At 61.6% G+C, this 228,709-nt stretch carries 203 protein-coding genes and 4 pseudogenes (2 of these 207 only partly in view); 121 read left to right on the top strand and 86 right to left on the bottom strand.

Features of this window, described 5'->3' with window-relative positions:
* The 3 genes in view from NE852_RS30400 to NE852_RS30390 are tightly spaced (at most 5 nt apart) and all read right to left on the bottom strand, a layout consistent with a single transcriptional unit that may run on beyond the window.
* Positions 1 to 666: the beginning of a monovalent cation/H+ antiporter subunit D family protein gene (locus tag NE852_RS30400; protein WP_008522867.1), read on the bottom strand. The gene continues 798 nt to the left of window position 1, outside the view; the window shows 666 of its 1,464 coding nt (coding positions 1-666); the start codon lies at positions 664 to 666; its stop codon lies beyond the left edge, outside the window.
* Positions 667 to 671: 5 nt separating this feature from the next.
* Positions 672 to 974, bottom strand: coding sequence for an NADH-quinone oxidoreductase subunit NuoK (gene nuoK / locus NE852_RS30395; RefSeq protein WP_008522864.1), 303 nt, complete (start codon positions 972 to 974; stop codon positions 672 to 674).
* Positions 974 to 1,474, bottom strand: a complete 501-nt coding sequence (locus NE852_RS30390) for an NADH-quinone oxidoreductase subunit J (protein ID WP_008522862.1) — start codon at positions 1,472 to 1,474, stop codon at positions 974 to 976. Before NE852_RS30390 ends, nuoK begins: the two co-directional genes overlap by 1 nt.
* Positions 1,475 to 1,514: 40 nt before the next feature.
* Here NE852_RS30390 and NE852_RS30385 point away from each other — a divergent pair, with 40 nt between their 5' ends.
* From NE852_RS30385 to NE852_RS30345, 9 genes are all read left to right on the top strand, one after another.
* Positions 1,515 to 1,709: a hypothetical protein gene (locus tag NE852_RS30385; RefSeq protein ID WP_128623483.1), complete on the top strand. Its 195-nt coding sequence runs from the start codon at positions 1,515 to 1,517 to the stop codon at positions 1,707 to 1,709.
* A gap of 5 nt (positions 1,710 to 1,714) precedes the next feature.
* Entirely contained in the window at positions 1,715 to 3,133 is a 1,419-nt protein-coding gene (locus tag NE852_RS30380) for a nodulation protein NfeD (RefSeq protein WP_128623482.1), read from the top strand.
* The gene (locus NE852_RS30375; protein WP_008522858.1) at positions 3,130 to 3,903 is read left to right on the top strand and encodes a slipin family protein; all 774 of its coding nucleotides are present in this window, start codon (positions 3,130 to 3,132) and stop codon (positions 3,901 to 3,903) included. Before NE852_RS30380 ends, NE852_RS30375 begins: the two co-directional genes overlap by 4 nt.
* A 409-nt stretch (positions 3,904 to 4,312) precedes the next feature.
* Positions 4,313 to 4,849, top strand: a complete 537-nt coding sequence (locus NE852_RS30370; RefSeq protein WP_037170658.1) for a histidine phosphatase family protein — start codon at positions 4,313 to 4,315, stop codon at positions 4,847 to 4,849.
* Positions 4,850 to 5,307: 458 nt separating this feature from the next.
* Positions 5,308 to 5,574 carry a PepSY domain-containing protein gene (locus tag NE852_RS30365; RefSeq protein WP_008522854.1) on the top strand — a complete coding sequence of 89 codons (267 nt, stop codon included), beginning with the start codon at positions 5,308 to 5,310 and terminating at the stop codon, positions 5,572 to 5,574.
* Between the two features lie 2 nt (positions 5,575 to 5,576).
* Positions 5,577 to 6,146, top strand: a complete 570-nt coding sequence (locus NE852_RS30360) for a cytochrome b/b6 domain-containing protein (RefSeq protein WP_008522852.1) — start codon at positions 5,577 to 5,579, stop codon at positions 6,144 to 6,146.
* The gene (locus tag NE852_RS30355; RefSeq protein WP_008522851.1) at positions 6,143 to 6,820 is read left to right on the top strand and encodes a response regulator transcription factor; all 678 of its coding nucleotides are present in this window, start codon (positions 6,143 to 6,145) and stop codon (positions 6,818 to 6,820) included. The genes NE852_RS30360 and NE852_RS30355 overlap by 4 nt, the downstream gene beginning before the upstream one ends.
* A complete protein-coding gene (locus NE852_RS30350; protein ID WP_008522848.1) occupies positions 6,817 to 8,148 on the top strand; it encodes a HAMP domain-containing sensor histidine kinase in 1,332 nt (443 codons plus the stop codon). Before NE852_RS30355 ends, NE852_RS30350 begins: the two co-directional genes overlap by 4 nt.
* Positions 8,149 to 8,322: 174 nt before the next feature.
* Complete coding sequence (locus NE852_RS30345; RefSeq protein ID WP_258156975.1) at positions 8,323 to 9,147, top strand: universal stress protein; 825 nt, start codon at positions 8,323 to 8,325, stop codon at positions 9,145 to 9,147.
* A 66-nt stretch (positions 9,148 to 9,213) separates the two neighbouring features.
* Here the strand turns inward: NE852_RS30345 and NE852_RS30340 are convergent, their stop codons facing one another.
* The 4 genes from NE852_RS30340 to adhP form a co-directional block, all read right to left on the bottom strand.
* Positions 9,214 to 10,188 (bottom strand): ABC transporter transmembrane domain-containing protein, encoded by a 975-nt coding sequence (locus NE852_RS30340; RefSeq protein ID WP_008522834.1) that lies wholly within the window; start codon positions 10,186 to 10,188, stop codon positions 9,214 to 9,216.
* A gap of 81 nt (positions 10,189 to 10,269) precedes the next feature.
* Positions 10,270 to 10,656, bottom strand: coding sequence for a hypothetical protein (locus NE852_RS30335; protein ID WP_008522832.1), 387 nt, complete (start codon positions 10,654 to 10,656; stop codon positions 10,270 to 10,272).
* Positions 10,657 to 10,672: 16 nt separating this feature from the next.
* The gene (locus NE852_RS30330) at positions 10,673 to 11,395 is read right to left on the bottom strand and encodes a CBS domain-containing protein (protein ID WP_037170650.1); all 723 of its coding nucleotides are present in this window, start codon (positions 11,393 to 11,395) and stop codon (positions 10,673 to 10,675) included.
* A gap of 248 nt (positions 11,396 to 11,643) precedes the next feature.
* Complete coding sequence (gene adhP, locus NE852_RS30325; protein WP_258156974.1) at positions 11,644 to 12,717, bottom strand: alcohol dehydrogenase AdhP; 1,074 nt, start codon at positions 12,715 to 12,717, stop codon at positions 11,644 to 11,646.
* Positions 12,718 to 12,950: 233 nt separating this feature from the next.
* Here adhP and NE852_RS30320 point away from each other — a divergent pair, with 233 nt between their 5' ends.
* From NE852_RS30320 to NE852_RS30305, 4 genes are all read left to right on the top strand, one after another.
* A complete protein-coding gene (locus tag NE852_RS30320) occupies positions 12,951 to 13,934 on the top strand; it encodes a zinc-dependent alcohol dehydrogenase family protein (protein WP_008522817.1) in 984 nt (327 codons plus the stop codon).
* Between the two features lie 430 nt (positions 13,935 to 14,364).
* Positions 14,365 to 16,665 (top strand): heavy metal translocating P-type ATPase, encoded by a 2,301-nt coding sequence (locus NE852_RS30315; protein WP_258156973.1) that lies wholly within the window; start codon positions 14,365 to 14,367, stop codon positions 16,663 to 16,665.
* A gap of 362 nt (positions 16,666 to 17,027) precedes the next feature.
* The gene (locus NE852_RS30310; RefSeq protein ID WP_008522806.1) at positions 17,028 to 17,327 is read left to right on the top strand and encodes a hypothetical protein; all 300 of its coding nucleotides are present in this window, start codon (positions 17,028 to 17,030) and stop codon (positions 17,325 to 17,327) included.
* A gap of 175 nt (positions 17,328 to 17,502) precedes the next feature.
* Entirely contained in the window at positions 17,503 to 17,850 is a 348-nt protein-coding gene (locus NE852_RS30305) for a TraR/DksA family transcriptional regulator (RefSeq protein ID WP_008522803.1), read from the top strand.
* A 235-nt stretch (positions 17,851 to 18,085) separates the two neighbouring features.
* Here NE852_RS30305 and NE852_RS30300 read toward each other — a convergent pair whose 3' ends face one another.
* Together NE852_RS30300 and NE852_RS30295 are read right to left on the bottom strand one after the other, a co-directional pair.
* A complete protein-coding gene (locus NE852_RS30300) occupies positions 18,086 to 18,811 on the bottom strand; it encodes a response regulator (protein ID WP_258156972.1) in 726 nt (241 codons plus the stop codon).
* A 148-nt stretch (positions 18,812 to 18,959) separates the two neighbouring features.
* Positions 18,960 to 19,316, bottom strand: a complete 357-nt coding sequence (locus NE852_RS30295) for a hypothetical protein (protein ID WP_008522796.1) — start codon at positions 19,314 to 19,316, stop codon at positions 18,960 to 18,962.
* 274 nt (positions 19,317 to 19,590) lie between these two features.
* Between NE852_RS30295 and hemN the strand changes: the two genes are divergently transcribed.
* Both hemN and NE852_RS30285 read left to right on the top strand, forming a co-directional pair.
* Positions 19,591 to 20,943 carry an oxygen-independent coproporphyrinogen III oxidase gene (hemN, locus tag NE852_RS30290; protein ID WP_008522794.1) on the top strand — a complete coding sequence of 451 codons (1,353 nt, stop codon included), beginning with the start codon at positions 19,591 to 19,593 and terminating at the stop codon, positions 20,941 to 20,943.
* Between the two features lie 59 nt (positions 20,944 to 21,002).
* A complete protein-coding gene (locus NE852_RS30285; protein ID WP_245270520.1) occupies positions 21,003 to 21,524 on the top strand; it encodes a hypothetical protein in 522 nt (173 codons plus the stop codon).
* Here NE852_RS30285 and NE852_RS30280 read toward each other — a convergent pair.
* The 3 genes from NE852_RS30280 to NE852_RS30270 all read right to left on the bottom strand — a co-directional run bounded on the left by NE852_RS30280 (position 21,514) and on the right by NE852_RS30270 (position 24,803).
* Positions 21,514 to 21,957, bottom strand: coding sequence for a pseudoazurin (locus NE852_RS30280; protein WP_258156971.1), 444 nt, complete (start codon positions 21,955 to 21,957; stop codon positions 21,514 to 21,516). The two genes, NE852_RS30285 and NE852_RS30280, sit on opposite strands and share 11 nt — an antisense overlap.
* 162 nt (positions 21,958 to 22,119) lie before the next feature.
* Positions 22,120 to 24,045 (bottom strand): PAS domain-containing sensor histidine kinase, encoded by a 1,926-nt coding sequence (locus NE852_RS30275; RefSeq protein ID WP_258156970.1) that lies wholly within the window; start codon positions 24,043 to 24,045, stop codon positions 22,120 to 22,122.
* A 26-nt stretch (positions 24,046 to 24,071) separates the two neighbouring features.
* A complete protein-coding gene (locus NE852_RS30270; protein WP_037170642.1) occupies positions 24,072 to 24,803 on the bottom strand; it encodes a Crp/Fnr family transcriptional regulator in 732 nt (243 codons plus the stop codon).
* Between the two features lie 236 nt (positions 24,804 to 25,039).
* Here NE852_RS30270 and ccoN point away from each other — a divergent pair, with 236 nt between their 5' ends.
* The 13 genes from ccoN to hemA all read left to right on the top strand — a co-directional run bounded on the left by ccoN (position 25,040) and on the right by hemA (position 36,828).
* Positions 25,040 to 26,662, top strand: a complete 1,623-nt coding sequence (ccoN, locus tag NE852_RS30265; RefSeq protein WP_258156969.1) for a cytochrome-c oxidase, cbb3-type subunit I — start codon at positions 25,040 to 25,042, stop codon at positions 26,660 to 26,662.
* Between the two features lie 8 nt (positions 26,663 to 26,670).
* Positions 26,671 to 27,405: a cytochrome-c oxidase, cbb3-type subunit II gene (gene ccoO / locus NE852_RS30260; protein ID WP_126919688.1), complete on the top strand. Its 735-nt coding sequence runs from the start codon at positions 26,671 to 26,673 to the stop codon at positions 27,403 to 27,405.
* An 8-nt stretch (positions 27,406 to 27,413) separates the two neighbouring features.
* A complete protein-coding gene (locus NE852_RS30255) occupies positions 27,414 to 27,566 on the top strand; it encodes a CcoQ/FixQ family Cbb3-type cytochrome c oxidase assembly chaperone (protein ID WP_008522764.1) in 153 nt (50 codons plus the stop codon).
* Position 27,567: 1 nt separating this feature from the next.
* Complete coding sequence (gene ccoP / locus NE852_RS30250; RefSeq protein ID WP_008522762.1) at positions 27,568 to 28,431, top strand: cytochrome-c oxidase, cbb3-type subunit III; 864 nt, start codon at positions 27,568 to 27,570, stop codon at positions 28,429 to 28,431.
* A gap of 11 nt (positions 28,432 to 28,442) precedes the next feature.
* A complete protein-coding gene (locus tag NE852_RS30245; protein WP_008522760.1) occupies positions 28,443 to 28,628 on the top strand; it encodes a hypothetical protein in 186 nt (61 codons plus the stop codon).
* A gap of 191 nt (positions 28,629 to 28,819) precedes the next feature.
* Complete coding sequence (ccoG, locus tag NE852_RS30240; protein WP_008522759.1) at positions 28,820 to 30,388, top strand: cytochrome c oxidase accessory protein CcoG; 1,569 nt, start codon at positions 28,820 to 28,822, stop codon at positions 30,386 to 30,388.
* On the top strand, positions 30,385 to 30,870 hold the full coding sequence (locus NE852_RS30235; protein WP_008522758.1) for a FixH family protein: 486 nt from the start codon (positions 30,385 to 30,387) through the stop codon (positions 30,868 to 30,870). Before ccoG ends, NE852_RS30235 begins: the two co-directional genes overlap by 4 nt.
* Complete coding sequence (locus tag NE852_RS30230) at positions 30,867 to 33,155, top strand: cation-translocating P-type ATPase (protein ID WP_008522757.1); 2,289 nt, start codon at positions 30,867 to 30,869, stop codon at positions 33,153 to 33,155. Before NE852_RS30235 ends, NE852_RS30230 begins: the two co-directional genes overlap by 4 nt.
* The gene (gene ccoS, locus NE852_RS30225; RefSeq protein WP_008522756.1) at positions 33,152 to 33,310 is read left to right on the top strand and encodes a cbb3-type cytochrome oxidase assembly protein CcoS; all 159 of its coding nucleotides are present in this window, start codon (positions 33,152 to 33,154) and stop codon (positions 33,308 to 33,310) included. Before NE852_RS30230 ends, ccoS begins: the two co-directional genes overlap by 4 nt.
* 32 nt (positions 33,311 to 33,342) lie before the next feature.
* Positions 33,343 to 34,008, top strand: a complete 666-nt coding sequence (locus NE852_RS30220; RefSeq protein WP_008522754.1) for a Crp/Fnr family transcriptional regulator — start codon at positions 33,343 to 33,345, stop codon at positions 34,006 to 34,008.
* A gap of 30 nt (positions 34,009 to 34,038) precedes the next feature.
* Positions 34,039 to 34,521, top strand: a complete 483-nt coding sequence (gene ccmE, locus NE852_RS30215) for a cytochrome c maturation protein CcmE (RefSeq protein ID WP_258156968.1) — start codon at positions 34,039 to 34,041, stop codon at positions 34,519 to 34,521.
* Between the two features lie 127 nt (positions 34,522 to 34,648).
* The gene (locus tag NE852_RS30210) at positions 34,649 to 35,326 is read left to right on the top strand and encodes a CBS domain-containing protein (protein ID WP_037173645.1); all 678 of its coding nucleotides are present in this window, start codon (positions 34,649 to 34,651) and stop codon (positions 35,324 to 35,326) included.
* 287 nt (positions 35,327 to 35,613) lie between these two features.
* Positions 35,614 to 36,828 (top strand): 5-aminolevulinate synthase, encoded by a 1,215-nt coding sequence (hemA, locus tag NE852_RS30205; RefSeq protein WP_258157198.1) that lies wholly within the window; start codon positions 35,614 to 35,616, stop codon positions 36,826 to 36,828.
* 50 nt (positions 36,829 to 36,878) lie between these two features.
* Here the strand turns inward: hemA and NE852_RS30200 are convergent, their stop codons facing one another.
* Entirely contained in the window at positions 36,879 to 37,097 is a 219-nt protein-coding gene (locus NE852_RS30200; protein WP_037173654.1) for a hypothetical protein, read from the bottom strand.
* A 127-nt stretch (positions 37,098 to 37,224) separates the two neighbouring features.
* Between NE852_RS30200 and NE852_RS30195 the strand changes: the two genes are divergently transcribed.
* Positions 37,225 to 37,782, top strand: coding sequence for a hypothetical protein (locus NE852_RS30195; RefSeq protein ID WP_037173662.1), 558 nt, complete (start codon positions 37,225 to 37,227; stop codon positions 37,780 to 37,782).
* A 27-nt stretch (positions 37,783 to 37,809) separates the two neighbouring features.
* On the opposite strand, the gene NE852_RS30190 is transcribed toward NE852_RS30195, so the two are convergent.
* The 6 genes from NE852_RS30190 to NE852_RS30165 all read right to left on the bottom strand — a co-directional run bounded on the left by NE852_RS30190 (position 37,810) and on the right by NE852_RS30165 (position 44,397).
* Positions 37,810 to 38,556 (bottom strand): ribonuclease activity regulator RraA, encoded by a 747-nt coding sequence (locus NE852_RS30190; protein WP_008531995.1) that lies wholly within the window; start codon positions 38,554 to 38,556, stop codon positions 37,810 to 37,812.
* 21 nt (positions 38,557 to 38,577) lie between these two features.
* Positions 38,578 to 39,741 (bottom strand): mandelate racemase/muconate lactonizing enzyme family protein, encoded by a 1,164-nt coding sequence (locus NE852_RS30185; RefSeq protein WP_258157191.1) that lies wholly within the window; start codon positions 39,739 to 39,741, stop codon positions 38,578 to 38,580.
* A 33-nt stretch (positions 39,742 to 39,774) separates the two neighbouring features.
* The gene (locus tag NE852_RS30180; RefSeq protein WP_258157190.1) at positions 39,775 to 40,872 is read right to left on the bottom strand and encodes an ABC transporter ATP-binding protein; all 1,098 of its coding nucleotides are present in this window, start codon (positions 40,870 to 40,872) and stop codon (positions 39,775 to 39,777) included.
* Between the two features lie 124 nt (positions 40,873 to 40,996).
* Positions 40,997 to 41,887, bottom strand: a complete 891-nt coding sequence (locus NE852_RS30175; RefSeq protein ID WP_008532004.1) for a carbohydrate ABC transporter permease — start codon at positions 41,885 to 41,887, stop codon at positions 40,997 to 40,999.
* On the bottom strand, positions 41,884 to 42,843 hold the full coding sequence (locus NE852_RS30170) for a carbohydrate ABC transporter permease (protein ID WP_037173670.1): 960 nt from the start codon (positions 42,841 to 42,843) through the stop codon (positions 41,884 to 41,886). The genes NE852_RS30175 and NE852_RS30170 overlap by 4 nt, the downstream gene beginning before the upstream one ends.
* Before the next feature lie 75 nt (positions 42,844 to 42,918).
* Positions 42,919 to 44,397 (bottom strand): sugar ABC transporter substrate-binding protein, encoded by a 1,479-nt coding sequence (locus tag NE852_RS30165; RefSeq protein ID WP_008532006.1) that lies wholly within the window; start codon positions 44,395 to 44,397, stop codon positions 42,919 to 42,921.
* Positions 44,398 to 44,602: 205 nt separating this feature from the next.
* On the opposite strand from NE852_RS30165, the gene NE852_RS30160 reads away from it, so the two are divergent.
* The 4 genes from NE852_RS30160 (at position 44,603) to NE852_RS30145 (ending at position 49,177) form a co-directional block, all read left to right on the top strand.
* Positions 44,603 to 45,313, top strand: a complete 711-nt coding sequence (locus NE852_RS30160; RefSeq protein WP_008532007.1) for a GntR family transcriptional regulator — start codon at positions 44,603 to 44,605, stop codon at positions 45,311 to 45,313.
* A 53-nt stretch (positions 45,314 to 45,366) separates the two neighbouring features.
* Positions 45,367 to 46,533 carry a mandelate racemase/muconate lactonizing enzyme family protein gene (locus NE852_RS30155; protein ID WP_258157189.1) on the top strand — a complete coding sequence of 389 codons (1,167 nt, stop codon included), beginning with the start codon at positions 45,367 to 45,369 and terminating at the stop codon, positions 46,531 to 46,533.
* Between the two features lie 67 nt (positions 46,534 to 46,600).
* Complete coding sequence (locus NE852_RS30150) at positions 46,601 to 47,962, top strand: mandelate racemase/muconate lactonizing enzyme family protein (protein WP_008532009.1); 1,362 nt, start codon at positions 46,601 to 46,603, stop codon at positions 47,960 to 47,962.
* A gap of 15 nt (positions 47,963 to 47,977) precedes the next feature.
* A complete protein-coding gene (locus NE852_RS30145; protein WP_008532010.1) occupies positions 47,978 to 49,177 on the top strand; it encodes a mandelate racemase/muconate lactonizing enzyme family protein in 1,200 nt (399 codons plus the stop codon).
* A gap of 44 nt (positions 49,178 to 49,221) precedes the next feature.
* Here NE852_RS30145 and NE852_RS30140 read toward each other — a convergent pair whose 3' ends face one another.
* Positions 49,222 to 50,124: an alpha/beta fold hydrolase gene (locus NE852_RS30140; protein ID WP_258157188.1), complete on the bottom strand. Its 903-nt coding sequence runs from the start codon at positions 50,122 to 50,124 to the stop codon at positions 49,222 to 49,224.
* A gap of 200 nt (positions 50,125 to 50,324) precedes the next feature.
* Between NE852_RS30140 and NE852_RS30135 the strand changes: the two genes are divergently transcribed.
* From NE852_RS30135 to NE852_RS30125, 3 genes are all read left to right on the top strand, one after another.
* The gene (locus NE852_RS30135; RefSeq protein ID WP_037173676.1) at positions 50,325 to 52,619 is read left to right on the top strand and encodes a PBP1A family penicillin-binding protein; all 2,295 of its coding nucleotides are present in this window, start codon (positions 50,325 to 50,327) and stop codon (positions 52,617 to 52,619) included.
* Between the two features lie 282 nt (positions 52,620 to 52,901).
* Complete coding sequence (locus NE852_RS30130) at positions 52,902 to 55,928, top strand: glycoside hydrolase family 38 C-terminal domain-containing protein (protein ID WP_008532019.1); 3,027 nt, start codon at positions 52,902 to 52,904, stop codon at positions 55,926 to 55,928.
* 103 nt (positions 55,929 to 56,031) lie between these two features.
* Positions 56,032 to 56,754: an antitoxin Xre/MbcA/ParS toxin-binding domain-containing protein gene (locus tag NE852_RS30125; RefSeq protein ID WP_008532020.1), complete on the top strand. Its 723-nt coding sequence runs from the start codon at positions 56,032 to 56,034 to the stop codon at positions 56,752 to 56,754.
* A 166-nt stretch (positions 56,755 to 56,920) separates the two neighbouring features.
* On the opposite strand, the gene NE852_RS30120 is transcribed toward NE852_RS30125, so the two are convergent.
* Positions 56,921 to 57,559: a TetR/AcrR family transcriptional regulator gene (locus tag NE852_RS30120; RefSeq protein WP_008532021.1), complete on the bottom strand. Its 639-nt coding sequence runs from the start codon at positions 57,557 to 57,559 to the stop codon at positions 56,921 to 56,923.
* A 195-nt stretch (positions 57,560 to 57,754) separates the two neighbouring features.
* On the opposite strand from NE852_RS30120, the gene NE852_RS30115 reads away from it, so the two are divergent.
* The gene (locus tag NE852_RS30115; protein WP_037173686.1) at positions 57,755 to 60,217 is read left to right on the top strand and encodes a glycoside hydrolase family 3 C-terminal domain-containing protein; all 2,463 of its coding nucleotides are present in this window, start codon (positions 57,755 to 57,757) and stop codon (positions 60,215 to 60,217) included.
* Between the two features lie 135 nt (positions 60,218 to 60,352).
* On the opposite strand, the gene NE852_RS30110 is transcribed toward NE852_RS30115, so the two are convergent.
* Positions 60,353 to 60,787: a hypothetical protein gene (locus NE852_RS30110; protein ID WP_245270641.1), complete on the bottom strand. Its 435-nt coding sequence runs from the start codon at positions 60,785 to 60,787 to the stop codon at positions 60,353 to 60,355.
* Between the two features lie 568 nt (positions 60,788 to 61,355).
* Between NE852_RS30110 and NE852_RS30105 the strand changes: the two genes are divergently transcribed.
* The 7 genes from NE852_RS30105 to NE852_RS30075 are packed head-to-tail and all read left to right on the top strand — an operon-like array spanning position 61,356 to position 73,708.
* Entirely contained in the window at positions 61,356 to 62,741 is a 1,386-nt protein-coding gene (locus NE852_RS30105; RefSeq protein ID WP_008532024.1) for an NADH:flavin oxidoreductase, read from the top strand.
* Positions 62,742 to 62,774: 33 nt separating this feature from the next.
* Positions 62,775 to 64,301 (top strand): membrane protein, encoded by a 1,527-nt coding sequence (locus NE852_RS30100; RefSeq protein ID WP_008532025.1) that lies wholly within the window; start codon positions 62,775 to 62,777, stop codon positions 64,299 to 64,301.
* Positions 64,298 to 64,729 carry a hypothetical protein gene (locus tag NE852_RS30095; RefSeq protein ID WP_008532027.1) on the top strand — a complete coding sequence of 144 codons (432 nt, stop codon included), beginning with the start codon at positions 64,298 to 64,300 and terminating at the stop codon, positions 64,727 to 64,729. The genes NE852_RS30100 and NE852_RS30095 overlap by 4 nt, the downstream gene beginning before the upstream one ends.
* Positions 64,726 to 66,201, top strand: a complete 1,476-nt coding sequence (locus tag NE852_RS30090) for a cytochrome c (protein ID WP_008532028.1) — start codon at positions 64,726 to 64,728, stop codon at positions 66,199 to 66,201. Before NE852_RS30095 ends, NE852_RS30090 begins: the two co-directional genes overlap by 4 nt.
* A gap of 12 nt (positions 66,202 to 66,213) precedes the next feature.
* A complete protein-coding gene (locus tag NE852_RS30085; protein ID WP_258157187.1) occupies positions 66,214 to 69,000 on the top strand; it encodes a hypothetical protein in 2,787 nt (928 codons plus the stop codon).
* A gap of 2 nt (positions 69,001 to 69,002) precedes the next feature.
* Positions 69,003 to 70,796, top strand: coding sequence for a GMC family oxidoreductase (locus NE852_RS30080; protein WP_008532033.1), 1,794 nt, complete (start codon positions 69,003 to 69,005; stop codon positions 70,794 to 70,796).
* Positions 70,797 to 70,810: 14 nt separating this feature from the next.
* Positions 70,811 to 73,708, top strand: a complete 2,898-nt coding sequence (locus NE852_RS30075; protein WP_258157186.1) for a patatin-like phospholipase family protein — start codon at positions 70,811 to 70,813, stop codon at positions 73,706 to 73,708.
* Positions 73,709 to 73,761: 53 nt separating this feature from the next.
* Here NE852_RS30075 and gabD read toward each other — a convergent pair whose 3' ends face one another.
* The 4 genes from gabD to NE852_RS30055 all read right to left on the bottom strand — a co-directional run bounded on the left by gabD (position 73,762) and on the right by NE852_RS30055 (position 78,672).
* A complete protein-coding gene (gene gabD, locus NE852_RS30070; RefSeq protein ID WP_258157185.1) occupies positions 73,762 to 75,213 on the bottom strand; it encodes an NADP-dependent succinate-semialdehyde dehydrogenase in 1,452 nt (483 codons plus the stop codon).
* A gap of 385 nt (positions 75,214 to 75,598) precedes the next feature.
* Positions 75,599 to 76,396 (bottom strand): ABC transporter ATP-binding protein, encoded by a 798-nt coding sequence (locus NE852_RS30065; protein WP_008532043.1) that lies wholly within the window; start codon positions 76,394 to 76,396, stop codon positions 75,599 to 75,601.
* A gap of 12 nt (positions 76,397 to 76,408) precedes the next feature.
* Positions 76,409 to 77,302: a nitrate ABC transporter permease gene (gene ntrB, locus NE852_RS30060; protein WP_008532044.1), complete on the bottom strand. Its 894-nt coding sequence runs from the start codon at positions 77,300 to 77,302 to the stop codon at positions 76,409 to 76,411.
* A 56-nt stretch (positions 77,303 to 77,358) separates the two neighbouring features.
* The gene (locus NE852_RS30055) at positions 77,359 to 78,672 is read right to left on the bottom strand and encodes a CmpA/NrtA family ABC transporter substrate-binding protein (RefSeq protein ID WP_008532045.1); all 1,314 of its coding nucleotides are present in this window, start codon (positions 78,670 to 78,672) and stop codon (positions 77,359 to 77,361) included.
* Positions 78,673 to 79,122: 450 nt separating this feature from the next.
* Here NE852_RS30055 and NE852_RS30050 point away from each other — a divergent pair, with 450 nt between their 5' ends.
* Entirely contained in the window at positions 79,123 to 80,841 is a 1,719-nt protein-coding gene (locus NE852_RS30050) for a putative bifunctional diguanylate cyclase/phosphodiesterase (RefSeq protein WP_374992020.1), read from the top strand.
* Between the two features lie 8 nt (positions 80,842 to 80,849).
* On the opposite strand, the gene NE852_RS30045 is transcribed toward NE852_RS30050, so the two are convergent.
* The 5 genes from NE852_RS30045 to NE852_RS30025 all read right to left on the bottom strand — a co-directional run bounded on the left by NE852_RS30045 (position 80,850) and on the right by NE852_RS30025 (position 85,181).
* Positions 80,850 to 82,520 carry an asparagine synthase-related protein gene (locus tag NE852_RS30045; RefSeq protein WP_008532050.1) on the bottom strand — a complete coding sequence of 557 codons (1,671 nt, stop codon included), beginning with the start codon at positions 82,518 to 82,520 and terminating at the stop codon, positions 80,850 to 80,852.
* 258 nt (positions 82,521 to 82,778) lie between these two features.
* On the bottom strand, positions 82,779 to 82,937 hold the full coding sequence (locus tag NE852_RS30040; RefSeq protein ID WP_164841444.1) for a hypothetical protein: 159 nt from the start codon (positions 82,935 to 82,937) through the stop codon (positions 82,779 to 82,781).
* Positions 82,938 to 83,154: 217 nt separating this feature from the next.
* Positions 83,155 to 83,976, bottom strand: a complete 822-nt coding sequence (locus NE852_RS30035) for a hypothetical protein (protein WP_008532054.1) — start codon at positions 83,974 to 83,976, stop codon at positions 83,155 to 83,157.
* A gap of 12 nt (positions 83,977 to 83,988) precedes the next feature.
* Complete coding sequence (locus NE852_RS30030; protein WP_037173716.1) at positions 83,989 to 84,660, bottom strand: hypothetical protein; 672 nt, start codon at positions 84,658 to 84,660, stop codon at positions 83,989 to 83,991.
* Between the two features lie 176 nt (positions 84,661 to 84,836).
* Entirely contained in the window at positions 84,837 to 85,181 is a 345-nt protein-coding gene (locus NE852_RS30025) for a helix-turn-helix domain-containing protein (RefSeq protein WP_008532056.1), read from the bottom strand.
* Positions 85,182 to 85,362: 181 nt separating this feature from the next.
* Between NE852_RS30025 and NE852_RS30020 the strand changes: the two genes are divergently transcribed.
* The 4 genes from NE852_RS30020 to NE852_RS30005 all read left to right on the top strand — a co-directional run bounded on the left by NE852_RS30020 (position 85,363) and on the right by NE852_RS30005 (position 87,621).
* Positions 85,363 to 86,013: an acyl-homoserine-lactone synthase gene (locus NE852_RS30020; protein ID WP_037173719.1), complete on the top strand. Its 651-nt coding sequence runs from the start codon at positions 85,363 to 85,365 to the stop codon at positions 86,011 to 86,013.
* 202 nt (positions 86,014 to 86,215) lie between these two features.
* Positions 86,216 to 86,938 (top strand): LuxR family transcriptional regulator, encoded by a 723-nt coding sequence (locus tag NE852_RS30015; protein ID WP_258157183.1) that lies wholly within the window; start codon positions 86,216 to 86,218, stop codon positions 86,936 to 86,938.
* Between the two features lie 126 nt (positions 86,939 to 87,064).
* Positions 87,065 to 87,343: a CopG family ribbon-helix-helix protein gene (locus tag NE852_RS30010; protein ID WP_008532065.1), complete on the top strand. Its 279-nt coding sequence runs from the start codon at positions 87,065 to 87,067 to the stop codon at positions 87,341 to 87,343.
* Positions 87,331 to 87,621 (top strand): type II toxin-antitoxin system RelE/ParE family toxin, encoded by a 291-nt coding sequence (locus NE852_RS30005; protein ID WP_008532066.1) that lies wholly within the window; start codon positions 87,331 to 87,333, stop codon positions 87,619 to 87,621. Before NE852_RS30010 ends, NE852_RS30005 begins: the two co-directional genes overlap by 13 nt.
* 85 nt (positions 87,622 to 87,706) lie before the next feature.
* On the opposite strand, the gene NE852_RS30000 is transcribed toward NE852_RS30005, so the two are convergent.
* Entirely contained in the window at positions 87,707 to 88,171 is a 465-nt protein-coding gene (locus NE852_RS30000; RefSeq protein WP_008532067.1) for an Lrp/AsnC family transcriptional regulator, read from the bottom strand.
* A 124-nt stretch (positions 88,172 to 88,295) separates the two neighbouring features.
* On the opposite strand from NE852_RS30000, the gene alr reads away from it, so the two are divergent.
* From alr to NE852_RS29985, 3 genes are all read left to right on the top strand, one after another.
* Positions 88,296 to 89,426 (top strand): alanine racemase, encoded by a 1,131-nt coding sequence (gene alr / locus NE852_RS29995; RefSeq protein WP_008532068.1) that lies wholly within the window; start codon positions 88,296 to 88,298, stop codon positions 89,424 to 89,426.
* Positions 89,427 to 89,456: 30 nt separating this feature from the next.
* Positions 89,457 to 90,731 (top strand): D-amino acid dehydrogenase, encoded by a 1,275-nt coding sequence (locus NE852_RS29990; protein ID WP_258157182.1) that lies wholly within the window; start codon positions 89,457 to 89,459, stop codon positions 90,729 to 90,731.
* A gap of 82 nt (positions 90,732 to 90,813) precedes the next feature.
* Entirely contained in the window at positions 90,814 to 91,833 is a 1,020-nt protein-coding gene (locus NE852_RS29985; RefSeq protein WP_008532074.1) for an AraC family transcriptional regulator, read from the top strand.
* A 262-nt stretch (positions 91,834 to 92,095) separates the two neighbouring features.
* Here NE852_RS29985 and NE852_RS29980 read toward each other — a convergent pair whose 3' ends face one another.
* Positions 92,096 to 92,914 carry an alpha/beta fold hydrolase gene (locus NE852_RS29980; protein ID WP_008532075.1) on the bottom strand — a complete coding sequence of 273 codons (819 nt, stop codon included), beginning with the start codon at positions 92,912 to 92,914 and terminating at the stop codon, positions 92,096 to 92,098.
* 304 nt (positions 92,915 to 93,218) lie between these two features.
* On the opposite strand from NE852_RS29980, the pseudogene NE852_RS32820 reads away from it, so the two are divergent.
* Both NE852_RS32820 and NE852_RS32815 read left to right on the top strand, forming a co-directional pair.
* Positions 93,219 to 93,290, top strand: a pseudogene (locus tag NE852_RS32820) (hypothetical protein); the annotation flags it as partial.
* A gap of 47 nt (positions 93,291 to 93,337) precedes the next feature.
* Positions 93,338 to 93,559 (top strand): transposase, encoded by a 222-nt coding sequence (locus NE852_RS32815; RefSeq protein ID WP_052034571.1) that lies wholly within the window; start codon positions 93,338 to 93,340, stop codon positions 93,557 to 93,559.
* Positions 93,560 to 93,588: 29 nt separating this feature from the next.
* Here the strand turns inward: NE852_RS32815 and NE852_RS29970 are convergent, their stop codons facing one another.
* Genes NE852_RS29970 through NE852_RS29960 form a run of 3 tightly spaced genes read right to left on the bottom strand, consistent with a single transcriptional unit; the run spans position 93,589 to position 97,201 of the window.
* Entirely contained in the window at positions 93,589 to 94,749 is a 1,161-nt protein-coding gene (locus NE852_RS29970) for a M20 aminoacylase family protein (RefSeq protein WP_008532078.1), read from the bottom strand.
* Complete coding sequence (locus NE852_RS29965; RefSeq protein ID WP_008532079.1) at positions 94,746 to 95,993, bottom strand: Zn-dependent hydrolase; 1,248 nt, start codon at positions 95,991 to 95,993, stop codon at positions 94,746 to 94,748. The genes NE852_RS29970 and NE852_RS29965 overlap by 4 nt, the downstream gene beginning before the upstream one ends.
* Positions 95,990 to 97,201 carry a diaminopropionate ammonia-lyase gene (locus tag NE852_RS29960; protein ID WP_008532080.1) on the bottom strand — a complete coding sequence of 404 codons (1,212 nt, stop codon included), beginning with the start codon at positions 97,199 to 97,201 and terminating at the stop codon, positions 95,990 to 95,992. Before NE852_RS29960 ends, NE852_RS29965 begins: the two co-directional genes overlap by 4 nt.
* Positions 97,202 to 97,307: 106 nt before the next feature.
* Here NE852_RS29960 and NE852_RS29955 point away from each other — a divergent pair, with 106 nt between their 5' ends.
* Positions 97,308 to 97,790 carry an Lrp/AsnC family transcriptional regulator gene (locus NE852_RS29955; protein ID WP_037173726.1) on the top strand — a complete coding sequence of 161 codons (483 nt, stop codon included), beginning with the start codon at positions 97,308 to 97,310 and terminating at the stop codon, positions 97,788 to 97,790.
* Between the two features lie 48 nt (positions 97,791 to 97,838).
* Here NE852_RS29955 and NE852_RS29950 read toward each other — a convergent pair whose 3' ends face one another.
* Complete coding sequence (locus tag NE852_RS29950) at positions 97,839 to 99,173, bottom strand: aspartate aminotransferase family protein (RefSeq protein WP_258157181.1); 1,335 nt, start codon at positions 99,171 to 99,173, stop codon at positions 97,839 to 97,841.
* Between the two features lie 139 nt (positions 99,174 to 99,312).
* On the opposite strand from NE852_RS29950, the gene NE852_RS29945 reads away from it, so the two are divergent.
* Both NE852_RS29945 and NE852_RS29940 read left to right on the top strand, forming a co-directional pair.
* Positions 99,313 to 99,861, top strand: a complete 549-nt coding sequence (locus NE852_RS29945; protein ID WP_258157180.1) for a cupin domain-containing protein — start codon at positions 99,313 to 99,315, stop codon at positions 99,859 to 99,861.
* A 205-nt stretch (positions 99,862 to 100,066) separates the two neighbouring features.
* On the top strand, positions 100,067 to 100,717 hold the full coding sequence (locus NE852_RS29940) for a LysE family translocator (RefSeq protein ID WP_008532083.1): 651 nt from the start codon (positions 100,067 to 100,069) through the stop codon (positions 100,715 to 100,717).
* Positions 100,718 to 100,773: 56 nt separating this feature from the next.
* Here NE852_RS29940 and NE852_RS29935 read toward each other — a convergent pair whose 3' ends face one another.
* Entirely contained in the window at positions 100,774 to 101,556 is a 783-nt protein-coding gene (locus NE852_RS29935) for a pyrroline-5-carboxylate reductase (protein ID WP_008532084.1), read from the bottom strand.
* A 225-nt stretch (positions 101,557 to 101,781) separates the two neighbouring features.
* On the opposite strand from NE852_RS29935, the gene NE852_RS29930 reads away from it, so the two are divergent.
* Complete coding sequence (locus tag NE852_RS29930) at positions 101,782 to 102,459, top strand: GntR family transcriptional regulator (RefSeq protein ID WP_008532085.1); 678 nt, start codon at positions 101,782 to 101,784, stop codon at positions 102,457 to 102,459.
* Positions 102,460 to 102,462: 3 nt separating this feature from the next.
* Here the strand turns inward: NE852_RS29930 and NE852_RS29925 are convergent, their stop codons facing one another.
* The gene (locus NE852_RS29925; protein WP_008532087.1) at positions 102,463 to 103,464 is read right to left on the bottom strand and encodes an Ldh family oxidoreductase; all 1,002 of its coding nucleotides are present in this window, start codon (positions 103,462 to 103,464) and stop codon (positions 102,463 to 102,465) included.
* Positions 103,465 to 103,723: 259 nt separating this feature from the next.
* On the opposite strand from NE852_RS29925, the gene NE852_RS29920 reads away from it, so the two are divergent.
* Both NE852_RS29920 and NE852_RS29915 read left to right on the top strand, forming a co-directional pair.
* Entirely contained in the window at positions 103,724 to 104,776 is a 1,053-nt protein-coding gene (locus NE852_RS29920) for a proline racemase family protein (protein WP_008532088.1), read from the top strand.
* 104 nt (positions 104,777 to 104,880) lie between these two features.
* A complete protein-coding gene (locus tag NE852_RS29915; protein WP_008532089.1) occupies positions 104,881 to 105,720 on the top strand; it encodes a hypothetical protein in 840 nt (279 codons plus the stop codon).
* A 101-nt stretch (positions 105,721 to 105,821) separates the two neighbouring features.
* Here the strand turns inward: NE852_RS29915 and NE852_RS29910 are convergent, their stop codons facing one another.
* From NE852_RS29910 to NE852_RS29885, 6 genes are all read right to left on the bottom strand, one after another.
* Positions 105,822 to 106,373, bottom strand: coding sequence for a hypothetical protein (locus NE852_RS29910; protein ID WP_008532090.1), 552 nt, complete (start codon positions 106,371 to 106,373; stop codon positions 105,822 to 105,824).
* A 123-nt stretch (positions 106,374 to 106,496) separates the two neighbouring features.
* Positions 106,497 to 107,081 (bottom strand): TadE/TadG family type IV pilus assembly protein, encoded by a 585-nt coding sequence (locus NE852_RS29905; RefSeq protein WP_008532091.1) that lies wholly within the window; start codon positions 107,079 to 107,081, stop codon positions 106,497 to 106,499.
* A gap of 1 nt (position 107,082) precedes the next feature.
* On the bottom strand, positions 107,083 to 107,610 hold the full coding sequence (locus NE852_RS29900) for a TadE/TadG family type IV pilus assembly protein (protein ID WP_008532093.1): 528 nt from the start codon (positions 107,608 to 107,610) through the stop codon (positions 107,083 to 107,085).
* Complete coding sequence (locus tag NE852_RS29895) at positions 107,610 to 108,944, bottom strand: TadE/TadG family type IV pilus assembly protein (RefSeq protein WP_258157179.1); 1,335 nt, start codon at positions 108,942 to 108,944, stop codon at positions 107,610 to 107,612. The genes NE852_RS29900 and NE852_RS29895 overlap by 1 nt, the downstream gene beginning before the upstream one ends.
* 341 nt (positions 108,945 to 109,285) lie before the next feature.
* The gene (locus NE852_RS29890; RefSeq protein WP_008532095.1) at positions 109,286 to 110,539 is read right to left on the bottom strand and encodes an ABC transporter substrate-binding protein; all 1,254 of its coding nucleotides are present in this window, start codon (positions 110,537 to 110,539) and stop codon (positions 109,286 to 109,288) included.
* A 50-nt stretch (positions 110,540 to 110,589) separates the two neighbouring features.
* On the bottom strand, positions 110,590 to 112,653 hold the full coding sequence (locus NE852_RS29885; protein ID WP_258157197.1) for a bifunctional diguanylate cyclase/phosphodiesterase: 2,064 nt from the start codon (positions 112,651 to 112,653) through the stop codon (positions 110,590 to 110,592).
* 1,007 nt (positions 112,654 to 113,660) lie between these two features.
* On the opposite strand from NE852_RS29885, the pseudogene NE852_RS29880 reads away from it, so the two are divergent.
* Positions 113,661 to 116,170: pseudogene (locus NE852_RS29880) on the top strand (EAL domain-containing protein).
* A 117-nt stretch (positions 116,171 to 116,287) separates the two neighbouring features.
* On the opposite strand, the gene NE852_RS29875 reads toward NE852_RS29880, so the two are convergent.
* Complete coding sequence (locus NE852_RS29875) at positions 116,288 to 116,554, bottom strand: BON domain-containing protein (protein WP_008532101.1); 267 nt, start codon at positions 116,552 to 116,554, stop codon at positions 116,288 to 116,290.
* Between the two features lie 439 nt (positions 116,555 to 116,993).
* On the opposite strand from NE852_RS29875, the gene NE852_RS29870 reads away from it, so the two are divergent.
* Complete coding sequence (locus NE852_RS29870) at positions 116,994 to 117,188, top strand: hypothetical protein (RefSeq protein WP_164841445.1); 195 nt, start codon at positions 116,994 to 116,996, stop codon at positions 117,186 to 117,188.
* Positions 117,189 to 117,263: 75 nt separating this feature from the next.
* Here the strand turns inward: NE852_RS29870 and NE852_RS29865 are convergent, their stop codons facing one another.
* From NE852_RS29865 to NE852_RS29855, 3 genes are read right to left on the bottom strand one after another with little or no spacing between them, the layout of a single operon-like run.
* A complete protein-coding gene (locus NE852_RS29865; RefSeq protein ID WP_258157178.1) occupies positions 117,264 to 117,974 on the bottom strand; it encodes an RNA polymerase sigma factor in 711 nt (236 codons plus the stop codon).
* Positions 117,975 to 118,015: 41 nt separating this feature from the next.
* Entirely contained in the window at positions 118,016 to 118,336 is a 321-nt protein-coding gene (locus NE852_RS29860) for a cupredoxin family copper-binding protein (RefSeq protein WP_008532107.1), read from the bottom strand.
* A gap of 7 nt (positions 118,337 to 118,343) precedes the next feature.
* Complete coding sequence (locus NE852_RS29855; protein ID WP_008532108.1) at positions 118,344 to 118,865, bottom strand: DUF4142 domain-containing protein; 522 nt, start codon at positions 118,863 to 118,865, stop codon at positions 118,344 to 118,346.
* Positions 118,866 to 119,555: 690 nt separating this feature from the next.
* Here NE852_RS29855 and NE852_RS29850 point away from each other — a divergent pair.
* Complete coding sequence (locus NE852_RS29850; protein WP_258157177.1) at positions 119,556 to 119,978, top strand: chemotaxis protein; 423 nt, start codon at positions 119,556 to 119,558, stop codon at positions 119,976 to 119,978.
* A 79-nt stretch (positions 119,979 to 120,057) separates the two neighbouring features.
* Here NE852_RS29850 and NE852_RS29845 read toward each other — a convergent pair whose 3' ends face one another.
* From NE852_RS29845 to NE852_RS29810, 8 genes are all read right to left on the bottom strand, one after another.
* Positions 120,058 to 121,503, bottom strand: coding sequence for an aldehyde dehydrogenase (locus NE852_RS29845; protein ID WP_008532111.1), 1,446 nt, complete (start codon positions 121,501 to 121,503; stop codon positions 120,058 to 120,060).
* A 23-nt stretch (positions 121,504 to 121,526) separates the two neighbouring features.
* Positions 121,527 to 122,312, bottom strand: a complete 786-nt coding sequence (locus tag NE852_RS29840; protein ID WP_258157176.1) for a coniferyl-alcohol dehydrogenase — start codon at positions 122,310 to 122,312, stop codon at positions 121,527 to 121,529.
* Between the two features lie 40 nt (positions 122,313 to 122,352).
* Positions 122,353 to 123,378, bottom strand: coding sequence for a branched-chain amino acid ABC transporter permease (locus NE852_RS29835; RefSeq protein WP_258157175.1), 1,026 nt, complete (start codon positions 123,376 to 123,378; stop codon positions 122,353 to 122,355).
* Positions 123,375 to 124,289 (bottom strand): branched-chain amino acid ABC transporter permease, encoded by a 915-nt coding sequence (locus NE852_RS29830; protein ID WP_008532115.1) that lies wholly within the window; start codon positions 124,287 to 124,289, stop codon positions 123,375 to 123,377. The genes NE852_RS29835 and NE852_RS29830 overlap by 4 nt, the downstream gene beginning before the upstream one ends.
* On the bottom strand, positions 124,286 to 125,014 hold the full coding sequence (locus NE852_RS29825) for an ABC transporter ATP-binding protein (protein ID WP_008532116.1): 729 nt from the start codon (positions 125,012 to 125,014) through the stop codon (positions 124,286 to 124,288). The genes NE852_RS29830 and NE852_RS29825 overlap by 4 nt, the downstream gene beginning before the upstream one ends.
* A complete protein-coding gene (locus NE852_RS29820) occupies positions 125,011 to 125,658 on the bottom strand; it encodes an ABC transporter ATP-binding protein (RefSeq protein WP_258157196.1) in 648 nt (215 codons plus the stop codon). Before NE852_RS29820 ends, NE852_RS29825 begins: the two co-directional genes overlap by 4 nt.
* A gap of 110 nt (positions 125,659 to 125,768) precedes the next feature.
* The gene (locus NE852_RS29815) at positions 125,769 to 127,073 is read right to left on the bottom strand and encodes an ABC transporter substrate-binding protein (RefSeq protein ID WP_008532120.1); all 1,305 of its coding nucleotides are present in this window, start codon (positions 127,071 to 127,073) and stop codon (positions 125,769 to 125,771) included.
* 68 nt (positions 127,074 to 127,141) lie between these two features.
* Positions 127,142 to 128,575 carry an aldehyde dehydrogenase gene (locus NE852_RS29810; RefSeq protein ID WP_374992024.1) on the bottom strand — a complete coding sequence of 478 codons (1,434 nt, stop codon included), beginning with the start codon at positions 128,573 to 128,575 and terminating at the stop codon, positions 127,142 to 127,144.
* A 267-nt stretch (positions 128,576 to 128,842) separates the two neighbouring features.
* Here NE852_RS29810 and NE852_RS29805 point away from each other — a divergent pair, with 267 nt between their 5' ends.
* Together NE852_RS29805 and NE852_RS29800 are read left to right on the top strand one after the other, a co-directional pair.
* The gene (locus NE852_RS29805) at positions 128,843 to 129,742 is read left to right on the top strand and encodes an AraC family transcriptional regulator (RefSeq protein ID WP_008532124.1); all 900 of its coding nucleotides are present in this window, start codon (positions 128,843 to 128,845) and stop codon (positions 129,740 to 129,742) included.
* A 319-nt stretch (positions 129,743 to 130,061) separates the two neighbouring features.
* A complete protein-coding gene (locus NE852_RS29800) occupies positions 130,062 to 131,768 on the top strand; it encodes an adenylate/guanylate cyclase domain-containing protein (RefSeq protein ID WP_037173752.1) in 1,707 nt (568 codons plus the stop codon).
* 153 nt (positions 131,769 to 131,921) lie between these two features.
* On the opposite strand, the gene NE852_RS29795 is transcribed toward NE852_RS29800, so the two are convergent.
* Positions 131,922 to 132,407: a MarR family winged helix-turn-helix transcriptional regulator gene (locus tag NE852_RS29795; protein WP_008532126.1), complete on the bottom strand. Its 486-nt coding sequence runs from the start codon at positions 132,405 to 132,407 to the stop codon at positions 131,922 to 131,924.
* Between the two features lie 198 nt (positions 132,408 to 132,605).
* Between NE852_RS29795 and NE852_RS29790 the strand changes: the two genes are divergently transcribed.
* From NE852_RS29790 to NE852_RS29775, 4 genes are read left to right on the top strand one after another with little or no spacing between them, the layout of a single operon-like run.
* The gene (locus NE852_RS29790; RefSeq protein WP_258157173.1) at positions 132,606 to 134,189 is read left to right on the top strand and encodes an AMP-binding protein; all 1,584 of its coding nucleotides are present in this window, start codon (positions 132,606 to 132,608) and stop codon (positions 134,187 to 134,189) included.
* Positions 134,190 to 134,234: 45 nt separating this feature from the next.
* Positions 134,235 to 135,056, top strand: a complete 822-nt coding sequence (locus NE852_RS29785) for a p-hydroxycinnamoyl CoA hydratase/lyase (RefSeq protein WP_008532134.1) — start codon at positions 134,235 to 134,237, stop codon at positions 135,054 to 135,056.
* Between the two features lie 32 nt (positions 135,057 to 135,088).
* A complete protein-coding gene (locus NE852_RS29780; protein WP_008532136.1) occupies positions 135,089 to 136,195 on the top strand; it encodes an NAD(P)-dependent alcohol dehydrogenase in 1,107 nt (368 codons plus the stop codon).
* Between the two features lie 21 nt (positions 136,196 to 136,216).
* Positions 136,217 to 137,656: a coniferyl aldehyde dehydrogenase gene (locus NE852_RS29775; protein ID WP_008532137.1), complete on the top strand. Its 1,440-nt coding sequence runs from the start codon at positions 136,217 to 136,219 to the stop codon at positions 137,654 to 137,656.
* 244 nt (positions 137,657 to 137,900) lie between these two features.
* Here the strand turns inward: NE852_RS29775 and NE852_RS29770 are convergent, their stop codons facing one another.
* The 5 genes from NE852_RS29770 to NE852_RS29750 all read right to left on the bottom strand — a co-directional run bounded on the left by NE852_RS29770 (position 137,901) and on the right by NE852_RS29750 (position 142,290).
* Positions 137,901 to 138,344: a hypothetical protein gene (locus NE852_RS29770; RefSeq protein ID WP_008532138.1), complete on the bottom strand. Its 444-nt coding sequence runs from the start codon at positions 138,342 to 138,344 to the stop codon at positions 137,901 to 137,903.
* Positions 138,345 to 138,415: 71 nt separating this feature from the next.
* Positions 138,416 to 138,829, bottom strand: a complete 414-nt coding sequence (locus NE852_RS29765; protein WP_037173771.1) for a curlin — start codon at positions 138,827 to 138,829, stop codon at positions 138,416 to 138,418.
* A gap of 173 nt (positions 138,830 to 139,002) precedes the next feature.
* Positions 139,003 to 139,401 (bottom strand): curli-like amyloid fiber formation chaperone CsgH, encoded by a 399-nt coding sequence (gene csgH, locus NE852_RS29760; RefSeq protein WP_008532140.1) that lies wholly within the window; start codon positions 139,399 to 139,401, stop codon positions 139,003 to 139,005.
* Between the two features lie 64 nt (positions 139,402 to 139,465).
* On the bottom strand, positions 139,466 to 139,903 hold the full coding sequence (locus tag NE852_RS29755; protein WP_008532141.1) for a curlin: 438 nt from the start codon (positions 139,901 to 139,903) through the stop codon (positions 139,466 to 139,468).
* Positions 139,904 to 140,082: 179 nt separating this feature from the next.
* Complete coding sequence (locus NE852_RS29750; protein ID WP_008532143.1) at positions 140,083 to 142,290, bottom strand: EAL domain-containing protein; 2,208 nt, start codon at positions 142,288 to 142,290, stop codon at positions 140,083 to 140,085.
* Between the two features lie 730 nt (positions 142,291 to 143,020).
* Between NE852_RS29750 and NE852_RS29745 the strand changes: the two genes are divergently transcribed.
* The 4 genes from NE852_RS29745 to NE852_RS29730 all read left to right on the top strand — a co-directional run bounded on the left by NE852_RS29745 (position 143,021) and on the right by NE852_RS29730 (position 149,859).
* Entirely contained in the window at positions 143,021 to 145,225 is a 2,205-nt protein-coding gene (locus NE852_RS29745) for an EAL domain-containing protein (protein ID WP_258157172.1), read from the top strand.
* Between the two features lie 20 nt (positions 145,226 to 145,245).
* Positions 145,246 to 147,171: a diguanylate cyclase gene (locus NE852_RS29740; protein ID WP_052034574.1), complete on the top strand. Its 1,926-nt coding sequence runs from the start codon at positions 145,246 to 145,248 to the stop codon at positions 147,169 to 147,171.
* 109 nt (positions 147,172 to 147,280) lie between these two features.
* Positions 147,281 to 149,575, top strand: a complete 2,295-nt coding sequence (locus NE852_RS29735; protein WP_008532149.1) for an FdhF/YdeP family oxidoreductase — start codon at positions 147,281 to 147,283, stop codon at positions 149,573 to 149,575.
* On the top strand, positions 149,572 to 149,859 hold the full coding sequence (locus tag NE852_RS29730) for a hypothetical protein (protein WP_008532150.1): 288 nt from the start codon (positions 149,572 to 149,574) through the stop codon (positions 149,857 to 149,859). Before NE852_RS29735 ends, NE852_RS29730 begins: the two co-directional genes overlap by 4 nt.
* 13 nt (positions 149,860 to 149,872) lie before the next feature.
* Here NE852_RS29730 and NE852_RS29725 read toward each other — a convergent pair whose 3' ends face one another.
* The 6 genes from NE852_RS29725 to NE852_RS29700 form a co-directional block, all read right to left on the bottom strand.
* Positions 149,873 to 150,871, bottom strand: coding sequence for an AraC family transcriptional regulator (locus NE852_RS29725; RefSeq protein ID WP_008532151.1), 999 nt, complete (start codon positions 150,869 to 150,871; stop codon positions 149,873 to 149,875).
* A 1,072-nt stretch (positions 150,872 to 151,943) separates the two neighbouring features.
* Positions 151,944 to 153,023 (bottom strand): glycine betaine/L-proline ABC transporter ATP-binding protein, encoded by a 1,080-nt coding sequence (locus NE852_RS29720; protein ID WP_258157171.1) that lies wholly within the window; start codon positions 153,021 to 153,023, stop codon positions 151,944 to 151,946.
* A complete protein-coding gene (locus tag NE852_RS29715; RefSeq protein ID WP_008532155.1) occupies positions 153,016 to 153,903 on the bottom strand; it encodes a proline/glycine betaine ABC transporter permease in 888 nt (295 codons plus the stop codon). The genes NE852_RS29720 and NE852_RS29715 overlap by 8 nt, the downstream gene beginning before the upstream one ends.
* A 93-nt stretch (positions 153,904 to 153,996) precedes the next feature.
* A complete protein-coding gene (locus tag NE852_RS29710) occupies positions 153,997 to 154,998 on the bottom strand; it encodes an ABC transporter substrate-binding protein (RefSeq protein WP_008532157.1) in 1,002 nt (333 codons plus the stop codon).
* Positions 154,999 to 155,065: 67 nt separating this feature from the next.
* Complete coding sequence (locus tag NE852_RS29705; protein ID WP_037173782.1) at positions 155,066 to 155,860, bottom strand: pyrroline-5-carboxylate reductase; 795 nt, start codon at positions 155,858 to 155,860, stop codon at positions 155,066 to 155,068.
* Positions 155,861 to 155,870: 10 nt separating this feature from the next.
* A complete protein-coding gene (locus NE852_RS29700; RefSeq protein WP_008532160.1) occupies positions 155,871 to 156,500 on the bottom strand; it encodes a TetR/AcrR family transcriptional regulator in 630 nt (209 codons plus the stop codon).
* Between the two features lie 147 nt (positions 156,501 to 156,647).
* Here NE852_RS29700 and NE852_RS29695 point away from each other — a divergent pair, with 147 nt between their 5' ends.
* The 18 genes from NE852_RS29695 (at position 156,648) to NE852_RS29610 (ending at position 175,344) form a co-directional block, all read left to right on the top strand.
* The gene (locus tag NE852_RS29695) at positions 156,648 to 158,684 is read left to right on the top strand and encodes an NADH:flavin oxidoreductase (protein ID WP_008532161.1); all 2,037 of its coding nucleotides are present in this window, start codon (positions 156,648 to 156,650) and stop codon (positions 158,682 to 158,684) included.
* A 47-nt stretch (positions 158,685 to 158,731) separates the two neighbouring features.
* Complete coding sequence (locus tag NE852_RS29690; protein ID WP_037173785.1) at positions 158,732 to 159,355, top strand: dimethylsulfoniopropionate lyase; 624 nt, start codon at positions 158,732 to 158,734, stop codon at positions 159,353 to 159,355.
* A 12-nt stretch (positions 159,356 to 159,367) separates the two neighbouring features.
* Complete coding sequence (locus NE852_RS29685; RefSeq protein ID WP_258157170.1) at positions 159,368 to 160,129, top strand: electron transfer flavoprotein subunit beta/FixA family protein; 762 nt, start codon at positions 159,368 to 159,370, stop codon at positions 160,127 to 160,129.
* 24 nt (positions 160,130 to 160,153) lie between these two features.
* On the top strand, positions 160,154 to 161,083 hold the full coding sequence (locus tag NE852_RS29680; RefSeq protein ID WP_258157169.1) for an electron transfer flavoprotein subunit alpha/FixB family protein: 930 nt from the start codon (positions 160,154 to 160,156) through the stop codon (positions 161,081 to 161,083).
* A 15-nt stretch (positions 161,084 to 161,098) separates the two neighbouring features.
* The gene (locus NE852_RS29675) at positions 161,099 to 161,791 is read left to right on the top strand and encodes a dimethylsulfonioproprionate lyase family protein (RefSeq protein WP_008532168.1); all 693 of its coding nucleotides are present in this window, start codon (positions 161,099 to 161,101) and stop codon (positions 161,789 to 161,791) included.
* Between the two features lie 75 nt (positions 161,792 to 161,866).
* Complete coding sequence (locus NE852_RS29670; protein WP_008532170.1) at positions 161,867 to 162,994, top strand: S-(hydroxymethyl)glutathione dehydrogenase/class III alcohol dehydrogenase; 1,128 nt, start codon at positions 161,867 to 161,869, stop codon at positions 162,992 to 162,994.
* Positions 162,995 to 162,997: 3 nt separating this feature from the next.
* Positions 162,998 to 163,840: an S-formylglutathione hydrolase gene (fghA, locus tag NE852_RS29665; RefSeq protein ID WP_008532172.1), complete on the top strand. Its 843-nt coding sequence runs from the start codon at positions 162,998 to 163,000 to the stop codon at positions 163,838 to 163,840.
* Between the two features lie 54 nt (positions 163,841 to 163,894).
* Positions 163,895 to 164,467 carry an S-(hydroxymethyl)glutathione synthase gene (gfa, locus tag NE852_RS29660; protein ID WP_258157168.1) on the top strand — a complete coding sequence of 191 codons (573 nt, stop codon included), beginning with the start codon at positions 163,895 to 163,897 and terminating at the stop codon, positions 164,465 to 164,467.
* A 409-nt stretch (positions 164,468 to 164,876) separates the two neighbouring features.
* Complete coding sequence (locus NE852_RS29655) at positions 164,877 to 165,590, top strand: GntR family transcriptional regulator (protein WP_008532175.1); 714 nt, start codon at positions 164,877 to 164,879, stop codon at positions 165,588 to 165,590.
* On the top strand, positions 165,587 to 166,498 hold the full coding sequence (locus NE852_RS29650) for a dihydrodipicolinate synthase family protein (protein ID WP_008532176.1): 912 nt from the start codon (positions 165,587 to 165,589) through the stop codon (positions 166,496 to 166,498). Before NE852_RS29655 ends, NE852_RS29650 begins: the two co-directional genes overlap by 4 nt.
* Positions 166,491 to 168,008, top strand: a complete 1,518-nt coding sequence (locus NE852_RS29645; RefSeq protein WP_008532177.1) for an aldehyde dehydrogenase — start codon at positions 166,491 to 166,493, stop codon at positions 168,006 to 168,008. Before NE852_RS29650 ends, NE852_RS29645 begins: the two co-directional genes overlap by 8 nt.
* On the top strand, positions 168,005 to 169,351 hold the full coding sequence (locus NE852_RS29640) for an FAD-binding oxidoreductase (protein WP_008532179.1): 1,347 nt from the start codon (positions 168,005 to 168,007) through the stop codon (positions 169,349 to 169,351). The genes NE852_RS29645 and NE852_RS29640 overlap by 4 nt, the downstream gene beginning before the upstream one ends.
* A 77-nt stretch (positions 169,352 to 169,428) precedes the next feature.
* On the top strand, positions 169,429 to 170,280 hold the full coding sequence (locus NE852_RS29635; RefSeq protein WP_008532181.1) for a glycine betaine ABC transporter substrate-binding protein: 852 nt from the start codon (positions 169,429 to 169,431) through the stop codon (positions 170,278 to 170,280).
* Between the two features lie 85 nt (positions 170,281 to 170,365).
* On the top strand, positions 170,366 to 171,457 hold the full coding sequence (locus NE852_RS29630) for a glycine betaine/L-proline ABC transporter ATP-binding protein (RefSeq protein WP_008532183.1): 1,092 nt from the start codon (positions 170,366 to 170,368) through the stop codon (positions 171,455 to 171,457).
* 19 nt (positions 171,458 to 171,476) lie between these two features.
* The gene (locus NE852_RS29625; RefSeq protein ID WP_008532184.1) at positions 171,477 to 172,325 is read left to right on the top strand and encodes a proline/glycine betaine ABC transporter permease; all 849 of its coding nucleotides are present in this window, start codon (positions 171,477 to 171,479) and stop codon (positions 172,323 to 172,325) included.
* Positions 172,322 to 173,173, top strand: a complete 852-nt coding sequence (locus NE852_RS29620; RefSeq protein WP_008532185.1) for a proline/glycine betaine ABC transporter permease — start codon at positions 172,322 to 172,324, stop codon at positions 173,171 to 173,173. Before NE852_RS29625 ends, NE852_RS29620 begins: the two co-directional genes overlap by 4 nt.
* Positions 173,174 to 173,189: 16 nt before the next feature.
* Positions 173,190 to 174,185: a 4-hydroxyproline epimerase gene (locus NE852_RS29615; protein ID WP_258157167.1), complete on the top strand. Its 996-nt coding sequence runs from the start codon at positions 173,190 to 173,192 to the stop codon at positions 174,183 to 174,185.
* A 148-nt stretch (positions 174,186 to 174,333) separates the two neighbouring features.
* A complete protein-coding gene (locus tag NE852_RS29610; RefSeq protein ID WP_008532187.1) occupies positions 174,334 to 175,344 on the top strand; it encodes a GlxA family transcriptional regulator in 1,011 nt (336 codons plus the stop codon).
* A 95-nt stretch (positions 175,345 to 175,439) separates the two neighbouring features.
* Here the strand turns inward: NE852_RS29610 and NE852_RS29605 are convergent, their stop codons facing one another.
* The gene (locus NE852_RS29605; RefSeq protein ID WP_037173798.1) at positions 175,440 to 176,528 is read right to left on the bottom strand and encodes a hybrid-cluster NAD(P)-dependent oxidoreductase; all 1,089 of its coding nucleotides are present in this window, start codon (positions 176,526 to 176,528) and stop codon (positions 175,440 to 175,442) included.
* Positions 176,518 to 177,771, bottom strand: coding sequence for an aromatic ring-hydroxylating dioxygenase subunit alpha (locus tag NE852_RS29600; RefSeq protein ID WP_258157166.1), 1,254 nt, complete (start codon positions 177,769 to 177,771; stop codon positions 176,518 to 176,520). Before NE852_RS29600 ends, NE852_RS29605 begins: the two co-directional genes overlap by 11 nt.
* A gap of 109 nt (positions 177,772 to 177,880) precedes the next feature.
* Between NE852_RS29600 and NE852_RS29595 the strand changes: the two genes are divergently transcribed.
* Positions 177,881 to 178,768, top strand: coding sequence for a LysR substrate-binding domain-containing protein (locus tag NE852_RS29595; protein ID WP_037173806.1), 888 nt, complete (start codon positions 177,881 to 177,883; stop codon positions 178,766 to 178,768).
* 151 nt (positions 178,769 to 178,919) lie between these two features.
* Here NE852_RS29595 and NE852_RS29590 read toward each other — a convergent pair whose 3' ends face one another.
* On the bottom strand, positions 178,920 to 180,917 hold the full coding sequence (locus tag NE852_RS29590) for a bifunctional diguanylate cyclase/phosphodiesterase (RefSeq protein WP_037173808.1): 1,998 nt from the start codon (positions 180,915 to 180,917) through the stop codon (positions 178,920 to 178,922).
* Positions 180,918 to 181,097: 180 nt separating this feature from the next.
* On the opposite strand from NE852_RS29590, the gene NE852_RS29585 reads away from it, so the two are divergent.
* The gene (locus NE852_RS29585; protein WP_008532198.1) at positions 181,098 to 182,135 is read left to right on the top strand and encodes a class I SAM-dependent methyltransferase; all 1,038 of its coding nucleotides are present in this window, start codon (positions 181,098 to 181,100) and stop codon (positions 182,133 to 182,135) included.
* A gap of 48 nt (positions 182,136 to 182,183) precedes the next feature.
* On the opposite strand, the gene NE852_RS29580 is transcribed toward NE852_RS29585, so the two are convergent.
* Entirely contained in the window at positions 182,184 to 182,930 is a 747-nt protein-coding gene (locus NE852_RS29580) for an SDR family oxidoreductase (protein WP_008532200.1), read from the bottom strand.
* Between the two features lie 31 nt (positions 182,931 to 182,961).
* Positions 182,962 to 184,149 carry an MFS transporter gene (locus tag NE852_RS29575; protein ID WP_008532202.1) on the bottom strand — a complete coding sequence of 396 codons (1,188 nt, stop codon included), beginning with the start codon at positions 184,147 to 184,149 and terminating at the stop codon, positions 182,962 to 182,964.
* Positions 184,150 to 184,243: 94 nt separating this feature from the next.
* On the opposite strand from NE852_RS29575, the gene NE852_RS29570 reads away from it, so the two are divergent.
* Complete coding sequence (locus tag NE852_RS29570; protein WP_008532203.1) at positions 184,244 to 185,140, top strand: LysR family transcriptional regulator; 897 nt, start codon at positions 184,244 to 184,246, stop codon at positions 185,138 to 185,140.
* A gap of 41 nt (positions 185,141 to 185,181) precedes the next feature.
* Here the strand turns inward: NE852_RS29570 and NE852_RS29565 are convergent, their stop codons facing one another.
* The gene (locus NE852_RS29565; protein ID WP_008532204.1) at positions 185,182 to 185,928 is read right to left on the bottom strand and encodes an SDR family NAD(P)-dependent oxidoreductase; all 747 of its coding nucleotides are present in this window, start codon (positions 185,926 to 185,928) and stop codon (positions 185,182 to 185,184) included.
* Between the two features lie 34 nt (positions 185,929 to 185,962).
* On the bottom strand, positions 185,963 to 186,355 hold the full coding sequence (locus tag NE852_RS29560) for a DoxX family protein (protein ID WP_037173810.1): 393 nt from the start codon (positions 186,353 to 186,355) through the stop codon (positions 185,963 to 185,965).
* Positions 186,356 to 186,508: 153 nt separating this feature from the next.
* Here NE852_RS29560 and NE852_RS29555 point away from each other — a divergent pair, with 153 nt between their 5' ends.
* The gene (locus NE852_RS29555) at positions 186,509 to 186,889 is read left to right on the top strand and encodes a helix-turn-helix domain-containing protein (RefSeq protein ID WP_037173813.1); all 381 of its coding nucleotides are present in this window, start codon (positions 186,509 to 186,511) and stop codon (positions 186,887 to 186,889) included.
* An 11-nt stretch (positions 186,890 to 186,900) separates the two neighbouring features.
* Here NE852_RS29555 and NE852_RS29550 read toward each other — a convergent pair whose 3' ends face one another.
* Positions 186,901 to 187,395: an Lrp/AsnC family transcriptional regulator gene (locus tag NE852_RS29550; RefSeq protein WP_008532207.1), complete on the bottom strand. Its 495-nt coding sequence runs from the start codon at positions 187,393 to 187,395 to the stop codon at positions 186,901 to 186,903.
* 173 nt (positions 187,396 to 187,568) lie between these two features.
* On the opposite strand from NE852_RS29550, the gene NE852_RS29545 reads away from it, so the two are divergent.
* From NE852_RS29545 to NE852_RS29530, 4 genes are all read left to right on the top strand, one after another.
* Complete coding sequence (locus NE852_RS29545) at positions 187,569 to 187,772, top strand: hypothetical protein (RefSeq protein WP_008532209.1); 204 nt, start codon at positions 187,569 to 187,571, stop codon at positions 187,770 to 187,772.
* A 27-nt stretch (positions 187,773 to 187,799) separates the two neighbouring features.
* Positions 187,800 to 191,501 (top strand): trifunctional transcriptional regulator/proline dehydrogenase/L-glutamate gamma-semialdehyde dehydrogenase, encoded by a 3,702-nt coding sequence (putA, locus tag NE852_RS29540; protein WP_258157165.1) that lies wholly within the window; start codon positions 187,800 to 187,802, stop codon positions 191,499 to 191,501.
* A 272-nt stretch (positions 191,502 to 191,773) separates the two neighbouring features.
* Complete coding sequence (locus tag NE852_RS29535) at positions 191,774 to 194,317, top strand: methyl-accepting chemotaxis protein (protein WP_008532216.1); 2,544 nt, start codon at positions 191,774 to 191,776, stop codon at positions 194,315 to 194,317.
* A gap of 135 nt (positions 194,318 to 194,452) precedes the next feature.
* On the top strand, positions 194,453 to 194,674 hold the full coding sequence (locus NE852_RS29530; protein ID WP_037173822.1) for a hypothetical protein: 222 nt from the start codon (positions 194,453 to 194,455) through the stop codon (positions 194,672 to 194,674).
* Between the two features lie 30 nt (positions 194,675 to 194,704).
* On the opposite strand, the gene NE852_RS29525 is transcribed toward NE852_RS29530, so the two are convergent.
* Positions 194,705 to 195,016, bottom strand: a complete 312-nt coding sequence (locus NE852_RS29525) for a hypothetical protein (RefSeq protein ID WP_008532219.1) — start codon at positions 195,014 to 195,016, stop codon at positions 194,705 to 194,707.
* A 339-nt stretch (positions 195,017 to 195,355) separates the two neighbouring features.
* Here NE852_RS29525 and NE852_RS29520 point away from each other — a divergent pair, with 339 nt between their 5' ends.
* Both NE852_RS29520 and NE852_RS29515 read left to right on the top strand, forming a co-directional pair.
* Complete coding sequence (locus tag NE852_RS29520) at positions 195,356 to 196,486, top strand: HPP family protein (protein ID WP_037173826.1); 1,131 nt, start codon at positions 195,356 to 195,358, stop codon at positions 196,484 to 196,486.
* A gap of 24 nt (positions 196,487 to 196,510) precedes the next feature.
* The gene (locus NE852_RS29515) at positions 196,511 to 196,789 is read left to right on the top strand and encodes a DUF6522 family protein (RefSeq protein ID WP_008532222.1); all 279 of its coding nucleotides are present in this window, start codon (positions 196,511 to 196,513) and stop codon (positions 196,787 to 196,789) included.
* A gap of 16 nt (positions 196,790 to 196,805) precedes the next feature.
* On the opposite strand, the gene NE852_RS29510 is transcribed toward NE852_RS29515, so the two are convergent.
* From NE852_RS29510 to NE852_RS29500, 3 genes are read right to left on the bottom strand one after another with little or no spacing between them, the layout of a single operon-like run.
* The gene (locus NE852_RS29510) at positions 196,806 to 197,057 is read right to left on the bottom strand and encodes a hypothetical protein (protein WP_037173836.1); all 252 of its coding nucleotides are present in this window, start codon (positions 197,055 to 197,057) and stop codon (positions 196,806 to 196,808) included.
* Between the two features lie 54 nt (positions 197,058 to 197,111).
* On the bottom strand, positions 197,112 to 198,737 hold the full coding sequence (groL, locus tag NE852_RS29505) for a chaperonin GroEL (protein WP_008532224.1): 1,626 nt from the start codon (positions 198,735 to 198,737) through the stop codon (positions 197,112 to 197,114).
* Positions 198,738 to 198,787: 50 nt separating this feature from the next.
* A complete protein-coding gene (locus tag NE852_RS29500) occupies positions 198,788 to 199,102 on the bottom strand; it encodes a co-chaperone GroES (RefSeq protein WP_008532225.1) in 315 nt (104 codons plus the stop codon).
* Positions 199,103 to 199,485: 383 nt separating this feature from the next.
* Here NE852_RS29500 and NE852_RS29495 point away from each other — a divergent pair, with 383 nt between their 5' ends.
* The 5 genes and pseudogenes from NE852_RS29495 to NE852_RS29475 form a co-directional block, all read left to right on the top strand.
* Positions 199,486 to 199,776, top strand: coding sequence for a hypothetical protein (locus NE852_RS29495; protein ID WP_008532226.1), 291 nt, complete (start codon positions 199,486 to 199,488; stop codon positions 199,774 to 199,776).
* Positions 199,777 to 199,935: 159 nt separating this feature from the next.
* The gene (locus NE852_RS29490) at positions 199,936 to 200,289 is read left to right on the top strand and encodes a hypothetical protein (protein ID WP_008532227.1); all 354 of its coding nucleotides are present in this window, start codon (positions 199,936 to 199,938) and stop codon (positions 200,287 to 200,289) included.
* Positions 200,290 to 200,423: 134 nt separating this feature from the next.
* A pseudogene (locus NE852_RS29485) lies at positions 200,424 to 200,744 on the top strand (DUF2934 domain-containing protein); the annotation flags it as partial.
* A complete protein-coding gene (locus tag NE852_RS29480; RefSeq protein WP_008532228.1) occupies positions 200,745 to 201,164 on the top strand; it encodes an HD domain-containing protein in 420 nt (139 codons plus the stop codon).
* A 68-nt stretch (positions 201,165 to 201,232) separates the two neighbouring features.
* Positions 201,233 to 201,352, top strand: a pseudogene (locus NE852_RS29475) (type II toxin-antitoxin system RelE/ParE family toxin); the annotation flags it as partial.
* Positions 201,353 to 201,357: 5 nt separating this feature from the next.
* Here NE852_RS29475 and NE852_RS29470 read toward each other — a convergent pair.
* Positions 201,358 to 202,365, bottom strand: coding sequence for a LacI family DNA-binding transcriptional regulator (locus NE852_RS29470; protein WP_008532231.1), 1,008 nt, complete (start codon positions 202,363 to 202,365; stop codon positions 201,358 to 201,360).
* A gap of 205 nt (positions 202,366 to 202,570) precedes the next feature.
* On the opposite strand from NE852_RS29470, the gene NE852_RS29465 reads away from it, so the two are divergent.
* The 6 genes from NE852_RS29465 (at position 202,571) to NE852_RS29440 (ending at position 210,341) form a co-directional block, all read left to right on the top strand.
* Complete coding sequence (locus NE852_RS29465; protein ID WP_008532232.1) at positions 202,571 to 203,896, top strand: alpha-L-fucosidase; 1,326 nt, start codon at positions 202,571 to 202,573, stop codon at positions 203,894 to 203,896.
* 48 nt (positions 203,897 to 203,944) lie between these two features.
* Positions 203,945 to 205,165 (top strand): sugar ABC transporter substrate-binding protein, encoded by a 1,221-nt coding sequence (locus tag NE852_RS29460; RefSeq protein ID WP_008532233.1) that lies wholly within the window; start codon positions 203,945 to 203,947, stop codon positions 205,163 to 205,165.
* A 75-nt stretch (positions 205,166 to 205,240) separates the two neighbouring features.
* Positions 205,241 to 206,215, top strand: a complete 975-nt coding sequence (locus NE852_RS29455) for a carbohydrate ABC transporter permease (protein ID WP_008532234.1) — start codon at positions 205,241 to 205,243, stop codon at positions 206,213 to 206,215.
* The gene (locus NE852_RS29450; RefSeq protein WP_258157164.1) at positions 206,205 to 207,089 is read left to right on the top strand and encodes a carbohydrate ABC transporter permease; all 885 of its coding nucleotides are present in this window, start codon (positions 206,205 to 206,207) and stop codon (positions 207,087 to 207,089) included. The genes NE852_RS29455 and NE852_RS29450 overlap by 11 nt, the downstream gene beginning before the upstream one ends.
* A gap of 161 nt (positions 207,090 to 207,250) precedes the next feature.
* Entirely contained in the window at positions 207,251 to 208,180 is a 930-nt protein-coding gene (locus NE852_RS29445) for a substrate-binding domain-containing protein (RefSeq protein WP_008532236.1), read from the top strand.
* 16 nt (positions 208,181 to 208,196) lie between these two features.
* Positions 208,197 to 210,341, top strand: a complete 2,145-nt coding sequence (locus NE852_RS29440; RefSeq protein ID WP_008532237.1) for a methyl-accepting chemotaxis protein — start codon at positions 208,197 to 208,199, stop codon at positions 210,339 to 210,341.
* A 68-nt stretch (positions 210,342 to 210,409) separates the two neighbouring features.
* Here the strand turns inward: NE852_RS29440 and NE852_RS29435 are convergent, their stop codons facing one another.
* Together NE852_RS29435 and NE852_RS29430 are read right to left on the bottom strand one after the other, a co-directional pair.
* Positions 210,410 to 211,666, bottom strand: a complete 1,257-nt coding sequence (locus tag NE852_RS29435) for a DUF3422 domain-containing protein (protein ID WP_258157163.1) — start codon at positions 211,664 to 211,666, stop codon at positions 210,410 to 210,412.
* Positions 211,667 to 212,023: 357 nt separating this feature from the next.
* Entirely contained in the window at positions 212,024 to 213,310 is a 1,287-nt protein-coding gene (locus NE852_RS29430; protein WP_008532245.1) for an ABC transporter substrate-binding protein, read from the bottom strand.
* 191 nt (positions 213,311 to 213,501) lie between these two features.
* On the opposite strand from NE852_RS29430, the gene NE852_RS29425 reads away from it, so the two are divergent.
* Genes NE852_RS29425 through NE852_RS29400 form a run of 6 tightly spaced genes read left to right on the top strand, consistent with a single transcriptional unit; the run spans position 213,502 to position 221,624 of the window.
* Positions 213,502 to 216,024, top strand: a complete 2,523-nt coding sequence (locus tag NE852_RS29425) for a hypothetical protein (RefSeq protein ID WP_008532246.1) — start codon at positions 213,502 to 213,504, stop codon at positions 216,022 to 216,024.
* Positions 216,025 to 216,040: 16 nt separating this feature from the next.
* Complete coding sequence (locus tag NE852_RS29420; RefSeq protein WP_258157162.1) at positions 216,041 to 217,135, top strand: glycoside hydrolase family 105 protein; 1,095 nt, start codon at positions 216,041 to 216,043, stop codon at positions 217,133 to 217,135.
* Complete coding sequence (locus tag NE852_RS29415; protein WP_008532252.1) at positions 217,132 to 218,493, top strand: glycoside hydrolase family 28 protein; 1,362 nt, start codon at positions 217,132 to 217,134, stop codon at positions 218,491 to 218,493. Before NE852_RS29420 ends, NE852_RS29415 begins: the two co-directional genes overlap by 4 nt.
* On the top strand, positions 218,481 to 219,587 hold the full coding sequence (locus NE852_RS29410; protein ID WP_258157161.1) for an ABC transporter ATP-binding protein: 1,107 nt from the start codon (positions 218,481 to 218,483) through the stop codon (positions 219,585 to 219,587). The genes NE852_RS29415 and NE852_RS29410 overlap by 13 nt, the downstream gene beginning before the upstream one ends.
* A 2-nt stretch (positions 219,588 to 219,589) precedes the next feature.
* Positions 219,590 to 220,576 (top strand): carbohydrate ABC transporter permease, encoded by a 987-nt coding sequence (locus tag NE852_RS29405; protein ID WP_008532258.1) that lies wholly within the window; start codon positions 219,590 to 219,592, stop codon positions 220,574 to 220,576.
* A 1-nt stretch (position 220,577) separates the two neighbouring features.
* Positions 220,578 to 221,624 (top strand): carbohydrate ABC transporter permease, encoded by a 1,047-nt coding sequence (locus tag NE852_RS29400; protein WP_008532259.1) that lies wholly within the window; start codon positions 220,578 to 220,580, stop codon positions 221,622 to 221,624.
* A 143-nt stretch (positions 221,625 to 221,767) separates the two neighbouring features.
* Here the strand turns inward: NE852_RS29400 and NE852_RS29395 are convergent, their stop codons facing one another.
* Together NE852_RS29395 and NE852_RS29390 are read right to left on the bottom strand one after the other, a co-directional pair.
* The gene (locus NE852_RS29395; protein WP_258157160.1) at positions 221,768 to 222,805 is read right to left on the bottom strand and encodes a LacI family DNA-binding transcriptional regulator; all 1,038 of its coding nucleotides are present in this window, start codon (positions 222,803 to 222,805) and stop codon (positions 221,768 to 221,770) included.
* A 436-nt stretch (positions 222,806 to 223,241) separates the two neighbouring features.
* Positions 223,242 to 223,874: a TetR/AcrR family transcriptional regulator gene (locus NE852_RS29390; protein WP_008532267.1), complete on the bottom strand. Its 633-nt coding sequence runs from the start codon at positions 223,872 to 223,874 to the stop codon at positions 223,242 to 223,244.
* 114 nt (positions 223,875 to 223,988) lie between these two features.
* Between NE852_RS29390 and NE852_RS29385 the strand changes: the two genes are divergently transcribed.
* The 3 genes in view from NE852_RS29385 to NE852_RS29375 are tightly spaced (each overlapping or abutting the next) and all read left to right on the top strand, a layout consistent with a single transcriptional unit that may run on beyond the window.
* Positions 223,989 to 225,062: an efflux RND transporter periplasmic adaptor subunit gene (locus NE852_RS29385; protein WP_008532268.1), complete on the top strand. Its 1,074-nt coding sequence runs from the start codon at positions 223,989 to 223,991 to the stop codon at positions 225,060 to 225,062.
* Positions 225,059 to 226,144, top strand: a complete 1,086-nt coding sequence (locus NE852_RS29380; protein WP_258157159.1) for an efflux RND transporter periplasmic adaptor subunit — start codon at positions 225,059 to 225,061, stop codon at positions 226,142 to 226,144. The genes NE852_RS29385 and NE852_RS29380 overlap by 4 nt, the downstream gene beginning before the upstream one ends.
* Positions 226,141 to 228,709 carry the 5' portion of an efflux RND transporter permease subunit gene (locus NE852_RS29375; protein WP_258157158.1) on the top strand. Its footprint extends 503 nt past the window's final position, so the window shows 2,569 of its 3,072 coding nt (coding positions 1-2,569); the start codon lies at positions 226,141 to 226,143; its stop codon lies beyond the right edge, outside the window. The genes NE852_RS29380 and NE852_RS29375 overlap by 4 nt, the downstream gene beginning before the upstream one ends.

Below are 228,709 nucleotides of genomic sequence, written 5' to 3'. Positions count from 1 at the left end.
GCCGAAAAGATAGCAGAAATAGACGACCGTCAGCAGCGCCGCCGAGACATCACTCCTGGCCAGCAGCCCCCCCGCGACAAAGTCGAGCGACCCCGCAATATGGTAGGTCAGCGCCAGTGCGGCGAGCAGCGCGCTTTTCGAGGCGCCCATCAGATAGACGAGGTACTTGTGGCTGCCCCTCCATCCCTCTTCGTCTTCGTGGTGGTAGACGAGCGGATAGGTAACGAGGCTGAGCACCTCGTAGAAGATCACCAGCGTAAACAGATTGGCGGCGAAGGCGCCCCCGGCGGCGGCCCCAAGACTGCTGGCGAAGCAGGCGAAGAACCGGGTCTGCGCATGCTCGTTCAAATGCCGCATGTAGCCGATGGAATAGATCGCCGCCACGATCCACAGCAGCGAAGAGACGGTGGCAAACACCATGCCGAGCGCATCGACCCGGAAAGCAAAGTCAATCCCCGGCAGAATCTCGAACAGGCGCAATTCGACCGTCCCGCCCGCCAGCACCGTGGGCGCCATCGACACGACAATCGCGAACATGGCGATCGCGGCCAACGGCGAGACCAGGTCGCGAAGTCTTTCGCGGTTGTTCAAAAGGAGAACTGCAAGGGCCGCCAGACCGGCGACGGTGATGGCAAGCAACGGCCGGATCGATACAACCGGGTCCAAAGCCGCTATCCTTTCATCACCGTCACGTCGTCGACCCTGAGGGTGGATTTGTTCCTCACGAGGGCGACCAGGATACCGAGGGCAACGGCAACCTCTGCCGCGGTGATTGCGATGACGAAGATCGCGAAGATCTGCCCGCGGAAATCGGCGTGATAACGCCCGAAAGCGATGAAATTGATGTTGACCGAGTTGAGCAACAGCTCCAGCGACATCAGGACGACGAGAATATTGCGCCTGAGCAGCACGCCCGCCGCTCCGATCACGAACAGGACCACGCCGAGCACAATATACCACCAGAGCGGAACCATCACCCCTGCTCCTTCCGCGCCAGCATGATGGCGCCGACCAAGGCCGCCAGCAGGATTACGGAGGCGGTTTCAAACGGCAGGAGATAGTCGGCGAAAAGTGCTGTGCCAAGCTGCCTGATATCATCGCCGCCACCCATGGCGACGGGCTCCATGACCGAAAAGCGGTCGCTCCAGAGCACCAGCACGAGCATCTCGACCCCGAGCAGGACGAGCAGTACCAGAGCCGGGAGGTTTCCGCCCGGCAAGAACCGCTGCAACACCGCTTCGCGCACATCGACCATCATGATCACGAACAGGAACAGGACCATGATCGCGCCGACATAAACGAAGATCTGGATGACTGCGAGCAACGGTGCCTCGAGCAAGACGAAGATTGCCGAAACCTGCAGGAAACACGCCATCAGCGCCAATGCGCTGTGAACCGGATTGCGCGCCAGAACCATCGTCAGGGCCGTGATCACGGATACCGCAGCGAACAGAAGAAAGAACCCCTGATCCATCGACGCCGACCCTCCGGCGCGAACTCTCACTCGGCGCGAGATGGCCGGATTTGAGATTGCGCCGCAACTTCAGATGCCTTCGCAAATTGTGCCCTACTATCGGATTTTTCACAAGATTATTGTCATCGGCGAAGCAAAACCAGGCCAGTCCGGATGTCGCGACATGCGCGTTGAGATCGCCGTGGCTGGTGAAGAAACTTCTGCCTTATCTTTTGGTAAATCTGGCGTATATTAGAGTGTATGAATATTTATCGGGTGACCATGCGGCCCCGGAGGTTTTGCCGAGAGGCAATCCGTATTTTCGCTTTGGCATTGATCTGGGGTTCGGTATTCCTGTTTTCCGTCGCCCCGACAGCGGGCTCGGAACGCGTCGCTTTACTGCTGCAATTGAATGGCGCCGTCAGCCCGGCATCCGCCGACTATGTGATACGCGGCATCCAGCTTGCCAACGATCGTAAAGTGGCGTTGATCGTCCTGCAAATGGATACGCCCGGCGGTCTCGATACGTCGATGCGGGACATCGTTCGGGCAATCCTTGCCTCATCTGTGCCGGTCGCGAGCTACGTGGCTCCGAGCGGCGCCCGCGCGGCCAGTGCCGGCACTTACATCCTCTATGCCAGTCATATCGCCGCCATGGCGCCGGGTACCAATCTGGGTGCCGCAACGCCCATTGCTCTCGGTGGGAGCGGACAAGACAACGGCCAGAACGGCGACAGCAAGGAGCCACAGTCGCGCAACGCTGCAGAGGCAAAGGCAGTGAACGACGCTGCTGCCTATCTTCGGGGGCTGGCCGAGTTGCGTAATCGCAACGCCGACTGGGCGGAAAAGGCGGTACGCGACGCAGCCAGTCTCTCATCCACTGCGGCCGAACGCGAGAAGGTCATCGATTTCGTCGCGTTAACCGTGGATGAGCTGATGGCGAAAGCCAACGGTCGCACGGTACGGGCAGGAGGAGCGGACATCCGGCTTGATACGACTGATCTCGGTGTCCAGAGCATCGAGCCTGACTGGAGAACCCGCCTGCTTTCGGTCATCGCCGACCCGAATGTCGCACTCATTCTGATGGTTGTCGGCATTTACGGCCTGATATTCGAATTTCTCACGCCCGGAGCGGTTATCCCGGGAATGGTCGGCGGCATATGCCTGCTGCTCGGTCTCTACGCCCTGGCAATGCTGCCGGTCAGCTATGCCGGCGTCGGCCTCATCGTGCTTGCGGTTGCTCTCTTGGTTGCGGAGGCGCATGCACCGACATTCGGCGTCCTCGGCCTCGGCGGTGCGGTCGCACTCGTCCTGGGCGCAACCATTCTCTTCGATACGGATGTGCCCGATCTGAAAGTGAGCCGACAGGTCCTGGTTGGTATCGGTGTTTCAGCCCTTGCCTTCAGCCTCATCGTCGTCCGCCTTGCATTCGGCGCACGCCGGCGCGCCGTGGTGACCGGTGCGGAGCAGATGATCGGCATCTCAGGGAAAGTCTCCAGTTGGACGGGCACGACCGGCTACATTGTCACGCATGGAGAGCGCTGGAGCGCCGCCTCCGCCGAACCGCTCACGGACGGAGACGAGGTGACGGTCATTGCCAGAAATGGGCTAACCCTCGAGGTCACCCGTGATCCCCGCAAGAATCGGGGACCTCAAGAAAGCAAGGAGAAGCGCAGATGACCATGATTGGAGGTTTCATCTTCTATATCGTCGCAGTCGTCCTGTTGCTGATCACCCTGGCGAGCGCGATCAAGATCTTGCGCGAGTATCAGCGGGCCGTCGTCTTTACACTTGGCCGATTTACCGGCGTGAAAGGCCCCGGATTGATCCTGCTTGTTCCCTACGCACAGCAAATGGTGCGGGTCGACCTGCGCACGCGCGTGCTCGACGTCCCCAGCCAGGACGTCATCTCCCATGACAACGTTTCGGTTCGAGTGAGCGCGGTGATTTACTTCAGGGTCATCGATCCGGAGAAGTCAGTGATTCAGGTCGAGGATTTCATGGCAGCCACGAGCCAGCTTGCCCAAACGACGTTGCGCTCGGTGCTCGGCAAGCACGATCTCGACGAGATGCTCGCGGAACGTGACAGGCTCAACGAAGATATCCAGAGGATGCTCGACGCCCAAACAGATGCGTGGGGCATCAAAGTGGCCAATGTTGAGATCAAGCATGTCGACATCAACGAGTCGATGATCCGTGCGATTGCCAGGCAAGCTGAAGCAGAACGCGAGCGGCGTGCAAAAATCATAAACGCCGAGGGCGAGCAGCAGGCCGCGGCAAAGCTGGTGGAGGCGGCTGAAATGCTGGCCAGACAACCGCTGTCAATGCAGCTGCGCTACTTGAGCACACTGAACGTTATTGCCGGGGAAAACAATTCGACGATCATATTTCCGTTCCCCATGGAACTCATTCATCTCCTGGACGGCAAGGCCGACAAGCCAACTGAATGAGCAGCGGCATGTCCGGCGCATGTCACCTCTCACAGCGCCGTTTCACCCCCCCGGCACCACACCAAATGAGGTCAGCGGCGCGCGGTTACACCCTGCCGCCTGCGATCTGGTGTATCGAAATAGGTTGATGTCTGTTCCAAGACCTTATGGGGTTCTCCAAGCAGATCGGAACGCAGAACCAGGTCCAGAGTTCGTCAGCGAGGTCGAGCTTGATTTCGATTTCGACAAGACACGCTCCACGTCCGATCGAGCATCGCCAACGCCGAAATCCGCACGATGCTTAAGTTCGCACGAAACACCTGGACCTGCCAGTGGCATACGCCTAGTTTGAGAGTTGTATCGGAGGCCTTCTGCTCCAGGAGTCAACACGGAACGAAGCTCTAACCGATGACATCGGCCTCGCGACAAAATGACGTTGGACCCCATGCTGCCGAAACACCGCCTCATCCTTCTGCGCCACGCCAAATCCGCCTGGCCCGACGGTGTGGCCGACCGTGAACGGCCATTGGCGGATCGCGGGCGTAAGGCAGCGCCCGTCATCGGGACCTATATGGTGCGCGAAAAGCTGATCCCCGATCTCGCCCTCGTCTCGCCGGCCCGCCGGGCACAGGAAACCTGGAAGCTCGTCCGCAGGGCCCTTTCGAAAAAGGTCAAGGAAGTCGAGGCGGCGGATATCTACGAGGTGTCGGCGGAGCGTCTCCTCAATGTGATCCGGGCCGTCGAGCCTGGCATCCACACGCTGCTCATCGTCGGCCACAATCCCGGCATGGAGAATGCTGCCTCGCTTATCGTGGCGGACGGCGATGCCGACGCCGTGCGACGCATGCGGGAGAAGTTCCCGACAGCGGGCCTCGCCGTCATCGACCTCGATCTCGACGGATGGAACGAGATTGCGGCGGGCACCGGTTATCTCGAGCGGTTCGTAACCCCGCGATCCTTGGGATGATGAGGCCACTTTCCGGTTTGAATTCGGTGGACGTGGTGCACAGCCCAACGACCTGTTGGGAACCGGCGCGCGGTAGAACCACCGCAAAGATCTGCGCCAAGGTTGAGTTATCCTCGTTTCGATGACCTAGACCTCCATCTGCAAATGCTTGACCTGAATCAAGGAAGTTAAGGGTGGATAGGCAGAGCATGGGGTTGTCGTCTGGCGCTGTTTGCGGTCCGTCTTGCTACGATCTCCCAAAGCCAATTCCAGCCACTCCTATCGGAATGCAGGCGCGTTGGAAGTGTACCCATCCGCAGCATTCCGTCCCCGATCCGATGGGCAGGAAAACGGTACCCACAAGCTGGCCGTCTGAGCCTGTCGCAGATTCGAATGGTCTCACCGACAGCAAACAGACAGGTTCAGGCCTCTATCCAGTCGCTGTCGCCTCTTGGAAGGCAGAAGCAAAGGATTGAACCATGGAGTTGAAACTTATCTCCGCCCTTATGATCCTGGCCGCAACTCCCGCTCTGGCGATCGCCAGCCCAAGCTGCACCAAGGAGCCGAAGTCCAAGTGGATGCCCGAGAAGGCCATGAAGGAAAAGATCGACGCTCTGGGCTACAAGGTAAAAACCTTCGAGATCACGGGAAGCTGCTACGAGATCTACGGCAAGGACAAGAACGGCGATCGCGCCGAAGTCTATTTCAATCCGGTGTCGGGCGAAATCGTCCAGAAAGGCGACTGACCATGGCGCCGGTTGAATTGCAGAAGCCGGAGGGTCTTCAGCTCTCCCAGGTCGCGAGCGACACCGTCAAGGTCTGGGACCCGATTGTCAGGCTGTTTCATTGGACCGTCGTTACGGCCTGCATCCTCAATCTTTTTGTCTTGGAGGAAGGAAAATATTGGCACCGTTTGACGGGCTATGTTGTTGCCACCGCCATCGCGGTGCGGATCGTCTGGGGGGTCGTCGGAACAAAGCATGCGCGGTTCGGCGATTTCTTTCCGACACTCGCAAAAGTGAGGACGCAGATCCTTGGTATGATCAATGGCAGCGAGCAACGCTATATCGGCCACAATCCGCTGGCATCGATCATGATGCTGGGCCTCATGGCACTTCTTGCAATGACCGCGCTCAGTGGCTGGATGACGACGCTCGATGCCTTCTGGGGCGACAAATGGCTTGAGGAAGTCCACGGTGTCATAGCCAACAGTATCATGGTCCTCGCTTTCATCCATGCTGGGGCGGCACTGATCGAGAGCTGGAGACATCGGGAAAATCTCGTCTGGTCGATGGTGACAGGTCGAAAGAGAGCATGAGGATTCTTCTGATCGAAGACAGCGCCCGGCTTCGCGAGCTTCTTTGCGAAGCCATCCGCGAGGCCGGCTGGCGAATGGATGCCTTTGCTACGGCAATCGAAGGCCGCCTCGCGCTTGACGGAGCAAGTTACGATCTCCTTCTTCTTGACCTCGGCCTTCCTGACGAAGACGGCCTGGACATTCTGAGGTCTCTGCGTCTCGCGAAACGGCAGATTCCGGTACTCGTGCTGACGGCACGCGGGGCCGTCGACGAGCGGATCGCCGGGCTGGATGCCGGGGCGGACGACTACTTGATCAAACCCTTCAACAATGGCGAGCTGATTGCACGGATTCGCGCCCTGATGCGGCGCTCGCCCGTCACAGCGATGCCGACACTGGAATTCGCCGACGTCAGGTTTGAGACGGCCTCCCGCCAGGTCACCTGTCACGGCATGGAAATGGCGCTCGCCCCCTCGGAAAAATCGCTGCTCGAACTGCTGATGCGCAATGGCGGAAACGTGGTTTCCAAGCGCAAGATGGAACACGCCTTCTCCGAGTTCGGCGACGAGCGCAGCAGCAATGCCGTCGAGTTGGCAGTCTCTCGGCTCCGGCGCAAACTGGAGGGACATCCCGCCAATGCCGTCATCGAAACCGTGAGAGGCGTCGGTTACATGCTGCGCGAGGAACGGGATTGATTCGATCGACTCCCACCTTGACGGCCATTCTGACGCGAAGGATCGCGTTCTTCGCCATGGTCGCGATGCTTGTCCAGCTCGCCGTCGTCTTTTCCGACTATTATTGGAATGTCGGGGAGCTTTCCCGCCTGTATGTCGAGCAGGAAACAGAGCGGCTTGCCTCGGGCGTGGGCGGTAAGGACGGCGCCGTTACCTACAGGCTGCCGACAACTGTAGGCCAGCGTTATGCCCATCCACAGACCGGCTATGTCGCGCGCATTCGCGACGGCCGCGGCCATCTGATTTTCGAGTCCTGCGACGATGCCTGCGAAAGCCGTTTCCTGCCCGCGGAGGTCAATCCTCCAGATTTTTGGCTTCGCACCATCAAGCCTGGAAAACCTCTTACGCTCGTCGGGGGGCGAGCGTTCCAGATCGGCGAGCAGCGAATTCTGGTTGATGTCGCCACTGTGGGCGATCCTGAGAATCTCGCGTCCGGCGTCTTTTGGAATGAGATCCTCGAGCACATGATTGTGCCGATGAGCATCTTGCTCGGACTTGTTCTCGGGGCAACCTTATTATCAGTTCGCCGTGCCTTGAAGCCTGTAAAGGCAGCGGCCGATGCTGCCGAACTCATCGATCCGATGGATTCCAGATCCCATCTGCCCTTCGAGGGAATGCCGCGAGAAATTGCCCATCTCGCGGTGGCCGTCAACCGGGCGTTCCAACGGATTGGCGAGTTGATGCTGTCGCAAAGGATACTGACATCGGGCATCGCCCATGAAGTGCGCACACCGCTTGCAGCCATCAAACTGGAACTTGGCCGTATTGACCATCCGAGGGCGCGCAAAGCCGAGGCGGATCTCGATGACCTCGTGCATTTTGTGAGCCAGCTGACGGCGCTCGCGCGGCTGGATACGTTCGATCACGGCACGTTCGAAGTGGTCGACCTCGTCGCCCTATGTACAGGCGTGGCCGAGCAGCTTGCACCTTGGGTTTACGAAAACAAGCATTCGCTGGAGGTGTTCACCCACGTCGAGGCGGCAGGTATGAGAGCCGCGCCAGCCCTCCTGAAAGACGCCCTTCGCAACCTGATCGAGAATGCCGTTCGCCATACGCCCGATTCAACGAAGATCATCGTCAGGGTTGGAAAATGCGGTATTCAGGTCGAAGATCGACAGGATGTCCGGCCAGGCAGTTTCGTCCATCAAACCGAGAATGCGGAAGGCCTCGGGATAGGGCTTAAAATTGTTGAACGGATCGCGGAACTTCATAAGGGATCATTGAGGCGGTCCAAATCGCGGCACGGCAATATGTTCGAACTTCTATTGCCGACGGGCGAACCGAAATAGGGCTGAACCGCTCGCAGCCGCCGCTTCTTCCCAGGCTTGACGAGCCTCCGGGCGACCGCCCCTCGCTAATCAAGCAAGATGGGAGGGCTGCGATTGCGCCAGGTCAATGCGTATTTCCGATCAGATGCCAGGGTGGTGGCATCAGAGCGCAATTCTTTGTTCGGGAATACACCCATGAAACGGCACCTCTTCCTTCCGCTCCTCACCTATCCCGATGCGACGTCGGAATTCATGATCTCCAATGCAGTTGCCCTTGCGCACCACATGCAGGCCACGCTGACCGTCTGTGCGGTGGAGATCACCGTTCCCGACGTCTCCAATGCGCTGTCCTCGTTGATCATCGACGTGGCCAAGATGGCGCGCGACGCCGAGGCGCTGAGCCGCAAGCGGGCCTCAGTGCTGACTCAAAGGGCGGTCGATGAGGCAAAAGCGGCTTCGGTTGATGTCAGCACGCGCGAGATCAGGATCGAGGAGCCTTTCCTCGTCGAAGCGCTGGCGGAAGCATCGCGTTCCTACGATTTCGTGCTGCTGGAGCTGGCGGGCGTCTCCCGTCCGATCGTCGAGGCAGTGCTGTTCGGCTCCGGGAGGCCGCTCATCCTTTATCCCCGGGCGCCTTTCGGCGGCCGGATGGACCACGTCGCCATCGCCTGGGACGGCAGCCGTGCGGCGGCACGGGCGGCCCATGACGCCTTGGCCTTCCTGGAACGGGCTTCAAGGGTCTGCCTGCTTTCCGTCATCGATGAGAAGCCGATCAAATCCGAGACAGGGGAATACCTGATCGAAAACCTGCTGAAGAGCGGCGTGATGGCCGAAGCGATGCAGGTGCGTACCCGCGGGGAGCCGGTCGGAGAAGTGCTCCAAGACAAAGCCTTCGAAGTGCGGGCCGATCTTCTCGTCATGGGCGGCTTCGGCCATTCGCGCTTGCGCGAATTCGTCCTCGGCGGCGCCACACAGGCGGTGCTGACCAGAATCACGCTGCCAGTGCTGCTATCGCATTAAGGGCTTGGCAGAGATGTCTAGAGACCGGCTTCGGAGGACTCGGCTGTGAGATCGTATTGTCGATGCTCAGAGGCCGCGCGGCTGACCAGCGACGGCGCGACCGTCCGACGCGCCCTCCTGCGCTTCCACTGCAGCACTCGCATCCCGGATCATGGCATACTTGACTTGCGTGATCCTCAGGTCGCGATACCAGTCGATGAGCTCTCCCCACGGATCTCTGATCTTCGAAAGGCCGGAGATGAAGGCGACGACGGTTCCGATCTCAGTCTTGCCGGTTACAACGAAATAGCTGCCGAGCGCAAAGATGCCGGCATAGCCAAGCTGCGTCATCAGGTTCACCATGAAGTTCATGCTGAACTTAATCCTGTAGATGCTCATGTTCAGCAAGAAGAGCTGCTCCACCCGACCGCCTTGGGCATCGAGCGCAGTGTTGGTGGCGACATGCTGAACCATGCTCTGGCTGACATGGCGTGTGACGGTGATCTTGGTCTCCACCCGTCGATTGATCGCCGACTGCATTATCGGCACGAAGCCGATCTGGGGCAGGAAAACGAGGGCGACGGCAAGAGCCATCAGTGGTTGCAGGTAGATCATATAGCCGCCGACGGCGACAAGGATGCCGGTCTGCAGCAACGGCTCCGAAATGCTGGTGCCAACGAAGCCGCCGACCGGTTCGGCCTCGGCGATGATGATCGAAAGCTGCACACCTTCGGCGAGCGCATCGACAGGGGGCTCGCTTGAACGTTCAGAGGCGGCGAGCGCTGACTTGCGTAGCCAGCGGACCGCGATCTCGCCGATCCAGCCACGATAGGTGTTCAGCATCAACTTGGTCAGTCCCTCCAGCAGGACGAGTCCGAGATAAGCAAGGACGAGGATTATAATGGCCTGGTAGGGAGCCCGCTCAGTAGCCGCGTTGATGATGCGCCTCTGGATCTCGAGCGGCACCGTACCAGAGAGGAAGAGAATAATCGAAAGAGCCGCGAGTGCGATCTGATGATGGCCGCCGGTGAGGAGCACGAAACGGAATAGACTCTTCGGCATTGTCGTCTTGGCTCCGCATCATGCTGGTGAAAATCTGTGAGGCCTATGACCTTGCGCTGTGGCGATGCGTGGTTGACTGGATCAGAACGGTCGGCGCCATTGGGCACCGCGGGCGCGGGCTTCCACACTTCGCGGCGCTTCCTGCCGGCCCGTCGCCCAGGCGGTGGGAAGGAAGAGAAGGACGGCGAAAGCGACCGTGACCCACAGGCTCGCTGCGACGTGGTCGAAGCCGAGCAACCGGGGCGAGGCTGCGAGCCAGGTGGCGATAGCGACCTGCTCCCACCGCCGCGCCTTGGCACCCTGAACTGTTCTGCCCGTGTGCAGAACCAGCCCGCAGAGAGACAAATTTGCCGAAGCGAGCACGAGCTTGTCCATGTCGGGATACAGAAACACGAATGCTGCCGACGTCGCGAGCATCGAAGCGGCAAGCAGCTGTGCCATCCGATCGTTGAAAGCAGGATGTTCCACGATTTGTCTCCTCACGTTAAGGCTGCCTGGCCTCGGCGTCCGGCGGCGGCAGCGCGATGCCGTAATAGGGGTCAATCCAGACCAGCAGATCCCTAACTGATTGAACGCCCGCGACATTCTCGGCCGCGACTTTTGCGGCCAGGCGCTCGCGTTCGTCGAAGATCGTGCCCGTCAACTCGGCAATACCATCGGAGACATGGCAATGGATGAAGCCGTTGCGGCTCCAGCTCTGCTTTGCGAACTCAGCCTCGATTGCCGCCTGAATCTGCGCATCATCAGGGGACGGGGACGTTGTCGGCAGCGCCCGAGACAGGGCCCGCAAGAGGTCGGAGCGTGCGATGATGCCGACGAGCTTGCCATTCTCCACGACGGGCAGGCGCTTGATATCGTAGCGCTCCATCAGCCTGACGGCGTCGGAAACGGAAGCCGTCGGCGCAATCGCGCTGACCGGCGAGGTCATCACCTCGTCAACGCGCCGGCCGTGGGTGCGAACGTATTCCGTGGCGATCTTTCCCGGACTCGTCAACCAATCGAGCAGCCACGGCCGGTTGCGCTGCGTGTTCAGCTCGCTGCGGCGCAGGAAGTCTCCTTCGCTGACGATGCCGACGAGCGCTCCGTTGGTATCGACGACGGGGAGGCCGCTGATCCTGTTATCGAGCATCAGCTGGGCTGCTTCTGCGACCGAGCAGCATGTCGGCACGGTGATCACCGGCAATGTCATGATGGCTTGAACGAGCATTTTCGACTCCATGGTGAGGCAGGCTTCATAGCGCCGGTGCGCGCGGCGCACTCGATTTCCGATAAGCAGGCAGTTGCCTGAACCGTCGAACCCACGGTAACGCGATCCAGGCAAAGCGCTTTGATCGGCGTCAAAGATTTGGCTCGCCGAGTGCATGTGGCGGAAAAGGGCTACGCTGCTCTTGTCCTGAAACGCAGATGTCTCCGCCGCTTCCCTGGGTGGCGGAGACATCGCGCGGCGCGGTCACGCTATGCTACGGACTTGCCCTGCGCTGCGATTGCGCCAGCTTCTCCAGCGATGTCGAGCACCATGCGGCCCGCGATCGTTCCTGCTTTGAGACCTGCGAAGACATTGTTGACGTCGTCGAGCGGCGCGCTGGCGATCTCGGCCCGCACCCGACCTTCGACGGCAAAAGCCAGCGCTTCGTCGAGGTCGCGGCGCGTGCCGACGATCGAGCCGCGCACGGTAATGCGCTTCAGCACGACGTCGAAGATCGGCGTGGGAAAGTTGCCCGGCGGCAGGCCGACGAGGCTGACCGTGCCCTTGCGACGCACCATGCCGAGCGCCTGGGAGAAAGCAGGCGGCGAGACGGCTGTGACGAGCACCCCATGCGCTCCGCCACTCGTTGCCTTCAGCACCTTCTCGATCGCGTCCTCGGAGAGGGCGTTGAGCGCGATATCGGCACCGACCTGGCGGGCAAGGTCGAGTTTGGCAGCGGCGACGTCGAGGGCGATCACCTTGAGCCCCATCGCCTTGGCATATTGGATGGCGACATGGCCAAGACCACCGACCCCCGATATCGCCACCCACTCGCCGGGCCGTGCTTCGGTCTCCTTCAGTCCCTTGTAGGTCGTGACGCCGGCGCAGAGGATCGGAGCGATCTCGGCAAAGTCGACGTCTGCGGGAAGGCGGGCGGCGAAGGCGGCCGAGGCAATGACGTACTCGGCAAAACCGCCGTTGCAGCTATAGCCGGTATTGTGCTGGTGCGTGCAGAGCGTTTCCCAGCCGGTTTCGCAATATTCGCAGCGCAGGCAGGCGTCGTGCAGCCAGGCGACACCGACAGCATCGCCTTCCTTGAATTCGGTAACGCCGGAACCTAGGGCAGCAACGATACCGGCGGCCTCGTGCCCGGGGATGAAGGGCGGTGTCGGCTTGATCGGCCAATCGCCTTCGGCGGCGTGCAGATCGGTATGGCATACCCCGCACGCGACGACCTTTACCAAAATTTCGCCCGGGCCTGGCACGGGCACTGGCACGCATTCGATCGCCAGCGGTTTGCCGAATTCCCGAACGACCGCCGCCTTCATCATTCTGCTCGTCATGATTTCACCCCTTCACGATGTTTATCGATGACGGATGATGCAGGCGATGCACGCCGCGCACGTTGATCCATCTCAAATAGCCGCAAAGGGCCACGGTGCCGAGCGCGGCCGAAGCTTGACGCCGGGCAAAGCGCGCTCATCATGCAGGTTCGATTAAATGCCGTCGGGCAGCGTAAAGAGAATGCCTGCCCCATCTTGGGGAGGGGCGGTCTCGCAAAGGTGAGGAGGCGTTGATGAAGGCAATGGTCCTCGAGAGGGTGGGCTCTCCGCTACGCTTGATAGAGCAGCCCGATCCCGCACCGGGAGACGGGCAATTAATGCTGAGGGTGGAGGCTTGCGCCGTCTGCCGAACCGACCTTCACGTCTGTGACGGTGATCTTCCCGACCCGAAGCTTCCACTCGTTCCCGGCCATGAGATTGTCGGCATCGTCGAGGCCGTCGGCGGCGATATCGCTTCGTCGCGGATCGGGCAAAGGGTCGGCGTGCCGTGGCTCGGATATACCTGCGGGTCCTGCGCCTTCTGCCGCGCCGGGCAGGAGAACCTCTGCGACCGTCCCGAATTCACCGGCTTCACGCGCGATGGCGGTTTTGCCACACATGTCGTTGCGGATGCCGATTATGCTTTTGCGCTCGAGAAAGATGCCGATCCTGTTTCGCTTGCGCCGCTGCTGTGCGCGGGCCTTATAGGATGGCGTTCGCTGAAGAAGGCCGGCGCTGCCGGCAAGATCGGTCTTTACGGATTCGGCGCGGCCGCCCATATCATCGCGCAGATCTGTCGCTGGCAGGGTCGCGAGGTCTATGCTTTCTCACGTCCCGGCGACGAAGCGGCGCAGCGTTTCGCGCTCGGTCTCGGCGCCGTCTGGGCGGGAGGTTCGGATGAAAGTCCGCCCGCCATGCTCGATGCGGCAATCATCTTCGCTGCGGTAGGCGAACTCGTGCCGGCCGCTTTGAAGGCAGTGCGGAAAGGGGGCAGAGTCGTCTGCGGCGGTATCCACATGAGCGATCTCCCGTCGATGCCCTACGCCCTGATTTGGGGCGAGCGAAGCGTCGTTTCGGTGGCTAATCTCACGCGCGCCGACGCGGAGGAATTCTTTCCGGTCGCTCGCCAAGCCGGCGTCAAGACCCATACCACCGTCTACCCGCTGATTGACGCTAATAGGGCGCTTGACGATCTCAGGGCCGGCCGGTTGAGCGGGGCAGCCGTGCTGACGCCTTGAGCGGTTGCTTGGATGCCCACTGGTTCATGAGCTTTGACGAGGCGCAGTGAAATAAGCTTTGCCCGGGCAGAGCATTTGCTACCTACCCCAGCTTCACGCAACACGTCCCGCCGGCAGTTGCGCCTGGCCGGCGGGCAGTACTCGGCTGGCCGACGCGCCGCTTGAGGGACTGCCACGCGAAATCGCTTATGTAACCTTTCTCCGGAGCAGGGCACTTCGGTGCACCGGACGGATCATCTTGCCGGCGGCGTTTTTGATTTGAGTCAACGCGCCGCCCTCCGCAGGATGATCATGCTCAGACGCAAGCTGATCGGCATTGGCTGGGGGCGTATAATTGCCTTGAACGCCGGTAGGCCGAAGACGTTTTGCCGATTGCATTTGCCGCTTCGGTCTCAGGAGGACCTTATTTAAAGAACGGAGAGACGTTCACATGCTGATGCGCGGCTGGCGTGGCGCCAAGACATGGATGCTGCCGTTGGTGACATTGGCGCTGGTCGCTGGCGGACTGGCCTGGTTTGCAGGCCAGGAGGACCTTGCCGCGAAATTGTGGACGACGGCGACGGCAACCGTCTTCGCGGTGCTCCTCGTCGATATCGGCATCGGTCTGCACAGGAAGGATTTCGGCCTCGATCTGATTGCCGCGCTGGCTATGGGTGGAGCTATCGCGTTCGGCGAATATCTGGCTGGAATTGTCGTAGCACTCATGTTTACCGGCGGGCAGTTCCTGGAGACTTTCGCCCAGAACAGGGCCGGTCGCGAGATGACGGCGCTGCTCAGCCGGGTTCCAAGTCGCGCGGCCCGTTATCAAAGTGGCCGCATCGAAGATATTGCCGTATCGGGCATCGCCCCAGGCGATCTCATTCTGGTCCGTCGCGGCGAAGTGGTACCCGTCGACGGCATCGTCGCTGGCAACGCTGCGGTCCTCGATGAATCCGCGCTGACGGGCGAGGCTCTGCCTGTCCGGCGAACCTCGGGCCAGGCCGTGATGAGCGGCTCCACAAATGCCGGCGATGCCTTTGATCTCCAAGCGACAAGCGCGGCTGCTGATAGCACCTATGCTGGTGTCGTCCGACTGGTCGAAGCGGCTCAACGGACCAAAGCACCGATGGTGCGATTGGCGGCGAGGTTCGGTCTCGCTTTCCTCGCTCTCACCTTGACGATCGCGACCTCGGCTTGGGCGCTCTGCGGTGACGCAACTCGAGCCCTTGCCGTCATCGTCGTGGCGACACCCTGTCCGCTGATACTTGCGGTACCCGTCGCCGTCGTGTCCGGCATTTCCCGCTGTGCAAAGAAGGGCGTTCTGGTGAAGGACGGAGGTGCTCTTGAGGCCCTTGCAGTCGCAAGGACGGTTCTCCTCGACAAGACGGGGACGGTAACCGATGGTCGTGCCCGCCTGATCGAGATCAAGGTGCAAGGCGATCTCGACGCGCTCGAGCTACTGAGGTTGGCGGCATCGCTGGATCAGAGCTCGCCTCATGTGGTGGCCCAGTCCCTCGTGACCGCTGCCCACGAGAGGGGTCTACAGCTTGATGTACCCAGTGACGTTCGCGAGACTCCTGGCTCTGGGTTGACGGGCCGCGTCGGCAGCCAAAACCTCATAATCGGTGGCTGGGCTTTCGTGAGCACAGGGATAGAAGACTCGCATTTTCGTCGTGAGATCGAGGCATGGATAAGGCGCGACGGAACAGTCGCGGTCGTTGTGGCAATCGACGGCGCCCTTGCCGGGGCAATGCTACTGGCGGATCAGATTCGTCCGGAAGCGGGTTTCGTGCTGCGGCATCTGCGTCAGGCTGGCATTGCGCGTATTGTCCTCGTCACCGGCGACCGCGCTGATCTCGCGGCGGGCGTCGCCGCATTCGTTGGGGTGGACGACGTCATCAGCGAAATGAAGCCGGAGGATAAGACAAACGCCGTCAAGATGGAGCAGGCGAGAAACCGCCCCGTCGTGATGATCGGTGATGGGGTCAATGATGCGCCGGCGCTTGCGGCGGCCGATGTCGGCATAGCAATGGGAGCGCGCGGCGCCGCTGCTTCGTCTGAAGCGGCAGATGTTGTGATCCTGCTCGATCGACTTGATAAATTGGTCGATGCCTTCCAAATAGCCCGACGCTCACGCCGGATTGCGTTGCAGAGCGTCTATGCCGGCATGGGCTTGTCGATCGCAGGCATGATCGCAGCCGCGTTCGGCTATCTGACGCCAGTAGAAGGGGCATTGTTCCAGGAGGCGATTGATGTCGCGGTCATTCTGAACGCGCTCCGCGCCCTTGGGCCACCAATCGCGATCGGCGTGGCTTCGCCTCGATTGAGCAAAGAAGACCTGCTGGCTCTGGAGGCTGAACACAGGGCCTTAGCTGACGTGGTCGACGACATTGGCATTACTGCGGACCGGATTGCACGCCTGCCAGGAAAGAAGGCAAAAGACGAGCTCGAAAGACTGGATCGTGGGCTGCGTGACCGGCTCCTTCCCCATGAGAAAAGAGACGAACAGGTTTACGCGCGCCTTCGCCGAAGGAATACAGGGCCCGATGTTCTCGCCGGAATGAGCCGAACCCACATGGAAATTCAACGACAGATCCATAACCTCACCGTCATGCGAAAGGCGTTCGACAGCGACATGCCGACAGAGACGCAGCTTGGTGAGGTCCAGCGACTGCTGCACGGGCTGGAAGCGATCACGCGTCTTCATTTTGCGCAGGAGGAAGAGATCTACCGTTCGCTAGAGGCCGAATGAATGATTTTGTTCGCCCACCCGACACGACCTTCGGGATTTCGAGCGCAGCAACGGAGCGCTACCGCAGGCGGTTGACTACTGGCAACCATCGCCTTCATGTCATTTTCCAATTTGCACCAAGGCGATAGTCTAGAACTCGCCCACGAAGAGGCACTGCGCAGGATCAAATGGCGGGCTGATGTGCTGACGCCTGCGTTTGACGCTGGTCAAATTCCAAATGTCCGATTTGTGTCAATGATAGCAAAGCAGCCTGCGAGGCGACGCCGTGACCCTTTCGGGAGACCGGAATGCCGCGAGGATGAGACGGAAGCGCCAGCGCCACTCGGGAGTTGGGTCGCACCGATTGCAAGAAGGAGAAGGACATGAGCCAGATTCTTTCGCGGAAGGCAGACGTGTTGTTGGTTGATGCGGCGAATTCCGATCCGTCTTACTCCGGAGTCGATTTTCGTCTTGAGCGAACGAGCAATGATGACTGGCAAATCGCCGCGGTTTCGCCGCGCGCCCGTGCCTGGGTGCGTGACGAACTCTGCTCTCCTTTTGCGCAATGCTTCAACGACGTCATACGGGCAGACGCACTCAGCGCAAATTCCTTTGTGAAGGAAGCGCATGCGAAGGGGTTCTGGACTGAATTCGTTGGCAGAAACGGCAAGGACCTGTTCTAGCCGCGGGCCTGGCAGGGTCGATAAATTCGATGCGATACCCTGGGCGACAGCAGTTCGATTACGGGCTTCGAGGACTCTTTATGCGGCTCTTGTTATTGACCACGATCAAAGCCTTAAAACGAAGTTGAGGTAAGACTCCACTTACAATCTGCATCTTAACAAGGACGAACCGACCATGCAGAAAGCGCCTGCACAAAACGCTCAGCATTACGAGAGATACCGCTCGGTACTGGTAAAACGTCAGGAGGAGCTGCGACAACGCCTACATGCGATCGAGCAGGACCTGGAACGACCTCGCGATCCGGATGACGACGATCGCGCGATAGAGCGCAACAACGACGAAGTACTGGAAGAACTCGGCACTGCCGGGCAGAGCGAACTTGCGGCTATCGATGCCGCGCTCGACCGTTTGAATCATGGAACCTTCGGGCGCTGCTCGAAGTGCGGCGACGTGATTGACGAGCGAAGGCTGGACGCGGTTCCGTATGCCGCAATCTGCCAAGATTGTGCGCGTTCGGTTTGATATGCCGATAACCGGACGGGTTCCTGTGTTTCGGCCTGCAAGTTTTGGTCGCCGATTGAAAACGATGCGGCGCACCGTTTTGCTCACGGCCTTGGCGCGGCATGGGATGGGCCGGCATCCGGACCTACACGACCGTCCACCTGCTTCCGGATTCCAACAGGGCGCTTGACGACCTCGGTCGGTTTGAGCGGGGCTGCCATACTCTGCTCTTGAATGGGGATGTCATCTCAGCAGCTCAATCGAGCTTGGCGGTGAAGACGTAGCCGACGCCGCGAACGGCCTTGATAAATTGCGGCTTCTTCGGGTCGGTTTCGATCTTGCGGCGCAGCCGGACGATCTGGGCGTCGATCGTCCGGTCAAAGGCTTCGAGGTTTCGGCCTCGGGTCAATTCCATCAGCACGTCGCGCGTGAGGACCCGGCCGGCGTGGCGCGCGAAGGTGGTCAGCATATCGAATTCGCCGGTCGTCAGCTCGACTTCAACGCCTTCGGGATCGAGAAGCTGGCGGCGGCTGAGATTGAGTTTCCAGTCCTCGAAGCCGATAATCTCCTCGCCGGCCGCTTCAGCGCCACGCAGGGCAGGCTGCCGGCGGCGCAGGATCGATTTCAGGCGCGCATGGACTTCCCGCAGGTGGAACGGTTTGGCGATGTAATCGTCGGCGCCGACTTCGAGACCGACGATCCGGTCAACGACATCGTCGCGGCCCGTCAGCATCATGATCGGGACATCGGACTGGGCACGGATTTCGCGAGCAAGGTCAAGACCGTCGGCGCCGCCGGGGAGGACGAGATCGAGCAGGATGGCGTCAAAATTCTGCTGACGCAGGCGTACCCGCATCTCGGTGCCGTCAGAGGCGGAAGAGACCGTGTAACCCTCGCCCTCGAAATAGCGCGTCAACATCTGGCGAATCCGCGGATCATCATCGACAACGAGAAGATGCGCGTCACTCTGAGCTGTTGCCATCGTCATCCGTCAAGCCGTTGCTCGTTACAGATCGGTATTCATTGGCACCGTCTTTAACACGCACGCCGTCGAGGTGTCACCAGCCACCGCATCTGCTTTCATCGGCAAAGAAGGAATGAAGCCAGGGGCGAGAGATTTTGGACGTATCTCAGGGCGTAGCTGTTCGATTTGGATTCGGCGAAATCCATGCTGTTCCGGCATCAGATCGGCTTGCCGCATGCGCCGGCATTTCGGGCGATTGCCGTGCGTCAATCCATCTGCGGACGTCGTTTGCGGTGATCAGAAGCGCATCGCCCATCTCCGTCGAGCCGAGGCGGCTCGCCGCAATTTCACAGAACATGTCGATGTATTGGAGAAGACGGATTTCGGTTGCGCGAGGAGGCGAGGCCGCGGACAGCAATGCACGTCGCGAGACGATAACGGTCTTTTTCTCGGTGCCGAAATACACATCGATGCGGCCGGATTTATCGGCGTTCAGGCTTGCTGTGACGACTTCGTACGGCATTCTATGCTCCTGTCATAGGCTGGTCGCTGCAGCCTCCAGCTTCCAGCCAAGGTTACGAGGTCAGCCGGAAGACACTTTGACCTCGATCAATGCGATGCGGATAATTCGATCCGGCGATGGGGCCTGCCGGCACTCTCGCCGCTTCAAACGCGATAGCGGCCGTGGAACCTGAATATCCATCTGATTGCCTTCCAACGCTTTTATTGATTTGGGACAAGGAAGAGCGCGCCGCTGCGGGTCATAAGGCATCCTGGTTTTGACAAAGGATGCTAGAATGTCCGACAGGTTGGTCGCCAAATACGGCGATGCGCGGCTTCCGCGTTACACGAGTTATCCGACGGCACCGGCCTTTTCAGCCGCCGTGGGACCGAATGAATACGCCAAGGGCCTTGCAGCGATCGGAGAAGCAGAACCGGTTTCGGTCTATCTTCATGTGCCGTTCTGCCGCTCGATGTGCTGGTACTGCGGGTGTCACACGACCATTACCCGGCACGACTCTCCGGTTCTCGAATATCTGGATGCGATGAGCCAGGAGATCGAGCTCGTCTCCTTCGCCGCCGGAAACGACATCCCCGTCAAGAACATTCATTTCGGTGGGGGTACGCCGACGATCATGAGACCTCGGGAATTTGATGCGCTGATGGCGAAGCTGCGGAGCGCCTTCGCGTTCGAGGAGAACGTCAGCGTCGCGGTCGAGATCGATCCGCGCACGCTTGCGCCTTCGATGATCGAGGCGATGGGCGAAAACGGCGTCGACCGCGCGAGCCTGGGCGTCCAGAGTTTCGATCCGGTCGTCCAGGCGGCCATCAACCGGATGCAGTCTTTCGAGCAGACGCAGGCAGCGGTTGCCGGCCTGCGTTCGGCGGGTGTCGCCAGCATCAATTTCGACCTCATATACGGCCTGCCGAAACAGACCGTGCAGTCGTGCATCGAAACCGTGCGGCTGGCCGTTCTGCTGCGGCCGCAACGCTTTGCGGTTTTCGGTTATGCCCACATCCCGGCCTTCAAGAAGCATCAGCGCCTCATCGACGAAACCTCGCTTCCGGACGCAAAACAGCGCAATGAGCAGGCCGAAGCCATCGCCGTGGAACTCGAAAAAGCGGGATATGTGCGTATCGGTCTCGATCACTTCGCGCTGCCGGAGGATCAGCTTGCGGTCGCCGCGCGCAACGGAACGATGAGGAGGAACTTCCAGGGCTACACCACCGACGAATGCGACAGCCTCATCGGCCTCGGCGCTTCGGCGATCGGGCGGCTTCCGACGGGCTACATGCAGAATCACGTGCCGCTGGGCCTCTATGCGGAGCGCGTTGCATCCGGCGTGCTGCCGACGGCCAAGGGATACGTTTTGACCGAAGAGGACAAGCTTCGGGCGAGGATCATCGAACGGCTGATGTGCGACTTTGAAGTCGACCTCGGGAGGCTGAGCAGAGCGTCCGGCTTCGACGCCGGCTTGCTCATCGAACGCAACGAACGGCTCGGCGAGCTCGTGGCCGATGGCGTCGCGATGATCCGGGATGATCGGGTCATCGTTTCGCAAGACGCACGTTTCATGGTCCGCGCTGTCGCGGCGGCATTCGACGCTTATTTCGGCTCGCATGGACGCACGCACAGCAAGGCGGCGTAATTGGGAACCGTTCGGGTTCCGTGGCCGGCTCCCTTCTGCACGGTCCCTGCGGAGGCTACATGATGAAAAATGCAGTTCCGATCCATTTCATGGAACTCGAACGCCGCTATGAGAAGCTCTTGTGGTGGTGCGACGTGCTTCAGGCGATCGCGGACTTCCTGCCCTGTCACATCGACGAAGGCCTTTGCGGCCGGATCTCAAGCGACTTGATGCCCTTGCTGCTGACGACATACGAGCTTGAGGACCGATTGCACTGCTCGGCGGCCCTCAAGCGGGCCATGGAACATCAGGAGTCGGAAGAGGCGTCAAGCACAGCGCTCATCCAGCCTGAATGCCACGGAAGACTTGGTCGCTATACTGACCGCTCTGGGCGAGGGGAGTTGCCGGCTGTCATGGGAAGCCGTCGCATATCAGATGCGCTCGTTCCTGTGCCCCATGCGCCGGCAGATCAAATCGGAACGCGAGATCATGGGATCGATTCAGCAGGCACCAATCGAGCAAACGGCGGCATGAGCGGCGGAAGACGGTGCGGGATGGCGCGCAGTCGCCGCCAACCCACACTACCGTCAATTACTGGGTGATCTGTATGAGGTCGGCATCGAGCCGCTTGCGCACCATGTTCGGCAATTTCGCAGTCTTGATTGCGTCGAGATTGGATGGCTTGTCACCGACCTCGATCAGCGCAACCATGCCCATGCCGACATGCGGCGCGCATTTCAGGACATAGGCGCCTGGAACGTCGAACTTCGCCTGATACTGCTCGTTCGGCTTGGACTTGAATTCGGCAGCGCCGTCGGGGATGAGCCCTTTGAAGGTCTCGACATTGTGGCTCTTGTCCATGGGGACGAAGGTGACGGTATCGCCGGGAGCGATCTTCAGGAAACCGGGTTCGAACACCATGGCGCCGTCCGTGCCCTTGTTGAGCATCTGAACCTGGTGGTCGGCGGCCATCAACGGTGCTGTCGAAACCATCAGGGCTGCCGTTGCAGCGAACAAACCGAATCTCAAACGCATATGCATATCTCCTGTTTGGCGAGGTCGATTTGACCTCGTGCACAGCTTCTAGGACATGCTCGATCCGGCCTCTTTGATGCTCGTCAAATAGAGGAAAAAGCTGACAATTCCGGTCCGAATTGTTCCGAAAGGCGGTGGGCAATCACTGCGTCGCCGCGGATATTACTTCGCGTCGAGAAGCTCTCGGATCTTCAGCGCCAGTTCTTTTGCGGTATAGGGCTTGCGCAGCCACTGCGCGCCGGGAACGATGCCTTTGCTCGCAAGGCCGGGCTCGGAATAGCCGGACGTGAAGAGCACGGCGATATCAGGCCGCAGCAGGCGCACCTCCTGGGCGAGTTCATCGCCCGTCATCCCTCCCGGCATGACGATATCGGTAAAGAGCAGTGCAATCTGGCTGTTTTCCTGCAGGAGATCGAGCGCGCGATGGCCATTTTCGGCTTCAAGCACGGTGTAGCCCATGGAAGCGAGCCTGGCGACGGCGACGCGGCGAACGCGGGCGTCATCCTCGACGGCCAGCACCGTTTCGTTTCCGCCCGGCAGCTGGTTCTCGCCGGCGTCGCCGGCCGCCATGGGCTCCGGCACCTTCGCCTCGTGGGTGGCGGGAAGGTATATGCGCACCGTCGTGCCGCGCCCGACTTCGCTGTAAAGCTGGAGATGGCCGCCCGATTGTTTCACGAAGCCATAAACCATGCTGAGTCCGAGACCCGTGCCCGCTCCCACTCCCTTTGTCGTGAAGAAGGGTTCTATCGCCCGCTGCCGGACCTCTTCGTTCATCCCGACGCCGGTGTCCGTCATGGCGACAAGCACGAAGTTGCCGCTGCGCACGTCCGGATACATCTTGGCATAATCGGCATCGAGGTGAACCCGCGAGATCGTCGTCGTAAGACTGCCGCCTTTCGGCATGGCATCCCTGGCGTTCAAGGCGATGTTCAGGATGGCGTTCTGAAGCTGGGAACTGTCGACAAGGACGTCGAGGTCCGATCCTTCGATGACGGTCGACAGCTTGATATCTTCCCCAAGCGTTCGCCGAAGCAGGTCCGAGAAGCCACCGACGACCTGACCGAGATCCGCATGTTTCGGATTCAAAGGCTGGCGCCGGCCGAAGGCGAGCAGTTGGCCCGTGAGGATCGCGCCGTCCTGCGCTGCCGACTGAGCTTCCTTGAGAATGTCACGAAGGGTGCCGGGCGGCAGCTTGTCCTCGATCATTTCGAGATTGCCGCTGATGACGGTGAGCAGGTTGTTGAAGTCGTGCGCGATGCCGCCCGTCAGTTGCCCGATCGCTTCCATCTTCTGCGCCTGGCGAAGATCTTCCTCGATCTTGAAACGGCTCGTGAGATCGCGGATGAAGCCGGTGAATATGCGTTCTCCGTTCGCCGTCGCCTCGCCGACATGAAGCTCCATCGGGAATTGAGATCCATCCGCCCGCTGCCCGGTGACCACGCGCCCATAGCCGATGATGCGTTTCTCGCCCGTATCGATATAGTGATTGATGTAACCGTCATGGGCGTCGCGGTAGGGGTTCGGCATGAGGTCGCTGACGTTGCGGCCGCAAATCTGGTCGGAAGACATTCCAAACAGTTTCTCTGCAGCCCTGCTGAACGACAACACCGTTCCCCTATCATCGATCACCACCATGGCGTCGGGCACCGTATCCAGGATCGAGCTGAGGTGCGCTTCGCGGGACTTGACCGCCTCCTGGGCACCCTTCAATGCGCTGACGTCGCTGTTCGTCTGGATGACCGCAAGGTCACCATCCGGCAGGTTGACGAGCACGAAACGGGACGCGAGGTGAATATCGTATCCGCTCTTGTGACGATGAATGATTTCGCCCTGCCAGAAGCCGCGTGATTTCAGCTGATCGCGGATGTCTTCTGCCGGCTCGGGAAATTTCGTCGCAAGCAGCTCGTAAACCTTCTCGCCGACCGCTTCCTCTCTTGCCCAGCCGTACATGTTCTCGCAACCGATGGACCAGTGCGTGATGGTTTCATCGAACCGATGGATCAGAATCTCCGTACCGTCGAGCACGTGCACCATTGCATCCAGTTCCTGGTACGATGCGGTTCTCGGCGACACGAGGCGATGGGGCATGAACGTCGGTCCTGCGGCTTGTTGCATCAGTGCAGCTTGACCCTATGGCAGGAATCGTCAGAAAAATCATCTGCATCACCGGACAACTGTGCAAGGCGAGCGAGATTTACGATCCTGAGGTCGTGCCGGCCCTCCGGAATAACGATGTTGCGTGACGCAAGTTTCGTAATCGTGCGGGACACGGTTTCGATGGTTAGTCCGAGATGATCGGCAATGTCCTGCCGGTTCATCGGCACCGGCACCAGGTCCTGCCGCGGCTGCGGGCTGCGGCGGGATGCAAGCCTGACGATGAAGCTGCACAGCCGCTCTTCGGCGTTCTTCTTCGACAGGAGCACCATCTGTTCGTGCGCGGCGGCTGCCTCCTGGCAAAGGAGCGAGATGTAAGCGGGGCCGAGAGCATGCGACCGAGCGACTTCCTCGTGGAAGCTTTTCCGGGAGATGCGGCGAATCTTGCAGTGGGTAACCGCCTCCGCCGTGAACAGGAAATCATTTTGCTGAGAGGCTCCGATGAGATCGCCGGCGAAATGAAACGCGGTTATGACGCGGCGACCTTCGCCGATGATGCGATGCAGGCGGACGACTCCTTCCACGACCTGGAAAAGATGGTTCGCCTTGTCGCCTTCCCAGCAGATCGCTCTCCCGGCGGGAACGGCTTCCGCCGCCGACGTCAGGAAAAGCGACGACAGAGATTGGCCGGCGTGAATCGCCTCATTCGCCATCTCGGCATTTTCGAACGCCTGATTGTTCTGCATCAGCATCGTCTGGTCCCTCGTGGTCAGTGAGCCCACTAGAACTCTGCTGCGTCACACGGGGATGAGCGAACGGTGCAAAAGGGTGAAAGATTGTAACACTTTGTAACAGCGGCGATCGCCCTCCGCTTGTCGCTCTCTCGTTGATGTAGATCAAGGAGCCTCTCCCCGCTTCGTGACAGTCCTGCCTCGAGCGACGAGAAAGCCGGCCGCGACGCGGTCGTCTTTGCACTGGGGACGACATCATGAATTACACGACGGAAACGATGGTGGTTGCTGTCGCGGCGTTTCTAGCGCTGCTGGGAGCCGCATTCGCGCACGATCATCTCTTTGCGGTCCATATGGGCATACTCTGCTTCTGCCTCGTGGTGGGAACAGTGCTCCTGGTCAGGAACGTCGATTTCGCACCGGCGGACCAGCGGCGGAAGGTCGATGTGTCGGGCTATTTCGACGAGGTGATACGCTACGGCCTGATCGCTACGGTGTTCTGGGGCGTGGTCGGCTTCCTCGTCGGGGTCGTCATCGCCCTGCAGCTGGCCTTTCCCGACCTCAACATCGCGCCCTATCTGAATTTCGGAAGGCTGCGGCCCGTTCACACCTCGGCGGTCATCTTCGCCTTCGGCGGCAACGCTCTCATCATGACGTCGTTCTATGTGGTGCAGCGCACCTGTCGAGCCCGTCTCTTCGGCGGCAGCCTCGCCTGGTTCGTCTTCTGGGGCTATCAGCTCTTCATCGTGATGGCTGCGACCGGATACGTTCTCGGCATCACCCAGGCCCGTGAATATGCCGAGCCCGAATGGTATGTCGATCTCTGGCTGACCATCGTCTGGGTCGCCTATCTCGCCGTCTACCTCGGCACGATCCTCAAGCGCAAAGAGCCGCATATCTACGTGGCGAACTGGTTCTATCTCGGCTTCATCGTCACCATCGCGCTGCTGCACGTGGTCAACAATCTGGCGGTTCCGGCCTCGTTCCTCGGCTCCAAGAGCTATTCCCTCTTCTCGGGCGTTCAGGACGCGCTGACCCAGTGGTGGTACGGCCACAACGCCGTCGGCTTCTTCCTCACCGCCGGCTTCCTGGGCATGATGTATTACTTCGTGCCGAAGCAGGCCAATCGGCCCGTCTATTCCTACCGGCTGTCGATCATCCACTTCTGGGCGCTGATCTTCATGTATATCTGGGCCGGCCCGCATCACCTGCACTATACGGCACTGCCCGACTGGGCCCAGACGCTCGGCATGGTCTTCTCGGTGATGCTGTGGATGCCCTCCTGGGGCGGCATGATCAACGGTCTCATGACTCTTTCGGGCGCGTGGGACAAGATCCGCACCGATCCGATCATCCGCATGATGATCGTCGCCATCGCCTTCTACGGGATGTCGACCTTCGAAGGCCCGATGATGTCGGTGAAGACGGTCAATTCGCTCAGCCACTATACCGAGTGGACGATCGGTCACGTGCATTCCGGCGCTCTCGGCTGGGTCGGGATGATCACCTTCGGGGCGATCTACTACCTGACGCCGAAACTATGGGGGCGCGAGCGCCTCTACAGCCTGCGGATGGTCAACTGGCACTTCTGGCTCGCAACGCTCGGGATCGTGATCTACGCCGCCGTGCTCTGGGTTGCCGGTATCCAGCAGGGGCTGATGTGGCGCGAATACAATGCCCAGGGCTTCCTCGTCTATTCCTTCGCGGAAACGGTCGCGGCGATGATCCCCTACTACGTGCTGCGCGCGGTCGGCGGGGCGCTCTACCTGGCGGGCGGTCTCGTCATGGCTTGGAACGTGTTCATGACCATCCGCGGACGTCTGCGCGACGAAGCGGCGATCCCGACCACTTTCGTGCCTCAAGCACAGCCTGCCGAATGAGGTGAGACATGGCATCGATACTTGATAAACACCAGATCCTTGAAAAGAACGCGACGCTTCTTCTCGTCGGCTCGCTGCTTGTCGTGAGCATTGGCGGAATTGTCGAAATCGCTCCGCTGTTCTACCTGCAGAACACGATCGAAAAGGTGGAGGGCATGCGGCCCTATACGCCGCTGGAGCTCGCGGGGCGAAACATCTACATCCGCGAAGGATGCTATCTCTGCCATAGCCAGATGATCAGACCGTTCCGCGACGAGGTGGAGCGCTACGGCCACTACTCGCTCGCAGCCGAGTCCATGTACGACCATCCCTTCCAGTGGGGGTCCAAGCGGACCGGGCCGGATCTCGCCCGCGTCGGCGGACGATATTCGAACGAATGGCACGTCCAGCATCTCGCAAACCCGCGGGCGGTCGTGCCGGAATCGATCATGCCGAGCTACGCCTTCCTCAAGGAGCAGGAGGTGACGGTCAAGGATATCGGCATGGACCTCAAGGCCAACGAGGACGTGGGCGTGCCCTACAACGACGACATGCTGGCGAATGCGGAAGCCGACATGAAGGCCCAGGCCGATCCGAACGCGGACACGACGGCGCTGCTTGCGCGCTATCCGAAGGCGAAGGTCGGCGATTTCGATGGCGATCCGGCCAGGCTGACCGAAATGGACGCCCTGGTGTCCTATCTGCAGATGCTTGGCACGCTGGTCGATTTCTCGACCTATGACGACGCGACCGGCTACCGATGAGGTGATCCATGGAAACCTACACAGCAATGAGACACTTCGCCGACAGCTGGGGCCTTCTGGCAATGACGGCATTCTTCGTCGGCGCGGTCGTATTCACGCTTCGCCCGGGCAGCAAGCAGGCCGCAAAAGAGGCCGCCGATATTCCCTTGAAGGATGACTGAGATGTCGGAAAAACATATCGATGAATTGAGCGGCGTCGAAACAACCGGACATGAATGGGACGGCATCCGCGAACTCAACAATCCCATGCCGCGCTGGTGGGTCTGGACATTCTATGTGACCATCCTGTGGGCGATCGGCTATGCCATTGCCTATCCGGCCATCCCGATGATCACGTCCGCCACCAAAGGCTATTTCGGCTACTCGACGCGCGCCGAGTTGCAGCAGGACCTCGATCTCGCCAAGGCGTCTCAGACAAAGTTCCATGACCTGATTGCCGCCAAGACGGTGCAGGAGATCGACACCGATCCTGTTCTTCGGGAATTCGCCATTGCCGGCGGCGCATCCGCTTTCAAGGTGAACTGCGCGCAGTGCCATGGGTCGGGCGCCAGCGGCGGCCCTGGATTTCCGAATCTCAACGATGACGACTGGCTATGGGGTGGGGATCTCGATGCCATCCAGAAGACGATCGCGCACGGGATCCGCTTCGATTCGGACGCCGAAACGCACGCCTCCGAGATGCCGGCCTTTACCGATGTCCTGGAGCCTGTCCAGATGAAACAGGTCGCCGCCTACGTTTGGGGACTGACCAATACAGCCTCTGATCCTGCTCTCGCGGCGGCGGGAAAGCAGGTCTTCCTCGACAACTGCGCCGCATGCCACGGCGAGGACGCCAAGGGGAAGGTGGAAATGGGCGCGCCGGATCTGGCTGACGCGATCTGGCTGAAGGCGCGCGGCGAAGACGCCATCGCTCGCCAGGTGGCCTCTCCCAAACATGGCATCATGCCGGCCTGGGCCGGGCGCCTCGGCGATACGACGGTCAAGGAACTGACAGTCTTCGTTCATTCGCTTGGCGGCGGAACGTGAGGGACAGGCCCATGACAGCTCATGACCACAATCCGATCCTCGTTCTCTACGGCACGCCACGCGCCGCCATCCGGTCACGTGTGTCGGCACGCGCCAAGGCGATACCTTCATCTTCTGAGCGGGATGATCCGGCAAAGATCGGCAATTCGATCGTCAGTTTGACCTGCCTCAAAGATCACGAGCCGACGAGCCGGTAGTTCTGGATTGTCGAGGACGTCTCGGCGGTGTTTCTCCTCCGCAGTTCCTCCAGGCCACGCCCTCTCTCCAGGGCGTGGCCTTTTCCTTCTCCGCGAGGCGTTCGTCCGCGGAAGGTGTTCTTTCTTGATCTGCATCAAGGAATGGATGCGCCACGGATGACAGAAGAACAGGCGAAACCGGATAAGGTCCAATGAATCTCTACTCTGCACCAGATCCCAATGACGTCGAGCGGGTCAATGTCGAGCCGGTCAATGCGCGCCGCAACCGGCAGCCTCTTTACGCGCCTCGGAAGAAGATTTTTCCCAAGCGCGCCGAGGGGCGATTCCGCCGGTTCAAGTGGATCGTGATGCTGATCACGCTTGGTATCTACTACCTTGCGCCGTGGATCCGCTGGGATCGCGGTCCTTATGCGCCCGACCAGGCGATCCTCATTGACCTCTCGTCGCGGCGTTTCTTCTTTTTCTTCATCGAAATCTGGCCCCAGGAATTCTACTATGTCGCCGGCCTGCTCGTCATGGCCGGCTTCGGCCTGTTTCTCGTCACCTCGGCGGTCGGCCGTGCATGGTGCGGCTATGCCTGTCCGCAGACCGTCTGGGTCGATCTCTTCCTCGTCGTTGAACGCGCGATCGAAGGCGACCGGAATGCGCGAATGAAACTTGATGCCGCTCCCTTCAGCTTCGACAAGTTGAGGAAACGCGTTGTCAAACATTCGATCTGGCTCGTGATCGGCGTTGCCACCGGCGGCGCGTGGATCTTCTATTTTGCCGATGCCCCGACCCTGGCTGTTTCGCTGTTCACCGGTGGGGCTCCCGCAGTCGCCTATGCGACGGTCGCCATACTGACCGGGACGACCTATGTGCTCGGCGGCCTCATGCGCGAGCAGGTGTGCACCTATATGTGCCCTTGGCCGCGCATTCAGGGCGCCATGCTCGACGAGAACTCCCTCGTCGTCACCTACAACGACTGGCGGGGCGAGCAGCGGTCGCGCCATGCCAAGAAGGCGCAGGCCAAGGGCGCGCCGCTCGGGGACTGCGTGGATTGCAATGCCTGCGTGGCCGTCTGTCCGATGGGAATCGATATTCGCGACGGGCAGCAGATGGAGTGCATCACATGCGCTCTCTGCATCGATGCCTGCGATGGGGTGATGGACAAGCTCGGCAAGCCCCGCGGCCTGATCGCCTACGCGACGCTCAGCGAATATTCGAGCAATATGTCGCTTGCGACGGAAGGGGGAACAACGCCGATCCAACCGTCCAAGGTCCGAAACGAGGATGGAAGTTTCGTTTCGGCGGTCCGGCACTTCGATTGGCGCATCGTCTTCCGTCCGAGAATTGTCTTTTACGCCGTCGTCTGGGCCTCGATCGGCATTGCCATGATCATCCATCTCGCCTTCCGCGAGCGCCTCGAACTCAATGTCGTCCACGACCGAAACCCGCAATATGTCCTGGAAAGCGACGGCTCGATCCGCAACGGTTACACGCTGCGCGTCCTCAACATGGTGCCGACGCCGAGGGATGTGAGCATTGCGCTGGTCGGGCTGGAGGGAGCGACGATGCGCATTTCCGAACTCGGCAAGGAAGACGGCCGCAGCTTTATCGTCCATGCCGAACCCGACGCGGCCACAACGCTCAAGGTCTTCGTGACGCGCAAGCCTGACGGAGCCGAAATCAACGAATTCCTCTTCGTCATCGAAGATGCGGACCGATCCGACCGGGCGACCTATCGGGCGGCGTTCAATGCACCGGGAGACGTCAAATGAAGGCTTCTGCTCAAGGTTTCACTGGCCTGCACATGCTGCTCGTGACCTCGGCATTCTTCGCCGTGGTGATTTCCGTAAATGTCACCATGGCCGTATATGCCTCCTCCAGCTGGAGCGGTCTGGTCGTGGAAAACACCTATGTCGCCAGCCAGGAATTCAATCGCAACGCGGCAGCGATGAAGGCGATGGCCGCCTCCGGTATTGAGGGCGATCTATCCATCAACGGGCGCGAGATCCGCTACGACATTCACGACAAGGGCGGGTCGCCCGCAGTCGTCGACGATGTCGTGCTGAATTTCAAGCGGCCGGTCGGAGACCACGAGGACTTCCACCTCACGCTCGGAAAGACGGGTGAGGGGCGCTTCGAAGCCGAGCATGTGGTCGCCGAAGGCGACTGGATCGTCGAGATCATCTCGCGAAGGGCCGGCATCGTCGTCATGCACGAGGCCAAACGCTTCGATACCGCGGAGTTCGGACAATGAGCTGCTGCTCCATGGACACGGAAAGCGTGCTCGCCCTCAGCGCGACATCATCCAGCGCCGAGGAAACCCGCCTTGCCAGCCACCCGCTCGGCGCAGGGTTGCGTCAGCTTGATCTCAGCGTTCCCGACGTCCATTGCGGCGCCTGCATCTCGACCATCGAAAGAGCGCTGTCGGCGCTGGCCTTCGTCAGGAAAGCCCGGGTCAATCTGACCGCGCGAAGGGTGACCTGCGTCTATCAGGAGGAACTCGACGAAGGCGTGACCGATCCCTCCGAAATCCTCGCGGCGATCAATGCCGCGGGATATCGCGCGCACCTATTTACGCCCTCGACCCCCGAAAGCGACAGGACCAGAAACCAGCTTCTGCTGGCGGTCGGCGTTTCCGGTTTCGCGGCCGCCAATATCATGCTGCTTTCGGTATCGGTCTGGTCGGGCGCGGATGCTGCGACGCGCGATATGTTTCACTGGATCTCGGCGATGATCGCGGCACCCGCGCTGGTCTATGCAGGGCGTTTCTTCTTCAAGTCGGCTTGGAACGTGCTGAAGCGCGGGCGTACCAACATGGACGTTCCGATTTCGCTTGCCGTCACGCTCTCCTATGCCGTCTCCTTGTGGGAGACGGCTCACCACGGCGAACATGCGTGGTTCGACGCTTCGGTTTCCCTGCTGTTCTTTCTGCTGATCGGCCGGACTCTCGATCACGTCATGCGCGAAAAGGCGCGCGCGGCAATCAACGGGCTGGCGAGGCTCGCCCCGCGCGGGGCGCTGCTGATGATGCCGGACGGGTCGCAGCGCTATATCGCGGTAGAAGAGATCGCGGTGGGCGACGAGATTTCGATCGCGGCGGGTGAACGCGTTCCCGTCGACGGCGTCGTCGTCAGCGGGGAAAGCGATGTGGACCTCTCCATCGTCACGGGCGAGAGCAGCGCGGTCGCCGTCGCCGCCGGTAGCGAAGTGAATTCCGGCGCGATGAACCTGACCGGCTCGCTCGTCTTCAGGGCGACGAGACTTGCCAGGAATTCGCTCCTCTCGGAAATCATCGCTCTCATGGAAGCCGCAGAGGGCGGGCGAGCGCGCTACCGCCGGATCGCCGACCGCGCCGCGGCACTTTATTCCCCAGCCGTGCACCTGTTGGCGCTGATCTCGTTTCTCGCCTGGGGTTTTCTCGGCGGCGACTGGAAGCATGCGATGCTGGTCGCGGTTGCGGTCCTGATCATCACCTGCCCATGTGCGCTGGGTCTTGCCGTTCCGGTCGTCCAAGTTGTCGCGGCAGGCGAGCTTTTCCGCAAAGGCATCATGGTCAAGGATGGCTCGGTACTCGAAAGACTGGGCGAGGCGGATATCGTCGCTTTCGACAAGACCGGCACCCTGACGATGGGAAGGCCGCGGCTCATCAGAATCGAAACGATCGAAAACGGCAGCGCAGCCATTGCCCGCGGGCTGGCCACGCATTCGCGTCATCCGCTTTCCGAAGCGCTGGTGCGCGATACCGACGACGTTCCCATACCGTTCTTCGACAGTATCGCGGAAATTCCCGGCGGCGGGCTGGAGGCAAAGACCGGATCCGATGTCTACCGGCTGGGCAGCGCAGTATTTGCCTGCGGAACGACTTTCATACCGCGCGCCGGCGACAGTCCTTTTTCGGAAGTGGTCTTGTCGAAGAACGGCGTCGATCTCGCCCGCTTCTTCTTCGACGACACGCTTCGCCCAGGCGCTGCCGAGGCCGTCGGCCAGCTCGATGCCGCCGGCCTTGGCACGCTGATGGTATCCGGCGACAGGCAGACCGTCGTCGACAACACCGCCAGGGCTCTCGGCATCGACAGGGCCCTGGGGGCGCTAACGCCGAAGCAGAAGGTCGAGGAATGCCAGAGATTGAGCGATCAGGGCCATTGCGTGCTCATGGTCGGCGACGGCCTCAACGACGCTCCGGCGCTCGCCGCTGCGCATGTCTCGATGGCACCCGCCACGGCGTCCGATATCGGCCGACAGGCCGCCGACCTGGTCTTCTTCAACGACCGCCTCGACGCCGTTCCTGAAGCGATCGTAGTCGCGCGGCGGTCCGCCAGCCTCATCCGGCAGAACTTCGCGCTTGCCATCGGCTACAACGTCTTGGCGGTGCCCATCGCAATCGCCGGACTGGCGACACCGCTGATCGCGGCGGTGGCCATGTCGACATCGTCGATCATCGTGGTGACGAATGCGCTGCGCCTCAATGCATTCGGCAAGCGTCCCGGCATCCGGAGCACGGAACGCGCCGGCGGGCAAGCGGAGGTGAAAACCGCATGAACATGCTGATCTATCTCATACCGATCGCGCTCTTGATGGGGGGCATGGGGCTGCTGGCTTTCCTCTGGTCGCTGAAGAGCGGCCAGTACGACGATCTTGAGGGAGCCGCCTGGCGCATTCTCGGCGAAGACGAAGCCGACCGAAAGAAACCTTGATCACACACAGGCCCAACACGAAAGGAAGATCGATGCCTGCGAAAAATTCCGTACTTTTGCAGTCTGACCTGTTCGACGGCCTGGACCAGGCGATCGTGCGGCAACTCGCCGCCAAGGCTGAGCTTCGCACCTTCGCTCCCGACGAGCGGATCATCGCCGAAGGCCAGGAGGCGTCATTCGTCTATTGCGTCATCGGCGGGTTCGTGCGGCTTTCCAAATCGGAATCCGCCGGGCGCGAGGCGGATATCTACGTATGCGAACCGGGCGATACCTTCGGCGAATATCTTCTCTCGGGCGGCGGCTCTTATGCCTATAGCGCGTGGTCTGCCGACGGGGCCGAAATCGCCTTGTTCGAACTTGTGGACTTGCGGGCACTCGCTGAACGGAACCCCGTCATGCATCGAAACGTCATGCGCATCATGGCCCGACATCTCCTCGGGGCGATGGATTGCATTGCGGGAGACCGGCTGCACACGGCCGCTCAGCGCGTTGCGAATTACCTCATGAGCCGATGCCCGGCGTCCGCCTCGCAGGTTACGTTTCGCCTTCCCTATCGGAAGAGGATTTTGGCCGGCAAACTGGGACTTGCCCCCGAAGCACTTTCGCGAGCCTTTGCCGCGCTCGTCCCCGCAGGGGTCGAAGTCAGAGGCAAGGTCGTTCTCGTCGATAGCGTCGATCAGCTACGGAAGGCGTGCTGAGCTTCCCATGACAGGGACAGGAGATCCGGAATGACCCGCAAGCAAAAGCGCCTTGCTGTGATCGGGGGCGGTGTGAGCTTCATCATCGCCGCCGTGCTGCTGGTCATGTTCGCCTTCAGCCAGTCGGTCGCCTATTTCTACATGCCGGCGGATCTCGCAAAGACGCCGGTGGCGCCCGAAACCCGCATCCGGCTCGGTGGGCTGGTGGGTGAGGGCAGCGTCGTGCGCGGTACCGGCTCGACCGTGGAATTTGCCGTCACCGACGGCAGCACCAATGCCGTGAAGGTCAAATATACGGGCATCCTTCCTGATCTCTTCCGCGAGGGTCAAGGCGTCGTCACCGAGGGCATGTTTGCATCGGGAACGAATATCTTCATCGCCGACACCGTGCTTGCCAAGCATGATGAGACCTACATGCCGAAGGATGTGGCCGACAGGCTGAAGCAGCAGGGGTTGTGGCAGGAGGGCCAAGGGGCAGAAGGCAAAGCGCAGGAAGCGAAGGTGACGCAATGATCATCGAGATCGCCGCCACGTCATGGTGTTCGCGCTCACAGCCGGCACTTTGACGAAGATCAAAGCACTGCGGTTGATCGGCCTCTAGCCTGCTCCTGACAATAACGGCGATCAGGAGGCAGCGACCATGCAGGCACGGGATATAATGACCACGAAGGTGGTTTCGATCAGCCCGGCGGTCAGCGTTCGTCATGCCGTCGCGATAATGTTGCAGAACCATGTCAGCGGCCTGCCTGTCGTCGATGACCAGGAACGCGTTTGCGGCCTGGTTACGGAGGGCGATCTGCTGTTGCGCCGCGAGGTTCGGCTGGCACCTCGTTCCGCGCGGGCGCCGGAACTCATCTCCGAGATCGATCTCGAGCGCTATATCTGCAGCAACGGATGGTGCGTCGCCGATGTCATGTCCCGGGACGTGATCGTCGCGCGACCGGACAGCGAAGTCTCCGATATCGCTGAGAGCTTGCAGGTGCATCGCATCAAGCGATTGCCGATCGTCGAAGAGGAACGTCTCGTTGGTATCGTCAGCCGAAGGGATATCCTGCGCGTTATTGCCGAAGCGCCGGCGGCCATATTGGCGGGAGGGGATGAGGCCATCAGCCTGGCGGTGTGCACGCGGCTGCGATCGGATCTCGGGCTCACGTCTCAAAGGGTGCAGGTCTCGGTCAGGAACGGTCAGGTGACTGTCGACGGCCAGGTGGAATCCGAGCTCAAGCGCAAGGCTATCAGGGTTCTCGTCGAGGGCCTGGGCGGAATCGCCGGTTACCGGGATCGGCTGCTCGTAACGCCTGCTCACGGCCAGGGTTAAGGACTTCGTTATATTGCCGCGCCGTCATCGCGCCGATGCGGCGAGGAGGCTTGCTCGATCGTTCAGGGTGGAGCAAGCCATCCGGCAGCTTCCCTGTTTGACACGGAATTCCCTACTCGTGAGCCGACCTTAGGCAGGCCAAGCCTCTTCTTCTTTGATCGAAGCAATGGGGGGCCGCACGGTCGAAGCATGCTTTCGGTATCATGTGCTTACGTCTGACTTGACAGAGATCAATTACGCGGACGGCGACCCCGATGTATCCCCTGGGCAGGCAGAAGGAGCATATGATGGATTTCGAAGCGTTTTTCAAAAACGAGCTGGACGGGCTTCATGCCGAGGGCCGTTACCGCGTTTTTGCCGATCTCGAACGTCACCGCGGCCACTTCCCGCGCGCGACGCGCCATACGGCCGATGGTGAAAAGGAAGTCACGGTCTGGTGCTCCAACGACTATCTCGGCATGGGTCAGAACCCGAAGGTGATCGAGGCGATGAAGAACGCCATCGATCACTGTGGCGCGGGTGCGGGAGGCACCCGGAATATTTCTGGCACCAACCATTACCACGTCCTGCTCGAGCGTGAGCTCGCCGACCTGCACGGCAAGGAAGCAGCGCTGATCTTCACCTCAGGCTATGTCTCCAACTGGGCCGCACTCGGCACGCTCGGTGCGAAGATCCCCGGCCTGATCATCTTCTCCGATGCGCTGAACCATGCCTCGATGATCGAGGGCATTCGTTACGCCAAGTGCGACAAGGTGATCTGGAAGCACAATGACGTCGCCGATCTCGAAGCCAAGCTCAAAGCCGCCGATCCGAAGGCGCCGAAGCTGATTGCTTTCGAGAGCGTCTATTCGATGGATGGCGATATCGCCCCGATCAAGGAGATCTGCGATCTCGCCGACAAATATGGCGCGATGACCTATCTCGACGAGGTGCATGCGGTCGGCATGTACGGCCCGCGCGGCGGCGGCATAGCCGAGCGCGAGGGGCTGATGGACCGGCTGACGGTCATCGAGGGCACGCTCGGCAAGGCCTTCGGGGTGATGGGCGGTTATATCGCGGCTTCGGCCGCCCTTTGCGATTTCATCCGTTCGTTTGCCTCCGGCTTCATCTTCACCACGGCACTGCCGCCGGCGCTGGCCGCCGGTGCGGTCGCCTCGATCCAGCATCTGAAGGTCAGCCAGTTCGAGCGCGCCCGCCATCAGGACCGGGTGCGCAAGCTGCGCTCGCTGCTCGATCAGAACGGCATTCCGCATGTGCCCAATCCGAGCCATATCGTGCCGGTGCTGGTCGGCGATGCGGCGAAGTGCAAGTGGATCTCCGACCTGCTGCTCGATAATTGCGGCGTCTATGTCCAGCCGATCAACTATCCGACAGTGCCGAAGAAGACCGAGCGGCTGCGCATCACGCCGACGCCGCTGCATTCCGACGCCGATATCGCCCATCTGGTCGAGGCGCTGCATTCCCTCTGGTCGCGCTGCGCACTGGCACGGATGGTTGCCTGAAATAGGCCGGATTGTCCTGACCTTCGTCCGTCTTTCGGGATGATAGCCAGCTATTCTGCTTCCAGCAGAAGGGCGGTCGCGAGATAGCCCATGCCGATCGTGCTGGCGAAGAGGTAGATGAACAGCCCTTGCGCGATGTAATTCTCGATTGTCCCTGCGGCAGAGCCGGAGGGCAGAAAGCCGCTCTGAAAAGCGAAGAAACCCACGGCGCATCCGATTGCGAAGCCCGTGGCCAAACGAATGAGCATGAACCTGATCATACGAGGCATGGCGACACCTCAAATCTGACCGATTGAACCGACAGACACCGAAAATGTTCCAGCCGGAGAATGATATTTGTCAACGACCGCGCGGGCGAGTCGTGCAAAAGGGGAGGGAACCGAAGGACCAGGAACCGTGAATTTACTTCCCTTTGCCGTAGGCGTTTTCGCGCTTCTTATTTTGCCGGGACCGACCAATGCGATATTGGCAATGGCATCTCAGGGATTGACCGTCCCACGTGCGATCACGCTGCTTGCTACGGTCGTCTTCGCCTATCTTGCGATTGTTCTTCCGATTTCAAGCCTGGCCGGCCCATTTCTGCGCGCTCATCCTGCAGTCGCGCAAGGCGTCAAACTCGCCTCAGCGACATGGATGTCCTACCTTGCGCTTCGGCTCTGGGGCATCGGATCTGCTCCTGTCGCGGCTGTGGGGGTGCGGCAGCTTGTTATAACGACATTGCTGAATCCCAAAGCGCTGATCATTGGACTGACGATGGTTCCCCGCGCGCCACAGGCATCTCAGATGGCCACCATCGCCACTCTCGCATCCGCCGTGATGGCAGCCTCCTCGATTTGGCTGTCAATAGGCAGAATCGTGTTGGGAGACGAAAAGCAGATGCCATTGTTGGCCCGGCGATGCGGTTCGGCAGCTCTCGCTGTGTTCTGCGCCATGCTGATTTTCAGCGCATCCTGACAGCGGCCCCTTGGGGTAATCCATCGGCTAAGTTCTTCCCAAGCGGTTTGTTTTGCGCCACTCTTCGTACTCTGCGCGGGCATCGTCATGCAGCGGATAGTAGCGCTGCAGCGACCCTCCCTCCATAAGCTTCGCCCGCGAAAACTCCTCCCAATCGTGATGTTTTTGCGACTCGCCGATTACCTCAGAGGCCATGGCGACTGGAAGCACCACCACCCCGTCATCGTCGGCGACGATGATGTCTCCGGGAATGACCGTGACACCTCCGCAGGCAATCGGCACGTTGACGGCGTTTGGATAGATGCTGGTCTGGACATGGTAGTTGGGCGTCCAGCCGCGCAGCCAGAGGGCGAGATCGAGCTTCTCGACATTGGGCCGATCGCGCATGCAGCCATCGATCACGATGCCGGCGCCGCCTCTGCCTTTGAAATAGGTCGACATCATATCGCCGAAGACACCGGAGCTCATGTCGCCGCGCGCGTCAACCACGACCACATCGCCCTCCTGCACGTGATAGAGCACGTGCCGGTGCAACTGCGTCTCCGGATCTGCATATTCTCCCTCGTTGAAAAGGTCCGGACGCTGAGGCAGGAACTGAAGCGTCAGCGCCGGGCCGACGATCGATTTCCCGCGGCTCTGCGATACCGGGCCGACCATATGCGGATTGCGGAAGCCCATGTGGCCGAGCGTACCGGCAATGGTCGCGGCGCCGATCTCCTTCAGCGCGTCGATCATGTCTCTGGGCGGTCGCGCAATATCGGGGGTATGCGTCATTTTAGGCTCCCGTGAGTTCAGCTACCAGTTTGTGACAGAACCGTCGCGGTGCTTCAGGTGAGGCGCTTCCCAGAAACGAAAGCTCTCCGCCTTGACCGCCTCTTCGTTGACCTCGATGCCGAGCCCCGGCAGATCGCTCACCGGATAGTCGGGGCCGGCGAGCCGTGGTTGCACGGGGAAGAAGTCGGAATTGTCGAAGCCGAGCTTTGCTTCGGGCGCCCTGGTCTCGAGCCAGGCGAAATTCGGGACCGCGGCGGCGAAATGGATGGTCGCGGCCGTGCAGACTGGGCCGAGGGGATTGTGCGGCATCAGGTCGACATAGTGCGCCTCGCTCCAGCCAGCGACCTTCATCGCTTCGGTGAGCCCACCAACGTTGCAGACATCGAGCCGGTTGAACTGATGGATGCCACGCTCGATATAGGGCAGGAACTGCCACTTGCTGGCAAACTCCTCTCCGATGGCAAACGGGATGTCGGTCATCCCTCGCAGGGATTCGTAGGCCTCCGGCGTTTCATCTCGTATCGGCTCCTCGAGGAAATCAAGCACGCCACGGCCGAGCTTGCTGCAGAAGCTCGCCGCCTCTGCCACCGACAGCCGATGATGATAGTCGATGCCGAGGACGACGTCGTCGCCGAGTGCCTCGCGCGCCTTGTTCAGCATCCGTGCGGTAGGCCCGATCGACTCCCGCGGCTCAAAGATGTCCTTGCTGCTTTGCCCGATGGGGAAGAAGCGGATCGCCTGCCACCCCTGTGCATGGAGTTCGCGGGCTCGTTCGATGGCAACATCGCCCTCGGCCTCGTCGCCCGTCGAGGCGAAGGTCGGGATGCGGTCACGCTGCTTGCCGCCCAGCAGTTCGTAGGCCGGCACGCCCAGCGCCTTGCCCTTGATGTCGTGGAGGGCAATGTCGATCGCGGAAATCGCCGCCTGCAGAACGCGCCCGCCTTCGAAATATTGGCTGCGGTAGATTTCCTGCCAGATCCGACCGATCTGCATCGGGTCTCGGCCGATGAGAAACTCGCGATAGTGCTCGATCGCGCCGGTGACGGCCTTCTCGCGGCCGCTCAGGCCGCTCTCCCCCCAGCCGAAGATGCCGTTGTCGGTCTCCACCTTGACCAGCATCTGGTTGCGCGTTCCTACCCATACCGGATAGGGTTTGATCGCCGTGATTTTAAGCTTCGCAGTCATCCACGCCCTCGTTTCACACATCTCCGCCTGGTCTCAGTCGGCCTTGAGGGCCATTTCCGTTTCGCCGTCGAACAGATGCATCCGCTCCTGATCGAATTCGAGCCAGATCTGTTCGTCGGGCGCGACGGCAATGGTCGGCGGCACGCTGACATTGACGATGGCGCCGGAGAGAAATGCCTGTACGAAAGTGACATCTCCGGTCGGCTCCACCGTGTAGGCCTTGGCAGGGACGCTTCCAGGCATCGCACTCTTATGCAGCTTGATCGTCGAGTGGCGTGCGCCGAGCACGACTTTCCTGGTGGATGACCTTGCGACCTTCTGGGCGTTTTTTGGCGAAAGCTCGAGGCGCCAGCCCTCCGCGCTGGTCAACACGGTCTCGCCGCCTGCCGTTGACGCCTCCAGTGGGACGAGGCTCATCGCCGGGCTGCCGACGAAGCTGGCGACGAACATGTTCACCGGATGGGCAAAAACCTGCGCCGGAGTATCGTATTGCTGCAGGTAGCCGCCGTTCATCACCGCCATCCTGTCGGCCATGGTTACGGCTTCGAGCTGGTCGTGCGTCACATAGATGATCGTCGCCTTGAGATCCTGGTGGAAACGCTTGATCTCCGAGCGCATCTGCACGCGCAGCTTTGCGTCGAGGTTGGAAAGCGGCTCATCCATCAGGAATACCGCCGGATCGCGAACGAGGGCACGGCCGAGCGCCACGCGCTGCTGTTGCCCGCCCGAAAGTTCGCGTGGTTTGCGCTCGAGCAGTTGCGTCATGTCGAGTACGCGCGCTGCTTCCCTGACCTTCTTGTCGATCTCGTCCCGCGGCAGTTTGCGCATCTGCAGCGGGAATGCCAGATTTTTGTAGACCGATTTCTGCGGATAGAGCGCGTAGTTCTGGAACACCATCGCGATGTCGCGGTCCTTGGGATCGAGATCGTTGACCACCTGGTCGCCGATGACGATGTCGCCGGATGTGACCGGGATGAGCCCCGCCACAAGATTGAGCGTGGTCGTCTTGCCGCAGCCTGAAGGGCCGACGAGCGCAACGAACTCGCCGTCATTGACCGTCAGCGAAACATCGTTGACAGCTTTGAAGGCGCCATAGGTCTTGACCAGATCTTTGAGGACCACGTGGGCCACCGGCAACTCCCCTAGAGCATAATGCCGAAAATTGTGAGCGGTTTTCTCACGACATCATGCTCTAACTCTTTAATTTAGAACAGGATTCAGATTTTAGGCCAGCAGGGCCTAAAATCATCCTGTTCTAGTGCTTGACTGCGCCCTCCGTGAGGGCGCGTACGAAGTATCGTTGAAGAACGAGGAACAGGACCACGACGGGCACGCTCATCATGAAGCTTGCTGCCATCAGGCCCGGAAAGTCCGTCGTGTTTTCCGAGAAGAAGCGCTGGATGCCGACCGGCAGCGTCAACTGCTCGTTCTTGGAGAGGAAGGTGTAGGCGTAGATGTACTCGTTCCACGCGCCGATGAAGGAATAGATCGCCGTGGCGATGATTCCCGGCGCCGAGAGCGGCATCACGATCAGGAAAAAGGCCTGGAACCGCGTTGCTCCGTCGATGCGTGCGGCCTGCTCGAGTTGCACCGGGATATTGTCGTAGAAGCCCTTGAGGAGCCAGATTGCCAGCGGCAGGCCGAATGTAAGGTAGGTGAGGACGAGCGACCCATGCGTGTTCACCAGCCCGATCGCGCGCATCAGGATGAAGAGCGGCACGAGAAAGATCACGGCCGGGAACATGTTGCGAAGCAGGACGGCGAAGAACAGAAAGTTCCGGCCCGGGAAGGTGAAGCGCGAAAACGCGTAAGCCGCAGGAACCGCCACGATCACCGAAAGGATGGTCGTGGCAGAGGAAACGAAAAGGCTGTTCCAGAAGAAGCGCAGGAAATCCTGGCCGACGCTGTTTTGCGGATCGAGCAGCTTCTGATAGCTGGCGAGGGTGGGTTGGTCCGGCCACCACTGCGGCGGGAATTGCATGGCCGCGAACCCGGACTTGATCGAGGTGATCAGCATCCAGATCATCGGCAATGCGGTGTAAAGCAGCATGAACACAAGGAAGACACGTCCGCCCCACCGCCATCCATCGATGCGCGCACGGGAACGCGCCTGGCTTCGATGAACCGTCTCGGCAATCGCGCTCATTCGCCTCCACCCCTCTGTTCGTTACCGCTCAGCGCACGGACGTAGAAGTAGCCGAGCGACATCAGGATCAGGAACAGCAGCACCGAATAGGCCGATGCCACCCCCCAGCGCTGGCGGCCGAAGGCGAGTTCATAAATGTGGGTGATCCAGATATGCGATGCGTTCGACGGCCCGCCGCCGGTCATGATCCATGGGATGATGAAAGAATTGAAATTGGCCACTGCGAGCAGAAGGATCGTCACGGTCGAGACGTTTCTCAAATGCGGAAAGGTGACGTGCCAGAACCGCTGCCATGCATTGGCTCCGTCGACTTTTGCGGCGCGCAGCAATTGGTCGGGAACCGTCTGCAGGCCAGCCATCATCATGATCATCGCAAACGGAAACTCTCGCCAGATATTGACGACGATCAGCGAGGGCAGCACCGTGCTGACGCTGTCGATGAAATTCGGCGGCCGATCGGTCAATCCGAGGCCGACCAGCACCGCGCCGATGATCCCAAAGTCCGAATGGTAGATCCACTTCCATATATAGGATGCGGCGACCGCGCTGATGACCCAGGGAATGATCAGGATGGCGCGCAGGATTCCGCGGCCGACAAAGTCGCGATGGAGCGCCAGTGCGCAGGCAAACCCCAGGACAAATGAAATGAGAGTGGACCCCAGTGTCCAGATAAGAGTGTTCGAGGTGACTTTCCAGAACACCGGACTTGTGAGGATGGCGGTGTAGTTGTCGATGCCGACAAAAATCTTGTCCCGGAGCTGCAGACCGGGCGGTGTATTGAAGAACGACAGTTCGATTGTGTAGTAGATAGGGTAGGCGATGACGATGAGCATCACTGCGATCGCGGGAAGCACATACGCGTAGTCGGCGCGGTGCTCCCAAATCTTTCGCAGCACTCCCAACCTGTCGGGTTGCAGTCTTCGGCGAGCCTCGGCCTTGCCAGTCAAGATCGTCACTGTGCCTGCCCTCGTTCTTGGAAAGAAACCGGCTGCAGTCTCGGCGCAGCCGGTCAGATCGTGGTCAGGCTTGGACTAGAGGCCACCATCCATCAGAGCTTTGACCTTTTTGGCCGCGTCGTCCGCTGCCTGGTCGACGGACATGGCTCCCGTCAGGGCATTCTGCAGCATGTCCGGTACGATGATATTCATGATCTCAGGCGACTGTGGCAGCGCCGGAAACGGGATGCCGTATGGCAGCATCGACGTCGTGACATCAAGGAACTTGATGTTATCAAGACGTTCCTTCATCCATTTGGTCTTGAAGCCGTTAAGGTTTCCCGGGTTGGAGCCGGCATAGGCCATCTTCAGCGACCATTCGGGGCTTGTCCACATGCAGATGATAGCCTTTGCAGCCGGCTCGTCTACCTTGCCGCCCTCGACGTATTCAGGCTTCAGGATGTGAATGTTGGAGCCGCCGAACACGACGGCACGCTTGCCATCAGGGCCTGTCGGAATCAGGCCGTAGCGCATGTTGTCGATGACGGTCTGCGCTTTCTCCTTGTCGCTGCCCGTCGTCTTCTTCTGCAGGTCGAGCATGACGTTATAGTCGGACGGGTGCGAGATCATCATGCCGAGCTGGCCGGCCAGGAAGAGGGGTTGGTTATCGGCCTGCTGGTTGGTGAGTGCCGAAACCGGAACCGACTTGTCGCGAACATACATATCGTACGAGGCCTGCAGCGCCGCTTTGCTCTGCGCGCTGTTCAGCTCGACCTGCTTATAGGTCGGGCTCGCAGTGGCCTCGTCAAAGACGCCGCCGCCATAGGCCCACAACTGCGGCATGAAACGGTACGGCGTATTACCGGCATTCTTGCGCGCCACGAGGCCGTAACCGGCAATGCCGAGCTTGTCGTGGATTTGCTTGGAATATTTGACAACGTCGTCCCAGGTTGCCGGAGCCTTGTCCGGATCGAGGCCTGCACGCTTGAAGACATCGGCATTCCAGATAAACGCCATCGTCTCGTTATTGGTTGGGATCCCGTAGGTCACCCCGTCCCAGGTTACAGCTTTCATCGCGCCGGGCCAGAAATCCTCGGTCGAATATCCTACATCCTCAGGCTTGAGCGGCTGCAAATAGCCCTTTGAGGCGAATTCGGTGCCACCAAGGATCTGCAGGCGGACCGCCATCGGCGCTGCATTGCCCAGAAGTGCGGTCCGGAACTTGTCCAGAAGGTCGTTGTAGGTGAGGGCTTGTTCCTCAAGCTGGATGTTTGGGTAAGTTTTGCGGAAGGTCTCGAAGAAGTCCTTGTAATACTGCCGCAGGAGGTCGGGGTCGCCCTCGAACACGCCCTGATACCAGAACGTCAGCCGCCCCTTGTAGTCGAGCGGGGTGACCTTGGCGCAATCGCCGGCCGTGTCAAAATCCTGTGTGCCGGCGATGGAGCGAACATATTCCGGCGACCACTTGCTGAGATCGACCGGGGCACCCAGCGCAGGCACGGACATCAGAGATACCATTAAAGCAGTCGAGACAGTGCCGCGCAGGACGGCACGGCCGAGTGAAATCCTCGTCATAGGTAACCTCCCAGGTTCTCTCCCATGCCGCTCGGCGTCAGGCGAGCGGTCATTGCTCCCCGGCCGCGGGACTTTCCGAATGTATCCCTTGGACCTGATCATACGTTTTCAGATCAAAGATTGCCTGTCAATGATAGAAATCGTACATTGTTTGCGGAAACTTCGTGTGATAACCGAATGATCTGTGTATTTTTTGGGGACAGTCTTGGTCGAAACAAGCGATTTCAAAGCACAGCCGCCCGATGGCATCGACGCTATCGGGGCCTCCAGCGAGGGCGCCTCGCTGTACCAGCTGATCCGGGACGACATCATCGAAGGGCGGCTCGCTGCCAACGAGCGGCTTGTTGTCACCGATCTCGCCCGGCGCCACGGCACGTCAACCAACCCCGTGCGCGAGGCTCTGCAACTGTTGCGCGGGGAGGGCTTTGTCACCTTCGTTCCCAACCGTGGAGCGCGTGTGAGGCCCATAGATCAGGATTTCGTCCGGGACATCTACGAGATCGGTGTCTTGATCGAGCCGGCGCTGACGAAATGGTTCGTGAATATGGCCACCGTCGAGGACATTGCAGAACTCGAACGCGTCCAGGGCCTGATTGAAGAAAACAACTTCGCCGACCCGTTCAGGCACAGCGAGTTGGACACCGCCTTTCACACGGTAATGTACCAGAAGCACTACAATCGCCATGCCGCCGAGCTTTGGTGGAAGCATCGCGAAGTGCTTCGAGCCGTAAGCCGGCGTTTCAACTTCACGGTGGCCCGACGCGCCGCGATCATTAGCGAGCATCGCGAACTCATCGCGCATGTAAAGGCGGGACATGCAAACGAGGCAGCCGACCTCATTGCGCGCCATGTCGAAGGCTCCGGCCGGCACATCCTCGAACACATGCGTGCGCGTAGTGCCGCTCGGGCAGGATAGAATCCATAGACTGAACATCGTTATCCCCACCACTTCAGTTAAAGGCAGTTGAGATGAAAATCACCAGCGTTCGGCCGTGGCTCATCAGATCCGATGCCTCTTATTGGGGAGAGTTCCTGTTCGTCGAAGTGACGACCGACGAGGGGGCGAGCGGCTGGGGCGAAATCACCACCACGACAAGGCTCGCCAATCGCGCCCTCTGCACGATCCTGCGGCAGATCGGCGCCGCTATTACGGGCGAAGACCCGGCGCGGATCGAGTATCTGTGGCACAAGATATTCCGCAGCTTCACCTACATGGGCAGTCGCGGCGCCGCAGTCGAATGCATAAGCGCCATCGACATAGCCCTCTGGGACATCCGCGGCAAAGTCCTTGGTCAGCCGATCTACGAGCTGTTGGGCGGAGCGGTACGCGATGAAATTTCGCTCTACACACATCCCGACCAGCGCAAGTTTACCAGCAAGGAGGCAGTGGTCCGGGAAATTCGAGATATTGTCGAATCCGGCCACACTGCGCTCAAGTTCGATCCTTTCCCCCATCAGGGCCGCACCGCCGATGGACAGCCGCGCGAACAACGGGACGGCTATCTTGATGGCAGCATGACCCGCAAAGATGAGCGCGAGGCGGCCGAACTCACGGCCCTGATCCGCGAAACCGCGGGCTCCGATGTCGACATCCTCATCGATGCGCACGGCCGCTTCGACGTTCCCACAGCCATTCGCCTTTGCCGGAGCCTCGAGGAAGCTGGTCAGATCGACTGGTTCGAGGAGCCCTGTCCACCCGAGAGCCTTAACGCCCTCAAGCAGGTCCGTGAGAAGGTCAGCGCGGCTATCTCGTGGGGCGAGCGCGGCCACACGAAGTGGGATTTCGTGCCGGTGCTCGAAAACAGGCTCGCCGACTACATCATGCCTGATGTCACCTGGACCGGCGGCATTACCGAACTCAAGAAGATTTCTGCCCTATGCGAAGCTTACTACATTCCCGTCTCGCCGCATGACGCCGCAGGGCCGATCAACGTGGTTGCCGGAGCGCAGGTAATGATGACCGTTCCCAACTTCTACAAGCTCGAAACCTCGGAATGGAACCTGGGCAAATACGATCACCTCATCGACAGACCACTCGATGTTTCCAACGGCAGCCTCAAGCTTACGACCAAGCCTGGTCTCGGCGTCGAAATGAACCGCGACTACCTTCAAAGCCACGAGATAGAGCTGGACTAGTCAGCAACGCTCTACGCCGCCCAGCGCGCGCGGCGACATGCCCCGCCCGCCAAAACGAGGATAAATCATGTCAGAGGCACATGGAGCCGACGAGGCGCTCAATCGGGTAAACACGCATTCCAAGCCGTCAGACCTTCGCATCACCGACATGCGGATCGCCGAAATTGTTGGCGCGCCGTTCACCTCAGTGCTGCTCAAGATTTACACCAACCAGGGCATCGTCGGGCTTGGCGAGGTGCGCGACGGTGCCAGCGCCACCTACGCACTGATGCTGAAGAGCCGGTTGCTTGGCGAGAACCCTTGCGACATCGACCGCCTGTTTCGCCGGATCAAGCAGTTCGGCGGCCACGGCCGGCAAGGTGGTGGCGTATCGGCGATTGAAATCGCCTTGTGGGATCTTGCCGGCAAGGCCTATGGCGTTCCCATCTACCAGATGCTTGGCGGCCGTTTTCGAGACAAAGTGCGCGTCTATTGCGATACCGATGCCGCGGTGCCGAGCGGCACGGCGACCGGCAAGCGCCTCAAGCAGCGCATGGAGCTTGGCTTCACCTTCCTCAAGATGGATCTTGGTCTGATGCAGATCGCTGATGTCCCCGGTGCGGTCGTGTTTCCTGCCGGCTCACTGGAAGGATACCGCGAAGGTCCCCGTCGCGGCCCGCTGAAGACTATTGAAGAGCGGCGTCTCCGCAACGCTGCATACGATCTGCATAACGTCCAGCACCCGTTTACCGGGCTCCACTTTTCCGACAAGGGCCTCGATCTGCTCGAGCAATATATCGCCGAAGTGCGTGAAGTGATCGGCATGGATGTGCCGCTGGCGATCGACCATATCGGCCATATCTCGATGCAGAACGGCATTCGCCTTGCCAGGCGAATTGAAAAATACGTGCCGGCCTGGCTCGAGGATGTGATCCCATGGCAGTATACCGAGCAATACCGACAACTCCAGGACGCCACCACGGTGCCGATCTGCACCGGCGAGGATATATACCTCAAGGAGGGCTTCGAGCCGCTGCTCAATAGCGGCGGTGTCTCCGTCATCCACCCGGACCTGCTCACGAGTGGGGGCATCCTCGAGACCAAGAAGATCGGCGACATGGCGCAGGATCGGGGTGTCGCCATGGCCATCCACATGGCGGAAAGTCCGATCGCGGCGATGGCCGCCGCACATGTCGCGACCGCGACCGAAAATTTCATGGCGGTCGAATACCATTCCGCCGATGTCGACTGGTGGGACGATATCGTCACCGGTCTTCCCAGGCCGCTGGTGAAGAACGGTTTCATCACCGTTCCGGACAAGCCGGGCCTCGGGATCGACGATGTGGTCGACGAGGTGATCCTGCAGCATCTGCAGCCGGGCGTCGCCGGCATCTGGCAGCCTACCGATCACTGGGACAACGAGTATTCCTGGGATCGCACCTGGAGCTGAGGCAAGGGAAAGAAGATGAAGATCACTGATCTCCGCTGTGCCGTTATCGGCAGACACCCGATCGTCCGGATCATCACGGACGAGGGCCTCTACGGCCTGGGCGAAGTCGAATTCACCAAGACGTACCTCAAGCCATTTGTACTGCATTTCCGTGAGGCGCTGATCGGCGAGGACCCGACCGACGTCGAAAGAGTCATGCTGAAAATCCGCCAGCGGGGCTCCTTCAAGCCGTATGGCGCGGCGGTGAGCGCGATCGAGCATGCGCTGTGGGATATCGCAGGCAAGGCTGCGGGCGTGCCCGCGTATAAACTGCTCGGCGGCAAAGTGCGGGACAAAGTCCGCGTCTATAACGGCTCGGTTCGCCGGAAACGCACTGGCGATCGGCCGGAGGACTACGCCGCTGACGTCAAGTGGATGATGGAGCAGCCCCAGAACTTCTTCATGATCAAGCAAGGTATCTCGTTCCATTCCAACATGAAGGACAGCATCGAGGACTTCCACTACGGCGTGACGCAAAAGAAGGCCGGTTATCACGGAGCCATGGACCAGGGCGTGATCAGCGAGCGCGGCTTCAACCATATGCTCGACTGTGTGATCGCGATGAAGGAAGTGCTGGGCGACAAGGTCAGCCTGGCGCTCGACTGCGGCCCGGGCTGGATGCTGCCCGATGCGATCAGGTTCGCTCGCGCGGTCGAGAAGTACAATTTGATGTGGCTCGAGGACATGCTGACAGGCGATTACGTGCCGTGGGTCAACCCGCAGGCCTATCGGGAGCTGACAACCTCCACCTCAACCCCGATCCATACTGGTGAGCAAATCTACCTGCGGCACAATTTCAAGGAATTGATCGAGACGCAGGCGGTACGCGTCATCGGGCCCGACCCAGCCGATATCGGCGGCATTGCCGAGCTCAAATGGGTCGCCGAGCACGCTTACATGCACTCAATCCTGATGTCGCCGCACGGCACGGCTAACGGGCTGCTCGGCCTCGGCGCATTGATCAACGTCTGCGCCACGCTGCCGGCAAATTACATCGCTTTCGAATATCCGACGGCTTCCGACCCCTGGTGGGAGGATCTGGTCATCGGCCTGCCGTCGCAGATCGTCAAGGACAGCATGGTGGACCTGCTGGAAGCGCCAGGATTGGGGCTAGACATCGACGCCGAAGGAGCCAGGAAATATCTCATGGAAGAGGATGCCGGCTTTTTCGACTGAAGAGGAGCGGCCACGCATGTTGCGTTGATAGTATCGTCCGCCGTTTATCCAGCGGCCGCGGCACCGGAGAGAGGCTGCCGCTGTGAAATCAGGTGCGCTTGCTCCCGCGCAAGGGAGCTCAGCATCTGGCGCGCGACGCCGGGCGCCACATGATGGGGAAGATGGCCGACGCCCTCGATCAATCTGACGATCGGACAGGGGTGCTTCTGCCTGAGCCAGTCGATATGCCAGGACGGCTGAATGATGCGATCTTCCGTGCCGAACAGGACGTGCAGTGGAAGATCGCCGGGCAGGTTCTGCAAAAGCTCCATGTCCCTGTTGAACGCTCGCAGCTCGTTCGCCATCGTCTCGATCGCGCCCGGATTGACCACATGAGCGGCTGGCAGCGTCGACAGATGAGGAGGCAAGGGGTTCGGATATGATGAGGATTTCAGGCCGCGATCAAGAAAGAAGTCCGCCCATCGGCTGATCACGTACCGGCGGATCAATGATCCGACCACCGGAGCTGCGGACGCCCGCAGGAGTGGTAGGGACTTCGAAGGAACAGGCCTGCAGCAAGGCGAAATAAGCAGTAATCCGCTGACCAGCTCCGGCCGCCGCGCAGCCAGATGCAGTGCCGGCGCGCAACCGATGGAGTGCGCGACCACCGGGATCCCGCGCAGGCCCAATGCATCGAGCAGCCGTTCGAGCCAGATCGACTGGCCGACGGGTCCCCGTTCTGCCGGAGGAAGCGGGTCGCTGAAGCCGTAACCGGGACGATCGGGCGCCACTATCCGGAACTCGCTCTGCGCAAAGGGAAGCAGAACCTCCTCGGCCAGGCTCCCGCAGCCATGGAGCACAAGCACCGGACTTGCATTCAAGTCGCCGCTCTCCAGAACATGCACCTGATATTTGTCGACGTGGTAGATCTTGCCGATCCGGGGCTGCAATGCCTGGTGCTTCAACATGATCCAACAAACGCCGCAGCGCGTTCTCGGTTCCGCCACGCTCACGCCCGGCTCAACAGGGCTGCTCCACCCGTAGGGTGCCGCCGGTAAGCGGCGGCAATCGGCAAACTCCTCGAAGCGATTGAGACCTTTTGCCGTAGAACACTCAGCTTCGGCGGGCTATAAAGTTTTACGCTACGTTGGCTTTCTATCGGTAACCGATGCCTAGTCCTCCCGACTCCTCTGACGAAAGTGCAGGCAACCCGGCCACGGGTCGCAATCAGCCAGCAGATTCGACAACTCAAAGAACCGCTTCGAATTCGACGGGAACCACCCAGGCCGAAGATCCACAACTTCAGCACGGATCCTTCGGCCAAACTCGGCAGGCGGCAAGCAATCTATTACGTGCGCTGCTCCAAGATTTGCAGGCGAGTTCTGGATTGGCGAGGACCAAGGCAGCCACTTCGTTTTTGAGGCGGAAGCTAGGAAGGTCGATGCGGCTGGTCACCTCATCAATCCCAACAAAATTGGCGAGCGCTGCTCTAGCCCGAGCCGGGCGCGTTATTCGCGATCGGGGTGCCCATCCGCGGGAAAGTCGCCAGCGCCGATCGCTTCGGGCGGGCTGGTGGAAGTTCGCTATGGGCGCGGTTTTGCTGGTCTGTCTCCTCGTGGCCAGTATGCTGGTGTGGGCACTAAAAGATGTCCCCTGGAGCGAAATACGTGACGGAACGTTAAAGCCTATCGTGGTGCTGGAAACCGCAGATGGCGGGCCTTTGGTAAGACAGGGCCCCTATCAAGGGCCATACGCCCAATACGGCCAGTTCCCGTCCCATCTGATTGATGCCGTCCTTTCGATCGAGGACCGCCGGTTCATGGATCATTTCGGCGTTGACCCCAGGGGGATCGGCAGGGCGTTCCTCCGGAACTTGGAGGCTGGCTCGGTGGTAGAGGGTGGAAGCACAATCACCCAGCAACTCATCAAGCTGCAATACCTCGACAGCGATCGAACGATAAAACGAAAAATCCAGGAAGTTGTCATCGCCGTCTGGTTGGAATGGAAGCTCGGCAAGCGGGAAATCCTGACGCGCTACCTCAACAGCGTCTATCTTGGCGCGGGCGCAACCGGCATGCCTGCCGCCGCGCGGATCTATTTCAACAAGGATATCGGTGCCCTTGACCTGCCGGAGTCGGCGATGCTGGCGGGGTTGCTGCGGGCGCCCAGCCAATGGAATCCCATCGACAATTTTGAAGGCGCCCGTCAGCGCACCACGGTCGTGCTCGATGCGATGGCGACCAATGGCAAGATAACCGCGCCAGAGGCGGCGGAGGCGAAGGCGAGCTTTGCCAAGCTGCATCCAACGACGCCGACACCACGCTCCGGAAGCTGGTTTGCCGATTGGATTTCGCCGCAGGCGAGCGAGATCGCCGGCGCCTCGCCAGGTTCGACGACGGTGCGCACGACGCTGGTGCCGCAGTTGCAGCAGATCGCAGAAAAAGTCGTGAAGAGCGCCTTGAACGGGGAAGGACACGCAGTCGGAGCATCGCAGGCCGCTTTGGTCGCGATGACGCCGGACGGCGCGGTCGTTGCCATGGTTGGTGGGCAAGACTACAAGGCAAGCCAGTTCAACCGGGCCGTCACCGCGATGCGCCAGCCGGGTTCCACCTTCAAGCTATTCGTCTATTACGCAGCACTGAAAGCTGGGCTCACCCTGGCCGACCAGGTTCTGGATGCGCCAATTGACGTCGACGGCTGGTCGCCGGAAAATTCGGGCGGCAACTATCGCGGTTGGGTAACGCTTGCCGAAGCGTTCGCGCGATCGCTCAACGCTGCGTCAGTAGCGCTTGCCGAAGAGGTTGGGATGGACCAAGTAATTGCCGCAGCGCGCGAGCTCGGCATTGATGCGCCGCTTGCCAATACCCCGTCTTTGGCGCTTGGCACATCCGAAGTAAATCTGCTTAATCTCACCAGCGCCTATGCGTCCGTCCAACTCGGCAGGGCGCCCGTCAAGCCATGGGGTATCATCGACTTCCAAGCGGCAGGACAGCCCAAGGCCTTTCGGGTAGGGGCACAATCAAAGCCGAGTGTCGATCTTTCGCCCTACCAGTCCAATCTCCTCGAGCTCCTGCAGTTGGTGGTCGAGCGCGGCACTGGACGTGGAGCAGATCCCGGCACCTTTGCGGCCGGCAAGACTGGTACCAGCCAGAATAATCGCGATGCCTGGTTCGTCGGCTTCACGGAATCGCTCGTCGTCGGCGTCTGGGTTGGCAATGATGACGACACGCCGATGAAAGGGGTGACGGGGGGCGCCCTGCCAGCGCATATTTGGCGGGACTTCATACGCGAGGCGGCGGCCGAACCTCTGGATGGTGTGCGATCGACAGAAGCGGCAAACGGCGCCCAAGGCGCGGCGCAGTCCTGCAACATCACCGCCTGCTCACGCAGCTATCGCTCCTTCCGGCCGTCCGATTGTACCTATCAGCCGTACTCTGGCGGTCGACGGCTCTGTGAAAAGTGACGGGGTGCGGCCGGGCTCGTCACGGCAAGCGGTCACTGCCTGATGAGCGGTGATGTGATTGTGCGATGACAAATGGAAGACATATCGGAACATCGACTCCCGCTGTATCGATGACTTAACGAATTTCTTCCGGACTTGACGCCAAATCAAAGTTACTTAATCTAAGCATCGGCAGGACCCGTTGGGAGGAGGGGCCGGCATTTGCGATCCTTGTCGCACCATCTTCATCTCCCAAAGCCATGATTCCGGATCGTCCACCGCCGATTTTCAACAGGATAAGCCATGCCGCTCACCATCGCCCAACGCTTCGACAGTCTGAAGGTCCGTATCACAGAGCTCGCGCATTGGCGGGACCGGTATAGCAGCCCGATCGATGGCTGGACGTTCGAGGGCGAGCCGATCGCCCATCACCAGGACTGGCCGCATCGCAATGGGGTCGTGCATTTTGCCGCGAGCGCCGAAGCGCCGGAGGGCTGGCCTCTTGAAGATATCCGCCTGCAGCTCGATCTCGGCGGCGAGAGCCTGATTACGCTGAGCTACCCCGACGGCGAGAGCGAGACATTCGGTCTCGATCCCTACCATCAGGAATTCCCGGTGAAAGGCCGCCGCTTCTCGATTGCGACGGAAAGCGTTGCCCGCTTTCCCTTCGGCGAGCCGAACCGCGCGCCGAGGCTCAACAAGGCCCGGCTGATCTGGCGCGACGGCCCCGTGCACCGCTTGCACCTTCTCCTGAAGCAGGTTGCCGAGGCGATCGGCGCGCTCGGCGAGCATGAGGTCGTGCCGCATATGGTGGACGCTGCCGAGCGCACGCTGCGCAGCCTCGACTGGCCGTCGGATACGGCGGCTTACATCTCCCGCACATCAGACGCCGTCATGCAGCAGAAGATCTGGGAACTGCCGGAGCTTCAGGAAAATCCGGCGGGTCTCACGGACGAGGAGAGCGCTTCGGCAGCTGCAGCCTTCGACGCCCTGACGGTGCGGCTGAAGGAACTGCAAAAGCGCTTTCCTCCGAATGGCGAACTGGTGCTGACGGGCCATGCGCATATCGATCTCGCCTGGCTCTGGCCCTATCGCGAGACGCGGCGGAAGATGCGGCGCACGTTCAACACGGCGCTTTCGCTGATGGAGCGTTCGGAGGATTTCCGCTTCAACCAGTCGACTGCCCATTATTACGCGCAGATGGGAGAGGAAGATCCCGAGCTTCTCGAGCGCATCAAGAAGGAGGTCGCGGACGGGAAGTGGGAGACGGTCGGCGGTATGTGGGTCGAGCCCGACACCAATATGCCGACCGGCGAAAGCCTCGTCCGCCAGGTGCTCTACGGCCAGCGTTACTTCGAAAAGACGTTTGGCGCGCGCCATACGGTCTGCTGGCTGCCGGATTGCTTCGGTTTCTCCGGGGCGCTGCCGCAGATCCTGAAACAGGGCGGCATCGACAGCTTCTTCACCATCAAGGTCAACTGGAGTGAGACGAACCACATCCCCTCCGATCTCTTCTGGTGGAAGGGCCTCGACGGCAGCCGGGTGCTGACCCATACCTTCGACAATCCGATGCAGGGCTATAACGGCTTCGTGCAGCCGGATTGCTACCTGCCGACATGGAAGAATTTCCGCGGCAAGACGCAGCATCACGCCTCGCTTCTCGCCGTCGGTTACGGCGACGGCGGCGGCGGGGTCACGCCCGAGATGGTGGAGCGCGAAGTGCAACTGCGCGATTTCCCCGCCATCCCGCAAGCGCGCTGGGGCACTGTCAAGGGCTTCTACGAGCAGGCGCACCAGACCGCATCGGAGAAGAAGCTTCCCGTCTGGGATGGCGAAATCTATCTCGAACTGCACCGCGCGACACTGACGACGCAAAGCGGCGTCAAGCGCAAGCACCGCCACGCCGAACGCGCGCTCATCACCGCTGAGACGCTCGCTTCGCTCGCCCATATGCTCGGCGCGGAGAAGCCCCGGAGTCTCGAGACGGATTGGCGCGTGGTGTTGAAGAACGAGTTCCACGACATTCTGCCGGGTTCGAGCATCCGCGAAGTCTATCAGGATGCGGAGCAGGAGCTCGGCGGCGTTATCGACCATGCCAAGGCCGAGCAGCACAAGGCCCTGCAGGCGCTCTCGGCCACTCTGCCGAAGGGCGGCGTCACTGACGCGCTCATCGTCGTCAATCCGTCACTTGCGGCCCGGCCGCTGAACGCAACGCTTGCCGACGGCACGGCGCTTTCATCAGCCGAGATCGTTGCTCCCTTGTCCGTCGCGGTCTTCGATAGCAGCGCGCTGCGGCCGGCAGGCGGGCTGAAGGCAAGTTCCGATCGCCTCGAAAACGATCATCTCTCGGTCGTCATCGGCAGCGACGGGGCCGTTGCCAGCCTCATCCACAAGGCGAGCGGCCGCGAGGCGGTCGATGGCTCCGCCAACCAGCTCTGGGTCTATCCGGCCGACAAGCCGCGCAACTGGGACGCCTGGGATGTCGATGCCGATTATGCCGAAAAGGGCGTCCGTCTCGAAGCGCCCGAAAGCATCAGCCTCGTCGAAAGCGGCCCTCACCGCGCGGCGATCCGCGTCGTGCACCGCTACCGCAATTCGAGCGTCACGCAGACCTATGTTCTGACAGCCAATGCCCGCCGGCTCGATATCGAAACGACGATCGACTGGCACGACCGCCGCACGCTGCTGCGCACTCTGAATCCGGTCGACGTCCAGGCCCGCAAGGCGACCTTCGAATGCGCCTTCGGCATCGTCGAGCGGGCAACGCACACGAACACCTCCTGGGAACAGGCGATGTTCGAGGCCGCCGCCCATCGCTTTGTCGATATCAGCGAGCCGGGCTTCGGCGTGGCGCTCCTCAACAATGCCAAATATGGCCACAGCGCCCGCGGCAATGTGATCGGCATGAGCCTGGTGCGCGGGCCGATCTACCCCGATCCCTTGGCCGACGAAGGCGAGCAGAGCTTCACCTATGCGCTGATGCCGCATGACGGCGCCTGGCATGAAGGCGGCGTCCTCGACGAGGCGCTTGACCTGAACCAGCCGCTGGTGACGGCCGAAACCAACGGCCTTTCCGCCGGCAGTTTCTCGCCGCTGACGGTCGCAGGCACCCCTGTCGCCTTCTCCGGCCTGAAGCCGGCGGAGGAGGGCGAGGGCCTGATCCTGCGCCTCTATGAACCCGCCGGCCGGCGTGGCCGCTTTTCGCTTACCCTGCCTTCGGGATGGACGGCGTCGCAGCCGCTCAGCATTCTCGAAGAGCCGATGGAGCGCCAAGGCTCCGCCGACATCATGCCTTTCGAAATCAGGAGCTGGAGGCTGCAAAAGGGCTGATCACGCCTGCCCCATCCGCTTGCGGCGGCGCCCAAAATGGGACAAACTGGACAAATTGGCCATTTGAGACTATATCAGTTCGTGTAGGAACGGAGATAGTATCATGGCTGGTTCTGAGGTGCGGCTGCACCGTGCGCGTCAGGCAAGGGTCGCCGATCGCGTCGCCGCCAAAGTCGCCGACGTGCTGAAAGCCGATGCCACATTCGAGTCCGGCTCGGTGGCCCTGTCGGCCAGTATTGCGGGCGCGGCGGCCGCGGCGATTGTCGATCTTCCCGTCAGCGTGCGGCGCGAGCTCAGCAAGCGCCAGGGTGAACTTGCCCGCCGCATTCGTGGTCTGGTCGAGACGTTCACCGATGCGCCCGGCAGCGGCAAGATCGCCCTCGAGGTTCCAAAGGCTGTGGAACCCTCCGGCGGCGAAGGGCTCGGGAAGATCGTCACGGCCGAGGAGGGCGCGCGATTGCTGGGCGAACTGGCGATCGCCCGCAGGCTGGAGGATTGGGCTGGGCCGGTTGCCGGCGCCAGCGAAATCCAGCGCGATTTTGGAGTCGCGCGCTCCACGCTCAATCGCTGGCAGCATGCCGGCGAGGTCATCGCACTGTTGAAGGGAACGAGAAAGCACGTCTATCCGATCGAACAATTCATCGACGGGCGTCCCGCAAGCGGCATAGCAACGGTCGCCGCGCTCGTTTCCAATCAGCGGGTCGCATGGCTGTGGCTCACCCAGCCGAACCCCATGCTGGGCGGGCGCAGGCCCATAGACCTCCTGAAACAGGATCGCGCGGACGAGGTCATCGACGCGGCTCAGACCTATTTCGCCGCGCAATGAGGCCCGACAAAGCAGTCCTGCAACGTCTCGCCGTTCGGGCTGATGTCACCGACTATGTCAGGATCATCGCGCGCGCCGCTCGCTCTCATCCTCGATGGGCTGCAGGTTACTGTCATGGACGCGGAATGATGTCCGGCTGGTGAGATCCCGCCGGCTCGACCGGCGGTCACGGCTGCAAGCCGAGACTCGCCAGCAATCGGCTGACATAGGCTTCCAGGCCGCCGACCATGTCGAAGCGGTCGGGGTCGCGCAGCCAGAGCATTTGCAGGCCGTCCATCACGGCGATCAGTTCGGCGGCCATCGCGCGGCTGTCGGTCTTGTTGTCGATCGAACCGTCGGCGATCGCCCGCTCGAAGGTCGCGGCGATGCCGTTCTGCATCTCCACGGCGCGACCAAGAAACCAGGCCTTGGCGGGGTGATCCTTCATCAGGCTCTCGGCATTCAGGATGGCGAAGGCCCTGACGACCTCGATCATTCCGGCGTTGCGGCGGAAGACCTCGACCATGCCCTTCAGCAGGGCGCTGAGATCAGAGCGATAGTGCCCGATGAAGTCAGCGCTATCGAGATCGCGCTTGGCGAGGATCGCGAGCAGCAGATCGACCTTCGTGGGGAAATGATGCAGCAGGCCGGGCAGCGACAGGCCGACATCCCGGGCGATGTCGCCGATCGCGGCACTCTGGTAGCCGTCTTCGGCAAAGCGGCGCATCGCTGCCGCCAGGATTTCCGCGCGGCGCTCCTCTCCCTTGCGGGAGCGGCGCCGGCGCGTTTGCGTCTCTCCGGTGTCTGCTTTTGAAAGTTCTGCCATGGTCTCCCGTCTGCCTCTTCCCCCGGCGATCGGCAAGCCTCCGGCCGATTTCTGCAGCATCCATTCATACAACACGCTCGGCCGGTTGACATCTTAAAATTACCGAGTAATCGGTAGGTTTAATAATTGCTGAAGGCGACCCAAGCCCGACGGATGGCTTGCGGCGCTCGCAATGTCTTCGAACGGGAGGTTTGCATGATCGATTCCATTCTCGACAAGATGACGCTCGAAGAGCAGGTCTCGCTGCTATCAGGCGCCGATTTCTGGACGACCGTTCCCGTCGAGCGCCTCGGCGTGCCGAAGATCAAGGTCACGGACGGGCCGAACGGCGCCCGCGGCGCCGGTTCGCTGGTCGCAGGCGTCAAGGCGACCTGTTTTCCTGTCGCCATCGCGCTCGGCGCCAGCTGGAACCCCGATCTCATCAGGCAGATGGGCAGGGCGCTTGGGCGCCAGGCGAAGAGCAAGGGTGCTGCCGTACTGCTCGCGCCGACGGTGAACATTCATCGTTCCGGCCTCAACGGGCGCAATTTCGAATGTTACTCCGAAGATCCGATGCTGACATCAGAACTCGCCGTCGCCTATATCGAGGGCGTGCAGGGCGAGGGGATCGCGGCAACGATCAAGCATTTTGCAGGCAATGAATCCGAGATCGAGCGGCAGACCATGTCGTCCGACATCGATGAGCGAACGCTGCGCGAAATCTACCTCCCGCCCTTCGAACAGGCCGTCCGCCGCGCCGGCGTGATGGCCGTCATGTCTTCCTACAACCGCCTCAACGGCACCTATACGAGCGAGCATCATTGGCTGCTGACCAAGGTGTTGCGTGAGGAATGGGGCTTCGACGGCATCGTCATGTCCGACTGGTTCGGTTCGCATTCGACCGCCGAGACGATCAATGCCGGTCTCGATCTCGAAATGCCAGGCCCGGCGCGCGACCGCGGCGAAAAACTCGTTGCCGCCGTGCGGGAAGGCAAGGTGGAAGCAGCGACTGTGCGGGCGGCGGCCCGGCGCATGCTGCTGCTGTTCGAGCGGGTCGGCGCATTCAAAAGCAAACCCGATCTCACGGAACGGGCGATCGACCTGCCCGAAGACCGGGCGCTGATCCGGCGTCTCGGCGCCGAAGGCGCGGTCCTCCTCAAAAATGATGGCATCCTGCCGCTTGCCAAGACTTCGCTCGACCGGATCGCCGTCATCGGGCCGAATGCCGCGAGCGCCCGGGTCATGGGCGGCGGCAGCGCGCAGATCGCCGCCCATTATACGGTGAGCCCGCTCGAAGGCATTCGCGCGGCTCTTTCCAATGCCAACAGCATCAGCCACGCGGTCGGCTGCCGCCATAACCGCCTGATCGACGTGTTCAAGGGCAAGATCGCAGTCGAATATTTCAAGGGGCGCGGCTGCAAGGGCGATCCCCTCCATGTCGAGATCGTCGACAAGGGCGAATTCTTCTGGTTCGAGCTGCCGTCAGGCGAACTCGATCCCGCCGATTTCTCGGCCCGCATGACGATGCAGTTTGCTCCGGAAGAGGCCGGCGAGCATGTATTCGGCATGACCAATGCCGGGCTGGCGCGGCTCTTCGTCGACGGCGAGCTCACGGTCGACGGCCGTGAGGGCTGGACGCGCGGCGAGAACTATTTCGGCACCGCCAATGACGAACAGCGCGGCGCGATGACGCTCGAAGCGGACCGTTCCTACGAAATCACCGTAGAATATGAGCCGTCCACAGCGAGCGAGGAGGGGATCAATCTCATCGCCGTCCGTTTCGGCGTCGAAAAGCCGCTCGGCGAGGCCGATATCGAGGCCGCGGTCGAGACGGCCCGCAATGCCGACGTGGCCCTTCTTTTCGTCGGCCGCGACGGCGAGTGGGACACGGAAGGACTTGATCTGCCCGACATGCGGCTACCGGGCCGCCAGGAGGAGCTGATCGAGAAGGTGGCGGCCGCAAACGTCAACACCGTCGTCGTGCTGCAGACCGGCGGCCCCATCGAAATGCCCTGGCTCGGCAAGGTCCGCGCCGTGCTGCAGATGTGGTATCCCGGCCAGGAACTCGGCAATGCCGTCGCCGACGTCTTGTTCGGCGATGCCGAGCCCGGCGGCCGCCTGCCGCAGACTTTCCCGAAGGCGCTTTCCGACAATTCCGCCATCACAGGCGATGCCGCCGTCTATCCCGGCAAGGACGGGCATGTGCGCTATGCCGAAGGCGTCTTCGTCGGCTACCGCCATCACGATGTCAGCGCCGTCGAGCCGCTCTTCCCCTTCGGCTTCGGCCTTGGCTACACGCGCTTCCGCTGGAGCGAACCGCGGCTCTCGGCGAGCGAAATGAGTTCCGAAGGCGTGACCGTCAGCATCGACGTCACCAATATAGGCGACCGGCCCGGCTCGGAACTTGTCCAGCTCTATGTCAGTTCGCCGAAGGCGAAGGTGGAACGCCCGGACAAGGAGTTGCGCGCCTTCGCAAAGCTTTCGCTGCAGCCCGGCGAAACCGGCACGGCCACGCTGAAGATCACCCCGCGCGATCTCGCTTTTTTCGACATCGAGACCGGCGCCTTCCGGGCCGAAGCGGGGACCTATCAGCTGATCGTGGCGGCGAATGCCGCCGACGTCAGGTCCGTCATCGACCTGCCCTCGCCCTCCGGCTATCTGCTGCCGACGTCGTACTAAGCGGCAGAAAGGCCCGATGCATACCCACCGGCAAGCCTGCTGCTGGTCGGCGCGCCCATTAAACATGGACGCGCCCGGTGCTGCCTCGCTTGGTCGATCTCGCGGGGGGCTGATGCTACTCGCGCCGGTCGAACGTTACTTCTGCGGGATCATGACATAGGCTTCGCCGCCGTTGCGGTCATGCTGGAAGATGAAGCGCTTGCCCTTGATGATCGCGACGAAGGGCTGGTTGGGCTTGTCGTTCATCGGGACGTGGTCGGCGAATTCGGCGACGGTGCGCAGGAACTGGTCGTGCAGGGTCGGGTCGCTGCGGTTGGGGCTGGTGATGGCGCATTCGCGGCCCGGCTTGATCTGCACGGACATGGAATTATCCTTCGTGTTGCCGTCCTTGCCGCCGTTCAGATCGAAGAAGTCCGTGACGCCATAGCGCTTGGCGCCGCTGATCCCAGCCGTGAAGGACGGAGCGGTTTTCAGGCAAAGGTCTTTGAAAGCCTTGATGGCGATATCGGTCTTGCCTGACGCCACCGGCGGGGCGGCTGCCGACGCGGTGCAAACCGCCAATCCGGCCATCATGGCGAGGCAAATTGCTGCGGACCCAATATGATGTGTAATGTATCGACGTGTCATCGTTTTCCTATCTTTCCGTCTCGTCATTCCAGTGGCGTGGGACATGCGCACGGAGTGACGTATGCATCCCTAAAGTGATCGCATGAAGAATTTGCAACCATCACATCAGGCTGGTCGCCGCTGGTCCGCAAGCACCGCGGAGGCCGCCGATTTCAAGCGGGCGGCGGCGATCGACAGGGGTACCGGTTCCATCCGGAAATACTGATCTCAAGGCGCTGAACGGGCGTCGTGCCGGGATAAATGGGCGGCGTTGTTTGCCTGCTGGCTCGAAATACTACCGGGAAAGCCGGTTGTCCTGGGTTAAGCGGCGGGATGCACGCGGGCGCTTCACGGGTTGTTAGGCATGACTGTTTCTGCACACTTTTTTAGTTGTGGAGGCGCGCTGAAATCCGTTTGCAAACCACATAGGATTGCATTACCGTCAAGCACACTTGGAAGTTATAACGCTCGCATTGCATTTCGGCTTTTTATTCTCCCCGTTGCTTCGGCACGACATTCGGATAGGCCCTGCATGCATCCAGATAGCCAGTTCACCCATGCCGATAACGCGGCGCTTATCTTTAACGAGCTGAAATTTCGCTCGCTGACGGTCAAGAACCGGCTCTTTCGATCGAACATATCAGGCCAGTTCGACGACTATAACGGTCATGGCGGGAATGCCCGGCTGAACTGGGAGGAGAAGTTCGCGCGTGGTGGTATCGGCTGCATCATCTCCTCCTTCACGCCGGTCTCGGTGCGTGGCCGCATCCTCGTGCGTTACGCTATGATCGACAACGACGACAAGATCCCCTTCTGGCGCGAGGTCGGGCGCCGGGTTCACAGCCATGACTGTCGGTTCATCATGCAGCTCAGCCATTCCGGCCGCCAGCAGGACATGGGCGGGGTCGAGAACCTGTTCAACAAGGGCCTGAGCTCGACCGACAAGAGCGACTATTTCCATGGCCTGCTCGCCCAGGCGATGACGAAGCCCGAGATCGCCGAGGTGGTGGAGCAGTTTGCCCAGGGGGCGCGGCGCGCCCGGGAGGCGGGACTCGACGGTGTCGAGCTGCACGGCGCCAACGGCTATCTGCTGACGCAGTTCCTGAGCTCCGGCATCAACGACCGGACGGACGAATATGGCGGCGGCTGGGAGGGCAGGGCGCGGTTCGTGCTCGAGATCGTCAGGGCGATCCGCCGCGAGGTCGGCCAGGATTTTCACCTGCAGATGAAGATCAACGGCGTCGACCACAATGACTGGCTCTACCCGTGGATCAAGAAGGGCAACACGCTCGACGAAACCGTCAAGATCTGCACGATGCTGCTCGACGGCGGCAAGGGCGTCGACTCCTTCCACGTTTCGAGCGGCTCGACCTTCCCGCATCCGCGCAATCCCGCCGGCGACCTGCCGCTGGAAGACCTCCACCGCTGGTATGACGGCATGCTCTCGCAGGGCACGCGGGCGCCGATGAACTATGCGATCTTCTCCAATCCGGTGCTCGGGCGCGCCTTCCAGGCGCTCTGGCGCTGGCGCCGGGGCAAGGTCATCGAGGGCATCAATCTCGATTATGCCCGCGCCGTCTCCGAAGCGATCGGCAAGATCGATTCCGATATCAAGGTGCTCTGTACCGGCGGCTTCCAGCATGCCGACAGGATCGCCGAGGCGATCCGTTCGAGAGCCTGCGACGGCGTCACCATGGCCCGCCCGCTGATCGCCAACAATAATCTGCCGCAGATTCTCGCCCAGGCCAACGGCCCGGAGAAGGAATGTACCTATTGCAACAAGTGTCTGCTCAACGATCTCGAAAACCCGCTCGGCTGTTACGACCTCAGCCGGTTCGACGGGGCGACCTTCGAGGATCGCTACAGAGAGATGATCAAGCAGGTCATGTCGGTTTTCGAACCGCCGACCTTCCATTGAGGCCCGCATCGCACGCGCATCCGGAGGGGATCCATGAGCAGCGACAACGACCGCAAGACGCCCGTCGAGATCGCCGTCGCCCGTCACCGCCGCTGGTGGCTGGCCATCGTCGTGCTGCTGTTGCTGGCGGTCGTCTACTACCTGGTTTTCGTCAACCAGTATGTCGTCGCCTTCAAAAGCCAGAGCGATCATTTCATGCATGGCTCGATCGGCAGCGAGACGGCGACGGGACCGCCCTATTGGGTCTTCAAGGCCTTGCCGGTCATGTATGCCGACAAGCTCGGGCCGGAAGGCTGGAGCCGTTTCGGTTTCCTCTACGAAAAGCCGGATGACGATCTTCCGATCGGGGTGTCGCGCCGCGTGGTCTCAGGCGTCGAGCGGGTCTGGCTCAACTGTTCCGTCTGCCATGTCGGCACTTATCATCTGCCCGGCGATCCGGTTCGCCATCTCATTCCCGGCGCGCCATCCAATAATCTGCGCCTGCAGGAATTCATCCGCTTCTTCATCGATGTCGGCCGCGATCCGGGCTTTACCGCGGACGCGCTGGTTGCGACGATCGATAGTCCCAAGGTCGGCGGCGATCTCAATATTTTCGAGCGGCTGATTTATCGTTACGTGGTTTTCCCGAGGGTCAAGAGTGCCTTCCTCGACCTCGGCACCCAGCTCGATTTCGTCAAGCGCCAGGAGGATTGGGGTCCGGGCCGCGTCGACACGTTCAATCCCTACAAGGCGTTGCAGTTCAATTTTCCGATGGACGAGGCCCATATATCGGGTGCTGCGCTGAACGGTTCTTCCGACTATCCCGCCATCTGGCGCCAGCGCCCGCGCGAGGGCATGAACCTCCATTGGGACGGCAACAATGATTCCGTCGCCGAACGAAACCTGAGCGCAGCACTCGGCGCCGGGGTGACGCCCGTGACGGTCGACCGGGCATCGATCGCCCGCATCGAGGACTGGATGTGGGATCTGCCGCCGCCGCAATTCCCGGCCGCAGCCAAGATCGATCAGGCGAAGGCGGCGCAGGGTAAGATGCTGTTCCTCCATTATTGCGCCGATTGCCACGGCTTCAAGGACGCGAACGGCTACAGCTATGACAGGCAGCGTTTCACGCAGCTCGGCAAAACCGTGCCGCTCGCCGAGATCGGCACCGATGTCGGACGCTGGACCTCCTATACGGAAAATTTCGCCGCCGAGCAGAACCTGCTCTATGCCGGCTATCCCTGGCGCTTCAACCGCTTCCACAAAACCGACGGTTATGCCAATCACCCGCTCGACGGCATCTGGGCGCGCTCGCCCTACCTGCACAACGGCTCGGTGCCGACCCTGCGCGATCTGCTCGAGCCGAGCGCGAAGCGGCCCTCCGTCTGGTTCCGCGGCAGCGACGAGTTCGATCTCGCCAAGGTCGGCTATCGCTCGGATCAGTCGGCCGGCGGCGATCTCTTCCGCTACGACACGAGCCGGCCCGGCAACGGCAATGCCGGCCATGAAGGATATCGCTACGGCACCGAGCTGCCGGATGCCGCAAAAGACGCCCTCGTCGAATATATGAAAACCCTATGACCCAGTCGCGATCGCTCAGCAAATGGAAGGCACGGCATGCGGTCCTCGTCTGGATCGGCATCCTTCTGAACTTCGCCTTCGTCCTGCCGCTCATCTTCTGCCCGGAATGGATCCTCGGTCTCTTCGGCATCACCGTCAATCAACTGATCTGGCCGCGATTTGCCGGCCTGCTGCTCGGCATCCTGTCGATCTTCTACATCCCGGCGACGCTCGATATCGACCGCTACCGCGTGTTCGCCTGGCTCGCGGTCTTCCCCTCTCGCACGCTCGGTTCGGTCTTCTTCTTTCTCGCCGTCTTCGTCTTCGGCCAGCCGATCGGCTATCTCGCCGGCGTCTTCCTCGACGGGTCGATCGGCATTGCGACGCTCTTCTGTCTCCTGCGCATCCTGAAGCTCGAACAGAACATCTCCGAAGGGAGGCAGGCATGAGGCGCGTCTTCTGGAAATGGCTTTTCGCACTTCTGATCCTGCTCGTCGTCGGCGCCTTCGCGCTGTTCTTCCTGCTTTTCCGGCCGGTCGCCCAGCCGAAGACGAACGATCTCGCTGATGTTTTCAACCACGGTTCGATCGGCAATGAGGAAGCGCAGGGCATTCCCTACTGGATCTGGCGTGTCCTGCCGCAGCTCTTTCCCGACCATCTGCCGGCCAATGCGGATGGCTACCGCGCCTTCGGGCTTTACTGGCGCGCCGGCGACGAGGTTCCTGTGGGCTTGTCGGTCAAGACGCTCGGCGTCATCGAGCGCGTCGCGCCGAACTGCGCCTTCTGCCATCAGGGCAGCTACCGGCTGCGCGCCGACGAACCGGCGCGGCTGGTCGATGCGGGGCCGGGAACGCGGGTCAATCCGCAGGCCTATATCCGCTTCCTGATCGATGTCGGCGCCGATCCGCGCTTCACCGCCGACCGGGTGTTGACGGAGATCGGCCGAATCTACGACATGCCGCTCTGGGAGCGGGCGCTCTATCGCTTCGTGTTGATCCCGGCGACCCGGGCGGCTCTCCAGGACCAGGGACGGCGCTTCGCCTGGATGAAGGACAGGCCGGACTGGGGTCCGGGCCGGATCGATCCCTTCAACCCGGTCAAGTTCCAGAACCTGCATCTCGCCGACGACCACACGATCGGCAATTCCGACATGATGCCGCTCTGGTCTCTTGCCGATGTCACGGCCACCAATACGCGCCGCTTCTCGCTGCATTGGGACGGCTTGCAGACCGATCTCTACGAGACGGTGGTCTCGGGCGCGATCGGCGATGGCATGACCTATAAATCCTACGCGGGCACTGAAGAGGGCCTTCGCCGCATCACGGATTTCGTCCGCCTGCAGGGGCCGCCGCCGTCGCCCTTTTCTCCGCTCAGGCCGGAAGGCGATCCCTATCATGTCGATGCGGCAGCGGTCGATGCCGGCCGGACGATCTATGCCGCGCAGTGCGCCGTCTGCCACGATGCCAAGGGTGCGCGCTACCGGACGCCGATCTCGATCGTCGAAGTGGGCACGGACCGCCATCGCCTTGACATGTGGAGCCCCGCGGCCCGCGACCGCTACGCGGTTTACGAGCCTGGATATGCCTGGGGTTTTGCCAATTTCCAGAAGACCGACGGTTATGTCGCGACGGGTCTCAAGGGGCTGTGGCTGCGCGGTCCCTACCTGCATAATGGCAGCGTCCCGACATTGCGGGCGCTGCTGCTTCCGGCGGCCGAGCGGCCGACACAGTTCTACCGTGGCTACGATCTGGTGGATGCCGAGAATGGCGGCTTCGTGAGCGCCCCCGATACGCCGGGGCAACGCTACGGCGCGCTCTACGATACGAGCCTTCCGGGCAACGGCAATGGCGGCCACGTCTGGGGCACGGATCTGCCTGCCGAGGCGAAGGAGCAGCTGCTTTCCTATCTCAAGACACTTTGACTGGAGGGGTCGATGGCAAACGTCAGACAGCGCATCGTGCGGTTTCTCGCCTGGATCGTGGCGGTCGTCGTCGCCCTCGCCGTCGTCGCCGTTGCTGCGGTTGCGCTCATCGTCTGGTGGCTGATCGAGCCGGATTCCAGTCGGTTCGGCCGTGTCGAGGATGAGGCAAAGAAAGTCCATCGCAAGGTCGAGGAATTTCCCGGGGCGGGCGAGCCTTACTTCGCGGCGATGGACAAGGGTCTGCTCTTGCCGCCGGCCACCGGCGCCGATTATCCCGCCGAGATCAAGGAAGTCGCAACCGCCACCGGGCTCGATCCGGAGGCCGTGCGCAAGGCGGCGATCCGCGGGCAGAATGCCTGGATCGTCTGGACCGGGGGCAACGACAAGTTCTGGGATTTCGCTGCTAAGGCAACGATCGGCTCCTTCGACCTCCTGAAGACCGTTTCATCCTATCCGACGATGGCCTATGGCCGCGACAATCGCTTCCGCTATCTGGGGCTCGTCAACGAGCCTTGCTTCGACGCCCCGAAGAGCGCCGATCCCAATCATTGGGGGCTGTGGCTCGATCAGCGCAAAACGGACTGCGCCGCCGACAGTTTCGGCGGCAACGCCGAGGCCGATGCCCGTTATCCCGGCGTGCAGATCGGCTCGCGCGGCACCACGGTCAAGGTGAAGGGCGAAGACAAGAAAATCCCGGTCGGTTCTTATTACGGCGAGCCGACGGGCGTGGTGGGCCTGCGTCTCTTCCCCAATCCCGACTTCGACAGCAAGGCCGCCGAACATTGGGATGCGCTGCGCTATTATACCGATCCGTCCTACTACAACGACAAGGATCTCGTGCGTCCTTATCGCGTCGGCATGTCCTGCGCCTTCTGCCATGTCGGCCCCAATCCGATTAACCCGCCGAAGAATGTCGAAAGCCCGGAATTTTCCGAAATCTCCTCCAATCCTGGCGCCCAGTATTTCTGGGTCGATCGCATCTTCTTCTGGAACACCAGGCCGCGCGCGGCGGCCGGGCAGCCAGCCGAGAACGAGGGGAATTTCCTCTTCCAGCTCTTCCATACGAACCCGCCGGGTTCGCTTGATACCTCGCTGGTTTCGAGCGACTACATGAACAATCCCCGCACGATGAATGCCGTCTACGACGTGCTGGAGCGGCTGCGCATCGGAGCGAAGACCGGCAAGGAAATCATCAAGGGAGACGAGAAGGACAACAAGCAGGCGCAGGACTATCCGCAGACGGCGGCCTTTGGTTCGCTCTATGACAAGACGACGGGCACGGTTGCCTCCATGCGCGTGCTGAAGGACGGCGCCGATTCCGTCGGCACGCTCGGCGCGCTCAATCGCGTCTATCTCAATATCGGCCTGTTCAGCGAGGAATGGCTGCTGCATTTCCGCCCCTTCCTCGGCGGGCAGAAGATCTCGCCGATCCGCATCGCCGACGCCCAGAAGAACTCGGTCTACTGGCAGGCGACCGAAGCGATGACGCCCGACATGGCGATCTTCTTCCTGGTCGCCGCCCGCGCCGATCACCTCAAGGACACGGAGATCGGAGAAAAGGTACTTGCGGAGCGCGATCCGGCCGAGGTCGAGCGCGGAAAGATCGTCTTTGCCGAAAACTGCGCGGCCTGCCATTCGAGCAAACAGCCGGTGCCGGCGCCGGAGCTCGGGGTCGATCAAGGCATATGCGAAGGCGGCGGGTCCGGCCCGCATTATCGCGAATGCTGGGACCGTTATTGGGCCTGGGCGCAGTCGGATGCCTTCAAGGCCGGCATGGTCAAGCTCGTCACCGAAAAGGATGCCGATGGAAAGGATTTCCTAGACGGCAATTATCTCTCGACGGAGCGGCGCGTGCCGATGGATGTCGTGCGCACCAATGCCTGCAGCGCCATCGCCACCAACGGTCTTTCCGGCGACATCTGGGACAATTTCACCTCCTCTACCTACAAATCGCTGCCTCCGCCGCATGAGGTGACGGTCAATCATCCGGTTTCGGGGGCGGCAACCCCACTGCAGGCGGGAGGCAACGGCCGCGGTTATCTCCGGCCGCCCTCCCTCGTCAGCCTGTGGTCGACGGCACCCTTCCTGCTCAACAATTCGGTCGGCCACGAGGACAGTTATTACGGGACCGACTACTACAATCAGGACTATGCCGGCGGCTACGGCGGGCGCGACACGGCCTGCCCGGCGGCGAACGCCGACGATCCCTATCTGCCCTGCGTCGAAAACAGGCTTGGGGTTTTCGACCGGTCGATCCGCCAGATGCTCTCGCCGCAGACGCGCCGCATGGACAGGGTGACCGAGGCGCCGGTGCCCGGCTATATCTACCGGACAAGCGCCCCCTCCTGCCTCATCGTGCCGGCGGGCTTCGTGCCCGACAAGGTGAAGCCCTTCACCGGCGTGCTCAACAAGGTCGCCGGCTGGGCCTTCAAGAAGGACGGTTCGATCACCATCGGCCCGTTCCCGGCCGGTTTCCCGGTCAACGCGCTGACCAATACCGAGCTGCTTCCCGACAATGACGACGAGGACAAGTTCGCCAATTATAAGCGCCTGATCGCCAACGGCCCGGCGCTGATCGGGGCCTTTTCCGAACTCGGCGGGCAATGCACGCCGGAGGAGCTTGCCGATCCCGCCGTACTCGCGAAGGCCGAGAAGGTGGTGCGCGACACCAAGCTGATCGACCGCCTGGTGGGCTTGAGCAAGTGCCCTGACTACGTCGTCAATGGTGGGCACACCTTCGGCGCCGATCTCACGCAATCGGACAAGAATGCGCTGATTTCCTATCTGAAGCAGTTCTGACCATGTCCGGCGGGCCGATCCACGATTATATCGTCATCGGCAGCGGGGCGGGCGGCGCCGTCGTCGCCGCGCGGCTCGCCGAAGAAGGCCGCACCGTGCTCGTCATCGAAGCCGGCGGCGATCCGCTCGCCAAGGTGGACGACAGCTCCGACATGCCGCTTGCCGATGCTTCCCGCGTGCCGGCCTTTCACGCCTTTGCCTCCGAACATCCAGGGATGGCCGGGAACCATTGGGTGCGCCACTACGAAAATCAGGAAATGCAGGAGCGCGACTGGCGATACTCCAAGGAAAAGGACGGCGTGCTTTATCCCCGTGTGCGCGGGCTCGGCGGCTGCACCGCCCATCATGCGATGATCATCGTCCGGCCCAATCATTGCGACTGGAACCACATTTTTGCGATCACCGGCGACGAAAGCTGGAAAGCCTCGCACATGCAGGGTTATTTCGAGCGCATCGAGCGCTGTCGCTATCGCTTCTTCCTGTGGCGCTGGCTTGCCGCCATAACCGGCCTCAATCCGACCGGCCATGGATGGTGGGGCTGGATGACGACGGAGCGGGCGCTGCCGCTCAGGGTCCTGCGCGATTGGCCGCTGTGGCGGGCGCTCCTGCGCTGTGTCGGCGCTGCGGCCGATGCCTTCGGCAAGCGGGGCTCCGACTGGGAGACGACCGAGGTCGATCCGAACGACAATCGCAACTGGAACATCGGCGCCTGCGGCGTGCGCGTTACGCCGCTTTCGACGCGCCGTCACGTCAGGCACGGGCCGCGCGAGAGGTTGCTGGACGTGATGAGGCGGCACCCCGATCGCCTGACGCTTCGCCTCAACACCACGGTCACGCGCATCGAATTCGAGGGCAAGCGGGCGGTGGCGGTGCGCTGCGTCGACGGGGAGGGGCGCGAGGAAGTCATCCGGGCCGGCCGCGAGATCATCCTCTCAGGCGGCACCTTCGCCTCGCCGCAGCTTCTGATGCTGTCGGGCATCGGCGATCCCGGCCATCTCAAGAAGCACAAGATTCGTGTCGTCGAAGCGCTGCCTGGCGTCGGACAGAACCTGCAGGACCGCTACGAGGTCGGCGTCGTCACCCGGATGAACGAACCCTGGTCGGCGCTGAAGGGCGTGACCTATACCAACCGCGACGCCCATTACCGCAGGTGGCGCAAATTCCGCATCGGCAATTATACCAGCAATGGCGTCATGTTTTCCCTGACGCTGAAATCCCGCGACACGCTGACCGAGCCGGACCTGCACTGCTTTTCGCTGCTGGCCGATTTCCGCGGCTATTATCCCGGCTATTCCGAGCGCATCCGCAAGCCGGACTATATGACCTGGGCGATCCTCAAGGCCTACACCGAAAACCAGGGCGGCACGGTGCGGCTGAGAAGCACCGATCCCGCTGCCTTGCCGGCAGTCATGTTTCACTCCTTCTTCGAGGGAAACGGCAATTGCGACCTCGACCTCGACGCCGTCGTCCATGCCATCCGCTTCGTCAGGAAGGTCAACGATGCGATGGACGATCTCATCGCCTGCGAGGAGGAGCCCGGCCGGCAGTACGAGAGCGACGAGGCGCTTCGCCGCTATGTCGCCGAAAACGCCTGGGGTCACCATGCCTGCGGTACCTGTGCCATCGGCCCCCGGGACCGCGGCGGCGTGCTCGACAGCCGCTTCCGGGTGCACGGCATCGAAGGCCTGCGCGTCGTCGATGCTTCCGTCTTTCCCCGCATACCCGGCTACTTCCTCGCGACCGCCGTCTACATGATCGCCGAGAAGGCGGCCGACGTCATTCTCGCCGACAGCTGAGTGGAAACACCGTCATGAACGAACACCGCATCCATCGGGATATCAGCATCTACAATTGGCTCGGCGAACATGTCCGGGGCTTCGTTCGATGGTGGCGCGAATTCGATGCCTGGCTGAACCAGCCGCTGCCGCCAAACCGACGCCTCGCCTGGCGATGGCTCGCCCCCGATGGCTATGCCTGGTTCGTGCCGCTACTGGCGGCCATTCTGACGCTTGCCATGGCGCTCGGCCCGACCATCAACATGCGCTGGGGCAATCTCGGCCTGCTCGTGATTGGTGTCGTGCTGCTTTTCCTGCTGCATGCGGCGGCGGTTCGGCGACCCGTCTTCAACCAATATCTGCTGGCGGGACAACTGGTCATCCTCGCGGTCCTTGCAGTGCTTCTTCTCATCAATTCGCGCCCGGAAACCTACGGCATGATGACGGCGCGGCCCCGCCTGCATGTCGGCGTCGCGATCGTCTGCGCGCTCGTTCTCGCGCTCCCGGCGGCTTGGCTGCTCGCATCGAGCCTGTTCCGCTCCAATGCGGGCGGCGGGCTTGCCGACAGTCTGCCGAAGGTGGAGCTCTTTCTGCCCAAGAACCGATACGATTTCATGGGCCGGGGACCGATCGCCGCGCTGGCCTCGGCCCTGTTCATCGCGCCGATCCGCTATCCGGTCGAGTTGCTTCTGCCCGGATCGCTGCTCACCCTGTTCGTGCCGGACCATTATCTCGGCTACGCCTTCTACGTGACCGCCGCCGTCGCATGGATCGCCCTTTTCCTCGGCATCCTGTTCGACCGGCTGATGGAAATCCTGCAGACGATTGGGCGCCTCTTCTTCATCGGCCCGCAGCGGGTCATCAGCGTTCTCGTCATCGTCGTCGCGGTGCTTCGCCTCGCCGACGTCCACTACATCACCTATCTCTTCAACGCCGGCTCCGGAGGCTACGGCAATACGACGATCATGCGCTACATCGTCTTCGCCTATGCCGTCGCCTGGTATTACGCCTTCTGGTGCGATCACTTCGTCGCGCGCCGGGTCATGCGCCTGATGGACAGGCAGCACCGAGCGATCACGCCTGTCGAAATCGCTTACGACTATGAAGGCAGCGAGACCTTGAGCACGGTCCAGAACCAGGGCCGGACGATTGCGCTGCACGGCGCGGGACGCCTGAAGATCGAGGGCCGCTACGAGGATCGATACCAGCAGCAGACCAAGGCTGCGTCGAACAGGGCGATCCAATTCATGACGCCGGCGGAAGTGCTCGCCCAGTTTCGCGCGCAGCTGGAGCGTCTGCCCGCCGATCAGGCTCCGGCAGGAGACCTGCTTGCGAGCCTGCGCAATTTTCAGCGCTCGACGCTCGTCTATCCCGCCCTCGTCGGCTTTGTGGCCTATCTCCTGATCGGCGGTCCCGCCGCCTTCAGCTTCTGGTGGGCGATCCAGCCGCCGGAGCTTGCGATCCGTTCCGAACGGCATGTGGCCAAGCAGCCGGCGTCATTCCTCTTCGGAAGCGATGAGCCCAATGGCGGCTGCGCTGCCCTCCAGCCCACCACGCCGAGAATTGCCGTCGTCGCTTCCGGCGGCGGCACGCGGGCGGCCATCTACACCGCCTCGCTGCTGCGCGGGCTCGCCGAACATGACCAGATCTGCAACGTCGTCCTCGTCAGCGGCGTTTCGGGCGGCAGCGCCGCGCTCGGCTATTTCGCGCTTCACGAGCAGGAGCTTCGCCGGCCGCGCGACAGCATGAATGTCAAGGCGTGGGATGATTTTTCGCAGGCCATGGTGCTGCCCTTCATCGAACAGGTGATCGACGCCGCGAGCGACATCCGCTTCACCTTCGGGCGCTGGCACTGGGCATCCTCGGCCTGCCATGAAGCCAAGACGGTGGATCAGGCCACGAACGGCTGGACCCCGGCACGGTCGAGGCTGGGTGCCATTCTTTCCGAATCCTTCGTCTGCGAGATGGGCGCTGCAACGATGGAAGCCCCGTCCTTCGGCCTGATGCTCAACACCGCGATCGTCGGATCTTTTTCCGCCGACCGCCCTTCTTCCGGCAACAGTCCTTTCTGCAAGGTCGATCCGACGCTCTCGCTGCCTGAGAAGGCGACGCAATGCCGCCAGTTCCTGGATGCCGCCCAGGCGGGTGGGCGGCTGGTGCTGACCAACCTTGCCGCGCCGGCGCCTCCGCCTGATGACGGATCACTTCACATGCAACTGGTCACGCTCGACAATGCCGATATATCGATCGGGCGTGCCGCGGCGCTCAGCGCAAACTTTCCGCCGGTCTTTCCCGATGCCGCGATCGACATCGAGACCCCCGGCCAAATGGGGAAACGATATTGGGTCACCGACGGCGGGGCAGTCGAAAACCGTGGCGCCATGACGCTCTACTATTCCATCCGCGATGCCTTCCGGTCAGCGCCGCAGCCCTCGCAGGCGCTGCCGCCGTTGCATGTGGTCATCGCCGACGTCTCGGCCTCGGCCGGCCGTTACAGCGAGAGCTTCGGTTTCGGCTCGGTGCTCGGCGCCGGCGGTCAGCTCGGTCTCGGGCTGGAGACGGAGCTTCGCGCGGCGATCGAGAAGCTCTACTGCGATCATCATTCGCAAGTCAGCATCCACGAGATCACCATGCCGCGCGTTTACCGGGACGGCGGGATCGGTACACATTGGCTGCTTCCCAACTCGCTGTCCTTCACCAATCCCGAGGACCCGTCGCAGACCGAAATCCTGTCTGCACGGGACGTCGGAACGCTCGTCCTGGCGCTGCACAGCGATGTCGCGGAAAACTTCGAGGACGGCGATGCGGCAAAATCGGTCAAGGCCTGGGCGCAGCAGGATAATGTCGCAAAACACGACGAAAACTGGAAAGAACTGCTCGACGGTCTTGCGGCAAAGCAAAGCGGAGAAGGGATGTCCTGCGCGCCCCGCTGAGGGGAACGCGCAGGACGATTATGTCTCGTCTTTAGGCGACCGGGCCGCTCGCCTCAGGCGATGCCGCCGAGGCAGACATATTTGATTTCGGTGAATTCCTCGATGCCGTATTTCGAGCCTTCGCGGCCGAGGCCGGAGAGCTTGACGCCGCCGAAGGGGGCTTCGGCCGTCGAGATCAGCCCGGTATTGACGCCGACCATGCCGTATTCCAGCGCCTCGGCGACCCGGAAGACGCGGGCAAGATCCTTGGCGTAGAAATAGGAGGCAAGGCCGAACTCGGTGTCGTTGGCCTGGGCGATGACATCGGCCTCGTCCTTGAAGCGGAAGAGCGGCGCCACCGGCCCAAAGGTCTCTTCCCGGGCGACCGCCATGGCAGGGGTGACGTCGGCGAGCACGGTGGCCTCGTAGAAACGGCCGCCGAGCCGGTGGCGATGACCGCCGGCAACGACGCGGCCGCCCTTCGACAGCGCATCGGCGACATGCTCCTCGACCTTGGCAAGGGCGGACTCGTCGATCAGCGGGCCGAGATTGATGCCCTCGTCGAAGCCGTTGCCGGTCTTCAGCGTTCCCACAGCCTTCGACAGCTTCTCGGCAAAGGCGTCATAGACGCCCTCCTGCACATAGAGCCGGTTGGCGCAGACGCAGGTCTGGCCGTTGTTGCGGAACTTGGCGATCAAAGCGCCTTCGACCGCCGCATCGAGATCGGCGTCGTCGAAGACGATGAAGGGGGCATTGCCGCCAAGCTCCAGTCCGAGCTTCTTGATGGTCGGAGCGCTCTGCTTGTAAAGCTCGGCGCCGACCTCGGTCGAGCCGGTGAAGGTCAGCTTGCGCACGATGGGGTTTGCGGTCATCTCGCCGCCGATGGCGCGCGCCGAGCCGGTGAGCACGCTGAACAGGCCCTTGGGGAAACCGGCGCGCTCGGCCAGGATGGCGATGGCGATTGCCGAAAACGGCGTCTGCGAGGCCGGCTTCAGCACCATGGCGCAGCCGGCGGCAAAGGCCGGTCCGGCCTTGCGGGTGATCATCGCATTGGGGAAATTCCAGGGCGTGATGGCGGCGACGACGCCGATCGGCTGCTTCATCACCAGGATGCGCTTGTCCTTCTGATGGCCGGGAACGATATCGCCATAGACGCGCCGCGCCTCCTCGGCAAACCATTCGATGAAGCTCGCGCCATAGGCGATCTCGCCCTTGGCTTCGGCGAGCGGCTTGCCCTGCTCCGCCGTCAGGATGCGGCCGAGATCGTCCTGATTGTCCATCATCAGCTCGAACCAGCGCCGGAGGATCACCGAGCGCTCCTTGGCAGTGCTGGCAGCCCATTGCTTCTGCGCGACCTCGGCTGCGGCAATCGCCGCCTTGGTCTCGGCAGCCCCCAGGTTGGGAACCCGGCCGAGGATCTCGCCGGTCGCCGGATTGTCGACCTTGATCGCGTTGTCGCCCGCCTCGATCCAGTCGCCGCCCACCAGTGCGGCCTGCCGGAACAATGTTGCGTCCTTCAATTCCATGACTGTCTCCTCAGATTACCATTTCCGTTTTCCTTGAGTCACGGGGATGCTCTATCTCTTTTCGTGTTTGCGCAATTGCAGACTTGAAAACCGCCGCCAGTTTTGCGTGACCTGCTCTCGTCAACGCTGCCGGAAGCGATCGGTTCGAAGACAGACTATTATCACCGTTGCAGGATTTGTGTGTGGGGCCTCAGCAGAAAGCGGCGGCTCGTGCTCGCCGTCACGCTCATGCGGGCTCCGCGCGGCGAACAGCCAGCGTTGTTCGGATAGAGCCAGCGATATCGATGGCGGCTAGTTGATTTTCTGATTGCTACATGGACCAGTATGCGTGCCACGGCCCGATTGGCAATCGGGCAGCGGTTTGCGTCGGCAATTGCCGAGGGACCTACTCCGCAGCTTCGATGAAGCGGTGACGTTCGTAGAGAAACTTCAGCACGACCTCACGGCATTTGAGATACACCCGGTCGGAGGCGAGTTCTATGCGATTGCGAGGGCGGGGCATCGTTACATCGAGCACTTCGCCGATACGGGCCGCCGGGCCGTTGGTCATCATCACGATGCGGTCGGACAGCAGCACCGCTTCATCGACATCATGGGTGATCATGACCATCGTGTTGCCGAGCCGGCTATGGATCTCCATCACCGCGTCCTGGAGATGGGCGCGGGTCAAGGCGTCAAGAGCGCCGAACGGCTCGTCGAGCAGCAGGATCTTCGGCTCCATCGAAAGCGCGCGGGCGATGCCGACGCGCTGCTTCATGCCGCCAGATATTTCCGAGGGCCGCTTGTCCTTTGCATGGGCCATCTGCACGAGGTCGAGATTGGCCATGACCCAGTCATGCCGCTCAGCCTTGGTCTTCGTTCTGCCGAAGACTTTGGAAACGGCCAGATTGACGTTTTCGTAGACGGTCAGCCAAGGCAGGAGCGAGTGGTTCTGGAAGACGACGGCGCGTTCCGGACCCGGCTCGTTGACCTCGCGGTTTTCAAGAAGCACGGCGCCTGCGGAAACCGGGGTCAGACCGGCGATGAGATTGAGCAGCGTAGACTTGCCGCAGCCCGAATGGCCGATGATCGAGACGAACTCGCCCTCTGATATCGTCAGGTTGATGTCCTTCAGGACTTCGGCGCGCACGCCGCCGCGGTCGAAATGCTTGTCGATACGGTCGAGCTTCAAATAGGCGTTCATAAGTCGCGCTCCTCAATTGGCCATGGCGCCGCGGGTGACGAGTTTGCCGAGTGCCGCCACCAGCTTGTCGAGGGCAAAGCCGACAATGCCGATATAGGCCAGCGCGACGATGATGTCGGGGAGACGCGATGAGTTCCACGCGTCCCAGATGAAGAAGCCGATACCGACGCCGCCAGTCAGCATTTCCGCCGCGACGATCGCAAGCCAGGAGAGGCCCACGCCGATCCTGAGGCCGGTGAAGATGTAAGGCGCGGCCGAAGGCAGCATGATCTTCAGGAAAAATTCGAACTGGTTGAGGCGCAGCACCTCGGCGACGTTGCGGTAGTCCTGCGGAATGTTGCGGACGCCGACTGCGGTGTTGATGATGACAGGCCAGATCGAGGTGATGAAGATGACGAAGATCGCCGAAGGCCTGGAATCCTGGAAGGCTGCGAGCGAAAGCGGGAGCCAGGCGAGTGGCGGAACCGTACGCAACACCTGGAAGATTGGATCGAGGCCGCGCATCGCCCAGACCGACTGTCCGATGATCGCTCCGATGATGACGCCGGCCACCCCGGCAAGCCCGAAGCCATAGGCAACGCGTTGCAGCGAAACGAGCACGCGCCAGCCGAGCCCGATATCCTGGGAGCCGTTGTTGAAGAAGGGATAGGCGATCAGGTCGTAGCTCTCCTGCCAGACCTGATGCGGCGAGGGCAAGGACGCGTCGGTCGAGGAGCACAGTACCTGCCAGACGAGCAGGATGAGCGCCAGGACGACGGCCGGCGGAACGACATTGCTTAGTGCGGTCAGGCCCGCACGGCGAAAGTCGATCCGTGGTCCATGGTTGCCGGAAAACGGCAGGACCTTTGCCGCTCGCTTGATGGGGACGGTCGGGGAGGGATTGTGTTTACTTGCCAGGGCGGACATCGGCGCGCTCCTCACGGGAAAAGGGCCGGCGCGCTGGTCGCGCGCCGGAAGGCGGGTCAGGAGACGGCCTTGATTGAAAGGCTGTCGAGATAGGCGGAAGGATTTTCAGGGTCGAAGACCTTGCCGTCGAAGAAGGTCTCCTTGCCGCGTGAAGCCGATGCGGGAATGTCTGCCGCAGCGATGCCGAGATCTTTGGCGGCCTCGCGCCAGATGTCTTCACGGTTCACCTGGTTGACCAGCGCCTTGACATCCGTCGTCGCCGGCAGATTTCCCCAGCGGATGTTTTCCGTCATGAACCAGGTGTCGTGGCTCTTGAACGGGTAGGAGGCGCCGTCCTTCCAGAACTTCATATAGAGGTCGGTGGCCTTGACCTCGCGACCGTTCCCGTAATTGATGTCGCCCTTGAGGCGGCCGAGCACATCCTTGGTCGGCACGTTGAACCATTGGCGCTTGCCAAGGAGCTCCGCCATCTCCGCCTTGTTGTCCATGCTGTCGCACCATTGCTGCGCTTCCATAATGGCCATCAGCAGGGCCTTGGCGGCATTCGGGTTCTTTTCGATCCACTCGGCGCGAAGCCCCAGCGCCTTTTCAGGATGGCCCTTCCAGAGCTCGCCCGTGGTGGCTGCGGTAAAGCCGATGCCCTGGTTGACGAGCTGCTCGTTCCAGGGCTCGCCCACACAGAAGACATCCATGTTGCCGACCTTCATGTTGGCAACCATCTGCGGCGGCGGCACGACGATCGTCGAAACATCCTTGTTCGGGTCGATGCCGCCGGCGGCGAGCCAATAGCGGATCCAGAGGTCGTGAGTGCCGCCCGGGAAGGTCATGGCGGCCTTGATCTCTTTGCCCTCTGCCTTCTTCTTTTCGAACGCCGCCTTCAGCTTCGAGGCATCGAGCTGCACGCCAGTGTCCGAATATTCCTTGGCAACGGAAATGCCCTGGCTGTCGAGATTGAGCCGGGCAAGGATCGCCATCGGCACCGGCTTGTTGTTCTGCGTCACCTTCCCCGTATGCATGAGGTAGGGGAGCGGCGAGAGGATATGAGCGCCGTCGATGCCGTTAGCCGCGCCGCCCAGCACGAGATTGTCACGGGTCGCACCCCAGGACGCCTGTTTTGCGACATCCGTTTCCGGAAGGCCGTACTTGTCGAAAAGGCCCTTCTCCTTGGCGATGATCAGCGGCGCGGAATCCGTGAGCGCGATAAAGCCGAGCTTGATGCCTTTCACTTCAGGGCCGGGCCCAGCTGCGAAGGCGCCGGATGGAAAGGCAGCTTTGACGGCGCCGATGAGGGCGGCCGCCGCAGTCGTCTTGAGCATGCTGCGACGGGTCATGCCGGGTGTCGAAGTCGCGGTCGTCGAAATCTTTTTCATCTGCAGGTTCCCCTCTGCTTGTTGAATTCGGACGCAAAAAAACGCCGCCGGCCATTGCTCGGGCGGGATGGGAAAATCCCGTCAGCAAAGTCCTTGCGACGCCATTGTCTAATGCAGGCGCTTATGCCGCGCCTATCCGCGCCGATCGCCGTTGACCGGTGCATTCAGGAAGACGCAATCGGTGTGCCAGTTTCAGGGTTGGATGCTAACAATCTGAAGTAAAACAAAAAACTGCCGATTTTCGGCGGTGATTATTTTTTAGGCGGACTGCGGGAATGATGATGATTTGTGCGCTTGCGAAGCCGACGGTTTTTGCAGGAGCGCGCTATTTGTGCAATGCACACTATGGTTCGTCGGTCGTCGTATAACGCCGCTGGGCAACGAGATGTCGATTAGTACTCTATCAAATATTCAATGAGACATTTGGGCGAACGAAACAGCGAGAGCCCCTTGAGTAACAAACGATCCAGGACAAACATCGAGCTTGAGAACCTGCTTCGCCAGCTCGGCCTGGCACTTGAAGCATCCGGGATCGGGATCTGGCAGCATAATATCGCGAAAAACCAGACGCGATGGGACGAGCAGCTCAAGGCGATCTACGGCGTTCCCAAGGCTCCGCTCGATGTCATATGGCTCGACAGCATCCACCCTGACGACCTGGCGCCGACCAATGCGATATTCCTGCGGGCGATCGAAACCAAATCCGACTATGCATCCGAGTTCCGCATCACCCGGCCTGATGGGGCGATCCGCTATCTCCGCTCGCGCGCCCGGTATTTCGTGGATGCCGCCGGCGATCCCTGCTTCGTCGGTGCCGAATGGGACGTCACGGACGACGTGCTTCTCAACAAGGAGCTTGAGCGGAGCCGGGCGGAAGCGCGGCTCGCCGCCGATCACGATCATCTCACCGGTCTCCTGAACCGGCGCAGCTTCGATTTCGCCCTGTCGGAGCTTGCGCGGGAAGAGAGCGCCAAGGTGACGCTTCTTCATATCGACGTGGATCATTTCAAGGAGATCAACGACCGTTTCGGGCATGCGGTGGGAGATCTGGTTCTTCGTCACGTCAGCAAAATTCTCGTGGAAGCCATTTCGGCCGGAGATGTGGCGGCGCGCCTCGGCGGGGACGAGTTCGCCGTGCTTATTCCGAAGGACGAGTGCGACAAGACCAATGCAGTGCTCGATCATATCCAGAAGAGCCTGGAAAGCCCCATCCCTGTCGGCGACCAGGCGCTGATCGTCTGCTGCTCCATCGGCGTCGCCAGCGCGATGAGCGCCGATCTCGCCAAGCTGCTCTCGCAGTCGGATCTGGCATTGTACCATGCCAAGCGGAACGGCCGGAATCGCGCCGAGATATTCTCCGATGAGATGGCCTCTGCCCTGGCGACCGAACGCCAGCTTGCACAGGATCTGCGTTCAGGGCTGGCGCTCGGTCAGATCCGCCCGTTCTACCAGGTGCAGGTCGATGCCAAGTCGTTCCGGGTCAACGGCGTCGAAGCCCTGGCGAGATGGCACCATCCGACCAGGGGAATTCTCGCTCCCGCCCATTTCCTGTCGCTGGCATCCTATAATGGCCTGGTCGCCGAGCTCGACGACGTCATTCTGATGGCTGTGCTGGCGGATATGCAATCCCTGGAATCCCAGCTCGAAGGGATCCGGGTCTCCGTCAATCTTTCCGCCGATCGTCTCAACGATCCCGAGTTGATAACCAAGCTCGGCAGCTATGACATACCGCCCGGCCGGTTGAGCTTCGAGCTGATCGAAACGATCTTTCTGGACAGCCTGAGCGATCATGTCAGGCAGAACATCGAGGCCATCAAGTCCTTCGGCATCGATATCGAGATCGACGATCTTGGCTCCGGCCACGCCTCTCTGTTGGGCCTGCTCGAGCTGCGTCCGGATCGCGTCAAGATCGATCGCCAGCTGGTGATGCCGATCCTGCAATCGGTCCCGAGCCGCCGGCTGGTCGGTTCGCTGGTCGACATCGCCCGGGCGCTCGATATGGGAGTCATCGCGGAAGGGGTGGAGACGATCGAACATGCCAAGGTGCTTGCCGATCTCGGTGTTCACACCCTTCAGGGTTATGCATTCGGGCGGCCGCAGTCATTTGCCGATCTGACGGCGCGGCTGGAGCAGGAGGCACTGGAGGCCGATATCGCCTGCGCGGGTTGACGAAGCGGTCATACCGCGCCTTGAGCCTGAACGGCCTGACGGTGTCTCGCTCGTCCGGCAAGTGCGCGAAGTCCGCCGCCCGAACGAGGTTCGTCCAGCCGGCGCATGATGTATTCGACATTGAAGGCGTGGAAGAGGAAGCCGACGTCGCTGAGCGAGGAATGGGACCTGACGGCACGGACGGCTGATATCAAGCGGTCTGCGTCAACGAGCCTCAATTCGTGAAGGCAGCAGTTCTGCGTGAGGTCACGCGCGATCTCGGCGGCGCCGGCGACGAGGGATTTCGTCAGGTAGGGCTCGAAATTCTCCCGCAACGGAATATCCAGAAACGGCTCGGGATAGCCGAGATGCCGCAGCAGGCTGCGGTGCAGGCTTTTGCGCTGCCGCCAGGCGGAAGGCAGACTGCGGTAGAAGCGGACCGCCTCCGGCTGGGCAAACGGGCTGACGGGCCACAGGCCATGGGCTGTAAATAGCGGCGCGCGGGCTGCCTGCGCCTCCAGCACCGAAATCGGCAGGACCGGAAAGGGCGCCCTGTCGCAATGAGCGGCATAATCGGCGAGGCCATCTCTAAGGGATTTTGACAGGGCCGGCGGGAAGGCATCCGGCAGAAAGGCGTCGCTGACGTTGCGGGCGAGCTGTTCGGGTTCCTGTTCGAAGGCATGAGACATCAGCAACTCGTCGCCGCCGGTTCCCGTCGCCACGACGCGCGCGCCGGAGGCGGCGACGAAGGCTTTCAGCAGGCGGCCGAGCGGCCTTTGCAGATCGGCGTTGTAAGGGGCGGCTTCGTAGTCGGCATGCCGGGCGAAGGAGGAGGGCACCATGGGCACGGCGCCGACGGGCAGCAGCATATCCCGAAATGCGAAATGATCGATCGCAAGCGCGCGCCGGCGGATCTGCTGGGCGCGCGCCGGCCCGTCGATTTCAAGCGCGTAGGTCGGCAGGTCGGGATAGCGGGCGGCCAGGATGGCGGCCACGACAGCGGAATCCAGGCCGCCACTGAATTCGCTCGCGACCCGATCGGGTTGCAACGGCCAGCGCTGCAGCAGCGCGTCCACCAGCCCGCGCGCCGCCGCTGTTATATCGGCATCCTCGCGAAGAGGGGTCGGAACGTAATACTCGGCCGGCTCGGGATATTTGACATCCACCGCGCCGTCGCGGCTGATGAGGAGCGAGGCCCGTTCCGTGACCATGAATACGGAGCGGAACATCGTCGTTGCCGCGTAGGGCAGGGTTCCGGTCAGGCGCAGGCCGGTCCGCTCCACGTCGACGTCATCGAGGTCGAGATCGGGATAGAAGTCCGCCATCGACCATGACAGGTCGATCCGCGCGCCTGCCACCCTGATATAAAGGGGCGCGACGCCGCCGTGACCGGCGGAAACAGTGACCATGCCGGCGCGGTTGTCGATCGAGACCGACTGATGGTCCAGCGGCCATTGCCGATGCGCGGCTGAGAAAGCCTGAGCCTCCTCCATCGTCCAATCGGCCCGTGGCGCGCCGAGACTGTCCGGACCGGCGCAGCGTTCGCGGCAGATGAGGATCGTCCGCTCCGGCGTTTCCCAGCGGAAGCTCTCGAGCAGGGGATGGTCGAGAATATCAATGCGCGCCGCCGGGCCTTGAAAAACATGCCGTTGCTCACCTGCAGCAGGCAGGCATTCCCGATCGATCGTTCCCTTGAACATGGCGTGATCTCTCCGATGTCGCTTGAAGAAGGCAATGACCATCGCTTCTGCGGCGGTCACTACAGCCTGACGCCCGATATTTGCCCCTTATCCGGCTACCGCCACCGCCGGGGTCGAGCCACTCGTTTCGACCCGTCCTTCGGACCCCCGCACGCGGGGCGAAGGGACCATGTCGAAACCTTTCCGTCCCCATCCACGTCTCGCAGGGCACGTCCCCTCTCCCCGTCAGGACGGGGAGAGGGTGGCAGTCGTCAATGCTCAGACATCAAGCTTGTCCATATCGCCCGGCTTCCCGCCCTTGATCATGGCGGCGATTTCAGTCGCGGACGGCGTCTGCCCGACGCGCGGAGCTTTGGCGTACACGCTGAGTTCGCTGCCGATGGTATCAGCCTGCTTGGGGGTTCTGGTCATATCCATGGTATTGCTCTCCATTTAGGGGTTGGATCATCCCGCAGCTGTGCGGGTAGGTGGCATGGCTGCGTCAACTGCTAAGGTGACGCCGCTTGCGGGATGACTTCGATGCAGCTGGTGGCTTGGCTGGCGGAATTTTTCGCGGTGTGTTTCGACATTGCCGCACTCCTTTTTGTTTCAAGGGTTTGGTGGCTGAACATTGGCGATGAACGGATTTGCCGGCCTACTGTCCTCCCATCGCCGAAAAGGTTCCGTTGGCGTTGTAGGTCACGTTGAAGGTTGTATAGCCGGTGGTGAAATCGCAGCGGGCCGCGTTCGTCTCGTCATAGGACACGGCGCTTCCGGGCGGCTGGTAGCCCGTTTTCACGAAAAAGATCTGTTTCGGTATGCAGGTCATGACGGCATTGGGGGCAGGGGCGACGAAGCTGGAGAGGATGATCGCCTCATCGCTGTTGAGCGCGGCGACGCCGCAATAAAGCTCCGGAACCGGCAAGGGCGTGTAGGTGGGTACGTTTACGGCAAAGCCTCCGACCGGAACCCCGGATTGATAGGCGGGCAGGGAAAGCCCGAGCGGATCAAGCGACATACTTGTGCAATTGTCGGGCGAGCCGGTTGATGTGGTGAGCGTCATCGGCCGGGCTGCTGTGGTGCTGCCAACGATCGACCGCGTGGCGTCGAGCGTGATGAGCGCGACGAACTGCGAGGGTGGTACCGCTTTCCCGGTGCTGAGGGCGCCCGCGTAAACCTGGCTGTCTAGGCCGAAACTGATCTGGGCTCCCGAACTCGTGTAGTTGCCGACGCTCTGGCAGCCGAGACTGCTGGCGAGAACGGAAGGGCTCGGCAATGAGGGAAAGGCGGCCTGCTTCTGAAAGATATAAAAATATTGCGTCGTCTGCGACTGGTTCCGAACGATGATCTGGTAGGACGAACTGGTCATGGCGTAAGTCACTCCCGGCTGAGATCCTGCCTGTTCGTCGCCTCGGCGGGCGACGACAATCGCGCAAATGGCGCGCATGCGGGCGAAGAGGGGACGCTTCACCCGCATGTCTGCCGAGGCTTACTGGCGCTGTACAGTCCAGGTGCCGTTGGCGTTCAGGGTGACGTTGCAGACGGTGTAGCCGCCGGTGAAATCGGCGATCGCGGCGGTGACGCTCGACTGCGTGAAATCCATGACGCTGCCGGGCGTGTAGGCGCCGGTCTGGACATAATATTTCAGGATCGGCTGGCAATCGGTATTGCTGAGCGGGTTTGCCTGCACGAAGTTGGACAGCACGATGCCGCCATTGACTTCGACCGCCGAGCCGACGTTGTAGTAGGGCGGCGAGGTAAAGCTCGGTGTGGTAATGCGGAAGGCGCCGGGCTGCACCCCTTCACCGTAGACCGGTGCGGAAAGACCGAGCGGGTTGACGGTTGCACTCGTCCAGTCGTTTGGCTTGCCGCTGCCACCCTGCGGCGGAGCGAGATCGACGGCGCGGCTGGCCGATGCGTAGCCGGAGGCGGATCCGATCGACGGCGGTGTATTGGCCTGCTGAATGCCCGCATAATATTGCAGGTTGACCTGGAAGGTCAGGATCGAACCTCCGGAATCGTAGTTGGCGAGGGTCTGCGAGAAAAGGCTGTTCGAATAGACTTGTCCGCCGCCGGTATAAATGGCCGGCTGTTGGAAGAAGAAGAAACCTTGCGCCTGGGGCTCGTAGTTTTTCACGTTGATGGTCAGCAAAGTAGACATGGTCAACAACCCTTCTGCGTTGAGAGTGGAAACAAGGGTTCCCGCCGCGGCGGGGGCAGCCTTTTCGCTGTTGCCGTTGATGAAACCCTGACTAGAAAGATCATCGATGATCCGGATAATGGCAACTTAAACGTGTTGAGCGCAGATTGAAAAACCGCGCAAATTTGCGCTTGGCGTTACGGGTGCTCCGGAGGGATGGATTCGACCAGCCCCATGAGATTGGAACGGGCCGCCGCCGGCCGGTCGCGCAGCGCCAGAACCAGTTGCAATTCCGTGGTCGAGATCGGGCTGTTGCGATGCCAGTCCATGGTGCCCCGCCCGAGCAGCAGCCAGTCGAGCGAGACATCGAGGAGGTGCGCCAGCGCACACGCACTTTCGAGCGAGGTGTGACCGCCGTTTTGCCAGCGCGAGACGGCGGCGACCGATACGTTGAGTTCAGCCGCCAGCGCGTGAACTTTGCGGAATTTGCCGCGGGATATCGCCTCGCGAATGCGTCTGCCGCGTGCCAGGTCGTGCGTCATCGGAATCCTCCCCATGGTTCCATCGAAATTGATAGCCATGGAGAGCGTTCGGGCGATGAAATATGAGGGATCGCTTATGAAAATGAAAGGCAAAGCGAAGGGCCAGTCAATCTGGTGAAATATCCATATTGCCCGGGATCGGCCTCTCGTTGTGAAACATCGACGAGCAGGAGGGGCGGAGATGTTGCGGATACTCACCAGAGATATGCTCGAGACCGATCGGCGTGCCTTCGATGAAATGTTTCGTGCGCGCGCCGCCGTCTTTCGCGACCGGCTGGGATGGCAGGTCGATGTCAGGGACGAGTGGGAAAGGGATCGTTACGACGAGACGGAAGATCCCGTCTATCTCGTGACGCAATGGCCTTCCGGCGCGCTGACGGGCTCGCTGCGCCTGCTGCCGACGACGGGGGCCACGATGCTGAAGAGCGAGTTCCGTCAATTCTTCGACGAGCCTTTCGACGTCGACAGCCCGACGACATGGGAATGCACCCGCTTCTGCGTTCATCCGCTTGCCGGGGAGAGCGGTCAAAATTCGTCGCGCACGGTCGCGACCGAGCTTCTTTCCGGCCTTTGCGATCTTGCTCTCGATACCGGCATCGAAAGCATCGTCGGCGTCTATGACGCCGCGATGATCGGCGTCTATCGCCGGATCGGCTGGCGGCCGACCCCGCTTGCCAAATCCCGGCCGGAGATCGGCAACCTCTATGTCGGCTTGTGGGAGGTGACGGCGGAGAACGGCTGCACGCTTCGCGCCAATCTCTCCCGGCTGATCGAGCAGGCCTCCCACAATCCTGCCGAGGCGGTTGCCGAAAGGCACGGCGGCATTAGGTGAGCGTGGCCTCGTCGTACGAGCGCTGCTCCGCAAAGCAAACCGTCGGTTCCGGGATCGACACAGAGCCGCCGTCCACAGCCGGATATGCCGCGCCCGACCTTAACTTATTTTTCACGTCATGCCGGGGAATGGCTATTATCAGCGATCGCTAAATGATACCAATGCGGGTATGCAACGAAACACACAACCACGAGTCCATCTCATGCTGAGCAGTTCTCGTTTTTTCTACAGTCTGGACCGGATCTCCGCAGCGCCGACATTGCAGGATCTGGAAACGACGCTTGATGAAGTCCGCCACATCTATGCGATATCGCATATGGTTTTGCATGTGACACGCCCTACGGGGACGGCCGGCAATCCGCTGCTGATGCTGACCTATCCGCCCGAATGGGTGAAGCAATATCTGGAACGGGACTATTTCAGCATCGATCCGGTCATACGTCTCGGCCGGCGCGGCTTCCTGCCGGTGGAATGGTCCGCGTCGAAATGGGATTCGGGCCGGGCACACGGCTTCTTCAAGGAAGCGATGGCCTTCGGCGTCGGCCGGCAAGGTGTCACCCTGCCGGTGCGGGGACCGCAGGGCGAACGATCGCTGTTTACGGTGACATCAAACCACCCTGAAGCCTACTGGAAGCAATTCCGCATGGACAGCATGCGTGACCTCCAGTTTCTCGCCCACCATCTCCATGACAGGGCAATGGTCTTGTCGGGGATGAGAAAGGCTGCGGATTTCCCGCAATTGTCGCGCCGCGAATTGCAATGCCTTGAAATGACTGCCAATGGCCTTCTGGCCAAGCAGATCTGCGCTCGTCTATCGATTTCGGTGAGCGCCGTGCAGCTCTATCTCGCCTCGGCGCGCCGGAAGCTGACGGTTGCGACGACGACCGAGGCGGTTGCCCGGGCCACGGCGCTCGAACTGATATAGTTTGAAATATCATGGCCTTCTGCGCCTGAAGTCAGAGCTGTGTGGGACCAGGCGACATCCTCATGGACAAACGGGTTGGGAGAACTTACATTAGCGTTCGGTATTACCTTTGACTAAGGGGGCTCCATGGCATCGCCGACGTCGCTCAAACTCGATGATGAGCTGAAGGGCCGTGTCCAGCAATTGGCCGAAGTCCGCCGCCGCTCGTCTCACTGGATCATGCGGGAAGCCATTGCGCAATATGTGGAGCGTGAGGAGAAGCGCGAGGCGCTGCGGCAGGAGACGCTCAATGCCTGGAACGAATTTCAGGCGACGGGTCTGCACGTGACCGGTGATCAAGTGGAGAATTGGCTTTCGACATGGGGAACTGACGAAGAGCTGCCCGCGCCCGAATGCCACAAGTAATCTTCTCCCCGGCTGCAATCCGTGACCTTGAACGATTGCGCGAGTTCCTGCGGCCGAAAAATCCATCGGCCGCCAAACGGGCAGGCGAAACGATCCTTAAATCTGTGCGGGCCCTCGGCATGAATCCGTATATGGGACGTCTCGTCGAGGATTTGCCCGAGCAATACCGGGAATGGCTTATCGATTTCGGAGATAGCGGGGACGTGGTTCGCTACCATATCGATGGAGACGCTTTGACGATCCTGGCAGTACGGCACCAGAGGGACGCAGGGTTCTGATAAGGATGCATTTGCCGATGCCTCGGTCATGGGAAAAGATGAATTTCTGAGTAGGGCTGCAATGCGAAGCACGGGGGAACCCGGCTCAGCGCTTGCCTCTCGTGCGCGTCGCCAGGACGTTGCGGATCGAGAAGCTGGAGTGAATCCTGAGGACGCCGGGCAAAGCCGATAATATTTCCTTGTGGATTCGCTCGAATTCGCCGGCATTGGCGACCTCGACGCGCAGCAGATAATCCGAACCGCCCGTCATCAGGAAACATTCCCGGATTTCGGGATGACGACGAACGGCCGCCTCGAAACGGTCGAGATAATCTTCCGTCTGCCGTTCGAGAGTGATGTTGATGATCACGGCGATCGTCGCATCCGCATTGCCGGTGTCGACAAGCGCGGTATAGCCGCGGATCACGCCTGATTTTTCCATGATCTTGATGCGCCTGAGGCAGGCCGATGGTGACAGGCCAACTTCGCCGGCGAGCTTGGCATTGCTCATGCGGGCATCGAGGCGCAGCAGCCTCAGAATGTTGCGGTCGATCGTGTCGAGGGCGGCCATGATAGATCATTCCGAATTTTTATCGATTATGCGAAAAATTGATCAATCATGCAATCATCAATGAATATATGGCAGGCAATTTCGCCGATTGTTTCATAAGCTCCCGGTATCAGGAGGAGCGGACATGGATAGCGATATTTTGATTTCCCGCACACGCGCTGCCACGGCCCAGGGAGCCACGGGCTATCTGACGATCGACCTTGCCGCACTCGGCCGCAACTATCGCAAGCTCGTATCGATGCTGACGCCGGCCCGCACGGGCGCCGTCGTCAAAGCCGATGCCTATGGCCTCGGCGCCGAACGTGTGGCGAGAGCGCTTTACGGCGAGGGTTGCCGGCATTTCTTCGTCGCCCAGTTCGTCGAGGCCGTGCGGCTTCGCCCGGCCCTTGCGCAGGACGCTCAGATCTTCGTGCTGAACGGCCTGCAGCCTGGCAATGAAATCGCCTGCGCCGAAATGAGTATCGTCCCGGTTCTGAATTCGTTTGCCCAGTGGCGGCAATGGTCGGCTGCGGCACGGATGCTGAAGCGCTGCCTGCCGGCCGTGCTCCAATTCGATACCGGCATGTCGCGGCTCGGCTTTCCCGAGGAGGAGAGGTCGGAGCTGGCCGCAGCCCTTCGCGACGGCAGCAACATCGAAATCCTGTTCATCATGAGCCATCTGGCTTCGGCCGACGACATGGGCAGCGAGCAGAATGGCGAGCAATTTGCCGAAATGTCCCGCGTCGCCGATGAATTTCCCGGCTTCGACATATCCTTTGCCAATTCCGGCGGCGTTTTCCTGGGCGATGCCTATCACGGCGTGCTGGCCCGGCCCGGTATCGCGCTTTATGGCGGCGCTCCGAATGCCGGCGAAGAAAATCCGATGGAGCCTGTCGTCAGCCTCGATGTCGCCGTCGTGCAGACGCGCACCGTGCCGGCGGGCACGAAGGTCGGTTATGGCGCCGCGCATGTCGCGCAGCGGGAAATGCGTCTTGCCACCATCGCCGCCGGTTATGCCGACGGCCTGCCGCGCTGCCTCGGCGACCGCGGCGCCGTCTATTTCAAGGGCATCCGCCTGCCGATCGTCGGCCGCGTGTCGATGGACAGCATCACCATCGATATTTCGGCCCTGCCGGAAGGTGCGCTGACCTTCGGCAGCCTCGTCGAAGTGCTTGGTCCGCATCAGACGCTCGAAGACGTCGCGCGCGACGCCGACACCATCGCCTACGAAATTTTAACCGGCCTGGGCGACCGTTACGACAGGCAATATCGCTGAGCATCCGACGGCTCCACTATTGGGAACATCATGAAAGTCATCGTTCTGGGAGCCGGCATCCTCGGCGTCACATCCGCTTATCAGCTTGCAAAGGCCGGTCATGAGGTCACGGTCGTCGACCGCCAGCCGGGGCCGGCGCTGGAGACGAGTTTCGCCAATGCCGGCGAAGTCTCCTTCGGCTACTGCTCGCCTTGGGCAGCGCCCGGCATTCCCATGAAGGCCATGAAGTGGCTGTTCATGAAACATGCGCCGCTCATCCTGCGTCCGAAATTCGACCTGGCCATGCTCTCATGGATGACGAGGATGCTGTCGAACTGCACCTCCGAGCGCTACGCGATCAACAAGAGCCGGATGCTCCGCCTTGCCGACTACAGCCGCATCGCGCTCGCCGAGCTGCGTGCGGAAACCGGCATCGCCTATGACGAGCGCATGCAGGGAACCTTGCAGCTGTTCCGCACGCAGCAGCAGCTCGATGCTTCGGCAAAGGACGTCAAGGCGCTCGCCGCCGACGGCATTCCCTATGAGGTGCTGGACAGGGACGGCTGCATCCGCGTCGAACCGGCGCTGAAGCATGTGCGCGACAAGATCGTCGGCGGCCTGCTGACGCCGAAGGACGAAACCGGCGACTGCTTCAAGTTCACCAATGCGCTCGCCGCCAAAGCCGAAGCGCTCGGCGTCCGTTTCGCCTATGGCACGACGATCAAGGCGCTTGATGTCGAGGCCGGCCGCGTGCGCGGGGTTATCACCGCTCGCCATCGCGATGGCGATCGCGAGCGCGAGCGCATCAGCGCGGATGCAGTCGTGGTCGCGCTCGGCAGCTATTCGCCGCTGCTGCTGAAACCCCTCGGCATCAGCCTGCCGGTCTATCCGGTCAAGGGCTATTCGCTCACCATCCCGATCACCGATGCATCCCGCGCGCCGGAATCGACCGTCATGGACGAGACCTATAAGATCGCGATCACCCGGCTCGGCGACCGCATCCGGGTCGGCGGCATGGCTGAAATCTCCGGTTATACCAACGATCTCGGGCTCGCCCGGCGCAGCACGCTGGAGCATTCCGTCACCGACCTCTTCCCGGGCGGCGATGTTTCCAAGGCTTCCTTCTGGTCCGGCCTGCGCCCGATGACGCCTGACGGGACGCCGGTCATCGGCCCGACAAAGGTCGCCGGCCTCTTCCTCAATACCGGCCACGGCACGCTCGGCTGGACCATGAGCACCGGGTCGGCGCGGCTGATCTGCGATCTCGTCGGCGGCCGCATGCCCGAGATCGACGCGACGGACCTTGCCGTCAGCCGCTATCGATGATGGCGTGAAGGCAACGCAAAGAGATTGAAAATGACCGTGAAAATCATTTATCAATTTTGAGCATGATTTTCAGAGGTTACGAATGTCCGCTGGTTCCGATTGGCATGCCCACGACAGCTTGAGCCAACAGCGGGTCATAGCGAGCATGTCGTTTCGGGAGACGGTACGGAGCGGAACGGACCCGGACCAGCTTTCGGAGGCGCTGTCGACGCCGAAAGCTCCGATCAAGGTGACGGCGGAAGGCCGTGCGCGCATTGCGTATCACTGCAATTTCATCTCGCTGGACGATGTAACCGTCGGCGATTGTTCCTATGACGGCGCGATCCGCTGCCAGCGGGAAGGGGTCGTCGATAAGATAGCTGTATTTCTGCCGACTGCGGGGAATATGACCTTCGTAGGGGGTGGAAAGGCAATAGACTCGGTGCCCGGTAAAGGTCTGATCCTGGAGTCGAGCCATGCGGGGAGCAGCAGCATTTTCGGCCCCCGCCGCCATCTTTGCCTGTTTGTCGATCGTGCCAAGATGGTCACGCGCCTCGGAAATATGTTCGAGCGGACGATCAGCGGCGATATCGGCTTTCATCCCCACTTCGATCTGACGGCCGGTCCTGGGCTTGTCTTGCTGCAGCTCGTCTCGAACCTCCACAGCGGCCTCAGCCGCGGCAGCCTGCTGCAGCGCTCGCCGCTGGCCGTCAGCTCGCTCTGCGACGCGGCGATCTACCTGCTTCTGGAGGCCTGTCAGCATCGCTATTCGGACGAGCTGGCGCGCGCCGCTCCGGCGCCGGCCCCGCGCCATGTCAAACGTGCCATCGACTTCATGCAGGAGCATGTTGCCGCGCTGCCATCGCTCGACGATATTGCCGCGGCAGCCGGGGTCAGTATCCGTACGCTGCAGCAGGGTTTCCGGCAATTCAAGAACACGACTCCGATGTCATATCTGAATGACATCAGGATGCTGGCCGTCCATCGGGAGCTGTGCGAGGCCGACGCGAACCAGGCCGTCGCCGACATCGCGCTCAGATGGGGTTTTACGCACCTCGGGCGATTTGCCGGAGAGTACAGGAAGCGTTTCGGCCAGCTGCCGTCACAGACATTGAAACGCTAGGCGGCGTGGACAAATTCCTTATGCCACGATTGCCATTCAAGCGCCCTAGGGCAGGCAGGGAGCGAGGCGCAGGCCGACGGCGGAGTGGATCTCCGTCAGAGTAACGCTACCAGGCCGCCGCTTCGATGGTGCCTTGGCCGACGAATCTTCGAGGAGGGTTTGAGCTTCTTGTTCGATACTTCGTCACTACGCCGAAACCCAAACCTTCCTCAATTCACAACACGAAAAGCTTGCCATAGACGATGATGGATGAGAGATGTCGTCAAGACCTTATGAACGAGAGCAGGTCCGGGTTGAGGACATCCGCATGTGTGGTTAGCATGCCATGGGGGTAGCCGGGATAAGTTTTCAGCGACCCGTTCTTAAGCAGGTCGACCGCACGCGGCACGGAACTTGCGAACGGGACGACTTGATCAGCCTCGCCATGCATCACTAGCACCGGCACGGTGATCTTCTTGAGGTCTTCGGTATAATCTTCGAGCCAAGAGTCGACAGTCGCGTGGTGAGCGAGGGCACCGCCGGCCATGCCTTGGCGCCACCAATTCGCGATGATTGCCTCCGAAGGCTTGGCCCCATCGAGGTTGTAGCCGTAGAACGGATTCTCAGGGACGAAACGGTAGAACTCCGACCGGTTGCCCAGCACGCCTGCGCGGATCGCTTCGAACCACTCCGGCGGCTGACCGGACGGGTTTTCCTCGCTCCGGTACATGTTCGGCGTCAGGGAAGCGACCAATACCGCCTTCGCGACGCGCTCCTGGTGGCGAGCGACATAGCGAGCCACCTCACCGCCACCTGTCGAGTGCCCGATATGGATCGCGTCGCGCAGGTTGAGGTGTTCAGTCAGGGCCGCGAGGTCGGCAACCCAGCGGTCCATGTTGTTGCCGGTGCTGGGCTGGTCGGACCGGCCATGGCCGCGCCGGTCGTGAGCGATCACCCGATACCCGTGACGAAGGAAGAATGTCATCTGGGCGTCCCAGTCGTCCGCTGTCAGCGGCCAACCGTGGCTGAAAACGATCGGCTGACCTGATCCCCAGTCTTTGTAGAAGATGTTTACGCCGTCTGTAGTCGTGATCGTGGGCATTGTTCAGTTCCCTTAGATTAGCCGCGAACAAAGTCATCGCTCACCGGCGCTGGCGTTCCAGCGAGAAACTCGATTGACTATCGCGGAATCCCCGCCCGAGAAGGCAAGGCTCTTCGTTCCGATCATCCTTTCCTCATCGCTTGGCAGTTGACATAGCACGGACTGGTTGAGTCAAGCCGGCCTTTCGGAGGAAGGTCCTGAGTCGGGGTGATCTAACAGAAGTAGAGTGGCGGGCTTTGGAGGACTTGCTGCCTATCGAACCTGAAACCGTGGTCGAGGCAGGCCTCCTGAACAGAACCGCTCGATCATCGAAGGCATTCTCTGGCGGCTGCGGTGGGGTGCTCCGTGGCGCGATGTGCCGTCCAAATATGGGAGCTGGAACACGATCTATCGCCGTTTCCGGCGTTGGAGCGAGGCCGGGGTTTGGGAGACCGTAGCCGTGACGCTCGCCGGGATTATGGCGGACAGCGGCCACTACGGCACCGGTCGCTCTACAAACAGTGCAACCGCATCGAGCGCATGTTCGGCCACCTCAAGATCAACCGGGCCATCGCAACCCGCTACGACCAAGTGGCCAGCAGCTTCCTCGGCATGGTCCATCTCGCCACCGCCAGATACTCGCTCAAATTTGGCCACGCCGCCTAAGACTCATCCCGACGCGGCCCGCGCCGGCATCAGCCTGTCTGGAGACGTCGACGGGCAATTGCCGCATGGAAGTCCGCACCATGCAGGAGGCAGGCGTCGTTGAAATCATAGCTCGAATTATGGAGCGGCGACGAGTGTTCGCCATTGCCGAGGAAGACGAAGCAGCCCGGCACCTTCGCAAGGAACTGCGCAAAATCTTCAGACCCGGTCATGGGCTTGCTCTCGGTGGCGACGTTCGAAGGCCCGTAAAGTTCATGCGCGACGGCGAGGGCCTCTTCCGTCAAGGCGGGATCGTTCATCAGCGGCACGAATTCCCTTGTATAGAGAACCTCGGCCCTGACGTTGTAGGTCATTGCCGTGCCCTCGGCGATGACGCGCATCTGCTTTTCGATCGTCTCGCTGATCTCGGGATGGAAGCTGCGGGCATCGCCGAGAATGCGGGCAAGGCCGGGAAGCGCATTGCGCGTGCCGTCGGTGATGAGTTCGGTGACGGAGACGACGGCGATATCGGCCGGATCCAACCGCCTGGAGACGATGGTTTGCAGATTGGTCACGAGCGCGCAGGCGGCGACCAGCACCTCGTTGCCCCAGTGCGGGCGCGCCGCATGGCCGCCGACGCCTGATAGCATGATCTCGAAATTATCCTCGGCCGACATGATCGCTCCAGGGCGCGTGCGGAAACTGCCGACGCCGAGGCCGGGCATATTGTGGATGCCGTAGATCTCGTCGAAAGGAAATCTCTCGAAGAGCCCGTCCGCAATCATCGTGAGCGCGCCCTTGCCCCATTCTTCGGCCGGCTGGAAGATGAAGCGCACGGTGCCGTCGAAACCGCCTTCCTCGGCCAGGATCTTGGCCGCGCCGAGCAGCATCGCGGTATGGCCGTCGTGGCCGCAGGCATGCATGGTGCCGGAGTTCTGCGAGCGGTACGGCAGGTCCGACTGTTCGGTGATCCTCAGCGCATCCATGTCCGCACGCAGGGCAATGGCGCGATTGCCGCTGCCGCGCTTCAGCGTTCCCACGACGCCGGTGCCGCCGACGCCTTCGGCGACCTCGTCGAAGCTGAATTCCCGCAGCTTGGCCGCAACGAAGGCGGATGTCCGCCGTTCCTCGAAACCGAATTCGGGATGAGCGTGAAGATCGCGTCTCCAGGCCGTCATCTCGTCGTTAAGCGCGTTCCTGTCGATGCTCATGCGGGTGTCCCTTCCGTGGCAAGCTCGCGAACGACGTCGAGCAGGATGTTGGCGCCTGCGACGAGATCTTCGTCGGCGGTATATTCCTTCGTATTATGGCTGATGCCGCCGATGCTCGGGACGAAAATCATCGCCGCGGGTGCAATCCTGGCAATCATCTGCGCGTCGTGGCCGGCGCCTGAGGTCATCCGCCGGCAGGCGAGGCCTCGGTCCCGCGCTGCCCTCTCGATGAGCGTCACGATCCCCTCATCGAATTTCACGGGTTCGAAGCGGGCGAGCCGTTCCACCGATACCCCGACATGCTCCTCGGCCGACAGGCTTTCGAGGAAATCGGCAAGCGCGGCTTCCTCTTCTCTGAGGCGTTCCTCGTCCGGATCGCGGAGATCGACCGTGAAGGTCGCCCGCGACGGGATCACATTGATCGCGTTCGGTTCGAAACTCATGCAGCCCACAGTGGCGACGGTCGGCGTGTTCGACGATTTCGCCCGATCGCGCAGGAAGGTTACGACCCGTGCCGCCGCATGGCCCGCATCGCGGCGCATGGAAATCGGTGTCGTTCCCGCGTGGTTGGCGTCACCCGTGATGGTCACCCGCTGCCAGGAAATGCCCTGAAGGTCTTCGACGGCACCGACGGGGATGCCTTCGCGCTCGAGGATCGGCCCCTGCTCGATATGCAGTTCGACATAGGCGTACGGCTTGAGGAAACCCGGCGGGTAGTCGCCGGCATAGCCGATCCGCTCGAGCTCGCGGCCGAGTATGGTTCCGTCGGTGCCGACAGCGGCAAGCGCCGTATCGATATCGAGGCCGCCCGCATAGACCAGCGATCCCATCATGTCGGGTGCATAGCGAACGCCCTCCTCGTTCGTGAAGGCGGCCACGACGACCGGCCTGGACGGCGCCAGCCCTTCCGTCTTCAGCGTCTCGATCACTTCAAGCCCTGACAGCGTGCCGTAGCAGCCGTCATAAATGCCGGCGCCGATGACGGTGTCGATATGCGAGCCGAGCAGGAGCGGCGCACCGTCGGTGACGTCATCGGGCTTCCAGATGCCGAAGATGTTGCCGATGCGATCGACCGCGAGCTCAAGTCCCGCGTCCCTGATCCATGCCACGAACTGGTCGCGGCCGAGCTTTTCGGTATCGGAAGCCGCCAGCCGCACGAGCCGGCCGTCGCCATCGCGGCCGATGTCGCCAAGCGCGCTGATGCGCCCGAGAAGACGCGCCGCATCGATCGATCGCCTGCTCATGTCAGCGCCCCTTCGCGGTTTTTCCCAGCGACTGCGGCGGGCGATAATCCGGTGATCTCTTCGTATTTGCCGGGATCGGTCGCGCCTTCGGTGTTGACGACGAAGATGCGGGAGCGCGGGTCGATCGAGAGCGCCGCCTTGGTTGAAGGATCTGCGATTGCCTTGAGGGCGCCGGCAAGCCCGACGCCACCACTTTCGCCGGCAACGATTGCCGGGTCGCCGGCGACAGGGCGTGCCAGGCGGTTCATGATCCCGGTCGCATCCGCCTCGTCCACCGTCATGAAGGCGTCGGCGGCACGGGACAGAATCCGCCACGCGACAAGCGAAGGCTCGTAGCATTCGAGCATTGCCATGACGGTCGGTTCGCCATGGGCGATGGTCACGGGATGTCCGGCGCGTGCCGTCTCGAAGAGGCAAGCCGCGCGGGCCGGATCAACGACGGTGAAGACGGGACGCCCGTCGCCGAGTTCGATCGCCAGATGGCCGGCAACCGCCGCGGCAACGCCGCCAACGCCGGACTGGATGAAGACGTGGGTCGGCGGCTCCGGCATTTGTCTCAACGCTTCCCTGACGAGCGCGGTATAGCCCTGCATCACGAGGCCCGGAATCCGTTCGTAACCCGGCCAGGACGTATCGGACACGATGGTCCAACCCTTGGCCTCGGCGACGCGGGCGGCCTCCCGCACGGAGTCGTCATAGGTTCCTTCGACGCGGATCATCTCCGCGCCGAAGCGGGCGATGGCGGCGACGCGCTCGTTGCTGACACCGGAATGGACGAAGATTGCCGCACGCGCGCCGACGAGCTCTGCTCCCTGCGCAACCGAGCGGCCGTGGTTTCCGTCGGTGGCGCAGGCAACGGTCATCCCGCGCGCGATGGCGCGGACTTCTTCCGAATGCAGCTCGGCCATATCGACGACGCGGCCGAGCCGCTGCCCGGCCTCTTCGAGAACGAGGCGGATCACCGCATACGCTCCTCCAAGCGCCTTGAAGCTTCCGAGGCCGAGGCGATGGCCTTCATCCTTGACATGGATCGCGGCGACGCCGATCTCTCGCGCCAGTCCTGGCAAGGCGACGAGCGGTGTCGGCGCATGGTTCTCCCGAAACGAGAGGTGGCGTTCCACTTGCTCGGCCGCGGCGGCGCCGAGCGTTTCCGCGTCGCTCTGATTGAGCGGCTGACGATAATCTGCGGTGGTGTTCAGAAGAAGCATCGCGAACCTCGATTTCTTGGTTTCGCTGAACTCTATTGCAATGAAAGCGAAAAAGGCGCTGATATTCAGGCCTTCATTTGCAATTTTGTTTCATCGGAACATGGATTTGAGCAAGCGCGTTCAGCCCTCCCATCTCGACGATTTCGATCGCAAGATCCTCGCCATTCTGCAGCGGGACAATATAACGCCGCAGCGGACGATCGGCGATGCGGTCAATCTTTCCGCGCCCGCCGTGCAGCGACGGATCAAGCGCATGCGGGAGGAGGGCGTGATCCGGGCGGATGTCTCGGTCATCGAGCCGGAGGCTCTGGGGCAATCGATCACGATCTTCGTCGAGGTGGAGGTGATCAGCGAAACGGCCGAGCAGATCGAGCGAGCCAAGAGCGAATTTGCCGCCGCCGCCGAGATCCAGCAGTGCTATTACGTCACAGGCGAATCGGACTTCATTCTCGTCATTATCGTGCCGTCGATGGCCGATTATGAGGCGCTGACGCGGCGGCTCTTCTTCGGCAACAACAATGTCAAGCGCTTCCGCACCTTCGTCGCGATGGATCGCGTCAAGGTCGGGCTTGAGGTGCCGGTCGGATAGCACAATGCGGCGGCTGGTCTGCCGCCGCATTGCTGGAGATTGGCGGGACTAGGCCGCCCGCTTCAGCGCGTCGCCGATGATCGAGACGATCGTGTCGATCTGGCCCTTCTCGACGATGAGCGGTGGCGAAAGCGCGATGATGTCGCCGGTGACGCGGATGAGCAGGCCCTTGTTGAAGCAATCGACGAAGACGTCATAGGCGCGGGTTCCCGGCGATGCCGCTCTCGGCGCCAGTTCCACCGCGCCGACCAGGCCGAGATTGCGGATATCGACGACATGGGGCAGGCCCTTAAGGGAATGCAGAGCCTCCTGCCAGTGTTCGGCCAACTCCGATGCGCGGGTGAGAAGGCCTTCTTCCTCGTAGATTTCCATCGTCGCAAGACCGGCGGCGCAGGCGACGGGATGGCCGGAATAGGTATAGCCGTGGAAGAGCTCGATCGCATTGTCAGGCCCGACCATCAGGCCGTCATAAATCTTGCGGGTGGCAAAGACCGCGCCCATGGGGATCGCGCCGTTGGTCAGCCCCTTCGCCGTAGTGACGAGATCGGGAACGACGCCGAAATAATCCACCGCGAAGGGCGTGCCGAGGCGGCCGAAACCGGTGATGACCTCGTCGAAGATTAAGAGGATGCCGTGCTTGTCGGCGATGGCACGCAGTTTCTCCAGATAGCCCTTCGGCGGCAGGATCACGCCCGCCGATCCCGACATCGGCTCGACGATGACGGCGGCGATGGTTTCGGCGCCGTGCAGCTGCACCAGGCGCTCGAGATCGTCGGCAAGTTCCGCGCCGTGGGCGGGAAGGCCCTTGGAAAAGGCATTGCGCTCGATGTCGAGCGTATGGCGCATATGGTCGGCCGGTATTTGCGGGAAAACCCGGCGGTTGTTGACGAGACCGCCGACGGAAATGCCGCCGAAGCCGACGCCGTGATATCCCTTCTCGCGCCCGATGATGCGCGTGCGGGTGCCCTGACCGATGGCGCGCTGATAGGCGATGGCGATCTTCAGCGCGGTATCGACCGATTCCGAACCCGAGCCGGTGAAGAAGACCCTGTCGAGCTTGGCTTCAGCGCCGCCCGGCGCGTTGGCCGCCAGCTTGGCGGCGAAGTCGAAGGCGATCGGATGGCCCATCTGGAAGGTCGGGGCATAATCGAGCGTCGCAAGCTGCCGCTCGACGGCCTGGGCGATCTTCTTGCGGCCGTGGCCGGCATTGCAGCACCAGAGCCCAGCCGTGCCGTCGAGAACCCGGTTTCCGTCGACGTCGGTGTAATACATGCCGTCTGCGCCGGCGAGAAGCCGCGGCGCGGCCTTAAACTGCCGGTTCGCGGTGAACGGCATCCAGAAATTTTCGAGTACGGGCGCATTCGTCTTGCTGATCTGGTCCATTCCGGCCTCCTCTGGGATTGGCCCGAGGATGGCGATTTCCGGGCTGCAAACAAGTCCTTTTCTTTGTCGATGCAAGTCATTGAAATTCAATGCGCGGCAGGATAGATTTTCGATATTCTGAACAACAGAAACGAACCCAATGTCAGTTGATATCGGCGGCCGCCTGCGTCATCTCCGCCTTGCCCACAAGCTTTCCCAGCGCGAACTCGCCAAGCGCACGGGCGTGCCCAATTCGACGATCTCGCTGATCGAATCGAACGCTTCCAATCCCTCGGTCGGGGCCTTGAAACGCATTCTCGACGGCATCCCCATCGGGCTCGCGGAATTCTTCGCCTTCGAGCCCGACCGGCCGAAAAAGGCCTTCTATGCGGCTGAAGAACTGGTGGAGATCGGCAAGGGCGCCATCTCCTACAAGCAGGTCGGCGAGAACCTTTTCGGCCGCAGCCTGCAAATCCTCAAGGAATGCTACCAGCCGGGCGCCGACACCGGAAAGGTGCCGCTTGTCCATGAAGGCGAGGAGGGCGGCATCGTGCTGTCGGGAAGGATCGAGGTCACTGTCGGCGACGAGCGCCGTATCCTCGGGCCGGGCGACGCCTATTATTTCGAAAGCCGGCGCCCGCACCGCTTCCGCTGCGTCGGGCCTGTGCCCTGCGAGGTCATCAGCGCCTGCACGCCGCCGACGTTTTAGGTCTTGCCAGGCATAGACGCATAAGCGCGGCGCGATGTGAAAGCGTCAAAGCAGCCAGTCAGCCCTATCAGGTCGCTCACGGCGGAGTTCTGAAGTTGAAAGCGCACCTTGCAATCGCTATCGGCGATAACACCGCAGGTTTATCTCGCCTTGGACGCAGTCCAATGTTATCGCTGCTGTGACAGAAAAATGGAGCAAGACAATCATGGATCTGGCAATTCCCAGTGCGGCCAATCTCAGCCTGTTCGTCAGCGCCACGCTCTTGCTGCTTCTCGTACCGGGACCGGCAGTCCTTTACATCTTCGCGCGCTCGGTCGAGCAGGGCCGTTCTGCCGGCCTCGTTTCAATCCTTGGCATCCACACGGCCACACTTGTTCATGTCGTCGCCGCTGCTGCGGGCTTGTCGGCGCTCCTGGCATCATCTGCGCTCGCCTTCAGCGTCGTGAAGTATGCCGGTGCGGCCTACCTGATCTGGCTTGGCCTCAGGAAGCTCTTCGGCCCTTCGGACATTGCCGGCGTCGACAGCGATTTGCCAGCGCGTGGCCGTATGCGTCTCTTTCGCGAGGGCTTTATTGTCAACCTCCTCAATCCGAAGACAGCGCTGTTCTTTCTGGCCTTCCTGCCGCAGTTCGTTGAGGTCGACCGTGGCCAAGTGGCAATGCAGGTCGCTTTTCTCGGGATTCTCTACACGGCGATTGGCGTTCTGACGGATAGCTCCTATGCGCTTGCTGCCGGCACGGCCGGCAACTGGCTGAAGCGTAGTCCCGTCTATCTCAAGGCTGAGCGCTGGGTCAGTGGTTTCGTCTACATCGGCCTTGGCTTGACGGCCGCTTTTGCGGGCAATCATAAGAAATAGACCGTCCGGCTTCCCTTGGAAGTCGCCGTCAACGACATGCGTAATTGCGACGCGCTTTAGTTCTTGCCCTCGATGCGGGAGAGAACGCCGTCGAGGGCGGTGGTCAGCGCGGCAATGCCGCCTTTCCTCTCGAAATCTGAGAGAACCTGCTCGTTCAGCCCGCCCTTGGTTGCGAATTCGTGGCTCAATGCGCTGAATGGTTCGGTGCCGGGCTTGGCGGCCTTCTGCGCCAGGCTTGCGAAGAGCGGAGCGATGTAGGCGTGGCCTTTCGCCCTTTCGAGGCCGCTTTTTTCCAGCCAGCCGGCAACCGTCTCCATGATCCCGAAATAGGTCGACATCATAGAACTCGCGGCTGCGAGAAGATCGTATTCCTTCCTCGACTGGCATTGGACGGCCGTTCCGAGCGTGTCGAACAGTGCGGCGATGGCCTCATCGGGCGGATAGACGGCGGTCGCGCCCTGCCGCTTGGCGACGAAGGGCAGCGGGATCGCCTGGACGAGATGCACGTCGGCTCCGATCCAGTCGATAAGGGCCTGACGCTCCGTCGCCGCCACGAGGCTGACGACCGTCTGGCCAGCCCTGAACGATAGCGCCCGGACGACCTCCTCGGCGACCTGCGGCCGGATCGCCAGGAACACCATGTCGCTGCGATCGACGACGTCCTGATTGTCCTCGGAAACTCTCACGGCGGCGAATTCGTCTGCCAGCGTTTCCGCAATGTGTGCGCTTCGGGGAGAGACGTGAATCTCGGAAGCATAAGCCGGTTCAGCAAGAAGCCCGCGAACCATCGCCTCGGTGATCGCGCCTGTTCCGACGAATCCGATGCTGTCGATCGTCACGTGATTCCTCCGCAGTTCTGAGCGCCGGTCCCGCAGGCTCCGATTTATCTGACAACCAGGTGTCTTTCTCTCGACGCCGGGCCATTGGGCCAGAAAAACAGCCTGTCGGCAATGTAATTCTCCGCCTAACTCTATCGATACGCTATGACCGATGTGCTGCTTGAGGAAAGAGATCGTCTACGATATCCCAAGCACCATCTTGTCCCGACATGAGGAGCTTGGGGAATGCCATTCAACACCGCACAGGTGACCGATCTCGGGAAGGCGCCCACGGCCTCGGATGTGATCCTGAAATATGTAAGAGATTCGATCGCGGATGGCTCACTGGATGAAGGCGAACCGATCCGGCAGGACGATGTCGCGCGCCTGTTTAATGTCAGCAAGATCCCTGTCCGCGAGGCGCTGAAACGGCTAGAGGCCGAAGGCCTGGTGGAATTTCATCGGAACAAAGGGGCGATCGTCACAAGCCTTTCGGAGCCGGAGATCGCCCAGATTTTCGAGGTGCGCGCGATCCTGGAAACGAATGCCATCAAGCTCTCGATCCCGCATATGACGCAGGAGACTTTCAGTGAGGCGCTCGCCTATTGCGATGCTTTCGCTGGGGAAACCGACGTTGCCCGCTGGTCGGAATTGAACTGGCGTTTCCATAGCCGTCTTTACGAGGACGCCCGCCGGCCCTTCCTCGTCAACACGATCCGTTCGGTCAACGACCGGCTGGAACGATATCTCCGGGTGCAGTTGACGCTGTCGCACGGCCAGCAGACGGCGGACCGGGAACACCGGCAAATCGTCGAAGCCTGCCGGGAGCGGGATGAGGAGAGGGCAGCAGAACTGGTCTACGCTCACATCATGAGCGCGTGCCAATCGCTGATCGAACATCTGCCTGGGAAAAGATCCCTTTAGGCGTCAGACGCCCGCTATCTTCGCTATGGCCTCAAACACGGAGCGGGGTATTTTCAGCCCTTCCGACGCGGGCCTGGGATATTCGATACCACTGACGCCGGGCACGAAGACGCCGTGGCGTTGAAGGCGCTCGGCTTGGCGGTGCGCGCGTTCCACATGGCCGTCATCGGCGCGCCCCGGCATCATCGCGACAACCGTCAAGCCTACAGCGGGGCTGACGCTCCCCGATCTGAAAGACGGCGTATCCAATGACCAGGGGCCGCCGGACATGCCGGCCGACAGCATTTCCACCATCAGCGCCACATTGGCGCCCTTGCGCCCGCCGAAGGGAAGGAGGGCTCCGCCGAGCGCCTTTGCGGCATCCTGGGTTTCCTGTCCCGTTTCATCGACGGCCCATCCCGGAGGAATGCTGCGTCCCTCGGCTGCAGCCGCGACCACGTTGACGTAGGCGGTCGCGCTCGACGCCTGGTCGATCAGGAGAGGCGGCGATCCGTCTCCCAGCGGAAAGCCGAAGGCCATCGGGTTCGTACTGTAGACGGCAGGCCCACCCGCTTTGGCGACCACCATCGCATTGGCATTGGTCGCGGCGATGCCGACAATCCCTTCGCCGGCGAGCCGGCGGACGTAATAACCGAGTTCTCCTGTTGTATAGCTGTTCCTCTGGGTGAAGACCGCGACTCCCAGCGTGCGCACCGCTTCTACCAGATCCGTGAAGGCAAGATCGAAACCGAGCTGTGCGATTCCCCGATCGGCATCCGCGGCGTAGAAGGCGGGATAAGGACGCTCGCAAGTGGGAGCGGGATCGCCATTGATGCGGCCCTCGCGGAAGCTGTCAAGGTAATCCACGAAATGCGGAAACCCGAGGACCGGCGGTCCGTAAAGTGCTGCGGACAAGGTGGCGTCCACGAGGGAACGTGCGGTGGCGTCGTTGGCGCCTGCCGCCAGGCAAGCACGCATCGCCAGGCTCTCGGCTTTCGCCAGATCGACTACGACCTCTTCCGACATATTGATCTCCTCCTGTTTCTCTCCTGGCCGCGGGTCCGGGCCGTTCTGAGGCTGCTTTATCAAAAGTGGGGAAACGCTGACAGGTGAAATGTACAGCTGTGTCGATTTCCCCGCGTTCCCCGGTTGACGAGTTGGTATTTTCAGATATCGTATACGATATTATGCGGGCGATATCTAGATGGGGCCGCGGATTTGCTGACAGGCAAATCGCAGGCGCTGATGAAAACGAGTTCGAAACCGGACAGAGGAGAAAGCAGAAATGGGATTCAAAAGAACGATTCATGCGGTCGATACCCACGCCGGCACGCCGATGCGCGTGATCACGGGAGGCGTTCCGCACATTCCCGGAAACTCCGTTTATGAGAAGATGAAATGGCTGGAGAGCAATGACGATCAGCTGCGCAAGTTGATGCTGCGCGAGCCGCGCGGCTATCCCGCCCATTGCTGCAACATCATCGTGCCGCCCTCTCACCCGGAGGCCGATGCCGGTTATGTCATCATGGAACAGATCGAATATCCGATGATGTCGGGCGGCAATACCATCTCCGTGGTCACGGTCCTGCTTGAGATGGGCATGCTTCCGATGAAGGAACCCGTCACCGAGCTGGTACTCGAAGCGCCCGCCGGGCTCATTCGCATCAAGGCCGAATGCAGGGAAGGCAAGGTCAAGAGCGTGACCTTCAAGAACGTGCCGGCATTTGCCGCCCATCTTGATGCCGTCATCGACGTGCCGCATCTTGGAAAGGTCACTGTCGATGTCGGCTGGGGCGGCATGTTTTATGTCATCGCTGATGTCAGGCAGTTCAAAGGCCTTGAACTCATCCCGGCACATGGGCGGGAGATCGCGCGTGTTTCCGCGATGATCCGGCAGGCGGCCATCGAGCAGTTGCAGGTTGCCCATCCGCATTATCCCGGCGTCGGCATTACGATCTCACAGCTGTCGGGGCCGACGGACGATCCGAACGCCGACTGGAAAAATACGGTGACGATGGCCACGGGCGACCTTTCCTGGGACGATCCCGCCACCTGGACTGGAGCGCTCGATCGCTGCCCCTGTGGCACTGGCACCTGCGCGAAGATGGCGGTCCTGCATGCGAAAGGCGAGCTGCCGCTCAACCGGGACTTCCGGCATCAGGGAATCCTCGGCAATGTCTATACGGGCCGGCTCGTCGAAGAGGCCAGGATCGGCGACAGAGCCGCCGTCGTCCCGACGCTGACCGGCACCAGCTGGATCTCCGGCCTGAATACGCTCGTACTCGACAATGACGATCCCTTCACCGAAGGTTTTACCCCGGGAGATATCTGGGCTTAGAAATCGGGCGCGCGACGGCATAGCCACCCATGATCCTGTTTTCGTTTCGGAATTCCTAAGCTACAAGACCGTAGCTATGACCAATCGACCGAACGGAAGGCATCATGAAGCTCATGCGTCGCGCGCTCCTCGCATCCATCTGGGCGCTGATCGGCTGGAAAGCGGCATCGGCCAAAGAATCCGGCGAGGAAGCGGCGGCGCAAGCCGAGGCGTCATCGGTGACGCCCCGGCATGTCCTCTGTTTCCTCGGGAAGGAGCGCGACCTGAGCGTCTTGTCCGAAGCGGCATCAAAGACAATCGGCGATTTCGCTACCGGGTTCAGCGTCGACGAGGATTATTCCCAGGCTGAGCCGGATGACCGGATGAGCCGGTCGTTCGACGTCTGCTGGGACCGGGTCGAGGCCGATGCGTGGGATGCGGCGGACGAGCAGGCCGTCGCCGATCATCAGTCCGTTCTCTATGTCCTCGGGCCGAGCATGGCGCAGGGCGACACGGTGAAGGTTTCGATGGTGGCGCTCCGCTTGGTCGAACGGATGATCGGCGCGGGAGCGGTCGCCGCGAAGGGCGAAAGCGCCGGCATCGCGCACGGGATCGATCGATGGAGAGAGCTGATCCGGCAGGGAGCCGAAGCGCAGAAGGCTGGCGACACGCTCGCGGAGCAACGGATCGGCCGCCTGGCTTTCGCGAAGCGGCCGCTCTCGGCGCGCGGTTATCTGGAAAGCGTCGGCTTCCATCTCGTCGGCTTGCCGGAGGTCTATGTGCCGGAGACATCAGGCAGCGAAAGGCAGGTCGTTGCCATCATCGATGCGGTTGCCGAGGAGATCGCCGAGCAAGGCCTCAAGCCGACGCTCAAGCAGCGCAAGGCAAGCCTTTCCTTCGATTCCACCTATGACGTGGACGAGTTCAAATTCAATCCTTACGGCATCGTCAAGCTCGCCGGGTAAACCTCGTGCCGCTTATTAGAGGCTAAGTGACAGTCGTAGCTGCGCAGCCATAACCCTGCCAGGAAGAGCTGCGGATGCAGAGGCTCTCATGTCGACGCCACTCAATCGGTCTGCTGTTCCAGGGTCTTGGCAAGCTCTTCATAGTGGCGGGCCGATCCGGCATTCTTCTCGGCGGCATATTTGGCGCCGACCAGCCGCGCCGCTTCGGCCGCGATACGGAAAGCGTCTATCCTCTCCTGCGGGTCGGACTCTGCTTGCCCGCCGATGTCGCCGTCGCGGAAGCTGCCGGCTTTATATCCCTCGCCGAGATCGACGACGCCGATCTCGGGAACACCGTCCTTCATGCGGCCGAAGAAAGCCGCGCCGGCCTTATCGCCGTCCCTGCGGCGCAGCATTCCTTCGCCTGACGCCTTTCCATCGATACAGGCGCCGATCCAGAAAGTGGGGCCGCTGGTCAGGGAGGACGGCGCCACGAATTTGCAGCGGCTGCCCGGATCCTGCGACCAAAGAAGATCGGCCGGCGCCGCCGCGGCAATGCCATAGAAAGACAGCGTCGCCGCGAGGACGATCGGCATGGTGACAGCAAACCGACGCATGCCGCCGAAAACTCTTCTCGCCATCACTTCACGCCCCTCAAATACACGATCATTCATTGCCATTCTCCAGGAAAAGCCGATCCGCCCACCGGCCGAAGCAATGCACCATTGTCGGCCCGCCGACAACGGCGTGAATGTCATTGAGTCGGTCGAATGATCCGATTCAACAGAGCCCGCGGCTCAGTTGTATTTGATCGTGTTGCTGACCCGGGGACGATTGAAGAAATGATGGTCGAAGCCGTAGCCGTTCTGTCCGGTGAAGTTTGAAAAGAACGCCGAGACCGGTGTCGTCAATCTGTATTGCACCCGGGTCAGCACGACCTGCACGCCTGTTTCCTGTATCGTTGCCGGTATATCAATCGCGCTCGCCGCGCCGGAAGCGAGCGCCGAGGTGTTGAATGCCGCGGACCAGTTGACCGTTGCCTTGCCGCTGCTGTCGACGTCTTCGACCGCAACGGTGATCGTCAGGCCACTGGTGTCATAGGGCTGCAGGATGAAGGAGGCGCCGGAAAGGAGCTTGGCGACGTCGGACTTCGTCCAGGTGCCCTGCTGCGCGATCATGTCGCCCGTGCTGGAAGTGATCTCGTCTATCTTCCGGCTGACGGTAAGGGCATGGCCGAGATCGACGGTGCCGAACAGCAGCATCACCAGGATCGGCAGCACGAGGGCGAATTCCACGCCCGAGGCGGCCGACCGGTCGCGCGCCAGACGGCGGATGCGCGATCGGGCCACGCGGAAGAAGGACAGGCTCCGTTTCCCGGTCATGTCAGAACGGCTCGTTGCGAAAGAGCGCCGAAGAGCCGAGGAGATAGCGGCCGTCGGACAGCCTGGCGCTCGACAGGCTGAAGAAATTGGCGACGGTTTTCCAGGGCAGAAACGCCTGAACCAGGACGTAATCGCTGCCCTTGCCGATATCGAAGGTCTCGGTGACGACGAGATTGCCGTTCTTGTCGATCGGATTGGCGCTGGTGGCAGAGGACAGGTCGGAAAGCACGTTCACCTTGACCAAGAGATTGTCCGAGCAGCCGAACGAGAAAAGCATGTCGTTGCAGATTCTCGTTTTGAAATCGGCCATTGTGATCTTGGAGGAGGCAACCTCGCCGGTGCGGACCATCCGGGAGATCTTGTGGACCGAAGCGTCCAGCGCCGAGTTGACGAAGAACATCAGCGACACTTCGATGATCGCGAATATCATCATGAAGAGCGGCAGGGCGAGGATCGCAAACTCGATCGCGGCCGCACCCTTACGGTCGGCAAGCAGGCGGCGCGGCCGTGCAAGCAATTTCCCCGGCATCACTGGGTCAGCCGAACGGAAGAGAGATATTGGTTGAACAGCGCCGACAGGCCCGCTGTGATCTCGGTCGAGGACGCTGCCGAAATGAACAGGCTCTTCGAAGAGGCGCAGTCGGCAAGCGCATAGGGAATGTAATCCCGCCGGGTGATGCCTGTGGATACGCCGCTGTCCATGGTGCCGCCCCAGGTGTTCTTCCAGTTGGCGCTCGCCATGGTCGCGCCGACGGTTGCGTTGTAGCCCCAGTCCGTGGTGATCGGCAGATATTCGGTGTAAAGCACCGCCATCGTGTTGGATTGATTTTTCAGGTAGGCGCACCAGGCCGGGTTGAGGGGCGCCACTTTGGGCCAGTAGCTCGAGCCGTTGGTCACCCATTCGCGCTGCGACTGTACGCCGTCCGTCAAGAGGAGCACCAGCTTGAGCGGTGAGGCGGCGGAAGTTCCGTCTCCTCCGGGGCCGACTTTCTGTTTGAGCGTCGTCAGCGAAACGTCGAAATAGGTCGCAGCCTTCGAGGTCGCGCTGGTGAGGCCGTAACTCTGGTCCGCCAGGCGGTTTCGCGCCGTATCCGTGCTCAGTGTCGGGCTCAGAACTTCCGAGAGAGTATCTCCCAGGCTGTAGAGACCGACCTTGATCCGTTCATGGCTTTTGTCGGATTGGTCGATCATGTCGAGCACGTCTCTGACAGCGTCACCGGCGACGTCAGCGCGCAGCTTTATCTTCTTGTCCGTGCTGTAGTCATAGTTGTTGGCGTATGTCTTCTTGCCGATGGTGTGTGAATCGCCGGTGTGGCAGGCGAACTGGCATTTGATGCCCGAATACATCGCCGCCTGACCTGCAGTCGTCGCCGCCAGCAGCATCGACGGGGACGTGTCGATGACGATGTAGACGTTGAGATAGGCTGTGGCCGGCCCCTTGACGGCGCTTGAGACGCTGACATCGACCGTCTCGATGTTGGCGATCTTCATGAAAGTCGTCGGAACGGTGCCGCTCGCCGTCGCCGTTATGTTGTGGTTGGTGGTGTCTATGTCGATTGCGCCAAGCGTGTAGCTGCTTTCCACCTGCGCGTGGAACCAGTCGGAAACCTTCCGCTTGAGCGCTTCCGTGTCCGCGGAGTTGTTGATCTGCTTGACTGCGGCGATCAGTGCCGCGTCAAGGTCGCTTTGCATCCTTTGGCGGGAATTGTAGCTGCGGATGTAATCGAAGCTCGCGCCGACAGCGACAAGCATCGGCACGAGGCAGAGGGCAACGATCATCGCGACGTTGCCGTTTCTGTTTTTTCCGAAACTGCGAAGGGCTTGAAAGAGCCGACCAGGCGAATATGAAAAAGCCAATTTCAAAAAAACACCATCAAGCAGCACATGAAAAATAGCAAAAGCAGGATGTATCCAGAAATCTTAAGTCCCTGTTAATTAGTAATATTTTTGCTGAGTTCAGGCTGCTGACGCGCCGTTTTCTGCGCTTATCGGATAGGTCTGCGACTTATGGATATTCGCGGCCGGCGCCTCGTCTCATCCTGGAAGGTCTTGAAAGCCCACGAACTCTGTCACCACGGCTCGCAGCCGTGGCCGACACCGCCGGGGATCTCGGCAAAGATCGTGTTGGAACACCGAGCCCGTCATGGAGCGGAACGGGCGAGCGCCGCGGGCAGCTCCGCAAGCGCTCCCTCTCTCGCGCAGCTCTATTCGGCCTGCGTCAGGAGGTCGTGCAAGCGGTGCTGCGCGTCTTTGGCGGTGATGGTCCCGTCGTTGAAAAAATCGCCGACGACGCCGATCCAGCCTTCCGACACCTGGCTCGGCATGGCCTGGGATTGAGCGCTGACTTCACCTTTCCTGGCCTTTATCATCTCCAGGCCGAGCTTGCCGCAACGATCGAGCCCGGACGGATCGACATCGGTGCGCACGGGCAGCGATCCCTTTGTCCGGCTGAACGCAAGCTGATTGTCCCGATCGAGCACCATGCGGGCGAAAGCCAGCTGCGCTTCCTGCGTTCCCTCCCTGTTTGTCAGCGGGAAGGCAAAGGCGTCGATCACCATGAAATATGCGATCGACGTGCCCGGAGCGAGGCTGCAATCGAAATCCTTGTCGACGTTGAAGCCGCGCGCGGCAAGCTCGCCCTTGGCCCAGTCGCCCATGAATTGCATGCCGGCCTTGCCCTGGCCGACGGCCGCGGTGGCATCGGCCCAGCTCTTGTCCTTTCGCTGCTCGATCGGTTCCACATAATTGGACAGGCGCCGCAGCACATCCAAGGCTTCGATCATGCGCGGGTCCTGCACCAGATCGGCCTCGCCGCTCATGAGGCGGGCATAACCCTCCGGGCCGAACTTCTGATAGATGATGTCGTTGAAGATGAGGGACACTTCCCATCGCGTACCGCCAAGTGCGATCGGCAGGCGCCCTTTCGCCTTGATCTTTTCAGCCGCGTCGAAGATTTCGTCCCAGGACTGCGGCGTTTTCACGCCCGCCTCGGCCAGCACCGCCGTGCTTGTCCAGAGCCAGTTTTCGGCGTGAATATTGCTCGGCGCGAAGTAGACCTTTCCTTTGTAGGAAATCCGGTCGAGAACCGTCGCGGGAATGACGTCCTGCCAATGATCCGCCTTGGCGACTTCGTCTATGTCGAGCACGATGCCCATTTCCGGCAATTCGCGCGAGCCGTAGTTCGCGTTCCACTGGATCACCGCCGGCGCGTATCCGTTCGCGATGCGATCGCTGACCACGCGCTGGACGGCAACCTTGTTCTCCGCCGGCATGTCGACCCACCGGTTGCCGGCCGCAGCCCAGGCCTTGCGGTAAACGTCGAGGGCTGCCGACTCGCTTTTCGATACCCAGAAATGCACCACGTCCACTGCCAGGCCCTCTTCCGCGAAAGCCTGCGCCGCAGGGGCCGCGGCGGCCAAAGCCACGGCAAGCCATGCCCGTTTGATCGCCCGTTTCATTCTTTCCCCCTCTTTCATCGATCCTGCCGCATCGTCCCGCGCCCGCGCTTTCAGCCTGCAATCTTCGCGACGGCAGCGATCTTCCGCGGAGCCCGCCGGCGCGCCAATCGTTCGACCGCCACATCAGCCGGTTCCGGCTTGGCATAGAGATACCCTTGGCCGACCTCGCACCCGGCGTTCAGAAGGAAGTCGCGCTGAACCTCGTCCTCGATGCCTTCCGCGACGCATCGCTTGCCGAGGTTACGGGCCAGATCGATGATTGCCCGGATGATCTGTTCCGATCGAATATCCTTGCCGATCTCGGCAACGAAGCTGCGGTCGATCTTGAGTTCGTCAAAGGGGAAGTCGCGCAGATGCACGAGAGAGGCAAAGCCGGTGCCGAAATCGTCGAGCGAGACCGACACTCCCTGTTTGCGGAAGCGGGAGATGGTCTCGGCGATCTGTTCGGCGCCGCGATTGAGAAAAACGTCTTCGGTCACTTCGATGGCAAAATCGCGCCAGTCGAGCCGGTTCGCCTTGACCGCCGCCGCGATCAGGTCGTAGCCGTCGTCGCTGACCAGCAGGGCTTCGGGCAGATTGATGGCGATCGAGCCCGCGCGCAGTCCCGCCGCCTTCCATGTCCTCAGATCGCGCGCGACGATCTCGACGATACAGCGCGTCATGCTTTGGATGAGGTGGCCTTCCATGAGCGGCAGGAAGCGGCCGGGCGGCAGAATGCCGAGCTGGGGATGGCGCCAGCGCACCAGCGCTTCGAAGCCGAGATGCTCGCCGGCCTGCAGATTGACCTTCTGCTGGTAGTGGACGACGAACTCGTCACGGTCGGCGGCGAAGGCGAGGGCGGCCGCAAGCCGGTTCTGTTCCAGGCGCTGGGCGAATGACGATTCATCGAAGATGACGGCCGCATTGCGCTTGGCCTTGGCCGCATAAAGCGCCAGATCGGCGATGCGCATGAGGGTCGCCTCGTCGGACGCATAGCCGGGCACGATCGCGCCCCCGACACTGGCCGAAACCGGCAGCAGCCGGCCCTCGAATTGGCATTCCGTTGCGATTGCGGCAACCGCGCGTGCGGCGATTTCGTCCAGCGCCGCCGCGTCGGTAACGCCGGGAAGGAGTGCGGCAAATTCATCGCCGCCAAGCCGCGCGACGAAATCGCCTGTGCGGAACGTCTTCTGCAGCGCGTCGGCCACATGGTTCAGAACTGCGTCGCCTGCCGGATGGCCGAAATTATCGTTGGTTGCCTTGAAGTGATCGAGATCGACCAGCAGCATGGAAAAGCCCGTGCCCGCCCGCTCGAGAGAGCCGAACAGCTCGTTCAGCGCCTCGTTGAAGGAGGACCGATTGCCGAGGCCCGTCAGCGTGTCGGTATGCGCGAGATGCGTCAGCTTGATCTCGAAATCGAGCGTCCGGCGGTGCTCGGTGCGCAACTTGATCAGGAGCGGAATGAAGAGGATCAGGGTTGCCAGGATGAGCGTGGCCGCCGTGAGGCTGAGGAGCACCGCGCTGATGAGACGGGCATGGTCTATGCTCATTTCGCTTCGGTCATGCGCGCTCTCGATCACGGCGCTGAACTGACGCATGAGCATGCTGTCGGACGGAACGGCGAAGTCGATCGGCCCCCAGAAGCTGTAGCGCTCCCGCCGCTCCTGCAGCTTCGTCGAGACGACACGTTCTGCCCTTTGGAGGAAATCCTCCAGGCGTCCGGCAAGCTCGACGCGCATTTTTTCGGAGGCTGCGTCACGGCCATTCAGCCGTTCGAGAAAGTTCGCCTCCACCTGTCTGTTGAGATCGTCCAGCTGCACGCTCATGGCGCGGATGTCGTCGATCGCCTTTTGAATGTCCTCGACCATCGGCCGGAGGATGTATTCCGGCATATTCGGATCGGCCGACGCCCGCATGACCGCCCGCGTCTGGTTGGCAAGCTGCTGGAAGCGAATGAACTGGCGCCCGATGAGATAGCTAATGTTCTGCTGCAGGGAGTGGCGGTCGAGCGCCACCTTGACCGTGAAGAAGGTCGCCCCGATCAGAACCGTCATGACGACGACGGCGATGACGTAGTGCCGCCCGATGGAGCGGATGTATTTCGCCACGGAGGAATGGGACTTTCCCGATGGCATCACCGTATTTTTCAAGTCCGTACCGTCCACCGTTCGCGCTCCAAAGAAATGAAGCCGGCTAAGCAGATTTCGGCGTGCGGCCCATTCGGCTCGTCCTCGAAAACGCATTGAAGTCCTCTGCTGCTTATGGCCCACAGCCTGGAGCCGAACGCCTTTGCGTCGGACAGTTGCGTCACGATGATGAGAGATCGGCCGTCATGGCCCAGGTCCGCGCGTCGAGCACTGGCGCGCCGGATATAAAATGCATCTGAGCCATGCGGCAGCGCCCACTCGGCCCGTAAGCCGACGGCGGCCCGGCCCTGTGCGTCAGTTGCTCCGGATGGTGCGGATGCCCCGGTTTCTCAGTGCCGGCATGCGAAAATAATTGTGGTCATGCACATATGAATTATCGAACATTATCCACCCCTGGATGCATGCCATCCCAATTGATGGCGCGATTTTCGGCTCGTCCCGAACCCGTCTTCATGGCGGAAAGTGCAGGCAGCCTTCTTCTGAGTGCTAAATCTGCGATGGCCAAGTTTCAGAAGCGTAAATGTTTTTGTGAAAAGCGCAATAAAACCAGTTCGTTGCAAAGAACGCGCCATGAAATTGTCGTGATGTGGCTACGGGCATCGGATTGTGGACAAAGGACCGCCCGGTTCCCGATTGATCGCGCTGTCCGGCGGATTGCCTTGTTCGAATATCCGGCCGGCCCTAACGAAGGGAAAGCAGCAACTATCCACTTCGCGCATGCTGAATCCCTATAGCGCAATGAAATTGCGGACCATGAAAGACGGCAGGGATCTCTTAATTTTCTCACCGCAACATTCCGCGCAGGCCCGACGCACTCGGTCACAGCGGCTGGTCGGATTACGATCATATATTCATATAATTGCGCCTCAAATGACTTGAGCGGCTTTTCTTGGAAGAATTCTCGGCTGGATGAATGTCGCATCCGGTTGTTGCCTATGGTGAGGAGATCCTCGATGAAGTAGCCATCCCAGAAGGTTCGGCAGGCGCCCCTTTTCATGGAAAGGCACGATCGCGACCAAGGCGGAGCGCATCATCCGGATGGCGTGGTCGACCGGGGCGCGCTTCTTGACGCATTGCTCGGCACGTTTCCCCTTCCGGTTTTTACAAGAACTGGCACGGCCGCTACGTCGGCTGCAACAAGGCTTTCGAAGATTTCTTCGGCCGCACGCGCGACGAGATCATCGGGAAAACCGATTTCGATCTCGATGCGCAGTACCCGGTCGACCATTATTTCGCTCAGGATGAGGCGCTCTTTGAAAACGGCCGGCAATATCGCCAGAAGAAGATTACCACCGCGAGCGGTGCGGCGCGCGATGTCGTCTACAACAAGGCGGTTTTCACAGCCGGGAACGGCGATCCGGCTGGCCTGATCGCCGCCGTCATCGACATTACCGAGCACAAGCAGGCGGAGCGCGAACTCAAAAAGGCGCTCGAGCTCGCAGAAGGCATCATCACCGCCATTCCCGACGTTCTTTTCGAGGTGGACGAGGAGGGCCGTTATCTTCAGGTCTGGACGCGAAGCCCGGAACTGCTGGCCCAGCAGAGGGAGATGCTGCTCGGCAGGACGGTCAACGATATTCTTGCGCCCGATCAGGCAGCGATCGCCATGGAGGCGCTCGGCACGGCTGCCAGGGAGGGCGTTGCCTATGGCCGATGCATCCGGATTCTCCTGCCGAACGGGGAGACGCGGTGGTTCGAACTCTCGGTGGCCAAACGGCCGAGTACCGATCCCGCCTCCACCACGCTTATTGCGCTCTCGCGCGACATTACCGAGCGGAAACAGGCGGAAGAAGCCATAAACTCGGTGCGGACGCAGCTGCTCAGCGTGCTCCAGACCATCCCCGACATGGTCTGGGTCAAGGACATGGACGGCGCCTATCTCCTGTGCAATCCCGCCTTCGAGCGATTTCTCGGAAAGGCGGAAGCCGACATCTTGGGAAAGACGGATTTCGATCTGTTCGACGCTGAAACGGCGCAGCTTTATCGAGACACGGACAGGGGCGCGCTCCAGGCCGGCGGCATCATCGTCAGCGAGGAATGGGGCTGCTCCCATGAACTTGATCGATTGGTTCTTCTTGAGAAGCGCAAGGTCCCGCTCCGGGGCGCAGGAGGAGAGGTTACCGGGATTCTTGGCGTGGAGCGCGACATCACTGAGCTGAATGCCTCGCGCCAGAAAATCCATCAGATGGCCTTTTACGATCCCCTGACCTCGCTGCCGAACCGATCGCTGTTCAACGATCGCCTCCGGCAGATGGTCACGTCAGCGGTATCGCGAGGCCAGCGGGCCGGCGTGATGCTGATCGATATCGATCATTTCAAGGTGGTCAACGACACGATGGGGCATCCCGTTGGCGACGAACTGCTCTGCCAGGCGGCCGCTCGCCTCAATGCGAGCGTCCGTAGCTACGATACCGTCGCCCGTCTCGGCGGCGACGAATTCGCCATCCTGCTGTCGGATGTCCGCCAAGGCGACGATCTTGGCCGGACGGCTGGCAGGATCCTCGAGAAGTTCAAGGAAGGTTTCCTGCTTGATGGCAAGGAGGTATTCATTTCCTGCAGCGTCGGCATCGCGCTCTATCCCGACGACAGCGCAGACGCCAACGACCTGGTGAAATACGCGGACTCGGCGATGTATCTCGCCAAACGCTCGGGACGAAGCAATTTTCGCTTCTACTCGAAGGACCTGACTGCAAGCGCCGAGGAGCGCATGCGGCTGGAATCGGAATTGCGCCGCGCCATCGAGCGCGCAGAGCTGGAACTGCATTACCAGCCCAAGATACTTCTGGACAGCGGAGCAATGGTCGGCTCCGAAGCCTTGCTGCGATGGCGTCACCCCGAAATGGGCATGATTCCTCCCGTCCGCTTCATTCCGGTCGCAGAAGACACGGGGCTGATCGTGGAGCTCGGGCGATGGGTGCTGCGCGAGGCCTGCCAGACAGCGGCCGAATTGAATGCCGACGGCCGGTCGCCGCACAAGGTGGCGGTCAACCTATCGGTCAAGCAATTCCAATCCGCCGGACTGGTGAAGTCGATCGCCGAAATTCTCCACGAGACCCGCTGCCGTGCGGAATGGATCGAAATCGAAATCACCGAGAGCCTGCTTCTCGATCAGAAGGATGAGACGCTGGAAACGCTCTCGGAAATTCGCGGCATGGGATTTTCGATCGCCATCGACGATTTTGGTACCGGCTATTCGGCGCTAAACTATTTGGCGCGCTTTCCGATCGACACGCTGAAGATCGACCGGTCATTCATCAACAGCACGGATAGACGCAACGAGGAACTTGTGAAGGCGATCCTGTCGATCGCGCGCTGTCTCGGACAGGAGGTCGTGGCCGAAGGCGTCGAGACCGTCGAGCAGGCGGCCTTCCTAGCAGCAAACGGATGTGGTTCGGCGCAGGGGTTCCTATACAGCAAAGCCGTGCCCAAAGCCGAGATCATCGCGCTGTGGCTCAATTCCTCGGCCGGGGGCTCAAACCCCGGCGAGACGCGGCCTTGCGGGTGAACGTTTGTCTTGGTCTTGGTGGTCTGATCGGTGACTGCTTCGACGCATCACCTCCCTGCGTGTTTCCGGGCCTCAGACGGGCCGCTACAAGATCCTAGTACCCCCGCATGGCGTTCGCTATTGCGTCGGAAAGCGGCTCAACATCCGGTCCTGGACATTTTCAGGGCCCACGATCATTGCCGCGAGCCTTATGGCTTTCTCTCGGTCTGCGGTGTTCGTGATATAGCCTTCGAGCAGGACGACAGGCCCAAGCATTCTGATTTCGATGGCACTGCTGTCGATATCCGGGTCAGCGGAAAGGGCTGCCTTGATTGTTGCGATAGTCGACGCGGAACTGTGGCCTTGCGAGCAGCTCTCTTCATGATTGTCGGGACCGAACTTCATACTCTCCTCCAGTTCCACCCCTCCACGGACCTTGCGACTGCCTCAAACCTGTATATGAGCAATGGATCCCGGTCCGCCAATGCGACTTAGGTCCGGCGTCCCTCGGCAAGCTTTTTCACGATCTGTCTTGACCGTTCATCGCCTGCATTCAGCGGACTTGCGTCTGACGGCAATTTAAATCGTCGGTTGCCCTATCCGAATTTCGCATCGCTGTCCGTTTGACGCGGTAAAGCCGCTAGGGGAGCCGGCTGAGCGTGCAGAAGTAGGAGTTTGTTAAGGCTGCACCGGCGTTTACTGTTATACGAACAAACGCAACCTACTGAAATTGCGAGATGTTCCGGTTGGCCGGCAATGAAGCATGCCGTCCCGTCAAACTGTCGGGGCTGGACACATGAGAGTTTCCATCCTTCCCACATGAAAACGAAAATAGCGAATGCAAATGGCAGACATCATCCCGTTTCCGAACCCAGTCCCTCATCCCGCGATGGATGCTCACAACCTGAACGTCGCAGGTGGACCGTCCCTCGACCAGGAAATGGACAAAATGCTCCAGGCACGCGCTAGCATCCGCAAGGTTCTGGATGACCTCGACAGGTTGAACGGCCAGCTGACCCAGCTGGTCCTGGAAAGATGAGAGTGAAACACCGTTGCCGGTGGGGTCTCTCCGCCGGCCACGGGTCCGCCTCCCGGCGAGTGATGGCGCAAGATATTACGACGTCTGGCGAAGGGCGGCGATGACGCGATCGGCCATCGAGGCGCAGCGGGCGCCGTCGAAGGGGAAGAGCGCCTGGAATGCGCCGGAGAGCTGTTTTTCGATCGATTGGCGCATCATCTTCCGCGCCCGATGCAGCCGGGTCTTGGCGGTCTCGGGTTTGATGCCGAGATAGGAGGCGGTCTCGTCCGTGCTCATGCCCTCGACGTCGCGCAGCACGAAGACAGCGCGAAAATCATCCGGAAGTTCGTCGACGGCATGTTCAAGCAGGTGGCGCGCCTGGCTTCGCGACAGCTCGGCTTCCGGGTCGGCTGGCGAAAGCGAGGACGGAAACTGAAGTACCCGGCCGCCCGGCGACGTCGTCTGCATGTCGATTTCCTCAAGCCCTGTCGTGTTCTTTTGGGCCCGCACGCGGCCCAGCGCCTCATTGAGCGTTATCCGCGTCAGCCATGTCGAAAGCTCGGCCTCGCCGCGGAAGGTTGCCAGATTGGTGAAGGCTTTGACATAGGCGGCCTGCACGACGTCTTCCGCCTCCCAATCGCTGCGGATCACGGCGCGGGCCGTGCGGAACAGGCGCTGATTGTGACGCTGGACGATGGCGCGGATGGCGGGCTCGTCGCCCACCATCGCGAGCGGCACGAGCTCGGCGTCGGAAATTGTCGATAGAGGTAACCGGTGTCGCTCGGCCGGAACCGGAATGGCTGCCATGGAAAACCTCCTGCTCGCCTCGTCTTTCCAGGAGCCCGGCCCTAAGGCCGGACCTCCAGTTTGCCCGTCATGGCGGGATGAAAGCGGCAATAGAAATCGACCGCTCCCGCCTGGCTGATCGTCATCCGGCCCTCCGATTTCGGCGGCAGTTCGATATCGAAACTCTTGTCGCGGGCCGTCGCCGTATGCCGGAATATATCATCGTTTCGCCAGACGATCACATCACCGACATGCAGCTCGGCCGGCGGCGCACCGAATTTCATGCTCGCGATGGTGATCTGATATTCCGCCGCCGAGGCGACTCCGCTGCCAGCCCAAAGCAGTGCGAACAGCAGCGGCAGCAGTTTCGTCAGCGATCCCATCGCCACTCTACTTCATCATCGAAGAGAGATGCTCGGCATGCATCTGGTGCTCTTTAAACAGGGTCAGGCCCGTTTCCAGCAGCGACTTCAGCTCCTTGTTCTGAGCCGAAGGGATCAGCACCTTGGCCAGCGCATCGTTGACCGACTTGTGATAGGCGACTTCGTTGTCGATATAGGCCTTGTCGTAGGCCGCGCCGTCGAGGCCATCAAGCGTCTTCAGTTCCTTGCTCGCCTGGGTCGAGAGCGACTGGCTGATCTTGTTGTCCTCCGGCGTCACGTTCAGCTTCTTGACGAGGGCAAGCGCCTGGTCGTTGACGGCCTTGTGGTCGCGCTCCATGGTCTTGGCGAATTCGATGACCTCGGCATTCTTGCTCTTTTTCAACGCCTGCTCCGCGGCGGTGACGTCGATCTGCCCGGCCGTGTAGGCAATGTGGGCGATCTGGGGATCGGTCGGCTTGGCATCGGCGGCGAACGCGGCCGCGCCGAGCGACGCTGCGATGAAGGTTGCGCCGAGAATTCGTTTCAACATGATCTGTCTCCTTGTGTCCGTGCACGGATGCTTCCGGCAGCAGCGGTGCTGCGCCTTGTCAGCGAGTATTGGATGCAGATCGGTCGAAAAGGTTCCCGGAAATTCTTGCTGCGGGGGAATGCATGATTGCGGTGCGCCGGTGGGCCACGCTTTCCCGGACGAGTTGTTAGAACGCCACGGCGAAAAATGTGAACTATTTTCGGAAGACGTTATGCTCTAACTCTCTAATTTGGAACAAAATTCGGATTGCAGGCCTGCTGCCTAACCATCCGAGTGAATGACAGCCGCCGAAACGGCTATTCAACCGGCCGTCGCCGCTTCCAATCATGATCGAAATGCGTAGATGCTATCCATTCTGCGCGCAAAAGATCCGACCGTTTAGGCGCCGAAGGACTTTTTTAAGTGCTGCGGACTTGGATGGGGGCGCTCTTGTCACGGCGTGTGCCGGGCTCACTCGTGACAGTGGCATGATTGGTCACCAGCCCAGACGGGAATACGACATGGTCCATCGCACTTGTGCGCTTATGATCCGCCGCGGATCCTGCGGCAGCGGCGTTTCACGCTAGGGCTCCGCGCATGGTCGAGACAGCGAACGGCTCGGTAACCGATCTCAAAGATCAGAAGGCCCGATTCTGCGCCGAGATTGCAGCATTGGTGGCTGCGGTCATCAGCGGAGACCTGACGCGGCGAATGGACGTCGATTATGCCGATTCGGATCTTTGCCGTTCGGCGGCCACCCTCAACGAACTGATCGCGTCGATCGACGATAACCTTGACGATTTCAACAGGGCGGCGGCGGCTCTTGCTCTTGGCGATCTCCATGCAAGTATGCGGGAGAAGCACCGTGGGGCGTTCGGGCAGTTGCAGAGGAACTTCAATCTGGCCATCGCAACATTCCGCACGGTGCTGGGGGAGCAGGGCTCGGATCAGTTCACGGACAAGGCGACCAAATTCCGCCGTATGCTGGCGACCTTGAAATCGAACGAGGTCTCTTTCGAACTTCGGATCTCCGACGAGGATCCGCGCCCCATCCCTTCGCCTGCCCATGATCTTTGGCTGATGCTTGCCGACGCGCTGAATGATCCTCAGGGCGATTCCAGCAAAAGTGCGTAAAGCCCCAGCAAAAGCGGGCAAGGCAAAGGCAGCGCCGCAACTGCAATAGTCGTCGCGGCGCCGGTGATGCCTTGCGTCGTCAGAACGGATAATGCTGCGCAGGATCCTCCACCGTGATCCAGCGCAGATCGGTGAATTCGGCGATCGCGGCCTTACCGCCGAAGCGGCCGTAGCCGCTGCCCTTGACGCCGCCGAAAGGCATTTGCGCCTCGTCGTGCAGCGTCGGGCCGTTGATGTGGCAGATGCCGGATTCGATCCGCGCCGCAACGGCCATTGCCCGCTGTACGTTGCGGCTGAAGACGGCCGAGGACAGGCCGTATTCGGTGTCGTTGGCGATGCGGATCGCTTCCTCCTCACCGGAGACGCGGATGATCGGCTTGACCGGGCCGAAGGATTCTTCCGAATAGATGCGCATGCCGGGCGTTACGTGATCGAGAAGCGTCGCCTCGACGACGGTGCCTGAGCGTTTGCCGCCAGCGACGAGTTTCGCGCCCTTGGCCTGCGCATCGGCGATCAGCTCTTCCATCTTTTTCGCCGCGTCGAGGCTGATCAGCGAACCCAGAACGACGTGGCCGCGCGGGTCGCCGGCAGGTAACTGGCCGGCGCGGGCGGCCAGTTTGGCGACGAATTCATCGGCAATCGTCTCGTCGACGATGATCCGCTCCGTCGACATGCAGATCTGGCCCTGATGCATGAAGGCGCCGAAGATGGCGGCATTGACGGCGCCGTCGATATCGGCGTCGTCAAGGATGACCAACGGCGCCTTGCCGCCGAGCTCGAGGAGGGCGGGTTTCAGATGCCTGCCGCAGGTCTCGGCGATGATCCTGCCGACCTTGGTCGAGCCGGTGAAATTCACCCGCCGGACGGCGGGATGGGCGATCAGCGCCGCAACGATTTCAGGCGCATCTTCCGGCGCATTGGTAATCACATTGATGACGCCGGCGGGCAGACCCGCTTCAGTAAGCGCCGTGGCGATCAAACGATGCGTGCCGGGGCATTGTTCGGATGCTTTGAGTATGACTGAATTGCCGCAGGCGATCGGCATGGCGATGGCGCGGGTGGCGAGGATAACGGGCGCATTCCAGGGGGCGATCGCCAGGCACACGCCGGCGGCCTGGCGAACACCCATGGAAAGCGAGCCGGGTTTGTCGGAGGGGATGATTTCGCCTGAAATCTGCGTCGTCATGGCGCCCGCCTCGCGCAGGATATTGGCAGCGAGCATGACGTTGAAGCCGGCCCACGGTGCGGTCGCGCCCGTCTCTTCGATCATCAGCCTGGTAAACTCGCCCACCTTGGAATCCATGATGTCGGCAGCCTTCATCAGGATTGCGCGGCGTTGACTGGGACCGGTCTTCGACCAGCCGGCGAAGGCGGCGGAGGCGGCATCGACGGCTGCGGCGACATCGTCGAGGTTTGCCGCCGCAGCCCGGCTTGCGAGCTTCTCGGTGAAGGGATCGATGCGGTCATAGGTCCGGCCGCCGGAAGCTGCGCGGTCTGCGCCGTTTATGAGCAGGGCAATATTCATCGTGGTGTCTCCTGAAAAAAGAGTTAGAAGCCGAGCACGTCGGCGTTGATGGATGCTTCGAGGCCGCCGTCGGCGGCGAGATTGGCGCCGTTGATCCAGCGTGCGCCGTCCGAGCAGAGAAAGAGCACGGCGGGCGCGATATCGGCGGCGGTCCCGGCACGACCGACCCGGGTGATGTCGCTGTCGACCCGGGCATCGCCGAGCACGGCGCGGAACTGTTTAAGGATCGGTGTTTCCACCGGCCCTGGGCTCACCGCATTGACGCGGATGCCGCGGTTCTTGAACAATGGCTGGTGGGCCGCGCGCATGGTCCAGAGCAGCAGCAGCTCCTTGGAGAGTGGGTAGCCTTGCTCGTCCTTGAGGTCGTGTTCGGCGACAACAGCCGCCACATCGGGAAAGCCTTCGATTGAGGTAAGCGACTTGGCCCGTTCAAGATTGGCGCGCCAGCCGTAGCCGGCGATCGAGGCGACATTGACGATGGCGCCGCCTTCGCGCAGGCGGGGTGCCACGGCTTCCGACAGGGCGCGCAGCCCGTAGAAATTGACGGCGAGCGTCGAAACGATGCCGGTGTTGCCGGAAAGGCCGGCGACATTGGCGAGCGCCTCGAGGCGCGTCGGAAGCTGTGCGACAATCTCGGCAACGCCCGATGGCGTGGATAGATCGCCCTTGATGAAGGTGGCACTTCCATTTGCCGGTTCGCGCACATCGACACCGATGACCTCGGCGCCCATCTGGCCGGCCAGTTCCGCTGTGCGCGCGCCGATGCCGGAGGCCACGCCGGTCACCAGGATCGTTTTACCAAAAAGCATGGATTTCACCTTTCGCAAGAAAACCAGGAAGCAAGCCGGTTCATTCTTCCCATTTGATTTTATTCGGGCCGGGCAATTTCAGCCGGTAGCCGACGGGCAGGAGCTGGAAGTCGAAACGGCGCTCGACTTCGCCCCAGAGGCCGCGCGGCAGGTAGAGCGAGAAAATCAGCGCGGTGGCGCCGAGACCGATCAGATACCAGACCCCGGCCGAGCCGAAGAAGGTCTCGATCACGAAGAACAGGATGGCGCCGAGGATCGCGCCCTCGAACTTGCTGATCCCGCCGACGAGCACCATGAAGATCATGTAGGCCGTCCACTGGACGCTGAAATAGGTCTTCGGCTGGAAGGTCGTGGCGGTCGCGAGCCACAGGCCGCCGGCGACGGCGATGCCGAAGGCGGCGAGCACGAAGAGCAACCTCTTGGTCGCGATCACGCGCACGCCGACCGAGGTCGCCGCCTCTTCATTGTCGCGGATCGCCTGCATCGCCGCCCCTGCGCGGCTGCGCATCAGCATGAAGAGAGCGCCGAGCAGCGCCACCATGGACGCCAGGGCCAACCAGTAGATCGCGGCCCGCCGCGTCGCGCTGTCATAGACGTTGAGCGAGATCAGCGAGGTTCCCGTTTCCCCTTGAATGAGGCGGTCGAGGTTGACGAGCAGATGCGCGAGTTCGGCCACGACCCACATGCCGATCGCGAACTCACCGCCCTTTAGACGCAGCATGAACAGCGAAAGCGGGATCGACAATGCGCCGGTCACGATCGCGGCCGCAAAGACGGAGACGAAAGGATCGAGCCCCGCATCGGCGAGGCGAATGGTAAAATAGGCGCCGAGGCCGAAGAACACCTGCTGGCCGACAGAGACGAGCCCGCCGAACCCGGCAAGTGCATTCCACATGGCAGCAAGGATCACGTAGATGAACAGGGCGGTCATCCGGTCGATCGCGCCGGCGCCGAGCACGGCTGGGGCGAAGATCAGCAGGGCAAGCACCGCCGCCATGGAGGCGAGCGCCACCCGCGACGATTTCGTCCAGCGTTCTATCGATATTCCGTTGGAGACGAATGTCATGTCGGGCTCCGGAGACGGGCGTGAAATTTGAAGGATGCGCCAAGCTTGTCGAGAATCGGCATGCCGAACCCGGACAGCCTGACGAAGAGCACCAGCAGGAACACGGCATGGCCGCCGATCAGGAAGCCTTGCGGATGCAATTGCGCGCCAAGCGACTGGGCAAGCCCAAGAACGATACCGCCGACGAGCGTGCCCCAGAGCGATCCGGCTCCGCCGATGACCGCGGTCTCGAAGGCAAAGAGAAGCTGCGGGCCTCCCGCATAGGGGCTGAACGTCGCCCGCATTCCGAGAAATGCCCCGGCGATCCCGACCGTGACCATGGTGATGGCGGTGGCGACGGCGTTCACCCTGCGGGCATCGATGCCGACGAGCCCTGCCGTATCGGGATCTTCGGCCGTGGCGCGGATGGCGCGGCCCAGCGCAAATCGGTTGAGGAAGACCTGCAGCGCGCCGAGAACGACGACCGCGGTCACCATCATCAGGACGGCAAGCTTGCCGACGAAGATGTGACCCGGCAGTTGCCAGGATGCATAGGACAGGTTGCCGATGAAGGGTGCGAGCGATCTTGTGTCGGCGCCGAATTGTTCGAACAGCAGATTGTCGATGACGATCGACAGGCCGAAGGTCGTCAGAATCGGCAGCAGCGTGCCGCCGCGGGCGCTGCGTTCGAGAATGAAGCGCTGCAGCAGCCAGCCGATCACCGCCATGACGGGCAGCACGATCAGCAGGCCGGCGAAAGGCGGGATGCCGGCTTTGGAGGCGAGCAGCCACAGCCCGTAGGCGGCAGCGACCGCCAGGCTGCCATGCGCGAGATTGATGACCCGCATGACGGAGAACATGAAGGACAGGCCGCAGGCGATGACGGCGTAATAGCCGCCGAGCAGGATGCCCTGGAGCAGGGAATTGATCATGATGCGCTCCTTTGGCCGGCTGCCCGGTGCAATCCGAAATAGGCTTTGGTGACTTCGTCGCGCGTGACGGCGGCTGCCGTCCTGTCGAGGACGATGCGTCCTTCCAGCATGCAGATGACACGGCTTGCCACACCCATGGCCCGGGCAAGATCCTGTTCGACCAGCACGATAGTCGTTCCCGAGGTCAGCAATGCCTGCAGCTGGGCGTAGACGCGGTCGACGACCAAAGGAGACAGTCCGAGGGAGACCTCGTCCAGCAGAAGAATGTCGGGATTGCTCATCAGCGCCCGGCCGATGGCGGTCGCCTGCTGTTCTCCGCCCGACAGGTGCCCGGTTTTGGCGTGCCGGCGGGGTTTCAGGTTCGGGAAGGCGTCGAGAACGCGATCGATGCTCCACTCGCCTTTGCGCCCGCAGCTCTTGCCGAGAAGCAGGTTCTCTTCGACGGTCATCTGCGAAAACAGGCGCCGGCCTTCCGGCACCAGGGCGATGCCCTTGGCGATCCGCTTGTGGGAGGGGACGGTGGCCAGATCCTCGTCGTTGAGACGGACGTGGCCGGAGGATGGAAGATGGGCGCCGGCGATCGATCTCAGCAGCGTCGTCTTGCCCGCGCCGTTTGCGCCGACCAGCGCCAGCACCTCGCCTTTGGCGATATCGAAACTGACCCCGCGCACCGCCTGCAGCAGGCCGTGGCGGACGTCGAGGTTCTCAATGGAGAGGAGGCTCATGCGGGTGTCCCTCCGAGATAGGCCTTGACCACTTCCGCATTGCTCATGACCGATTTCGGTTCGCCATCGGCAATGATCCTGCCGGCATCCATGCAGATCAGCCGTTCCGCCACCTGCAGCAGGATATGAACGATATGCTCGATCCAGACGATGCCTATGCCGCGGCGGCGCAATTCCAGGATTGTTTCCACGAGTTCGCTCGCTTCGCCATCGGTCAGGCCGCCGCCGATCTCGTCGAGCAGCAACAGTCTCGGCTGCGTGGCGAGCGCACGGGCAAGCTCCAGGCGTTTGCGATCGAGGAGACCGAGCGTGTCGGCCGGGCGGTTGGCGACGCCAAGCATGCCGCAGAGCGAAAGCGAATCCACCACGCGCTCATAGGCCTCGTCGCGGCTTGCGGCATTGCCGTGCGAGGCGGCGACGAAGACATTCTCGAAGGTCGTCATGCCGCTGAAGGGCTTGGGAATCTGATGGGTTCGAACGAGCCCGGAACGGCAGCGCTCCGCCGCCGTCCGGTTGGTGACCTCAGTGCCGTCGAAGGTAATGGTCCCCGCACTTGGCGGGAAGGCGCCGGCCAGCACGGAGAGCAGCGTCGTCTTGCCCGCGCCGTTCGGCCCGACGATACCGACCGCCTCGCCATCGCCCATGGAGAAATCGAGATTCTCCAGCACGACGAGGGCGCCGAACCGTTTGTGGATTCCCTGGCCGAGAGAAAGGCTCCTCCGGGCCGTCTTTGAGCTTCCTGCAGCACTTTGCGTTATCCGTTGTAAGCGATGAGCTTGGCACCGACCGGGACATTGGGGTCGGTGGCGTTTTCGGTGACGACATAGTCGAGCGCGAATTTCGAGCCCTCCGGCGCTTTCACCCATTGCGTGCCGATGATCGGTCCAGGAGACACATTGGCGACGGGACCGCTGGTGAAGTCGACTTTGCCGGCGATCGTCGTGGTCTTCAGCGTGGCCAACGCCTTCGCCACCGCCTCCTTGCTCTTGACGTCGGTGCTCGCCTTCAGCGCATCGAAACCGGCGTCGAGAAGGGCGAGCGTGGCGCCAAGCTGCTGCGTCCACTGCTTGCCGCTTGCGGCTTCATAGCCATCGGCGAGTTCGGTTCCGGAGACGCCCGTCAGCGTGGATTTGTAAGGGAAGGCCTTGTGCCAGTAAGCGGCGCTGCCGATGTTGAGGCCGAGATCGCCGAGCGCTTCGATGTCTGATGGAAAGAGGCCGGTCTTGGCGACCTGGCAGATCTTGATCTGCTGGGTGAGGCCCTGCTGTGCCGCCTGACGCCAGAAGGCGGCGAAGTCGGGCGGGATCGGGAACGAGTTGAAGATCTCCACGCCCTCTTGCCGGAAGAGAGCGATCTGCGCGGAAAAGTCGGTGGTTCCGGTTTCATAGGCGCCGGGATCGACGATGGTGAAGCCCGCCTTGGCGAGCGCCGGCGCCAGATGGGCGCGGATCGCATTGCCGTCGGCATCGTTGGGATACATGACGCCGACCTTCTTGTTGGTCTCGATCAGGTTCCACTGCGAGACATAGGCCTTGTGGAATTCTTCGACGCCGAAGCCGAAATGGTAGGTCCACTTGAACGGCGAAGGCGCCCCGGGCTTGGCGCCACGGCCGAAATACCACGCTTCCCAGGGCATGACCGTCGACAGGCAGGGAATGCCTGCTGCCTCGCAGGCGTCGGCCACCGGATTGATCGTTTCGGGCGTCGAAACCGCGAGCATCAGGTCGATTGCCTGGTTGTTGATCAGGTCCTTCGCCAGCTGACCGGCGCGCGAGGGGTCGGACTGGGTGTCCTGGTCGAGAATCTCCACCTTCCAGGTCTTGCCGCCGGCCTGCAGGCCGTTCGCCAGTGCCTTGCGCGCCAGTTCGAGCACATAGCCGTCGGTCTCGCCGAAGCCGCCGAGAGGGCCGGTGCGCGGACTGATGAAGCCGATCTTCAGCGTATCGCCGCTCGCGGCAAAGGCCGTGCGGCCGGCAAGCGCCAAGGCCGCGCCGCCTGCCACGGTCGATGCGATGAAAGAGCGGCGGCTGAGCGATGCCGCGTTGAGTTTTCCGTTCATGTAATCATTCCTCCCTCTCGAGACGGGCCTCCCGCCCGTTTCCATGGTTCATCCCCGCCGATCCGGATTCAGATCGGGTAGTGCCGTTTCCCCGATGCCACGGTGACCCATCGCAGCTCGGTGAATTCGTCGATTGCGGCCTTGCCGCCGAAGCGGCCGTAGCCGCTTGATTTGACACCGCCGAACGGCATTTGCGGCTCGTCGGAAACGGTGGCTTCGTTGATGTGGCAGATGCCGGATTCGAGCCGCATGGCGACGGCCATCGCCACATTGACATCGGCGCTGAAAACCGCCGCCGAAAGCCCGTATTCGTTGTCGTTGGCAACCGTCACCGCCTCGTCGACGCTGCCGACCCGGATGATCGCCGCCACCGGCCCGAAGCTCTCCTCGCGATAGATGCGCATGGCCGGCGTTACGTGATCGATGACGGTCGCATCCATCAGCGTGCCGTGCGCCTCGCCGCCGCAGACGAGGACCGCGCCCTTCTGCAGGGCATCGTCAATGAGCGACCGGACGCGGCGGACGGCTTCGGCGTTGATCAGCGTACCGAGCGGCGTGTTGCCGTCTCCTGGATGGCCCGCGATCAGGGTTTCGGCCTTCGTCCGAAATTTGCCGACGAAGCCGTCGGCGATCTCGTCCATCAGGATGATCCGTTCGGTGGACATGCAGATCTGACCCTGGTTCATGAAGGCACCGAAGGCGGCGGCGCTCACTGCCTCATCGATATCGGCGTCGGCAAGCACGATGAACGGCGCCTTGCCGCCGAGTTCGAGCAGGCAGCGCTTGAGATGCCTCGCCGAGGATTCGGCGATGATTCTGCCCACTCGGGTGGAGCCGGTGAAGTTGATGCGGCGGACGGCCGGATGGGCGATCAGGGCGTCGACGATGGCGGCGGCATCGCTCGGTGCATTGGAAACGACATTGACGACGCCACGGGGAAAGCCGGCGTCACGCAGGATGTCGCCAATCAGGCCGTGGGTCTTCGGGCAGAGCTCGGATGCTTTCAGGACGACGGTGTTGCCGCAGGCCAGCGGCATGGCGACGGCGCGGGTCCCGAGGATGATGGGCGCATTCCAGGGGGCAATGCCGACGCAGACGCCGGCCGGCTGGCGCACCGCCATGGCGAGGCTTCCCGGAATGGCCGAAGGAATGAGCTCGCCCGAGATTTGCGTGGTCATCGCTGCCGCCTCGCGGAGGATGTCTGCGCCGAGCCCGCAATTGATCGCCGCCCATTGCGTTGTGGCGCCGGTTTCGCCGGTCATGGCGGCGATGAGTTCCGGCGTCCTGACATCGAGGAGATCGGCGGCGGCATTCAGCAGTCTGCGCCGCTCGCCAGGGCCGGTCTGCGACCAGTCGGGAAAGGCGGCAGCGGCCGCATTGGCCGCCCTCCTCATGTCGGCGACGGACCCCGCCGAGGCGATCGTTGCGACATCGCCGGTCAGCGGATCGAGGCGTTCGAAGGTCGCCCCCTCGGAGGCGTCCATCTCCTCGTTGTTGATCATCAGCTTCGTCAAAAACACCGCTTCACCCAATTCGTCACGTGTTGGCGCCTAAGAACCGCGCCTGCATCGTTGCCATGGGGAGAAAGACGAGCGGACGCGCCGGCCCAAAAGCCGCCTGACCGTTCCTGCGTTGTCGGAATGCCTCCTCCCAAAGGCTGATAACGACAAGGTTACGCCGATCAATTGCGGATGGAATGCGATTTATTGGGTTAATATTGTAATTATCCGGCGATAGCGGCACTATTTCAGAGGAGCGGAGGAGTGGCCTTGGTGACGGACGGAGGCATTCATCATTATGCCAGGGGCGAGTGGCACGGGCCGTCGCTGTCGCACCGGCGTATCCGTCTTCAAAAAGGGCTCTATACCGATTTTCACCACTTCCTGCTGCTTGGCGAGGGCGCGGCCGAGCTTCATTTCGAGAGTGGCGAAGATCGGCCGTTGCATGGGCCGCTGCTTGCCTTCCTGCCGCCGCAGGCGCGCTGCGACCTGTCGATCGCTGCGGGCAGTGCTGCGCATCTGATCGGGGCCTCGGCGCAGATCATGGTCGATGCGATCGGCGATAAGGTGGAATCCTATTCGCTGCGCATGTTCACCGAGCAGCGCAAGCTGGTCGAGGCATGGGACCCCTTGCTGGTAGCTGAAATCAGCCCGCTGATTTCAGGCTTCGTGCGGGAACTCGGCGATCCCTCCCGGGCCTCCTGGATGGTGGTATCGGCCTATCTCAGACTGATCCTGATGACGCTGTGGCGCGGCAGCGACGGCGAAAGAAGTGAGCAGCGCGGACGGGGCGAAACCGGATTGATCCTGCAGCGCTATCGCCAGCTGGTCGAGGCGGGCTTCCGCCAGCACCGGCCGATCAGCGCCTATGCCGCGGAATTGGGCGTTACCGCCGACCGGCTTCATTCAATCTGCCAAAGGGCGCTCGGCCGCGCGCCGATCCAGCTCTTGCACGAGCGCGTGGTGCAGGAGGCGAAGCTGAGATTGGAGCGCTCGGCCCGCAATATCCAGGAAATCTCCGACAGCCTCGGCTTTCGCGACCCGACCTATTTCAGCCATTTCTTCAAACGCAAGACCGGCCTTTCCCCCGCCGGCTACCGCGAAATCGCCCGCGCTTCCGCCGGCTCGGAAAACAGTATGCTGTCCTCGGGCTATGCGGATTGGCCTTAGGTCTGAGCGCATTGTGCAAAGCTGGAATTTGCCAGTTTTGGATCGCAGGTCAGTCGACACGAAATCCCAGGCCGGCGTATGACTGCAATGCGGCAGGAGCAGTCGTGGCCCCACATGAAGGAATGACCGATTTGGGGCCGGAAGGAGACCGGCCGCATCTGGCGGGCGAGCCAGAAATGCAGACTTAGGCAGTTACAGTTCGGGTTCACCTGCGAGGTGCTTATCAGTGCCGGGAATCGGATGTTACCTCTTACCACTTTGTTGACTCACCCGCGGCTGAACAGTAACTTGGGAACTCGGTCATTAGGCTTGTCCTCACATGACGGACCCATCTCTTCAGCGTCGCCTTGCCGCCATCGTCGTTGCCGATGTGGTGGGATATTCACGCCTGATGGAGGCCGATGAAGTCGCAACGCTGGAGAACCTCAGGGAACTCCGTTCCGGCACTATCGAGCCGGCTGTGATGCGCCACAAAGGTCGCATCTTCAAGGTCATGGGCGACGGTTTCCTGATCGAATTCGGCAGCGCGGTGGAAGCGGTCGCAGCAGCGTTGGAAATGCAACGGGCGACTGCTGCTGTCGAGGCTTCCGGAGACCGACGCCTGCTCTTGCGTATAGGCGTCAATCTGGGAGATGTCATTGACGAGGGTTTAGACGTCTTCGGCGACGGGGTCAATGTCGCGGCGCGCCTCGAGAGACAGGCCGCCCCGGGAGGCATCTGCATTTCGGGCGGCGTTCACGGCGAGATCCTCGGCAAGATCGACGACCGGTTCTTCGATGCAGGCGAACGCTACCTGAAGAACCTGACCCGCCCGGTCCACGTGTGGCATTGGCCGGATGCGCTGCAGAGCATATTGCCGCTGCCGGAAAATCCCTCGATCGCTGTATTGCCGTTCACGAATATGAGTGGGGATGAAGCGGACGCGCCTTTCGTCGACGGCTTGACCGAAGACCTGATCACCGACCTTTCCCGCACGGCTGGCCTGTTCGTCATCGCGCGCAACTCCGTCTACGGCTACAAGGGCAAGCCGGTCAACGTAAAGCTGGTCGCCCAGGAACTCGGCGTCCGCTACGTCCTGGAGGGGAGCGCCAGACGCGCAATGGGCCGTGTCCGCATCAACGCCCAACTGGTCGACACGCTTGGCGGCGGGCACTTGTGGGCCGAGAGATTTGACCGGACGGTGGAAGATGTTTTCGAACTGCAGGATGAAGTTAACGCCAAGATTGTTGAAGCCCTCGTCGGCCGGCTGACCATCCCGCCGCAGCGCAATCGGCCGAAGAACTTTGAGGCCTATGACCTGTGTGTGCGCGCCCGCCTCCTGACGGAAGAGTCGCCGCAAACCGAGCGTGAGGCCTATATGCTGCTCCAGCGTGCGGTCAAGCTCGAGCCATCATATGCCGAGGCGCTCGGTCTGCTCGCCTATAACCGTTGGCTGGCCTGGACTCATTTCGGCGAGCCTGAAGATCCCAACCGGAAGATGGCGACGACATCAGCGCAGAAGGCGGTCGACCTGGACCCCAACGATGCCGGCTGCCGTTACGTTCTGGGGACTATTTTGGCTTATGAGCGGCGATGGGAGGAATCGGAGGCCGCATTCGCCAAGGCTCTGGAGCTGGACCCCAACCACGCCGACACCTGGGCCGCCATGTCAGACGTGTCGGTACTGGACGGCAGGGTTGCCGACGGACTGGCGCAGATCGAAAAGGCTATGCGGCTCAATCCCCGTCCAGCCTGCTGGTATCTTTGTCATCTTGGGCAGGCGCAATACGCCGCGCGTGACTATGAGGCCGCAGCCGCTACACTCCGCAGGGAAGACACGTATCGTACCAACTCGCGCAAATTCCTGGCGGCCACGCTTGCACAGTTGGGCCACCGTGAGGAGGCGCGGCGAGAAGCAGAATTGTTCCTGATCGCCCACCCTCATTTCACGATCGCCCATTGGCTCAGTTCCCAGCCACTGCGCGATGCATCCGTACGAGACCACTTTGTCGACGGCTTCCGAAAGGCAGGCCTGCCGGAGATGTGACAGGGGGTGGAGACAATGACGACGCGTTCGAGGACATGAAGGCGACGACGCTTACTGCGCTATCGGCGGCGCAAAGATGCCGCTACCTTGAAACTATACAAGGTCTGCTTTCCGGCAGGTGCAAGCGCGCTTTGGCAACAGCGAAGGCAGGTTTCAGTCGCGCTTATATATACGCTTCAGCGCAGCCAGCAGCCCATCCATTTCGTCGTGCGAAAACAGGTCGATGAAACGCTGTTCGTGCTTGTCGATCAGCTTGCGCGCCTGCGCGAGCAACGTGTGTCCCGCCATCGTCAGATGCAGTTCCTGGCGGCGGCGGTCCGCTTGGGAAGGGCGGCGCTCGACGAGGTCGCGGGCTGCCAGCCGGTTGACGAGGGCCATCATGGTCGCGCGGTCGGTGCCGAGCGTATTGGCAAGGTCGATCTGCGATGCACCCGCATTGGTCGCAAGGAGCTCCATCACCGCGAGCTGTTTCTGCGTCAGCCCCAGCTCTTCCATGGTTTCGGCGAAGTCGCGGTAGATCGCGACATGCGCCATGCGCAAATGAAAGCCGAGGAGATCGCCAAGCCGGCCGACGTCGAGTGACGGCGTCGTCGAAGCATCCTCGCTCTCGAAATCATCCTGCGGCGGTTTTGCGGCCATTGTTCATTCTCGTCTGGTCAAGGCGCCATAACCATCAAAATCAGCAGGTTAGTCAATATCCGCCCAACGATTTCCCAGAGCTTGTCGAAGCAGTCGGATTTGCCGCGAGCAGCCTCTTGCATCCCGCTCAAAAAATATTAGTATGTGTTGCATACAAATTTGTCGGCCGCGGAGGAGCGGCAGGCATGGGAGGAAAAAATGGCGCATTCCTTTTCCGGAATGTCTTCGTCCGCCGATTGCGGACTGGTGGCGGATGATCCCGTCCTTTACCGCGCCCGTGTCGCGCCGGATCGTCAGGCCCTGTTCGAGATCGCCACCCGCCGGCAGCTTACCTATGCCGAGCTCGATACGCGGATCGCCCGCTGCGCCGGTTTCCTGAATGATATGCTCGGAGCGCGGCGGGAAGGGGCCCGGATCGCCATGCTGGCGCGCAACTCGATGGATTCGATCGTGCTGGCCTTTGCCTGCCAGCGCGCCGGCGCCGTTTATGTGCCGCTCAACTGGCGCCTCGGCCCCGCCGAACTGCAGCCGATCCTTGCCGATTGTGCGCCGGTGCTTCTGGTCCACGACGAGGAATTTTCGGCTGTTGTGGCGGAACTTGCGGCGATCAGCCCCGAGATGGAGGCGATCGCGACCGCAGACGGTCCGGCCGGGCTTGCCGCCCGGATCGAGGCGAGTTCCCCGGTCGGCTCGGTGTCTGGCGATGCCGATGGGGCGTGCGTCCTTCTTTACACCTCGGGCACGACGGGACAGCCGAAGGGCGTCGTCATTACCCGCCGCAACGCCTTCTTTGCCGCCGTCAATTTTTCCTTCGTCGGAGAAATCGGGCCGGCATCGGTCGCTTTGTGCGATCTGCCGTTCTTTCACACGATCGGGCTCATTGCCGTGGCGCGGACCACATTGATGCTGGGCGGCACGCTCGTCATTTCCGACCGCTTCATCCCGGCCCGTACGCTGGCGGCCCTTGCCGACCGGCAGCGCGCCGTCACCCATTATTTCGCCGTGCCGCAGATCGCGCTCGCCTTGCGCAACGACCCCGCTTATAGCGCCGCGGCTCTCTCCGGCCTGCATGCGCTCTTCGTCGGCGGTGCGCCGCTGACGCAGGCGCTGATCGAAAGCTATCTCGACGACGGCGTTGCGCTGGTCAACGGCTACGGCATGAGCGAGGCTGGAACGGTGCTGCATGTGCCGATCGACCGGCGCGCAGTGCAGGACAATCCCGGCAGTGTCGGCCTTCCCGCGCCATTGCTCGATATCCGCATTGTCGGCGAAGGTGGCAGCGACGTTAGTGCCGGCGAGATCGGCGAACTCTGGCTGCGTGGACCGTCGGTGACGCCGGGCTATTGGAACAAGCCTGCGGAAACCGCCGCCGCCTTCACCGATGGCTGGTACCGTACCGGCGATCTCGGCCGCTGCGAAGCAAACGGCTTCTATCGCATCGTAGATCGGCTGAAGGATATGTATATCAGCGGCGGCGAAAATGTTTATCCGGCCGAAGTCGAGGCCGTACTCGCAAGCCATCCCGATATTCTGGATACCGCGGTCGTCGGCATTCCCGACATAAGATGGGGCGAATGCGGCGTCGCCTATGTCGTGCTGCGGCCGGGTGCGGTGGCGACGGGCGAGGCGATCGCCGACCTTTGCGCGGCACGGCTCGCCGCCTTCAAGCGCCCGGCGCGCATCCTCTTCGTCGAAACCATTCCCCGCACCGCCTCCGGCAAGGTGCAGAAGCATGTCCTGCGCCAGCTGCATTCCGACGAAACCTTTCAACGACAGGCCTGATGAAGCGGCCCCCGGCTTTCATGCCGAAACCAATGGAGTGATCTGATGACTAAAAACCAATCGCCAGTTCTGGTCGAATTCGACAATGGCATCGCTTTCGTGACCCTCAACCGTCCCGAGAAGCGCAATGCGATGAATCCGGCCCTCAATGCCCGGATGCTCGACGTGCTCGATGAGCTTGAGGGCGACGAGCGCTGCGGTGTTCTCGTCCTGCGCGGCGCCGGCGAGTCCTGGTCCGCCGGCATGGATCTCAAGGAATATTTCCGCGACAACGACGACAAGCCGCGCGATGCCACGCTGAAGGCGCGGCGCCAATCCGGCGGCTGGTGGGGCCGGCTGATGTATTTCGAAAAGCCGACGATCGCCATGGTCAACGGCTGGTGCTTCGGCGGTGCTTTCACGCCGCTCGTTTCCTGCGATCTCGCCATCGCCGCCGAAGAGGCGAATTTCGGGCTTTCCGAGATCAACTGGGGCATTCTGCCGGGCGGCAACGTCACCCGTGCGGTTGCGGAAGTGATGCGCCACCGCGACGCCCTTTACTACATCATGACCGGGGAACTCTTCGGCGGGCGCAAGGCCGCGGAAATGGGCTTGGTCAACGAGGCAGTGCCGCTCGCCGAGCTCGAAACCCGGGTCCGCAAGATCTGCACGAGTCTGCTCGAGAAGAATCCGGTGACGCTGAAGGCCGCCAAGGACACCTACAAGCGTGTGCGCAACCTGCCGTGGGACCTCGCCGACGATTACATCTACGCCAAGCTGGAACAGATGCTGTTTCTCGACAAGACCAAGGGGCGCGACGAGGGGCTGAAGCAGTTCCTCGACGACAAGACCTATCAGCCGGGGCTCGGCGCCTACAAGCGCGGCTGAGGGCGCGGATTGATCTCGGGAGGAGGAAAATAATGAAAATCCATGCCGCGGTGGCGCGTGCGCCCCATATGCCCTTTTCGCTGGAAAGCCTCGATCTGGAGGAGCCGCGCGAGGGTGAAATTTTGGTTCGCGTCGTCGCGACCGGCGTTTGCCATACCGATATCGTCATGCGCGACCAGTATCTGCCGGTGCCGCAGCCGGTCGTGCTCGGTCATGAAGGCGCCGGCATCGTCGAGCGTGTCGGGCCGGGCGTCGCCAAGGTGGTCCCGGGCGATCACGTGGTCATGACCTTCAATTCCTGTGGTCGTTGCCCGAGCTGCAACGACCACGAGGAGACCTATTGCCACGAATTCTTCCCGCGCAACTTCTTCGGTGCACGCGCCGACGGTTCGAGCGGGCTCTCCTGCGAAGGAGAGCGGGTTCACGGCAATATTTTCGGGCAATCCTCCTTTGCGAGCCATGCCCTGTGCCATGAACGCAATATCGTGAAAGTGCCGAAAGATGTGGATCTGGCGCTGCTTGGCCCACTCGCCTGCGGCATCCAGACCGGCGCCGGCGCTGTGATGAATGCGCTGAAGGTTGAACCGGGAAAGGTGCTCGCGGTCTTCGGCATGGGTTCAGTCGGCCTGGCCGCCGTCATGGCGGCGCGAATTGTCGGCGCTTCCAGGATCATCGCCGTCGATCTCAACGAGACGCGGCTGGCGCTTGCGGCGGAACTCGGAGCGACCGACATCGTCAATGGCAAGGAGAGCGACGCGGTTGCCGCGATCATGGCGCTGACCGGTGCCGGCGTCGACTATTCTATCGATGCCTCCGGCGTGCCCGTCGTCATCGACCAGTGCGTGAGGGTGCTGGCGCCGCGCGGCACATGCGGCATCGTCGGGGCTTCGCCGCATGGTGCGACGCTGACGCTCGACCTCACCCATATTCTGTCTGGCGGACGTCGGGTGCGCGGCATCGTCGAGGGCGATTCCAATCCTGTCGTGCTGATCCCGCTATTGATCGACCTTCATCGCCAAGGGCGCTTCCCGTTCGACAGGCTCGTCCGTTTCTACGATTTCACCGACATCAACCGGGCGGTAGAGGACTCGGAAAGAGGCATCGTGCTGAAACCGATCGTGCGCCAGCCGGCCGCCTGACATCGTTCAAGGGAGGAACCAATGAACACCGTCACCCCAATCGCCACTGATACCAGCCCCGATACCATGAAGGCGCTGCTTGCCAGACAAAGGTCGTCCTTCCTGAAGGAAGGGCCGCCTGATATCGAGACCCGCATCGATCGCATCGACCGCGTCATTGCCCTTCTAGTCGATCATAAGGATGCGATTGCCGCGGCTCTTTCGGAGGATTTCGGCAGCCGCAGCGTCGAGGCAAGCCTGCTTCTCGACGTCTTCACCTGCGTCGGCTCGCTCAAATATGCCAAGGCCCATCTGGCCGAATGGCTGAAGCCGGAAGAACACGAGGCACTGTTTCCGGATGCGGTCGCCAAAGTGGTCTATCAGCCGAAAGGCGTTGTCGGAATCCTCAGTCCCTGGAATTTCCCCTATCAGCTCGCCCTCGCGCCGCTTGCCGGCATTCTCGCCGCCGGCAACCGCGCGATGATCAAACCCTCGGAGGTGACGCCGGCTTCATCAGCCTTGATGGCGGAGCTCATCGCCGGCGCCTTCGACGCCACTGAGATCGCCGTTGTTCAGGGCGGGCCGGCGACAGGCACCGCCTTCACCTCGCTTGCCTTCGACCATCTGATCTTCACCGGTGGTACTGCGGTTGCCCATCATGTCATGCGGGCGGCGGCGGAAAACCTGACGCCGCTGACGCTCGAACTCGGCGGCAAGTCGCCCGTCATCGTCGGCCGCTCGGCCGATCTCGCAGATGCGGCGCGCCGCGTCATGACCGTCAAGACGCTGAATGCCGGCCAGATCTGCCTGGCACCTGATCATGTCTACGTGCCCGAGGAAAGCGTCGAAGCCTTTGCCGAACACGCGGTGGCGGCGGTCGCCGCTATGTATCCGACGCTGAAGGAAAATCCTGATTACACGTCGATCGTCAACGCCCGTCATCATGCCCGCGTCCAGAGCCTGGTCGACGACGCCAGGGCCAAGGGTGCCCGTATCGTCGAGATCAATCCGGCGGGAGAGAATTTCTCCCAGCAGCCGGCCCACCGCATGCCGCCGACCCTGATCCTCGATCCCGCTGACGATATGCGTGCGCTCCAGGAGGAAATCTTCGGACCGGTGCTGCCGGTTCTTCCCTACCGCGATGTCGCCGACGTTATCGATCGCATCAACGCCCGGCCGCGCCCGCTTGCCCTCTATTACTTCAGCCAGGATCAAGAAGAGGAGCGCCGCGTTCTCGACAATACGACCTCCGGCGGGGTGACGGTCAACGACTGCATGAGCCACGTCACGGCGGAGGGCTTGCCCTTCGGCGGCGTCGGCCATTCAGGCATGGGCGCCTATCACGGTAAATTTGGCTTCCTCGCCTTCTCGCATCCGCGCGCCGTCTATCACCAGAGCAAGATGGTGGAAGCGGAACACATGATGCGCGCTCCCTTCGGCGAAGCGATGCGAGGCTTCCTGGCTGAGGCAATCTGCAAGTGAGGCTCCAGTTTTCCGATAGCCGGGCCTGAAAGGCAAATTCTCGGGCTGGCGCAGGACTTCGTCTTCTTCCCGCAATCGAGCTCGGATTGCGTTGGGTGCCGTACCGGACGCCGCCTGAAACATCGCAATGAATGCCGAGGTCGTGTTGTAACCCAGCTTGTGTGCGACCGTCTGAACGGAAGGCCGTCCGAAAGCATGACAACCGCCCGGGAGAGACAAAGCCGCTGTCGCCATTTCACGAAGCTCAAGCCGAGATCCCGTTTGCAGCGCCGGGCCAAGGTGCGCTCGGTGCTGTGAACATGACTTGCCCATTCGCCGGAGAGCGGCCGTCGCTGGGGTTCTTGCAGAGCGCTTCCAGCGCCGGCTTCAAGGCGCGGTCATCCGACAACGGCAGGAAGCTTTCCAATGGCGATCCGACACTCAGCTGATCGATGAGAACGCGCATCAACCGGGCATCATCCGCAGCCCGAGGCTCGCCTATACCACGCTTCTTCAAGTCCAGGAGGATCGCTTTGGCGACCGGCCCGACCGGGATAGTGCTCGCTTGACGCGGCAGACGGTCACAGAGCCTCTGTTCGACGTCCAACAATAGATATGAGGTCTCATCGCCAGCCCAGGCCAGATGCTCGGTCTCCGGCGGCAGCCACACGCCGAAGTCCAGTGGTGCTGCGTAGCGGCTGCTTTTCACGGTCAGCTCGATGACGCCCGCGACGGAGTAGACGAAGGTGATATTGCCTTCGGGGACTGTTGTGAACTGCCTTACCAGCCATAGCTGAAGGTAGCGCCACTGCCGTTATCCCCATCTTGCACCACGTCGGTTTCTGTATTTCGCCCATACTCGAAAATGCCATAAGCATTGTTGTTGCCATTCTGCCGCAAGGTTGCGGAATGACCATTGCCCCGCTGCCGGATGAAGCCGAGATTGCTACGGCCGGCCTGAGCGATGCCAGCCGCATTGCCCCGGCCCAGCTGCCGAATGTCGGCGTCTTTCAGACCGCGGTAGAGCGAATAGACGCGCAGTCCGGTTGAAAAAAGATCAGCATCCTCGACATTGCCTGGCGCGAGATTGATCGAGATCCGGCCGCCGGCAAAGGCCGGTGCAGACAAGGCTACCAGCCCTAGGCTCCCGGCAAGAAGAGTGACGGTAAGCGTTTTAAGCACGTTGCGGGTCATCCTGATCTCCATTTGCCGGCTGCCTTGGCCGATGATCAATCTTTGCATCTTTCAGCTGAACCCAGCCGGAATTGCCCGTTCAGTTGTTGTTCAGTCGTTTCAGCCTGATCGAAAGCAAAAGGGCGCCGGAAGCTGGCGCCCTTTCAGAGGGATTTGAAAAATGTGGAGGCCGTTCAGTTGCCGCCGATCTGCTTCGTGCAGCTGAAACTCTTATCCCCGATCACGACATCCAGTGTCGCCTCGTATTCGGCTCCCTTGGTGTCGAGCGAGACGGAGCTGAGGATCGCCGAATGTCCGGCTGTGGCATCAAAGTCGCCACTCTGGTTGATCGTGGAGCTTCCAGCGTCTCCTGACTTCTCGACATGGAAGGTGTAAGTCCCGCCGACATGCTTGTCGGCGTGGATGAGCGCATCCAGTCTCACCATAGCTCCTCCAGGCGTTGCTTTGATTTCGCAAATCTGCGCCCCGTCATTTTGGCTGGCGGTCGTCATGGCCGTAACTGTGCCGACGGGAAGCAGGACCAGCGCGAGAATGGCCAGCAGGCGGCGTGGATGCTTGACGCTATTTGGCATGGGTCGTCTCCCTTGATGATCTGCTGTTGCGATCCTGACGGCTTTCGCGTTACCGAGCAGCCGCTTACGGGCAGGCCTGGACGAAGGCCGCGACATTGCCGTTGCCACCCTGACTGACATTGGCGCTGCAACCATGGCCGACCTGAACGCCAGCCGCGATGTTGCCATTGCCGTCCTGGGTAAGGATGGTCGTATGGTTGGAGCCAAACTGGCCGATGCCGGCTACGTTGCGGTCGCCGCTCTGATAGGTGGCGCCGTAGTTGTCATTGCCTTCCTGACCCACAGCCGAAAGGTTATGGCGGCCATATTGATGCCCGACAATCCGGTTGTAGCCACCGTTCTGGTAGGTTCTGATCCGGTTTCCGTACCCTTCCTGCGCGCCACCGGCAGAGTTCTGCCAGCCATATTGTTCGATACGCACTTCGTTGGCCATGGTGGGGGCTGCGGCGGTGAGGCCAACGAGAGCGACGAGTGCGGTTGCAATGAAAGACGTGCGGATCATGACTGTGTCTCCTCAGGCGGATAGGACCGCGGTTGAACGTCTTTCTTTTAGACTCGCCCTTTGCAACGGAAGCTGAAGGCACCATTCAGTCGGGGTTCATTCGCAGAGAACTGCGCCCGCTCCCCGCAATTGAAGCGGTAAATAGGTCTATTATGGTGAGCTGTCTGGCGTGCTATCGCCTATGCAGCGACAGGGTTTTCACTGACTGCATGCAGCGCCTGTGCACGCTCCTCAAGGAAATCTCTCACTTTGTCCTGGGGCATCGGCTTTCCGAAGAGATAGCCCTGTAGAGAGGTGCAACCGAGTTCGAGCAAACTATGAGCTTGGCCAAGCTGCTCTACCCCTTCGGCGGTTACCTTCAGTTTAAGCTTTCGAGCGAGGTCGAGGACCAACTCGACAATCGCGAGGCTCGATGCGTCATGAGCCATCGTATCGATGAAACTTTTGTCAATCTTGATGATATCGACTGGTAAGCTCCGGAGGTGGGTCAGCGAAGCGAATCCCGTGCCGAAATCATCCAACGCCACCAGAACACCCCGTTTGCGCAGCCGCTGCAGTGTGCTCGCAACTGTCTCTTCGACACCTTGCATGAACACGGTTTCGGTCACCTCGATCGTAAGCCTGTCGAGCGGAATGCCTCTTGGGCCAAAGGCGGCACTGATGCGGGCTTCTAAATCACCGCGAGTGAAGTCCGCTGCGCTGACATTGAGACCAATGCGTGCGATCGATAGCCCTTGATCAGACCATCTTTGCAAGTCCGCAGCGATTTGGGCGACCATGGTGGAAGTCACGCGGTGGCTGAGATGTGGGTCGTCCAATGCTGCATGGAACTCGCCCGCAGATACGATGGAGCCATCATCTCGCTTCATTCGCACCAATGCCTCGAAGCCGACGACGTCGCCGTTCGCGCTCAGGATGATTGGCTGGTAATAAGGCATCAGCCGGCCTCCCACCAATGCGCGCTCGACCTCCCTGGTCGTTTCGATCCGAGTGGAAATCCGAGTGCGGAGACAGGGTTCGAATTGCACATAGCTGCCCCGCCGCGTTGCCTTGGCGTGATAGAGGGCGAAGTCGGCGTTTTGCGCAAGCGATGCCCCGTCCATAGCGGCCTCGAATATGGCTCCCCCTACGGTGACCTTGGGTATGATCGTGGATCCGTCGACGTGCAGTGGTTGCGCGACAGATTCAATGATGCTGCGCGCCAGTCCTGCCATCTTCCGTGCACTCATATTGTCTTCGATCAACACCGCAAATTCGTCGCCGCCTAGACGAAAGGCCTGGCCGCGGCGGACGGTTCTCTCGGAGAGCCGCTCTGCAACTTCCTTGAGGACGATATCGCCTAAGGCGTGACCGAGCGTGTCGTTGATCTGTTTGAGATGGTCGACATCGATGAGCAACAATCCCACTGACGAAGCTTGCTTTTCGGTGGCCGCATTGAGTTGAGAAACATAGGCAGTCCGGTTTCCAAGTCCTGTCAGGCTGTCGGTGTTCGCAGTCTTGAGGAGGCGACGTTCATATCTCACTCTCTCGGAGACATCCTGAAGAATGCCGAAGAGCCGTCGAGGCTGACCGTCGATCATTTCTATGTCGCTGACGATGTGCACCCATCTGTCTTCGCCTTCCGGCGTTATGATCCTGTATTCTCTGTCGACACCGGTGCTGGCGCCAGCAAGGGCATTCTTTATCCTTGTCCTCACCCCTTCGCGTTCTTCCGGAGCATAACATCCAATCACGATATCGGATGTCAACGGCAGTCCAACTGGCAGGCCCACGGTGCGGTAGATTTGATCCGACCAGACGAGGGCGCCAGTTTGCAGATCCATTTCAAATCCACCGACCTTGGCCGAGCGTTCCGTCTGTTCGAAACGCGCCTGCTTGAGTTCCAGTTCACGACGCTGTTCACTCAACAGCATCGTCTGTCTCTGCTCGCGGATCAACCCGACGGCGACGGTTGCAAGCCGTTCCAGTTTCGCTTGATCTGGCTCGCCGAACTCGCGCGGTTTTGTGTCCATCACACACAGACTGCCGTAACAAATTTCCCCCTCCATCAGGGGCATGCCGGCATAAAACGTTACCGTGGGAGGTCCTGCCACAAAGATGTTTGAGGCAAACCTCGCATCGCGTGTTGCGTCTTGAACGATCAACGCCGAGGCCCTTTCCACGACATGTCCGCAGAAGGAACCGGCGCGGGGCGCCTGTCCGAACGCGATGCCCACCTTGGCTTTGAACCATTGGCGATCCGTATCGACGAGGGAAATGAGTGCGATCGGACAATCGAACATGCAGCGCGCTAGCTCTACGATGGAATCGAACTCTGAGGATGGTGGTGTATCCAGGATCCTCGCTTCGTGAAGCGCTTGAATTCTGCAGATTTCGTCGAGTGGCATGGGCCTATGTCGCGTTGGTTGCTCGGCCGAGCAGTGTGTCAGATCCCTCATGGATCAGACGACCGGATCGATCATCATCCGGCGATGGATATCAAAACTGTTCCCAATTGCTTGCGGTTGTTGCCACAGCATTGCGGGCAGCACCGTCAAGTCTCTGGGGCCCGTGCAGAGTGGATACTGCGACGGATGGGGAAATGCTATTTCCTCAACGATGTTGGAGATTTCCTCGAAGAATTTCGATCTGATCGGTAGAAGGCGACAAACTCTATGAAACTCCTGGCAGCTTTTCATTCTGATTTTATTACGTATGCCTTAAAAAGCATTTAAGCGTTGTTTGTCTCTCCTGAATTCAAGGTCGACAAGAGGATCCGCAATTTTCGCTCGACTATTGGAGCAACTGGTTGAACGGTGAATGAGACGGCTTATTGCCCGGAAGCCCGGGAGACTTCGGCGTTGATGGAGGCGTCGCCTGCGTCTCGAACGTCGATGCCGCCTTACCCTTCGTGGCTGCGATGGTCCCGTAAGCCCTGAAGGGGCGTGGTCCGATTGCGCAAAAATATCCGGATGGCGCACAATTGCGTCGCGAGCGCCCTATCCCCGGGGCAGAGGGCGCGGTTGTTAAGCGTGCCTTATGGCATCGGATGCTAGCGGCTGAACTGCAGCGCGTTGCGGACATGATGTCTTCTGCAGTCCTTGGGCATGACCTTCCATCCGGTTTTGCGTACGTTTCATGTCGTCCACTCTGGCAGGGCGCATTCGCGCTCATACCTCCCCCATCGCCGCGGCGGCCGCCTGCTTTCTGGCCGTGGCATTCCTGCTGACCGGCCTTGAGACGCATGTCGTCATGACGATGATGCGGTCGGCAAATGAAATCGACGATGCGCGCGCCAATCGTGCAGCGCAGGCAGCACTCGATGCGCTTTCAAGCAGGCTCGGGGAGGCCGTCAAGGACAATGCCGTCTGGGACGACGCCTATGCGGCCGTCGGGTCTTCTGCCCCCGCCGACTGGAGCTTCGAGAACTGGGGCAAGCCCAGCGCCAACGATCCGCTCTATGATGCCGCGGTCGTGATCGGCCCGGGCGGCGATACCGTTTCCGCCTTTTTGAAGGGCAGGTCGTTCGAGCCGCGTCACTATTTCGGGAAGGCCTTCGACAGGCAGATCGAGGCTGCCGCAGGCCAGCAATCGACGCCGCTGATCCATTTCTTCGAGACGAAGACCGGCGTCGCGCTTGCCGCATCACAGGCGATCCAGCCCTTCGGCACAACCACCGGGCTTGCCAAGCTCAGTATCCTGACATTCTCCGAGGAGCTGACGCCCGAGGTCATCAACAGGCTCTCGAGGGAGCATGGGCTGGAGGGGTTACGGCTGCAATCGACACCTGAGCCCGGGATGCTCAGCATTGCTGTCACGGACATGGACGGCGGCGCCATCGCCTACCTCGTCTGGCCGAGCAAGGCGCCTGGAAATGCCGTCTTCGAAAAGGTGTATCCTTATATCGCCGCCTCCGTCGGCATTCTCATGCTTTTTCTGATGGTCGCGCTGTTGGCCGGCATGTTCGAGACGCGGCGCCTGCGCCGCGTGGCCGAGGCTGCGCGTTTCGTCGCCAGCCATGACGCTCCGAGCGGCCTGCTCAACAGGCACGGCCTGCTCGAGACGCTGGAACAGATCGACGGCGCAGCGCCTGTGGTGTCGCTCTACGTGATCGATCTCGACGGCTTCAAATCAGTCAACGACGCCTGGGGCCATACTGTTGGAGATGAACTCATCAATATCGTCGCCAACGCTCTCAAGAAATGCCACCCGGAAATCCTTACCACGGCGAGGCTTGGTGGCGACGAGTTCGCGCTGCTACGTCCTGGCTCTGCTGCGGGGAGCGAGATGGAGGAAGCAATCTTCGGGCTCTTTGCCGATCCGTTCAGGATTGGCGACCGGACGATCGAGGTCCGGGCGAGCATCGGGGTCGCGCTTCGAACCGACGACATCACTCCCTGTGAGTTGCTGCGCCGGGCGCGTATGGCCCTTTGCCGCGCCAAGCAAAACGGCAAGGACCAAGTGGTCGCCTATGATCCGGAGTTCGACCGCGAACGCCAACGCGTCGCCGAACTGGAAGGCGGATTGCGAAAAGCGATCAGCAATGGCGTGATCGAACCTGCCTTCCAGCCGCTCGTTTCGGCGGCGACGGGCGCCATCATCGGCCTCGAGGCTCTGGCGCGCTGGCGCAGCGCTGCCGGAAACATCAGCCCCGAGGTTTTCGTTCCGCTCGCCGAAAGATCCGGGCTCATCGATGCGCTCGGCGCGCATATGCTGCGCAGATCCATCGAGCATGCCAGGAACTGGCCGGGCCTTGAGCTGTCGGTCAACGTCTCGCCGGTCCAGCTTTGCAACCCGGATTTCGCGGCGCAGGTGACCGCCATTCTTCAGGAATCCGATTTCGATGCCACCCGGCTGACGCTTGAAATAACCGAAGGCGTGCTGATGACGAGCCCCGATCAGGCCCGCCGCTCCATCGATCAGCTCAGGAACGTGGGCATCAAGTTCGCGCTCGATGATTTCGGCTGCGGCTATGCCAGCATCGGCGCCTTGCGGCAGTTCGGCTTCGACCGCGTGAAGATCGACCGCTCGCTCGTCTCCGGCCTGGAGGAGAGCGAAAGCGGCGTCGGCGTTCTGCGCGCGACCATCGCGCTTGCGACGGCGCTCGGGATTCCCGTCACGGCCGAGGGCATCGAGAACCCGCAGCAGATGGAGACGTTGCGAGACTGCGGCTGCGATCAGCTTCAGGGTTTCCTGATCGGCAAACCCATGCTGCCCTACGAGATTTCGCTCAGACTGCTTCGGGAGAATGCAGGCGCGGACCTTTCGACCGACCGGTCGATGGTTCAGGACGGATCAACATCTGCGAGCAAATACAGCCCGATGGGCCTGCGATTTAACTAAGCTCAAACCAGTGTTGCTCTATGATCAGTGCGTTAAAAGTCTTGGAAGGTGAGATCCACGTGGTGAATGGCATCTGGACGCAATTCGGTGGCAATCTTTCCTTCGTGTGCCTGGCAATTTCGCTGTGGGCGCATTTCTCGACCCAGTTTCAGCGTCATTCGCCCCAGCGGCAAAAAATCGCCTTCGGCATCATAGCCGGTGGCGCCTCTATCGGCTCGATATTGCTTGCTGTCGAATACCATCCGGGCATCTATATCGATCTGCGCTTCTCACCACTTGCGCTGGCCGGCATGTTCGGCGGGCCGATAGCAGCGGTTTTTGCCGTGGTATTGGCGGTGGCTTTCCGTTTTGCCGTCGGCGGCGCGGCAATGGTCGACGGGATCGTCGCGATGGCTGGCGCGACCGGCATCGGCTTGATTGCGCATTTCTGGATTCGGAAGCGCTCGCCTGGTCTCACGGATGTTGCGCTGCTGAGCCTTGCGCTTGCCGGGGTGATTGTCGCATCGATGACGATGCTTCCCACCCTGTCGAGCGCCGATGTGCTGACCGGCGCCGGGTTTCCCGTGACGGCATTGAATTGCCTGGCGACAATGCTGTGCGGTTTCGTTCTCCTGAAGATGCAGCAATGGGAGCTGGAGCGCAGCATATTGGTGACCGCATTTTCGCAGTCGCCCGACTATCTCTACGTGAAGGATAGAAACAGCCGCTTCATCACCGTCAATGAGAACATGATCCGCCTCTACCGTTTCCGGACGACGGCTGAGATGACCGGATTGTCGGATTTCAACCTCTTGTCGCGGCCGCTCGCCGAGGAACTGTATCATCTCGAGCAGCAGGTGATGGAAACGGGCGAGCCGCTGATCGACTGCCCCGAACATATCGAGGGCAGATCCATGCTCGCCTCCAAGGTGCCGCTGCGGGATAAGCAGGGGCGGGTGATCGGTCTTGCCGGCGTGACGCGCGATGTGACCGAGCGTGCCGCGCTGGAGCGGGAGTTGCGCGAAAGCAAGAACCTGCTGTCGCATGCGATGGCCGGCATGTCGGATGGCATCGCCATGTACGACAAAAAGGGTTTCCTCATCTTTTGCAACGAGCAGTATCGCAGCGCGTTTCCGCTCTCGGGCGATGCCCGCGTGGTCGGCGCGCATATCAGCGACATCCTTCGCCGGGTCGCCGAAACGGAGGAGCGACCCGGCATTCCGGAGGACCTCGAGGCGTGGATCAAGGCCGCCACCGCCTCGTTGCACACCAACAAAGACGAGGAAGTTCAACTTCATAATGGCGACTGGCGCAGCATTCGCACAAGACTGGCCGAAGACGGCGCCGCAATGGCCGTCGTTTCGGACATCACAGCGACGAAGGAGGCCGAAATCGCCCTCAGGCTGTCGGCGGAGCAGCTGAGGAATCTTGCCGAGACCGATGGGCTGACGGGTATGGCCAACCGCCGGGCCTTCGACGAGGCTTTCGCCCGCGAGACCGCCGGCAACGCCAGGAAAAACACGCCCTTCAGCCTTCTCATGGTCGATATCGACCGGTTCAAGGCCTATAACGACACCTATGGCCATCCCGCCGGAGACCAGTGCCTGCGTGTGGTCAGCAAGTGCCTGCGCCAGTCCGTCAGCCGGCCGGCGGATATCGTTGCGCGCTACGGCGGCGAGGAATTCGTGGTTCTGCTTCCCGCGACCAGCGCGAAAGGCGCGATGATCGTAGCGGAGCAATTCGCACGTCGCCTGGCCCAGGAGAACATCGTTCATTCCGGCAGCGAGTTTGGGCGGGTGACCGCCAGCATCGGCATATCCTGCGCGACGGGAGCCACCCTGCGGATCAACCCGAACCGTCTCCTGAGCGAGGCCGATGCCGCGCTCTACGACGCCAAGACGCAAGGCCGCAACCGTATTCTCGCCCATGCGTCGGACGAACGGCATGGCATGAAGGACGTCGGCTAAAACGAAATCCTCAGCCGAAGCGGTCCTGTATTCCTGTTGATAGATTTTTTCTATCGAACCATCGCACCTGCGGTCTTGATGTTTTCCGAGCTTCGTCAATACAGGGCGCATGGACACAAAATTCATTGGCAAGAAATCGGCGGCAGCCGGCGGCTGGGGCGCGTTGAAGAGCTGCGGCAAGCAATTGCTTCAAAGCGGTATGCCCATATCAGGGGCGCGAACCATGCTGAAGGCGAACCAGCCTGATGGCTTCGATTGCCCCGGATGCGCCTGGGGCGATCCGGAACATGGATCGTCGTTCGAATTCTGCGAGAACGGCGTGAAGGCCGTCGCCTGGGAGGCGACGGAGAAGCGGGCGACGCCCGCCTTCTTCGCGGCCAACACGGTGTCCGAGCTAAGCCGGCTGTCGGATTACGAGCTGGAGCTCAATGGCCGGCTTACCCATCCGATGCGCTACGACGGGGCGAGCGACCGTTACCTGCCGGTTTCGTGGGAGGATGCCTTTGCCGAGATCGGCGGCATCCTGAGAGGCCTCGACGACCCCGACCGGGCGGAGTTTTACACCTCGGGCCGGGCGAGCAATGAGGCCGCCTTCCTCTATCAGCTGTTCGTGCGCATTTACGGCACCAATAATTTTCCCGATTGCTCCAACATGTGCCACGAGGCGAGCGGCATTGCCATGAAGCAGGCAGTCGGCGTCGGCAAGGGTACGGTGCTTCTCGAGGATTTCGAAGAGGCCGATGCGATCTTCGTGATCGGCCAGAACCCGGGCACGAACCATCCAAGGATGCTCGGCGACCTGCGCCGCGCGGCGATCCGCGGCGCGCGCGTCGTCGTCTTCAATCCCATCCGCGAGCGCGGCCTGGAGCGCTTCGCCGATCCGCAGGACAAGATCGAGATGATGCGCGGCGGTTCGACCGATATCGCCAGCCATTATTTGCAACCGCAGCTCGGCGGCGATATGGCCGCCGTGCGGGGAATGGCGAAGGCCGTTCTGGCCGCCGAAGATGCGGCCGTCGCCGCCGGCCTGCCCTCTGTTCTCGACCATGCGTTCCTCACTGAGCATTGCGCGGGTTTTCAGGAATATCGAACCGCGCTCGAGGCGACCGGCTGGGCTGAGATCGAGGACCAGTCGGGGCTGAGCCGTGAGGAGATCGAAGTGGCGGCCGAGGTCTATATCAAGGCCGAACGGGTCATCTGCACCTGGGCGATGGGCGTCACCCAGCACCTGCATTCGGTCGCGACGATCCGCGAAATCGCCAACTTCATGTTGCTGCGCGGCAATATCGGCAAGAAGGGCGCAGGCCTCTGCCCGGTTCGCGGCCATTCCAACGTACAGGGCGACCGCACGGTCGGCATCAACGAACAGCCGTCGGAGGATTTCCTCGATGCGCTGGAGAAGCACTTCGGCTTTACTGTTCCCCGCAAACATGGCCACAACGTCCTTGCCGCGATCGGAGCGATGTTCGATGGCTCGGCCGAGGCCTTCATCGGGCTCGGGGGCAATTTTGCGCGCGCCACGCCCGACAGCGCGCTCGTCGAAAAGGCGCTTCGGCGGCTCAAGCTGACAGTTCACATCGCGACCAAGCCCAACCATTCGCATCTCATGCCCGGAAAGACGTCTTTCATCCTGCCGTGCCTGGGGCGCACCGAGATGGACCGCGACGCCACGGGCGGCTCGCAGCTGGTGAGCGTGGAGGATTCGATGAGCATGGTGCATGGTTCCGCCGGCATCAATCGTCCGGCCTCGCCGCATCTTCTTTCGGAAGTCGCCATTATCGCCGGCATTGCGGAAAGGGCGGTCGGTTCCGCCGTGGTCGACTGGGCAGAGCTTGCCGGCGATTACGACCGGATCCGCGACCATATCGAGGCGACCATTCCGGGCTTCGAAAATTATAACGAGCGCCTGCGCAAGCCGCGCGGCTTTCATCTGCGCAACGCGGCCTCCCATCGGGAATGGGAGACGCCGGCGGGAAAGGCGTCATTTTCATCAGAGGCGCTTCCCGAGGAGACGGTGCATCAGCGGGCGCGCAAGGGCGAGGGGCGTTTTGCCCTGCAGACGTTCCGGTCGCACGATCAGTACAATACGACCGTCTATGGCCTCGACGACCGGTACCGCGGCGTCTACGGCGAGCGGCAGGTCATCTTCATCCATCCCGATGACCTCACGGCGATGAATGCCCAGGCGGGTGAGAGGGTCGATGTGATCGGCGAGCATGATGACGGCATCGAGCGCATCGCGCGGGATTTCCGCTTTGTGCCCTATGACATTCCAAGGGGCAGCATCGCGGGTTATTACCCCGAACTGAACGTGCTCGTGCCGCTTGGCAGCGCCGGCAAGGAGAGCGATACGCCGACCTCCAAATCGATCATGGTGTCCTTCCGCCGGCGAAACGGCGCGTGAGCGAAGAGCTCTCCGACGCCGACCGGTTTCTCGCGCTCGTCGCCGCGGCGCAGGGGCGGGATAGCCGGCTGACGTCCATACAGGCCGGTCTGCTCGTCGCTGGAGAGTTCGGCATTGCAAGCGACAGCCGCTCATTCGCGCGTATATTGGGGATTGCGCATTCCCTCGTGCTCCGCGAGCTCAATGCACTGGCCGAACACGAAGGCGTGCTTGAGATCGTCAAGCGGGATGCGAGGACGATGAGGGTGCACTATGAGGTGCCGCCGCGGGACGAGACGCTGTAGGAAAACGCGGCCGTCATGGACGGCCCATGCGCTTCCTGGTGTCGGAAGGATTTTCTCCATATGTCGTTTTATAGACTGCGGAAAACCGGCCGAAATGAAAGAAGCCCCATTTGAGGCAGATCGCTTTCATGGTCTCCCTGTTCTCGGGATCAAGCAGGTCCTGGCGCGCCGCGCGCAGGCGAAGCGTCAGCAGATAGACGGCCGGAGACGTTCCCCGGAAGGCGCGAAAGCCGGTTTCGAGCGCCCGGCTGGATACGCCGGCCGCCTCCGCGACCTTCGCCATGGTAATCGGCTGATCGATGTTGGCGTGCATGAATTCGATCGCCTTGCGGACGTGCCGGGGCGCGATCAGGGCGGGCCCTTTTTCCAGGAAGTGCGATAGCCGGTGAGGCAGCAGGCGCACCACCAGATCGGCCAGCGCCTGCGTCATATGGGCCATGGCGAGCGGCGATTGCAGAAGCGGGCCGTCGTCACGCATGCCCGACATGATCGTTTCCGTCAGATTGCCGATCGTCTGGCCGATCGGCGTCGACAGATCCAGTTCGGGCAAGAGGTCGAGAGATCCGCTGAACGGTATTTCGAACGTTTGACCGACGGTCTGGAGGATGACGGACCAATTGATCAGCAATTCGTCGATGACGTTCGATTGCCCGTGCATGATGACGCTGTCCGGCTCGAAATTGTTATAAAGAAGCAATTTCCCTTGACCGGCCTCGGCGATACGGTCGCCATAGGTCACTGCCATGCCGCCGCTGCGCGGCACCACAAGCGACAAATACTCCGCCGTATCAACGGTCGGCTCGATATTGAATTGAAACTCCGCCTCGTGATAGCCGGTGAGCATGACCGCGCTGTTGCTTGCGGAAAAATCCAGCCCCCAACGGAAGCTCTCGGCACGGCCGACAGGTGCGGCATCAAATGCGCCAAAAGCACCGCCGAGGGTTTCGACCATATCGTCGAACGACGAACCGCGAAATCGAAACGAGAATTGCGGGGCGTTATTTTCTGACATGCTGCTCCCATTGTTGAATGCGCGTGTCGACCCCTCTCGACCGCCTGCAGATATAGGCTCGGCGTTTAGGCCGAATTTTTTGATGTACGTCCCTCTTTTTGCGTCGTGCTTTCCCCCCGCTCGTTGTTCTCCGTTGGCCCAGCGCCCGGCAGAGGGCGTGCAGTCGACGAAGGCACACGGGATATTAGCCGATCGGAGCCTGAAGTGCAGCAGGTCATGGTTGAGTTGGTGGATTTTGACGCCAGAACGCCGCGATCACTCAAAATCGCTCATCGCGCCTAAGGTCTTTGATTTTCCCCAGCCGTGATCGCAAAGCCGCTGTCCCCTCGCGCGTGCTGCCGAATGCCGGCATCACGGAAAAGTTGAATCAGGCTGAGGCGGAATTGTCATCAAGAAAACCGCCCCGTTAAACGCTCTGCCGATGGTCCCTTTCCGGCGGGATTTTCTCCCGGCGGGACGGCAGGAATTGACCGAGGTCGAGGCGATTAGCGAAGATCGGGCTGCCGATTTCGACACGGTCTCGGGATGAGACGATCGCGATCAAGCAAAGATATTTCTCTCTGTTCACCGGGGGAGGCTCAAGCGCGGTATCGGCGCAGAGCGGTTGCCTGCCGAAGGTTCTAGTGGACCGCTGAGAGGGCCTCCGGCAGGCAGACAGGCAAGCATACGCACGGGATGAAGTGCGTATGGATGTAGTCCCATCCATCCCGTTGGGGTGATCGATGGAAGGGCTTTGCTTCGGGACCGCAGACCATCATGGCCCTGGTCGAAAGTCATATTATTGTTCCCGGGCCACAGAGCAATTGTCGTACCGCGATATTATCCGCGTCTCTGTCTTTCGTGACGCAGACCGGACTCAATCTGCGCAAATTGTACATTGAGGTACTGTCATGAAGCCGTTGGTCCGGGCGGCCAACCTCCGCGGGAGGAGATCTTGGGTGACCGATTCAAGACGAAGGAAGAGTCCACTTATGGCGCCGCATTCAAAACTGCAATGCCCGCAGCGCGTCCGAAAAGACGCAGTGCGGGCATCGTAAGCCGCGTGGCATTCCGCCTCGCGCCCGCTGTTGCTTCAGAGCGCGACCGAAAGGGGGCTATCGTGCTGAGCTGCCATCTCTTTCGAGTTCACCATCGCGCTCGCGAGCTGACGGATGGTGACGAGACCCAGCGTTTCCCCTGAAGGGGAGACCACCTTGGCATTGCCTTCCGGCGCGGATGCCAGCATCCGGACTGCCTCTTCGACGGTCGTTCCCGCCGCAATCGCCAGTCCAACCGGTGCCGCGCCGGCGTGCAGCGGCGTCATGACGGCTTCGACATGGATGACCCGGCCGCGATTGACCTCCTTGACGAAGTTGGCGATGTAATCGTCGGCCGGGCGCAGCACGATGTCCTGGCTGGTGCCCTGCTGGATGACTTCGCCGTCGCGCAGGATGGCGATCTGGTCACCGAGGCGCAGCGCCTCGTCGAGATCGTGGGTGATGAAGACGATCGTCTTCTTGATCTCTTTCTGGATGTCGAGCAGCACCGTCTGCATGTCGGTGCGGATCAAGGGATCGAGGGCCGAATAGGCCTCGTCCATCAGCAGCACCGGCGCGTCGTTGGAGAGAGCCCGCGCCAGGCCGACGCGCTGCTGCATGCCGCCGGAAAGCTGGTTCGGATATTTCTGCTCGAAGCCTTTGAGTCCGACCCGCTCGATCCAGCGCATGGCGACGTCGACGGCTTTCGCTCGCTCCATGCCCTGCACTTCGAGACCGAAGATGGTGTTGTCGAGGACGTTGCGGTGCGGGAGAAGCGCGAACTTCTGGAACACCATCGCCGTCTGCTGCCGGCGAAACGTCCGCAATTCGGCCTCGTTCATCTTCACGACATCGACGCCGTCGACCAGCACTTCGCCCGATGTCGGATCGATCAGGCGATTGATGTGGCGGATGAGCGTCGACTTGCCCGATCCCGACAGGCCCATGATGACCTGGATGCGGCCGGAGGGGATCTCGACATTGATATCCCTGAGCCCGAGCACATGGCCGTGCTTTGCGTTGAGTTCGGTCTTGGTGAGGCCCTTCTGAACCGCCTCGACAAAGGCGGAGGGGGTGGGACCGAAGATCTTGTAGAGATTGCGGATCTTGATGCCGCCGAAATGATGCTCAGCCATGGACGGTCTCCCGATGCTTCTGGAGCCTTTTGCCATAAGCCTGGCTGACCCGGTCGAAGATGATGGCGATGCCGACGATGGCAAGGCCGTTGAAGATGCCCAGCGTGAAGTACTGGTTGGCAATCGCCTTCAACACCGGCTGGCCCAACCCTTGCACGCCGATCATCGAAGCAATGACCACCATGGCGAGCGCCATCATGATCGTCTGGTTGATGCCGGCCATGATGGTGGGCAGTGCGAGCGGCAGCTGCACCTTGAAGAGCTTCTGCGAGCGCGACGTGCCGAAGGCGTCGGCCGCTTCCAGAACGTCCTTGTCGACGAGCCGGATGCCGAGATCGGTGAGGCGGATCATCGGCGGGATGGCGTAGATGACGACGGCGATCAGACCGGGCACCTTGCCGATGCCCAAGAGCATGACGACCGGGATGAGGTAGACGAAGCTCGGCATCGTCTGCATGACGTCGAGGATCGGATTGACGACGCGCTGCAGCCGGTCGGAACGCGCCATCAGGATGCCGATCGGAATGCCGATGGCGATGGACAGAACCGTGCAGACGAAGATCATCGAGACCGTCCGCATCGTATCGTCCCACATGTCGAAATAGCCGATCAGGAGGAGCGTCACGAGACAGCCGAAGACGATCTTCAGGCTGCGGCTCGCAAACCAGGCGGTGGCGAGGATGATCAAGGTGATGATCGGCCACGGCGTCTGCGTCATGAAACGTTCGGCCGCGATGAGGAAATGCTGAAGCGGGATGAAGAGGTTTTCGATCCCGTCGCCATAGGCGCGGGTAAAGGCGCGAAAACCATCATCGATCGCCTTCTTCAGATTGCGAAGCGCGTCGTCGTTCATATGCGGGAATTTATAAAACCATTCCATTCGGTTCCCCTTTTCTTCAAAGAGCCGTGGCAGTCTTTTTGATTTTATCGGCGGCGAGAAGCGGTGCGCTTTCGCGCACCGCGATAGTCAATATTAAAGCGCAGCTTCGATCTTCTTGGCTGCCTCAGGCGAGACCCACTTGGTCCAGATGTCCTTGTTTTCTTCAAGGAAGTGCTTGGCGCCGTCTTCGCCGGTCGCCTGGTTGTCGGTCATCCAGGCCATCAGCTTGTTGACCGTGTCGTTGCTCCAGGAGCGCTTCTTCAGGTAGTCCATGACCTCGGGGCCGACCTTTTCAGAGAAAGGCTTGGCAACGAGGGTGACGACGTGATCGACCGGCCATGCAGCGGCCTTGGGATCGGCGCAATCGGCAACCGTGATGCAACGCTTCCACTCGGCTGCATCTTCCGGCACGCCGGCTTCGAGCTTGACCATCTGATACTTGCCGAGCAGCGCCGTCGGCGCCCAGTAGTAGCCGACCCAGCCTTCCTTGCGTTCGTAAGCCTTGGCGATCGAGCCGTCGAGGCCGGCAGCCGAACCGGTGTCCACCAGGGTGAAGCCGGCCTTATCGGCGGCGAAGGCCTTGTAGAGCTGCGAGGTGACGACGGTGCCGCCCCAGCCCTGCGGGCCGTTCACGACGGCGCCCTTTTTCGGATCCTCGGGATCGGGGAAGAGTTCCGGATGCTTCAGCGCATCGCCGATCGTCTTGATATCGGGATGGGCGTCGGCGAGATACTTCGGAATCCACCAGCCCTGCACGCCGCCGTCCGGCAGCGGCGAGCCGACCTGAACGATGCGGCCTTCGTCCGTGCCCTTCTTGACGACGTCGGGCAGCAGGTCGATCCAGGCTTCAGGCGCGATATCCGGCTGGCCCTTTTCGGCCATGGAGGTGATGGTCGGGACGGTATCGCCAACGGTGATATCGGCGCTGCAGCCATAACCTTCGTTCAGGATGAACTTGTCCAGGTTGGACAGAACTTCGGCGCTCTGCCAGTTCATGCTGGCGATGGTGACGCTGCCGCATTCGGCGGCGCTGGCGAAAGACGCCCCGCCGATCAGGCCGAACATCAGACACGTCGATGCGAGTAGTTTCTTCATTCTCGTTCCCTCTGCTTAGCGGCTTGTCTTGTCGAACGGGGCGCCGCAGAACCCGCTCCAACGGTCGTCAGGAGGCTTCTCCCATACTCACCGATTTCTTGAAGGCCGCCGACAGTCCGTCGGCGACCGAAGCGTCGAACCCGGCAGCGCGCATGCCTTCGATGGCCGCCGCGGTGGTGCCGCGGTAGCCGAGAAAGGTTTGAACGACGTCGCCGGGAGATTCGTCATGGCGTTCGAGCAGGCGGCCGGCGCCCGATATCACCGTGTTGACGGCGCGGCGCGCAACCTCCGCCGGCAGCCCGCGGGCGACGGCGTCGCGCATCATGGCAGCGGCAAGCAGGGCCGGGAATGCCGGCCCCGAGCCGGAAAGGCCCGTGAGGTAATCGATATCGCTTTCCCTTGCGACCTCGTCCTGCGTTCCGCAGGCTTCGAAAATGGCCCGAATGACAGCGCGATCATCTTGCGTGACGTCGCGTGCTGCGATCCAGGGCGTATAGGATTTTGCCACTTCTGCGGCGGCGTTCGGCAAGGCGCGGACGACGCGGCCGGTCTTGTGGCGTTCGGCAAGGGCAGCAAGGCGGATGCCGGCCATGACCGAGATGACGAGCTTGCCGCCGGCATCGACCGCAAGGGGATGCCAGTCGTCAGGGCGGACGCAGAGGAGGATCACGTCCGAACGGTCGGCCAGCTCCTGATTGTCGGCGGTCCAGAAGGCGTTCGGGAAACGGGACGGCGGCTCCCCGCGATAGGAAAGGGAGAGATTTTGAGAATCGACCAGGCCGGCATCGAGGATCGACCCGGCGATTGCCCCGCCAAGCCAGCCGCTGCCACCGATCATGCCAATTCTCAAAGGAGCGCTCATCTCGGGTTTCCTAATCCGGCCTATAGCCATGCCGGGCGAAGAAGCGGTCGAGCTCCCTCTGCTGCGGCACTTCACCCGTGTAGATCGCGATATATTCCGGAATCCGTTTCATGCGGACGGCGATATCCTCCCTCGACTGCATGGAAATATAACCGATCTGTACGAGGTAAGTTGTTCGGGCTCTGACATCTGATGTCGTTTCTGGTAGACCGAAGCGCATGAACATGCGCTTGAGCGCCTCCATGCGAATTTGATCCGCCTGTTGGACTTCTGCGAGAAGTTCGCCAGACTGCAGCGCCCAGCTTCGCACGGAAAATTCGAATTTGGCGTCGAAAAGATCGGTGTTCAGCCAGCAATCGAAGACATTGAGCATCGCCTCGGCCAACGATTCCGCATAGGCTTCGGACTGTTTGACGATATTGCCGGTGTTTTTCTCCCGCCACCGGGCCACCAGTGCGCTCAAGAGTTCCTCCCGATCCTTGAAGAACCAGTAGAAGCTCGTTCGCGAGAGATTGAGCTTTTTTGCGAGCGGCAGAATTTTTACCGAATCCACGCCGGATTCCAGCAGTGACTGGTAGGCTGCTTCCAGCCATCCCTCCTGCGATCCACGCCAACCGGTGTCGTTAAAAGACTGGTCCATAGGCTATCTCCTATCAAATAATCGAGAGGCGCACAAGAAAAATGTACATATGTGTCAGAATAAATGACTTCCATGTTTTCTTCGTTGACACGTATGTACATTACCCTTAGCGTCTGCTTCGTCGTTTTTAATCCGGAACCACGGCCCATGTCGAATGATCCCCTTCTCCAGCCCTACCAGCTCAAGCATCTGACGCTGCGTAACCGTATCATCGTGACCTCCCACGAGCCGGCTTATCCCGAGGATGGCATGCCGAAGGAGAAATATCGCGCCTATACGGTGGAGCGGGCAAAGGGCGGGGTGGCCTTGACGATGACGGCGGGTTCCGCCGCGGTTTCTAGGGACAGCCCCCCGGTCTTCAACAACCTTCTCGCCTACAAAGACGAGATCGTGCCCTGGATCAGGGAAATGACCGACGCCGTGCACGAAGAGGGAGCGGCGATCATGATCCAGCTCACCCATCTCGGCCGGCGCACCCGCTGGGACAAGGGCGACTGGCTGCCCGTCGTCGCCCCGTCGCACCATCGCGAAGCCTCGCATCGCGCCTTCCCGAAGAAGCTGGAAGACTGGGACATCGAGCGTATCATCAAGGATTTCGCCGATGCGGCCGAGCGCATGAAGGCGGGCGGCATGGACGGTATCGAACTGGAGGCCTACGGCCACCTGATCGACCAGTTCGCGTCTCCGCTCACGAACGAACTCGACGGTCCCTATGGCGGGTCGCTCGAAAACCGCCTGCGCTTCTGTTTCGACGTGTTCAAGGCGATCCGCGAGAGGGTGGGGAATGAATTCATTCTCGGCGTGCGCTACACGGCGGACGAATGCCTGCCCGGCGGCAACGGGCAGGCGGAAGGCATAGAAATATCGAAGCGGCTGCGCGACAGCGGCCTCATCGACTATCTGAACGTCATTCGCGGCCACATCGACACCGATGCGGGCCTGACCGACGTCATTCCGATCCAGGGCATGGCAAATTCCCCGCACCTGGACTTTGCCGGTGAAATCCGCGCCGCGACCAATTTCCCGACCTTCCATGCGGCGAAAATTCCCGACGTCGCCACCGCGCGCCACGCGATCGCGGCCGGCAAGGTCGATATGGTCGGCATGACCCGCGCCCACATGACCGACCCGCATCTCGTCCGCAAGATCATCGAGAAGCGGGAGGAGGATATCCGTCCTTGCGTCGGCGCCAATTACTGCCTCGACCGCATCTACCAGGGCGGCGCGGCCTATTGCATCCACAATGCCGCCACCGGCCGCGAACTGACCATGCCGCATGTGCTTGATAAGGCCGACGCCAGGAAAAAGGTCGTCATCGTCGGTGCGGGCCCGGCCGGCCTGGAGGCGGCGCGCGTCGCCGGGGAACGCGGCCACGAGGTCGTCGTCTTCGAAGCGGCCAACAATCCCGGCGGCCAGATCCGGCTCACCGCCCAGAGCGAGCGTCGCAGGGAAATGATCAGCATCATCGACTGGCGCATGAGCCAGTGCGAGAAGTACGGCGTCACCTTCCACTTCAACACCTGGGCGGAAGCCGACACGATCGAGGCCGAGAAGCCCGATGTCGTCATCATCGCGACCGGCGGCTTGCCGCACACGGAGATTCTTTCGCGCGGCAACGAGCTGGTGGTCTCCTCATGGGACATCATCTCCGGCGACGTGAAGCCGGGTTCGAACGTGCTTGTTTTCGACGATGCCGGCGACCATGCCGGTCTTCAGGCGGCCGAATTCCTCGCCAAGGCGGGGGCCAAGGTCGAGATCATGACCCCGGACCGCTCCTTCGCGCCTGAGGTGATGGCCATGAACCTGGTGCCCTATATGCGCTCTCTCCAGAAGCATGACGTGACCTTTACCGTCACCTATCGCCTGGAGGCGGTCGAAAAGAGCGGCAACCAGCTCGTCGCCCATGTCGGCAGCGATTACGGCGGAATTGCCCGGGAGCAGAGCTACGACCAGATCGTCGTCAACCACGGGACAATCCCGCTCGACGAGCTTTATTTCGAGCTGAAGCCCAGTTCCAGCAATCTCGGCGAGCTCTCGCACGACGAGCTCCTTTCGGGAAAACCTCAGTCCGTCGTTCGCAATCCCGAGGGGCGGTTCCAGCTGTTCCGCATCGGCGATGCTGTCGCTGCGCGCAATACGCATGCCGCCATCTATGACGCGCTGCGCATCGCAAAGGATCTATGATCGCGGCAGCAGCCGGATCGCCGGCCATCGTCTCGGGAGGGGGTGAGATGAGTTTACGCAATGAAAGCCTCCAGCATTTCCTGGAGGCGGCGAATGTGGCTTTCGATCAGTTGGCGAAAGCTCCGGAAGCCCGCCGCTCGATCGGTCAGATCTTTGCGGCGCTGGAGCGTCCGGGGATCGCGCGGACAGGAAAAGGAAGCCGGTTGCCCGTCTGTGCTCAGCTCGATATGGCGCTCTCGATCGATACGTCCTATGCTTCGCTAGCGCGATTGATCGAGGGCTTCAGGGGCATAGAGCCAATGCTTGAATGGCATCGGCGCACCAAGTATGACCACACGGCCAGCGACAATTTCGTCGATGGGCATGCCAATGCCTTGATCATCGGCCCGGGCGGATTGGAGGAGCGAAACGACCTGTGGCTCGGCGTGACGTTGATGGCGCCTCACGTGCGCTATCCCGATCATGATCATGCGCCGGAGGAAGTCTATCTTGTGCTTTCCGAGGGAGAGTTTCGACAGGGGGAGGGGGACTGGTTTTCGCCTGGGATCGGCGGATCGTTCTACAATATCCCCGGAATCAAACATGCCATGAGATCGGTCGATACGCCGCTCTTCGCCTTCTGGGCACTGCTCGCCGAACGGCCGCACTGGCGGCCGCCATTGAAGATATAAAGAGGTTCGCAAATGAAGATTCTCGTGCCCGTCAAGAGGGTTGTCGACTACAACGTGAAGATCCGGGTTCGTCCGGACGGCACGGGTGTGGAACTTGCCAATGTGAAGATGTCGATGAACCCGTTCGACGAGATCTCGGTGGAAGAGGCGCTGCGGCTGAAGGAAGCCGGCAAGGCCGAGGAAGTCGTCGTCGTTTCGATTGGTCCGGCCAAGGCCGAGGAGACGCTGCGGACGGCGCTGGCCATGGGTGCCGACCGGGCGATCCTCGTCGAGACCGACGATGCGGTCGAGCCGCTGGCCGTCGCCAAGATCCTCAAGGGTGTGGCGGACGCCGAACAGCCGGGCCTGATCATCGTCGGCAAGCAGGCGATCGATGACGATTCCAACCAGACCGGCCAGATGCTCGCAGCCCTGTTGGGCACGGCCCAGGCCACCTTCGCCTCGAAGATCGAGATCGAAGCTGCTGTCCCTGGGGGCAAGGCGACGGTGACCCGCGAGGTCGATGGCGGCCTGCAGACGATCGAGATCAAGCTGCCGGCGGTGGTGACCACCGATCTCAGGCTCAATGAGCCGCGCTATGCCTCGCTACCAAACATCATGAAGGCGAAGAAGAAGCCGCTCGACAAGAAGAGCCCAGCCGACTTCGGCGTCGATACGACGCCGCGGCTGAAGGTGCTGAAGACCGAGGAGCCGAGTGGCCGCAAGGCCGGCGTCAAGGTCAAGTCGGTCACTGAGCTGGTCGACAAGCTGAAGAACGAAGCCGGCGTGCTCTAATCAGGCGGAACAGGAGTAAATATCATGACCATTCTTCTTCTGGCCGACCACGACAATGCCAGCCTCTCCGACCAGACCGCCAAGGCGCTGACGGCCGCCTCGCAGATCGGCGGCGATATTCATGTGCTGGTCGCCGGCAAGGCTGCGCAGGCGGCGGCCGATGCGGCGGCCAAGCTTTCCGGTGTGACCAAGGTGCTGCTTGCCGAAAGCGACGAGCTTGCCAACAATCTCGCCGAACCGCTTTCCGATCTGATCGTCTCGCTCGCCGGTTCCTATGACACGATCATCTCGGCTGCGACCTCGGTCGGCAAGAACGTGCTGCCGCGGGTGGCAGCCCTTCTCGACGTCGCCCAGCTCTCCGAGATCATCGAGGTGGTGTCATCTGACACCTTCAAGCGTCCGATCTATGCCGGCAATGCCATCCAGACGGTGCAGGCCAGCGATGCCAGGAAGGTGATCACCGTGCGCACCGCCTCCTTCGCCTCTGCGCCGGCAAACGGTTCGGCCGCCGTCGAGGCGATCCCGGCGATCTCGGATCCGGGCCTGTCGCGGTTCGTCTCCGATGCGCTGTCGGCCTCCGACCGTCCGGAACTGACCTCGGCGAAGGTCATCATCTCGGGCGGCCGCGCCCTCGGCTCTGCCGAGAAGTTCAGGGAAGTCATCCTGCCGGTTGCCGACAAGCTGGGTGCTGCCGTCGGCGCAAGCCGTGCGGCCGTCGATGCCGGTTATGCCCCGAACGACTGGCAGGTCGGCCAGACCGGCAAGGTGGTGGCGCCGCAGCTTTATATCGCCTGCGGCATATCAGGCGCCATCCAGCATCTGGCCGGCATGAAGGATTCGAAGGTGATCGTCGCCATCAACAAGGACGAGGAGGCGCCGATCTTCCAGGTCGCCGACTACGGCCTCGTCGCCGATCTCTTCGACGTCCTGCCCGAACTCGAAAAGGCGCTCTGAGCGGGGAGACCGAACGTGGCGCGCGCGGTGGGACGTCCAATCAAACCTGGTGCAGACCTTCTTCTGAACGATGACGAGAAGCCGGCATACATTCGGCTGCACGACATCGGCAGGGAAAGGCGGCCCGGGCCGCTGCAGGAATTCCTGAACGACGTCGGCGGCCTGATGCTGTCGGCGGAAGCTCCAGCTGTGGCCAGTTTCGTTGCGGGCAAGGTCCTCCAGAGGCTGCTGAAAACAGGAAAGGTGCGTCCGGAGGGCGGGACTCTTCCCGGCGCGCCCGAGGGGCTCGACGAAGCCGTCCGCCATCTTGCAAAGTCGGGACGGAAATATGAGGCGATCGCCGGCCAGTTCCAGAGTCTCGCCGACAAGCTGCTCTGGAGACGCGGCCGCTCCGGCCCGTTCGCAAGCCTGAATTTCGGCAATACGCATTCCCATGCGGTCGTGGTTGGCCCCGGCGGCATGGAGGAGCGCGCCGATCTCAGGGTCGGCGTCATCTATATGGATCGCTACACCCGGTTCCCCGATCACGTTCAGACGCAGCCGCGCGCCTTCATCCTGCTTTCGCCGGGTGAAATCTGCCTTGGCGATTCCCAATGGTTTTCTGCCGCTACCGGCACAGTCTTTGCAAACGATGCCGGGCAATCCTTCGCGATAAGATGCACGGCCCAGCCGCTTCTGGCGGTCTGGTGCCAGGTCGAGCCGGGATGACCGGGGCGAGGCCGAACCAGATCGTTTATCCGCATACGCAGCCACTGAATTCAGTTTAATAGGAGGGATTATCAAATGGACGTTCGCGCCGCCGTTGCCGTTCAGGCAGGAAAACCGCTCGAAGTGATGACCGTGCAGCTCGACGGCCCGAAGGCCGGCGAAGTGCTGATCGAGGTCAAGGCGACGGGCATTTGCCACACCGACGATTTCACGCTGTCGGGCGCCGACCCGGAAGGCCTCTTCCCGGCCATTCTCGGCCACGAGGGCGCCGGCATCGTCGTCGACGTCGGCCCGGGCGTCACTTCGGTCAAGAAGGGCGACCACGTCATTCCGCTTTACACACCCGAATGCCGCGAGTGCTATTCCTGCACATCGCGCAAAACCAATCTCTGCACCTCGATTCGATCAACCCAGGGGCAGGGCGTGATGCCCGATGGTACCTCGCGCTTCTCGATCGGCAAGGACAAGATCCATCACTATATGGGCTGCTCGACCTTCGCCAATTACACGGTGCTGCCGGAGATCGCGCTTGCCAAGATCAACCCCGACGCGCCCTTCGACAAGGTCTGCTACATCGGCTGCGGCGTCACGACAGGCATCGGCGCCGTCATCAACACGGCCAAGGTCGAGATCGGCGCCACCGCGATCGTCTTCGGGCTCGGCGGCATCGGCCTGAACGTCATCCAGGGCCTGCGCCTTGCCGGCGCCGACATGATCATCGGTGTCGATATCAACCCGGACCGCAAGGCCTGGGGCGAGAAGTTCGGCATGACGCATTTCGTCAATCCGAAGGACGTCGGCGACGACATCGTTCCTTATCTGGTCAACATGACCAAGCGCAACGGCGACCTGATCGGCGGCGCCGACTACACCTTCGACTGCACCGGCAACACCAAGGTGATGCGCCAGGCGCTGGAAGCTTCGCATCGCGGCTGGGGCAAATCGGTCATCATCGGCGTTGCCGGCGCCGGCCAGGAGATCTCCACCCGGCCGTTCCAGCTGGTCACCGGCCGCAACTGGATGGGCACCGCCTTCGGCGGCGCGCGCGGCCGCACCGACGTTCCGAAGATCGTCGACTGGTACATGCAGGGCAAGATCCAGATCGATCCGATGATCACCCACACTATGCCGCTCGAAGACATCAACAAGGGCTTCGACCTGATGCACAAGGGGGAAAGCATCCGCGGCGTGGTCGTGTATTAAGCGATGAAGACGATCTCGACCGATAAGTCCTACGGCGGCACTCAGGGCGTCTATGTCGAGCGCTCCGAGGCCTGCGATTGCGACATGACCTTTGCGGTATTCGTGCCGCCGCAGGCCGCCGAGCGCAAGCTGCCGGTGCTGTGGTATCTGTCCGGCCTGACATGCACGCATGCCAATGTCATGGACAAGGGCGAGTATCGGCGGCTTGCCGCCGAACTCGGTCTCGTCATCGTCTGCCCGGATACCAGCCCTCGCGGCGACCATGTTCCCGATGAAGCGGACAACTGGCAATTCGGCAAGGGCGCCGGCTTTTACGTCGACGCCACGCAGCCGCCCTATGCAGCGAATTATCGCATGTACAGCTACATCGCCGACGAACTGCCGAAGCTGATCGCGGCCGAGTTCCCGGTCGATATGGATCGCCAGGGCATCTTCGGCCACTCGATGGGCGGGCATGGCGCGATCACGATCGCGCTCAAGAACCCGGACCGCTTCCGGAGCTGCTCGGCCTTCGCGCCGATCAGCCATCCCTCGGTCTCCGGCTGGTCGAAGCCGGCGTTCCGGAAATATCTCGGAGCCGACGAAAAGACTTGGCGGGCCTATGACGCCTGCTCCCTGATCGAGGACGGGCATCGCTTCCCGGAACTCTTCGTCGACCAAGGAACGGCGGATAGCTTCCTGGAGGATGGGCTGCGTCCCGGCGAGCTTAAACAGGCCTGCGACGCGGCCGATATCAAGCTCGAGCTTCGCATGCAGGAAGGCTACGGCCATTCCTACTTCTTCATTTCGACATTCATGGAGGACCATCTGCGCTGGCACGCGCAGAGGCTGGGAGATCGGAAATAACGCAGAGCTCGGCCGGGCATAACGCAAACGGCCAGGGAGGAAGGGAGTGAAGCAATGACCAGCATAGCCATTCATCCGGCAGTGGATTCAGGTTTTCGAGCGACTGACGCTGCTTTCGCGGGCGGGACGCTCGTGTGCAAATGCGCAAGCAATCCGGTCAAGGTCAGGATCAAGGGGGACATCGCCCACAACCACGCCTGCGGCTGCACCAAGTGCTGGAAGCCCGAGGGCGCCGTCTTTTCGGTCGTGGCGGTTGCGCCGACCGAAAGCGTCGAAGTGCTGGAGAACGGCGACAAGCTCGCCGTCGTCGATCCCGCTGCCCTGATCCAGCGCCATGCCTGCAAGCAGTGCGGCGTGCATATGTACGGCCCGGTCGAGCGCGAACATCCATTCCAGGGATTGTCTTTCGTTCATCCCGAGCGGTTTCAGGAAGGCGGCTGGGCAAAGCCGACCTTTGCGGCCTTCGTCTCGTCGATCATCGAAAGCGGCTTCGACCCCGCCAAGATGGACGCCGTCAGGGCGCAGCTGAAAGCGTCCGGCCTCGAGCCCTATGATTGCCTTTCGCCCGGCTTGATGGACTATATCGCAACCTGGACGGCCAAGAAGAGCGGCGTTCTGGCCGCCTGATCCCGGGCGGCCCATCCAGCGCCCCGACAAATCAGCCGCCATCAGCCATTGCCTGATGGCGGCACGCCGGCTCACCGGCGCCAGGCCTCACCGCCTGATGACCGGCATTGACCCGCCGAGAGCGCGGACGCCGGATACAGAGAATTTTCGAACAGATCTTTCACGATAATCCGCAGGGAAAACAACGCGATGGCTGACGCTGCGCGTTTTTCCGCGTGCGATCGCCATCCCACTCTTCGCCTATTCGATTCCCGGTCTTCGCCGGAAGCTCGGCGCGCAATCGCATCCATCGCTGCTATTGTGTATTTTTGGAATACTAATTGTGTACGTAGAGTACACAATTATTGACTCTGCCGACGAGGCGTGTCATCTTCCCTGGAGTAGAGCAACAAGAGGCCGGAGATCGACGATGGCGAAGACACCCAAGAGCAATCTCTACGACGACCTGAAGCGTCAGATCCTGACGATGGAGCTGGACCCGGACGCTGATCTGGACGAGGCCAGCCTGAGTGAAAGATATGGGCTGTCGCGGACGCCGGTGCGGGACATATTCCGTCGCCTGGCCGGCGAGGGCTATGTCGATATCCGCGAGAACAGGGGTGCGCGGGTCATCCCGATGAACCACTCGACGCTGCGGAATTTCTTCCTCGTCGCCCCGATGATCTATGCGGCGATCGGCCGGCTCGCCGTGCAGAATTTCAAGCCCACGCAGCTTGCCGACCTGAAGCAGACGCAGGAACGCTTCCGCACCGCCAGCCAGGATATGGATCCCTTGGCGATGGTCATCGAGAACAATCGCTTCCACGAGATCTTCGGTGAAATGTCGGCCAACGACTATCTGCAGCCGAGCCTCGGCCGGCTGCTCATCGACCACGCGCGCATCGGCCACACCTTCTTCCGGCCGCGGAACGAGGACATGAAGCGGCGGCTGCAAATCGCCGTCGACCATCATGACGGCTTCATCGAGGCTCTCGGCGCTCACGACGAGAATGCCGTCGTCGACCTCGTTTTCGAACACTGGGAACTGTCGCGCGAGAACATGGAGATGTTCATCGCGCCGCAAGGAATGAAAGCGGACGCGCTGGTCGAAAGGCCTGTCGCATCGATGGAGAAAACGTCTTGAAATTCGAAGGTATCTACACCCCGGCGATCACGCCGCATGGGCAGGATGGGCAGATCGACCGCGAAGCCTTCGCTGTCGTTCTGGAATCGCTCATGGAAGCCAAGGTCCACGGCATCATTATCGGCGGATCGACGGGCGAATACTACGCCCAGAGCCCCCAGGAGCGCCTCGACCAGGCGGCCTATGCCAAAGAAGTCATCGGCACGCGGATTCCGCTGATCATCGGTACGGGCGCGACCCGCACCGAGGATTCCGTGGAATATGCCGCCGCCGCCAGGGAAATCGGTGCCGATGCGATCCTCGTCTCCTCGCCGCCCTATGCACTGCCGACCGAGCGCGAAAACGCCGTCCATGCGCTCACCATCGACCGCGCCGCCAATCTGCCGATCATGCTCTACAACTATCCCGCCCGCATGGGCGTGATGATGGGTGACGAGTATTTCTCGCGGGTGGGTAAGTCGAAGAACGTCGTAGCGATCAAGGAAAGCTCCGGCGACATGGCCAATCTGCATCTCCTGGCCCGGAAGTTCCCGCATATCAACCTGTCCTGCGGCTGGGACGACCAGGCGCTCGAATTCTTCGCCTGGGGTGCGAAGAGCTGGGTTTGCGCCGGCTCGAACTTCCTGCCCCGCGAACACGTCGCCCTCTACGAGGCCTGCGTGCTCGAGAAGAATTTCGACAAGGGTCGGGCGATCATGACCGCCATGCTGCCGCTGATGGACTTCCTGGAATGCGGCAAATTCGTCCAGTCGATCAAGCATGGCTGCGAGATCATCGGCCTCAAGGCCGGCCCGGTCAGGGCACCGCTGCGCGGCCTGAACGCCGAAGAAAAGCGAACACTCCAGACTGTCGTCGCCACGCTGAAGCGCACGGTCGCCCAGATTACCTCGGGAGCCAACAATGCATGAACCTTTGACCGCAGCCGAATATAAGGCGATCGCCGCCGGTCTGCAGCTGCCCGCCAACGCCTTCATCGATGGCGCCTTCCATCCGGCCAATTCCGGCAAGACGTTCAGGACGACCAATCCGGCAACCGGCGAGCTGCTGGCCGAGATCGCCGCCTGCGATGCCGGCGACGTCGACCATGCCGTCGCCAAGGCCAAACAGGCCTTCGACGATGGCCGCTGGCGTCAGCGCACGCCGGGCGAGCGGAAGGAAACGCTGCTCAAGCTTGCCAAGCTGCTGGAGCGCAACCGTCACGAACTCGCGGTCATGGAAAGCCTCGACAGCGGCAAGCCGGTCCGCGAATGCCAGACCGTCGATGTCCCCGACACCATCCACACGATCCGCTGGCACGCCGAGCTGATCGACAAGCTCTATGACAACACCAATTCCGTCGGCCCCAATGCACTGGCGATGGTCGTTCGCGAACCGATCGGCGTCGTCGCATGCGTGTTGCCGTGGAACTTCCCGCTGCTGATGCTCGCCTGGAAAATCGCACCGGCGCTGGCTGCTGGATGCTCGGTGATCGTGAAACCGGCTCAGGAAACGACGCTTACGACGCTGCGCGTCGCCGAGCTTGCTCATGAAGCCGGCATCCCGGCCGGCGTCTTCAACGTCGTCACCGGCAGCGGCAGGGAGGTCGGCGAACCGCTCGGTCTGCACATGGATGTCGATATGGTGGCCTTTACCGGCTCGACGCCGACCGGCCGCCGCTTCCTGCACTATTCGGCCGACTCCAACCTCAAGAAGGTCGTGCTCGAATGCGGCGGCAAGAATCCGGCGGTGGTGCTTGAAGATGCCGAGGACCTCGACCTCGTCGCCGAGCAGGTGGTCAATGGCGCCTTCTGGAACATGGGTGAGAACTGCAGTGCGAGCTCCCGTCTCATCGTCCATGCCAGCATCAAGGATGAACTGCTCAAGCGCATCGGTGCCTATCTGCGCGAGTGGAAGACTGGTGACCCGCTCGACCCGGAAAACCGGATCGGTGCGCTGGTCAGCAAAAACCATTACGAGAAGGTCAGGTCTTTCCTCGACGATGTGAAGACCGAAAAACTCTCCATCGCTTTCGGTGGCGAAACGCAAAAGGACATCTTCATCGAGCCGACGGTCGTGGATGGCGTCACGCCTTCGAGCCGTCTCTTCAAGGAGGAGATCTTCGGGCCGATCCTGTCGGTGACGACCTTCCAAAGCCTGGCCGAGGCCGTCACTTTGGCGAATGACACGAATTACGGCCTGACGGCCTCCGTCTATACCGGAAGCCTGAAGAACGCGATCAGGGTATCGCGGGACATCCGCGCCGGGCTTGTCACCGTCAACTGCTTCGGCGAAGGGGACGCCTCGACCCCGTTCGGCGGCTACAAGGAGTCCGGCTTCGGCGGTCGCGACAAGTCGATCTTTGCCCATGACAACTATTGCGAACTGAAGACGATCTGGATCGACGTTTCGGAACGTTCGGTGGACGAGACGATCCGATGATCACGAGACCGGTCAAACGTCTGCCGGTCGAGAATGGCATCTCGGGCTGGGAGGCGATCAGCAAGCGTTCGTTCCCGGTCCGAAGCCTGGAAGGCAACGTTACCGCAGACTGGCTGATCATCGGCGCCGGCTTTGCGGGCCTCTCCGCGGCCCGCCGTCTCCTCCAGCTTCGACCGGACGACAAGATCGTCGTCCTCGATGCAAGCGAGGTCGGCAAAGGCACGTCCGGCCGGAACTCCGGCTTCATGATCGATGTCCCGCATAATCTGGCGGGCGGCGAATATTCGAGCGGAGGGGTAGACGCGACCCGCTTGGAGATGGCGCAAAATCGCTCGGCGATCGCTTTCGCCGCAGAAGCCGCGCAGGAATACGGCATGCCGCGCGAGACATTCGACCCCGCGGGGAAGATCAATGCGGCGGCCACGAAACGGGGCATGAAGCTGAACCGGAGCTTCGGCGAGTCACTGAAGGGGGCCGGCGAGAAGCACGGCTTCCTCGACGCCGCCGAAATGCGCGAGATCACGGGATCGGACTATTATTTCGGCGGCGTCTATACGCCGGGTGCCGTGCTGATCCAGCCTGCCGATTATATCCGCGCGATTGCTGCCGGGCTCTCGGGCAAGGTCGACATTTTCGAACACTCGCCGGTTACGTCACTGAAGCGCGAGAACGGAACCTGGACGGCGGCTTGTCCACGGGGCACGGTCACCGCACCCAAGGTGATCGTGGGCGTCAACGGTCATATCAACGACTTCGGGTACTATCGCCGCCGTCTGATGCACTTCTACGGCTATGCCTCGATGACGGCCCCCTTCGCGGCGGAAGACCTCGGACGCAAGGCCAGCGGCCGCGACAGATGGGCACTGCTTCCGGCGGACGCCATGGGGGCGACCGTTCGCAAGATCACGTCAGGCGGTCAGTCGCGCATCGTGCTCAGGACGCGATGGACCTATGACACGACGATAGCGTTGACCGAGCGCCGGCTGCGAGCAATGGCCGAGGAACATCGGCGCTCGCTGGACGCACGTTTCCCCGGCCTCAAGGGCATCCCGTTCGAGCATAGCTGGGCCGGACGCATATGCCTCAGCCTGAACCATGTGCCCGCCTTCGGCGAAGTCGAAGAAGGACTTTACTCCGCGTGCTGCGAGAACGGACTGGGAACCGTCAAGAGCACGCTCGCCGGCATGATGGCGGCCGAACTGGCGACCGGGACCACCTCCCGGCATCTCGAAGAATTCATGGATCACCCCGAACCGTCGAAGATTCCCCCCGAGCCGTTCGCATGGCTGGGCATCAATGCGGTGATCCGTTTGCAGGAATTGCGTGCAGGTCGCGAGGGATGATCCGTCGCCGCGCAATGTGAAGACTGCCCGTTCGCAGACTTCAATGAGAATGGGAACGAAAAACAGGAGAAATAGCAATGAAGGCTTTGTGGAAGGCGCTCTGCGCCGCTGCGATGATCGGGGTGAGCATCCTTCCCGCTCGCGCGGAAGAAAAGACGATCACCATGGGTACGATGTCGTGGGAGGACCTGACGCCCATCACCGGTATCACCAAGAAGGTTCTCGAAGACGCCGGCTACACCGTGAAGGTGACCGAGTTCTCCGAGTGGGGCATCGCCTATGCCGCTCTCGCCAAAGGCGACATCCAGGTTCTCGCCTCGCAGACGGACTATGTCGCTCAGGACTATTGGGATAAGAACAAGAACCGCCTGGAAAAGATTTCGCCGGTTTCGCACGGCCTCTATCAGGGCGTCGCCGTTCCCAAATATGTGCCGATCGACTCGCTGGAACAGCTCAATGAAAACGCCGACAAGTTCGGCGGCAAGATCATCGGCATCGAGCCGGGCGCCGGCCTGATGCGCGATACGGCGAATGCGGTCAAGGATTACGGCATCAAGCTCCAGCTCGTCGAAGGCAGCACGGCTGCGATGACGGCGGCTCTGAAATCCGCCTACGACCGCAAGGAGTGGATCGCCGTCACGATCTGGGAGCCGTCGTGGATGGTCCAGAAGTACGAGGTCAAATATCTCAAGGACCCGAAGGGCATCTTCCCGCCGCCGCAGAGCTATTACTGGATCGGCCATAAGGGCTTCTCCGAAGAAAACCCGCGCGCTCGCGAAGTCATGGCCAGCGTCTACGTGCCGCTCGCCGACATCACCGCCATCAACGGCACGGTCAACGAGGGCAAGACCATGGACCAGGCCGTGCAGGCTTGGATCGGCGCCCATGCCGACCTGATCAAGCGCTGGGAAAATATCAAGAAGAACTAAACGCCTCGTGGCCGTCCGATCCGTCGGGCGGCCGCCCTTTGAACGTAGAAGAAGCCAGCGCCGATTGGCTCAAAAGGGGATCGCCATGAAAACCGTAAACGTCGATGCCAAGGATGTCCTGATCGACTGCCAATCCCTCTGGAAAGTCTTCGGGGACAAATCCGCCGCGGCCATGAGATCGATCAAGGAGCGCGGCCTCGGCAAGAAAGAGGTGCTGCAGGAATTCAACTGCGTCGTCGGCGTCTCCGAGGCGAGCCTCCAGGTCCGGCGCGGCGAAATCTTCTGCATCATGGGTCTGTCGGGCAGCGGAAAATCGACGCTGATCCGCCTTCTCAACAAGCTGATCACGCCGAGCGCCGGCAAGGTCCTCGTCAAGGGACGCGACCTCGCCGCCTTGTCGCCGGTTGATCTCAGGGAGATGCGCGCCAAGAACATCGGCATGGTGTTTCAGAGCGTCGCCCTGCTGCCGCACCGGACGGTTCTCGAAAATACGGCATTCGGCCTCGAGGTCCAGGGCATGGCCAAGCCGGAGCGCAACAAGACCGCGACCGCAGCACTCGAAAAGGTCGGCCTTGCCGATTGGGTGAACCGGTATCCGAACGAGCTTTCGGGCGGCATGCAGCAGCGCGTCGGCCTTGCGCGCGCGCTCGCCTCCGACCCGGAAATTATTCTCATGGACGAGCCGTTCAGCGCGCTCGATCCCTTGATCCGGCGCCAGCTCCAGGATGAGTTCCGCCAGCTGACTAAGTCGCTCGGCAAGTCCGCCGTCTTCATTACGCACGATCTCGACGAGGCGATCCGCATCGGCGACCGCATCGCCATCATGAAAGACGGCGTCATCATCCAGACCGGCACCGCCGAGGAAATTATCCTCAATCCGGCCGATGACTATGTCGCCGAATTCGTCGCCGGCATTTCCCGCCTTCATTTGATCAAGGCGCATTCGGTCATGCGCAGCGTCGCCGAGTTCCAGCAGGGGACGCCGAATTCCGACCTCGGCTCGCTCGCGCGCACGACGCCGGACGCCGATATCGACGAGCTCATCACATTGACGATGCAGTCGGAGCGCGACGCCATCGCCGTCGTCGACAAGGGTCAGGTGGTCGGCGTGGTCACGCCGCGCAGCCTGCTGATGGGCGTCAAGGGAACCTCCGCCCATGATCTGACGGTGGCGTGAGCCAGAGGAGCTGATCGACATGGATACTTCAGCCTTCACCGATCTTTTCGACCAATGGACGGACTCGGCGCTCGAATGGGTGAGCGATAATGGCGAGTTCCTCTTCGACTATATCAGGCAGGTTCTCGAAGGGCTCTACGACGGGATCCTTTGGCTCCTGCAGCTTCCGCCCTTCTACGTGATCGCCGTGATCGTGGCGCTCATCGGCTGGCGGCTGGTCAACGTCTGGTTTGGCGCGCTCGCCGGTATCGCATTGGCGCTCTGCTTTTCCATGGGGCTCTGGCCGGAAACGATGAGCACGCTCGCATTGGTCCTGACCGCGACCTCGCTCGCTCTGGCGATCGGCATCCCGATCGGCATTGCCGCCGGCTTCTTGACCGGTCTCGACCGTTTCATGGAGCCGGGTCTCGACCTGATTCAGACGCTGCCGCCCTATATCTACCTGCTGCCGGCGATCGCCGTGCTCGGCTACGGACCGGCCACCGCAATGATCGCAACCGTGATCGTCGCCATCCCGCCGGCAATCCGCCTGACCTCCCTCGGCATCCGGATGACGCCCAGGGAGTTCATCGAACTCGGAGAGGCGCTCGGCATGACGCCGGCGAAGATGTTCTTCAAGATACGTCTTCCCTTTGCGCTGCCGAGCATCATGGCAGGCATCAACCAGAGCCTGATGATGGCTTTCGGCATGGTCGTCATCGCCGGCATCGTCGGTTCCGGCGGGCTTGGCGAGACGATCTACGGCGCGATCAGGACGCTAGACATCGCGACCTCGATCAACGGAGCGATCGCCATTGTGGTATTGACCATGGTGCTCGACCGGATAACCCAGAGCGCGGCTCGCCTGGGAACAGGGAGGAAGTCATGAACTTTTCGGTCCTGCAGTTTTCGCCTGGTACTTTCCTCGCCCCGGCGGTCGACTGGCTCAATACCAATCTTCACCCGTTGTTTGCGGCGATCAGCGCCGTGGTCGAAGCGGTGCTTTCGGCAATCGAGGCCGCACTCCTCCTCATGCCGCCCTATGCGCTTATCGCGATCGTCGTCGTTCTGGCGTTTTTCGCCGTCAGCCTGCGCGCCGCCATCCTCGCCGGCCTTTGCCTCGGCTTCTGCGTTCTTGTCGGGCTGTGGACGGCATCGATGCAGACGCTTTCGCTGGTGACCGTCGCCGTGATGATCTCCGTGCTCATCGCCTTCCCGATCGGCGTGCTCTGCTCGCGCTACAAGACGCTGGAGGCGATCGTCCGTCCGGTTCTCGACGTGATGCAGACCGTGCCGCCATGGGTTTACCTCATTCCGGCGGTGATGATCTTCAGCCTGGGACGGGTACCGGCGATCATTGCCACCATCGTCTACGGCATTCCGCCGATGCTGCGCCTCACCACGCTCGCCTTCAATCAGGTGCCTGCCGTATTCGTCGAGCTTGGCAACGCCATTGGCGCGCCGCCGCGCTCGATACTCTGGAAAATCGAAATTCCGCTCGCCAAGCAGACGCTGCTCGTCGGGCTCAACCAGTGCATTCTTCTGTCGCTCGCCATGGTCGTCCTGGCCGGCCTTGTCGGTGCGGGCGGTCTCGGCGCGGAAGTGACCCGCGGCCTGACGCGCATGGAAATGGGGCTCGGCCTGAGAGCAGGCCTCGCGATTGTCGCGGTCGCCCTCCTGCTCGACCGGCTGTCCCGTGGCCTGCTCGACCGCGACCGGCTGCCGAAGTCGAGATGAGCAAGGACATGGTGGAATGAGAAAGAGCTTCTTCTGCATCGACGCGCATACCTGCGGCAATCCCGTCCGTCTCGTCGCCGGCGGCGGTCCCTTGCTGCCGCATGCACCGATCGGCGAGCGCCGGGAGATATTCCTGCGCGACCATGACTGGGTGCGCAAGGCGCTGATGTTCGAACCGCGAGGGCATGACATCATGTCCGGCTCGATCATCTATCCCGCCTACCGGCAGGATTGCGATTTCGCCGTGCTTTTCATCGAGGTGAGCGGCTGCCTGCCGATGTGCGGCGCCGGCACCATCGGCACCGTGACCTCAGCAATCGAGGAAGGACTGATCAAGCCGTGTGAGCCCGGAAGGGTCGCCATCGAAACGCCGGCGGGCAGGGTCGACGTCACCTATGAAGAGAAGGACGGCTATGTCGATTCCGTTCGTCTCCACAATGTCGCGAGCTATCTCCATGAAGCCGATGTCGAGGTGGATGTGCCCGGGACTGGCCGCCTGCGCGTCGATATTTCCTACGGTGGCAACTATTATGCTGTCGTCGAACCGCAGGAGAACTGGGCCGGGCTCGACGGCATGAGCGCATCCGATATCGTCGGCTATAGCCAGAAGCTCCGGGAGGCACTTGCCCCAGTCTGCAATCCCGTCCATCCCGACGATCCCAGGATATCCGGCGTGCATCACGTGATCTGGTGCGACCGTCCTGTGAACGACGTCTCGGACGGGCGCTGCGCCGTCTTCTATGGCGACAAGGCGATCGATCGCTCGCCGGGGGGCACCGGCACATCGGCGCGCATGGCCCAGCTTCATGGCAAGGGACGGCTTGCCGTTGGGTCGAGCTATCGTCACGAAAGCCTGATCGGAACCATCTTCGAAGGCCGGGTCGAAGCGGAGGCTGAGATCGGCAGCTATCGCGGCATTCTTCCGAGCATCGGAGGCTGGGCGCGCGTCATCGGTCACAACACCATTTTTGTTGACGACCGTGATCCGCTGGCGCACGGTTTCCAGATCTGATAAGCGTGTTTGCAGGCTCAGCGCATCGGCCTGTAAAAATCGGAATCGCTTGCCGGAAAGCGCGATGCGAGGATTGAAAAAAATGTTGCAGCGTCCCTTACGCGTCCGAAAGACGCACGGCGCTGCAGGAAGTGGCGGGGAGACTGATATGCGACCGGAGCAGCATCGGCAGGGAGACGGCGCCGGCAAGCCCGTCGCTCGGCTCAAGGTAGGGTTCGTTCTGTCGCGGTCATTCACGCTGTCGGCCTTCGCGCTCTTCGTCGATACGTTGCGGCTTGCCAGCGATGAACAGGATCGTTCCGGAAGGGTGCTTGCCGATTGGCAGGTGATCGGCAGCACACGGCATCTGATCACCTCCAGTTGCGGCGTCCAGGTCGCTCCGACGTCCGACTTCGTCGATCCCACGCGGTTCGACTATATCGCCGTCGTCGGCGGGCTTTTGACGGTGGAGAACCCCGTCGACCAGCAGACTATCGCCTTCCTCAAGCAGGCGGATGCCAAGAAGGTGCCGCTGATCGGCGTCTGCACCGGCACGTTCATCCTTGCCGCGGCGGGCCTGATGAAGCGGCATGAATCCTGCGTGAGCTGGCTGCACTACAAGGAATTCCGCGAGCGCTTCCCCGATCTCAACGTCCGTTCCGACCGGCTCTTCAATCTCGACCGCCAGCGCGGATCCTGCGCCGGCGGCAGCAGCAGCGCCGATATGGCGGCATTGCTCGTCCGGAAATACATCAGCCGCGATGCCGAACGAAACGCGCTTGAAGTGCTGCAGATCGAGAAGGCCCGCGCCCCGGCCGACATCCAGCCCCGGCGTCCGCTCTACGATGATTACGACGATGCCCGCGTCAAGGCGGCGATGATCACGATGGAACAGTTCGTCGATGGCAGCATGCCGATCGAGAAGCTCGCCGCCATGGTCGGGCTCTCCAGGCGGCAGCTGGAGAGGATCTTCATCGAGAAGACGGGCATGTCTCCGGCCAAGGCCTATAATCGTGTTCGCATGGAGCGGGCAAAGTCGATCCTTGCCCAGTCGAAGGCGCCGCTGATCGAGATCGCGCTCGATGTCGGCTTCGAAAACGCCTCGCAATTCACGAGGACGTTCAAGCGCACGTTCGGGCAAACACCCTCGCAGCATCGTGCGGCTTCGAGAGCGCACTGAGCGGGAAGACCATTCAGATACTCGACGGAATCGCTTTCGTCTCGCAGCATCCGAACGGTTCCCTCCGGTCTGTAACAAGGCGAAGTTGCCGTCGCTCAGCGCTCGATGACGAGATCGCTGAGCGGCTTCGAGCAGCAGGGCAGGAACAAGCCGGCGTCGATTTCCCTCTGGCGGATGCCGCCATTGTGGTTCATGTCGACCGTGCCCGACGTCAGCTTCGACTTGCAGGTGCCGCAGACGCCGTTCGCGCAGGAGGATGGTATTCTGACGCCCGCTTTCTTGGCGCAGGAAAGCACGCTCTGATCGCTCGATACCTCGATGCTGCGGGCCTGCTTGGAGAAGCTGACCTGAAACACCTTGGTGGCCGCGTCCTGAGCCGCTGGAATCTCCGGCTCGTCGATGACAGCGGCGTCGAAGCTCTCTTCCACATAGTGCGAGGCGGGCACGCCGAGGTCCCCGGCGATGCGGCGCGCCGCCGCCATGAACGGAGCCGGGCCGCAGCACATCACGGTGCGCTCGGCGATATCGGGAACCGCAAGCCGCATATACTCCGCCGAAATGCGGCCGGTCAGACCCGGCCAGGATGCCTCGCCCGCGACGGTCTCAGGCAGAAAGTGCAGCCGAAGGCCTTTCAGCCTGCGGGCGATGCAGGCGAGCTCGTCGCGGAAGATCAGATCCAGCGGCGTGCGGGCGGCGTGCATGAAGACGACATCGGCGGGTTCGCAGCTGTCGGCGAGTTCACGCAGAATGGACATGACCGGGGTGATGCCGGAGCCGCCCGAGAGCAGCAGCAGCTTCTGGCCCGTGCCGGATCGCACGAAATGGCCGAGCGGGCCGTTGGCCTTGACCGATGCCCCCGCGACCAGCGTGTCGTGAAGCCAGTTGGAGATTTTGCCGCCGGGAACGCGCTTCACCGTCACGGAGAAGGCGTTGGTGCGATGCGGCGAGGAGGAGATGCTGTAGCATCGGCTTTCGGCCTCGCCATTGTGTTCGAGGTCGAACAGAAAATATTGTCCGGCCTTGAACGCGAAGCGCTTGCCCGCGCGCGAGGCGAAGGTGAAGGTCTTGACGTCATGGGTCTCCTGTTGGACGTCGAGGCAGACGAGCGCGTCGTCTTCCTCGGGATTCCAGAGGTCGGCGAGGGCGGCCTTCCCGGGCAAGGGCTGCGGGCTCCTAGTATCCATGGGCGCGCATCCGATCGATGTACCAGGTGGCGAACTTGTCGAGGTTCGTCTCGGAGAAACGGGAATAGGGGCCTGGCTGATAAGCGAGATCAAGCGTGCCGGCATGCGAACGGGCGACAAGGTCTGCATCCTGATCCGTCGTCGCGATCCAAACATCCGTCAGCTTGTCGAGATCGTAGTCGATCCCTTCGACGGCGTCCTTGTGCACAAGCCACTTGGTGCGGACCAGCGTCTTGCCGGCCGACAGGGGAATGACGGTCGCGACCACGGCATGGTCGCCCATGAAGTGGTTCCAGCTGTTGTGGCCCCAGAGATGCGTGTCGCCGAGATCCTTGCGGGTCATGTGGCCGAGCAGCTTCGACGATGCGGCGGTGGCGTCATGGGTCTGGGATTCGCCGGCGCCTGCGATGATCAGCCGCTGCGTGCGGAAGTTGGTGGCGCAGTCGGCGAGTTGTTCGACGGCAGCCGAGGGAAAGCCGTCGGCTTCCCACGCCTTGGTCCGCTCTTCATAAAGCCGGAAATGCTCTTCGGCCTGCTCACGATCCTCGGGGCTCAACGTTTCCGGGTCGAAGCCGAAGTCGAGATCGACGAAGGAGACGCAGAGTTCCGGATGGTTCGCGGAGCAATGGTAGCATTCGCGATTGTTCTCCATCGTCAGCTTCCAGTTGCCGTCCTCGATGACGTCGGTCTGGTGAGCGATCCTGGCGTTCCTGATGTCATAGGGCGCGAGGCGCTCCACCACGGTCTGCTCGAGGACGTCGATGTCTTCGGGCGGATTGTCGGAAAGGCACACATAGATCAGTCCGCCGATCGATTTGAAGGTGACGGGCTTCAGACCGCGACAGTCCTTGTCGAAGTCCTTGCCCATGTGGGGAGCGTAGCTCAGCTCTCCCGTCAGTTCATAGGTCCAGGTGTGATAGGGGCAGACGAGCTTGGAGACGATCGTCTTGCCGGGATCGAGAAGGCGGGAGCCGCGATGGCGGCAGACATTGTGCAGGACGCGGATCTCGCCGTCGTCGTCGCGCAGGAGGATCAGGCTCGTCTTGCCGATATCGATGACAGTCGCATCGCCTGGCTCGGGAACGTCACAGTCGAGGCCGACGCAGATCCAGTGCTTGTGGAAGAAGACGTCGATATCAGCTTCGAACACGTCTTCCCTGGTGTATAGGCCGGCCGGCAGGGAATGGCCGTCGGCACGGGCGTCGAGAAGGGCTGAAATGGAAGACGGAAGCTTGTTTAGCATGAGAACCTCTTATGTGAGAGTTTCCCTAGATTGCTCTTGCAGTTACGGGCTTTCAACGGCATAAAAAATTACGCTCGCATAATATTTTGTCATGCGAAAAGGAGTTCGAATGCAGTTTCGAAAACGGCTCCCCTCGCTCACCGCATTAGTGACTCTGGAAGCGGTGCTGCGCCGGAAGAGCTTCACGCTTGCCGCAGGCGAACTCGGCGTCACCCAGGCTGCGGTCAGCCGGCAGATCGCCGCTCTGGAGGAAGAACTCGGCCAGCCGCTGTTCCTGCGCAAGCACCGGGCGATCGAGCCGACCGCCGCCTGCGTCAGCCTCGGAGCCACGCTCGCCAGGAGCTTTGCCGATATTGCCGAGAGCGTGGAAGCGATCCAGTCGCGCGGCCAGGACGTGGTGACGATCGGGGCGACCGTCGCCTTCTCGTCCTTCTGGCTGCTGCCGCGGCTTGCCGAATTCCGTCGCGCCAATCCCGGCATTCTGGTGCGGGTGATCTCGCAGGACAGCGCGATTGCTCTCGACGACGGAGAGATCGACGTCGCCATCCGCTACGGCATGCCGCCCTTCAGCGATGGAACCGTGATCGCCTCGTGCGGCGACGTCATTACTCCCGTCTGCTCCCCCGACTATCTCAAGCGTCGCGGACATGGGTCGCTTAGCCCCGCCGACGAATTCATCGAAACGGACGTTCTCGACCGTTCCTGGTATAGCTGGTCGCAATGGTTTTCGCTGACCGGCGCCAATATCGAGGTCAAACCGTTGCTTCGCTTCAACCATTATACCGAAACCATCGCCGCCGCGCGCGCAGGCCAGGGGATCGCCTTGGGATGGCGCATGCTGATAGGCACCTTTTTGGAGGACGGAACCCTGGTGCAGGCAGACAGTAGCGAGCTTGCCGCCGAAGGCCGCTATAACGTGATCGTGCCCGTCAAGGCCAAGCGTAGCAACGCGCGCAACCTCGCCGCTGCCTGGCTGACGGCGTCACTGCACGGGTGACCAGACGCCATAATCACAAATCCAACCCCACAGTTGCCGTTCGGTGGACGCGTTTGGGAACGAAGGCGAACTGATCTGACAGGCCGGAAATCGGCCGCCGCACATCGATCATCGGCGACGTGCTGAGCCATCTGGAAACCTTGAGGTCGAGTTATGCCGCGTTAAGGAGTTCAGCGCTGACCGGCATTCCCATATGAAAGCCCTGGACGCGGTCGATGCGCAGATCCTTGAGAAGGGAAAATTGTGCTGCCGTTTCGACGCCTTCGACCAGGATCGTATTTCCACGATTGCGGATAAGAGCAATCATGTCCTGAAGCATCGTCAAGCCGCGTGGGTTCGAGCAGTCGTGCAGGAAGGTTCTATCGACCTTGACCGTCTGAAACTCGATTGCCCTCAGCCAAGAGAGGCCCGCGAAGCCGCAGCCGAAGTCGTCAAGCCAGATCTCGACGCCGAGTGCCCGCAGATCGCCAATGCATTTAAGCACCTCCGACTGCATATCCATGTCCAGGCCCTCGGTGACTTCTAAGGCTAGTCGCGACCCGCAGACACCGCACCGAGCAAGGATATCAGCGACACTGGCAGCAAAGCCGGAGGAACGCAGTTGTATTGGCGACACGTTGACGCTGACGGTAGCCATGCGATCGGTCATGAGTATATCACGGCATGCCGTCTCGATCGCCCACCTGCCCAGTTCGAGGATAGCGCCACTTCGTTCGGCAACCGGAATGAACGTCTTCGGCGAAACCGCAGTGCCGTCCGGCATCCTAAGACGCATCAACGCCTCGACAGCTCTTGCTTTCTCGTTCGTCAGGTCGAAGATCGGCTGGTATACCAGCGAGACCAGTTTGCGATCGATGGCGGCCGCCAGCAGCGGGACGAGTTTGCCAGCATGGTCGTCGGGGCGAGGCAACAACGGATCAAAACTACGAATGCAGTTTCGGCCACTTGCTTTGGCATTGTAGAGAGCGAGGTCGGCTTCACGCACTATTCGTTCAACTTTCTCTCCAAGTTTCTCACGAGTGAAGGCGACGCCGATGCTGACGGTTACGGTCGACATATCATCTGGTCGCTCGTCGTGAGCTATCGCAAGAGACTCGACTTCCATTCTGATCTTCTCGGCGAGAGTCATCGCGACCTTGGGCAGGGCTGCCGGCATGACCACGATAAACTCCTCGCCGCCATACCTGCCGATCATGCCATCGGACGCCTCTACAACCGCCTTCAGCGCGTTGGCGATGACAGTCAGGCATCGGTCTCCTTCCTGATGTCCGTAGCGATCATTGAAGCGTTTGAAAAAGTCGACGTCGATGAGGAACACGGAGAAGTCGCGGCGTTCGTCTTTCCATGCGGCCCAGCATTCATCAAGTCGTCGATCCAGCGCGCGTCTGTTGCTTATGCCTGTCAGGTAGTCAGTATGTGAAAGCTCGAGCAGTGACCTTCCCCGCTCGGACGCTTCCCAGTGCTGGTGGCGAGCCTCCGCCGCGTTCAGCAACACGTTTCGACGCTCCACGTTCAATCGCCAATTGACGAAAGACGTGAAGACAAAGCACGAAATGTAGAACAACCCGAAGGCAAGCTTGTAGGTCTGGCTTGAAGGAAAAAATTCCTCAATCGTAACGAAAAATACGCATAGAACGAGGCTTGAGGTGAGCACCGAAAGCCGAAACGGGAAACTGAAAAAGAGGTTGGCGCCCATCATGAAGATGGCGCCGAATATCATGTAGTATGACATGGCGGTGACGTCGCGGGTGGCAATCGCCGGGTAAAGCCAGCCCACATAGCCCACAAGCAGTGCAGCGGCACATGTGATGTCAAACCAGACGGTTTTCGCATTTGCCAGTCGCAAGGTTTCGAAAACCAGCAGAGCGATCGTTGCAACGACGAATCGCGCGGCGATCGTCACAGGGGCAACATCGGGGATCAGCCATCGGTCGGGAAGTGCGAAGGCCACATAAACGGCGACCGCCATCCAAAGACCATGCCGTGAGCTCCGCCTTCGGACAGCATCATTTTCAGTTTTCAGAGATTTAAGGGCCTCGGCGAATGAAAAGCTGGCAGCTGATCCGTCGCGTTGGACATTAGCGTAAGCCGCGATGATGCAACAATACCGGTCTGACAGCCATCTAAAGCAAGTTGAAAAGTAAGCCATACTTCGGCGCCCTCCAAGATCGCGTTCGGCAATCTGCAACCGGTTTGTCTTATTGCTTAGCTTTGTTAGAGGGGTAGCATCTAACTCGCAATAGTAGAAATACCCTTATCCCGTGTAGATTCTAGTCGCATCCTATTTCGAGGTTGATTATGCTTAATGCCATGTCAAAGGGATCTCGAAATGGCACAAAGCCTGGTCTTGGACGGTGTAAGTCTTGTTGCGCCGGGTGAAATTCGTCGGGCGGCAAGGAGGGCTGCTGCTCCAGATCCCGGTGACCTTGTCGTTGCCAGAGCCGAGATTGCCCTTAGCCTTGAGGTGTCGATGCGTCAGTTCAAGTCCGGCGTCGAGCCTAATGCGATAATCGAGCGTCTTACCGACGCCTTGCATCAGATGCGGCGGCGCTTTCATCCGGAGGTGTGGGACGTCATCGTTCCGATCGCGCAATCTCATCCAGTTGCTCATTATCTTCATCAAGATCCGTTGACCCGGTGGTCGTTCGAAAAGCCGCGCGGCTATTCTGGCGACGCACGCCTTCTCGACTTCATCTACGGCAGACCTGAGATTGAGGACGCCGTCTTGTCAGCCAGCAACTTGGGACGTTCGATCTACGCCTACACTCAAAATGCTTCGTCATCCCTAGCGGTAAGGGAGCGTCGAGACATTCTGGCTCGCCGCGTTGACGAAATTGCTTCGGCTCGGCCTGGTTCCACCGAAGTCCTCGCCATCGCGGCCGGGCATCTTCGTGAGGGGCCTTTGTCGCGCGCCCTCGGCGTCGGCGCGATCAAACGCTGGGTGGCTTTGGATCAAGACCCGATGAGCGTTGGAACCGTAGCCCGCGATTTCGCCGGCACGTCCGTCGAGGCGGTGAGCGGTTCGGTCAAGTCTCTGATCGGCGGAAGACATGCGCTGGGAATGTTTGATTTCGTCTATGCCGCGGGTCTCTATGACTATTTGCCGGACGCGGTGGCCGTAAAACTGACCAGGAAGTGCGTCCGCATGCTTAAGCCTGGCGGCACATTCCTATTCGCCAACTTCTCTCCGGAGACGGATGTCGATGGCTATATGGAGACATTTATGAACTGGGCGCTGCTGTTGCGATCAGAACGAGAGATGGGCTTGATCGCCAATGAAAGTGTGGCTGGGGCGGATATGAAGGTGTCTGTCTGGTCCGGCTCAAACCGCAGCATTGTCTATTGTGAAATTCAAAGACCGCAATAGGCCGCACGTCCGCTGGCGACCGATCTGCGGGGCGCGTGCCCGCTTGCATTAGACGGGTTGGGCCGTGGGCCGGAACAGGATTTCGTTGATGTCGATGTCATCAGGCTCGTTGATCGCGAAGGCGACCGTCCGGGCGAATGTGTCAGCGCTGACGGCGATCTTGCTGACGAATTCCTTCGTGCCCGCCTGGATGTCCTTTTCGCTGATGTGCTCGAGGAGTTCGGTGCTGACCGCGCCAGGTGAAATGATCGTGGTGCGGATGTTGTAAGGCTTCACTTCCTTCCGCAGCCCTTCCGAAAGCGCGCGCACGGCGAATTTCGTCGCGCAATAAACGGCGGCACCCGGATCGACCACGTGGCCGTAGACGGAGGACACGTTGATGATGTGTCCGGATTTCTGTGCCTTCATGTGGGGGAGCGCTGCCGCGATCCCGTAGAGCACGCCCTTGATGTTCACGTCGATCATGCGATCCCACTCGTCGACTTTGAGCCGTTCGAGCGGCGCAAGCGGCATCAGGCCGGCATTGTTCAGCATCACGTCGATACGACCGAACGAGTTGACGGCCGTGTCGACGAGGTTCTTGACCTGACGTTGCTCCGTGACGTCGGTCTGGACTGCCTTGGCCTTGTAGCCCTTGGCTATCAGTTCCTCGGCCAGCAGAGCGATGCGGTCGGCTCTGCGCGCGCCGAGGACGACCGAGGCGCCGCGCTCGGCGAGGTGACGCGCCGTGGCTTCGCCAAGCCCGCTGCTTGCGCCGGTGATGACGACGACTTTGTTTTCGATTCCTTGAGACATGACGATCTCCTGTTTTGAGGTTTCGGAAGGTTCAGGCACGGCGGCCCGCCAGGGCGGCGAGAACAGCCGAACCTGCGAGAAGGCAGGCGGCCAGCAGGAAGGTGCTCCACCATCCCGCAGTGTCGAACAGCATGCCGCCGGCAAAAGCGCCGCCTGCAATGGCGAACTGGATCAGCGCCACTTGCAGTCCCCCTGCAGCTTCCAGCTCGCCTGGGACGATGGCTGCCATCCAGGTGTTCCAGGCGACGGGAATCGGGGTCGAGAAGAATCCCCACATGACGAGCAGAGAGGCGGTTGCCGCCGCGAACGGCCCGAGAGCGATCAGCAACAGGGCAAGGATCGCAAGAGCAGCCGGCAATCCGACAAGAACGAGGAGGAGGTGACGGCGGGCGACGAAGCCGATGACGGAGGTTCCGGCGACACCGCCGACGCCAAGGCCGAGAAGCACCATGGACAGATTATTCAATTCCAGTCCCGTGACGCCTTCGAGGAATGGGCGAAGGTAGATAGACAACGCGTTCTGGCCGATGAAGGCGAGACCGGTCGCCGCCATTCCGATCGCGAATCTGCGATTGCGCAGCAAACCGAATATTCTGGCGACCGAGACAGTGGCCGTTGCGGGCATGCTCGGCAGGACGACCAGTTGCCACGCGAGCCCCGCAATTCCGATCGGCACAGTGATCAGGAAAGTGGCGCGCCATCCGATCAACCCGCCGAGAAAACTGCCGAGCGGCGCAGCAAGGACGAGCGCGAATGCGGTGCCGCCCTGAAGCAGGGCTATGGCCTTGGGCAGGTCACGGCTCGAAGCCAGGCGTGCCAGTATAGCTGTCGATAGCGACCAGAAGCCGCCGATCGAAACGCCGACCAGGGATCGTCCAATGAGAAAGACTGGGAAGTCGGGTGCCAGCGCAACCGCCAGGCTCGAAGCAGCCAGGACCGCCGTATAGAGGAAGACGATGGTCTTCCGGTCGATCTCCGTCAGGATTGCATTGCCGAAAAGGCTGGTGGCAACCGCGAAGGCACCGGACACGGTGATCGCCAGTCCGGCCTGCCCCTCCGATACCGAAAGATCCCCGGCGATCGGGGTCAGAAGGCTCACCGGGAGAAATTCCAGCCCGACCAGAAGGAAAGTCAGAAGTGAGAGACAGGTCACCGCACTCCACCGCGTCGCCGCGCCTTCTCTGAGCGCGGTCTCATTCAATGTCAGCTCGATGCTCATGCATGGTCTCCTGTCCGTTGCAAGAGAGATAGCTGGACTGGTTTTGCACGACTAGAAGCTATAATCTGAATGCCGTGATGAAGGAGATTCAACAATGCGGCGGGACGAGTTCACCGAAATGCGTGCGTTTCTGGAGGTGGCTCGCGAGCGGAGTTTTACGCGCGCCGCATCGAAACTTGGCGTCACGCGCTCGGCGCTCAGCCACACGATCAGCGCGCTCGAAGCACGGCTCGGCGTCCGCCTTCTTTCCCGCACGACGCGTGATGTGGCGCCGACGGCAGCCGGCGCGCGCCTCGTGGAAAGCATTCAACCTCATTTCGAAGGCATCGCAGCCGAGGTCAGCGCCATCAGCGCACTGCGCGACAAACCCTCGGGCCATATCCGGGTCGTGTGTCCCGACGATGCCGTGGACCTGGTGTTCCGTCCAAGGCTGCCGGCATTTCTGCGTGATTATCCGGATATCACCGTGGAACTTATCATCGACAACGGTTTCACCAATATCGTCGAACGCCAGTTCGATGCCGGCGTACGGCTCGGCGAAGCGATCGCGCGCGACATGGTGGCCGTTCGCATTGGTCCCGACGTCTCCTATGCCGTCGTGGGATCGCCGGGATATTTTACGGGCCGCATCACGCCATCGACCCCGCACGACCTGACGGACCACAATTGCGTCAACCTGCGGCTTCCCAGTTCAGGGGCGCTCTACGCCTGGGAATTCGAAAAGGACGGTCGCGAGTTCAGCGTTCGCGTGGAGGGCCAACTGGTGATGAGCAACATCGGACCGGCGATCAATGCCGCTCTCGATGGTGCGGGTCTATCCTATGTGCCGCGGGATCTCGTTCGGCAATATTTCGACAGCGGTCAACTGCAGGAAGTGCTCGCAGACTGGGCGCCGACGTTCCAAGGGTATCATCTCTATTACCCGAGCCGGCGCCATCCATCTCCTGCCTTCTCCGCCTTCGTCGAAGCCTTCCGCTATCGGCATCGATAGTCCTGAGGGGCGCAATACGCTGCGCCCTCCTTCGCCGACTGCTACCGAGCGCTGTCGATGATGGCGCCGCCGTCGGGAGTAAGGCTGTAGCCGGTGATGAACTGCGAATCCTTGCTGGCAAGGAACAGCACCACCGGCGCAATGTCCTCTTCCGGCGAGCCGAAACGAGCGAGTGCATTCGCGGGCGGAGGAACCTCCTTTTCGGCAGCGCCCCAGGTATCGGCGATCGGCAGGACGTTGTTCACGGTGATCTTGTCGGCGCCCCATTCGCGTGCCGCCGTGCGGGTCAGCGCGCGCACGGCTTCCTTGGCCATGTTGTAAGGGCCATAACCGGCCAGTCCGCTGGTGGCCGCCATCGAGCCGAAGTTGATGATCCGGCCTTCTCCGCTTTCCCTTAGATGAGGATAGCAAGCCTGCATGAAGCTCAAATAGGCGATCGGCCCGGTGTCGAAGTTCCGTTGCAGCTGCTCGACCGAGAGGTCGATAACCGAAGACGAGACCGCGGAACCATCGAAAGCATTATTCACGAGAATGTCGATGCGGCCATATGCGGCCACAACCTGGTCCACCGCGGCCGTGATCCGGTCGGTCTCTCCGACGTCGCAGATGACACCGAGTGCTGCGCCGCCCGCTTCGACGATCTCTGCGACGACACGTTCGACGCCTTCTGATGTGCGCGAGAGAATTGCGACCTTCGCGCCTTCGGCGGCAAAGAGCTTTGCAGTGGCGCGGCCAATGCCGCGGCTTGCGCCGGTGACGATGGCAATTTTTCCATTGAGTCGACCCATTTCTATCTCCTTGGTTGGGTTAGGTTATCGGACGTCAGCGCATGGCGGCTTGAACGTAGGGGGAGGGGACCATGCGGGCGTCGTTCTGCGTCATGAACGAGGTGACGAGCAGCGCCAGGCCGATCGCCGCGGGCAGGGCGCCGGCGGGTTTGCGAACGCCGATATGTGCGAGGCCCGAGAGCAGCAGGTGGAAGAAGATGCCGGCATAGGCGAGATCGCTGAGCGGCATGCTGACGCGTGAAAGGATCGCGACCGGGCCGAGAACCTTGATGACGATCATGAATGGAATGAGATAGGAAGCCTTGTATCCGAGTTCCGCCAGAACCTGACGAACCCAGTCTCGCTTGGTGACATAGATGGTGGCCGAGGCGAGATAGAGCGCGGACAGAAGTGCCGTGCTGATCCAGTACACATAATATTCAGGCATGAGTTCATCCCTGTCGCTGCCCACGCAGCAACATTCCTCTCGTCGAGTCTGTCGTTTGTTTCGAGGGGCGCTTTTCCCGCGCTTCCCTGTGCATGCAGAGAAATGTCGTCTAATATCTATATTTGCAAGTAGGATGATTTACTTGCTGTTAGTATGGAAAAGCAGACTATGGCCGAAGAAGAAGTCAATATGCATGAAGAGATGCGGCGGGCCTTCGCGCTGCTTTCCGGCAAATGGAAGCTGGAAATCATGTGGCTGCTCAATCAGCGGATCTATCGGTTCGGCGAATTGAGAAAGGCTATTCCCGGCATCACCCAACACATGCTGACGGCGCAACTTCGCGAACTCGAAGCGGACGGTCTGGTATCCCGCACCATCTTTGCGGAGGTTCCTCCGCGCGTCGAATATGAGATCACGCAAAAAGCGCGGGGCCTCGGCCCCACGATGGAAGCTTTGACGGCATGGTGGAACGAGTATGGCAAAAGCGTGCCGGTGAAGCCGAGCGCACGCGGCCGGAAGGCGAGAGGCGGCTGAACTGCATCACATCACGAAAGACTTGAACCGAACTTGTCCCAGCCTTCCTTGATCGTCTCCATCGCGACGTTCGTCGAGGTGTTGGCAACGTGGGGCAGTGTGGAGATGCGTTCGCCCAGCACGCGGCGGTAGCGGCCGATGTCGCGGGTGCGGATTTTCAGGAGATAGTCGAACCTGCCGGCGATCATGTGGCATTCTTCGACCTCCCTGATCTTCTTGATGGCCTCGTTGAAGCTTCTCAGCGCATCCTCGCGGGTGTCGGAGAGCTTCACCTCGACGAAAGCGATGTGGTCGAGCTGCATTTTCGCCGGATTGAGGACGGCCCTGAAGCCTTCGATATAGCCTTCGCTGATCAGCCGCTTGAAGCGAAGCTGACAGGGCGTCTTCGAGAGCCCGACGCGCGCGGCCAGATCGGTGATCGACAGCCTGCCATCCTCGGCGAGCGCCGCGAGGATCTTTCTGTCGAACTGGTCCAATTCACTAAAGATGTCCGGTTCGTTGGCCATTTTAACTCTCGAATGCAATTTAATAAGTTCATACAGGTTGAAAATGGTGAAAATCAAGTGAGATCGCGGTCCGCGATCTGTGATACCTTATGCGTCGACAATGGGATGGAGGGCGCAGGCGCTTGACGCATCGTCAGGATCGCATCGGCGCCACACGCAAAATGGGGTCATGCATGGGCAGGGAAAAACAGGATGACGACGAGAAGCCGGACCTCATCGCCCACTACCGGCCGGTAGCGATCAGGGCCGTGGCGGCAGCGCTGACCGTCAAACGCGACAAGCCGGCGCGCCCGCTTCGCGAGACGGAATATTCCGGCCCAGCCGTCACGGATGATGCTAGCTGGAACGATGAACCCGGCGTCTCATTCATCCGTTAAACCAGAGATCGATTGATAGGGACCTCCATGCTGAACGCAGCGCTCGACACCACGCCATCCAATTCCAACGGCGCGCCGTTCTCGGCCTTTGCACCGCCGATCCGCCCGCAATCGGAACTTCGCCAGGCGATCACGGCCGCCTATCGCCGCCCGGAGACCGAATGCCTGCCGCCCCTCGTTGCGGCCGCGCGCGTTTCCGAGGCGAAGCGCTACGACATCCGCAGCACCGCCCGTACCCTGATCGAGGCGTTGCGCGCCAAGCACAAGGGCACCGGTGTCGAGGGGTTGGTGCAGGAATATTCGCTTTCCAGCCAGGAAGGCGTGGCGCTGATGTGCCTTGCGGAAGCGCTGTTGCGCATTCCAGACACGGACACCCGTGACGCGCTGATCCGCGACAAGATCGCCGAGGGCAACTGGACCTCGCATATCGGCGGCGGCAAATCCATGTTCGTCAACGCCGCCACGTGGGGCCTCGTCGTCACTGGCAAACTCACTTCGACAGTCAACGACCGCAGCCTGTCGGCGGCGCTGACACGGCTGATCGCGCGCGCCGGCGAGCCGGTCATCCGCCGCGGCGTCGATATGGCGATGCGCATGATGGGCGAGCAGTTCGTCACCGGCGAAACGATCGAGGAGGCGCTGAAACGCGCCCGCCCGCTCGAAGCGCGGGGCTTCCGCTATTCCTACGACATGCTGGGCGAGGCGGCGACGACCGCCGCAGACGCCGAGCGTTATTTCAAGGACTATGAAAAGGCGATCCACGCCATCGGCAAAGCAGCGGACGGGCGCGGCATCTATGACGGCCCGGGTATCTCGATCAAGCTTTCGGCCCTGCACCCCCGTTATGTCAGGTCGCAGGCCGGCCGGGTGATGGGAGAACTGCTGCCGAAGGTCAAGGCGCTCGCCGCTCTCGCCAAGTCCTACGATATCGGCCTCAACATCGATGCCGAGGAAGCCGACCGGCTGGAGCTTTCGCTCGATCTCCTCGAAGAACTCTGCTTTGCCCCCGAGATTGCCGGCTGGAACGGGCTCGGCTTCGTCGTCCAGGCCTATGGCAAGCGCTGCCCCTTCGTGCTCGACTACATCATCGATCTCGCGCGCCGCTCCGGGCGCCGGATGATGGTGCGCCTCGTCAAGGGCGCCTATTGGGATGCCGAGATCAAGCGCGCCCAGCTCGACGGTCTCGACGACTATCCGGTCTATACCCGCAAGATCTATACCGACGTTGCCTATATCGCTTGCGCTCGCAAGCTGCTGGCCGCCGCCGATGCCGTCTTCCCGCAATTCGCCACCCACAATGCGCAGACGCTCGCCACGATCTATCATCTGGCAGGCCCCGATTTCGCCGTCGGCAAATATGAATTCCAGTGCCTGCATGGAATGGGCGAACCGCTTTATGACGAGGTCGTCGGCAAGGAGAAGCTCGACCGGCCCTGCAGAATCTATGCACCTGTCGGAACACATGAGACGCTGCTTGCCTATCTCGTCCGCCGCCTGCTCGAAAACGGCGCCAATTCCTCCTTCGTGCACCGCATCTCCGATCCGAATGTTTCGGTCGAGGCGCTGATCGCCGATCCGGCCGAGACCGTCGGGGCCATGCCCGTCGTCGGCGCGCCGCATGTGCAGATCGCGGCACCCAAGGCCCTTTACGGCAGCGCCCGCGCCAATTCGAGCGGCCTTGATCTCTCGAGCGAAACCACGCTTTCTAACTTGGCAGAGGCGCTCGCCTCCACGGCCTCAGCCCCGTGGCATGCGCTTCCGCTTCTTGCCGACGGTTCGACGGACGGTGTGACGCGCGACGTCCTCAATCCCGCCGATCACCGCGATGTCGTCGGCACGGTCACTGAACTCAAGGTCGAGGAGGCTGCCCGTGTCGTTGCGATGGCGGCCGAATATGCGCCGCAATGGGCCGCCGTGCCGCCGGCAGAGCGCGCCGCCTGCCTCGATCGGGCGGCCGATATCATGCAGGCCCGCATCAAGGTGCTGATGGGCATCGTCATGCGCGAAGCCGGCAAGTCCGCGGCCAATGCGGTCGGCGAAGTGCGCGAGGCGGTTGACTTCCTACGTTATTACGCCGATCAGGCCCGCAAGACCCTCGGGCCGTCGCATTTGCCGCTCGGCCCGATCGTCTGCATCAGCCCGTGGAATTTCCCGCTGGCGATCTTCACCGGCCAGGTTGCCGCGGCACTCGTGGCCGGCAATCCTGTGCTGGCGAAACCGGCCGGCGTTACGCCGATCATCGCCTCCGAGAGCGTCAAGATCCTCCATGAGGCCGGTGTGCCGGTCGGCGCGCTGCAGTTCGTGCCCGGCAGCGGCCGCCTCGGCGCCGGCATGGTCGGAGCCCAGGAAACCGCGGGCGTCATGTTTACCGGCTCGACTGAGGTTGCCCGCATGATCCAGGCGCAGCTTGCCGAACGCCTGTCGGCGACCGGCAAACCGATCCCGCTGATTGCCGAAACCGGCGGCCAGAACGGCATGATCGTCGATTCCTCCGCCTTGGCCGAACAGGTCGTGGCCGACGTCGTGACCTCGGCCTTCGACAGCGCCGGCCAGCGCTGCTCGGCGCTGCGCGTTCTCTGCCTGCAGGACGACGTCGCCGACAGGACGCTTGCCATGCTGAAGGGCGCTTTCCGTGAGCTGACGATCGGCCGCACGGATCGCCTCAGCATCGATGTCGGCCCTGTCATCAACGACGGCGCGAAGGCGGAGATCGACCAGCATATCGAAGCGATGCGCGGCGCCGGCCGCAAGGTGGAGCAACTGCCGCTGCCGGAAAGTGCCGCGGCGGGAACCTTCGTTCCGCCGACGATCATCGAGATCAAATCGCTGTCCGACCTGACGAAGGAAGTCTTCGGGCCGGTGCTGCATGTCGTCCGCTTCAAGCGAAACGGTCTCGACCGCCTCATCGATGACATCAACGCCTCGGGTTACGGCCTGACATTCGGGCTTCACACCCGGCTCGACGAAACGATCGCGCATGTGACGAGCCGCATCAAGGCCGGCAATCTTTACGTCAACCGCAACATCATCGGTGCGGTCGTCGGCGTCCAGCCTTTCGGTGGCCGTGGCCTGTCGGGAACCGGCCCGAAGGCCGGCGGTCCGCTCTATATCGGCCGACTGGTGCAACGCGCCCCGGTGCCGCCGCAGCAGGATTCCGTTCATACCGACCTTGCCCTGCGCGACTATATCATCTGGCTCGACAAGAAGGGCCTGCCGGGTGAGGGCGAAGCGGCCCGCGGCTATGCGAACCGCTCGGCGCTCGGCCTCGAACGCGAACTCGCCGGCCCCGTCGGCGAGCGCAATCTCTATGCGCTCCACCCTCGCGGCCGCATTCTTCTCGTGCCGCAGACGGAAAGCGGGCTCTATCGGCAGATCGCCGCCGCCCTTTCCACGGGCAACCATGTCGTCATCGACGCGGGCTCCATATCGAAGTCGGCGCTGGCGAACCTGCCTGCCGCTGTCGCCGGCCGCGTTTCCTGGACCTCGGATTGGGAAAAGGACGGGCCGTTCTCGGGTGCGCTCGTCGAAGGGGATCGCGACAGGGTTCTTGCCGTCAACCGGAAGATCGCCGCGCTTCCCGGCCCGCTTCTGCTGGTCCAGGCCGCGACCGCCGAGGAACTGGCGAGCGACCTCGAGACCTATTGCCTCAACTGGCTGCTGGAGGAGGTGTCGACATCGATCAACACGGCGGCCGCCGGCGGCAATGCGAGCCTCATGGCCATCGGCTGAACGAGACAGGTCGAGGGCGCAGACAGCGTTCCTCCGGGCCACGGGCACTGCCTGCCGACTTCTCCTTCGGCATGCTCGGGCTTGTGCCCCGAGCATCTGCGCCCGGTCGATATGGAGCAGATCGTCGGCACAAGGCCGAGGATGAAGCCGGATGGGCCCTCGACCACATCTCCAACGGCTCTAAACGAACTCGACACTATTGACCATTTTTTTAGCAGTTGCGGCTATCGTCGCGCGATCAGGCGTGACCATTCCTGGGGCGGGGATATTTTATGGCATTCATTGATCGACTGTTGCAGCGCATGCGGATTGTGACGAAGGTTCTCTTCTTCGTGGTGCCCCTGGTTGTGCTCATCGCCGGTATCGGCCTTTTCGGCTATTTCACCGCCGGCACGCTCAAAGGCCAGATGACGCTGACGCGGCAGACAATCGACACGCTTTCCAGCTTCCAGCAACTACGGTCGGCGCTGACGGCCTTTACCGACCTTCCGACGTCAGCCACGCGCGATCGGCTGATCGCTGGCATTTCCGATCAGGAAAAGGGCGCAGCAACGCTCGATGCCATGCTCTCCGATCCCGCGCAGAAGCAGCAGATCTCCGCGGTGCGCGAACTTGGCGGCAAGATGCAGGGCGGCGCCGACGCGCTCTGGGCGATATCGCAGGAGCGGGCGAATACCGAACACGAGATCGACGACGCCGTGGCGCAGCTTTTCAAGGAAAGCCAGACCGCCCGCAAGCAGCTCGACGTTCTCCAGGATCAGGCGAACGGGAAGGAAGCCTTCGTTCGGGCGCTGCTTCTCGATGCCTCAGCCTACAAGAATATTGGGCAGCGCATAACAAAGTTGCGCAAGGCGACCGCGCAGGCAACTGCGCCAGCGGATATCGCCGGCGCTCTCGGCAGCCTCTTGCCCCCACTCGTCAAGGAGATCGGCGCGAGCGCCGCACTCGCCTCCGACAAGGCCCAAAGCCAGATTGCCGCGCTGAAGCCGGTATTGGATAAGCTCGCCGCGACGGCCAAGGACAGCGCCAACCTGACGCTCGAGAGCTATGCTCCCGTCGACCAGGATCTGCAGGGCTTTGAGGAGAAGTTCGGAAAGCTCGCCTCCGGCAATGCCGATATCGCGATCGAGCGCTATGTCGGCATGGACGCGAACATCGCCACGCTTCGCTCGATGGTGACGATCGTCAATACCGCATTCAAATCGATCGACGATCTGCGCCTGCACCTGAGTGAGCTGAACAGGCGGGTCGATGCCGAAGCGCGGGATGCCGTTCTCGCCGATCTCAAGGCGCTGCGCGAAAGCGCCGCACAACTCGTACCCTTGAGCGGGAAAAATGCCGCCTTGCAGGAACTTGCAAAGAAGATCGAGCCGTCCCTGGCCTCAATCGAAAAGGATAGCTCGCTTCTGATATCGATCGCGGACCGGTGGCAGAAGAACAGAGAAACGGCGACCGAGCTTGTGGCGTCGGCAAGCCATACGCTCGAGCAGTTTGTCAGCACGGCGCAGGAGAGCGGCAGGGAAATCAGCCAGCGCTCGGCCACGATGTCGCTCTCGGCGATGATCGCGGGCACCGTGCTTGCGATCATCGGCGGCCTCATGCTGATCGAAACGTTGCGCGGGCCGCTGAAGCGGATCACCCAAACCATGATGAGACTTGCCGACGGCGATCTCAACGTGCCGATCGGCGACGGCAAGCGCGGCGACGAGATCGGCGACATGATCCGCTCCGTCACCGTCTTCCGCGATCAGGCGCTGGAGAAGACCAGGCTGGAAGAGGTCGCCGAGGCAAACAGGACGCGCGACGAACGGGAGCAGGCCCGCCGCGCGGCCGAGCAGGCGCGCATCGAGGCCGAACAGAGCGAGGCTCTAAGCGCCCTGTCCGATATGCTCGGCAAGCTTGCCAATGGCAATCTCGCCGCCGAGATGAGCGAGGATCTCGCCGCCGAGTATGTCGCGATGGCGCGGACCTACAATCACGCCATCGATGCGCTGCGCCTAACGCTCGCCGAGGTTCGCAACACGACCTACGAGATCGCCGAGGGCAGCACCAACCTCTCGGGCGCGGCCGACGATCTGGCGCGCCGCACGGAGCAACAGGCAGCGGCACTTGAAGACAGCTCGCGCGTGCTCGGCGAACTCACCGTCAGCGTGCGGGCGACGGCCGAAAACGCGAACCAGACGTCGCGCTCGGTCGCCGAAGCCTACCGCCAGGCGGAGCATTCCGCTGCCGTCGTCGCCAAGGCCGTCGATGCCATGGGCGCGATCAACCGGTCGTCGGAGAAGGTTACCAGCATCATCGGCGTGATCGACGAGATCGCTTTCCAGACCAATCTTCTCGCGCTCAATGCGGGTGTGGAAGCCGCCCGTGCGGGAGAGGCCGGCAGAGGTTTTGCCGTCGTCGCCCAGGAGGTTCGCGAGCTTGCGCAGCGTTGCGCCACCGCCGCCCGCGAGATCAAGGGGCTCATCTCCAACAGCGCATCGCAGGTCGGCGCCGGCGTCAAGCTCGTCGAGGAGACCGGCGAGGCTCTGTCGGCGATCATGGAGCACTTCACCTCGATCAACGGGCTCGTGCAGGTCATCTCGTCCTCGACGACCACGCAGTCCAAGGGCATCGAGGAGGTCAACAACGCCGTTCGCGACGTCGAGCACATCACCCAGCACAACGCCGCCATGGTGGAGGAAAACACCGCGGAAATTCATAGGCTCCGCCAACAGGTGGAAGTCTTGAACGAAAGTATCTCGTACTTCCAGACCGCTGTCGCCGATGGCGGCAGGACGCAGGCGGCCGGCCGGTCGATGCCCCTGGCCTCCTGAGGCGGCCTGCTCTCGGCAAACCAGGGATTTCCACGCGCTTCAAACTCCGGGGTGACGGATACCGGCTCACGGTGCATTGAAATTATATCGTAGTACGATATATTATTGGATGTTCATCAATGAGGAGCGAACTCCGTGATAAATCGATTGCATTCGAAACTCCATCATCCCGCGCCTTATCCCGCTGACGAGGTGTTTGAAAATCTCAGGCAAAGGCTTCGCGTCCTGCTTGATGATGGCGATGTGAGCCGCTGGGCGCTTTTGCGAGCGGAGTGGGCCTATGACGTGGCCCTGCTGGCGAATGATTTTCGTCTCTGGATGCAGCACCTCGACCGGAGCTTCGATGCCGCACGATAGGCGTCGTTCTTGGCCGCTGGCCCGGATGGCTCAACCGATCGAGCGCAGCCCGAGATAGGCCGCCAGGCTGACGGCGGAAAGGGCGATCGTCAGCCTCGGCCTCGCATCGTCAAAGGTGGCAGCCAGCAAGAGGCCGAGCATCAGGATGACGGATTTTGCCCAGAGATTCTGATCGGAGACGGTGAAGGCAATCGTCCCCAGAAAGACGGCGCTGGCGACAACCGTCACCGGAGCTGACTTCTCGGCGAGATCGCCGCCCGGAAAATAGGGCAGAAGAAAACGCCGCATGCTGAGGCCTGAAGCCACGCTCAGGAGAAGACAGGTCAAGACAAGATGCAACATGGGGCGGTCGCCGATCGATCTGCAGATGGGAATGTCGATGCAAGCCCCATGCCAGCCGCAAGGCCCGGAATCGTCAGCGGCAGAGGCAATGTCGCGGCCTGCATGGCTATTTACTCGGCGTTGCGATCCTTTTTTCGGCAACCAAGTCCCACTTCGTTGGGGCAGTCCAAATTATGTCGCAATACGACTTGAGTGGCGGAAATGGTTTTTATATAGAGAATTGTCCGCCTCCACGAAGTCCTGAGTGCGATGAAAGGCAGAGAGATCAGGCTGTCGACGAATTAACCGCCCGCCTTCCCCGCTCTCCGCCCGATAACTTCCCTCAACATTGGTCTTGTCATGCAGTATCCCGTTTCCCCGAAGGTGGGACCGAGCCGCTTCCGCCGCTTCCGCTTGTTTTCGCCGATCCTGGCCGGAGCAACTTTACGGGAGCGATTGATCGCATGCCTCGGCGCCTTGATGGCGATCGGCCTCACCGGCGTCATCAGCGGTTATCTTTTCGGGCAGGGGCCGCATCTTCCCTTGATCGTCGCGCCGATGGGCGCTTCCGCCGTGCTTCTCTTCGCTGTGCCCGCAAGTCCGCTCGCGCAGCCGTGGTCGATTATCGGCGGCAACACCATTTCCGCGATGATGGGCATCATCGCCTCCTATTTCATCCGTGACCCGATCATCGCGACCGGCGTCGGCGTGTCGCTTGCGATCGGCGCGATGTCTTTCACGCGATGCCTTCATCCGCCGGGAGGGGCTGCGGCGCTGACCGCCGTCCTCGGCGGTCCCGTCGTGGCCGGCTGGGGCTTCCTCTTTCCCTTCGTGCCGGTCGCGCTGAATTCCTGCCTCCTCGTCGGCCTCGGCCTGTTGTTCCACAAGCTTTCCAGACGAAACTATCCGCATGTCGTTCCCAAGCCCGCTGAGAATACCCATCAGACCGTCGACCTGCCGTCTGCCGCCCGGGTCGGTTTCCGCGAGGAGGATGTCGACGCGGCTCTCGAAGCGCTCGACGAAACCTTCGATATCGATCGGGCCGATCTGAGCCGGCTGTTGCAGCAGGTCGAGCTGCAGGCGACCATCCGCTCGAACGCCAAAATCAGCTGTGCCGATATCATGTCACGCGATGTGATCGCCGTCGGCGAAGCTTCCGAGCCGGAAGCCGCACGGCATCTGCTCCTGAAGCACAATATCCGCACGCTGCCGGTAAAGGACCCGGAGGGCCGTCTCATCGGCACCGTCGGCTTGAGGGAATTGTCGACGAGCGCCGATACGATCTCGGCCGCGATCTCGAGACCGCCGGTGGCAAGGTCTTCGGATGCCGCACTTTCGCTTTTGCCCGTTCTGACGGACGGGCGCACGCATGCCGTCATCATCGTCGATGACGATTACCGGATCCTCGGCCTGATATCGCAGACGGATCTCCTGAGCGCCGTGGCGCGGCTGCTGCCCAACGACAGCGCCGCCATCTCGGCCGTGGCCTGAGCCTGATATAGGCGGAGAATAGCGGTGCTGATCGAACGCGACGCAAATGGGGACTTTATCCTCGATTCATCCGAACTCGCCGAGCGGTTTGGCCTGTCATTGGCCGATCTCCGCCGCCACATGCGGCATGGCTCCGTCGCCAGCACCGTGGAGATCGGCACCGGCGAACACGAGGGCACCAAGCGGGTGTCGCTCCGCCTCGGCAACAGGCTTTGGCGCGCGGTGCTGAACGATGAGAACGAAGTGCAGCACGAAGAGATGACCGTCATTCGGCCGAACTCGCCCGGGCGGCGGCTGCGCTGAGCCGCGCCATGGCAAATCAGGACGTCGGCTCATCGCCACTTGCTGGCGCGAACAGGCCGCGGGCGGCCTCGACCATCACCCGCAGGTGAACGGGATCGCGCACGCCTTGCCGGTAGAGCTCGATGATGATACCCGCCATTCGTTCGGCTTCGTCGCTGTCCTTGGCCACCGCGTAGTCGGATCTGATCTTGTCGAAGACGCGCTGGCAGGTTTCGAGATCGCAGGAGTCCAGCGGAACCTGCGATCGGTTTACGATCGTTTGAACCATCTCCATTCCCTCGGAAAAAAGGCCCGTCCGGCGATGCGGACAGGCCGGTGATTGTCAGAAATCCATGCCGCCGGGAGGCATTGCAGGAGCAGCCTCCTTCTTAGGCTTCTCGGCGATCATGGCTTCCGTCGTGACGAGGAGACCGGCGATCGACGAGGCATCCTGAAGCGCGGTGCGAACCACCTTGGCCGGATCGATGACGCCCTGGGCGTAGAGGTCGCCATATTCGCCTGTCTGGGCGTTCCAGCCATAGGAGAATTCGCTCTTCTCACGCAGTTTGCCGACGATAACAGAGCCTTCCGCCCCGGCGTTTTCGGCGATTTGGCGCGCCGGCGCTTCGAGTGCGCGGCGGACGATGTCGATGCCGACACGCTGCTCGTCATTGGCGGTCTTGACGGTGTCGAGTGCCTTGACGGCGCGCAGCAGCGCCACGCCGCCGCCCGGCAGGATGCCTTCCTCGACCGCCGCGCGGGTTGCATGCAGCGCGTCGTCGACGCGGTCCTTCTTTTCCTTCACTTCGACTTCCGTCGAACCGCCGACGCGGATGACGGCAACGCCGCCGGCGAGCTTGGCAAGACGTTCCTGCAGCTTCTCGCGATCGTAGTCGGAGGTGGTTTCTTCGATCTGCGCCTTGATCTGAGCGATGCGGCCCGAGATGTCCGATTTCGACCCGACGCCGTCGATGATGGTCGTGTTCTCCTTTTCGATCGAAATCTTCTTGGCACGGCCGAGCATGTCGAGCGTGACGCTTTCGAGCTTGATGCCGAGATCTTCGGCGATGACGGTGCCGGCAGTCAGGACGGCGATGTCTTCCAGCATGGCCTTGCGGCGGTCGCCGAAGCCCGGAGCCTTGACGGCAGCGATCTTGAGGCCGCCGCGTAGCTTGTTGACGACGAGGGTTGCGAGGGCTTCGCCTTCGACGTCTTCAGCGATGATGAGGAGCGGCTTGCCGGTCTGGACGACGGCTTCGAGAACCGGGAGCATCGACTGCAGGTTCGAGAGTTTCTTCTCGTGCAGCAGGATATAGGGATCCTCGAACTCGGTCCGCATCTTGTCCGGATTGGTGACGAAATAGGGGCTCAAATAGCCGCGGTCGAACTGCATGCCTTCGACGACTTCGAGTTCGGTCTCCGCGGTCTTGGCTTCCTCGACGGTGATGACACCGTCATTGCCGACCTTTTCCATGGCTTCCGCCAGGAAGCGGCCGATTTCGGCATCGCCATTGGCGGAGATCGTGCCGACCTGGGCGATCTCGGAATTGTTGGAGATTTTGCGGGCGTTGGTCTTCAGTTCGCCGACAATGGCGCTGACCGCGAGATCGATGCCGCGCTTCAGGTCCATCGGGTTCATGCCGGCGGCAACGGCCTTGGCGCCTTCGCGAACGATCGCCTGGGCAAGAACGGTTGCGGTCGTCGTGCCGTCGCCGGCGATGTCGCTGGTCTTCGAAGCGACTTCGCGGACCATCTGGGCGCCCATATTCTCGAACTTGTCTTCGAGTTCGATTTCCTTGGCGACCGAAACGCCGTCCTTGGTGACGCGCGGCGCGCCGAAGGACTTGTCGATCACGACATTGCGGCCCTTCGGGCCGAGCGTGACCTTGACCGCATCGGCGAGAATATCGACGCCGCGCAGCAGCTTGTCGCGGGCTTCGACGCTGAATTTGACTTCTTTAGCAGCCATGTCCTCACTCCTTCATAGGCAGCTGGCGTTATTCGTATGGGCAGGCTGTCTCAGGCGGCCTGTTGCTTTTCGCCCTGCGCCTCGATGATGCCCATCACATCGCTCTCCTTCATGATCAGCAGCTCTTCGCCGTTGATCTTGATCTCGGTGCCGGACCATTTGCCGAACAGGATGCGGTCGCCGACCTTGACGTCGAGCGGCTGGATCTGGCCGGCGTCGTTGCGCGCGCCGGGTCCGGCGGCGATGACTTCGCCTTCCTGCGGCTTCTCCTTGGCGGTGTCGGGGATGATGATGCCGCCCTTGGTCTTTTCCTCGGAGCTGACCCGGCGGACGAGAATGCGATCGTGAAGCGGTCGGAACGACATGTCTTCCTCCATGGGTAAACGATGGTGTTGCTCCCGGCCGGACTGGATGCTCAGCCAGGCGGGGACCTCGCTCAGTGGCCTGCCGAACCCACGCGGGCGGGTGCGGAGCCGCGAGCGTTTCGTGCAAATGATCTGGTTTGGCGGGTGGCGATTTCAAGAGGCTGGAGGAAAAATTTGGCACTCTCGATCGTTGAGTGCCAACGCCGCCCGGGAACGGAAAATCGGTTTCCGCGTTGGAAATAAAGGCGATAGTCGTCGCGCTCGGATTTCGAAGGCGAGTTCAGGCTGCCTCAAGGCTTGAAACCGGATTTCGGCATTCCCAGCTCTGGGTGATCGAGGCTCGATGAGCTCGGTTGTGTCCCACGTCTTCAGGAGTGGCTGAAATGGAAGAGAAAACCAATCTAATCAAAGACCTCAGCATCGAGGAACGCGAAGAAATCTTCGTCGATATCGCTCGTACGCTGGAAGATACGGCGCGCGAGGCGCTGGTCGAAGGCAACAGGCAGTTTGCGGACCTTTCCACCAACATGGCCGAGGCGATCCGCGTCAATGCCGACGAGCTCGCCCGTGACGATCCGGAAAATGCCGAACGTGTTTTGCAGGAGGCAACGGCGATGATCCTGCAGTTCGAGGCCGTCCATCCCTATCGCATGGTGAGCATGGCCGTTCACTGACGCCGTCCGGCTTCAATCAATCTTCACTTCCATCCGCGCGAGACGGAACTCTCCGGGCCTGCAAGGGTTATTGGATCACGATGGCGAACGCTGATCCATGACGCCCGCGCCTTGAGGCAGGCCATGGCGCCTTCGCACCAAGGGAAGGAGGATCGTGGCATGATTATCATATCCACCGTGCCGCCCGAGAGCGGCACTGACGATGCGCGTTGTGCCGATACTGAAGAGGCGGAGAACGATCGCAAAAGGGCATTGGAAGCCGCCCAGCGCAACGCAAGAGACACACCGGCCCCCGGGATCGACACCGAAACCCAGAGCCTGCGGCTTGCCAGGGAATATCTGCGTCTTGGCGGCCATCGCCGGGCCAAGATAGACGACAATATCATCACGGTGCGCCACTGGGAGGCGGATCCCCCGGAGGCCGAGGACTTCTGGAGGGAGCGGGTGGAGACGCTTTCAAGAGCTGAGCGCCAACAGGTGGAACATTATCTTCCAACCATCAACACGCCCTGAAAGCCTCGAGCGCAGCCAATCGCGAAAGGGTCGGAGACATACGGTAATGCATCGATGCCTGGCGAGCTGCGTCGAAAGCTGCCGGGAGATGGCGGTCTGACGTCCTCGATCGGCTGCCCGGATTGGAGGAGATCATGGCCATAGACAAGCACGAACAGATTCGTCGCCGCGCCTACGAGATCTGGGAGGCCGAAGGCCGGCCCGAGGGCGCGGAGATGCGCCATTGGCTGCAGGCCTGCGACGAACTGGCCGGCGAGGACGAGTATGAGACGTTGCAGGACATGATCGACCAAGATGACCGAGACGATGCGGCCCTGCTTCAAGGGGCCGGCGAGAGCGGAGACTTCGATCCGCCTCGAACCACGCCCGGTAGGGCTGCCGAGACAATGCCGGAGATCGAGATTGCCGCCGGCGCGAAAAGCCCTCGGTCGGAAAGATCGGAGGGCCGTGATCCCGTGCAACATTTCGATCATGCCGTTCAGATCGCTCTCGAAGCGCATGAGGGGCAGAAGGACAAGACCGGCCGGCCCTACTTCGAACACTGCCAGCGGGTCGCACGCAATGTTTCCGGCGACGAGGAGCGAACGATCGCCTACCTCCACGACGTCGTCGAGAAAGGAAGCGGCTGGACGCTCGACAGGCTGAGGGAGGAAGGCTTTTCGCCGGCAGTGGTCTCCGCCGTGGACGCCCTGACGAGGCGGCCGGACGAGCCGGACGACGATTTCGTCAGGCGCGCGGCGGCAAACCCGTTCGCCTTGCCGGTCAAGCAGGCCGACCTTGAAGACAATCTCCAGCAGGCCGAACAAGCCGGCAAGAGCCCGGAAAAATACCAGCGCGGCCTGGCTCTTCTCCGCGATATCAGCAACGGTTCATAGTTTTTCCGAGCGGATTATTTTTCAAACCTTGAATGCAGAATAGCTCGGTTTCGGCCAGAGGTGAGGTGCGGCTTGAGGAGTTCGACCCTCGCGAGGTGCGCCGCATTCTCGCCGGCCGTTATGAGCTGCGCTATGAAATCCAGCAGTCGACAATCTATGTATTACGGCTTTGGCGTGAGGATCGGTAAAGCCGTCACAGCCGCCTGGTCGATTCCCCTCGGACGAATCTCGGCGTGAGGATGATGTCCCGTGGCGGCTCGGCGGCGGCCTCGGGGCTTGCGATCCTAGTAAGCAGGCGCTGTGCGGCGAGTTCGCCGAGTTTCTGCGCATCCTGCACGACCATGGTGATGTGGGGGGTGATGACGTTGCTCCAGGGCACGTCGTCGACCATGGCGAGCGACACGTCGTCGGGGCAGCGGAAGCCCATTTCCTGCATGACCTGCAGGGTCGCCAGGCCTGTCATGTTGTTGGCGCCGATGATGGCGGTCGGCCGGTCGCGGCGAGTGAGCAGGCGCATCGCCTGCGCGTGGCCACCGGCCCTGGTATAGCCGCCCTCGACCACCAGCGAAGGATCGACTTCGACCCCGGCGCCGGCCATCGTGTTCAGGAATCCCGTCAGGCGCTCGTTGGCGGTGTACAAGCTGCTCGGGCCTGAGATCAGGGCGATGCGCCGGTGGCCGAGCTGCAGCAGGTGCTCCGTCAGGATGGTCGTCGTCAGCGCATTGTCGGAGCCGACGAAATCGCGTCCCGCACCTTCCACTTTCTGGTCGAACATCACGATCGGCGTCCTGAACTCACGCAGGAAGGTTGCATATTCCTCGCCGTGTCCGTTTGCCGCCAGCGCGATGCCGGCGATCTTCTGCGCCTCCAGCCGCTCCAGCAGCGCACGCTCGAGATCGGCCCTGCCGGAGGAATCCGCGATCAGGACGAAATAGCCGTTGTCGAGCGCCTGGTGTTCGATCTCTCGGCGGACGTCGCCGAAGAACATGTTGCCGAGATTGGCCGCAACGAAGCCGATCAGCGAGCTTCGCCCGCGCGCCAGCGTCTGGGCCACCGGATCGATGCGGTAGCCCGTCGATTTTATCGCCTGCTGGATGCGGTCGAGCGTTTCGGCGCCGACCCGCTTCGGGCTGTTGAGCGCCAGCGAGACGGTGGAGATCGAAACCCCCGCAATGCGCGCGACGTCACGTATGGTCGTCATATTTATCGAACCGGTTCTAAAGCCTTCTTTTGTCAGATTTTATGCGCCGTTGCAATATACGTTGCTCAATTGTCCGACAAATAGGGGCTCTCTCTAAAGTTTTGTGATTTCCGAATTTCGGCTTGACAGGCGCAGGTTCAGGCAAGATGATCCGTCACCGAACCGGTTCGACATGATGTGGATCGGAAACAGGGAGGAGAAACCTGTGACAAGTTCGGAGCGCCAACTTGAAAATTCGGTGCCGGGAGCGGGAAAGCACGCCTGGTTCAGCCATGACCGCCTCGGCATGTTCATCCACTGGGGCCTCTATGCCCTGGGCGCCCGGCATGAGTGGTTGAAGAACCGCGAAGAGCTGACCGACGACCACTATCAGCGCTATTTCGACAATTTCGATCCCGATCTCTACGATCCCAAGGAATGGGCGCGCCGCGCCCGTCTCGCCGGCATGAAATATGTCGTGGTGACGACCAAGCATCACGAGGGTTTCTGCCTCTGGGACAGCAAGTTCACCGATTACAAGGCGCCGAACACGCCCTGCGGCAAGGATCTCCTGACGCCGCTGGTCGAGGCCTTCCGCGCCGAAGGGTTGAAAGTCGGCTTCTACTATTCGCTGCTCGACTGGCACCATCCGGATTTCCCGATCGACCTGCACCATCCCTTGCGCAACCATCCGGAAGCCAAGGCGCTGAATGCCAGCCGCAACGTCGCCAATTACGCGGCCTATATGCGCGAACAGGTGCGCGAGCTGCTGACCGGCTTCGGCCGCGTCGACATCATCTGGTTCGATTTCAGCTATCCCGGGCCTGCGCGCGAATATCGCGGCCTGCCCGGCAAGGGACGTGACGACTGGCAGAGCGAGCGGCTGGTCGCGCTGGCGCGCGAGCTGCAACCCGAAATCATCATCAACAACCGCCTCGACCTGCCGCCCGGAACTTTGCCCGACATCACAACGCCGGAACAATACACGCCCCGCGTGGCGCCTGCCATCGCCAGCCAGGGTGTGCTCTGGGAAGCCTGCCACACCTTCAGCGGCTCCTGGGGCTATCACCGTGACGAGGATAGCTGGAAGAGCCCGGAACAGATCATCCAGCTGCTGATCGATTCCGTTGCGCTCGGCGGCAACCTGCTGATGAATGTCGGCCCGACCGGGCGGGGCACGTTCGATGCGCGCGCCATCGAGGCGCTCGAAGTCTACCGGAAATGGATTGAGGTCAACGGGCGCTCCATCTATGGAGCCGGCCCGTCGGAACTTCCGGCGCCGGCCGGCTGCCGCTATACCCAGCGCGGCAACCGGCTCTACCTGCATGTCTATAACTGGCCTTACCGCCACATCCATGTCGAGGGCATCGCCGGCAGGATCGCCTATATGCAGTTCCTGCACGACGCCAGCGAGGTGCGCTGGCTTACCCACACCAGGGATGTGGATCCCAATGTCGGCGTGATGGTGCCGGAAGGCATCGTCATGCTCGAACTGCCGGTCCGGCGACCCGATGTCACCGTGCCGGTGATCGAGATCGTCCTCAAGGCGTAGTCGATCCCACTTGCGTGTCCATTGCGTTCATGGAGGGAGGAGAAACCCATGAAGGTGTTGAAGAAAACGCTTATGCTTGCCGCAATCGGCAGCAGCCTTTTTGCCACAGCCGCATCGGCCGAACAGGTCAACCTGACCTGGCAGATGTGGACCGGTTCCGATGCCGATACCAAGAGCTGGCAGCACCTCGCGGATATGGTGACTGCCAAATATCCCGATATAAAGGTGACGCTGACGACGACCGGCTGGGTCGATTACTGGACCAGGCTGCCGGTGCTGGCGGCATCTGGCCAGCTCGCCGACATCGTTTCCATGCAGTCGCTGCGCATGCCGAATTTCTATTCGCTGCTCGAGCCGCTGAACGATCGCATCGCCGCCGACAAGTTCGACGTCGGTGCTTTCACCCCTTCGATCATCGGCGGCATGTCCGTCGACAAGCAGCTCTATGGGCTGCCCTATGACGTCGGTCCCTGGGTTATCTACTATAACCAGGACGCGCTTGAAGCCGCTGGTATTCCGCTGCCGAAGCCGGGCTGGACGCTTGCCGAGTTTACCGATGCCGCCAAGAAGCTGACGAAGGACGGCAAGTACGGTTTCGGCATCACCCCGCAGAACTATTCGGTCCTGGCCTCGGCCTGGGGCGACAAATATATAAACGACGCTGGGGAGCTCGACCTGATCAATCCCAGCGCCGTTGCCGCTGCCGACAAGGTGATCGGCTTTGCCGCCAAGGACAAGATCGCGCCGCTGGTGCCCTCCAGCGCCGATGCCGGCAACGTCATCCAGGGCCGGTTCAATTCGGGCAACGTCGCCATGTATATCGACGGTCCCTGGTCGATCATCGGCATGAAGGGCAAGGCCAACTTCAAGATCGGCCTCACCACCCTGCCGCGCGACCAAGGGGAGCTTTCGGCCGTCACCGCGGGCTCGGGTTTCGGCATTGCCACGACGAGCAAGAACAAGGATGCGGCCTGGAAGGCGATCCAGGTGCTGACCAGCCCGGAAGCACTGGCCTACCTTGCCGAGGGAGGGCGTGCGCTGCCGGCGCGCACCGCTTCGCAATCCTCCTGGTACAAGGTGGCGGCCAAGGACATCACCAATGGCGGCGAGGCCATCGACTATTCCCTGGCGCATTCCGTGCCCTACGTGATCACCAATAACTGGGCGGCGGTGGAAAACCTCTTCAACCAGTACTTCCCGCCCGCCTTCGCCGGCAGCGCCGACGCCAAGCAGACGATGGACGCCATCCAGAGCCTCGCGCAGCAATAGGCGCCATGCGTCACGGGACGCACCGTCGCTTTGAATCCGCGCATGATCCCTGCGAAATCGATTACCACTGGGGTCATGCGCCAGCTCTCGCTCTGGCAGGAATTGCCGCGCATGGAGGAAGATATGTCGGAAAGCGCCGTCGCCGAACTTCCCTTGCAGCCCGTTCAGTCACGGCGCTTCCTGAAGCCGGAGACGCAGACGGCGATGGTGTTCCTGCTGCCGAGCTTCCTCGGTTTCATGATCTTCATAGCCCTGCCGATCATGGCGTCGCTGGCCCTCAGTTTTACCAACTGGCAGCTGATCTCGACGCCGGCCTTCGTCGGCTTTCAGAATTACATCAAGCTCTTCACGGTCGATCCGGCCTTCTACACCATATTGAGCAACACGCTGTTCTTCGCCGTCGAATATCTGGCGCTGAACGTCATCGTCTCGCTGACGCTCGCCGTCTGGATATCGAGCCTGAAACACGGCAAGGCGATCTTCCGGGTGATCTTCTTCCTGCCGACCTTTACCCCGACGATCGCCGCCTCCGTGGTGTGGCTGTTGATCTTCACGCCGGATGGGCTGGCCGACACCATCATCCGTTCGCTCGGTCTCGGCCTGCCGAATTTCCTGCTGAGCTCGAGCTGGGCAATGCAGGCGGTCGTGCTCGTCACCCTCTGGGCCAATGTCGGCTACAACGTCGTGATGTTCAACGCGGCGCTCGACCTGGTGCCGAAGCAATATCTCGAAGCGGCGATGATCGACGGTGCCGGGCCTTGGCGGCGCTTCTGGCGCATCCGGCTGCCGCTCATCTCGCCCACGGTCTTCTTCGCCACCGTCATGACGGCCATCACCTCGCTGCAGGTCTTCGACGAGATCTTTGCCATGACGCGCGGCGGCCCGGGCTCGGCGACGGCGACACTCGGTTTCGCCATCTATCAGAAGGGCTTTACCAATTTCCAGATGGGCTATGCCTCCGCTCTCGCCTGGGTGATGTTCGTCATGATCATGGCGCTCACCATCCTGCAGTTCCGCATGCAGCGCAAATGGGTGCATTATGACGAATAGCCCGATCTCACGGCCTCCGCATTCCGTCTCGGCCAACCGGCATCGCCTGCTGCGGCGCATCGGCGCCTTCGCGAGCTATGCCGGACTTTCGCTGGTCGCGCTGCTTTTTCTCTTTCCCTTCTTCTGGATGGTGTCGAACGCGGTGCGCTCCAATGAGGAGGTGCTGGCCGTGCCGGTTCGCATCTTTCCCGAGGCGTATCAGTGGGGCAACTTCGTCGAGGCCCTGGTTTCGTTGCCCTTCGGGATTTTCCTGCTGAATTCCGTCATCGTCGCCTGCGGCGTCACCGCGATCGTGATCGTGGTATCCTGCCTTTCCGCCTATGCTTTCGCCCGGCTGAAGTTCCCCTGCCGGGAAGGGATGCTGCTCACCTATCTCAGCACGCTGATGATCCCGCAGGTGATGCTGGTCATCCCGCTTTTCCTCGTCGTCAGCAAGCTCGGCTGGATCAACACCTATCATGGCATGATCCTGCCGGTCGCCTTCTCTTCCTTCGGCACCTTCCTGCTGCGCCAGTTCATCCTCGGCATTCCGAAGGACCTCGACGAGGCGGCGATGATGGATGGGGCTTCGCGCCTGCGCATTCTCGTCGCGGTCATCGTTCCGCTTGCCATGCCGGCGATCGGTCTGCTCGCGCTCTTCACCTTCATCGCCCAATGGAAGAGCTTCCTCTGGCCGCTGATCGCCACGAGCGGTCTCGACAAGGCCACGCTGCCGCTCGGCCTCACGCTGTTCCAGACACGGCAGGGCACTGCCTGGAACTACATCATGGCCGGCGCGACCATCTCCATGGTGCCGGGCGTCATCCTGGCGATCGTGCTGCAAAGAGTGATCTACAAGGGCATCAGCGTCAGCTCCGGCTTCGGCGGGCGATGATTTATCATAATAAACAAAGACTTGATTTCATCCCATCAAGTCTGGCTTGATGCTTTTCCAAACCGGCTGGCCGCCGGTTCATTTTCGTTTGCCTGCGCAAAGTAAAATTTAACTATGATTTGAAATAAACGAAATTCTATCCAGTTCGCGCAGGAAAATTCATGAGAACTGCAACGCTCGCATCCATCGCCCTGGCGATGTCCGTCTCCGTCGCCAACGCCCAGACGATCGGCGTCTCGATGTCCGATCTCGACAAATTCAGGACGGTGCTCCTCAACGGTGTCGTCTCACATGGCCAGACGATCTCCGGCCTCAAGCTCGTCACCGAAAACGCCAAGGGCGACAACGAGCTGCAGAAACAGCAGGTCCAGAAGCTCATCGCCGACAAGGTCGACGCGATCATCCTGGCGGTTTCCGATGGCGACCTCGGGCCGCAAATGACCAAGATGGCGGCGGATGCCGGCATTCCGCTGGTTTACATCAACAACGTCCCCTCCAACCTGCTCGACCTGCCGGAAAATCAGGTGGTGGTTGCCTCCAACGAGAAGGAATCCGGAACGCTGGAGACCAAGCAGGTCTGCGCGCTCCTCAAGGGCAAGGGCCGCGTCGTCGTGCTGATGGGCGAACCCTTCCACGCCGCTGCCCGCGCCCGCACCCAGGACATTTCGGACGTGATCGCGACACCGGAATGCAAGGGTCTCGAGATCGTCGAGCGGCAGGCGGCCTATTGGTCACGCGACTACGCCGATCAGCAGATGCAGGAATGGCTCGCCGCCGGCGTCAAGTTCGACGCTGTTATCGCCAACAATGATGAGATGGCGCTTGGCGCGATCCGCGCCATGAAGAAGGCCGGCATGCCGATGAAGGATGTCGTCGTCGCCGGTGTCGATGCGACCGACGATGCGCTCGCCGCGATGGTATCAGGCGATCTCGATGTCACCATTCTCCAGAGCGCCGTCGGGCAGGGCGCGGCCGCGGTCGATGCCGCCGTGAAGCTCGCCAACAAGGAGAAGGTGCCGCGCGAAAACAACGTTCCCTTCGAACTCGTGACACCTGACAACATCGCCAAGTACCTGCCGAAGAGCCAGTGAGCATAAGAGGGTCATAATGTTGCATTTCTGGAATAAATTCGGCATTCGCGCACAGATCACCTCGGGTTTCGTGCCGTTGATCCTGCTGATGAGCCTGCTCACCGTCAGCGCGATTTCGGGCATGAACGGGCTCGCCTCGATCTTCGCATCCTACCGCGCCACAGCAGGCCAGAGCCTCGCCATCTCCGGCTACAGCGATCAGCTGCACGAGATACAGATGTCGGCGGAAGCCTTCCGCTCCACGCCGACCCAGGCGGTCGTCGACAGTTTTCGCGCCGGCGTGAAGGCTTTCGAAGCGGATGATCCGCGTTTTGCCGGCAACAAGGATCTGCAGTCTGGTCTTGCGACGATCCGTCAGGACATCGCCGCCTACGGCAAGGCCTTCGAACAAATCGTCTCGCTTCAGGCCCGCCGTGACCTGCTGATCTCCAAGGTCACCGAATTCGGCCCCTGGACCAGCATCGCGCTCAACGACGTCATGCGCAGCGCCTGGCGCCAGAACGACGTGGCTCTGCTGCACATGACGGCGGCGACGCTGGAGGCGCTGAACCGCAGCCTCTATTTCTCCGAACGCTTCGTGCATTCCAACGATTTTGCCGCTTACGACACGGCGCAGGCTGCTCTTGCCGAAGCGGTTTCGCTTAACGATGCCGCCGCCGCGGCCGCGAAGAACGAACTGCAGAAGAAGCGCTTGATGGGCGCCGGCCAGCTCATGCAGAACTACACCGCCCGCCTCGTCGACATGAAGGACGTGCTGCAGGCCTCCGGCAATGTCCGCCAGACGCAGCTCAACGTGCTCGCGCCGAAAATATCGGGCGAATTCAAGGATCTGCAGGCGACGGTCACCGGCGCGCAGAAGGACTTGGACGGTTCCGTCGAATCCATGGTCTCCTCGGCGACCAGCGCGACGCTGGTCATCAGCGGCCTCCTGATCGTCATCGGTCTCGTGCTCTCCTATTTCGTCGGCCGGCTGATTTCTTCCGCCGTTCGCGGCATGGCGCAATCCATGCAGCAGCTTGCCCGCGGCGACGAGGCCATCGTGATCACGGGCGTCGAACATCGTCATGAACTCGGCGCCATGGCGCGTTCGTTGAAGGTCTTCCAGGAAACGGGCCGTGCCAAGCTGATTGCCGAAGCCAATGCCGAACGCGCACGGCTGGCCGCCGAAGAAGAACGGCTGCGCCAGGAAGCCGAGCGCCTCAGCGACGCGCAGGTGATGGAGCATGCCTTCCGCCAGATTTCGCTCGGTCTCGACGCGCTCTCGAAGGGCGATCTCTCCGTGCGCGTCGGCGACGTCGATCATCGCTATGTCAGGATCCGCGATCACTTCAACAGCTCGGTCGCCAGCCTCGAAGAGGTGATCGATTCCGTCATCCGCGCGGTCACGACCATCCGCTCCGGCCTTGCCGAAATCTCGACGGCCTCCAACGATCTTGCCCGCCGCACCGAGCAGCAGGCCGCGTCGCTCGAGGAAACCGTCGCGGCCCTCGGAGACGTCACCCGCGGCGTCAACGGAACGGCAGAGGGCGCCAGCCGCGCTCAGGCTGTCGTTGCGACCGCCCGCACCAATGCCGCAAAGGGCGGCGAGATCGTCTCCCGCGCCATCGCTGCGATGACGGAAATCCAGAACTCGTCGTCGAAGATCGGCAACATCATCGGCGTCATCGACGAGATCGCCTTCCAGACCAACCTGCTGGCGCTGAATGCCGGCGTCGAGGCGGCCCGTGCGGGCGAAGCGGGCAAGGGTTTTGCCGTCGTCGCCCAGGAGGTGCGCGAACTCGCCCAGCGCTCGGCCAATGCGGCAAGAGAGATCAAGCAACTGATCTCCACCTCCTCGACGCAGGTCAAGGCGGGCGTGGAGCTGGTCGGCGAATCCGGCGTTTCGCTCGAACAGATCGTCGAGCAGGTGACTGCGATGAATGCGACCGTCGCCGAGATCGCGGTGGCGGCCCGCGAGCAGGCCACAAGCCTGCGCGAGGTTTCGGCCGCCGGCGACCAGATGGACAAGGTCACGCAGCAGAACGCCGCGATGGTCGAAGAGACCACGGCCGCCGCGCAGAGCCTGACGCAGGAAACCGAAAGCCTTGCCGAATTGCTGCGGCGGTTCAGGACACGCAGCGGCCGGGCGTCGGAGCATCGCCATTACGCAATGGCCTCCTGACGCTCTGATGCAGGCAAGCACACGCCGCCGCCTCGAAAGGGCGGCGGCGTTTGCGTGTCTGTGGCGTGTCAGTGGCTTCCGGATATCGGGCTGTGCGGGGCGCCGGCAATGCTTCTGCGAACGTGACGAACGGCGGTCCAGACGGCGAAGAGCACCAGCGGGATGGCTGCGAGCACGGCGAGCTTGGCCATATGCGGATCGACGCCCAGTTCGGAAATGCTTTCGAGGCAGATCTTGGCGAGGCCGACGGTGTAATAGGTGATGGCGATGACGGAGAAGCCTTCGACCGCCTGCTGGATGTGCACCTGGATGCGCGCCCTCTCTTCCATCGAGGTCAGCAGCGAAGCGTTCTGATCTTCGAGCTGAACCTGCACGGTGGTTCTGAGCAGATCGCCGGCGAGACTGACCCGTTCGGCGAGTTCATCGAGGCGGCGCTCTGCGGCATGCACGGAACGCACGGCCGGCTGGAAGCGCCGTCCGATGAAGGTGCCGATCCGCTGGCGCTGCTCGACGCGCTCCTCGCGCAGCTCCGATACCCGGCTGGCGACGATCTCGGCATAGGCTTTCGTCGCCCCGAAGCGGTGGCGCGCAAGGGCCGAGAAGTTGAGGACGTCGGAGGAGAGCCTGGTCACTTCGGAAAGCAGCGCCTTGTCGACTTTGACTGCGCTTTGCATGTGCGTGATCAGGAGATCGAGGCGCCGGTCGAAGGCCGAGAGCTGCGAGATGGTCTCGCGCGCCATCGGCATCGCCAGCATCGACATCATCCTGTAGGTTTCGATTTCGAGGACGCGCCGGACCATGCGGCCGGTGCGATAGGCGTTAAGGTTGCGGTTGAAGAACAGGAATTCGACGAAACCGCCCTCGCTCAGGCGGAAATTCGAATGCACTTCGGCATCGCCGCCGCCGACCTTGGAGGCGACGTAGTCGAGGTTGGGTTTTTCGAGACCGTCCTTCTCGTCACGCACCAGCACCCGGACGGCGGCGATCACCTTTCCGTCGATCCTGTCGCAGCAGGCCTGGAAAGCCTCGGGCGGATGGCTGCCGGGCGCAGACGCTGCCGGCGTGACGAAGGTGAGGGTGAGGAACTCGGTATGCGCCTCCCATTTCAGCCGGCCGTCGCCGAAGCGGCCGATGCCGTGGTTGCCTCCGAGAGTGGTCGAGACGTCCTCCAATCCCGGCAGGGAAACCGGCAGCGGAGGCGAGCCGTTGTCGCCGACGATGGCGACATGCCAGACATCGGTATCGCCATCGAAGTAAAGCGACGGCCGCGCATGCAGCTCGTCATGCAACTCCCTGCGCAGCGGATGCTCGGAACCCATCGGCATGGAAATGCACCTCTAAATGGTAGACGGATCGACGGCTGACGTGACCGGGGTTGCCGGCCTTTTGAACTGACCACGACGCCTATAGCCTCTCCGGCGGCGCGTGTCACGACGACTTCACCGCGGATGCGTAAGAGGACCTGAATATACTTGATCGAGCCGCAATACTGGGGAAGTTGCTCCACTGTACGGTAACGTCGGTCCCGGCGCGATGCCGGTCGGCGGCGATCCGATCTCTTCCGCGATATGCCGGCCGGCCGGAAGCATGAGCCGAAGCATGGGCAAAAAAACGATCAGCCACGGCCCCTTGCAAGGTCGTGGCTGATGCAGCGCGCAATCTGTGGGAGACAGGCGCGGCCGTTACTTGTTGGCGGCGAGCGCCACGTTGATCTTGTCGACGTCCGCGCTCATCGCCTTGAAGGCGTCTTCGAGGGAAAGCTCGCCGACGATCAGCTGGCTCATCCGCTGCACGATCAGCTGATACATGGCCCCCGATCCCTTGAGGCGTTCCAGGTCGCGGGCGGCCTGCGGCGCGCTGTCGCGGGCTGCGAGGAAGACGGCCATGGCGTCCTTGGCATTCTTGCTGGTCAGCTTGTACTGCGGATCCTTGATGTTGGCGCCGGTCAGGATGACGTAGTTTTCGGCGATTTCACGTTGGACCTTTTCAGAGCCGAGGAACTCGATGAACGAGGCGACGGCCTGCGGATACTTGGTGCGCTTGAAGCCGACGATCGCAGTACCACCCGGCATCGCATAGCAGCCGGCATCGCCGCAGGGAGCGCTGATTGCCGTCCAGTCGAAGCCGTCGCCGATCTTCTGCTGGAACGGATTGACCATCCAGTTGCCGGCAATATAGGTCACGACGTTGCCGTTGACGAACTCGTCGCCCATGTTCTTATACTGGGTTCCGCCGGCAGCACCCCACATTTCCTTGGGGAAGGAGCCGTCTTTCGTCCAGTTGTAGAGATCGGTGATGTAGCGCTTGGCGGCATCGTCGGGGAACGAGAACTTGCCGTCCTTGACGTAGTTCGAACCGTAGGAGAAGGCCGCACCGGAGAAGCGGTGGCCCGAGCGGTCCATCGTGAAGGGGATCTGGGCGCCGGTCGCCTTGGCGACGCGGGCGGAAGCTTCGACGATCTCCTTCAGCGTGGCGGTCGGCTTCGGAAGCGGTTCCTTGGCCTGGTCGAACAGCGTCTTGTTGACGAAGGGCAGGTTGAAGGTCTGCGAGGCGACGTAGCCGTTGATTGAGTTCGGATCGTTGACGCCGGGGAAACGAAGCGTGTTCAGGCTGTCACCGTGCAGCTTGGCGAAGCCGTCGGGATCCTTCATCAGCGGGCGCATGTCGAGGTAATAGGGCGCCAGCTGCCAATCGGTGATCTTGGCGACGTCGGGACCTTCGCCGATGGCGAGCTGCACCGGCAGCTGCTTGGCGACGGCATCATAGCCCGACGAAACGAAATTCACCTTGATGTCGGGATGCGCCGTCTCGAATTCCTTGCTCAGCGCTTCCATCCGCTCGACGTAAGCCTGGTCGTCGTCGGTGAAGAGAAAGGTGATCGTCTGGGTTTCCGCCATGGCGACGCTCGACCAGGCGAAGGAAACGGTGGCCAGCGCCAATGCGAAAGCCCCTGAGAGATAGGTTTTCATTTTCATCCTCCCATGAAAACATTTTCATCAATCGTGGCCTCGGCCATCGATATGTGAATTTCATATACTTGACATTCCTCCCGTCAAGCTATTTTCTACGTCAATAGCGACGTTTTTGAACATTTCTCAAAGGTGGCGCGCGCAAATGAAACAATGAAAATATTTTCATAAGATTGCGGAGGAGGCGATCTGTGCAGACGGAAAGCGTCAAGCAGCCGGACGACATGGCGCCAGCCTATGGCGTTGCCAAAGGCCAGACGATAACGGCATGGGCCGTGTCCGGCCTCATCGCCGACTATTTTCCCGGCGAGCCGGCTGCTGCCGAAGATCGCGTGAACTATCGCTTCATCAACGGTTTCGTCGATGTCGGCGACCTGCCCTGCCGCAAGGCCTTTTGGTCCACCATGGTGGGGCGGCAGCTTATGCCCGACACGTCCTGGCCGACGAAAAGCCTCTATCTCCCCGGCTCGAACCGCCGCGTCGAGTTCACCAGCTTCTGGCATGTGCCGACGCATGTCAGGAAATGGCTGAAGGGCACGTTCAGAACAGAAGTCCCGCGGGCGCTCAATCTGGCGCTGAAGACCTGCGGCGGGGTGCGCATATGGCTGAACGGGCAGGAAGCGGTGCGCTTCGAGCCGTTCAAGCGCAATGTCGAGAGTGCGACTGAGATCAGTTTGCAGCTCGAAGCCGGCGACAACGAGATTCTCGTCCACGCCGAAGACCTCGCCGAGCGCGACACCACCTGGTTCTTCGAGCTTGAAATGCTCGATGAGGAACCGCTCACGGTGCTGCTGCCTGTGGCGCTCGACCAGGATGAGGTTCGCGAGCTCGAGGGCCTTGTGCGCGGCGTTCGCCCGGCCCGCGACGTCTTCGTCAACCAGCCTCTGGAAATCATCTTCGACACCGCGCCCGAGCGCGACCTGCCGGTGGAGATAAAGGTCGTCGGCCATGGTCACGAACGGCCGCTCCTCGCCCATGTGAATTTGACCCTGCATGCGCACCAGAACCGGTTGATCGCCAAGGATATCAGCGGCATCGCCGACGGTTATCACGGTATCCACATGACGATCGGTTCCGGTCCGGGCTCGGTCACCCGCGTTATCGACGCCGCCTTCATGAGCGCCATTTCTCCGTTGCCGGCCGAGGCATCGCTTGCCGCCCGCAAGCGGCAGGCGCTGGAATACAGCGCCCGCTTCGGCGCCAACCGCGCCGGACGTCTCATCGCGATGATGGAAACCGGTCATGATGACCGGGAAAGCTTCGACCGCATCGTCGACGCGACGCTTGCCTCGATCGATGCGCGCGAGGATTGCTCGGATTTCATCATGGTGCCGCTGCTCTGGCTGCTCGGCGCCTATGGTGACCGGATGCCCGAAGCCACGGTCGAGCGCATCCGCCATTCCGTTCTCTCCTACCGCTACTGGGTCGACGAGCCGGGCAATGACGCGATGTGGTTCTGGAGCGAGAACCATGTGCTCTGCTTCCACACGAGCCAGCTGCTGGCCGGGCTTCTCCTGCCCGAAGAGGTCTTTTCCGCTTCGGGACGAACGGGCCGGCAGCAGGCGGAACTCGCCGTTGGGCGCCTCGGGCGCTGGTTCGACAGCGTCGAGGCCCATGGCCTGGCGGAGTGGAACTCGGCCGCCTATTATCCGATCGATTTCATCGGCCTGCTGGCGCTGGAGCGCTGGGCCGAGAGCGGGATTGCCGACCGCGCTCGCGGACAGATCGATCTCATCTTCCGCATGATCGCCCTTCACACGCTCGCCGGCGTTCCCGCAGGGTCGCAAGGGCGCGCCTACGACAAGGAACTGCGCGCCGGCCCGCTGACGGAGCTTGCGCCCTTCGCCCAGGTCGCCTTCGGAACGGGCTGGCTCAATAATGGGGTCGCAGCGCTGACCATGTTCTGCGCCGGCGATTATGAGCCGCCGGCCGATCTAGCCGAGCTTGCCGCACTTCCGCGAGGGCGAAGCGTCGAGGCGCGCTACAGCCAGGGGCTGGAGAGCGGAAAGCTGGTACTGTTCAAGAACGAGGCCGCGCAGCTTTCGACTGTGGTCGACCACAAGGCCGGCCGCAAGGGGCATCAGCAGCATGTTCTCGACATCAGGCTTGCCGGCCATCCGATGGCAAGGCTCTGGGTCAACCATCCCGGCGAAGACGATCCCTGGGGCAATCAAAGACCGTCCTACTGGGCCGGCAACGGCATCCTGCCGCGAGTCGCCCAGCATCGTGACGTCGCGCTTCTGATCGAAGATACGGCAGATGCACGGCATGCATGGACGCACGCCTATATCGGCCGCGACGGGCTCGACGATCTCATCATTGAAGGCAAATGGCTGATCGCGCGATCGGGCAGGGGATTTTCCGCCCTCTGGGCGTCGAACGGGCTGGAGCTGGTCACCGAAGGCCCGACCGCCGGCCGCGAGGCGCGCTCTTACGGACCGCTCGGCGGCTGGGCCGCCATCATCGGCTGCGGCAACGGCGACGCCTTCAAGGCCTTCATCGAGCGTCTGTGCCAGACGACGGTTTCCTTCGATCTCGCGTTTCGCCGTCTCTCCCTGACGCCCCCGGGCGGCCCGGCGCTCTCTCTTTCCTATGCCGACGGTCTTTCGATCGGCGGCGTGGCACGGTCGTTCACGCACGACCAGCCGCATCCGATCCTCACCCACGACAGTGCGGCATCCGTCGCCGGCACTGACGGGCCCTTCTACTCCTGAAACATAGGTTTCCAGCATGAACACAGCATCTGTCGATAGCGCCGCCCTCCAGACGACGATCGATCGCGTGGCGACGGCTTTCAGCCGGCTCAAGGGCATCAAGGAAGGTCTCGTCACGGACAATGGCGCCTCCGGCATCCAGTTCGACGAGTGGGACTGGGAGGTCGGCGTCGGTCTTTACGGGTTCCTCAGACGTGCGATTTCCGCCAATGACCAGAAGGCGCTGCAGCAGCTCGTCGCCTGGTACGCCGCCCAGATCGAACGCGGTATTCCGCCGCGCCAGATCAACAGCACGGCGCCGATGCTGCCGCTGGCCATCCTCGTCCAGCATGTCGACCGCCCCGATTTCCGCGCGCTGGTCGAAGACTGGGCCGACTGGCTCGTCAAAGAATTGCCGAAGACCGAGGATGGCGGCTTTCAGCACGTCGTCAAGGAGCGCCTCAACGACGGCGAATTGTGGGACGACACGCTGTTCATGGCCGGCCTCTTCCTCGCCCAGGCCGGTGTGCTCTGCGGGCGCAACGACTGGATCGACGAGGCCGTCTATCAGTTCGTGATCCACACCCGCTATCTCTCCGATCCGGTGAGCGGCCTCTGGTATCACGGCTGGACCTTCAACGGCCGGCACAATTTCGCCAATGCCTTCTGGGCGCGGGGCAATGCCTGGATCACGGTGGCGATCCCCGAACTCTTCGATCTCGTCCCGACGCTCGCCGAGAAGGACCGGCGTTTCCTGTCGAACGTCCTCGTCAGCCAGGTGCGTTCGCTGAAGAAATACCAGCGGCCGGACGGCATGTTCACGACGCTTCTCGACGATCCGTCCTCGCCGCTCGAAACCTCGGCTACGGCTGGGATCGCCTACGGCATCCTGCGCGCCATCGATGCCGGCATTCTCGACGAGAGCGACAAGGTCTACGCCGAGCGCGCGCTTGCGGCGGTGCTGGCTGAGATTGACGAGGAAGGCGTCGTCCACGGCGTCTCCGACGGCACGCCGATGGGCCATGACCTCGATTTCTACCGCCGCATCCCGAACCTGCCGACGCCTTACGGCCAGGCGCTGACCATGCTGCTTCTGACGGAAGTCCTTATCGAAAGCGGCCGCCGCCAATGAGTGGCACCTCGCTCGTCGCGATCGAGCCGTTCGATGGCGACAATACCGACCGTCTGCAAGCTGAGATCGACAGCCTTTCCGCCTCCGGCGGCGGGCGCCTGGAACTCCTGGCAGGCATCCACATCTGCCGGGGCCTGCGGCTGCGCTCCGGCGTCGATCTGCACCTTGCCGCCGGCGCGATCCTGCGTCCCGTGCCCGATTATGCCGCTTATCTCAATACGACGGTTTCGGTGATCGCCGAGAAGTCGGATCGCGGCATGATCGTCGCGAGGGATGCGCGGCGGATCAGCCTGACGGGAGAAGGGCGCATCGAAGCCGGTTGCGACAGCTTCATCACAGGCGACGACGAGACGGTGGGAACCTTCATCCCGGCCGAATTCCGTCCCCGTGTCGTCGTCTTCGAAGGCTGCGACGAGGTCGAGATCAGTTCGATCCATATCAGCCGCTCGCCGATGTGGACGCTGCATTTCGTCGACTGCACCGATCTCACGGTCCGCAACGTCACCATCGAAAACGACCGCCGCCTCCCCAATACGGATGGCATCGTGCTCGACGCCTGCCGCGGCGCCACCATCGAGAATTGCAAGATATCGACCGCCGACGATGGCATCTGCCTGAAGACCAGCATCGGTCCTCAAGGTGTCGCCATCGGCCGGTGCGAAAATATTCTCGTGCGCCGCTGCACTGTGCAAAGCTTGAGCTGCGCCCTGAAGATCGGCACGGAAACCCATGGCGATGTCACCAACGTCGTGTTCGAGGATTGCGATGTCTCGGCTTCCAACAGGGCGCTCGGCATCTTCTCACGTGACGGCGGCCGGATATCGAACGTGAGGTTTTCGAGAATTGCGGTGGAATGCCGCGAAACACCGGATGGTTTCTGGGGCTCGGGGGAGGCGCTGACCGTCAACGTCGTCGACCGCGTCGCCGAACGGCCCGCGGGCGCCGTCGAAAATCTCATCGTCGAGGACGTGGCCGGGCGCATGGAGGGGGCGATCACGGTCATTGCGGCGGCCTCGTCAGGCATCCGCAACGTGTCGCTGGCCCGTATCGCCATCGATCAACAGCCTGGTGCGCTCGGCACCGGCCGGACCTACGACCTGCGCCCGACGAACGCCGACCTCGCGCCGAAGGCCGATGGTGGCGGGCGGGCCAATGCCTGGACCCGAGGTTCGGACGGTCGGGTCATCGGCCTGCAGGACTATCCCGGCGGAATGCCGGCCGTCTACGTGGCCGGTGTCACCGGGATATTGATGAACGAGGTGCGGATCACACGGCCGGAACCTTTGCCGCAAGGCTGGAACGAAAACGACGTCGTGGAAACGGCGGCACCTGATGGGAGTGGGGCATGGCAGAACTGAAACTTTCCACCGTCAACAAGGCGTACGGCACGGTCAAGGTCCTGCATGACGTCGAACTCGATATCAAGGACGGCGAATTCGTCGTCTTCGTCGGCCCGTCTGGATGCGGCAAGTCGACCCTGCTGCGCGTCATCGCCGGCCTCGAAGAGGTCACTGAGGGCAAGATCGCGATCGGCGGGCGCGACGTCAGCGCGCTCTCGCCGGCCGAGCGCAAGATCGCCATGGTCTTCCAGTCCTATGCGCTCTATCCGCATATGAGCGTGCGCAAGAACCTCGCTTTCGGCCTCGAAAACCTGAAGTTCAAGCGCGCCGAGATCGAGGCGCGGATCGCCGAAGCTGCGAGAATGCTGGCGATCGAACCCTATCTCGACCGGCGTCCGAAGCAACTTTCCGGCGGCCAGCGCCAGCGCGTGGCGATCGGCCGGGCGATCGTGCGCGAACCCGACATCTTTCTCTTCGACGAGCCGCTGTCGAACCTCGACGCGGCGCTGCGCGTCCAGACCCGCGCCGAGATCACCAAGCTGCACCGCGAGATCAAAACGACGATGATCTATGTCACGCACGACCAGGTCGAGGCGATGACCATGGCCGACAAGATCGTCGTGTTGCGCGCCGGGCGGGTCGAGCAGGTCGGCGCACCGCTAGAGCTCTTCGATCACCCGCGCAATCTCTTCGTCGCCGGCTTCCTAGGCTCGCCGCGCATGAACATCATCAAGGGCAAGGTCGCAGCCATCACGGAAAGCGGCATCGCCATCGATGTAGCCAGCGGCGGCAGGATCGTCAGCGACGCCGATCCCGCCGGCATTGCGGTGGGGCAGGAGGTTCTCGCCGGCATCAGGCCGGCGCATTTCTCGCGCTCCAGCGGGCAGGGTCTGCCTTTCGTCGTGCAGTATCACGAGGGCTTGGGCACCGAGACCTATGTCTACGGCAATCTCGAAGGACAGGACGAGCAGATCATCATCCACGAGGCCGGCCATTTCGCACCTCACCAGGGTGACCGGCTCGTGATCGATGCCGATCCGGCCCGTATTCATTTGTTCGATCCCAAAACCGAGCTTGCTTTTGCCCGTCGATCGGGACAGGGGAGGCGCTGACCATGGCGGCTGGTGCATTGCTCTCCCAGACAGGCGAAACGGCGATGAGGGTGGTCGAAGCTCCGATGAATGCGGTGGAGCGCGTCTTCGGCCGCAAACGCATGCCCTGGCTGTTCCTGGCGCCGAACCTTGTTCTGTTCGCCATTTTCACATTTCTGCCGATTGCGATCGCCGTTGGCTATGCCTTCACCGGCGGGACCAATCTTTTCGTCTCGGAACGGCCCTTCGTCGGCTTCGACAATTTCCGCGCCCTGCTCTCCTGCGGCAATTACCTGCAGCCCGGCACCTGCCAGGAATCGCTGTTCTGGACGGCCGTTTGGAACACGCTCTGGTTCGTCGCCTGCAATGTCATCGCCACATTGCTGGTGGCGCTGATTACGGCGCTGATCCTCAATCGGGCGATCTTTGCGCGCGGCTTCTTCCGGGCGATGTTCTTCTATCCGGTTCTCTTGTCGCCCGTCGTCATCGGCCTGATCTGGAAGTGGTTCCTCGATCGCAACGGCCTCTTGAACGCGTTCTTCCAGATGCTCGGCGTGCCTCCGGAGATCTTCCTGCTCGATGTCGGCTGGTCGCGCTTCTTCGTGGTCGTCGTATCGGTCTGGTTCCACATGGGCTTTTACACCCTGATCCTGCTCGCCGGCCTGCAGGCAATCCCCAAGGAGCTCTACGAAGCCGCCTCCATCGACGCCGCTTCACCGCGCCGCACCCTGTTCCGGATCACGCTTCCGCTGCTTGCGCCGAACCTGCTCGTCGTGTTCATCCTGCTGATGATCAAGTCCGTACAGATCTTTGACGAGGCTTGGGTTCTGACCAACGGCGGCGGTCCGGGCACGGCCAATAGCTTCATCGTCCAGTATATTTACCAGATGGCATTCAGCAGCGATCTTCGCCTCTTCGGGCTTGCGTCGGCCGCATCCGTTCTCATGGGGCTGGTGCTTCTGGTTCTCACCCTCATACAGCTGCGCTTGGGCAAGCGAATGGAGTCCTGAGATGAACCCGATCCGCTTTCTCTCGCGCACGCGCCGGGCCGGACGCATCGATATCACCGACATACTGTCCTGGGTCTGGCTGATCGGCGGAACGCTCGCCGTGCTCATTCCTGTCGTCTGGGCGGGCCTTTCCTCGCTGAAGCCGGCGGCCGAGATCACCCGCTTCCCGCCGACGCTGCTTCCGCGCACCGCCGTCGAGCAGACCGTGCCCGGCTATGACAAGCCGCTCAGCCTCTGGCAGGTGACGGTTGACGGTCAGTCACGCGAAATGGCCATGATCCGGCGCATCGGCCTCAAGGCCCAGATGGTCGATCCGGCAAATCCCGGCCCGCCCGTCGGCGTCGACGTAAAAGGGATCACGCCCGTGCAACGGCTGACCATGGCGACCGAGAACTACACCGATCCGCTGACACGCTTCAACTTCCTGACCTTTCTCAGGAACTCGGTATTCGTGACCGTAGTTGCCACACTTCTGACGCTCATCGTCAACGCCATGGCGGCCTTTGCGCTGTCGAAATACAAATTTCGCGGTGATACTACCGTCTTCGTCATCATCATTTCGACCCTGATGATCCCGCTCGCCGTCGTCATGGTGCCGGCCTATCTCGTCATCGTCGGGGTCGGGCTTGCCGACAATCTCTGGGGCGTCATCCTGCCGACGATCGCCTCGCCCACGGCCGTTTTCCTGCTGCGGCAATATATGCTGACCATTCCCGACGAACTGATCGAAGCGGCGCGTGTCGATGCGGCGAGCGAATTCTGCATCTTCTGGCGCATCATCCTGCCGCTGACGGCGCCCGCTCTCGCGGTGCTGGCGATCTTCTCGGTGCTCTGGCGCTGGAATGACTTCCTCTGGCCGCTCATCGTCCTCAACAGCCGCGAGAATTTCACCCTGCAGGTGGGTCTCAACGCCTTCCAGGGCGAGTTCTCGGTGCAGTGGCACTATATCCTGGCGATGACCTTCCTCAGCCTGCTGCCCGTCACCGTCGTATTCCTGTTCCTGCAGAAATATATCACCACGGGCATCGCCGGAACGGGCATGAAGTGAACGAGGCGGGCGCACAGCGCCTCGGCCCGAGTTCTGATATCGGAGCAGCAATATCGGTGGGGAGGCTCAGTCTTCCCGCTTCGAGCCGGAGCGGTTCAGGCGTGATTGCCGGAGCCGCTCCATCTGTTTTGACAAAGCCTGACTTAACGCGGCGGCGCGATGCTGCCGCGCAGGACGAGGTGGCAGCCGAGTTCCAGGCGGTGGGCCGGGCGTTGTGGGTCGTTGGCGATCAGGCGCTGCTCGATGAGTGCCAAGGCCGCCGCGCCGAGACGGTCGGTGGGCACGCTGACCGTCGAAAGCGGCGGGCGGCTGAATTCACCGGGGACGATGTCGTCGAAGCCGAGGACCGAGATGGCTTCGGGCACGCGTATGTCGCGGTCGGCCAGAGCCTTCAGGCAGCCGAGCGCCAGGTTGTCGGCGGCGCAAAAGACTGCGGTGGCGCCTTTCATCCGGGGATCGCGGTCGAGCAGCGCGTTGATGGCGGCTTCGCCGTGTCTCGGCTCGTATCCCTCGGCCTCCACGATCAAGTCTTCGGGCACGGGAAGCTGGGCGGCGAAATAGGCATCGGAAAAGCCATCATACCGGCGCCGGATCGTCGTGCGGCCTTTCCAGGTCAGGTGCAGGATGCGGCGGTGACCGAGCCCCAGCAGATGATCGATGCCAAGTCGTGCGCCGAAGCGGTTTTCCGGCGTCACCGTATCGACCAGCATGGCCGGATCCTCGCCGTTGACGATGACGACGGGCATGTCCGAAGAGGCGAGGCTGCGGATGAGCTCGGGCTGATCGTCGTTCAGCACCACGATGCCGTCGGCGCGCTCGGAAAGCGCGATCTGCCGGACCTGAACTCCATCGATCCGTCTGCCGGCACTGACGTAGGGCACGATGCGGATGCCACGGCGCTCGCACTCCTTGCGAAGACCGTTGAGGATCGTCCAGCTCACCAGGTTGAGATCGCTCTCCGGGGCGGCGTCGTCGGGAATGGCAAGAAGCAGCACGCGCAGCGTCGCAATCGTCGCCTTCTTCCTGCGGCGGTCGAGGTAGCCGAGACGTTTGGCCGAATCCAAGACCCTCTCGCGCACCTCGATCGTCAGGGGCGCGGTTCCGTTCAGCGCGTGCGAGGCCGTGCTCAGCGATACATCGGCGTCGCGCGCGACATCCTTGAGATTGACTTTGCGTTCCACGTTATTCCGTCACGATTGCGGTCGTGCCTTAAAGGCATAAGCTAACTCGATGTTTTCACATAAAGAGTTCAGAAAATCCATGTGCCCTGCGCCGTATTTTTCGTGGCCTGGACAAAGACGGGTCCCGGCGCTGCGGCAAGCAAGCCCTGCCGGGCGGAAAACCGAGGAAAACGCCGCGGCGTCTTTGCTGTGGAGTCTGCATCGGCCCGGCAGAAATTCGCGGCCAAATTTCGGGAAAATCGCTTCCTTAAAAACCTCTTTGCCACTGAATATGAATAGAATCAATGGGTTATGATTGGCAAAGGGGTTTGTAAGGAGACCAAACATTTTAAAAAGTGAATGCCGCAAAGATCCGCCGTCGATGCTTTGCGCATTTTTTGAAAATGTTGGGCCTCCTTAAAAACGTCCTTCCAAACCTCGATGGCTGAGGTGACGGTCAGCGGGGCTTGGTGAGCAGGCCGTTGAACAGCAGATCGAAATAGACCCGCAGGAAGGCGGCCTTATCGGGGGTGGGAACGCGGCGGTCGTCGAATATCAGCCGCAAAACCGTCGTCGTCAGAATGGGTGCGACCACGATGTCGGAGAATTCCACCGGGACTTCGCGAAATTCCGCTGACGCAACCCCTTCCACAATGAGACCGTCGATCTTGGCGATAACAGGTTCGATGAACTGATCGTGGTGGCGGTCGATCAGGTCGGGGAACCGGTGGCCTTCCGCAATGACGAGCCGCGTCAGCTCGCGGGTCGTCCGGTCTTCGGCGATTTGGTCGTAGAGCAGGCCGAGAATGGACATCAGCCTGTCGGTGACGCTGCCGCTGAGGCTCTCGGTGATTGCTAGCAACTGCTGGAAGGGCACGGAGAAGTGGTTGATCATGGCCTCGAAGAGCTTTTCTTTCGTCTCGAAATAGACGTAGACCGTGCCCTTGGTGACGCCGACCCGGTCGGCGATGTCTTCGACGCGCGTGCCCGCGAAACCGCTTCTGACGAATTCCTCGAAGGCTGCATCCAGGATCTGGATCGGCCGCAGCGCTTTCTGTTCCGCGCGTGTGAGCTTCTTCTGAGCTGCCATTTTTTTGCCTCGCCTCCCTTGTCGTGCACGCCCTCGTCTCTGCGGCACAAAGTTTCATTGACTAATGCGTCAGTCAATTATATAGCAGCTGCCGTTGAGAGCAAGAGGTCAACTATGAGAACCATTCTGGTCGCCACAGCGATCGTATGCGCCATCGGTCTCGGATCATGCAGCGATGCGGGCGGGCCGGCCGAGCCGGCCCGGCGCGAGGTCGGCGTCACCGTCGCCAAGCCTGAGCCGCTGGTTCAGGGCGGCGCGATCACGGGAGAAGTCCGCGCCCGTGTCCAGACCGATCTGTCCTTCCGCGTCAGCGGCAAGATCACCGATCGGCTGGTGGAGGTCGGCCAGTCCGTCAAGGCGGGGCAACTGCTCGCGCGCATCGATCCGGAAGAGCAGAAGGCGGACCTTGGTGTGGCGACGGCCAATCTTCAATCGGCTGAAGCCCAGCAGACCCAGGCGCAGCTTGCATATGACCGCCAGCAGAGCCTGTTTCGCACCCAGGTGACGACGCGCGCGGCACTCGATCAGGCGCAGGAGGCGCTTCTGACCGCTCAGGCTTCGACGAAGTCGGCGCAGGCGCTCTTCGAAACCGCCCAGGACACGCTGTCCTATACCGAACTCAAGGCGGACGCCGACGGCGTGATCACCGCCCGCAACGCCGAGGTCGGGCAGGTGGCGCAGGCGGCGCAGGTGGTCTTCACCCTTGCCCATGACGGCGACCGGGATGCCGTCTTCGAAGTGGTCGAAAGCGCATTCCTGCGCCCGATCGATGGCGACGGCACGGTGAACCTGCTGTCGGACCCCTCGCAGAAGATCACGGCCAGGGTTCGCGAGATTTCGCCGACGATCGATGCCTCCACCGGAACCATCAGGGTCAAGGTTGCGATATCGAGCGACGCTCCCATTCCGCTCGGCGCTCCCGTCGTCGGCAGGTTCCGTTACCTCTCGCAGGACGTCATCCAGCTTCCCTGGTCCGCAATGACGTCCAAGGACGGCAAGCCCGCCGTCTGGGTCGTCGATCCGGCATCATCAGCGGTTTCCGTCCGGGCAATCGACGTCGCCGGCTACGAGACCGGCAGCTTCATCGTGAAGTCGGGCGTGTCGGCAGGGGAGGTCGTGGTGACCGACGGGACCAAGTTCCTCAGGCCCGGCGAAATCGTGTCTTATGTCAAGGAAGCTTCCAAGTGAGTATTCGACTCAAGATAATCGCACTGATGATGGGGACGGCCCTGATCTCTTCCTGCACCAAGCAGGAGGAAAACAAGGAGGAAGCGCCCCGTCCCGTGCTGTCGATAACAGTCAAGCAGACGCCAGCGACCAGTCTCGGGCTGACCGGCACGATCGAACCGACGATCGAGACCGATCTCGGCTTCCGGATTCTCGGACGGATGATCGCCCGCAACGTCAATGTCGGGGATATCGTCAAGCGGGGTGATGTCGTCGCCGCCATCGATCCGCTGGCGCTGGAGCTTGCCGTGCGCAGCGCTCAGTCGGACGTAGAAAACAGCGACGCCCAGCTGAGGAACGCGGTGACGACGGAACAGCGCCAGCGTGCGCTCCTGGAATCGCGCTCCGGCACGGAAGCCTCGCTGGAAGAGGCGGAACAGGCGAGACGGTCCGCCACGGCCGCAGTCGCCAAGGCGCAAGCCAACCTCGACAAGGCGAAGGAACAGCTCGGCTATGCGCAGCTTCGGGCCGAATTCGACGGCGTCGTGACGGCGACCTCGGCCGAAGTCGGGCAGGTCGTGTCGGCCGGCCAGACGGTCGTGACCATCGCCCGGCCGGACAAGCGCGACGCTGTGGTCGACGTGCCCCAGGCCGCTGCCCAGAAACTGAAGATCGGCGCGCCCTTCGAAGTGACGCTGCAGCTCGAACCATCGATCCGCACGACGGGCGTCGTGCGCGAGATCGCGCCGGAGGCGGAGACCGCCACGCGCACGAGCAGGACCAAGATCGCGCTCACCGATCCGCCTGAAGCCTTCAGGCTTGGCTCGGTCATAACAGCCTCCGCAACCATTGCCGCCGATCCCGAGATCGTGCTGCCGTCTTCCGCCATCCTTGTCAGCACCGACGGCCCGAGCGTCTGGATCGTCGACGTGCCGGCCAAGAAAGTATCGCTGCGCCACGTGAAGATCGACGGTGACGTCGTCGAAGGCGGCACCGTCCGGATCACCGAAGGGCTCACGCCCGGAGAAAGGGTGGTCGTGGCGGGCGTGCATAAACTTGAAGATGGCCAGGCCATCAGGATCGACCAGGAGATCAGCCAGTGAAGTCCTTCAATCTTTCCGACTGGGCGCTCGAGCACCGTTCGCTCGTCTGGTACTTCATGATCGTGTTCATTCTCGCCGGCGCCTTCTCCTATCTGAACCTCGGCCGCGAGGAAGACCCGAACTTCACCATCAAGACCATGGTGATCACCGCCCAATGGCCCGGCGCCTCTGCAGAAGAGGTGACGCGGCAGGTGACCGACAGGATCGAGAAAAAGCTCCAGGAACTGGAATCGCTCGATTATACCAGGAGCGAGACCGTTGCCGGCCAGACGACCGTCTTCGTCGAGCTGCTGCCGACGACCAAGGCGAGGGATGTCGCGCCGACCTGGCTGCGCATCCGCAACATGATCTCCGACATCAAGGGCGATTTTCCGAGCGGGGTCGTCGGTCCTTTCTTCAACGACCGCTTCGGCGACGTCTTCGGAAACATCTATGCTTTTACCAGCGACGGCCTGACGCAGCGCCAGCTTCGCGATCTCGTCGAAAACGCCCGCTCCGAGGTTCTGACCGTGCCCAACGTCGGCAAGGTCGACGTGATAGGCGCCCAGGACGAGGCGATCTATCTCGAATTCTCCACGCGCCAGATCGCAGCGCTCGGCATCGACCAGCAATCGGTGATCCAGACCCTGCAGGCCCAGAATGCGGTGACGCAATCCGGTTTCGTCGATGCCGGGCCGGAGCGCATCGCCTTGCGGGTGAGCGGACAGTTCACCTCCGAGGAGAGCCTCAGGTCGATCAACCTTCGCATCAACGACCGCTTCTTCCCGCTGAGCGACGTTGCCACGATCAAGCGCGGCTACGTCGATCCGCCATCCTCGCTATTCCGCTACAACGGAGAGCCTGCGATCGGGCTTGCGATCGGCATGAAGCAGGGCGCCAACCTCCTGGAGTTCGGCGAGGCGCTTGATGCCCGCATGAAGCAGGTCGTTGCCGATCTTCCGATCGGCGTGGACATCAAGCGCGTGTCTGATCAGCCTGCTGTCGTCGACGAAGCGGTTTCCGGGTTCACCCGCGCGCTCTTCGAAGCGATCGTCATCGTGCTCGTCATCAGCTTCATCAGCCTCGGCCTTCGCGCCGGCATGGTGGTGGCGATCTCCATTCCCCTCGTGCTGGCGATCACGTTCGTGGTGATGGAGTATTCCGGCATTTCGCTTCAGCGCATCTCGCTCGGCGCGCTCATCATCGCGCTCGGGCTGCTCGTCGACGATGCCATGATCGCTGTCGAGATGATGGTGGCCCGCCTGGAGGCGGGCGACAATCTGAGAAAGGCCGCCACCCACGTCTATACATCGACAGCCTTTCCGATGCTGACGGGAACGCTCGTCACCGTCGCGGGCTTTATCCCGGTCGGTCTCAACAGCAGTGCGGCCGGCGAATTTACCTTCACGCTCTTCGTGGTCATCGCAGTTTCGCTGGTGGTTTCCTGGATCGTCGCCGTGCTCTTCACGCCCCTTCTCGGCGTCACCATCCTGCCGAAGACGATGAAATCGCATCACGAGAAGAAGGGCCGCTTCGCCGCCGTCTTCTCCTGGCTCTTGAAGCTCGCGATGCGCTGGCGCTGGATCACCATCATTCTGACGGTCGGCGTCTTCGCCCTTTCGGTCGGCGGCATGGGGCTGGTGCAGCAGCAGTTCTTCCCGAATTCGGACAGAACCGAACTCGTCATCGACTGGAACCTGCCCCACAACAGCTCGATTGCCGAGACCAACAGGCAGATGGCCCAGTTCGAAAAGGAGATGCTGGCCGGCAACAAGGATATCGATCACTGGACGACCTATGTCGGCCAGGGCGCGCCGCGCTTCATCCTGTCCTTCGACGTGCAGACGCCCAATGTCACCTTCGGGCAGACCATCATCGTCACCAAGGGCCTCGATGTGCGCGACAAGGTGCGGGCGGAGCTGCAGGACTATCTGACGAAGACCTTCCCCGGCACCGACGCCTTCGTGAAGCTTCTCGACATCGGCCCGCCCGTGGGCAAACCGGTCCAGTACCGGATCAGCGGCCCCGATATTCAGAAGGTTCGCGACATCTCCCAGCAATTTGCCGGCATCGTCGGTTCGCATCCGCTGTTGTCGAACATGGTGCTGGATTGGAACGAGCCCTCCCGCGTGGTGAAGGTCGATGTCCTGCAGGACAAGGCGCGCCAGCTCGGCGTTTCCTCCGAGGATATCGCAACCGCGCTCAACGGCATCGTCGAAGGCTCCACCGCGACGCAGATTCGCGACGATATCTATCTGGTCAATGTCATCGGACGGGCGAGCGCCTCCGAGCGCGACTCCGTGCAGACGCTGCAGAACCTGCAGCTCTCCACCTCCAACGGCAAGGTCGTGCCTCTCTCGGCCGTGGCGAATTTCCGCTACGAGCTCGAGCAGCCGGCGATCTGGCGCCGTGACCGGCAACCCACCATCACGCTCAAGGCTGCCGTCATCGGTTCGACGCAGCCGGCCACGATCGTCGATCAGCTGAAGCCGAAGGTCGAGGAGTTCCAGAAGAACCTTCCCGTGGGATACAAGGTGGAAATCGGCGGCGCGGTCGAATCCAGCGCCGACGCCCAGGGGCCGATCG

This window comes from Rhizobium sp. Pop5 (assembly GCF_024721175.1).
In the GTDB taxonomy this organism is placed as follows: domain Bacteria; phylum Pseudomonadota; class Alphaproteobacteria; order Rhizobiales; family Rhizobiaceae; genus Rhizobium.
Note: the sequence above shows the minus strand (reverse complement) of the source record. Positions and strands in the feature narration are given on the sequence as shown.

What these genes read in the sequence shown, in the direction of transcription:
- NE852_RS29635 (WP_008532181.1), top strand. Translation starts at nt 169,429, where the DNA reads ATGAAGGCTTTGTGGAAGGCGCTCTGCGCCGCTGCGATGATCGGGGTG.
- NE852_RS29960 (WP_008532080.1), bottom strand. Translation starts at nt 97,201, where the DNA reads ATGCTTCTTCTGAACACCACCGCAGATTATCGTCAGCCGCTCAATCAG.
- NE852_RS30115 (WP_037173686.1), top strand. Translation starts at nt 57,755, where the DNA reads ATGATCGATTCCATTCTCGACAAGATGACGCTCGAAGAGCAGGTCTCG.
- NE852_RS29570 (WP_008532203.1), top strand. Translation starts at nt 184,244, where the DNA reads ATGCGGCGGGACGAGTTCACCGAAATGCGTGCGTTTCTGGAGGTGGCT.
- NE852_RS29945 (WP_258157180.1), top strand. Translation starts at nt 99,313, where the DNA reads ATGTCAGTTGATATCGGCGGCCGCCTGCGTCATCTCCGCCTTGCCCAC.
- NE852_RS30185 (WP_258157191.1), bottom strand. Translation starts at nt 39,741, where the DNA reads ATGACTGCGAAGCTTAAAATCACGGCGATCAAACCCTATCCGGTATGG.
- alr (WP_008532068.1), top strand. Translation starts at nt 88,296, where the DNA reads ATGGATAGCGATATTTTGATTTCCCGCACACGCGCTGCCACGGCCCAG.
- ccmE (WP_258156968.1), top strand. Translation starts at nt 34,039, where the DNA reads ATGACCCGCAAGCAAAAGCGCCTTGCTGTGATCGGGGGCGGTGTGAGC.
- NE852_RS29420 (WP_258157162.1), top strand. Translation starts at nt 216,041, where the DNA reads ATGAACACAGCATCTGTCGATAGCGCCGCCCTCCAGACGACGATCGAT.
- NE852_RS30095 (WP_008532027.1), top strand. Translation starts at nt 64,298, where the DNA reads ATGACCCAGTCGCGATCGCTCAGCAAATGGAAGGCACGGCATGCGGTC.
- NE852_RS30175 (WP_008532004.1), bottom strand. Translation starts at nt 41,887, where the DNA reads ATGAGCGCGATTGCCGAGACGGTTCATCGAAGCCAGGCGCGTTCCCGT.
- NE852_RS30285 (WP_245270520.1), top strand. Translation starts at nt 21,003, where the DNA reads ATGATGAAAAATGCAGTTCCGATCCATTTCATGGAACTCGAACGCCGC.
- NE852_RS30140 (WP_258157188.1), bottom strand. Translation starts at nt 50,124, where the DNA reads ATGTTGAAGCACCAGGCATTGCAGCCCCGGATCGGCAAGATCTACCAC.
- NE852_RS29980 (WP_008532075.1), bottom strand. Translation starts at nt 92,914, where the DNA reads ATGCCCACGATCACGACTACAGACGGCGTAAACATCTTCTACAAAGAC.
- NE852_RS30075 (WP_258157186.1), top strand. Translation starts at nt 70,811, where the DNA reads ATGAACGAACACCGCATCCATCGGGATATCAGCATCTACAATTGGCTC.
- NE852_RS29610 (WP_008532187.1), top strand. Translation starts at nt 174,334, where the DNA reads ATGCGACCGGAGCAGCATCGGCAGGGAGACGGCGCCGGCAAGCCCGTC.
- ccoO (WP_126919688.1), top strand. Translation starts at nt 26,671, where the DNA reads ATGGCATCGATACTTGATAAACACCAGATCCTTGAAAAGAACGCGACG.
- NE852_RS29655 (WP_008532175.1), top strand. Translation starts at nt 164,877, where the DNA reads ATGGCGAAGACACCCAAGAGCAATCTCTACGACGACCTGAAGCGTCAG.
- NE852_RS29490 (WP_008532227.1), top strand. Translation starts at nt 199,936, where the DNA reads ATGATTATCATATCCACCGTGCCGCCCGAGAGCGGCACTGACGATGCG.
- NE852_RS30235 (WP_008522758.1), top strand. Translation starts at nt 30,385, where the DNA reads ATGAAGGCTTCTGCTCAAGGTTTCACTGGCCTGCACATGCTGCTCGTG.
- NE852_RS29410 (WP_258157161.1), top strand. Translation starts at nt 218,481, where the DNA reads ATGGCAGAACTGAAACTTTCCACCGTCAACAAGGCGTACGGCACGGTC.
- NE852_RS29870 (WP_164841445.1), top strand. Translation starts at nt 116,994, where the DNA reads ATGGCAGACATCATCCCGTTTCCGAACCCAGTCCCTCATCCCGCGATG.
- NE852_RS29745 (WP_258157172.1), top strand. Translation starts at nt 143,021, where the DNA reads ATGTCGTCCACTCTGGCAGGGCGCATTCGCGCTCATACCTCCCCCATC.
- NE852_RS29520 (WP_037173826.1), top strand. Translation starts at nt 195,356, where the DNA reads ATGCAGTATCCCGTTTCCCCGAAGGTGGGACCGAGCCGCTTCCGCCGC.
- NE852_RS29720 (WP_258157171.1), bottom strand. Translation starts at nt 153,023, where the DNA reads ATGGCTGAGCATCATTTCGGCGGCATCAAGATCCGCAATCTCTACAAG.
- NE852_RS30100 (WP_008532025.1), top strand. Translation starts at nt 62,775, where the DNA reads ATGAGCAGCGACAACGACCGCAAGACGCCCGTCGAGATCGCCGTCGCC.
- NE852_RS29985 (WP_008532074.1), top strand. Translation starts at nt 90,814, where the DNA reads ATGTCCGCTGGTTCCGATTGGCATGCCCACGACAGCTTGAGCCAACAG.
- NE852_RS30390 (WP_008522862.1), bottom strand. Translation starts at nt 1,474, where the DNA reads ATGGATCAGGGGTTCTTTCTTCTGTTCGCTGCGGTATCCGTGATCACG.
- NE852_RS29740 (WP_052034574.1), top strand. Translation starts at nt 145,246, where the DNA reads ATGATCAGTGCGTTAAAAGTCTTGGAAGGTGAGATCCACGTGGTGAAT.
- NE852_RS29715 (WP_008532155.1), bottom strand. Translation starts at nt 153,903, where the DNA reads ATGGAATGGTTTTATAAATTCCCGCATATGAACGACGACGCGCTTCGC.
- NE852_RS29950 (WP_258157181.1), bottom strand. Translation starts at nt 99,173, where the DNA reads ATGGACCAGATCAGCAAGACGAATGCGCCCGTACTCGAAAATTTCTGG.
- nuoK (WP_008522864.1), bottom strand. Translation starts at nt 974, where the DNA reads ATGGTTCCGCTCTGGTGGTATATTGTGCTCGGCGTGGTCCTGTTCGTG.
- NE852_RS30080 (WP_008532033.1), top strand. Translation starts at nt 69,003, where the DNA reads ATGTCCGGCGGGCCGATCCACGATTATATCGTCATCGGCAGCGGGGCG.
- NE852_RS30015 (WP_258157183.1), top strand. Translation starts at nt 86,216, where the DNA reads ATGCTGAGCAGTTCTCGTTTTTTCTACAGTCTGGACCGGATCTCCGCA.
- NE852_RS30085 (WP_258157187.1), top strand. Translation starts at nt 66,214, where the DNA reads ATGGCAAACGTCAGACAGCGCATCGTGCGGTTTCTCGCCTGGATCGTG.
- NE852_RS30295 (WP_008522796.1), bottom strand. Translation starts at nt 19,316, where the DNA reads ATGCCGTACGAAGTCGTCACAGCAAGCCTGAACGCCGATAAATCCGGC.
- NE852_RS29865 (WP_258157178.1), bottom strand. Translation starts at nt 117,974, where the DNA reads ATGGCAGCCATTCCGGTTCCGGCCGAGCGACACCGGTTACCTCTATCG.
- NE852_RS30025 (WP_008532056.1), bottom strand. Translation starts at nt 85,181, where the DNA reads ATGACGCACGACCTGGCACGCGGCAGACGCATTCGCGAGGCGATATCC.
- NE852_RS29630 (WP_008532183.1), top strand. Translation starts at nt 170,366, where the DNA reads ATGAAAACCGTAAACGTCGATGCCAAGGATGTCCTGATCGACTGCCAA.
- NE852_RS30365 (WP_008522854.1), top strand. Translation starts at nt 5,308, where the DNA reads ATGGAGTTGAAACTTATCTCCGCCCTTATGATCCTGGCCGCAACTCCC.
- NE852_RS29835 (WP_258157175.1), bottom strand. Translation starts at nt 123,378, where the DNA reads ATGACATTCGTCTCCAACGGAATATCGATAGAACGCTGGACGAAATCG.
- NE852_RS30005 (WP_008532066.1), top strand. Translation starts at nt 87,331, where the DNA reads ATGCCACAAGTAATCTTCTCCCCGGCTGCAATCCGTGACCTTGAACGA.
- NE852_RS29585 (WP_008532198.1), top strand. Translation starts at nt 181,098, where the DNA reads ATGGCACAAAGCCTGGTCTTGGACGGTGTAAGTCTTGTTGCGCCGGGT.
- NE852_RS29795 (WP_008532126.1), bottom strand. Translation starts at nt 132,407, where the DNA reads ATGGCCGCAAAACCGCCGCAGGATGATTTCGAGAGCGAGGATGCTTCG.
- NE852_RS30190 (WP_008531995.1), bottom strand. Translation starts at nt 38,556, where the DNA reads ATGACGCATACCCCCGATATTGCGCGACCGCCCAGAGACATGATCGAC.
- NE852_RS30355 (WP_008522851.1), top strand. Translation starts at nt 6,143, where the DNA reads ATGAGGATTCTTCTGATCGAAGACAGCGCCCGGCTTCGCGAGCTTCTT.
- NE852_RS29445 (WP_008532236.1), top strand. Translation starts at nt 207,251, where the DNA reads ATGAGAACTGCAACGCTCGCATCCATCGCCCTGGCGATGTCCGTCTCC.
- NE852_RS29575 (WP_008532202.1), bottom strand. Translation starts at nt 184,149, where the DNA reads ATGAGCATCGAGCTGACATTGAATGAGACCGCGCTCAGAGAAGGCGCG.
- gabD (WP_258157185.1), bottom strand. Translation starts at nt 75,213, where the DNA reads ATGGAATTGAAGGACGCAACATTGTTCCGGCAGGCCGCACTGGTGGGC.
- NE852_RS29735 (WP_008532149.1), top strand. Translation starts at nt 147,281, where the DNA reads ATGGACACAAAATTCATTGGCAAGAAATCGGCGGCAGCCGGCGGCTGG.
- NE852_RS29555 (WP_037173813.1), top strand. Translation starts at nt 186,509, where the DNA reads ATGGAAAAGCAGACTATGGCCGAAGAAGAAGTCAATATGCATGAAGAG.
- NE852_RS29690 (WP_037173785.1), top strand. Translation starts at nt 158,732, where the DNA reads ATGAGTTTACGCAATGAAAGCCTCCAGCATTTCCTGGAGGCGGCGAAT.
- NE852_RS30360 (WP_008522852.1), top strand. Translation starts at nt 5,577, where the DNA reads ATGGCGCCGGTTGAATTGCAGAAGCCGGAGGGTCTTCAGCTCTCCCAG.
- NE852_RS30110 (WP_245270641.1), bottom strand. Translation starts at nt 60,787, where the DNA reads ATGGCCGGATTGGCGGTTTGCACCGCGTCGGCAGCCGCCCCGCCGGTG.
- NE852_RS29810 (WP_374992024.1), bottom strand. Translation starts at nt 128,575, where the DNA reads ATGATCAACAACGAGGAGATGGACGCCTCCGAGGGGGCGACCTTCGAA.
- NE852_RS30000 (WP_008532067.1), bottom strand. Translation starts at nt 88,171, where the DNA reads ATGGCCGCCCTCGACACGATCGACCGCAACATTCTGAGGCTGCTGCGC.
- NE852_RS29905 (WP_008532091.1), bottom strand. Translation starts at nt 107,081, where the DNA reads ATGACCGGGAAACGGAGCCTGTCCTTCTTCCGCGTGGCCCGATCGCGC.
- NE852_RS29750 (WP_008532143.1), bottom strand. Translation starts at nt 142,290, where the DNA reads ATGCCACTCGACGAAATCTGCAGAATTCAAGCGCTTCACGAAGCGAGG.
- NE852_RS29590 (WP_037173808.1), bottom strand. Translation starts at nt 180,917, where the DNA reads ATGGCTTACTTTTCAACTTGCTTTAGATGGCTGTCAGACCGGTATTGT.
- NE852_RS29580 (WP_008532200.1), bottom strand. Translation starts at nt 182,930, where the DNA reads ATGTCTCAAGGAATCGAAAACAAAGTCGTCGTCATCACCGGCGCAAGC.
- putA (WP_258157165.1), top strand. Translation starts at nt 187,800, where the DNA reads ATGCTGAACGCAGCGCTCGACACCACGCCATCCAATTCCAACGGCGCG.
- NE852_RS29700 (WP_008532160.1), bottom strand. Translation starts at nt 156,500, where the DNA reads ATGGACCAGTCTTTTAACGACACCGGTTGGCGTGGATCGCAGGAGGGA.
- NE852_RS30105 (WP_008532024.1), top strand. Translation starts at nt 61,356, where the DNA reads ATGCATCCAGATAGCCAGTTCACCCATGCCGATAACGCGGCGCTTATC.
- NE852_RS30385 (WP_128623483.1), top strand. Translation starts at nt 1,515, where the DNA reads ATGGCCGGATTTGAGATTGCGCCGCAACTTCAGATGCCTTCGCAAATT.
- NE852_RS30125 (WP_008532020.1), top strand. Translation starts at nt 56,032, where the DNA reads ATGGCTGGTTCTGAGGTGCGGCTGCACCGTGCGCGTCAGGCAAGGGTC.
- NE852_RS29890 (WP_008532095.1), bottom strand. Translation starts at nt 110,539, where the DNA reads ATGAAACGGGCGATCAAACGGGCATGGCTTGCCGTGGCTTTGGCCGCC.
- csgH (WP_008532140.1), bottom strand. Translation starts at nt 139,401, where the DNA reads ATGCCAAATAGCGTCAAGCATCCACGCCGCCTGCTGGCCATTCTCGCG.
- NE852_RS30090 (WP_008532028.1), top strand. Translation starts at nt 64,726, where the DNA reads ATGAGGCGCGTCTTCTGGAAATGGCTTTTCGCACTTCTGATCCTGCTC.
- NE852_RS30305 (WP_008522803.1), top strand. Translation starts at nt 17,503, where the DNA reads ATGCAGAAAGCGCCTGCACAAAACGCTCAGCATTACGAGAGATACCGC.
- NE852_RS29800 (WP_037173752.1), top strand. Translation starts at nt 130,062, where the DNA reads ATGACGGACCCATCTCTTCAGCGTCGCCTTGCCGCCATCGTCGTTGCC.
- NE852_RS30030 (WP_037173716.1), bottom strand. Translation starts at nt 84,660, where the DNA reads ATGTCTACTTTGCTGACCATCAACGTGAAAAACTACGAGCCCCAGGCG.
- NE852_RS30135 (WP_037173676.1), top strand. Translation starts at nt 50,325, where the DNA reads ATGCCTAGTCCTCCCGACTCCTCTGACGAAAGTGCAGGCAACCCGGCC.
- NE852_RS29965 (WP_008532079.1), bottom strand. Translation starts at nt 95,993, where the DNA reads ATGAGCAGGCGATCGATCGATGCGGCGCGTCTTCTCGGGCGCATCAGC.
- NE852_RS30245 (WP_008522760.1), top strand. Translation starts at nt 28,443, where the DNA reads ATGACAGCTCATGACCACAATCCGATCCTCGTTCTCTACGGCACGCCA.
- NE852_RS29790 (WP_258157173.1), top strand. Translation starts at nt 132,606, where the DNA reads ATGGCGCATTCCTTTTCCGGAATGTCTTCGTCCGCCGATTGCGGACTG.
- NE852_RS29920 (WP_008532088.1), top strand. Translation starts at nt 103,724, where the DNA reads ATGGGATTCAAAAGAACGATTCATGCGGTCGATACCCACGCCGGCACG.
- NE852_RS29460 (WP_008532233.1), top strand. Translation starts at nt 203,945, where the DNA reads ATGAAGGTGTTGAAGAAAACGCTTATGCTTGCCGCAATCGGCAGCAGC.
- NE852_RS29615 (WP_258157167.1), top strand. Translation starts at nt 173,190, where the DNA reads ATGAGAAAGAGCTTCTTCTGCATCGACGCGCATACCTGCGGCAATCCC.
- NE852_RS30370 (WP_037170658.1), top strand. Translation starts at nt 4,313, where the DNA reads ATGACGTTGGACCCCATGCTGCCGAAACACCGCCTCATCCTTCTGCGC.
- NE852_RS30020 (WP_037173719.1), top strand. Translation starts at nt 85,363, where the DNA reads ATGTTGCGGATACTCACCAGAGATATGCTCGAGACCGATCGGCGTGCC.
- NE852_RS30035 (WP_008532054.1), bottom strand. Translation starts at nt 83,976, where the DNA reads ATGCGGGTGAAGCGTCCCCTCTTCGCCCGCATGCGCGCCATTTGCGCG.
- NE852_RS29440 (WP_008532237.1), top strand. Translation starts at nt 208,197, where the DNA reads ATGTTGCATTTCTGGAATAAATTCGGCATTCGCGCACAGATCACCTCG.
- NE852_RS29875 (WP_008532101.1), bottom strand. Translation starts at nt 116,554, where the DNA reads ATGAAGTTCGGTCCCGACAATCATGAAGAGAGCTGCTCGCAAGGCCAC.
- NE852_RS29785 (WP_008532134.1), top strand. Translation starts at nt 134,235, where the DNA reads ATGACTAAAAACCAATCGCCAGTTCTGGTCGAATTCGACAATGGCATC.
- NE852_RS30210 (WP_037173645.1), top strand. Translation starts at nt 34,649, where the DNA reads ATGCAGGCACGGGATATAATGACCACGAAGGTGGTTTCGATCAGCCCG.
- NE852_RS30340 (WP_008522834.1), bottom strand. Translation starts at nt 10,188, where the DNA reads ATGCCGAAGAGTCTATTCCGTTTCGTGCTCCTCACCGGCGGCCATCAT.
- NE852_RS29600 (WP_258157166.1), bottom strand. Translation starts at nt 177,771, where the DNA reads ATGCTAAACAAGCTTCCGTCTTCCATTTCAGCCCTTCTCGACGCCCGT.
- NE852_RS29625 (WP_008532184.1), top strand. Translation starts at nt 171,477, where the DNA reads ATGGATACTTCAGCCTTCACCGATCTTTTCGACCAATGGACGGACTCG.
- NE852_RS29860 (WP_008532107.1), bottom strand. Translation starts at nt 118,336, where the DNA reads ATGGGATCGCTGACGAAACTGCTGCCGCTGCTGTTCGCACTGCTTTGG.
- NE852_RS30165 (WP_008532006.1), bottom strand. Translation starts at nt 44,397, where the DNA reads ATGACGAGGATTTCACTCGGCCGTGCCGTCCTGCGCGGCACTGTCTCG.
- NE852_RS29510 (WP_037173836.1), bottom strand. Translation starts at nt 197,057, where the DNA reads ATGGTTCAAACGATCGTAAACCGATCGCAGGTTCCGCTGGACTCCTGC.
- NE852_RS29930 (WP_008532085.1), top strand. Translation starts at nt 101,782, where the DNA reads ATGCCATTCAACACCGCACAGGTGACCGATCTCGGGAAGGCGCCCACG.
- NE852_RS30275 (WP_258156970.1), bottom strand. Translation starts at nt 24,045, where the DNA reads ATGCCCCATCGCCTCGTGTCGCCGAGAACCGCATCGTACCAGGAACTG.
- NE852_RS29670 (WP_008532170.1), top strand. Translation starts at nt 161,867, where the DNA reads ATGGACGTTCGCGCCGCCGTTGCCGTTCAGGCAGGAAAACCGCTCGAA.
- NE852_RS29775 (WP_008532137.1), top strand. Translation starts at nt 136,217, where the DNA reads ATGAACACCGTCACCCCAATCGCCACTGATACCAGCCCCGATACCATG.
- NE852_RS30315 (WP_258156973.1), top strand. Translation starts at nt 14,365, where the DNA reads ATGCTGATGCGCGGCTGGCGTGGCGCCAAGACATGGATGCTGCCGTTG.
- NE852_RS29940 (WP_008532083.1), top strand. Translation starts at nt 100,067, where the DNA reads ATGGATCTGGCAATTCCCAGTGCGGCCAATCTCAGCCTGTTCGTCAGC.
- NE852_RS30200 (WP_037173654.1), bottom strand. Translation starts at nt 37,097, where the DNA reads ATGCCTCGTATGATCAGGTTCATGCTCATTCGTTTGGCCACGGGCTTC.
- NE852_RS29405 (WP_008532258.1), top strand. Translation starts at nt 219,590, where the DNA reads ATGGCGGCTGGTGCATTGCTCTCCCAGACAGGCGAAACGGCGATGAGG.
- NE852_RS29545 (WP_008532209.1), top strand. Translation starts at nt 187,569, where the DNA reads ATGGGCAGGGAAAAACAGGATGACGACGAGAAGCCGGACCTCATCGCC.
- NE852_RS30230 (WP_008522757.1), top strand. Translation starts at nt 30,867, where the DNA reads ATGAGCTGCTGCTCCATGGACACGGAAAGCGTGCTCGCCCTCAGCGCG.
- NE852_RS30300 (WP_258156972.1), bottom strand. Translation starts at nt 18,811, where the DNA reads ATGGCAACAGCTCAGAGTGACGCGCATCTTCTCGTTGTCGATGATGAT.
- NE852_RS29705 (WP_037173782.1), bottom strand. Translation starts at nt 155,860, where the DNA reads ATGAGCGCTCCTTTGAGAATTGGCATGATCGGTGGCAGCGGCTGGCTT.
- adhP (WP_258156974.1), bottom strand. Translation starts at nt 12,717, where the DNA reads ATGACGAGCAGAATGATGAAGGCGGCGGTCGTTCGGGAATTCGGCAAA.
- NE852_RS29695 (WP_008532161.1), top strand. Translation starts at nt 156,648, where the DNA reads ATGTCGAATGATCCCCTTCTCCAGCCCTACCAGCTCAAGCATCTGACG.
- NE852_RS29535 (WP_008532216.1), top strand. Translation starts at nt 191,774, where the DNA reads ATGGCATTCATTGATCGACTGTTGCAGCGCATGCGGATTGTGACGAAG.
- NE852_RS30040 (WP_164841444.1), bottom strand. Translation starts at nt 82,937, where the DNA reads ATGGATATGACCAGAACCCCCAAGCAGGCTGATACCATCGGCAGCGAA.
- NE852_RS29640 (WP_008532179.1), top strand. Translation starts at nt 168,005, where the DNA reads ATGATCACGAGACCGGTCAAACGTCTGCCGGTCGAGAATGGCATCTCG.
- NE852_RS30145 (WP_008532010.1), top strand. Translation starts at nt 47,978, where the DNA reads ATGAAGATCACTGATCTCCGCTGTGCCGTTATCGGCAGACACCCGATC.
- NE852_RS30330 (WP_037170650.1), bottom strand. Translation starts at nt 11,395, where the DNA reads ATGCTCGTTCAAGCCATCATGACATTGCCGGTGATCACCGTGCCGACA.
- NE852_RS29435 (WP_258157163.1), bottom strand. Translation starts at nt 211,666, where the DNA reads ATGCCGATGGGTTCCGAGCATCCGCTGCGCAGGGAGTTGCATGACGAG.
- NE852_RS29550 (WP_008532207.1), bottom strand. Translation starts at nt 187,395, where the DNA reads ATGGCCAACGAACCGGACATCTTTAGTGAATTGGACCAGTTCGACAGA.
- NE852_RS29780 (WP_008532136.1), top strand. Translation starts at nt 135,089, where the DNA reads ATGAAAATCCATGCCGCGGTGGCGCGTGCGCCCCATATGCCCTTTTCG.
- NE852_RS29565 (WP_008532204.1), bottom strand. Translation starts at nt 185,928, where the DNA reads ATGGGTCGACTCAATGGAAAAATTGCCATCGTCACCGGCGCAAGCCGC.
- NE852_RS29765 (WP_037173771.1), bottom strand. Translation starts at nt 138,829, where the DNA reads ATGACCCGCAACGTGCTTAAAACGCTTACCGTCACTCTTCTTGCCGGG.
- NE852_RS29525 (WP_008532219.1), bottom strand. Translation starts at nt 195,016, where the DNA reads ATGTTGCATCTTGTCTTGACCTGTCTTCTCCTGAGCGTGGCTTCAGGC.
- ccoN (WP_258156969.1), top strand. Translation starts at nt 25,040, where the DNA reads ATGAATTACACGACGGAAACGATGGTGGTTGCTGTCGCGGCGTTTCTA.
- NE852_RS30320 (WP_008522817.1), top strand. Translation starts at nt 12,951, where the DNA reads ATGAAGGCAATGGTCCTCGAGAGGGTGGGCTCTCCGCTACGCTTGATA.
- NE852_RS29560 (WP_037173810.1), bottom strand. Translation starts at nt 186,355, where the DNA reads ATGCCTGAATATTATGTGTACTGGATCAGCACGGCACTTCTGTCCGCG.
- NE852_RS29595 (WP_037173806.1), top strand. Translation starts at nt 177,881, where the DNA reads ATGCAGTTTCGAAAACGGCTCCCCTCGCTCACCGCATTAGTGACTCTG.
- NE852_RS29430 (WP_008532245.1), bottom strand. Translation starts at nt 213,310, where the DNA reads ATGAAAACCTATCTCTCAGGGGCTTTCGCATTGGCGCTGGCCACCGTT.
- NE852_RS30055 (WP_008532045.1), bottom strand. Translation starts at nt 78,672, where the DNA reads ATGAAAAAGATTTCGACGACCGCGACTTCGACACCCGGCATGACCCGT.
- NE852_RS29725 (WP_008532151.1), bottom strand. Translation starts at nt 150,871, where the DNA reads ATGTCAGAAAATAACGCCCCGCAATTCTCGTTTCGATTTCGCGGTTCG.
- ccoG (WP_008522759.1), top strand. Translation starts at nt 28,820, where the DNA reads ATGAATCTCTACTCTGCACCAGATCCCAATGACGTCGAGCGGGTCAAT.
- NE852_RS30220 (WP_008522754.1), top strand. Translation starts at nt 33,343, where the DNA reads ATGCCTGCGAAAAATTCCGTACTTTTGCAGTCTGACCTGTTCGACGGC.
- NE852_RS29970 (WP_008532078.1), bottom strand. Translation starts at nt 94,749, where the DNA reads ATGAGCATCGACAGGAACGCGCTTAACGACGAGATGACGGCCTGGAGA.
- NE852_RS29455 (WP_008532234.1), top strand. Translation starts at nt 205,241, where the DNA reads ATGCGCCAGCTCTCGCTCTGGCAGGAATTGCCGCGCATGGAGGAAGAT.
- NE852_RS29390 (WP_008532267.1), bottom strand. Translation starts at nt 223,874, where the DNA reads ATGGCAGCTCAGAAGAAGCTCACACGCGCGGAACAGAAAGCGCTGCGG.
- NE852_RS30130 (WP_008532019.1), top strand. Translation starts at nt 52,902, where the DNA reads ATGCCGCTCACCATCGCCCAACGCTTCGACAGTCTGAAGGTCCGTATC.
- NE852_RS29825 (WP_008532116.1), bottom strand. Translation starts at nt 125,014, where the DNA reads ATGAGCCTCCTCTCCATTGAGAACCTCGACGTCCGCCACGGCCTGCTG.
- ccoP (WP_008522762.1), top strand. Translation starts at nt 27,568, where the DNA reads ATGTCGGAAAAACATATCGATGAATTGAGCGGCGTCGAAACAACCGGA.
- NE852_RS29385 (WP_008532268.1), top strand. Translation starts at nt 223,989, where the DNA reads ATGAGAACCATTCTGGTCGCCACAGCGATCGTATGCGCCATCGGTCTC.
- hemA (WP_258157198.1), top strand. Translation starts at nt 35,614, where the DNA reads ATGGATTTCGAAGCGTTTTTCAAAAACGAGCTGGACGGGCTTCATGCC.
- NE852_RS29815 (WP_008532120.1), bottom strand. Translation starts at nt 127,073, where the DNA reads ATGAACGGAAAACTCAACGCGGCATCGCTCAGCCGCCGCTCTTTCATC.
- NE852_RS29645 (WP_008532177.1), top strand. Translation starts at nt 166,491, where the DNA reads ATGCATGAACCTTTGACCGCAGCCGAATATAAGGCGATCGCCGCCGGT.
- NE852_RS30310 (WP_008522806.1), top strand. Translation starts at nt 17,028, where the DNA reads ATGAGCCAGATTCTTTCGCGGAAGGCAGACGTGTTGTTGGTTGATGCG.
- NE852_RS30150 (WP_008532009.1), top strand. Translation starts at nt 46,601, where the DNA reads ATGTCAGAGGCACATGGAGCCGACGAGGCGCTCAATCGGGTAAACACG.
- NE852_RS29885 (WP_258157197.1), bottom strand. Translation starts at nt 112,653, where the DNA reads ATGCCATCGGGAAAGTCCCATTCCTCCGTGGCGAAATACATCCGCTCC.
- NE852_RS29845 (WP_008532111.1), bottom strand. Translation starts at nt 121,503, where the DNA reads ATGAATATTGCCCTGCTCATAAACGGCGCAGACCGCGCAGCTTCCGGC.
- NE852_RS29605 (WP_037173798.1), bottom strand. Translation starts at nt 176,528, where the DNA reads ATGGATACTAGGAGCCCGCAGCCCTTGCCCGGGAAGGCCGCCCTCGCC.
- fghA (WP_008532172.1), top strand. Translation starts at nt 162,998, where the DNA reads ATGAAGACGATCTCGACCGATAAGTCCTACGGCGGCACTCAGGGCGTC.
- hemN (WP_008522794.1), top strand. Translation starts at nt 19,591, where the DNA reads ATGTCCGACAGGTTGGTCGCCAAATACGGCGATGCGCGGCTTCCGCGT.
- NE852_RS29415 (WP_008532252.1), top strand. Translation starts at nt 217,132, where the DNA reads ATGAGTGGCACCTCGCTCGTCGCGATCGAGCCGTTCGATGGCGACAAT.
- NE852_RS29495 (WP_008532226.1), top strand. Translation starts at nt 199,486, where the DNA reads ATGGAAGAGAAAACCAATCTAATCAAAGACCTCAGCATCGAGGAACGC.
- NE852_RS29755 (WP_008532141.1), bottom strand. Translation starts at nt 139,903, where the DNA reads ATGATCCGCACGTCTTTCATTGCAACCGCACTCGTCGCTCTCGTTGGC.
- NE852_RS29925 (WP_008532087.1), bottom strand. Translation starts at nt 103,464, where the DNA reads ATGTCGGAAGAGGTCGTAGTCGATCTGGCGAAAGCCGAGAGCCTGGCG.
- NE852_RS30065 (WP_008532043.1), bottom strand. Translation starts at nt 76,396, where the DNA reads ATGAACGCCTATTTGAAGCTCGACCGTATCGACAAGCATTTCGACCGC.
- ntrB (WP_008532044.1), bottom strand. Translation starts at nt 77,302, where the DNA reads ATGTCCGCCCTGGCAAGTAAACACAATCCCTCCCCGACCGTCCCCATC.
- NE852_RS29685 (WP_258157170.1), top strand. Translation starts at nt 159,368, where the DNA reads ATGAAGATTCTCGTGCCCGTCAAGAGGGTTGTCGACTACAACGTGAAG.
- NE852_RS29900 (WP_008532093.1), bottom strand. Translation starts at nt 107,610, where the DNA reads ATGCCGGGGAAATTGCTTGCACGGCCGCGCCGCCTGCTTGCCGACCGT.
- NE852_RS29855 (WP_008532108.1), bottom strand. Translation starts at nt 118,865, where the DNA reads ATGTTGAAACGAATTCTCGGCGCAACCTTCATCGCAGCGTCGCTCGGC.
- NE852_RS30045 (WP_008532050.1), bottom strand. Translation starts at nt 82,520, where the DNA reads ATGTTCAAGGGAACGATCGATCGGGAATGCCTGCCTGCTGCAGGTGAG.
- NE852_RS29990 (WP_258157182.1), top strand. Translation starts at nt 89,457, where the DNA reads ATGAAAGTCATCGTTCTGGGAGCCGGCATCCTCGGCGTCACATCCGCT.
- NE852_RS30155 (WP_258157189.1), top strand. Translation starts at nt 45,367, where the DNA reads ATGAAAATCACCAGCGTTCGGCCGTGGCTCATCAGATCCGATGCCTCT.
- NE852_RS29400 (WP_008532259.1), top strand. Translation starts at nt 220,578, where the DNA reads ATGAACCCGATCCGCTTTCTCTCGCGCACGCGCCGGGCCGGACGCATC.
- NE852_RS29915 (WP_008532089.1), top strand. Translation starts at nt 104,881, where the DNA reads ATGAAGCTCATGCGTCGCGCGCTCCTCGCATCCATCTGGGCGCTGATC.
- NE852_RS30120 (WP_008532021.1), bottom strand. Translation starts at nt 57,559, where the DNA reads ATGGCAGAACTTTCAAAAGCAGACACCGGAGAGACGCAAACGCGCCGG.
- NE852_RS29840 (WP_258157176.1), bottom strand. Translation starts at nt 122,312, where the DNA reads ATGCTTTTTGGTAAAACGATCCTGGTGACCGGCGTGGCCTCCGGCATC.
- NE852_RS29710 (WP_008532157.1), bottom strand. Translation starts at nt 154,998, where the DNA reads ATGAAGAAACTACTCGCATCGACGTGTCTGATGTTCGGCCTGATCGGC.
- NE852_RS30345 (WP_258156975.1), top strand. Translation starts at nt 8,323, where the DNA reads ATGAAACGGCACCTCTTCCTTCCGCTCCTCACCTATCCCGATGCGACG.
- gfa (WP_258157168.1), top strand. Translation starts at nt 163,895, where the DNA reads ATGACCAGCATAGCCATTCATCCGGCAGTGGATTCAGGTTTTCGAGCG.
- NE852_RS30380 (WP_128623482.1), top strand. Translation starts at nt 1,715, where the DNA reads ATGAATATTTATCGGGTGACCATGCGGCCCCGGAGGTTTTGCCGAGAG.
- NE852_RS29680 (WP_258157169.1), top strand. Translation starts at nt 160,154, where the DNA reads ATGACCATTCTTCTTCTGGCCGACCACGACAATGCCAGCCTCTCCGAC.
- NE852_RS30255 (WP_008522764.1), top strand. Translation starts at nt 27,414, where the DNA reads ATGGAAACCTACACAGCAATGAGACACTTCGCCGACAGCTGGGGCCTT.
- groL (WP_008532224.1), bottom strand. Translation starts at nt 198,737, where the DNA reads ATGGCTGCTAAAGAAGTCAAATTCAGCGTCGAAGCCCGCGACAAGCTG.
- NE852_RS29470 (WP_008532231.1), bottom strand. Translation starts at nt 202,365, where the DNA reads ATGACGACCATACGTGACGTCGCGCGCATTGCGGGGGTTTCGATCTCC.
- NE852_RS29830 (WP_008532115.1), bottom strand. Translation starts at nt 124,289, where the DNA reads ATGATCAATTCCCTGCTCCAGGGCATCCTGCTCGGCGGCTATTACGCC.
- NE852_RS29450 (WP_258157164.1), top strand. Translation starts at nt 206,205, where the DNA reads ATGACGAATAGCCCGATCTCACGGCCTCCGCATTCCGTCTCGGCCAAC.
- NE852_RS29620 (WP_008532185.1), top strand. Translation starts at nt 172,322, where the DNA reads ATGAACTTTTCGGTCCTGCAGTTTTCGCCTGGTACTTTCCTCGCCCCG.
- NE852_RS29500 (WP_008532225.1), bottom strand. Translation starts at nt 199,102, where the DNA reads ATGTCGTTCCGACCGCTTCACGATCGCATTCTCGTCCGCCGGGTCAGC.
- NE852_RS29850 (WP_258157177.1), top strand. Translation starts at nt 119,556, where the DNA reads ATGGACGTCGATTATGCCGATTCGGATCTTTGCCGTTCGGCGGCCACC.
- NE852_RS30375 (WP_008522858.1), top strand. Translation starts at nt 3,130, where the DNA reads ATGACCATGATTGGAGGTTTCATCTTCTATATCGTCGCAGTCGTCCTG.
- ccoS (WP_008522756.1), top strand. Translation starts at nt 33,152, where the DNA reads ATGAACATGCTGATCTATCTCATACCGATCGCGCTCTTGATGGGGGGC.
- NE852_RS30010 (WP_008532065.1), top strand. Translation starts at nt 87,065, where the DNA reads ATGGCATCGCCGACGTCGCTCAAACTCGATGATGAGCTGAAGGGCCGT.
- NE852_RS30270 (WP_037170642.1), bottom strand. Translation starts at nt 24,803, where the DNA reads ATGCTGATGCAGAACAATCAGGCGTTCGAAAATGCCGAGATGGCGAAT.
- NE852_RS30280 (WP_258156971.1), bottom strand. Translation starts at nt 21,957, where the DNA reads ATGCGTTTGAGATTCGGTTTGTTCGCTGCAACGGCAGCCCTGATGGTT.
- NE852_RS29820 (WP_258157196.1), bottom strand. Translation starts at nt 125,658, where the DNA reads ATGGGCGATGGCGAGGCGGTCGGTATCGTCGGGCCGAACGGCGCGGGC.
- NE852_RS29910 (WP_008532090.1), bottom strand. Translation starts at nt 106,373, where the DNA reads ATGAATGATCGTGTATTTGAGGGGCGTGAAGTGATGGCGAGAAGAGTT.